Below are 230,686 nucleotides of genomic sequence, written 5' to 3'. Positions count from 1 at the left end.
CAGACCTTGCCCGACTAATCCGGCGAAGGCGGGATAATGACCTGAACCACCACCGACAATCACCGCGACGCTGCCCGCCTGGCTGCGTGTACTGCGTACGACGCCGCCAGGTACCTGCCGCACTTTGTCTGCGTTCGCGGCGACAAATCCTTCGATAAGTTCGGAGGCAAAGGCTGAAGGTTGGTTAAACAGGTAGGTCATTGTTCGTGCTCCTGGCTAAAGGGGTCGGCTGAATCTGGCGGCGGCGGTTCAACAACAGCATCAGCACGGCTGACAGCAGCATGAATCCACCCACCACAAACATCGGGATGGTGTAACTGTTGGTCGCATCGTGTAGCGCACCGGTGATGTAACCTGCCGAGAATCCCGCCACGTTGCCCAGCGTGTTGATCAAGGCAATCGCCGCGGCGGCAGAGGCGCCGGTCAGAAACTGCGTCGGCAAAGTCCAGAAGTTAGGTAAGGCAGCGAAAATCGAGCTGGCGGTAATCGCAATCACCAAAATGGTGGTGAACGGTGAATCCATGTAGAGCGCCAGCGGCACACTGATTGCGCCGGTTAACGCCGGGATAGCGATGTGCCAGGTTTTGCAACCACGACGCGAAGCATCTCGTGACCAGAAGAACATCACCACCGCAGCAACCAGATAAGGCACGCCAGTAATCATCCCTTTTTGCATCACGTTAAAAGTGGTGCCGAACTGCTGCTGGAAGCCGCCGATGATGGTTGGCAAGAAGAACGCCAGCGCATACAAACCGTAAATGAAGCCGAAGTAGATCAGGCACAGCATCCATACGCGACCGTTGCCCATCACCGTGCGAACACTCTGATGACTTTTCTGCTGTTTCGCGTTGTTTTCCGCTTCCAATTCTTTGGTCAGCCAGGTTTTCTCTTCACTGGTCAACCATTTCGCCTGACGCGGTGAATCCACTAGCCAGAACAGCGCCACGAAACCAATCAGAATGGCCGGGATGGAGACGCCCAGGAACATCACACGCCAGCCTTCCAATCCAAACAAACCATGTTGCTCAATAAAGGCTGCCGCCAGCGGCGCACCGAACACCACGGTCAACGGTTGGGCGAGATAGAACAGCGACAGAATTTTGCTGCGATGGCGTGCCGGAACCCACATGCTCAGGTATAGAATCGCACCCGGGAAGAAGCCCGCTTCAGCGATACCCAGCAGCAAACGCAGGCCGTACAACCCTTGCACACTGCTCACCCAGGTAAACAGCAGCGAGACGATACCCCAGCTGATCATAATGCGCGCCAGCCAGCGGCGTGCGCCGAAGCGATGTAGCGCCAAATTACTCGGCACTTCTAACAGGATGTAGCCAATAAAGAACACGCCTGAAGCCAAACCAAACTGCACCGCAGTCAGGCCGAGATCCTGGGTCATACCGTTCGGGCCGGCGAAGGAGATTGCGGTACGGTCCAGGAAGTTAATAAAGAACATCAAGGCGACAAACGGAACCAATCGCCAGGAGATTTTACGAATGGCGGATTGTTCAACCGCCGTCATGGTTGTCTGGGTCATGACGCACCTCCGATACGGGCGCGATAAGAGAAAGTTGGTGTTGGCAATACGCAGTACGCATTGTCGATGCAGGTGCATTGAGTAGGGTTTGGGTAACGCATGTTCGAGTCCTCGATGGGTCTTCTTGTACATTGGTAACACTGCGCGAACAAATGAACACTACACGTATAATTGCTCATCACTCAAGCGCACTTCCCAAAACTGTGAACCCGTTCAAATGATTTGAAATAGGTCAATTTTCAGATTCACGTCACCATTTCAGCCGCAGGGCAGGCGTAGCATGACGTGGAGTAAAGGGGTGATCAGAAAAATCGGCCAAAAACAAATGAACGCATATTGAACATATGAACAAGTTTGTGGCAGGCTAGTGATGAACATCTTTTAGCCTGCATCTGATGCAGGTTGAACCGCGTAACCTGCTGGAGAAAACGATGAAAACAATCGCTATTGGCGCTGATGATGCGGCCATTGAACTGAAGAATTTGATCAAACGTCATTTAGAAGAGAAGCAGTACGACGTGCTGGATTACAGCAACGATGCGCAAAACGATCGCCCAATGTACCCGGATGTCGCTTTTGCGTTGGCTAATGCCGTTAAAGAGGGCAAACACGATCGTGGGATCCTGCTGTGCGGAACCGGTATCGGCGTGGCTATCGTTGCGAACAAAGTGCCGGGCGTGCGTGCTGCGCAATGCCATGACACTTTCTCTGCTGAACGTGCACGTAAAAGTAACAATGCACAGATCATGACCATGGGTGCGCGCGTTATTGGTTCAGAGCTGGCGAAAAATATCGTCAACGCCTGGATGGCGTCAGAGTTTGAAGGTGGCGGTTCAACCGCTAAAGTCGAAAAAATCGAGTATTACGAACAGGCGTGCCAGAGCAAATAAGCACCCTTTTCTCACCCGGCGAAACCCGATATTTACCTGCGGTTTCGCCTGATTCAGGCGTCTTCAGCTCTCGCTCATTCCATTGCGACATCGCTTTCGCAGGGATAAGTGCGCGCGTCTTTCTGTGGCCGCCCTGTTCTCTCGTTACGGAGTAAAATGATGAACCAGCTAGAGGCGTTAAAACAGTACACCACCGTGGTCGCGGACAGCGGCGATATCGAGTCGATTCGGCATTATCATCCGCAGGATGCCACCACGAATCCGTCGTTGATCCTTAAAGCCGCCAGCCTTGAAGGCTATAAGCACCTAATTGACGACGCAATTGATTACGCCAAAACCCAAGGCGGCAGCAAGCAAACGCAAATTATCAATGCCAGCGATCGCGTAGCGGTGAATCTGGGACTGGAAATTTTGAAAAGCGTACCGGGCCGCGTCTCGACGGAAGTGGATGCTCGCCTCTCCTTTGATCGCGGCATGTGCGTGACCAAGGCTGAAAAGTTGGTGCGCATGTATGAAGATCAGGGTATTAGTCGCGCGCGAATTTTGATCAAACTGGCCGCAACCTGGGAAGGCATTCGCGCCGCCGAAGAGCTGGAACGCAACGGTATTCAGTGTAATTTAACGCTGCTGTTTTCCTTTGCTCAGGCACGCGCCTGCGCCGAAGCGGGCGTTTTTCTGATTTCGCCTTTTGTTGGCCGCATCTACGACTTCTATCAGAGCCGCGAGCCGCAAAGCATTTATGACGCTGAAAACGATCCTGGCGTGGTATCCGTGCGTAACATTTATCAGTATTACAAATCCCATCGCTACAACACGGTTATCATGGGCGCCAGCTTCCGTAAAATCGAACAGATTCTGGCGCTGGCGGGCTGCGATCGCCTGACGCTGTCGCCTAATTTACTGCAAGAACTTGAAGCCAGTGATGCGCCACTTGAACGTAAACTTACGCCATCAACTGCGGTACTGAATCCGCCTTCGCCGCTAACAGAGGCGGCTTTTCGTTGGGAACATAATCAGGATGCAATGGCGGTAGAAAAGCTGGCAGAAGGGATCCGTCAGTTCGCAGTGGATCAACAGAAGCTGGAAGATCTGCTGGCTGCGAAGCTATGATCCGCATTTACGGGCTTTAGGTTTTAATCGATCTGTTTGATGCTCAGATAAGAGGCGGGAATGGCTCCCGCCTTTCTTGTTGGCTAAAAAGTTACATTACGTAGAAGTAGATTGCGCAGAAATGACACACGCTGCCGCCCAACACAAAGCCGTGCCAGATGGCGTGGTTATAAGGAATGCGGCGCGACACGTAAAAAATCACGCCCAGCGAATAAATAATGCCACCTGCGGCCAGTAGCCAAATCCCGCCGGACGAGAGTTTCATCGCCAGTTGATAAATCACAACCAGCGACAGCCAACCCATACTCATGTAAGTCACTAGCGACAGCACCTTGAAGCGATGCGCGATGGTCAGTTTAAAAATAATGCCGGCCAGCGCCAGGCCCCAAATCACGACCATCAATCCATGCGCCAGCGGCGATTTCAAACCCACCAACAGGAATGGCGTGTAGGTTCCAGCGATCAGCAGGTAAATGGCGCAGTGATCGAGCTTTTTTAGCCAAGGCTTGGCACGTTTATGGGGAATTGCGTGATAAAGCGTTGAGGCGAGAAACAGCAAAATCATGCTGCCGCCATACAAGCTGTAGCTGGTGATTGCGGTGGCATCTGCGCCCATATCAATCGCCTGATTGAGCAGTAACACCAGCCCTACAATGCCGAACAAGCAGCCCAAACCATGACTGATGCTGTTGGCAATTTCCTCTGCCAATGAATAACCCGGTAGCAATACGCGGTTTTCGGTCATAAAAAGGGAGCCCTCAAAGGTATATACCCTCATTAATTCGCGTTGCAGGCAGTCGGCAAGGGAGCCAGTCCCGAGAACTTATTGGGGTAAGTGACCGGGCCGAGCAAGCGTAGCCAACGCATCTGCAGCTGGAAGTATGACAGGTAGAGTGATTGCAAATATCTGCGCACCAGAGTAACCGGGAACGATTTCAGTGTACACTTGTACGCTAAAATTAATCTGTGAACCGTTGTAACCATCCACACGCTGACTGAATCTGATAAACTGCCTGCCGGTTCACTGCACAATGAGCACTTTCTGATGTTCTCGCACCGCGATCTAGCCAGTCTCAATGACCTCGAAATGCAGGTTTACCAATTCATCATCAAACACCGTGAAAGCGTCAGCTATATGACGATTCGCGAGCTGGCGGAACAGGCCGAGGTGTCTACCACCACTGTTTTACGTTTTTGCCGCAAGATGCATTGTGACGGCTGGTCAGAATTTCGCATTCGCCTGCGTCTGGCAGATGAAAAAACTCAGCCACTGATGAACACCTCCGGCGTGAATGAGATGCTGAGCTTTTTCAAAAGTATTAATAATGCGGAGTTTGAGCAGTTAATTAGCCAGGCCGCGCAGATGATTAATCAGGCTGAGCATATATTTTTTATTGGCGTAGGAACCTCCGGGAGCTTAGCTAAATATGCTGCGCGTTTTTTCTCTAACGTCGGTAAATTCAGCCACGCCATCGACGATCCTTATTATCCGGTTAGTCCAAGTCTGAATGAAAATGCGGTGGCGATTATTTTGTCGGTATCAGGCGAAACGGAAGAGATCCTGCGACTGGCCAGCCAGTTCAGCCAGCATCAGTGTAAAACGCTCTCTATTACCAATAATGAAAGCTGTTCGCTGGCAAAAATCAGCGACTTTAATCTCTCTTATCACGTGCCTCTTATTCGCATGGCAGATAATTTTGATATCACCACTCAAGTGCCGGTTATCTATATTCTGGAAGCGATCGGTCGGCAGCTTAATAAATAAAACATCCTGTTTTTTAGCTGTAACAGATTACCATTCTAACACGTTGTTATATCGTGACTTTAAAGAGTGCTTTGCTACACTCAGGCCAATTTATTTTATCTCTGTCTGATATTGAGGGCTAAACATGAGTGAAGCATTACAGTTACCAAAAGGATTCCTTTGGGGCGGCGCGGTCGCGGCACATCAGGTTGAAGGCGGTTGGGATCAGGATGGCAAAGGCGTCAGTATTTGTGACGTACTGACCGGCGGCTCACACGGCGTGAATCGCGTGATCACCGACGGCGTGCAGCCCGGCAATTTTTACCCCAATCATCAGGCAGTCGATTTTTATTCTCACTATAAACAGGACGTCGCGCTGTTTGCTGAAATGGGCTTCAAATGCTTCCGCACCTCCATTGCCTGGACCCGCATCTTCCCGAATGGCGATGAACAGCAACCCAACGAAGCGGGCCTGCAATTTTATGACGACCTTTTCGACGAACTTCTGAAATATGGCATCGAACCGGTGATTACCCTTTCCCACTTCGAAATGCCCTATCATTTGGTGAAAGAGTATGGCGGCTGGCACAACCGCAAAGTGGTCGACTTTTTTGTACGCTTCAGCGAAGTGGTATTAGAGCGATACAAAAATAAAGTGAAGTACTGGATGACTTTCAACGAGATCAATAACCAGCGTAACTGGCAATATCCCCTGTTTGGTTACTGCTGCTCAGGCGTGATCTTTACTGACCATGAGAAGCCGGAACAGGCGATGTATCAAGTGATGCACCACCAGTTTGTTGCCAGCGCGAAAGTAGTGAAGTTAGGCCATGACATCAACCCAGACTTCCAGATTGGCTGCATGATTGCGATGGTGCCGGTTTATCCTTTCTCCTGTCATCCTGATGATGTGGTAATGGCGCAGGAAGCAATGCATCAACGTTATGTCTTCAGCGATGTGCAGATGCGCGGTTATTATCCCGCCTATGCGCTGAAAGAGTGGGCACGCAAAGGCTACGAGATTCAAATGGAAGCCGACGATGCTGAAACTCTGCGTAACGGCTGTGCTGACTACGTTGGCTTCAGCTATTACATGAGCAACGCGGTGAAAACGGACGCCCGCGGCGTTGATGACCCGATTACCGGTTTTGAAGGCGTGGTGAAAAACCCACACGTTAAAGCGTCCGATTGGGGCTGGCAGATTGATCCAGTGGGTTTGCGTTACGCGTTAAACGAACTCTACGAGCGCTATCAGAAGCCGCTGTTTATCGTGGAAAATGGCTTTGGCGCCATTGATAAACCAAACGCGCAAGGCGTGATCGAAGATGACTACCGCATCGACTATTTGCGCGCGCACATCGAAGAGATGAAAAAAGCGGTGACGCACGATGGTGTTGATTTAATGGGCTATACGCCGTGGGGCTGCCTGGATTGCGTCTCTTTCACCACCGGTCAGTATGATAAGCGTTACGGCTTTATTCACGTGAATAAAAACGATGATGGCAGCGGTGATTTTTCACGCTCGAAGAAGAAAAGCTTTAACTGGTATCAACAAGTGATTACCAGCAACGGTGAAGTTCTTTAACGCAGAAAATTAGAACGATTGCTTAAAGCGAAAACGCCGCAGCTTATCTCTGCGGCGTTGTTGTCTTAGCGACCGCCTGCAGCATCAATAAAGCTTCCGGTGATGTAGGAAGCGGCATCGCTGGCTAACCAGACTATCGCTTCAGCAATCTCTTCCGCCTGACCGCCGCGCCCGATTGGAAGTGCACTGCTTAGCCGATCAACTCGGCCCGGTTCACCCCCATCAGCATGCATTTCAGTGTAAATCAGTCCTGGCCGAACCGCGTTTACCCGAATGCCCTGCTGCTCAACTTCCAGCGATAGCCCTTTTGTTAGCGTGTCCATTGCGCCTTTTGAGGCTGCATAATCGACATATTCATTCGGTGCCCCCAACCGTGATGCCGCAGAAGAGACATTGACGATGGCTCCTCCTTTTCCGCCATGATGGGTTCCCATACGTTTTACCGCTTCACGACAGCAGAGAAAGGTGCCTGTGACATTGGTAGCAAACACCTGTTGAATACGTGCCGCATCGAGTTGTTCCACGCGACACTGCTTGAACAGAATACCGGCATTGTTAACCAGTACGGTCAACGGTGCGTCTTGTTCATCCAGCCGTTCAAACATCGCCATCAACTGATCTTCATTGCCGATATCAGCTTGTACCGCAAAAGCGTCGCCGCCCTGCTGCTGAATTTCTTCCACCACACGTAACGCTTCCGCTTCACGCTGACGATAATTGACCGCTACCCGATAGCCTTTTGCTGCCAGCATTAACGCTGTCGCGCGACCAATACCTCGACTGGCACCTGTGACTAATGCAAGTTCCATTATTGCCTCCATAAAAAAAGGACCGAAGAATCGGTCCTTAAATTAAAGGAGATCACGCCTTTTACCCTAAATAATTCATAGCCAGTACATCTGCTGCACTAAGAATGGCGAGTAAATCTTGTTCATTAACACAATATTTACCCTAAATAATTCGCGTTGCAGGAAGGCGGCAAGTGAGTTCATCCCCGGGAGCTTACATAAGTAAGTGACCGGGGTGAGCTAACGCAGCCAACGCATCTGCAGCGCGAAGTATGACGGGTAGGACGGGTAAATTATTGGTACTCGCTCATCGGTACACAGGAACAGAACAAATTACGATCCCCAAACACATCATCCAGACGTTTTACCGTCGGCCAGTATTTGTTGTGATTACCTGCCGGGAATACCGCCAGTTCGCGGCTGTACGGATGCGCCCATTCGCCAACAATTTCCATCTGGGTGTGCGGCGCGTTGACCAACGGGTTATCTTCCGCAGGCCATTCGCCGTCGGCTACGCGATCAATTTCCATGCGAATTGACAGCATCGCGTCGATAAAGCGATCCAACTCCACTTTGCCTTCAGACTCGGTTGGCTCAACCATCAGCGTGCCGGCAACCGGGAAGGACATAGTTGGAGCATGGAAGCCGTAGTCGATTAGACGCTTAGCGATGTCCAGCTCGCTGATGCCGGTTTGCTCTTTCAGCGGACGAATGTCGAGAATACATTCATGCGCCACGCGACCATCACGGCCGGTGTAGAGAATCGGATAAGCGGATTGCAAACGGCTGGCGATGTAGTTGGCATTCAGAATCGCGACAGAACTCGCCTGCTTCAGACCTTCAGCGCCCATCATGCGGATATACATCCAGCTGATTGGCAGAATTGAAGCGCTACCAAACGGGGCTGCGGATACTGCGCCCTGCTGTGTCAGTACGCCGTCAATTTGTACTACGCTGTGGCCTGGCACAAACGGTGCTAAATGCGCTTTCACGCCGATCGGTCCCATGCCTGGGCCACCGCCGCCGTGTGGAATGCAGAAGGTTTTGTGCAGGTTCAGGTGCGAAACATCCGCGCCGATGTAACCTGGCGTGGTGATGCCGACCTGAGCGTTCATGTTTGCGCCATCAAGGTAAACCTGACCGCCGTACTGATGAACGATCTGGCACACTTCACGAATGGTTTCTTCATACACACCGTGCGTTGACGGATAAGTCACCATGATGCAGGAAAGTTTATCGCCAGCCTGCGCGGCTTTCTCGCGCAAATCGCCCAGATCAATGTTGCCCTGCTTATCACACGCCACCACTACCACGTCCATGCCTGCCATCTGCGCAGAAGCGGGGTTAGTACCGTGTGCTGAACTTGGGATTAGGCAAAGGTGGCGATCGCCTTCGTTGCGGCTTTCGTGATAACGGCGAATTGCCAATAAACCCGCGTATTCGCCCTGCGCGCCAGAGTTTGGCTGCATGCACAGTGCGTCGTAACCGGTAAGTTGCACCAACCACTGCGACAGTTGACCAATCATCTGCAGATAACCGGTTGCCTGCTCAGCCGGGCAGAATGGATGAAGTTCAGCAAACTCAGGCCAGGTAATAGGGATCATTTCCGCTGCGGCGTTGAGTTTCATGGTGCAGGAACCTAGTGGAATCATCGCCTGGTTCAGCGCCAGATCCTTTTTCTCCAGGCTGTGCATGTAACGCATCATCTCAGTTTCGCTGTGATGACGGTTGAAGACCTGATGGGTCAGGATTTCACTTTGACGTTGCAGACCTGCCGGGATTGACTGGCTGTCTGCGGCGACTTCACCGTCGAGCTTATCAATATCTTGATTGTGCGTATCACCTAAAAGAATGGCGAACAGCGCACTGATGTCTTCGCGACAGGTGGTTTCATCCAATGTGATGCCAACAGCATTATGAATGTCGCTGCGCAGGTTAACGCCAAAGCTGACAGCACGACTCAGCACCGCTGCTTTGTCCGCGACTTCAACGGTTAACGTGTCAAACCAGTGATGATGACGCAGCTTCAAGCCACCATTTTGCAGGCCCGCAGCCAGAATATTGGTGAAACGGTGAATACGCGAAGCGATGCGCTTCAAGCCGACCGGACCATGGAACACCGCATAAAGGCCCGCGATATTGGCCAGCAGCACCTGCGAAGTACAGATGTTGGAGTTAGCTTTCTCACGGCGAATATGTTGCTCGCGGGTTTGCATCGCCATACGCAGCGCAGTATTGCCTGCAGCATCACGAGAAACCCCGATAATGCGGCCTGGCATAGAACGCTTGTGCTCATCACGGCTGGCGAAGAAAGCGGCGTGTGGCCCGCCGTAGCCCATCGGAACACCGAAACGCTGCGCAGAACCGAAAACGATATCTGCACCCTGCTTGCCTGGCGCTTCTAACATCACCAGTGACATAAAGTCGGCGGCGACACTGACAATTACTTTATGCGCTTTCAGCTCGGTAATCAGTTTGCTGTAGTCATGCGCTTCGCCAGTTGTGCCAACGTGTTGGAGCAATACACCAAACAGATCGTCGTGATCCAACGCTTTATCGGCGCGATCGATGATCAATTCGAAACCAAAGGTTTCTGCACGGGTACGTACGACATCCAGAGTTTGCGGATGAATATCATCGGCAATAAAGAATTTGTTCGCGGTTTTCAGCTTACTGATGCGCTTTGCCATCGCCATGGCTTCGGCAGCAGCGGTGGCTTCATCGAGTAATGATGCAGAGGCGATATCCATACCGGTCAGATCGATCGTTACCTGCTGAAAGTTCAGCAACGCTTCAAGGCGACCTTGTGAAACTTCAGGCTGATAAGGCGTGTATGCCGTGTACCAGCCTGGATTTTCCAGCATGTTACGCAAAATAACGGGCGGTGTGATAACCGCGCTGTATCCCATGCCGATCCAGGATTTGTAACGCAGATTCTGGCTGGCAATAGCTTTCAGCTCCGCCAGCGCCTGCTGCTCAGTAGCGGCTTCACCTACAGCTGGTGGCCCCGGGAGTTGGATATCCGCAGGAACGATGGAGCCGATTAACGCCTCCAGCGAACTGGCGCCGATAGCGTCAAGCATCACCGCTTGTTGCTCAGGTGAAGGACCGATATGGCGCTCAATGAATGCACCGTTATGTTCAAGCTGGCTGAGAGTCTGGGTCATTAGCAGTAAATCCTGAATCGGGCTGGGGAACTGAAAGTGCAAAAATAATGGCGGCCTCTGCATGAGGCCGCTCAACGATTACTCGTCGATGGACGCTTTATAAGCATCAGCATCCAGCATCGAGTCGAGCTCTGACTCATCGCTGGCTTTGATTTGGAACAGCCAACCACCTTCATAAGGATCGCTGTTAACCGTTTCAGGCGAATCGCCCAAGGCTTCGTTGACGGCAACAATTTCACCGCTGATTGGCGCGTAGATATCGGAAGCGGCTTTAACAGATTCCGCTACCGCGCACTCTTCACCTGCGCTAAACGTTGCGCCAACTTCTGGCAAATCAACGAACACCATGTCGCCAAGTAACTCTTGTGCGTGCTCGGTAATGCCAACGGTATAAGAACCATCAGCGTTTTTACGCACCCACTCGTGGCTATCACGGTACTTCAACTCACTTGGCACATTGCTCATCGCCATTTCTCCTGAATAAAATTTATTGTGCGACCGGTTTACCGGCGCGGACAAAAATGGGTTTGGTTACCTTCACCGGCATTTCGCGGTTACGAATTTCTACCACTGCGCTGTCGCCCACGCCAGCCGGAACGCGGGCAAGGGCGACGCTGTAACCCAAAGTGGGAGAAAAGGAACCACTGGTAATAATGCCTTGTTGTGGCTGACCTTGTTCATCAGTAAAGCGAACTGTTAAGCCGTTACGCAGCACCCCTTTTTCAGTCATGACCAGACCCACCAGTTTTTCAGTGCCCTGCTTACGCTGCGACTCCAGCGCTTCGCGACCGATGAACTGACGATCGCTGGGTTCCCAACTCACCGTCCAACCCATGTTGGCCGCCAGCGGAGAGACACCTTCGTCCATTTCCTGACCGTAGAGATTCATCCCCGCTTCCAGACGCAGCGTATCGCGCGCGCCCAAACCAGCAGGTTTAACGCCAGCGGCGACTAAACGCTGCCAGAAATCTGCTGCTTCGCCCGCAGGCAGTGCAATTTCATAGCCCGCTTCGCCGGTATAACCGGTCGTCGCGATGAATAAGTCGCCCGCCTGCACACCGAAGAATGGCTTCATGCCCTCTACCGCTTGACGCTGTTCGGCGCTGAACAGCGTCTGCGCTTTTGCTGCGCCTGTGGCCCCTGAACAGCAATCAGCGCTAAATCGTCACGCTCGGTCAGCGAAATTCCATATCCCTCCGCATGTTCAGCGATCCAGGCGAGATCTTTCTCACGCGTCGCGGAGTTCACCACTAAACGGAAAAACTCTTCGGTCATAAAGTAAACAATTAAATCGTCAATAACGCCACCCGATGCGTTCAGCATCCCGGTGTAAAGCGCTTTGCCAGGTTGGGTCAGTTTCGCGACGTCATTGGCCAACAGATAGCGGAGGAATTCACGCGTGCGTGGACCCTTAAGGTCGACAATAGTCATATGGGAGACATCAAACATGCCCGCATCATTACGCACGGCATGATGTTCATCCATCTGAGAGCCGTAATGCAGCGGCATCATCCAGCCATGAAAATCCACCATGCGGGCACCGCAGGTTTGATGCTGTTCAAACAAAGGGGTTTGCTGAGTCATAACCATCCTGTGCAAAAGCGAGTGAGGTTCAACGTGCGTCAAATTTAGCGCCGACGCAAACGTTCTCTTAGGGTTGACGTTACCACCGAATGTGGCGTTTAACCATAAGCAGAACGAGGTCGAAACGAGGCACCAAGCGTAGCGAACTTTTTATTGCGTCAGGATAAAAAACCACAATTTTGTGATTTATCACGCATTAAATGCAGTTGCGGAGTTTATATGCAGTAAATTTATGCGTAATGACTCGCAGGATGTTAAAAAACCACTTTGGCGAAAAAGCTTTTGGGTAAATAAAAGTAATGCGAACAAGCGCGCAAAATTAGAATAAATCAAACGAGGCACAATCGCGGTGCGGGACTGCCTTTTTATGGTGCAATGCCTTTTTAGGCATAAAAAAAGCCAGCAAAATGCTGGCTTCATAAGCGGTGGGATAAGGAATTAACGTAGCCAGTCCGGCATATCGTTCAGGCCCATCGCCTGCTTTAACATCATCGGTTTCACACCTGGCAACGTGTCTGCCAGTTTCAGGCCAACGTCACGTAGCAGCTTTTTCGCTGGGTTATTACCCGCGAACAGTTCACGAAAGCCCTGCATGCTCGCCAGCATCAGCGCCGCGCTGTGTTTGCGACTGCGCTCGTAACGGCGCAAATAGAGGTGCTGGCCGATATCTTTACCTTCCTGATGAAGGCGACGAATTTCGCCAATCAACTCTGCCGCATCCATAAAACCGAGATTTACCCCTTGGCCTGCCAACGGATGAATGGTGTGCGCGGCATCGCCGACTAACGCCAGACGGTGTGCTGCAAAGTTACGTGCATAGCGCGCCGTAAGCGGGAATGATTTGCGCTCACTTTCCAAATGACACAAGCCAAGACGCATATCGAACGCCACCGCCAGTTGCTGATTAAACAGCGCTTCAGGCATGGTTTCAAGACGGCTTGATTCTTGCGGTGACAGCGACCAGACAATGGAACAAAGATGCGGATCTTGCATAGGCAGGAACGCCAGAATGCCGTCGCTATGAAACACCTGCCGCGCGATGCCATCATGCGGCAAGTCTGTGCGAATATTGGCAACCAAAGCGTGATGATCGTAATCCCAGAAGGTGACGGGGATATCGGCTTTGTTGCGCAGCCACGAATTAGCACCGTCAGCGGCAATCAGCAAACGCGCGCTTACCATGCTGCCATCTTGCAGGGTGATAAAGGCTTCATTGTCACCAAAAGCGACCTGTTGCAGCTGTGAAGGTGCTATTAACGTGACATCACTGCAGGCAGTGGCGCGTTGCCACAAGGCGCTGTGGATCGCCGGATTTTCAATAATATGGCCAAGATGTGACAACCCTTGGTGTTCATCGTCAAATGAGATGGAGCCAAAGCTATCCTTATCCCAGACTTCCATGCCGTGATAAGCGCTGGCGCGCAGCGATAAAATCGTCGGCCAGACATCCAGCTTTTGCAGCAAGCGTTCGCTCGCGGCGTTGATAGCCGACACGCGAATCGAAGGCAAGGCTTTGGCAGTAAATTGCGGTTCAGCCGCCTTCTCTAGCACGGCAACGCGCAGTCCACTGCCCTGCAAACCACAGGCAACGGCCAGACCTACCATGCCGCCACCGGCGATCACCACATCAAAAGTTTGCATCGCTGCCCCTTAAATTAACGCTTAACCCAGCCAAGCGTGCGCTCAGCCAGTTGATTTCGCAGCCACGGCAGATGATCCATCGCCAGTAAGCCCAGATTCCTGCCAACAATCAGCGGCGCATGGCTATTGGCGAACAGGCGCACTAATCCATCCGTGATGCCAATTGTGGTGTCGCGATCGTGCTGACGACGCTGCTGATAATGGTGTAATACCGCGTAACTGCCAGCATCCTGCTGGTGACGATGCGCCGCCGCCACAGTTTCCGCCAGTGACATCACATCACGCAGTCCAAGGTTAAAGCCCTGTCCTGCAATTGGATGCAGCGTTTGTGCTGCATTGCCCACCACCGCGACGCGATGCGTAACCTGCTGCGTCGCCTGCTGTAAGGCCAGTGGATAACATTCGCGCTGACCCGTTTGAATAAATTTACCTAAACGCCAACCAAATGCGCGCTGTAGCTGAGAAAGAAATTCGCTGTCGCTCCAGCTTTCAATCTGGCTGCGCGCAGCAAGCGGATGGCACCACACTAGCGATAGCCGATTGTTTGACATCGGTAATAACGCTAAAGGACCGTGTTCCGTAAAACGCTCGAAAGCGCGGCCCTGATGTGGAAGCTGCGTAGTGACGTTGGCAATCAACGCCAACTGATGATAATCCTCGGTTTGCCACTGAATGCCGCATGATGCAGCAAGCGCAGAACGTGAACCGTCTGCCGCCACTAATAAAGCGCTTTCCAGCTGTTCGCCGTTATCCAGCGTCACCTGCACCTTATCTTGCGTGCGCGTCGCCTGCATAACGCGGGCCGGGCAACGCAAGGTCACACCAGGCGCCTTTTTCAACGCGGCAAATAAACGTTGCCCAACATCAAACAGTTCTACCACTTGCCCCAGCGCCGGAATAGCCTGCTCTTCTGCGGTCATGGAAACAAAGCCGAGATGGCCCCGATCCGAAACGTGAATGCGCGTAATCGGCGTTGCGCAGCTTTCAAGGCTGCGCCAGATATTGATATCCGCTAACTGCTGGCATGTTCCTGCGGCAAGCGCAATTGCACGTCCATCATAACCGGGATGGGCGCGACTGGCGGGTTCGATACTTTCAATCAACGTCACTGGCAGCGTGCCTTGCGTGAGGTGTGAAATCGCCAGCGCCAGCGTTGCGCCAGTCATTCCGCCACCCGCAATGATAATACTCATGCGCGCTGTGCCGCCGCCATCAGGGCTTCAATCGCTTCCGGGTCTTTCACTACGCTGTCGGTGAGATTTTCGTTACCGGTTTCAGTGATCACAATGTCATCTTCGATACGGATACCAATGCCGCGGTATTCGGCTGGCACGTCTGCGTCTGGCGCGATGTAAAGACCCGGTTCGATGGTTAACACCATGCCAGGTTCAAGGATACGATCGCGACTTGGGGTGCCGTAATGCCCCACGTCGTGGACATCCAATCCCATCCAATGACTCAAACCGTGCATGTAGAATTGACGATGTGCATCTTCAGCGATCAAGGCATCAACTTCACCTTGCAGTACGCCCAACTCGACCAGGCCGGTGATCATGATACGCACCACTTCATCATTCACTTCACGAATGCTGATCCCGGGACGGAACAGCGACAATGCGGTATAGAGCGAAGCGAGTACGATGTCGTAGATTTCGCGCTGTGGCTGGTTGAATTTACCATTTACCGGGAAGGTGCGAGTGATATCACCGGCATAACCGTGGAATTCACAGCCGGCGTCAATCAGCACTAAATCGCCGTCACGCAATTCAGATTCATTTTCGGTGTAATGCAGAATGCAGCCATTCTCGCCTGAGCCGACGATAGTGTTATAGGAAGGGAAACGTGCACCGTGGCGACTAAATTCATGAAGAATTTCGCCTTCCAGCTGATATTCAAACATCCCAGGACGGCATTTTTCCATGGCGCGGGTATGCGCCAGCGCACTGATTTTTCCTGCCCGGCGTAGGATCTCAATTTCATCCGGGCTTTTGAACAAGCGCATTTCATGCACCCAAGGACGCCAATCAGTGACCGTTGCGGGCGCACTCAAGTTCTGGCGAAAACCACGACGCAATTTTTCGAGGGCGTTAAACACCAAAGTGTCGCTTTCGGCATACTCGCCTTGTGCGTGATAAACCACGTCCAGGCCATTCAACAGTAAATGCAGCTGATCGCCGATATCGTCCCAGGGTAGCGCACGATCCACGGCCAGTTTAGCGGGGGCAGCGTCTTGCCCCAGACGGCGTCCAAACCAGACTTCAGCAGTGAGATCGCGTACACGATTGAATAACACGCTGTGATTATGCGTTTCATTGCTTTTAATCAGCACCAACAACGCCTGCGGCTCGTTGAAACCGGTGAAATACCAAAAATCGCTGTTCTGACGAAACGGGTATTCGGTGTCATTGCTACGCGTCACTTCCGGCGCGGCAAAAATCAATGCTGCGCTGCCGGGTGCCATCTTAGCTAACAGCGCCTGACGACGCTGCTGAAAAGTTTCCAATGAAATCATGTCTGCACTCCCTGTTTATAAGAACGCTGTTGATAAGAACGCGGTTTACAAGCACGCGGTTAAAGAAGACGCTGTTGAAATGCGCCCGTCGGCGTCCTGAAATACCTGGCTTAGTGTAGCGTTGGTTTCTGCATTTCAGGCGCAGTCGGTTGCGGTCGGGTAAAGGTGTCATGACACAGCAGTGCCGCTACACGCACATACTCAACCACCTCTTCCAGCGACTGCTCTAGCTCTTCCTGATCTTCATCTTCGTCATAACCAAGCTGCGCAATGGTGCGTAAATCATCAATCGCTTCGCCGGTTTCGCCTGTGACTTTATCAAGCTTAGGCTGCGTCACACCAAGGCCAAGCAGGAAATGATTTACCCAGCCAGCCAGCGCGTCGGCGCGGTCAAATACCGTGATGTCATCTTCATCTGGCAACATCAGTTGAAAGAGAAAACCGTCATCTTCCAGAGCAGTGGCAATATTTTCATGCAGCGATTCCAGCGGCAGCGACAGGCTTTGCGAAAAAGCCATGCCTTCGTTGGCCAGATCGTGGACCAGCGCTTTCCAGCTCGTATCCTGATTTCCGCCACACAGGATGCCGCTAATCAGTCCGTGCATTTCTGCCGGTGTCATGCCAACACCCTGCTGAGAGAGCGCCGCCGCTAGTGCGTTGTAATCAGGAGTTGCGTTCTGTAAGGACATAAGTTTTCATCGTCGTTGGCGGAATAAGTTCGTGTTATGCTACCACTAGCTGCCTCAAGGTTTCCAGAAAAGGGGTTGTAACTTATTTCGCGGGTCTATATAGTTGCCCGCCTCCCAAGCCATTGACTGCTAAGGGAGTTGCGGGCTAAGTAATCAGTCAGGAAGGGTGGCATGTCTGCACAACCGGTAGATTTACAAATTTTTGGTCGTTCGTTGAGAGTGAATTGTCCGCCTGAACAGCAAGATGCGCTGAATACTGCGGCCGAAGATCTCAATCAACGGTTGCAAGATTTAAAAGTTCGCACTAGAGTCACCAATACAGAACAACTGGTGTTCATCGCCGCGTTAAACGTCTGCCACGAGTTGGCACAAGAAAAAGGCAAGACGCGCGATTATGCTGCTAATATGGAACAACGTATTAGAATGTTGCAGCAGACGATTGAACAGGCATTAGTTGAGCAAGGTCGCATTACTGATCGCGAAGATGCGAAGTTCGAATAAAACTTCATGGTTGCTATGATAGAGTAACGGTGAGGTAAATTTTCTCTGAGATGTTTGCATGTGGGCCAGTCCCCTGAGCCGATATTTCAAAAAAACAGAATGTGACGCTCCGTAACCTGTGAGCATGCTCGGTCCGTCCGAGAAGCCTGATGGTTGCGACGGCATATTCACCTTGAACCAAGGGTTCAAGGGTTACAGCCTACGGCGGCATCTCGGAGATCTCTTCTTTGTAGTCCTGGTTTTCTTCCCCACGTTGCATGATTGCAATGCATGATATAGTTTGCTTCTTCAGCGGCTTATCCTGTGGGGAAACCATGTCAGAACCCTCTTTTTTACTGCGTCAGGATATTCGTCAACATGTGCGTCATTTGCGCCGTGCCTTAACCGACGATCAGCAAGAAAATGCTGCTGACCTTCTTGCCGAACATGCCATCAATCTCGCCCCCATCACTGAAGCACAAAACGTCGCCCTGTTTTTATCGGTAGATGGTGAACTCAACACGCGCCCGCTGATTGCTAAACTCTGGCAACAAAGAAAACAGGTTTACCTGCCGGTGCTGCATCCCTTTTCACCCGGAAATCTGCTGTTTATGCGCTACACGCCAGAGACCTCTCTCACGCTCAACAAGCTGCGCATTCCTGAGCCACCACTCGATATCCGTCATCTGATTACGCTTGATCAAATTGATGTGATGATGGTGCCTCTGGTGGCGTTTGATCGTCAGGGACAACGGTTGGGCATGGGCGGCGGTTTTTATGACCGCACGTTGCAGAATTGGAAACAGCATGGTTTTTTACCGGTTGGTTTGGCGCATGATTGTCAACTGGTCGATGCGCTGCCGGTTGCGGAATGGGATGTACCGCTGCCTGCGGTGTTAACACCGTCAAAGCTCTGGCAATGGGAATAAAAAGAGGCGCTAAACAGCGCCTCTTACCGTATGTATATCCGCTTCTATACCCTAAATAATGGGCGTTGCAGGAAGGCGACAAGTTAGCTCATTCCCAGGAGCTTACACAAGTAAGTGACCCGGGTGAGCTAACATAGCCAACGCATCTGCGGCTTGAGCTATGACGGAGATAATGATCAGTAAAGCAAACGAGCGCGTATCGTGCCCGGAATGGCTTTCATCAGGTTCAGTGCTTTATCAGCCAGCTCTTTCTCAGCATCAATATCAATCACCACATAACCCATATATGGCGACGTTTGTAGGTACTGCGCAGCGATGTTAATGCCCTGCTCAGCAAATATTTGGTTGATTGCCGTCAGCACGCCCGGACGGTTTTCGTGGATGTGCAGCAAACGGCTGGCGCTGACACCATGCATTGGTAGCGACACTTCTGGGAAATTCACCGCAGAAAGCGTAGAACCGTTGTCGGAATATTTCGCCAGTTTACCGGCTACTTCGATCCCGATATTCTCCTGCGCTTCTTCGGTAGAACCACCAATGTGTGGCGTAAGAATCACGTTATCAAACTCGCTAAGCGGGGAGATAAATGGATCGCTGTTGGTTGCTGGCTCCACCGGGAATACGTCGATTGCAGCACCACCGACATGCTTACTCGCCAATGCATTACACAGGGCTGGAATATCAACAACCGTGCCACGTGAAGCGTTAATCAGCAGCGCGCCTGGCTTCATCTGCGCCAGCTGATCTGCACCGATCATATCTTGCGTCGACAGTGTTTCAGGCACATGCAGCGTGACGACATCGCTCAGGTTCAGCAGTTCATTAAGACCACGCACCTGTGTTGCGTTGCCCAACGGCAGTTTATTTTCGATGTCATAAAAGTAAACATGCATGCCCAGGCTTTCAGCCAGCACGCCTAACTGCATACCGATATGGCCATATCCAATGATGCCAAGCTTCTTGCCGCGAGCCTCAAACGAGCCTTTCGCGTTTTTGTTCCAGATACCGCGATGCGCTTTGGCATTGGCTTCTGGAATACCGCGCAGCATCAACAGCATTTCACCAATTACCAGTTCGGCTACCGAACGGGTATTTGAGAATGGCGCATTAAAGACCGGAATACCGCGTTTGGCAGCAGCATCCAGATCGACCTGGTTGGTCCCAATGCAAAAGCAGCCAACAGCGACCAGCTTTTCAGCTGCTGCAAAGATCTCTTCAGTCAGTTGGGAGCGGGAACGGATACCGATAAAATGCGCATCGCGGATGGATGCTTTTAACGCCTCCGAATCCAATGCACCTTTGTGGAATTCAATATTGGTGTAACCTGCTGCACGCAGATTATCCAGCGCGCTCTGATGGACACCTTCCACCAGCAGGAACTTAATTTTGTCTTTTTCCAGTGATACCTTTGCCATTTCCCGACCCTATTCAGTATTCAACGAGGGCTACCATAAGCCAGCCTTCTGTCAAAATATCAAAATTTACGCGTCCGGCAATACAAACGATTGCCTGGCTACCAGCACGGCAACGTCCAGCAGCAGCACATTGCCGTACAAAATCGGGATCTGAGCAATTAAGGGAGAACGAACCCGCTGCCAATGCCGCTTATGTGACATAAGTCACCAAATTTCATCCCTGTAAGAAAAGATGTTTCACGAGAAGAAATTAGTGGCATACCGACAGTGCCGGGCAGATCATTTTTTGATGGTTCTAACGCCATCCGGGCCGCCGATCAATGCAATATCCGCAGAGCGTGCAGCAAAAAGTCCAACGGTCACCACGCCAGGCAAAGCATTAATCGCTTTTTCTAAAGCAATAGGGTCAAGGATGCGGAGATTATGCACATCAAGAATGATGTTGCCGTTGTCGGTAACCACTTTCTGACGGTATTCAGGCAGGCCGCCCAGCTTAACCAGCTCACGCGCCACGAAGCTACGCGCCATAGGAATGACTTCAACCGGCAGCGGGAAATGGCCGAGTACATCCACTTCTTTAGAGGTGTCGGCGATACAGATAAAGGTGTCCGCTACCGCAGCCACAATCTTCTCACGCGTAAGTGCCGCACCGCCGCCTTTGATCATTTGCATCTGTGGATTGATTTCATCGGCCCCATCAACGTAGATCGATAAGCTATCGATTTCGTTCAGGTCAAATACCTGAATGCCTAGGCTTTTCAGTTTCTGGGTAGAGGCTTCCGAACTCGAGACAGCGCCTTCAATTTGATGCTTCATCGTAGCAAGCGCATCAATAAAGTGTGCAGCGGTCGAACCGGTGCCAACGCCAACCACTGTTCCTGGCTGCACATAATCGAGTGCAGCCCAACCTACGGCTTTTTTCAGTTCATCCTGGGTCATGATATGTTTAAAACCTGTGCGACAACGGAGTGCGCGTAGTATAAAGCAAGGCTTGTTAAAAATGCTCGGGTGAGTGTGCTGGATTAATCGCTTTGGAAGCCAGCCCACAAAAAGTTAGACATCCGTCACATGTGGCACTTTTATGGCATAGTAACGTCCATCCTGAAGGAGAGAGAACAAGAATGAAACGCCCCGATTACCGAACGCTTCAGGCGCTGGATGCTGTGATACGTGAACGCGGCTTTGAGCGCGCCGCACAAAAATTATGTATCACCCAATCTGCGGTCTCACAGCGTATCAAACAGCTGGAAAACCTGTTTGGTCAGCCACTGTTAGTACGTACCGTACCGCCCCGCCCAACCGAACAAGGGCAAAAATTACTCGCGTTGTTGCATCAGGTAGAGTTGCTGGAAGAAGAATGGCTCGGTGGCGATGATAACAGCGGCACTGCGCCGCTGCTGCTGTCGCTGGCAGTTAACGCCGACAGTCTGGCAACCTGGCTGTTACCCGCACTGAAAGATGTACTGGCTGATTCGCCGGTGCGACTCAATTTACAGGTCGAAGATGAAACCCGCACGCAGGAACGCCTGCGTCGCGGCGAAGTGGTGGGTGCAGTGAGTATTCAACCTCAGCCGTTACCCAGCTGCCTGGTTGATCAGCTTGGCGCTTTAGATTATCTGTTTGTCGCCTCACCCGATTTCGCCGATCGCTTCTTTCCAAATGGCGTGACGCGTTCAGCACTGCTAAAAGCGCCTGCGGTGGCATTTGATCATCTTGATGATATGCATCAGGCATTTTTGCAGCAGAATTTCGACTTATCACCGGGCAGCGTGCCCTGTCATATTGTGAACTCATCGGAAGCGTTTGTGCAGATGGCCCGTCAAGGTTCAACCTGCTGTATGATTCCGCACCTGCAAATTGAGCGTGAACTGGCTAGCGGCGAGCTGATCGACTTGACGCCGGGCCTGCAGCAACGTCGTATGCTTTACTGGCATCGCTTTGCGCCAGAGAGTCGTTTGATGCGTCGGGTAACTGATGCGCTGATTGCGCATGGACATCGCGTTTTGCGACAGGATGATGTTGCAGCGTAAGATGAAGAAACGGGGCGAAATGCCCCGTTTTGCTTTATGGCGTATTGGGTTTGATTTCAAACACCACATCAACCTGATCATCAAAGTTGATACTTTGCTGATCATAGGTTTCCTGTGCAGAGGTATCCGCAGGTGCCGCCGCCGCTTTATACATGCGGGCCATTGGCATCGGTTGATAATTTGAAACCTGATAACGAATGCTGTAAATCGAGCCCAGCTTGGCATTAAATCCTTCTGCCAGTTCTGAGGCTTGCTGAGTTGCATTTTTAATCGCGGCTTTACGCGCTTGCTGTTTATAGTCGTTTGGATTGGCTACGCCCAACTCAACGCTGCGAATCTCATTCAGACCCGACTTCAGTGCCCCATCCAACAAATCATTAAGCTTATCGAGATGACGTAACGTCACCTGTACTTCACGCACAGCACGATAGCCTTTCAGAACCGATTTACCCTCTTTGGTATAGTCGTATTCTGGCTGTGTGCTCAGATTTGCGGCATCAATATCTTTTTTCTCAATGCTGTTTTTCTGCAGAAAATCAAAATATTGCTGAACGCGCCCATCTGCTTGTTTTTTGGCATCAGCGGCGTCTTTTGACGACACGTTCACCACAATTGATAAGGTCGCAATATCCGGGCGGGCATCAACCGTTGCCTTGCCTGAAGTGACGACATGCGGTCCATTAGGTAATTCATCAGCTTGTGCGCTTAAAGGTAATCCAGCGCTCATCATTGCGGCCAAAGCCAATGCTTTCAGTTTCATGAAAGTCCTCCTTGAAGATGTCAATTCAATAGCTTCCAACGCGGCGAAGCCCAAAACGCATAGCGATGCGCCATGCTTTGAGTGGTGATTATGGCAAAAGTTCTGCTCAACGCCGCTTAAACGTCAGAACTATCGCAGTGACATGTGCACATAACGCTAATTCAGTGACGTCATGTTTCGGACAATGTTCTTATTAGCTGAAGGCTGGCTTTTTGCGGGCTTTAATTTTTAAAACGTAGCAAGCGCAGGCGATTTGCCTGCGCTTGAGAAACAGCAGTTAAATTAGAAGCTCGTAATGCTCTGACTTGCCAATTGAAAGGCGATGAACCACATGATCGTGCCCACCAGCAGGTTGATAATGCGCTGAGCGCGTGCGGTGCGCAGCAGCGGAGAAAGCCAGGCCGCTAACAACGCCAATCCAAAGAACCACAAAATAGAGGCGCTAATGGTGCCGAACGCGAACCATTGCCGTGCTGATTCTGATGCAAACTGGCTGCCTAAACTGCCCAATACCACAAAGGTGTCCAGATAAACATGCGGATTAAGCCATGTAACCGCCAGCACGGTGGCAATGATGCGCCAGCGGCTCTGCTTGATGGCTGTCTCCTCAGACAACGTCACATCGCCGCTAAAGGCCGTACGTAACGCTCCCCAGCCATACCACAGCAAAAACGCGACGCCAGCCCAGGTAATTAGCATGAGCAGCAGTGGCGATTGGCTCAGTAATGCGTTTCCGCCGAAAATCCCGGCACAAATGAGCGCGATATCGCTCAACGTGCAAAGGGCTGCTGTCATAAAGTGATATTGACGCTTAACACCCTGATTCATGACGAAAGCATTTTGGGGGCCAAGCGGCAGAATAAGTGCTGCGCCAAGCGCAAGCCCTTGAAAAAATACAGATAACACAGGGAGATATCCTTACATCGGTGCGATGCAAAGGATTATAGTGACGCGAGATGATTAGTGGAAATTGAAAAATTTAATGTTTGATTAGATAAATTAATGGGCGGCATCGCACCGCCCATTGTGTCATTAAATTTTCGTTTGCACGGGTTGTTCCGCTTTGACGGGTTCAGCCGATTCTGCTGCGTCGGCTTGCTTGGTGTGATGGAAATGCACATCCATCTGCGGGTACGGAATACCGATACCTTTTGCATCCAGTGCGCGTTTAAAGTTCTTCAGCAGGTCCCAGTAAACATCCTGCAGATCACCGCTGTTGCTCCAGCAGCGCACCACAAAGTTAAGTGATGATGCAGCAAGCTCATTCAAGCCAATCTGGATGCCCTTGTCTTTCAAGACGCGATCGTCAGCTTCAACCACTTCCTTCAATAGCGCGATCACTTCATCCACATCCGCGTCGTACGCTACACCAATGATGAACTCATTCCGACGAACCGGTTCACGTGAAAAATTAACAATGTTGCCACTGATAATTTTGCCGTTTGGCACCACAACCATCTTGCCATCAGCACTTCTCAGCGTAGTAGAGAAGATCTGCACATTCAGTACGGTACCCATTACGCCGCCGAGATCGACAAACTCGCCAGTACGGAACGGACGGAAGGTCACCAGCAGCACGCCAGCCGCGAGATTCGAAAGCGAACCCTGCAATGCCAAACCTACGGCTAAACCGGCAGCACCCAGTACGGCAATGACGGAGGCGGTTTGCACCCCAACGCGACCCAGCGCAGCAATCACGGTAAAAGCGATTACGCCATAGCGCACCAGCGCAGAAAGAAAGTCCGCTACGGTTGCATCAATGTGACGTGCCAGCAGCAGGCGATTCACCCCATTAGATATAATGCGGGCGATGATCATCCCGACGATAATAATGGCAATTGCCGCCACAATATTGACTGCATAGCTCAGAAGCAGCGCTTGGTTACGTACCAGCCAGCTACCCGCAGTGTTGATACCATTGACGACGTTTAAGTCTTCCATTAGTAAGCCCTGTTGTTAATTCCCGTCGGGAAAGCACAAAAACTGCCAGATGTAATCCGACACCCGTGATCAAGGGTAATCAATTATCCAGCGAAGCGCCAAACAGCAGAGGAATTAAGTGAAATTTCCAGAATAACGGACATAAAAAAGGCCCTTTCGGGCCTTTTTTGTACTGTAACGAAGAATTAATTACAGTACGTCAACTGCGTTGAGCTCTTTGAATGCTTGCTCAAGACGCACCACCATGGATACCTGAGCAGAGCGCAGCCATACGCGTGGGTCGTAGTATTTCTTATTCGGCTTGTCAGCACCTTCTGGATTACCCAGCTGCGCTTGCAGATAGCCTTCGTTCTTTTTGTAGTACTGCAGGATGCCGTCCCAGGTTGCCCATTGGGTGTCGGTATCGATGTTCATCTTGATCACGCCGTAGCCGATAGACTCTTCGATTTCTGCAGCAGATGAACCTGAACCACCGTGGAAAACGAAGTCCAGTGCGTTATGCGCCAGGCCATGTTTCTTGGTCACGAATTCCTGAGAATCACGCAGGATGGTTGGTGTCAGCTTCACGTTACCTGGCTTATAAACGCCGTGAACGTTACCGAATGACGCAGCGATAGTGAAACGTGGGCTGATGGCATTCAGTTTTTCGTAAGCGTAGTTAACGTCTTCTGGCTGGGTGTAGAGTGCAGATGCGTCCATATGGCTGTTGTCGACGCCATCTTCTTCACCGCCGGTGCAGCCCAGTTCGATCTCCAGCGTCATATCCAGTTTGGCCATACGCTCAAGATATTTGCTGCAAATTTCGATGTTTTCTTCCAGTGATTCTTCAGACAGGTCGATCATGTGTGAAGAGAACAGCGGTTTACCGGTTTTCTTGAAGTGCTCTTCGCCAGCGTCCAGCAGGCCGTCGATCCACGGCAGCAGTTTCTTCGCACAGTGGTCGGTATGCAGAATAACAGGCACGCCATACTGCTCAGCCATCAGGTGAACATGATAGGCACCGGCGATAGCGCCGAAAATTGCCGCGCCCTGTGGCTTGTCGGTTTTGAAACCTTTACCGGCGATAAATGCAGCACCACCGTTAGAGAACTGAACGATAACGGGCGCTTTCGCTTTCGCCGCCGCTTCCAGAACCGCGTTGATAGAATCGGTGCCGACGCAGTTTACCGCTGGCAGGGCGAATTTATTCTCTTTCGCCACTTTGAAGATCTTCTGTACGTCGTCACCAGTGACTACGCCGGGTTTAACGAAATCAAAAATTTTAGACATGATTGTGTCCTGTTTCGTGATCGTGCTTCCCCTTAAAAGGGGTACGATTTAAACGCCCAATCGGGCAAGTCTTCAGGCGACGCCATCTGGCATCGCCCCCAAAGGATTACTGCTTCGCACGCTCTTCCAACATGGCAACCGCTGGCAATTTTTTGCCTTCGACGAATTCCAGGAACGCGCCGCCGCCGGTTGAGATGTAGGAAATTTTGTCTTCAATGCCGAACAGGTCGATTGCCGCTAAGGTATCGCCGCCGCCTGCAACAGAGAAAGCTTCGCTGTCTGCAATAGCGTTGGCAACGATTTCGGTGCCTTTACGGAAGTTCGGGAATTCGAACACACCCACCGGGCCGTTCCACAGGATGGTTTTCGCATCTTTCAGAATGGCAGCCATCGCCTGTGCAGTTTCGTCGCCGAAGTCCATAATCTCTTCGTTATCCGCCACTTCGGAAACCTTTTTCACGGTAGACGGGGCAGTTTCAGAGAATTCTGTGCCAACGCGAGAATCAGTTGGAACCGGAATACCGTACTGATCGCGCAGCTCTTTTGCTGCGGCTACAAAGTCTGGCTCGTACAGCGATTTACCGACGTTGTTGTCGATTGCGACGAAGGTGTTAGCGATACCGCCGCCGACGATAACTTTGTCAGCGATTTTAACCAGTGATTGCAACACGTCGAATTTGGTCGATACTTTTGACCCACCCACGACTGCGACCAGCGGACGCTGCGGGTTGTTCATCACTTTACCCAGAGCTTCCAGCTCGGCAGAAAGCAGCGGGCCTGCACATGCGATAGGCGCGAATTTACCTACGCCGTGGGTTGAAGCTTGTGCACGGTGCGCAGTACCGAAAGCATCCATCACGAATACGTCGCACAGTGCAGCGTATTTTTTAGACAGTGCTTCGTCATCTTTCTTTTCGCCTTTGTTAAAGCGAACGTTTTCCAGAACCACCAGCTCACCTGCACCGACTTCAACGCCTTCAAGGTATTCTTTAGCCAGGGTAACGTTAGTGCCGCTCAGCTTATCTTTCAGATAGTTAACGACCGGCAGCAGAGAGAACTCTTCGTTGTATTCACCTTCGGTCGGACGACCCAGGTGAGAGGTAACCATCACTTTCGCGCCCTGTTTCAACGCCGCTTCGATGGTAGGCAGAGAAGCACGGATACGTGCATCAGACGTCACTTTCCCTTCTTTCACTGGTACGTTGAGATCGGCACGGATCAGAACGCGTTTGCCAGCAAGATCCAGATCGGTCATCTTAATTACAGACATGGTGAATCCTCTCGTTGATTCTCGTAAGTTTTGCCAGACGCAGACCGCGTCTTACCTGAAACCGCTTGCGGCCATTGCTAACGTCGTGTCGAGCATTCGGTTAGCAAAGCCCCATTCGTTGTCACACCAAACCAAGGTCTTGATCAGGTGCTGACCGCTGACCCGCGTTTGCGTACCGTCCACAATGGCACTGTGCGGATCATGGTTAAAATCGACTGAGACTAACGGTAATTCTGTATAGTCAACTATACCACGAAATGCACCCTCTGCCGCGCTTTGCAACAAAGCGTTAACTTCACACGCCTTTACGCCCTGACGCACAGAAACACTGAGATCAATGGCTGTCACGTTGATGGTCGGCACACGCACCGCTATCGCTTCAAAGCGGTCGTTGAATTTCGGAAAAATACGGGTAATGCCAGCCGCTAAACGCGTATCCACCGGAATGATTGACTGACTTGCTGCACGCGTGCGGCGCAGGTCGCTGTGATAAGCATCAATCACCTGTTGATCGTGCATCGCCGAGTGAATTGTCGTTACTGTGCCAGATTCGATGCCAAAGGCGTCGTCCAGCAGCTTGATCACGGGGATAATGCAGTTCGTGGTACAGGATGCATTGGACACGATGCGGTCAGATTGTTTAAGAGCCTGTTCGTTAACACCGAACACCACTGTTGCGTCGAGGTCGTTGCCACCCGGATGGGAGAACAAGACTTTTTTCGCACCCGCTTGCAGATGTGCTTCACCATCCGCACGCGATCCGTAAACGCCGGTACAATCCAGCACTACATCCACGTTCAGCTCGCGCCACGGCAACCCCTTTAGTTCGGCCTGATGCAAGATGCGAATGGTGTCATCACCCACCCACAACAGATCGCGCTCCTGACGCACATCAAACGCGAAACGACCGTGGCTGGTGTCGTACTTTAGCAAATGCGCCATGCCGACAGCTTCTGCCAGCTCGTTGATCGCCACCACGGTGATTTCAGCACGTCGCCCTGTTTCATACAGTGCGCGCAATACGTTGCGTCCAATACGGCCAAAACCATTTATTGCTACCCGGACGGTCATCTTTCTCCTGCCAAATCTGACTGAAAAAACGTGCCGTTAGCCTGAGCGTTCTCCTGCGTTTTGTACAGGAGATTATTACCCGGCATCGTCCGAAACAGGATTATCTGAAGCAACAACTGAAACGGTTCAGCGAGGATAAGGGAAGGAAGGAATAACAGGAATGATTGTGATCAATTACGCTGCTTATATTTGGATCTGCGTCACAAATATGCATAAAAAACGATTATTACTGTAGGAATAAAGCGTCAAAAAGGGACGAATGCGCTCGTCCCTTATAAGCATGCTAAACAGCGCGGCTGCGCTGCTATAGTATCCCGTTACGCTAACAGCGCTTTGGCTTTTGCCACGACGTTGTCGACGGTAAAACCAAACAGTTCAAACAGCTGGTCAGCCGGAGCGGATTCGCCGAAGCTGGTCATACCGATGATTGCGCCGTTCAGACCGGTGTATTTAAACCAGTAATCTGCAATGCCCGCTTCGATTGCTACGCGTGCGCTGACGGCTTTTGGCAGCACAGACTCACGGTATTCATCGCTCTGCTTGTCGAATGCATCAGTAGATGGCATAGACACGACGCGCACTTTACGGCCTTCGCTGGTCAGCTTGTCGTAAGCAGCTACGGCCAGCTCAACTTCTGAACCGGTGGCGATCAGGATCAACTCAGGCGTGCCTGCAGAATCCTTGAGCACGTAACCACCACGCGCTACGTTTGCCAGCTGCTCAGCGGTACGTTCCTGCTGTGCAAGGTTCTGACGCGAGAAGATCAGCGCGCTTGGGCCGTCTTTACGCTCAATGGCATATTTCCATGCCACTGCAGATTCAACCTGGTCACATGGACGCCACAAGCTCATGTTTGGCGTGGTACGCAGGCTCGCCATTTGCTCAACCGGCTGGTGCGTTGGGCCATCTTCGCCCAGACCGATAGAGTCATGGGTATAAACCATGATCTGACGGATCTTCATCAGTGCCGCCATACGCGCCGCGTTACGCGCATATTCAACGAACATCAGGAAGGTTGCGGTGTAAGGCAGGAAACCACCGTGCAGCGCCAGACCGTTAGCAATTGCGGTCATACCAAATTCGCGCACGCCGTAGTGAATGTAGTTACCGGCTGCATCTTCATTGATTGGCTTGGATCCAGACCAAATAGTCAGGTTACTTGGCGCCAGGTCAGCGGAACCGCCTAAATATTCTGGCAGAATCTTACCGAAAGCTTCGATAGCATTCTGTGACGCTTTGCGGCTGGCGATTTTGGCTGGATTAGCCTGCAGCTGCTCAACAAATTTCTGCGACTCTTCTTGCCAGTTAGCAGGCAGTTCGTTGCTTACGCGACGCTTGAATTCAGCCGCCAGCTCTGGGTTTTCTTTAGCATAGGCCGCAAACTTCTCGTTCCAGGTTGCTTCTTTCGCCTGGCCAACTTCTTTCGCATCCCATTCAGCATAGATTTCTGAAGGAATAACGAACGGCGCATGTTCCCAGCCCAGCTGTTTGCGGGTCAGTGCGATTTCGTCGTCGCCCAGCGGTGCGCCGTGTGAATCGTGCGTACCGGCTTTGTTTGGAGAACCGAAACCGATCACGGTTTTGCACATCAGCAGTGAAGGCTTGTCGCTAACCGCTTTCGCTTCTTCGATGGCTTGAGCAATTGCATCTGCGTTATGACCATCAACGCCGCGCACCACGTGCCAGCCATACGCTTCGAAGCGCTTAGCGGTGTCGTCGGTGAACCAGCCATCAATGTGACCATCGATAGAAATGCCGTTGTCATCATAAAAGGCAACCAGCTTGCCTAACTTCAGCGTACCCGCCAGCGAGCAAACTTCGTGTGAGATGCCTTCCATCATGCAACCATCGCCCATGAAGACGTAGGTATTGTGATCTACGATGTCATGGCCTGGACGGTTGAACTGCGCTGCCAGCGTACGCTCGGCAATGGCGAAGCCTACTGCGTTAGCGATGCCCTGGCCCAGCGGACCGGTGGTGGTTTCAACGCCAACGGTGTAGCCGTATTCCGGGTGACCTGGAGTTTTAGAATGCAGCTGACGGAAGTTTTCCAGCTCGCTCATCGGCAGATCATAGCCGGAAAGGTGCAGCAAGCTGTAAATCAGCATGGAGCCGTGACCGTTAGAGAGGACAAAACGGTCGCGATCGGCCCACAGTGGGTTAGTTGGGTTGTGATTCAGGTAGCCACGCCACAGTACTTCGGCGATATCCGCCATGCCCATTGGGGCACCCGGATGTCCCGATTTAGCTTTCTGTACTGCATCCATACTTAATGCGCGAATGGCGTTGGCGAGCTCTTTACGAGAGGGCATTTTCTACTCCAGGTCGGATTAATGCTTAGCGTCTTAACTTATTGTAATTAATCAGTTATCAAGCGAAGCAAGGAAAAAGTTGCACATCAATGTACATGAAACTAAGGGCAAAAGTACATGCTGCAAATGGCTAAATGTCTCCGCTTCGTCTGGCTTTCTCAGCGTAGTCTGCTAGCAAAGCGTGAGACACCGCGTTATAAAAAACACCTTTAAATACCTGCCTATGTTTCAGGTGTTTGTTTTTCTTACCTTGTTACCAAAAGGATGATGGAATGAAAATCCAAAAAACGGCTGTAGCTCTTGGAATTACAGTGCTGCTGAGTAGCTGCGCCGGGTTTGACAATAATGCGCTACTGCAATCTGGTGCGCAGGCGTATCAGGCTTACACGCTGAGCGATGATCAGGTGAAACAGCTGAGCAATCAATCTTGTGAACAGATGGATAAAGAGAACCAGATTGCGCCCGCCAACAGTGAATATCAGCAGCGTTTAAATAAGATTGCCGCCGCACTCGGTGACAACATCAATGGCGTTCCTGCCAATTACAAGGTTTATCAAACCAAAGACGTTAACGCATGGGCAATGGCCAACGGCTGTATCCGTGTTTACAGCGGCTTGATGGATATGATGACCGATAATGAAGTAGAAGGTGTACTCGGCCACGAAATGGGTCACGTTGCCTTGGGCCATACGCGCAAAGCGATGCAGGTTGCTTACGGCACTACCGCTGCGCGCACTGCAGCCGCGTCGGTTGGTGGCGTAATCGGTTCGCTTTCGCAATCTCAGTTAGGCGAGTTGGGTGAGAAACTGGTTAACGCGCAATTCTCGCAGACGCAAGAATCGCAGGCTGATGATTACTCCTATGACTTGATGAAGAAACGCAACATCGATCCAAATGGATTGGTCACCAGTTTTGAGAAATTAGCGAAGCTAGAGGAAGGACGCCAAAGCACAATGTTTGATTCGCATCCTGCCTCTGAAGAGCGTGCGGAGCATATTCGCGAACGTATCGCGGCAGACAGTAAGTAGTTTTCTGTTGGAGATAGTGCTGTCCTCTATCCCGGCCTTCCCCTGTCAAGCGGAGCAAGGAGACGCTGCCAAAAACAGCTTCAATGCCCACATAAAGCAGCGTCTTCCTCCTCCCTTTATGGGAGAGGAGCGAGGTGGGGGAAGCCAGCACAATGCCGTTTCGAAAGGAGACGCTGCCAAAAACAGCTCAAACGCTTACATAAAGCAGCGTCTTCCTCCTCCCTGTATGGGAGAGGAGCGAGGTGGGGAAAGCCAGCACAATGCCGTTTCGAAAGGAGACGCTGCCAAAAACAGCTTAAACGCTTACATAAAGCAGCCTCTTCCTCCTCCATTTATGGGGGAGGACCGAGGTGGGGAAAGCCAGCACAATTTCATTAAAGCCCGCTTTTGACTAACGTTTAAACAGTTGATCAACCATCGTTCCTAAATCCAGTTGCTTATCATGCAATGTCTGTTCATCCATCTGCCCTTGCGGCGACATCTTATCGATCAACTGCGGCAGCAGCGCGGCTAACGTGCCGGATGCACCTTGCACATCAGTGCCCAGCTTATCTGCCAGCGACTGCAATTCACCCTGTCCAAACGCAGACTGGATATCGTTCCCACCTACTGGCTGATTATTCCCAGTACCGATCCATGAACCCAGCACTTCACCCAAACCACCTTGCTGAAATTTATGCAGCAGCACTTCTATACCGCCCTGCTCCTGCACCCAATTCCAGATCGCCTGCAACTGCCCAAGCTTGTTGCCCTGCCCTTGTCCGTTCCCCAGCGATCCAACCAATTCGTCAAGAAAACTCATAACTGCCTCCAGAGATTAATCTTCCGCCAGTAAGTCTAGTTGCTGATCACCTGTCACGCTGCTGACATCCATCCCTGAGCAGTTATTTAAGTTTCGCTTAAATTGAGTCGATGAAGTAACTGCAGTAGCCCACACTCGGAACGCAAATGAAAACGGTCATCACTTTTGGTACTTTCGATGTATTACATATTGGGCATATCAATATATTACAACGTGCTAAATCGCAGGGTGACAGGCTAATTGTTGGCATTTCATCGGATGCTTTAAATTTCGCGAAGAAAAATCGTTATCCGGTTTATCCAGAACAGGAAAGAAAAGCGATCATCGCATCGATAGGTTGTGTGGATGAGGTGTTTATAGAAGAATCCCTCGAGCTTAAAGAGGAATACATTAAGAAGTACGCGGCGCATACCCTTGTCATGGGCAATGATTGGGAAGGGAAATTCGACAACTATAAAACTATATGCGAAGTGGTTTACCTGCCGAGAACGGAAAATATATCTACCACGCAAATCATTACGCAAATTAAAAAATACGCTTAATTCACACCCTCTATTCTTAGATTAATGTCATTATTCTGACAACGCATTATTGGCTGAATAAAACTAAATCCCTCTTTTAAACCTGCCAGCCATTGTTACCGGATATATGAATACCTGATAGAGGCTTATTAATAACCCTATCAACCCTTGCCGGGGTCAACACCGCCGGCAAGGGACTTTACGCCAAATCAGCCTTTGTTCGCTGCTTGAACATGCAGCATATCCAGCGCCAGGGTAGCCGCAGCCAGCGCAGTCAAATCAGCGTGATCGTAACCCGGCGCGACTTCAACCAAATCCATCCCGACGATATTCATACCTTGCAGACCGCGAATCAGCTTGGTCGCTTTATCAGTGGTTAATCCACCAATTACCGGCGTGCCGGTGCCAGGCGCATGCGCCGGATCCAGACAGTCGATATCAAAGGTGAGATAAACCGGCAGATCGCCAACAAGGCGTTTCACTTCCGCCAGGATGTCGTCCACGCTGCGATCGTTAACCTGCGCCGCATCCAACACGTTAAAGCCCAGGCTCTTATCAAATTCGGTACGAATGCCGATTTGCACCGAGTGCTGCGGATCGATCAAACCTTCTTTCGGGGCGGTGAAAAACATTGTGCCGTGATCAAAAGTTGGGCCGTTGGAATAGGTATCGGTGTGTGCATCAAAATGCACCAATGCCATCTTGCCGAAATGCTTCGCATGGGCACGCAGCAGCGGCAGCGTGACGTAATGGTCGCCACCAAAAGTCATCATGCGCTTGCCGTTTGCCAGCAGTTTTTCGGCGTGTGCCTGCAGCTTGTCTGAAAGATCCTGTGAATCACCAAAGGCGTAAACCAGATCGCCGCAATCCACGACATTTAAACGCTGACGCAGATCGAAATCCCACGGCCAGCGGCAGCCTTCCCACGCCAGGTTGGTTGAGATCTGACGAATCGCGCCCGGTCCAAGACGGCTTCCCGGACGGCCCGACGTTGCGGCATCAAAAGGAACGCCAGTGATGACCCATTCAGCATCGCTTTCGTAGGGTTGAAAGTTGATCGGGAAACGCATGAAACCGAAGGCGTTAGAGACCAGGGAGTTATCGTACTGATTGCCCAGGGTGTTATACATAAATCGTCCTCTATATATCCGTGAGTCGGGCCAAGCCCGCATGCAGCTTAAGGTATAGATGAAAAAATCCCCTCCGCGTCGTTAAACCCGACGAGGAAGGGATAGGTATTAGCTAGATTATCGACGTAGAGAAAACAGGCTGCAACGGGATTTTTATCCTGTGCAGCACTACTATTACTCGTCTTCTAAATAGGTATAGCCGTAAAGACCGCTTTCGAACTCTTGTAGGAATTGTTCGCGCAACTCCTCATCCAGTTCAGTTTCAGTAACCTGATTACGGAACAGCGTCATCAGCTCGTTGGGATCAAGCTGAACGTAGCGCAACATATCAGCAACGGTATCGCCTTCGTCAGAAAGCTGCACTTCAACGTCGCCATTTGGACGCGCATAGACATCAACCGCTTCGGTATCACCAAACAGGTTGTGCATGTTGCCCAAAATTTCCTGATAAGCACCCACCATAAAGAAGCCCAGCATAGGCGGATTATCAACGTCGTATTCCGGCATCGGCATGGTGGTAGCAATGCCGTCGCCATCAACGTAGTGATCGATAGTGCCGTCGGAATCACAGGTAATGTCGAGCAGCACCGCACGGCGCTCCGGCTTCTTGTTCAGCCCTTCCAGCGGAAGCACCGGGAATAGCTGATCGATACCCCATGCATCCGGCATCGACTGGAACAGCGAGAAGTTGACGTACATTTTGTCCGCCATGCGCTCTTGCAGTTCGTCGATAATCGGACGGTGTGCGCGATTACTTGGGTCAAGATGCTGCTGAATGTAATGACAAATGCTGAGATAAAGCTGTTCAGCCCATGAACGCTGTTTAAGATCGTAAGTGCCGGATGAGTAACCGGTGTGGATATCAAACAGATCCATCTGGCTGTCATGCAGCCATTCACGTAGCGAGCGACGCGTGCTCGGCTCGTGCATCTCTTGCCAGGTTTCCCACATGCTCAGAATCGGGCGCGGCGCATCTGCTGCTGGCGTTTCAGGCTCGCTGAACTCGTTGCGTTCGACACCGATGATATTCGACACCAGCACCGTATGATGCGCAGTGACGGCACGACCCGATTCGGTGATCACCGTTGGATGTTCCAAACCGTGTTCGTCGCACGCATCGCCGATCGCCCAAATCACGTTGTTGGCGTATTCGTTCAGGCCATAGTTCACTGAACAATCTGACTGCGAACGCGTGCCTTCATAATCGACGCCCAAACCACCGCCGACGTCAAAGCACTTAATGTTGACGCCCAACTTCGCCAGCTCAACATAGAAACGCGCCGATTCACGCACACCGGTCGCGATATCGCGAATATTCGACATCTGTGAACCGAGATGGAAATGCAGCAGCTGCAGGCTGTCGATACGACCTGCGTTACGCATGATCTCAACCAGTTTCAGCACCTGCGTTGCCGACAGACCAAACTTCGATTTTTCACCGCCGCTCGACTGCCATTTACCGGAACCCTGAGACGCCAGTCGTGCGCGGATGCCCAGACGCGGCACCACGTTCAGACGCTCCGCTTCCTCCAGCACCAGACGCACTTCGGTCATTTTCTCGAGCACCAGATAAACTTTGTGCCCCATCTTTTCGCCAATCAGTGCCAGACGAATATATTCACGATCTTTATAGCCGTTACAGACGATCACGGAACGGGTTTGGCCCGCATGTGCCAGCACCGCCATCAGCTCCGCTTTAGAACCCGCTTCCAGTCCCAGCGGTTCGCCGGAGTGGATCAGCGACTCAATGACGCGTTTGTGCTGGTTAACTTTGATCGGATAAACCAGAAAGTAATCGCCCTTGTAACCGTAAGATTCACGCGCGCGTTTAAAGGCGGCGTTAATTGAACGCAGGCGATGCTGCAGAATCTGCGGGAAACAGAACAGCGCGGGCAGGCGTTGGCCTTGCGCTTCGCGCTCTTTCACCAGGTTGGCTAAATCGACGCGTACGTCCGGCAGATCCGGATCCGGGCACACACTGATATGGCCCAGTTCGTTGACGTCGTAATAGTTATTGCCCCACCAGGCGATGTTATAAGTACGCAGCATTTTGCTGGCATCTTGATCGTTCATTGCTACCTCCTGCATTGAGCGGAGTGCACCTTGTTCGCCAGCTGACGAACCCTTGATATTCTTCATGTCGTCAGACATCACGAACCTCAATTTTCCGTTGAAAGATGAAACTGTTAATCGGCTTAACTGCCGCTAAGTTAGAAATTCGTTGCCACATGTGACGCAATGTCCTGTTCACCTGACGTTGCCGTCAGCGCGATTAACGCATGAAAGTAAGTGTAAAACACCTTGGCCTGTCCGTTTAAATAGAAAACGTTTAAAAGAGAAACGTATAAAAAGGACCACGGATAACGTGCGTCGTTCATCTGCATAAGCACAGAGAAGGAACAAAAACGTAAGGATAGCAGTACAGATTAACGGGTACTCGTGTCGGTAGAATGACCGCTACGAACACAATGTCGGCAGGACACTGAAAATGATGGGAAACAGGAGAAAGCCAGCGCAGCGCAACAGCGCGGAGAACCGAAAGGGAAGAAAGCGTGGTTCATTACTTGAATCACCTCCACATATGCCAAAGACACATGGAAAACAACCTGGGTGAACGCCAGAAGCCTCACTGTTCTGACGGGCGCGACGCGTGGTGACGTCATCCTTTTTGCTGCCTAAAAGCAGCGGCGTTTTATACAGTTTGTGGTCAAAAATAGCAAAAAGATTATTTGGTTATTGCGTGTACTGTCAGGAAAATCTTCCAGTTTTGCCGTTGCGTAAAATGCTGAAACAGAAAAAGGGCTGGTAATTCGCGCATTCTGTAACCTAAAATAGACGTCCAGATGGTTTTCCATCTAAACAGGTTAAACTCCAGGCGATGTTAGCCTGATGTGCTGATACTTCCTAAACTGCTCGCGGCTTTGCCTGAAGGGGCGTTAAGTCAGGTTCAGCCTCACTTACGCTATGCAGTCGAATTCAAACCATTTGTAAGGTAAAGAACAGAATGGCTAAACACCTTTTTACATCCGAGTCTGTATCAGAAGGACATCCTGATAAAATCGCTGACCAAATTTCTGATGCCGTACTTGATGCGATCCTCGAGCAGGATCCTAAAGCGCGCGTGGCCTGCGAAACTTACGTTAAAACCGGTATGGTTCTGGTTGGGGGTGAAATCACTACCAGCGCCTGGGTTGATATCGAAGAGATCACCCGTAACACCGTTCGTGAAATCGGCTATGTTCATTCCGATATGGGCTTTGATGCCAACTCTTGCGCCGTTTTAAGCGCGATTGGCAAGCAATCACCTGATATCAACCAAGGCGTTGACCGTACCGATCCGCTGGAACAAGGCGCGGGCGATCAGGGCTTGATGTTTGGCTACGCAACCAACGAAACTGACGTGCTGATGCCTGCGCCAGTGACTTATGCACACCGTTTGGTGCAGCGTCAGGCTGAAGTCCGTAAAAATGGTTCACTGCCGTGGTTGCGTCCAGATGCGAAAAGCCAGGTCACTTTCCAGTACGATGACGGCAAAATCGTCGGTATCGATGCTGTTGTCCTGTCAACTCAGCACGCTGAAGATGTTAGCCAGCAAGATCTGAAAGAAGCGGTAATGGAAGAGATCATCAAACCGGTTCTGCCCGCAGAATGGCTGAATGCTTCAACCAAATATCACATCAACCCAACGGGTCGTTTCGTTATCGGTGGCCCAATGGGCGACTGTGGCCTGACGGGTCGTAAAATCATCGTTGATACCTACGGCGGCATGGCACGTCATGGCGGCGGTGCGTTCTCAGGTAAAGATCCATCAAAAGTTGACCGTTCAGCGGCTTATGCTGCGCGCTATGTGGCTAAAAACATCGTGGCTGCGGGTTTGGCGGATCGTTGTGAAATCCAGGTTTCTTACGCGATTGGCGTCGCTGAACCGACCTCCATCATGGTTGAAACGTTTGGTACCGAGAAAATCTCTACCGAACAGCTGACTTTGCTGGTGCGTGAGTTCTTCGACCTGCGTCCATACGGTTTGATTCAGATGCTGGATCTGCTGCACCCGATCTACAAAGAGACCGCAGCTTATGGTCACTTTGGTCGTGAGCACTTCCCATGGGAAAAAACAGACAAAGCCGCTCAACTGCGCGACGCTGCGGGCCTGTAATTTTTCTCTCGGGTCCCATCCGAAAACCCTGTTGATGAAGCAGGGTTTTTTATTGCCTGTTTTTTGCTAACCGATCGCCTTCTCATCCCTAACGCTACAAAGTTACGAGTCAAAAAAACGTCTTACGCTGCTTTCAAATCTCTTCAGACAGCTTTTTTCGTTATCTCAACTACACTTCTTTCGCCAATCCTGACAACAAAATGTTAACGATTACAATTTGAAACGCTTTAGTTATCTGCAATTTAGGAATTAAACGGCGTAGTTATTGTAATAAAAATGCGTTATTTTCAGCGTCATCTGATTGCCGATAATAAGAGCATTGTCAGAAACTTAAAGAGTGCTATACCTCTCTGGTTACTTGACCTTTCCGGGTTATAAATGCTGAATTTCAGGGTTTCAGCTTGTGTAAGCGATTACACTGATGTGATCGCCCTCACTTTTTTCCGGCAAAAGGTTTTTTAACATTGATAAAAACAACGATGGATAAACTTGGAGGCAACAATGCCTGGCAATACACAAAAAGCAGAACTTCAAATAAGGCGATGACCTTATTTGTCTGCTTTCTGGCGGCTCTCGCTGGCCTGCTGTTCGGTCTGGATATCGGCGTTATTGCCGGTGCACTGCCGTTCATCGCTAAAGACTTTAACGTTACGGCACACCAGCAAGAGTGGATCGTCAGTTCCATGATGTTCGGTGCGGCTGTGGGTGCTATTGGTAGCGGCTGGATGTCTTCGCGTCTGGGCCGTAAGAAAAGCCTGATGGCGGGTGCGATTCTGTTCGTTATCGGTTCTTTGTGGTCGGCAATGTCGCCGAACCCTGAAATGCTGATTTGGGCACGCGTGCTGCTGGGCCTGGCGGTGGGCATCGCTTCTTACACTGCCCCGCTTTATCTTTCCGAAATTGCGCCAGAAAAGATTCGCGGCAGTATGATCTCGCTGTACCAGCTGATGATTACCATTGGTATTCTTGGCGCGTATTTGTCTGATACCGCATTCAGCTTTACCGGCAACTGGCGTTGGATGCTGGGTGTCATCACCATTCCAGCTCTGCTGCTGCTGATCGGCGTTTTCTTCCTGCCAAACAGCCCGCGCTGGCTAGCGGCTAAAGGTAACTTCCGCGATGCGCAGCGTGTACTGGATCGTCTGCGTGACACCAGCGAGCAAGCAAAACGTGAACTGGATGAAATTCGTGAAAGCCTAAAAATCAAGCAATCTGGCTGGGGTCTGTTTAAAGAAAACAGCAACTTCCGTCGTGCGGTGTTCCTCGGCATTCTGTTACAGGTGATGCAACAGTTCACCGGTATGAACGTCATCATGTATTACGCACCGAAAATCTTTGAGATTGCGGGTTTCTCTAACACCACTGAGCAGATGTGGGGCACAGTCATTGTGGGTCTGGTCAATGTGCTGGCGACCTTCATCGCGATTGGTCTGGTGGATCGTTGGGGCCGTAAGCCAACGCTGATTCTGGGCTTTATGGTGATGGCGGCAGGCATGGGCATTTTGGGTACGATGCTGCATATTGGCATTGATTCTCAGGGCGCGCAGTACTTCGCCATTGGCATGCTGCTGATGTTTATCGTTGGTTTTGCAATGTCTGCCGGTCCGCTGATCTGGGTACTGTGTTCTGAAATTCAACCGCTGAAAGGCCGCGATTTCGGTATCACCGTGTCCACCACCACTAACTGGATTGCGAACATGATTGTGGGCGCTACCTTCCTCACGATGCTGAACACCTTGGGCAACGCGTCGACCTTCTGGGTCTATGCCCTGCTGAACCTGTTCTTCATCCTGCTGACGGTAATGCTGATTCCGGAGACCAAGAACATCTCGCTGGAACACATCGAACGCAACCTGATGAAAGGCAAAAAGCTGCGTGATATTGGTTCTCAGAACTAATTAGCAAGCAACAACGGCGGGAAAGTCCCGCCGTTTTCTTTTCCAATATTGAGTTCCCGCCCGCGCCCGCTTATTCTTGGCCCCATGAAAACACCTCGTCTTCCCATCGCGCTACAGCAAGCCGTGATGCGCTCGCTGCGCCACTCGCTTGAGTTGGCTAATCAAAAATTAGCGCGCAGCTATCCCGAACCCAAACTGATTTATCAGCAGCGTGGCACCGCAGCTGGCACCGCCTGGCTAGAAAAGTGGGAAATCCGTCTAAATCCCGTTTTGCTGTTAGAGAATCAACAAGCCTTTATTGATGAAGTGGTGCCGCATGAGCTGGCTCATCTGCTGGTGTGGAAACATTTTGGTCGGGTTGCGCCCCATGGCAAAGAGTGGAAATGGATGATGGAAAGCGTGCTTGGCGTGCCTGCCCAGCGTACTCACCGCTTTGAGGTGGAATCGGTGCGCAGTCGCACCTTCAACTACCGCTGTCAGTGCCAGCAGCATCATCTCACTGTGCGTCGTCATAATCGCGTCGTGCGTGGAGAAAGCGAATATCGCTGCGTGAGCTGCGGCAGTCTGTTAAAGCCAGGCGACTATTTGCCATCCTGACCAGGATTCTCATTCCGCGTGATTCCTCATTCTGTTACCCTGCCGCCCTTTTTGGCTCTACGTAGATTGTTGGAATATGTCTCGCAAAATTATTGTTGCTGTTTCGCTGTTATTTGCCCCGTTTGTTGCCAGCGCCCTAAGCCTGAATAACTATCATCAAAACAACTTCCAGCAGGCCAAAGCCTATGCGGCGCAAATCAATGCTGATGCGCCAGGAACGTTTTACTGTGGCTGTAAAATCAACTGGCAGGGGAAAAAAGGCGTCCCCGATCTCAACAGCTGTGGCTACAAGGTTCGTAAAAATGCGAATCGCGCCAAGCGGATTGAATGGGAACACGTCATGCCAGCGTGGGAGTTTGGTCATCAGCGCCAGTGTTGGCAAAACGGTGGACGCAAGAATTGCAGTAAAGATGCTGAATATCGCCGAATCGAAACCGATCTGCACAACCTGCAACCTGCGGTGGGTGAAGTAAATGGCGATCGCGGGAATCTGGCATACAGCCAATGGAACGGCGGTGAGCAGCCTTATGGACAATGCGGTATGAAAGTCGATTTCAAAAATAAGATTGCCGAGCCGCCAGCGCGCGCGCGGGGGCTATTGCGCGGACCTATTTCTATATGCGCGATCAATATCATCTGCGCCTTTCTCGTCAGCAAACCCAGCTATTTACCGTATGGAACAAGCTTTATCCCGTTACGCCATGGGAGTGTGAACGTGACAAACGCATCGCTCGCATACAGGGTAATCACAATCCTTATGTGCAGCAGGCTTGCCAGCGCTAAAATCCCTGCCCTAAACTAGTTGTTTCTTCTATTCCGCCGCGTAATACAGCGCGGCGTTCAGTTCTCAGGAACCTTATGCGCATACCTCGCATTTATCAGGCCGAACCGCTTAGCGTAGGCAGTGAAATTACGCTGGATGAAGACGCATCCAATCATGTAGGCCGCGTGCTGCGCATGACCAGCGGTCAACGCCTTGAACTGTTTGATGGCACTAATCTGACTTTTGCAGCAGAGATCACGCATGTTGATAAAAAGCGTGTAAAAGTAACTGTTTTAGAGAGTCAACCCGATGATCGTGAATCACCGCTGTTTATGCATTTGGGCCAGGTGATGTCACGCGGTGAAAAGATGGAATTCACCATTCAGAAATCGATTGAGCTCGGCGTTAATGTCATCACGCCCTTGTTTTCCGAACGCTGCGGCGTAAAGCTGGATGCTGAAAGGCTGGCGAAGAAGATTCAGCAGTGGCAGAAAATTGCGATTGCGGCTTGCGAGCAGTGTGGTCGCAACCGCGTGCCGGAAATTCGCGAAGCCATGACGCTGGAAGCCTGGTGTGCAGAAGCTGATGAAGGATTGAAACTTAACCTTCATCCACGCGCCAGCCACAGCATCAACACGTTGCCGCAACCGGTTAAGCGAGTACGCTTGTTGATTGGCCCAGAAGGCGGCCTTTCCGCAGAAGAGATCGCAATGACAGCGCAACACGATTTTACTGACATTCTGCTTGGCCCACGGGTGTTACGCACCGAAACAACCGCGCTGACGGCCATTACGGCACTTCAGGTGAGGTTTGGTGACCTGGGTTAAGCGATAATTTCTAAGACGCACGCAGCACACACGGCGTCCTGACTGTTCAGCCCAACGCTGACGCATGGAACGAGACGGTAAATGCCGCCTCATTGAGGAGATAATAATGATTAAGCTTGGCATCGTGATGGACCCCATCTCGTCCATCAACATTAAAAAAGACACCAGCTTCGCCATGTTGCTGGAAGCACAGCGTCGTGGTTATGAAATTCACTACATGGAGATGGGCGATCTCTCGCTGCGTGGCGGCGTCTCCTATGCTCGCACGCGTCTGCTGAGCGTCGACCAAAACTATGACAAGTGGTATGAGTTCGGCAGCGAGCAAGAGATTGAACTCTCTGAGCTGAATGTTGTACTGATGCGTAAAGATCCGCCGTTTGATACGGAATTCATTTACGCGACCTATATTCTGGAGCGCGCAGAAGAGTTGGGTACGCTGATCGTGAACAAGCCGCAAAGCCTGCGTGACTGTAACGAAAAGCTGTATACCGCATGGTTCGCGGAGTTCACGCCAGATACGCTGGTAACTCGCAATAAAGAGAAGCTGCGCGCGTTCTGGCAAGAGCACGGTGACATCATCATGAAGCCGCTGGATGGCATGGGTGGCGCGTCAATTTTCCGTGTGAAAAAAGATGATCCTAACTTTTCAGTGATTGTTGAAGCCCTGACTAACCACGGAAGTTACTTCTGCATGGCACAAAACTTTATCCCGGCGATTAAAGAAGGCGACAAACGCGTTCTGGTCATCGACGGTGAGCCTGTGCCTTATTGCCTGGCGCGCATCCCACAAGGGGTGAAACCCGCGGTAATCTCGCCGCTGGCGGACGTGGCGAAGCGCGTCCGTTAAGCGAAAGCGATTGGGAAATTGCCCGTCGCGTGGGTCCAACGCTGAAAGCAAAAGGGCTGATTTTTGTAGGCTTGGACATCATCGGTGATAAACTGACTGAAGTGAACGTGACCAGCCCAACATGCGTGCGTGAAATTGAAGCAGCATTCCCGATCTCCATCACCGGCATGTTGATGGATGCTATCGAGAAGCGTCTGGGCTGAGCATGACGTCGGAGCTCTGCTCCGTGATCAACCCAACACCGGCGCGGCAACTGCGCGCCGGTTATTTTTGGTACATCGAGTGAGAATGAATTTACAGCATCATTTTTTGATTGCCATGCCTTCGCTGCAAGACCCTTTCTTTAAACGTTCTGTGGTTTACGTGTGTGAACACAATGAAGAAGGGGCGATGGGACTGATCGTCAACAAGCCCATGGAAAACCTGACGGTGGAAGGCATTCTTAAAAAGCTCAAGATCTCTTCTGAAGATCGCGATCCTGCTATCAAGCTGGACAAACCGGTGTTTACCGGCGGTCCGTTAGCGGAAGATCGCGGCTTTATCCTGCACTCTGCACAACGCATTTTTACCTCCAGTATTCGCATCTCTGATACCACCATTATCACCACCTCGCGTGATGTGCTGGAAGCGATTGGTACACAATCACAGCCAGAAAACGTGTTGGTAGCACTGGGTTACTGTGCCTGGGAAAAAGACCAACTGGAGAACGAACTCATGGAGAATGCCTGGCTGACCACGCCCGCCAACAGCAATATTTTGTTTAAAACGCCCATTTCTGAGCGATGGCGTGAAGCAGCGCGCAGTATTGGCGTTGATATTCACAACATGGCCAGCGACGCCGGACACGCCTGATGTCAAATCAAACACTGTTAGGTTTTGATTTCGGCACTAAGAGCATTGGCGTGGCGATAGGTCAGCAACTCACCGGTAGCGCCCGCCCGCTCGCAGCGCTTAAAGCGCAGGATGGCACGCCAGACTGGCTACAAATCGAAAAGCTGTTGAAAGAGTGGCAGCCCGATTTTGTGGTTGTCGGATTGCCGCTGAATATGGACGGCACCGAGCAAGAGTTAACCGCGCGAGCACGTAAGTTTGCTAATCGGCTGCATGGCCGCTTTGGCGTTCGTGTTGAGCTGCAAGATGAACGTCTGAGTACGGTAGAAGCACGTGCTGGCTTGTTTGAACGCGGCGGTTATCGTGCGCTAAACAAAGGTTCAGTCGATTCGCAATCAGCGGCGATCATTCTGCAAGACTGGTTTGAAACGCACTACTAAGCATAATCATCACCTAACTTATCCATGACCCGCACCCCCGCGCTTACTCAGCAATGAAGCGCGGCACGTCACGGTGTGTCCTTAATGAGCCCTTCCGCCTTTCGTGCCAGTAAACTCTGCTCAAAGGTCTGCATACCCGCTTGCGCGCCGGTTTGGAGAACACCAGGAATTTGATGCATCTTGCCTTCCCTGATTAAATTCGCCACTGCGGGCGTTGCTATCAGGACCTCAAACAAGCCAATGCGTTGACCTTCGAGTGAGGGCACTAATCGCTGAGCGATCACCGCTTTAAGACTGCCCGCCAGTTGCGTACGCACCAGATTTTTCTCCTCAGCGGAAAAGAGATCGACCAACCGATCAACCGCCTGCGCAGCGCCGCGCGTATGCAACGTTGCCAGCACCAGATGCCCGGTCTGCTGCTGCTGTCAGCGCCTGTCGAATCGTGTCGCTGTCGCGCAGTTCGCCCAATAAAATCACATCAGGATCTTCACGTAATGCCGCTTTAATCCCCTGGTTAAAAGCAGTGCAATGCACACCAATTTCTCGCTGCTGAATCAGTGATTGCTGGCTGTTATGAATAAACTCAATGGGATCTTCTAGCGTGATGATGTGCCGCGCCTGCTGTCTGTTGAGCGCATCGACCATCGCTGCCAGCGTAGTGGATTTGCCGCTGCCGGTCGCGCCAGTGATCAAAATCAGTCCCTCCTCTTTTTCCAACAGCAAGGGCACAATAGCGGGTAAGCGCAAGCTCGCCAGCGTTGGACACTGGTTGGCAATAGTGCGTAATGCCAAAGACAAGCCTTGCCGCTGGCGGAAGAGATTGGCACGCAGTCGCTGTCCACCCGGCAAACTCAAGGCGAAATCAAGCTGACCTTCGGCTTCAAGCTGCCGCCGCTGCGGATCGTCCAGCCATTGCTCAATAAACGTATCCATCCACGCCGCGCTGACTTTCGGCCAGTCGGGTATCGCTTCCAACCTGCCCTGCCGTCGCCAGTAAGGCAAATGTCCGCTGCAAAGGTGCAGATCGGCGGCGTTATGCTTTACACTAAGGCCCACCATTTCATCCAGATTCATAATTTCTCCTGACTATGACCTCAATCCAGCACAACCTACAGCAAGTGCGGCAGCGTATCGCTGCCGCTGCCGCGCGTTGCGGCAGAGCGCCAGAAGAAATCACCTTACTTGCAGTAAGCAAAACTAAACCTGCGAGCGCCGTCGAAGAAGCCGCCGCAGCCGGGCAAATTCCCTTTGGGGAAAATTACGTGCAGGAAGGGGTTGAAAAGGTTCAGACACTGGCCGCACATCCTCATTTGGAATGGCACTTCATTGGTCCGTTGCAGTCCAATAAAAGCCGTTTGGTGGCGGAAAACTTTGCCTGGTGTCATACCGTTGATCGCCAGCGTATTGCGCAGCGCCTGAATGACCAGCGTCCGTTAACGTTGCCGCCGCTTAATGTGTTAATTCAGGTAAATATCAGTGACGAGAACAGCAAATCTGGCATCATGCTGGAGGCCCTTTCCGAGCTGGCGCAGCAAATAGCAGAATTGCCGCAGCTGCGATTGCGTGGATTAATGGCCATTCCCGCACCAGAAAGTGATTACGATCGGCAGTTGGCGGTATGCCAGCAGATGGCCGACGCGTTCCAGGAGTTGAAACAGCATTATGCCGATGTCGACACACTCTCTTTGGGGATGAGTGATGATATGGAAGCCGCTATTGCCGCAGGCAGCACCATGGTGCGCATCGGCACTGCAATCTTTGGCGCGCGAGATTACGCGAGCAAACCACAACAATAATTGAGGAACTTCATGTTAACAATGACGTTTTTAGTCAAAACGCTGATCGATCTCTACGTCATGGTGCTGCTGCTGCGCATCTGGATGCAGTGGTCCCGCTGTGATTTTTACAACCCGCTGGCGCAGTTTGTCGTCAAGATTACTCAGCCTATTATCAAGCCGTTACGCCGTATCATTCCTGCGTTAGGGCCGATTGATACCGCTTCGCTGCTGCTGGCTTTTGTGCTGACTACACTCAAATATCCGATCCTGCTATTGATTCAAGTGGGCGTATTCTCGCTTGATCCTACCAACCTGCTGGTTGGCCTGCTGTCGCTGGTGAAATCTGCCGGTTATCTGGTGTTCTGGGTCATTATCATTCGCTCTCTCATGAGCTGGATTAGCCAAGGCCGCGGCCCTGTCGATCAGGTGCTGATTCAACTGACCGAACCCTTGATGGCGCCCATTCGCCGTATTCTGCCTGCTATGGGCGGCATCGACTTCTCAGCGATGATCGTGATTCTGGTGTTGTATGCCCTGAACTTCCTCGGCATGGACCTGTTCCCAGGTCTCTGGTATTTGCTGTAATCGAATTAACTGGAACTGTTATGCAAAAAGTTGTGCTCGCTACCGGTAATCCCGGCAAAGTACGTGAACTGGCGGACCTGCTGTCCGCCTTTGGCCTGGATATCGTGGCGCAAACCGAGCTTGGCGTGGAATCCGCTGAAGAAACCGGTCTGACCTTTATCGAAAACGCCATTCTCAAAGCGCGTCATGCGGCGCAAATTACTGGTTTACCCGCCATTGCCGATGACTCGGGTTTGGCGGTAGATGCGCTTGGCGGCGCGCCGGGCATCTATTCGGCCCGCTACGCTGGCGAAGAGGCCAGCGATCAGCAGAACCTTGAGAAGCTGCTCGCAGCGATGGAAAATGTTCCCGACGATCAGCGTCAGGCGCAATTCCATTGCGTGCTGGTTTATCTGCGCCATGCTGAAGATCCTACACCGCTGGTGTTTCACGGCAGTTGGGAAGGTGAAATCACGCGTGCTTCAGCGGGTGTCGGTGGCTTCGGCTACGATCCCATTTTCGCCGTTCCGGCTTTAGGTAAAACCGCCGCTGAGCTGAGCAAAGCGGAAAAAGGCGCGGTTTCTCATCGGGGTAAAGCATTGACGCTGTTGCTGGAAGCGATGCGTAATGCCTAATTTGCCGCCACTCAGTCTCTATATCCACATTCCATGGTGCGTACAGAAATGTCCCTACTGTGATTTCAATTCCCATGCGTTGAAAGATGAGATGCCGCACGTTGAGTATGTGCAGCATTTACTCAACGATCTGGATAACGATCTGCCGCTGATAAATGGACGAGAAGTCCGTACCATTTTTATCGGTGGCGGCACGCCAAGCTTGTTAAGCAGCAACGCGATGCAGATGCTGATGGATGGCGTACGTGAGCGTCTGACGCTGGCGGCTGGCGCTGAAATCACCATGGAAGCGAATCCTGGCACGGTAGAAGCCGATCGTTTCAGTGCTTACCAGCGCGCCGGTATCAACCGCATTTCCATCGGGGTGCAGAGCTTTAGCCCGCAGAAGCTTCAACGTCTGGGACGCATTCACGGCCCAGAAGAGGCGAAGCGCGCCGCTCATCTCGCTGAAGGACTGGGACTGCGCAGCTTCAATCTTGATTTAATGCACGGCTTGCCTGACCAAACGCTTGAGGAAGCGCTCGACGATCTGCGTCAGGCAATTGCGCTGAATCCGCCGCATTTGTCGTGGTATCAGTTGACCATCGAGCCAAACACACTGTTTAGTTCGCGTCCGCCGGTACTGCCCGATGACGATGCGCTGTGGGATATCTTCGAGCAGGGAGATCAACTCCTGACCGCAGCCGGTTATCAGCAATATGAAACCTCGGCTTACGCCAAACCGGGTTATCGCTGTGAACACAATCTCAATTATTGGCGTTTTGGTGATTACCTCGGTATCGGGTGCGGTGCACACGGCAAGTTAACCCAACCCGATGGCCGCATTGTGCGCACGGTGAAAACCAAGCATCCACGCGGTTTCATGAAAGGCACTTATCTGGATAAGCAGTACGAGGTTGCCGATGCCGAAAAGCCGTTCGAATTTTTCATGAATCGTTTCCGTTTGCTGGAAGCGGCACCACGCCATGAATTTTCGCTTTATACCGGCTTAGCGGAAGAGGTCATTCGTCCACAGATAGACGCAGCCATTGCGGCAGGCTATGTGATTGAGACTGAAGAGCACTGGCAGATCAGTGAGAAAGGAAAATTGTTTCTGAATTCGCTATTAGAACTGTTTTTAGCCGAAGAATAGCGGCGAAAAGAAATAATGAAGCCTCAGTCCGAACTTTCAGGCTGAGGCTTTTATTTATTTTTTCAGACCGCTAACCAAGCCCTTACGCTGATCCTCTAGCGTAATAACGCGATTACACACTTCATGACCGAAGTTCTTGAAATCCTGCTCCTGATTGCTCCACTCAGCCTGAATTGACTGCTGAAGCCCGCCAAGATTACCCATAATCGCCTGCAACGGATTGCTGCCGTTGACGGCCTGCTTACTGCCCATCTCGTTCAGGCTGTCCTGCATCACGCCGCCTAACGTGGTTTGCACCAGTTGTTCGCCGTCTGCACGTACTTGATCAATCGCCTGATGATGGAAGGTTAAACCATCGGCACGATGTTCAATAATGCGGTTCATCTGCTGCTTCAGCTGACTATTGAGCGTAGTCAGGCGATTACGCACGTTGCTGTTCGCACCCAGTTTCTCAACAATGACGCGATCCAGCGCCACGCGGCTCTTTTCAAGGCGTGACGTTGCGCCACTATCGATCCAAGGCAGATCACGGCGTAAACCATTCTGGTAATCAATTGCTTTCTGGCGGCTGGCATTATCCACTGTCACTGGCTGACCATTGAATGTTATGTCACCCTGCGGCGTGATTTCCAGATTGCCGTTAGTTCCCACCACCTGCACGCTCTGCGGCTTAATGACGACATCATCTTGAGGTTTCACGCTGCACTCATAGGCAGCCTGAGCCTGTGTTGCCGCCAGCAGCAGCGCAGCAAGAACCGTTTTACGAACCATAAACTCTCCCGATCTTACTGAAACCATAACGACAGGTCTGCCGTGCGTCGCAGCGAATTGGATGCCGACCAGCGCAGCGCATTCGGCGCGTACATAAGTACGTGAGAATACGAGCCCTGCACCATGCTCAAGTCGCCAGTAAGCCAGGCAGATATAGAACTTAGTCCCACCAGATATCGAAGAGTTCAGTCACTTGCACATCGTGCAGGTTGCGATCCTGTAACCATTTGCGCACCAGTTCACGGTGCTCATCGGTGCATTTACCGTCTTTCTGCAGGCAAACCAGCCCTTCCCACGCCAGATAACCACTGCCGTCAAACGCCAGGCCATTTGGATCAATCGCTTCATTAATAAACTGATTCAGCGTTTCATCGATTTCAGTTTCAGACGTGCCTTCGGCAAAGCGCCAGGCAACAGAAAAACCGAGTTCCTGAAATTCATCGATATGCATTTTTTTACGTAAACGGCGGCTGCGTTGTGTGGCCATTATTTCACCCTCTCAAACATTAAATCCCATACGCCATGGCCTAAACGCTGCCCGCGTTGCTCAAATTTAGTCAGTGGACGCGTCTCAGGACGCGGCACGTAATCCTGACTTTCGGACTGATTCTTATAACCGTCGATGCTGTTCATGATTTCCAGCATATGAACCGCGTAGGCTTCCCAGTCAGTCGCCATGTGGAACACGCCGCCCAGCTTCAGCTTACGCATAACCAGCTCGGCAAACGGCACTTGTACAATGCGACGCTTGTTGTGGCGCGCTTTGTGCCAGGGATCGGGGAAAAAAGTTGCACCATACGCAGCGAATTATCTGGGATCATCTTCTCCAGCACTTCCACCGCGTCATGGCACATCACGCGCAGATTCTCTACGCCCGCCTCTTTTGCTGCACCCAGACATGCGCCTACGCCCGGCGCATGAACTTCTATACCCAGGAAATTCTGATGTGGGGTGTTTTGCGCCATAGTCACCAGAGAAGCGCCCATGCCAAAACCAATTTCCAGGGTAATCGGTGCTTCACGACCAAAGAGTTGCAGCAGATCGATGGGCTCCGGCTGGTATTCTACGCCCATCTCCGGCCAGTAATTATCGAGCGCCATCTGCTGGCCTTTGGTCAAGCGGCCCTGGCGGCGTACAAAACTGCGAATGCGGCGCAATGGGCGCCCATTCTCATCAAATTCTGGGGTGATGACGTCATTAATCATGTCGAAGCCTGCTGGTTAGCCTGTTCTGGGAAACGGGCATTATGCAAAGTTCATAAGCAGAAGCAAGCCTTTGCCATCTTCCGGTTTACACTCAGATGCGCATGTGCTGGAATTCCTGCCTGAGTGTAGAGTAACCACGGAAAATTTCCTTCTTATGATGCAAGCGCCGCAGTTCGCGCAACAGGTGCTGGATTGGTATCAGCGCTTTGGCCGCAAAACCCTGCCGTGGCAGCTAGAGAAAACACCTTATAAAGTGTGGCTGTCCGAAGTGATGTTACAGCAAACCCAGGTTGCTACTGTTATTCCCTATTTCGAACGCTTTATGGCACGTTTTCCTACGGTCAGCGATTTAGCCGCTGCGCCGTTAGATGAAGTGCTGCATCTGTGGACCGGTTTAGGCTACTACGCGCGTGCGCGCAATCTGCACAAAGCGGCGAAACAGATTGTTGATGTGCACAAAGGCGTATTTCCACGCAATTTTGATGATGTCGCGGCGCTGCCTGGCGTAGGCCGTTCAACGGCAGGCGCGGTGTTGTCGTTGTCGCTTGGACAACATTTCCCCATCCTTGATGGCAACGTGAAGCGCGTGCTGGCACGGTGCTACGCGGTAGCGGGATGGCCGGGTAAAAAAGAGGTCGAAAAGCGTTTATGGCAGATCAGCGAAACCGTTACGCCTGCTGAAGGCGTCAGTGAGTTCAATCAGGCGATGATGGATCTCGGCGCCATCGTTTGCACCCGATCAAAACCGAAATGCGAAATCTGTCCGCTTAACAATGGTTGTATAGCTTATGCCAACAGCAGTTGGTCGAGCTACCCAGGTAAAAAGCCGAAACAAATCCTGCCAGAGCGCAGCGGCTGGTTCCTGATGATCCAGCATGGCGATGACGTCTGGCTGGAGCAGCGTCCGCCAGTGGGATTATGGGGTGGCCTGTTTTGCTTCCCGCAGTTCACCACCGAAGAGGCGCTGATTGACTGGTTAATCGCGCGGGGTATTCACGCAAAACCGCAGCAGCTGACCGCTTTTCGCCATACCTTCAGCCACTTCCATTTGGACATCGTGCCAATGTGGCTGGCATGGCCTTCTGTCGGGTCGGCGATGGATGAAGCGGACGGTCTCTGGTATAACTTAGCGCAGCCACCGGCAGTGGGATTAGCCGCACCTGTCGAGCGACTTTTGCACGAGTTGCGCCATCCCCAGCAACTGGCTTTGCACAGTTGTGAGATCAATGAGGAAGAATAATGAGCCGCACTATTTTTTGTACCTTTTTACAACGCGACGCTGAAGGCCAAGACTTTCAGCTCTACCCTGGCGAACTGGGCAAACGCATTTACAACGAGATTTCTAAAGAAGCCTGGCAGAAATGGATGGCCAAGCAGACCATGCTAATCAACGAGAAAAAGCTCAGCATGATGAATCCAGAAGACCGCAAAGTGCTGGAAAAGGAGATGGTTAATTTCCTGTTTGAAGGCAAAGACGTGCACATTGAAGGCTACACGCCGCCAGAAGCGTAAACATTTTTGGCCTCCTCGTTGAGGCCGTTATCCAGGTCAGGCATATATTTCCAATGAATAAAAGATTGATAGCCCTGCTGGTGATTGCACCACTTTTGGCTTCCTGCTCCGGAAAAAACAGCAGTCTCACGAAGAATGGGTTAAAGACACCAACGGGTTTGACATTTTGATGGGGCAGTTCGCCCATAACATCGAGAACATTTGGGGTATTAATGAGGTTCTGATCGCCGGACCGAAAGATTACGTCAAGTACAGCGACAACTATTACACCCGCAGTCATATCAACTTTGAAAGCGGTAGCATCACGATTGAAACCATCGCGGGCACCGATCCCATGGCCAGTTTGCGCCAGGCGATCGTTACCACGCTGTTGATTGGTGAAGACCCTGGCAACGTTGACCTCTATTCAGATGCCAACGATATCGTGATCAGCAAAGAGCCGCTGCTGTATGGTCAGGTACTGGATAACACGGGACAGGCCATTCGCTGGCAAGGTCGCGCTGAAAACTTTGCTGACTATTTGATCCAAAATAAGCTGAAGCGCCGCACTTCGGGCCTGCATGTGATTTACTCGATCACCATTCCGATGGTGCCGAACCACCTCGACAAACGTGCGCATAAATATTTGCCGATGGTGCGCAAATCTGCTGAAGAGTATGGCGTGGATGCCTCACTGATTTTAGCGATCATGCAAACTGAATCGAGTTTTAACCCCTATGCGGTTAGCCACTCTGATGCGCTGGGCTTGATGCAGGTTGTGCAGCATACCGCCGGCGTTGATGTGTTCCGCATGAAGGGCAAATGGGGCAAACCGAGCCGCAGCTATTTGCTTGATCCCGAGAACAACATTGATGCGGGAACGGCTTATCTCTCGATTCTGCAGAAGAGTTATTTAGGCGGAATTCAGGATCCGTTGTCACGTCGCTATGCGGTTATTACCGCCTATAACGGCGGTGCAGGCAGCGTATTACGGGTCTTCTCCAGTGATAAGGATCGTGCGTTCAATATCATCAATGGTATGTCGCCGAACGAGGTTTATCAGACGCTGACCAAGCAGCACCCCAGCTCTGAATCGCGTCGTTATCTGACCAAAGTGAGCACTGCGCAACGCAGCTACCGGCAGTTTTAATCAGTCTCGGGCTCAAGCCCGAGAGAAAACAGACGTTTCGTCCGTCAGGCCGTGGGAAAAATGACACTGCCTCATTGCCTGGCGAACGAAACGTGCTCACCCGGTTACGGTAATAACAAAAGGCTGGCGGGCCACAACCCGCCGCAGCCCAGGCTCGTCCTAGCAGCCAGCCACCATCATATTTGCGACTAAGTATTTGTTTCCAGTCCTGTCTTCTTCAGTGTAAACACCCTGCAATTCAGGTGAGAAACCTGGCAACAAATTCACGCCCTCTTCCAGAGCCAGGAAATAACGCTGTACCGCTCCGCCCCATACTTCACCCGGCACAACGCACAGCACGCCCGGCGGATACGGCAACGCACCTTCAGCGGCAATTCGCCCTTCGGCTTTGGCAATCGGCACCAGTTCAACGTCACCGCGAATGTACGCCTGATGCGCATCCTGCGGATTCACTTTCACCGCTGGCAAGCCCTCCTCACGGAACATCATGCGCTGCAAACCTTTCACGTCATGACTGACATAGAGATCATGCATCTCCTGACATAAGCGACGTAGCGTGTATCCAGCATAACGTTTAGCATTCTTGCGATAGATAGTTGGCAGCACTTCAGCCAGTGGCGCATCCTCTTTCACATGCTGCTCGAATTGTGCCAGCATCGTTACCAAATGCGCCATTTTCTCTGGGCTTTCCGCAGGCGTCAGCAGGAACAGAATTGAGTTAAGATCGCACTTTTCTGGCACGATACCATTCTCGCGCAGGTAGTTAGCCAGAATGGTTGCGGGTATGCCGAACGCTGCATATTCGCCGCTCGCTGCATCAATACCGGGCGTAGTCAGCAGTAATTTGCAGGGATCAACACGATACTGATCGCGATCGTAGCCGGCAAAACCGTGCCATTTCGCGCCAGGTTCGAAGCTAAAATAGTGCAGATCGCGAGCAATCTCTTCTGTAGGCGCATCTTGCCAGGCTTGACCTTTTACGGTTTCCGGTACGAACGGCAGGATCATTTCACAGCGCTCAAAGATCGCTTTACGCGCCTCAATACCGATCATCACGCACTCATCCCACATGCGACGACCTGCATCGCCCTGATGCATTCTGGCGTTGATATCCAGTGCGGCGAACAGCGGATAAAACGGGCTGGTCGAGGCGTGCAGCATGAACGCGTTGTTCAGACGTTTGTGCGGACAAAAACGCTTTTGCCCGCGAATATGGTTATCTTTTTTGTGAATCTGCGAGGTCTGCGAAAAGCCCGCCAGCTGCTTATGCACTGACTGCGTGACAAAAATGCCGGGATCGTTTTCATTCAGTTCCAGCGTCAGCGGTGAACACCCTTCCATTAGCGGAATAAACTGTTCGTAGCCTAGCCACGCTGAATCAAACAGGATGTAGTCGCAGAGATGGCCGATGCGATCCACCACTTGACGCGCGTTATAAACCGTACCGTCGTAAGTGCCGAGCTGAATAATGGCGAGTCTAAACGGACGTGCATCGTTAGCACGCTGCGGGGCAACCTTCTGGATTTGCTGACGCAGATAATCCTCATCAAAACAGTGCGCATCAATGCCGCCGATAAAGCCAAACGGATTGCGGGCTGCCTCCAGATAAACCGGCGTAGCACCCGCCTGAATCAGCGCACCATGATGATTGGATTTGTGATTATTACGATCAAACAGCACCAAATCACCCCGCGTCAGCAGCGCGTTGGTCACCACTTTGTTGGCACTTGACGTGCCGTTCAGTACGAAATAGGTTTTATCAGCGTTAAAGACTTTGGCCGCATACTTCTGCGCGTCTTTCGCTGAGCCTTCATGGATCAGCAGGTCGCCCAGTTTTACGTCGGCGTTGCACATGTCTGAACGAAATACGTTTTCGCCATAGAAATCATAGAACTGCCGTCCTGCCGGATGCTTTTTAAAGAACGCCCCGCCCTGATGTCCCGGACAGGCAAAAGTACTGTTTTGCATGTCGACATATTTGGTCAGGGTTTCAAAAAATGGCGGCAGCAGCTCAGATTCATAGGCCTGCGCAGCGGCTTCCAGCGCAGCCCACTCTTCGGGCTCGCCGTTTAATTCGCCAGTGACGCCAGGCAAATGCAGCACTTCTTCTTCAAAGGCATTGGTCACGAAGACCGGCAAATTGAAACCGGTGTGGCGTAACAGTGCCAGTACGCCACTGCGCGTATCAGCCAAAGAGACGACAACAGCCGCCACGTCGGTAAAATCAGTGTTGTCCAGCGTCACCACGTCGCGCGCGGTGTTGAGAGTCAAGTTAGGCGCCACAGCGGCGCTGGCAGCAATTTTTAGTGGTGTCATAGCACAAATCCCTAGCGTCAAGGATGAGTGGGTGCCAGAGGCACAGCAATGGGGATGATTCCCCGGCGAATAACGTCAGACGGATTAAACCGATAGACATCAGTAAAGTCAGATGAGCTCTGCCCTTACGCATGTCCAACAGCGTACGTCAGGCTGGCCTCACCGCATGGTGAGCGAGGAGTGTGTCACTGAAATGATCGAGGGAAACAGCGCGCGCTTTCGCAGTAGCGAACGGGAACCAGTGCAAATGCGCATTGTACCGGCCATGGCGGCGTCCTCTGTAAAGATGAAAATGGGTGTCAAAAATTGGCGGTCATGATGTCACTTTTTTAAACAGCGACAACCCGCCAGCGATAATTAATCAGTCAAAATGATAAAAACACAAGCCCTTGATAAATAATAATTTATCAAAATAACCAGAGAGTAAAACGCTTAAATATCTGCACCTTATGCAAATTTATGCAGCTGCGCATAAGGTGCAGTTACGTGCTACAACCAGTGTTGCGCCCGAATCCGTTCACCGTCACTAAAGCGTGATAAGCGGAAAGGATGAGGATCTACCGAGGGCGTGCTGCCTAATACGAGATCAGCCATGAGCTGCCCAGCGCCTGGCGCAATACCAAAGCCGTGACCAGAAAATCCAGTAGCGACGTAAAGTCCTTTCACTTCCTCTACCGCAGAGATCACGGGGATCGCATCAGGCAGAGTATCGATCAAACCGCCCCAACTTTGTGCTACCGGCAAATTGGCCAGCGGCGGCAACACGTTGCCGAGAGCCTCCCGCATCCGCTGAACAATAGCTGGATCGATTTGTGGCTCCAGCACGCGAACCGCCTCATACACCGATCGCTTATCTTCCACGCCAGGCCGCCAGTTAACTAATTCATCGACAAAGCGTTTGCCTAAACGCAGCTTCAGCGCCTGGCGCTCAACCCAGTACGCCGGCATAAACAGTGGGCTGAAACGCAGCGAATCGGTCGTGATATCAGCGGTATTGGTGGCAGAACTGGCAACGGTTAACCCCCGTCCAGCCGTTTGCGTAACGCTACGCTACCAAAACTGGCGCAAACGCCTGGATCGAAATCCACTGGCCGGGTGCGCAACACGGTAGATAAAACCTTCAGCTGCGGAAGCGTGACATCCAGCCCTTGCAGCAGCAATCGCGTCCAGGCACCACCCGCCGTGACCACTTGCTGACAGCGTATCACGCCATGTTCGGTGATCACCGCATTGACGCGTCCATTGGTGCGTTCGATGGTGCGTACTGCACAATGTTGTTGCAGATTCAGGCCATGCTCCATTGCTTTCAACACCATCGCCGGTGCCGCTTTTTGCGGTTCTGCGCGACCATCCAGCGCGGTAAACAATCCGCCAATGAACTCGCCTTGTAACTGCGGCAGATGCTCATGTAATTGTGACGATGAGAGTAATTCACTGTGAATATCGTGCTGTTTAGCTTCGGCAATCCAGCGTTGATGGCGCGCATATTGCGCTTCGGTACGCGTCCCATAAACGATGCCGTTACGGCGAAAACCGGTTTCACGCCCCAGCGTGGCGTTCATGTTTTCCCATAACTGCATGCTGAGATTGATCAGCGGCAATTCACGCAGATCACGGCCTGTGCGACGACACCACCCCCAGTTACGACTTGATTGTTCAGCCGCTACGGTGCCTTTTTCCAGCAGCACCACGCGAATGCCGCGCTGAACCAGCGACAGCGCCGTAGCAGCGCCAATGATCCCACCTCCAACGATGACGACATCGGTTTCCGTTGGAAAGTTATCTGATGAAGCCACCGCATCAACGCCTGGACCCATGATTGACCTCGTCAGTTAGTAGCTATCTTCTACCGTCCAGTTAACGGGAATTTCGGCGATGCTGGTGGTGCTCGGCAGCTCAAGCACGGTACGCACCAGATGCGCGATATCTTCCGGCTGCGTCATTTTTTCGGCTGAGATTTCAGTGAGTGCTGTTCCCATATCGGTGGCGACAAAACCAGGACAAATCGCCGTGCAGCGGATGCTATCGACATCGCCAATTTTGCGTAATCCGTGGGCCAGCGCTAAGGCGGCAAATTTACTCATTGAGTAGAGGCTGGAACGCTCTGCTTTAACGCGTTTGCCCGACAGCGACACCAACATCACGATGCGTCCGGCGCCGCTGGCTTGCAGATGCGGCCAGACCAGGCGACTCAAGCGCATTGGCGATTTAACGTTAACGTCAAAAGTACGATCAAACTCATCATCACTGGCTTCAAGGATTGAAACGGGCAGCATCATACCGGCGTTGTGAACCACGGCATCAATGCGGCCAAATTTCTCGATAGTCGCGCTGATCCAGGCTTTTTCGCTGTCGGGATCAAAGGCGTCAAAAGCGCAGATCAGCTGGCTTTCTGCATCGGTAACCGGTACATCGTTTGGCGAGCGGCACCCCAAACTCACCGCCCAGCCGTTGGCCAGTAAGTTAGCGGCAATCGCTGCCCCAATACCGCGGCTGGCACCGCTGATGAGTGCGACTTTCTTGCCAGAAATAGACATGTTTTAGCTCCTTGATGTTTGTTATGAGGAAGACGCTGCCCCAGGCTCGCTCTGAAAGCGCATGTGGCAGCATCGCCTTCCCCCGCTTCATGGGAAAAGGCCGGGATGGGGAAAAGCCAGCACAATCCTCTGAGGAAGATCATGCAAAATCCTCGCCTACATCGACGCACGTAATCGCGTATCGAGTGGACTTAGCAGCGGCTCAATTTCTGCCACTTCCTGTTTAAGCAGCGCTACATAGCGCTGACAAACGTCATCATTAAGCCGTGGGGACAAAAAAGTCAGGCCGAGCGAACCGACCACGCCCGCCCCTGCCACGCGGATTGGCACTGCGATACCGGCTATACCCGGAATCAGTTCGCCTGTATCCAACGCGTAACCCTGCTCTGCTGTCTCCGCAATCCACCGCGCTAAACGTGGCGGTGTCAGCATTGGCCAGCTCTCGAGCCGCGCCTGATTTCGCTGCAACATCTCCTGCTGCTGTTCAGTGTCGAGAAACGATAAAATCGCCAGGCTTCCCGGCCCTAATCCCAGCGGCACCGAACCGCCCACCGAGCCGGTCAGCGTTTGCATTTGATATTCACTGTCGTAGCGATCAATACAGACCGAATCATCACGATCGCGTGCCATTAACATGGCCGTTTCGCCGGTCTGCTGGCGCAATCGCTCCAGCGCTGGCTGAAACTGACGGCGCAATCCCGGGCCACGCGCAGCCTTCGCCCCGAAAATGAGTAATTTGGTGCCCAGCCGATAACACTTGTCGCCCTGAATTTTGTGCAGCAACTGATGCTCTACCAGCGAATTCAAAATGCGATGGCAAGTCACTTTATTCAGTCCCGATAATTCGCATAACGATTTCAGCGTTAAGCCTTCACTGCCCGCATCTGCGACAAAATCGAGCAGCGTGACTGCCCGATCAAGTAACTGCACGCCATTTTTTCCCGCGCTATCGCTCATCCTGTTCGCCCCAATAAGTTCCATAATGTGAAACTTTTAATTATAAGATTTCAATATATGGTTTTTTGTTGACTAAATATCTATCAGATTTCATATTCGATTGACAAGTGAGTCGCACTTTTTGCCCATCTGCGAACCCTAAATTGTCTTTAAGACGACAGTAACGCAGTGCAAAAACAACGCGTATCCCTATAAAAAACATCATAAAACCTGCAAACCATCACTACCGAAGGATAAGAAAATGACAAAACATCGTATGCGTTTTCTGGCCACGTCACTATTGCTGCTGGCTGCTCCCGCCATTACCTATGCCGACACGCTTTCTGATATCAAAAGTCGTGGTGTGCTTACCGTCGGCGTGAAAAATGATTATCCACCTTACGGCTACATGGATAACGACGGCAAAACCGTGGGCTTTGAAATCAGCCTGGCGCGCTATATCGCCAACGAATTGCTGGGTTCACCAGACAAAATCAAATTGGTGCCGGTCAATGCGTCCAACCGCATCCAGTTTTTAAACGCGGGTCAGATCGACATGATCATGGCCACGCTGGGCGTGACGCCTGAGCGTGCCAAAGAGATCGACTTCAGTGAAGAGTACGTCTCCGCCGCGGGCCCTTCTATCCTGGCGCGTAAAACTGCGAAATTTACCCAGTGGGAACAGCTGAAAGGCCAGAAAATCTGCGGCATTCAAGGCTCTTACTTCAATAAAACCGTGACCCAGAAGTATGGTCTGCAACTGGTGAACTTTACCGCACTGCCAGAAGCCTATCGTGCATTGCAGGACAACCGTTGCATTGCGATGGTGTTTGACGACATGACGCTGCAAAACAAAACCCATGAGGCGGGCTGGACTGATTACAAAATTGCCGTAAAGCCCTATGAATTCACCCCAATGGCGGGTGGCGTGCGCAAAAATGACACCGCTTTCCTGGCCGCAGTGAACAAAGCGATCGTGAAAGCCGAAGGCGAAAACAAGCTCATCGAATGGGAAAAAGCGTTCGACATGCCGAAATCGCCGTACCTTGAAAAACGTGCAGAAGCGGCTCGCACAGCGGCGAACTAAGGCCTGACTATGTTTGGACTCGACTATTCCTGGCTGCTGGATCCGGTGTATCAGCAGTGGCTATTTCAGGGGTGATACAAACGCTGGAGCTGGCAGCGCTTTGCTCACTGCTGGCGATCCTCATTGGTCTGGCAGGCACGCTGGCGCTGACGTTAAAGCTGCCGTGGCTGGATGCCGCCATTGAGCTGTTTGTTGAGCTGTTCCGCAATACGCCGCCGCTGCTGCAAATGCTGTTCTTTTATTTCACGCTGACGCAGATCGGTTTTACGCAGGAGGATCCGCTAACCGGCTTGCAGGTGCCGCTGGTCAGCGCCTTTATGTCAGCGGCCCTTTCACTCAGCCTGTTTGGTGGCGCGTTGTGCATAGAAGCCTTTCGATCAGGATTCGATGCTATTCCTAAAGCCACGCTGGAAGCGGCGCGTTCACTCGGCTACTCGCGCTGGGGCCTGTTTCGTCATGTACAGGTTCCCATTGCATCACGCATCTGCCTGCCGCCGCTGACCAATGTGTTAACCAATCTGTTTAAAACCACCTCGCAAGCGTCGGTGATTACCGTACCGGAACTGATGTACGCCGCCGGACAGATTTATAACGACACCTTCCGCACGCTGGAAGTGATGCTGTTGGTACTGGTGATTTACGTGGTGCTGGTGAGTGCGCTGGTGTGGCTGATTGGCTGGGTTGAACGTCGCCTCGCCTATCCAGGATATGGAGGCTAAACATGGACATGCTTTACCAAAAACGCAAAACCCAGACCAAGCAGGCCTTTTTCATCCTGACGCTGCTGGGTTTACTGTTTAGCATCTTCAACGATCCCGGCGGCGAATGGCATCAGGTTTGGCAGAAACTGCCGCTGCTGCTGACCGGATCGATGCAGGGCTGGCCGCTGAGCGGCGGCTTCGTGCTTAACATCTTTATCAGCATCGTCAGCATGGCGTTCGCCACCGTGCTCGGTCTGTTTCTTGGGCTGGCGATGATGGCGAAACGGCGCTGGTTAAGCCTGCCCGCGCGTGCGGTGATGAACTTTCTGCGTAACGCGCCGTGGTTGGTGCTGCTGTTTTCAATGCTTTATCTGCTGCCTTATCGCGTGGAATTGCTGAGTATTCACTTCACTTTTTCGCCGCTGTTCAAAGCCATTATTGGCTTGAGTTTGCCTACTGCCGCTAACTTCGCCGAAGTGATCCGTGGTGCGGTGAACTCGGTGCACAGCGGACAATGGGAGTCTGCACGCTCGTTTGGTTATAGCCAGTGGCAGATTTATCGCATCGTGATTTTACCGCAGGCGCTGCGCCGCATCATTCCCGGCTGGATGAACCTGTATGCGCTGCTGGCCATTTCCACTGCGCTGGCTACCGTCACTGGCGTGCAAGAGGTCGTTACGCTGCTGCGCACCACGCTGGCAACCGAAAGCGAAAGTACGTTGGTTTATTTCTACGTCACCGTGCTGCTGATGTTCTTCTGCTATTGCTACCCGATCGCCCTGCTGGCGCGTCGACTGGAAAACAACACCAAAGGGGATGCCCTATGATCGATCGCGTCTCGTCCCTGATTGAACTGGACAACATTTATAAATCTTTCGGCAAAACCGACGTATTGAAAGGCATTTCGCTGGAGGTCGCCAAAGGCGAAGCGGTCTGCATTATTGGGCCGTCCGGCTCGGGTAAATCCACCATTCTGCGCTGCATAAATGGTTTGTTGCCGATTGATGAAGGCTTTGTGCGCGTGGGTGAACATCGCGTTCATGAGATCAACAGCGAAAAAGCGATGCGCCCGCTGCGTCATCAAGTGGCGATGGTGTTTCAGCAGTACAACCTTTTTCCGCATCGCACGGTACTCGACAACGTGATGATGGCACCGATGCAAGTATTGAAACATGAGCGTGAAGCGGTGCGCGAGCGCGCGATTCGTCTGCTTGAAAAAGTGCGGCTAAGCGGTAAAGAGAGCCGCTATCCCGGTGAGCTTTCAGGCGGACAGCAACAACGCGTCGCGATTGCGCGTGCGCTGGCGATGCAGCCGGAAATCATTCTGTTCGATGAAGTGACAGCCGCACTCGATCCAGAAACCGTGAAAGAGGTGCTGAATACTATTCGCGAACTGGTGGATGAAGGGCTGACCTGCCTGCTGGTGACGCACGAAATGCGTTTCGCCCGCGAAGTCTCGCATCGGGTTTGCTTTACCGATGCCGGCAAAATTGTGGAGATGGCGCCACCGGCGCAGCTCTTTGACGATCCGCAGGATGCACGCACCCGCGAGTTCCTCGGTCAGGTGTTGTAACAGTGAAGAGAGAGATCATGTCCGATCAGGCCATTTTTACTGAAGATTTCAAAACCACGCCCTATTGGTGGGACGCTGCGCCACCGGAAACCTGTTTGGATGCGCTGCCTGCCCGCGCAGACGTCGTTATTGTTGGCTCCGGCTTCGCCGGTTTAAATGCAGCCGTTGAGCTGGCGCGTCACGGAAAAAACGTGGTGGTGCTGGAGGCTAATGAACTCGGCAGCGGCGGCAGCACGCGCACCGGCGGCATGATCAGCAGCGGACAAAAATTGGTGGTTGGCGGCGCGATAAAAGGCATTCCACCCGACCTGTTTCAGCACATGATTGCCGACTCCATCGCGTCGTTCGCGTTTATTCAGACGTTAGTGCGCAGTGAACAGCTGGATGCCGATCTGTTTATCGGCGGACGCTACTTCGGTGCGCATACGCAGAAGCAGCTTGCCAGCCTGTATGAAATGGGCGATATCCTGCACCGCGTGACGGGCGTAACGGTACACAAAGTGGATCAGGAAAATCAGGCGGCGATCATCGGCTCACGCTTTTATCACGGCGGCATTCTGGTGGATGAATATGGCGGCGTGCATCCTGGTAAGTACAATCGGGCGCTGCGGGCGCTGGCGCGTCAGCACGGCGCGCAGCTGTTTTCACATGCGCGAGTAAAAAGTGTGAAAACAGAAGGCGGCGGCAAAGTGGTGTATACCGAACGCGGCACCGTTCAGGCCGAATCGGTGATTTTCCTGACCAACGGCTATACCGAAAAGGACGCCACGCCAAATCTGGCGAAACGCATTGTGCCGGTGAAGAGTTATCAAATTGCTACTGAGCCTTTGCCGCGAGAGTTACTGGAAAGATTGATTCCCAGCGGCAGGATGATCACCGACAGTCGCCGCGATCTCATTTATACGCGCCCTTCCCCGGACGGCACGCGCCTGCTGTTTGGGTCGCGCCCCGGCATGATGGATTGCGATGAGAAAACGGCGGCGATCCGCATTCGCCAGCGCATGCTGGCGATCTGGCCGGAACTCGCACCCTATCGTATCAGCCACGCGTGGAGCGGGTTTGTAGGAATGACGCGTGATAAAACGGCTTACGCCGGTGAAATGGACAATGCGCGCTTCGCCGTGGGTTGTAACGGCAATGGCGTGGCGCTGATGAGCTGGCTGGGCTTTCGCGCCGCGCAGAAACTGCTTGGCACCGAACCGCGGCCCTTATCGTTTGAACGCAGCAACTTCCGGCCTATTCCACTTTATAACGGTAAGCCATGGTTTGTTCCGCTGGTCAGCGGATGGTATCGACTGCGCGATGCGATTGATAAGGTACGAGATTAGGTGAGTTGGTGCTGGCTGTCCCCCACCTCGGTCCTCCCCCACACGTGGGGGAGGAAGATGCTGCTATATGTTAGTAAGGAAGCGGCTTGTGGCAGCGTCTCCTTCCCCACACGTGGAGGAGGAAGATGCTGCTATATGTTAGTAAGGAAGCGGCTTGTGGCAGCGTCTCCTTCCCCCACACGTGGAGGAGGAAGATGCTGCTATATGTTAGTAAGGAAGCGGCTTGTGGCGGTGCCTCCTTCCCCACACGTGGAGGAGGAAGATGCTGCTATATGTTAGTGAGGAAGTAGCATGTGGCGGTGTCTCCTTACCCACACGTGGAGGAGGAAGATGCTGCTATATGTTAGTGAGGAAGCGGCATGTGGCAGCGTCTCCTTCCCCGTCAAAACGGGGGAAGGTTGGGATGGGGGACAGACGACGCCTCACGTTAAAGGCGCGACGCTGGGATTAACGACACCAATCCCTACCGAAATCCGCCATGGAAGCGTAAACTCGTTGATCTCTTTCCAAACCTGCCGGAGGCTGCATGTTTAAGGCACTGGTCATTGAAAATGACGAACAAGGTTACCGTTCACTGCTGAAAGATCTCCCCGAATCACAACTGCCCGATCAAGACGTCACACTCGACGTTAGCTACTCCACTCTGAACTACAAAGACGCCTTAGCTATCTGCAATAAAGGCCCTATCGTGCGTCAATTCCCGATGGTACCCGGCATCGATTTTGTTGGTCGTGTAACCTCAAGCCGCCATCCCGACTGGCAACACGATGACGTTGCGTTACTCACCGGTTGGGGCGTTGGAGAAAAATATTGGGGCGGGCTGGCGCAAAAAGCCAGCGTATCCGGCGACTGGTTAGTGCCGCTGCCGAGCACGCTAAGCCCTTTGCAAACCATGGCTATTGGCACCGCAGGTTTTACCGCAATGCTGTGCGTGCTGGCGCTGGAGAAACAGGGCGTTAAACCCGATCATGGCCCGGTATTGGTGACAGGTGCCAGCGGCGGCGTGGGCAGCTTCAGCGTCAACTTGCTGGCTCGACTCGGTTTTAACGTCATCGCGTCCAGCGGTCGCGCCAGCGACGAAGAGTATTTGATCACTACACTCGGCGCATCGTCAGTTATCGATCGCGCTGAACTGGCAGAGCCAGGCAAACCGCTGGCTAAAGAGCGCTGGGCGGCGGCGATTGATAGCGTCGGCAGCCATACCTTAAGCAATGTGCTAGCCGCAACTCAGCGCGACGGCGTGGTCGCCGCTTGCGGCATGGCGCAAGGTCTGGATCTGCCCACCAGCGTGGCGCCGTTTATCTTGCGCGGCGTCACCTTAGCGGGCGTTGACAGCGTAATGTGCCCTAAAGCGCTGCGCCAGCAGGCGTGGCAACGCCTTGGCGAAATCCTCGACACCACGCAGCTCAGCAAATTTACGCACGTCATTCCGTTGAGTGAAGCGCGGCAAGGCGCGCACGATCTGCTGGAAGGTAAAGTGCGCGGTCGGTTGATTGTCGATTGCCGCTGAGGCTTTGCGGTTGCCCACATATTGCTGTTAACCCTTCACAGCAATAATGGTTTCGTAAAAATGCGCCTGAATGTGGCGCATTTTTCTGGCTTCAGCGGGAAGGTTGAAGGCGTTTGATTAAACCGTTGATAGCAAACAGCGCGCCCTGCTCCATCACCTCTTTTGGTTCGCCGTCAAATTGCTGACATTCCGCGTAGATGTCGCCGTTCGCCAGTTTCCAACCGACCCAAATGGTGCCTGCGGGCGTGCCATCTTCGCCCCCGTCAGGTCCTGCATAGCCGCTGATGGCCAAACTAACGGGCTCTTTGGACCGATCGCAGGCCCCCTGCGCCATCTCGCGTACGGTGTGTTCACTCACCGCGGTGTATTGTTCAAGCACCCTTTCGCTCACACCCAGCAAACGCACTTTTGCACTCTCGCTATAGGTGACAAAACCGCTGGTATAAAAGTTGCCGCTGTTCTCAACCGCCGCCAGCGTCATGCTGATGAGACCGGCAGTACAAGATTCTGCGGTGGCAAGATGCAGACCAGAAGATAATAAAATTTTACCTAACTTTTCAGCAGCCTCGTTTAGCGTATTCGCCATCGTTTTCTCCCTGTTTATTGACTGTTTAGAGAAAAGTATGGCTGAAAAAAACAGTTGGCAGCTAAGACAAGGTAATGTTTTATAAGCGAAACGGCCTAAACCCGCAGCTGAATATGTGGTCGTCCACTTTCAGCATGTGGCGTTACCTGCAATTCGGCCTGATACCAGCGCATCAGTGTTGCTTCCGTCATCACCTGCTGCGGTGTGCCCTGCGCCACTAATTTGCCCTGATGCAGCAGCAAAATACGATCGGCCCACAGCGAAGCCAGATTGAGATCGTGCAGCACGGTGCAGACGCTAAAGTCACCTTTGCGCGTGAGTTTATGCAGCAAGCGCAGCGTCTGCTGCTGCCAGAACAGATCCAAGGCCGAAGTCGGCTCATCGAGAAAAAGCCAGCCTCGCGGCGCGCCATCCTGCCACAGCTGCGCCAGCACGCGCGCCAACTGCACGCGCTGCTGCTCCCCGCCGGAAAGCTGACGATAATCGCGCTGCGCCAGCGCATCACACCCGGTCAACATCATCACCTCTGCAACAATCGCAGCCGACTGCGTTGATGGCCAGGGCGCGCGACCCATTGCCACCACTGACGCCGCCGATTGCGAAAAGGTCATGGTGTTTTGCTGACGCATTACCGCGCGTCGTCGTGCCAGCTGCTCACGCGGCCACTGATCTAACGGGCGATCGTCAAGGCGGCATTCCCCACGATCCGGGGCAGGAAACCGGTTAACAGGCGTAACAACGTTGATTTCCCCGCGCCATTGGGGCCGATCAGCGCCACCATTTCACCGGCGTTAAGCGTGACATCCAGATTATCGATCAACATCCGTGAGCCGCGCGCAAAATGCAGTCCACTAGCCTGAAGCTGCTTCATCATTCCATTCCTCGCTGCTGGCGCAGGATCAACCAGAGAAACCAGGGGCCACCAATCAGGCTGGTCAGTAATCCCACCGGCATTTCAGCGGGGATCACCACCGTGCGCGCCAGCGTATCCGCCAGCAGCAACAGAATACCGCCTGCCAGCGCCGAGCCCGGCAACATCCAGCGGTGATCGTTGCCAAGGCAAAAACGCATCACATGTGGCACCACTAAGCCAACAAAACCGATAATCCCGCTGACCGATACGGCGGTGCCAACCAGTAACGCGCTGAGCACCAGCAGTTGGCGCTGGGTGCGTTTGACATCAATACCCATGTAATGCGCATCTTCTTCACCCAGTTGCAGCAAGTTGAGGCGACGCGCACGCGTCTGCAGCAGCAGCAGCGCTGGCACAATCAACAGCGCACAAACCAACAACGAAGGCCACTGCGCCTGACTTAAACTTCCCATGCCCCATAGCGAAAGCTGACGCAGTTGCTGATCGTTGCTCAGCCATGAAAGCACGCCGACCGCTGCACCACACAGGGCATTAATGGCAATGCCGACCAGCAGCAACCGCGACAAATTGCCGCGCGCCAGACGACTAAAGCTGAAGATCAGCAGCGTCACCAACAGGCTGCCAAGAAACGCAGCGACTGTCGGGAGCCACATCGCTAACATTGCTGGCAGCGCCAGCGGGATGACGATGGCTAGCGCCACCGCTAAACCCGCGCCGCTGCTGATGCCAAGCAATCCGGGATCGGCCAACGGATTGCGAAACAGCCCTTGCATCACTGCACCCGATACCGCCAGCGCCATACCCAACAGCACCGCCAGCAACACGCGCGGCAAACGAATGTTCAGCCAGATTTGCCAGCTGATATCGTTGAGTGGCGCTTGCCACAGCGCACGCAGCGACAGCGACATGGCACCGAGATTCGCCGCAATCACCATCGCCACCAACATGCTGATCAGCATCAAGAGCAGCCAGCGCAGATTAATCATGCCGGATGGCTTCTGCCGCACGGCGCAATTTGACAATAGCCTGCGGCGTATCCAGACCAAAACCCAGCAGCGCCATGGTATCGATCACCAGCAAATTGTGGTGCTGCCCGGCGGGCGTTAGTGCCAGCCCCGGCAGCTGCCACAGTTTCTCTTCATTGCCGAACGCTTTCAGGCCGTCATCCCCAATCACCACTAAATCGGGCGCGGCAGCGACCACACCTTCCTGTGACAGCGCCTGGTAATGCGGTACTGAAGCCATGGCGTTCACCAAGCCCGCACTGCGAATGGCACTATCTGCAGCAGTTTGATTACCCGCCGCCAGTGATTTCATGCCGCTGTTCGCCATGATAAACAACACTTTGACCGGTAATGTCTGTTGCGGAAGTTGCGCCAGCTGCTTCTCAACCTGTGCTTTCAGGGTTTGTGCCTGGGCTTCACGATTCAACGCTTTGCCAATGGCAGCAATCTTTTTCGGAATAGCTTGCACGCTGTTTTCGCCGGTTATCTCCACCACTTTCACACCCGCTTGCTCTACTTGCTGCAACACCAGCGAAGGCTTAGCCAGCTCACTGCTTAACACCAACGTCGGTTTCAGCGCCAGAATGCCCTCGGCGTTGAGCTGGCGCATATAGCCGATGTTCGGCAATCTATTCGCCTGCGCCGGTTGCTGGCTGGTGCTGTCGCGGGCGATCAGATTTTGCTGAGCATCCAGCGCATAAACGATTTGTGTGATGTCACCGCCAATCGACACCACCCGCTCCGACGCAAACGAGGAAGCGCCACCAGCACCATCAATAACAGCGATTTCATGCGGCGTCTCCCGCCGCACGCAGCGAGTTGACCTGCTCACGCCAGCGCGCCTGCTCCGGCGTGCCTTCGCTGCGCTGACCATACAGCTGCGCAATTTGCGTGCCGTCGGCGGCGAACAGTTCCAGACTTGTGACAAAACCATCGCCGCTGGGTTTGCGTGTTACCCAGCTTTCGCTAATGTGGTTTTCCATCAGGTGCAGCGTAAATTGCGGATTGAAGATGTTGATCCAGTTTTCCATTGGCATCAGTTTTTCTACAACGCCGGTAAAGATCTGAGTACAGCCGCGATTGCCGACAAAAATCATGATTTCATTGGCATCCTGCAACGTCAGATTCAGCACTTTCGCCAGCGCATCATTGCTGACTTGCCAGGCGAGATCGTCACCCGCAGCGCGGAATGCCTGCTGGCGCGAGACATTGTGACGCTTCAACAGGCCAAAGAATTGATGCACGTCAGTCATCGCGCGCCATTCGTTGTCGATAGCGGCTGCATCAACGTTGCGATTGCGTTCCGCAGCCGTAAACGGCTGAACGCTAATCGGTGCGCTATTTTCTTGAGCAAAATTCGCGATCAATGCCTGCCACGCGGCTTTGTCGCTGTTGTCTGTCATATAGACTTTCAACACGGCATCGCCGTGGCGATCAAAGATCTGAATGCTTTGGCGTTCGCCATGCGCAGTTTGCTCACGCAATGCGAACGCGCTCCGCCACTGCGACGGAAACAGGCGCAAATCCAACGCGCGTGGATTAAGAACCAAACCACCGTGACCGCCTAAATGCAGGTTTTTATATTCTCCGAGATGCTCATGTACCGCATATTCATTGCGGGTGATGCTTTTGGTTTCACCGACCGCTTCCAGCGCAGCCAGCAGTGCCGGGAAATCACTTTTTATCGCCTGTGCGTCGTGCCCGATACGCGCTTCGCAGAGCTGTGCTTCGCTGATGCCCATCAGCGCTGCCAGATCGCGGGCATACTTCTTCGGCTGTTCACCCTTCAGGGCTAAATAGTGTTGGTAAGTCTGGTTCATTGCGCGTTGTTCCCATGAATGTGCCCTGCTTTATCGCAGGGCTAAATTATTATCAGAAGTCGACATTAACACCCAGTTGGAAGGTGCGGCCTGGCATCACCGCCAGCGATTGATCGTTGCGATCCTGTTGTGAATCACTGGTCAACTCACGGCTGCTGAGGTAATCCCAATATTTCCGATCGGTGAGGTTATAGAGGCCGCCGCTCAACTTAACGTTTTTAGTGACGTTCCAGTACGCGGTCATATCCACCATGCCATAACCCGGCACACGCATATAATCAGTGCTGGAATCCGTTATGGCGTTACCTGTATTGGTGAAGCTTTCCCGGTTCGTCGCTGTCGCTTTCTTGCCTTTCACGAAAGTAGCGGTGACTGCCGCACCATAACCGCGATCAACGTCATCCCACGCCAGGCCAACGATGGCTTTCATCGGCGCTACGCTCTCCAGATCGACATAACGGTCGCCAAGGTAGCTCGACTTCGCTGCGCCCTGGGTGTAACCGAAGGCCAGATTGGCGCTCAGACCATCGACCTGCTGGAACCAGGTGCCGAAGTTAATTTTGCTACTGATTTCTGCACCGTAAATGTATGCCTTATCGCGGTTCTCAGCTTCATAAGTGGTGTAGATGTTGCTCGGTACATTAACGAATTTATCGGGATTGCCTGAACGGGTGTAACGGGTAAAGGCAATGAAGTTTTTATAGTCGTTATAGAAGGCAGCCGCGTTGATGCTGACGCCTTCGGTCAACAGACCTTTCACGCCCCATTCGTAGTTATTGCTGGTTTCGGTTTTAAGATCGGGATTACCTATCAACGCATATTGCGCTGTGCCGGCATAGCTGGAACCCAGGTTCCACGAACCATACAGCTGGGTGTCATTCGGGAACTGCGCGCCACGGCTATATTGCAGATAGGTCATCAGCGTTGGTGTCAGATCATATTGGAAAGCAATTGACGGCAGAACCTGTGTATCGGTGTTCGCAGATCCGTACAGCGCTGACACGTCTGAGGAGTCGAGCGCGCTGCTGTTGGTGGTCAAGGTGGAGACATCTCGCGGCTTGGTGTTCTGGTACATCACACGTACGCCCGGAATCACCGCGAAATTATGACTGTCGAAGTCAACGTTGATCTTATCCTGTACGTAACCGCCCACCGTGTAGCTACGGCTGTTGGCCTGTGGCTGCATGATCACACTATAAACACTTGGCGTAGGCGATTGGCGGAACGGACGTTCGGTGTCGATCAGACGTGCGTTAAGGCCGCCGCTCAATTCATGACGACCTATACTTTTCGCCAGCCGCGTGTCAAAGCCGTAAGTATCGCTGTTGTAATCGGAGTAAACCGTTTGATAGGCGCTGGCGCTCGACGGCATGTAGGTGTTGTCATGCGCTTCAGTTTTCTGCCAGTAAACGCGCGTGATCAGGCTATCGATAATATTGTTATACGGCGTGTATTCATCACTCAGGCTCGCGCCGAAACGGCGCGTGTCACTTTGCTGCTGCGCAGTGCCCCAAACGGTATTACCGGATGTATCCCAACTGTCGTAATGCGAATGATTGGTTTTGTGGTAGTAATCCAGCGTCGCGCTGAGTTTGTGCTCATCATTGGGTTGCCAGATGCCGGAAGTCATAAAGGCATCGGAGTGCCAGTTCGCTGGGTAAGCGTCAAGTTCGCCGCTGTTGTTTTCGGTTTCCTGCCCGTCGCGACGGCTGTAAACGAAAATACCGCGCAGCTCGTCATCGCCCGCCGCAGCGGTAATGCCGTTGTGCCAGCTACGGTTCGAAGAGTCATAATCGCTTTGGTAACCGAAGTAGGTTTCCTTACCCGGACGCAGGTAATCATCCGCTGTTTTGTTGCGGAAAGAGACATTGCCGCCGATTGAGGTGTTGGGTTGATCGACCGCCGTTGCGCCCTTTTCAATGTCGATGCGGCCAAACATGTAGGGATCAATGTAATCACGACCGATGCCAAAGCTGTCGAGGCCGGCGCGTCCAACATAGCTGCGTCCGGTGGCTTGCGGCAGCGGAATGCCATCTACGTCCAGACCTACACGGTTACTTTCCAGCCCACGAATGTTGTAACCCGTATAACCCGCGCGGTCGAAACCACTTTTCCCAGCAGACGAACCGCCGCTGGAGCCGGTTGCGCTGATCAGCGGTTCGTAACGCATGATAGAACCAAAGTCGTTTGCGCCACGCTGACGCAGCTCTGCCGCAGAGAGCGAGGTTTTGCTGCCCGCACGTTTTTCGTCTTGGGGTGCGTTAACGGTCATTACCGGTTCGCTGCTGCTGCTTTTGCTGGCTGAAAGTGCAAGAACAGAAGGATCCGAGCTGGCGGCGTAGCCGCAGGCTGTATGAATTGCAGAGGCGATCAGCGCCGTTTTAAACAGCCGCTGTGGCGTAATTCCCTGAAAAAGTAGTGACATGAGCGCGAAAGTCCTGATTAATTGTTAGTATTCGCTCACACGCTTGCAGACAGTATCAAAAGATGGCTTCGCACAATAAAGCCATAAAAAAATTGAACTTATTTTTAGGTATGAATTATTTGCCGAGAATCTAATGCAAGTGGTAATCATTATCAATAGCATTTACATTAAGAGGGTTCTTACAGCGCACATTTTGTTAATCTGCACTTCTAAGTGAATAATCAACATCTTATTGAGGTAATCCCCATGACGCCGAAACCGACCATCGAAATACATTACTGCACGCAATGTAACTGGCTAATGCGTTCAGCATGGATGGCGCAGGAGCTGCTGCACACGTTTGCCGACGATCTCGCGTCGGTGACGCTGAAACCAGGCACTGGCGGGATATTTGAAATTAAGGTCGATACTTTTTTGTTGTGGGAGCGCAAGCGCGATGGTGGCTTCCCCGATGCTTCAATGCTGAAACAGCGGGTGCGCGATTACTGTTTTCCAGAACGCTCGCTGGGGCACGTTGACAGGAAAAAGCCTGACGCCAACGCATAACATTGAGGTGAATGAGAAGATTTACTTAGTGCAGCGCTAAAAACAGAGAGATCACAACCAGACGTGTTAATCAGCTGGTTGTGATTTTTTTGCCGCTTCGTTGAGGGTTGAAATGATGCTCTGCAACGTCTCTTCTGAAATATCTTCCTGCGAAAGGCGACTATTTAACGCCGCTTTCATCTGATGGATCGCCTGATCAACATCAGGAATAGAACGATTATTCACCAAAATCGCCAGCGACGTTAAGCGTTCAATCAGACTAGCGATATGCTCGCGGTTCTCTTCCAGCAATGCACGTCCGGCCGCCTTTAACGCATAAGCTTTACGTGATGCCTGCGCATCAACCACGCGAATGGCATCCATCTCTTCCAGCAGCGTCAGGTTCGGATAAATAATGCCGGGACTGGGGGAATATTCGCCTTTGGACAGTTCCTCAACCGATTTAATCAGTTCGTAGCCGTGCGCGGCATTCAGCCCAAGAAAGTGCAGCATCAACAGGCGAATATCACTGGCATCCAGCATTTTTTCCCGACGTTTACGACGCCCGCCACAGCTTCCTGAACGCGGTGCGCTGTCGCGATGACATGAGAATGCTGAGTCCTGTTTCATTGCCTGCCTGGAGATGGGGAAAAGGAGGTTGATAGTAGTCTGCCGCCTGGCAAAATTCAACACAGGCGGCGGGGAGCGCTACTTCTGGTGCCAATAGGCAACGGCGCGTACGTAAGCGGGATCGATACCGCGATCTACAGTGAAATAGTCGCTGAGCGTTTTGACGAAATTGCCTTCACCGGTCAGCCAGATGAAAGACTCATCCTGCGGAATAGCGATATTGTCCAGCGCGGCGATCAGCGTGCCCAGGTTTTCACTTTGCATGGTGCCGTTACCGAGCCAGCTGACATTCACCTCGGCCAGATCCGGCAGATAACCGCGCCCGGTTTGCTCGTCGGTGTAAGCGAAAAGATGCAGCGCTTCAGCCTGCAGATCTTTTTTACGACGCTTAAAAGCCGGTAAACCGGTTTCGTCACAGACATAAAGCTGGAAAGCGTAATCCGTTGGAACCACCAGCGAACCACGCGGGCCGCCCATGATTAGCGTGTCGCCAATGTTTGCTCGCGTTGCCCAATCGCTGGCGACACCGCTTTCATGAATATAAAAATCGATGGTGAGGGAAGATTCACCATCAAACTCCAGCGGCGTATAATCACGCGCTGGAGGACGCACGCCCTCTTTCCATACGATGCCTTCATCAGTCATCTGCGGCAGCGCTAACTCGCCGCTACCCGCTTCAGGGAAAAAGATTTTGATGTGATCATCAAAACCGGGCGAGTTAAAGCCAGCCAGATCGCTACCCTTAAAAACGATGCGCCAGAAATGATTGGCGACTTTGGTTTTACTCGTCACGGTGATGTGGCGAAAACGTAATTCGTTGCGCACGCGCTGTGGCGCACGACCTGGGATCTCTTTCTTGTTATCTCGCAAAAGTCAGCTCCTGTCACGATGCAGATTGTCAGCGCCACAGCGCATTACACCGCTAGCCACCGCAACCCATTTTCCGGTTATGAAATCAAAATCATTCTCATCTAACGCCAGTAAGATAGCTATGATATATCTTAACCACAATGACGAAAAATGCGATCGGCACGCCTAAAACATATTTTATGAATTCGGAGAAGCGCAATAAAAGGTGTGAAGTGACGCAGGAAGAGGCGACTTAAAAAGAGGAGGAGAAGCGCGTCGAAGTACAGAGAAGTACAGAAAAGCGGGTCAGAAAGCCTGATTTACGGCTCGCTAATAACAGATGAGCGCGTAACAGGACTCAGGTAAAAGCCGTTCATGCGTATGTGCCTGAAGCGGAGCTTAAAGCACATATCACGTTTGCACGCGCGCGTGTTCTGTCAGATTAAAACGTATCGGCAAAACCTGCTGTAGCGGGATTACCCTGACTGTGTTGCGGCAACTGTCCATCACCCAGAATTTCATGCTGAGTACCCTGCGAATGCGGGTGCAGCCCAGCAGGCGGATTAAAAGGTTCAGCCATCTGCGCCATAGCAAGAGCTGGGATGGCAGAAAGCGCCGTAACAAGGAACAACATTGAGAGTCGCATAGTTGAGGTCTTTATCATTTTTAGCCGGAAGCGGCCTGAATTGCAGATGAATATTCCAGCCCTGAAGGATGGTTGCCCGATGAATGCGCAACGTCAGGGTTTCAAGAGAGGATTTTACGCCAGAATCGGCGATTTTTTTATAAAATCGTGCGGTTAGTCACAGATTACCGCACGAAATATGCATTTAGTCTTTTGTTACCGGAATGGCGAACACGCCGATCAGCCAATCTGGCTTGGAGGCTTTAAGATCTAAACGCAGCAAATCTTTACCCGGACGGCGCGCCACACCCAGTGCTGGCAGGTGCAGGTAATAAATATCGGAGATAAAACGCGTGAGCTGTTCCGGTGTACCACTCCAGCGGATCATCGCATACAGGCCGCGATTCGCCGTCCAGTTCACGACTTGCGAACTCAGCTTTTCAGCATGCTGACTTTCCAGGGCTTGAAACAGACTGATATGTTGCTGTTCAGCGGAAGAACTGCCAGGGCTGTATTGAAAACCGAGCCAACCGCGTTCGACATATTGCCCAGCGAAACGGACAAAATGCCGCGCCTGCTCGGCAACACGCTGCTCGCTGTCGTGAATGTAATCGCCAAACTTACATTCCCATTCCACCACTTCACCACACAATTGCAGATCGTCTTCACGCATCACCAATTCAGCCTGATCAATGGGTGAACGCACCGGAATGCGACCGTGGAAATGCTTTACCGGCAAATCGGGAATACGGCGAAATGCACCTGGCGTGACGGAGAAATGGTTCTTGAATACGCGAGTGAAATTCTGCTGATTATCAAAACCAAAGCGCACCGCAATGTCGATCAGCGGCATCCGGGTTAAACGCAGCGCCATTGCAGACAGGGTTAAACGGCGCTTGCGCGTATAAGCCGCCAGCGTTTGTCCGGTCATCTCTTTGAACATGCGCTGCATGTGCCATTTAGAGTAACCAGATTTCAGGGTAATCAGATCGATGTTGAGATCGTCGGTCAGATTCGCCTCTATCCAGTCCACCAAATCGTTGATGTACTGTTTCTTAAGGGTCAGGCTGAGCATGGTGGTTTACGTCGAAGTGAGTTGTACTGCGAGATTCGTCACAAAAGAATAACAAAAACGTATAAAGAATGTAAGGAAGGGTAAAGAAACCGTAGGCTTCTCAGGCATAAATCGCATTAATTGCTTAGGGTACTAATTAAAAAAGGCTGGCAGAGCCAGCCTTTATAGCAGAGTTCGTTTAATGACTTCGCATACCTGCCGCTGTCATAATCATACGAAACAGTGATGCCACCACACCAAGTGCCAGCACGCTTGCGCCGTAGATGATCACCAGCCACATTATACGTTTCCACCATGGGGCTTTCGTCTCATTGTGGGTTTTCGTGCTGCTGACCTCGGTTTGCATATCAATGGTATCCTTCGTCTGCTTTGATTTTTCCGCGGAACACGTAGTAGCTCCAGAAGGTGTAACCCAGAATCATTGGAATGATCAGCAGGCTACCCACCAGCATAAATGCCTGGCTTTGCGGCGGTGATGCTGCCGCCCAGATGGAGACCGACGGCGGAATAATGTTTGGCCAGATGCTGATGCCTAAACCGGAGAAGCCCAGGAAAACCAGCGCCAGCGTTAACAGGAATGGCGAATAGTGCGCTTCACGCTTGATAGCCCGCATGATGCCCCATGAACACAGCAGCACCAGCACTGGAACGGGCAGGAACCAGAATAGGTTCGGACGGCTGAACCAGCGATGCGCGATATCGGCATGCGAGAATGGCGTCCACAAGCTGATAATGGCCACAATCACTAATAGCGTAATCACCAGCGGTGTCGCCAGCGCCGACATCTTACGATGCAGCTCGTTCTCGGTTTTCATGATCAACCAGGTGCAGCCCAGCAGCGCATACGCCACCACTAAGCCCACACCACAGAACAGCGGGAATGGCGCGAACCAATCCATTGCTGAACCGGCGAAAGCGCGGCCTTCAACCGGAATGCCGTTCAGCATCGCGCCGACTGCGACGCCCTGACTAAAGGTGGCCAACAGCGAACCGGCGATAAAAGATTTATCCCAGAACGCGCGATGCTCTTCGATTGCCTTGAAGCGGAATTCAAACGCCACGCCCCGGAAAATCAGGCCAATCAACATGGCAGTCAATGGAATCGACAACGCATCGGCAATCACCGAATACGCCAGCGGAAACGCGCCATACAGGCCCGCGCCGCCCAACACCAGCCAGGTTTCGTTACCATCCCAAACCGGTGCAACGGTGTTCACCATCATGTCACGCTCAACCGGATCTTTGTTGAACGGGAACAGAATGCCGATACCGAGATCGAAGCCATCCATCACGATGTACATCAGCGTGGCGAAGACGATAATCGTGAACCAGATAATAGAGAAATCGATCATCTTAGAGGTCTCCTTCCTTATGCGTTGCTGCAGACAGCGGACGCGCAGGGGTTTTCTTCTGACCCGGACCACCGTGTTCAACCACGTGACCTTCGCCAGTAATCGGACCCTGTTTAATCAGACGCATCATGTAGTGATAACCGACACCAAATACCGAGCAGTAGACCACGATGAACGCCAGCAGGCTGATACTCATATGCAGGTCACCATGCGCGGAGACCGCATCAATGGTGCGCTGCACGCCGTAAACCACCCAAGGTTGACGACCAATTTCTGTGGTGAACCAACCGGCTAATATGGCCAGCAGACCACTCGGCCCCATGAACAGGGCGAACCACAGGAAGGGACGCGACTCATACAAGCGACCTTTAAAACGCAACCACAGGCTGACCACGCCAAGCGTAATCATCAGCAGCCCCATCGCGACCATCACGCGGAACGACCAGAAAATCACGGTGGAGTTCGGACGATCCTCTTTCGGGAAAGTCTTCAGCGCCGGAACCTGCTTGTCCAGGCTGTGCGTCAAGATCAGGCTGCCAAGATAAGGCACTTCCAGCGCATATTTGGTGCGCTCTTCTTCCATATCCGGGATGCCAAACAGGATCAGCGGCGTGGCTTCGCCTGGTGGGTTTTCCCAATGGCCTTCAATGGCAGCGATTTTCGCCGGTTGATGCTCCAGGGTATTCAAGCCGTGCGCGTCACCGATCATCGCCTGAATTGGCGACACAATCAGCGCCATCCACAGCGCCATCGAGAACATTTTACGAATGGCTGGATTATCATTTCCTTTCAGCAAATGCCACGCAGCCGAAGAGCCAACAAAGAAGGCGCTGGCAAGGAATGCCGCTGTAGACATGTGCAACAATCGATACGGGAACGATGGGTTAAAGACAATCTTGAACCAGTCTTGCGGGATCACAATACCGTTTTCGATGATGTAACCCTGCGGCGTGTGCATCCAGCTATTAGACGCCAATATCCAGAAAGTGGAGATAATGGTGCCGAGTGCAACCATGCAGGTGGCAAAGAAGTGCAAGCCCGGACCCACGCGGTTCCAACCAAACAGCATCACCCCAAGGAAGCCCGCTTCAAGGAAGAATGCGGTTAATACTTCATAGGTCAGTAACGGACCGGTGATACTGCCCGCGAACTGCGAGAAGCCACTCCAGTTAGTCCCGAACTGATACGCCATCACCAAACCGGATACCACGCCCATACCGAAGTTCACGGCAAAGACTTTGGACCAGAAATGATAGAGATCGCGATAAGTTTGATTACGGGATTTCAGCCACATACCTTCGAGCACTGCCAGAAAACTGGCCAGGCCGATGGTGATGGCGGGAAAGATAATATGGAAGGAAACAGTAAATGCGAACTGTATCCTGGCCAGATGAAAGGCATCTAATCCAAACATTGCTTACCTCTTTGCCACATAGAACACCATATATTTACTTATAATTAACAAGTTAAGCACAATGTAAATATTTCACATTGCGTTTAATTAAATTTCCGCCGCGAAATGTAGAACACTTCGCCTAAGAGAAACAGAAACAATCGGGAGAGCAAAAACTATAACAGTCTTTTTTGATTTTGGTCATTGTTTTTCGCGGCAATTATCTATTTAAAAACAAGGCGCAAAAGTTAATTCAAACACCTTTATGTGACATAAATGTTATATCAAATAGCAGCAAAAACGCTGCTTTCGCAAAGAAAAGCTTAGGAATAAAAATCATGACAACATCCTGTTTTTACGGTTTATTCTGGTATAAACCTTGTCAAAAACAGGGGCTTAATCGTAGAGCTTGTTATGCAAAAATCCTATTTTTTAATGCGTTAGACAGATTTCCACTTCAACCAGCGCCTTAGCCTTTTTTAGGTGCTTAAGGTTAATTTGCCACGATTATAAAGGGGTGCGGAATGAGCCAATTCATGCGCTTTCAGCAAACGACTAATGTTAATAAATTGAGTTTATTTTCTTTATTAAATTAACAGATTAGTTTGTAAAGAAGCTTATTGGCGCGTAGCAGATAAATCCACTTGGAAATAGCCAATAAAAAAATTTGCGTGAGCGATCACGTTATTTTCACCTACCGTTACGTTAATTACATTTAACCCGATGAGTCATCCCGGTTGCCTCAGCTGACAAGCTGTGCTTTGTTAAAGCGGCATCGCCTCCTGTTAATCTGGGTTAAGGAATTGTTATGACACGTCTAACAGCACAAGATTTCCCTCAGGAATTACTCGAACTCTACGATTACTACGCACACGGCAGAATCAGTAAACGCGAATTCATTTCTATGGCAGGCAAGCTGGCGATTGGCGGCATGACTGGCGCTACGCTGCTCGGCATGATGAGTCCTAACTATGCGCTGGCCAGTCAGGTTGAATTCACCGATCCCGACATCAAACCGGAATACATTCACTACCCTTCACCGCAAGGTCATGGCGAGGTGCGCGGCTATCTCGTGAAACCGGCCAATGCCAAAGGCAAAGTGCCTGCGGTGGTTGTGGTGCATGAGAATCGGGGATTGAATCCCTATATAGAAGACGTGGCGCGCCGTGTGGCGAAAGCGGGCTATATTGCGCTGGCACCGGATGGATTGAGTTCGCTGGGCGGCTATCCAGGCAATGACGATGAAGGCCGAGAAATGCAGGCCAAAGTGGACCCCACCAAATTGATGAACGATTTTTTCGCCGCGATCGATTTTCTTATGCACCACCAGGAAGCGACCGGGAAAGTCGGCATCACCGGATTTTGCTACGGCGGCGGTGTGTCAAATGCGGCAGCGGTGGCCTTCCCGGATTTAGCTTGCGCCGTACCGTTTTATGGTCGTCAGCCCAAGGCTGAAGATGTGCCACGGATCAAAGCGCCGCTGCTGCTGCATTACGCTGAGCTGGATAAGAATATCAATGCTGGCTGGCCTGCGTATGAAGCCGCTTTAAAGCAGAATGACAAAGTCTATGAAGCGTATATTTATCCCGGTGTGAATCACGGTTTTCATAATGATTCAACGCCACGCTATGACAAAGCCGCAGCGGAGTTAGCCTGGAGCCGAACGCTGGCGTGGTTTGAAAAGTATCTGCACTAAACCTCATGCTTGATTTCACGCATGCGCGCTGTGGAAGCAGCGCGCATTTATCGATTCTCACCACTGCCTTGCTCTTCACCTTGCATCCGCTTATCGGTCAATTAATTCTCGCGCTGCGCCAGAATGCGACTGAGATTCTCCTCCAGCCAATCGGCAAGTCCGGTGACTTGCGCTTCGACTTCACGCCCCAGCGGCGTAAGGCGATATTCCACGTGCGGCGGCACCACTTCGTAAGCAATACGCTCAACAAAGCCATCCTCTTCCATATGACGCAGCGTCTGCGACAACATGCGTTCACTGACGCCACCCACGGTGCGCCGCAGTTCGCTAAACCGCAGCGTTTCCTTTTTCAGTGCCAGCAAAATCAGCACGCTCCAGCGACTGGTAATGCGCTTTAACACCTCACGGGAAGGGCAATTTACGTTTAACAGCGCACCACGGTTAAATTTTTCACTTAGCTTTTCAGACATTTAATCTGTTCTCTTGATACTAACAATTAGGTAAGTACTTACTAAAAGTTAGCTTATCTCGTAGGCTGTTTTTCACCAACAGCAAAATTAAAGGGAATATCAAAATGATTGCAGTAACAGGCGCGACTGGCCAATTAGGCCGTTTAGTGATTGAAGCATTAGTGAAGAAAATTTCTGCCGGGCAGCTGATTGCCGCCGTGCGCTCACCGGAAAAAGCCGCTGACCTCGCCAGGCAAGGTGTGCAGGTGCGCGCAGCCGATTACAATAAGCCAGAGACGCTGGTTGCCGCGTTTGCGGGCGTTGAAAAACTGCTGCTCATCTCTGGCAGCGAAGTCGGCCAGCGTGAAGCGCAGCATAAAGCGGTGATCGATGCGGCCAAAACCGCAGGCGTAAAATTCATTGCCTACACCAGCCTGCTGCATGCCGATAAATCGCCACTGGGATTAGGTATTGAGCACCGCGCTACCGAAGCCTTATTACAGGCTTCAGGCGTGCCGTTCGCGCTGCTGCGTAACGGTTGGTACAGCGAGAATTACGCCGCAAGTATTGCTCCGGCGCTGGCACACCATGCGTTTATCGGCGCAGCAGATAATGGCCGCATCGCGTCGGCATCACGGCAGGATTATGCCGAGGCCGCCGCAGAAGTCATGCTCAGCGACGATCAGGCCGGTAAGATTTATGAACTGGCTGGCGATGATCATTATACGCTGGCACAGTTCACCGCAGAGATTGCGGTACAAAGCGGCGAGAAAGTGGATTACATCAATCTGCCACAAGCGGAGTTTGCTGACGCACTCAAAAACGCAGGCTTGCCACAAGGGTTGGCTGATATGTTGGCGGATTCTGACGCTGGCGCAGCGCAAGGCGGTTTGTTCGATGATTCTCATACGCTGAGTAAACTGATTGGTCGCGCAACCACCCCTTATCAAGATGTGATTCGGGCAGCGATGAAAAAATGAGTCAGTGCGATGTTCCCTTTCGTGGGAACATCGTGCTTAATAGCGTTATTCCTCTTCAGCTTTCCCCATGCTGAACAATTGGCCTCATTACACACTGATAAATGACAACGCCTAAGCACTTAATTTATTGCATTCGTCGCTTCGTATGCCACGTTATGCACCCTTTTTTAGGCTGTAAAACTTGTCTAAATGTTAATAAATACCCATTTTTGTCAGACTAAACTGATTTCTTTAGTTACCTAAGAGATTCATCTGAAATGCATTTTTTGTGAACCACCGCATATTTAGTTGATATGGCTATAATTTATGCAAAAAAACCGATTAATAGACAATTTTTATTACGTTCATAGGCAATCTGCATTGTTGTTTGGCAGGTTGAGAGGTCTATAATTTTCTCTTTATGCAAACCGGACTGCTCTGGAGGCCGCTATTAATACTAATCGCCAGCAACTCAATGCATTCGAAGAAGTTCGTGCAGGTGCGGACGTTGAGTATCTATACGATCCCCATGAACTGAAATTGGACGGCATGCAAGATTCTGAACCAGAGCCCGAGCTGATCGAAGGCTTACCGGCTCCAGACGCGCTGACGCCAGCAGATCGCTACCTTGAACTGTTTGAAAACGTTCAAATGTCGCGCATTTTTGAAGATAGCAAAACCTTTCCTGACTGTTCGCCAAAGTATGATCCGCTCGACGTGCTGATGCGCTATCGCCGTCAAAAACGCAGCAGCGACTTTGACCTGTCGCGTTTCGTGGCCGATCACTTCTATTTGCCAGGCGTTAACGAGAGCTTTTATGTCTCGAACCCTGACAAAACGCTTAACGAGCACATCGATGATTTATGGCCGGTGCTGACTAAAATGCCGCAGCAACACATGCCGCATTCCTCACTGCTGCCGCTGCCAAAACCTTATGTCGTGCCAGGCGGACGCTTCGGTGAAACCTACTATTGGGATTCCTATTTCACCATGCTGGGCCTGGCGGAATCGGGTCGTGACGATTTACTGCGTCACATGGCGGATAACTTTGCCTGGTTAATCGACAATTACGGCCATATTCCCAACGGCAACCGCACCTATTATCTCAGCCGTTCTCAGCCGCCGGTGTTTGCGCTCATGGTTGAGCTGTTTGAAGAAGATGGTGTGCGAGGCGCAAAGCGCTATCTTGAGCAGCTGATGAAGGAATACCACTTCTGGATGGATGGCGCGGGTGAGCTGATGCCAAACCAGGCTTATCGTCATGTGGTGCGCATGCCAAACGGTTCATTGTTGAATCGTTACTGGGATGACCGCGACACGCCGCGTGACGAGTCGTGGATTGAAGACGTGGAAACCGCGCGTCAGTCAAAACGTCCGGCAAGTGAGGTTTATCGTGACCTGCGTGCTGGTGCCGCATCCGGCTGGGATTACTCTTCGCGCTGGCTGCGTAATCCAAAACGTCTGTCAAGCATTCGCACCACGCAATTTATTCCCATTGACCTCAATGCGTTTCTTTACAAGCTTGAGTTGATGATTGCTACGTTATCGCACGCCAAAGGTGAAGAGTTAACTGCACTTGCCTGGCAGAAGAAAGCTGAGGCGCGTAAACGTGCGATTACTCGCTACTTGTGGGACAGCACCGCAGGCGTGTTCCGCGATTATGACTGGCGACGTGCGCGCTTCGGTGCTTTTACCGCGGCTTCTGTGGTGCCGCTGTTTGTTGGCCTTGCTACGCCGCATCAGGCGCATCTGCAATCTATCGCCCTGCGCCAGCTGCTACTGAGTAATGGTGGATTACTAACGTCCATGGTCGACAGCGGTGAGCAGTGGGATGCCCCCAACGGTTGGGCTCCCATGCAGTGGATGGCGGTGGTTGGCTTAAATAACTACGGTGAAGAGACCCTTGCCAGCGAAATAGCGGTGAACTGGCTAAACACCGTCAATAATTTCTATCAGCTGCATCATAAGCTGGTTGAGAAATATGACATCAGCGGCGATCGTGCACGTCCTGGTGGCGGCGGTGAATATCCTTTGCAAGATGGGTTTGGCTGGACCAACGGCGTTACCCGCCGCTTGATGGTGATGTACGGCCACTTAATGGCGGATTAATCGTTGCGCAGCGAGTTATCTGCTGCGCGGCAAAGCTTATGAGAAAACGGCGTTTAGTGGATAGAGGGCCCTCCCTATTATCGCCTGAGGCTTAGTAACTCATAAGGATGCATCATGACCCGCCTTAACGCTCTTGGCGGCGCCCTGTTGGTCGCCGCCTTGTTTTCCTTGCCACTCCACGCCGCAGAACAAACCTTACGTATCGGTTATCAAAAATCATCTACCTTGCTGACGCTGATTAAACAGCGTGGCGAGCTGGATAAATCTCTTGCCAGCCAAGGGGTAAAAGTCAGCTGGCATGAATTCTCTAGCGGTTTACCGCTACTCGAAGCGCTCAATTTGAATAATGTTGATTTATCTGCTGATGTCGCCGATACCGTACCGGTTTTTGCGCAGGCGGCAGGCGCTAATCTGACGTATTACGCCCGCGAAACACCCTCACCAGATGCGCAGGCGATTTTGGTTCCGGCGGATTCATCGATTAAAACACTGCAGGATTTGAAAGGGAAAAAGATTGCTGTCACCAAGGCGGCAGGCAGCCACTATTTGCTGATCGCTGCGCTGAATAAAGCGGGTTTGAAATTCAGCGATGTTTCCCCGCTTGGTTAACGCCTGCTGATGGGCGGGCTGCAATGGAAAATGGCAGCGTCGCAGCTTGGGTAACTTGGGAACCTTATGTGACCAGCGCGAAGGCTGAACAGCATGTGCGGGTAGTGACGAGCGGCAGAGGTTTGGCGAGTTATCAACGCTATTATCTGGCATCGACAGAGTATGCTAAAGCGCATCCTGCCGTGTTGAATACTGTCTATAACGCGCTGGAAACTCAGGCTGAATGGCTGAAAGCGCATCCTGCTGAGGCAGCGAAACTGCTGTCACCGCTGTGGGGAAATTACCGATATCAACTGTAGTACAAGCCAATGCGCAGCGTAGTTATCACATCGAGCCAGTAAAACCAGCCGATCTGGCCGAACAGCAAAAAATTGCTGACGCTTTTTATCAGGCGAAGCTGCTGCCAAAACCGATCGACACGCAAGCGGTTAATACCTGGCAGCCCGCCTCGCCTTAATCTCTTTGCCGGGGATGCTGATTAAACGCATCTCCAGCCTTTCAAACTTATTTCTTCGCTTCTACTCCCGACTGTGACGAGCGCAGTAAAAACTGCTGCGTCACATCAGGCAGATGCGTATAAAGCCATTCCGCCATCGCGATTTCCTGCTCACGAATCTGCGTCAGGATAGTCACGCCTTCCGCATCACCGACATGCTCTGCAGCGGCAATCAGGCTGGTGTAGCTAGCGATTTCGAAATTCTCAAACACATAGCCACTGATACCGCCTTTAACCACTTCATCTGGCGTGGTCATGCCGCCCACGGCTTGGCCAAATGCAGCCATTTTGCCCATGGCATCTTTAAGGGTGGAGTTGTGGATATCATGGCGATCCAGCAGCTGCTTGAGCAGGCTCTGCTGTTGTTTGGTTTCCTCAATGTGTTGGACAATACGCTGCCTCAACTCAGGATAATGCTCAAGGCGATCGGCCATTTTATTGAGCATGCTTTCCGCTTGCTCTTCCATGGCATGCGCATCGCGTAGCCAGTCATGATAGTGCTCTTCTGGGGATGTAGACATGGTCTCTCTCCTTATCAGGAAGCCACAGTGATGGACTCAGCGACATCAGTCAGCTTTTGATCCGTTTGTTTCTCTTCATTCAACGTCTCTGCCAGCAGCTCGGCAGCTTTGGTATAACCTAGTTTAGTCGCTAACGCATAAAGCGTACCGTAGGTGGCAATTTCGTAGTGCTCCACTTTCTGTGCTGCACCGATCAATCCTTGATCCCGCACTTCACCTTTTTCCACAGAATCAATAATTTCCTGCGCTTCTTCGACTAAGCCTTCCAGCGCATGACATTTCATCCGTTTAATTTTAAGTTCTGGCGTTACCTCAACGATTTCATCCAGCCGTTCTATTTGGCCTCGTGTCTCTTCGAGGTGCTGATTAAACGCGGCGATAAGTTTTTCATCGGTGGCGGCACGCGCCATTTTAGGTAAGGCGCGGGCAATTTGTTTTTCAGCACTGTAAATATCAGAGAGGTCATGGATAAAGAGATCGTTCAATGTCTTAACTGTCATCACTCTTGCCTCATACTTTGTTTCGATAGGGTAATTGTTAACGCCGCTTGATGGTCATCAAGAGAACTCACTAAAACTTTAGCGTATTAACGCCATCTTGCGAGTCACTGCTGCTGGAATTGTGAACAAAACTGGCATGTAAAATGCATTTTTCTTTTTACACCATAGAGTTAGTGACTCTAAATAGTTAATTTTGTTGAAACAGTAACCCTCGACTTTATCGGATAAAGTTGTACAGACTTTTGTTAGACCGTATACATATAACGCCTAAATAAATAGTTTCCGACGTTATTTTATTTTTATAAAATGTGTACGCAATTACTTTTTCCTGTACAGATTATTTTTTGAAAAACAAAAAAACCGGAATAGAGTTCTATTCCGGTTCAAATAAGTTATGACTGAAGGCAATAAGCCGCTCAGCCATATTGGATTAGCTGGCTTTTATCAGAAAGGGAAGGGAAATATAAAAATAGCCACCTTGATATTTACATAACTTATTGTAATAAAAGAGTTATGTAGACTCAACTGCGACGGCTGATCTTACCTCCTTTTCGACCTGCTTCAATAGCGCGCTCAGGATCGTTCTTAAAGTTACCGCCGCTCTTCTGGCCACCCTTGCGGCCAGCTTCGGCTGCGCGCTCTTTGTCTGCAGCAAAGTTTCCTGCCCCACCACGATATTGAGTCATCCTGTATTCCTCATGAGGTTTAATAATATAGCAATCACAGACAATACTTCGTCAGGCTGGTAATACAAAGTAAATGTAGCCATAAAATTTACATGATCAAGCGGATTAGCTTACTCAGCCATGCAAAATTTTGGTTAATTTACGGCCCTAACATAATGATCAATGATTTAGCCATGAAATCATTTTGTCATGACATCACAAAAAAGAATCAGGGAAATTTACATTCAATTTCCGATCATTTCCGTTTCGTATTAATCGATCATTTCGTCAAAAAGTCCACTACAAACTCCTATAAACGAAGCGGCATGCTTCGCTTATTCCGCATAAAATTTGATTAATTTGATCAACAAATGATCTTTTTAGCTAAAAGAAGCAATAAATTAGTAATTAAAGCGCAGATCAAGAGGTTAATTATAAGCGAAGCGGTAAGCGTGATATTGAATGTTCAAAAAAATGCAATCTGATCAATAAATGATCAATTATTTCTCGGAATGAATTAAATAAGCGAGTAGTGGAAAGAAAAGATCGACCAAAGATCGATTTGAATAAGCGAAGCGGCAAGTATAAATAAACAAAACGCCCAGATGGGCGCTTTTAGGAATAGTTCTTAGAAGGGTATTTCTGTAAGAAGGCTAACAGAGCCTTATTCAGCTGATCTGGATGCGTAGCAGCGAATCCGGGCGGACCATTCTCATAAACTTTAAGATCTAAACCGGCCATCATTTCGTGTACACATTTTCGTGTGGCTTTGAACGGAACGAGTGGGTGTTTGCTGCCGTGAATCACCTGCGTCGGCCTGCCCATTTTGACGATGCCGCTACGGGAATATTTTGGTAAAAGCGGTGACGTAATCAGTGTTGCTCTTCAGCCAGGCAAGCAGCGCAAATTCAATGTCTGCGTCGGCATCGGCGGGAGCCTCGTGCCGAAGCCGAGCTACAACGTGACGTATTGCAATATCATCAGGGCGAAAATGCACCGAAAGCGAATCATTTAATCCTGTTGCGCACTGCACTCCTCTTTACGGAGCGCAGTGCGTATTTTTTATGGCGCACTATAAATGTCGCGTAATCCCGGTAGCGTCTGCAATTTCTCGCGCCACCAGCGGGCCGCATTGCCGCTGGCATTCTCATTCCATGCCAGATACGCCATATCACGGCGGCATTCGCTATCTAGCTGACGCGCCACTAATCTGCCATCCGCCAAATAGGGTTCAGCTAAATAGCATGGTAAAAAGCCACATCCCAGCCCCGCCAGCTGCGCCTGCAGCTTTGTAGAGAAATCATGGACGCTGAGCGTCTTTTGCTCATCCAGTACCCGTAAATCAATGCCGGCGCTGTGACGTGATGAATCATGCACCGTTACCGCGCGATACTGCCGGATCTGCTCACGCAGCAGCGGTTCCGGTGCCTGCGCCAGAGGATGTTCAGGCGCAACGGCGAAGACATAATCCAGCCAACCCAGCGCCACGCAACCAATATCTTTGCGCGTCGCCGGTTCTTGTACTGCGCCAAAGACGATATCCGCTTCGCCATAGCTTAACGCTTCCCAGCAGCCCGCCAGCACGTCATGGCGAAATTGCAGCTGCGTATGCGGATGTTGCTGATAAAACTCATCAACTAGCGGTGTGAGCAGCGAAAACGGCACCGACGCATCAACGCTGATCACTAAATTGCTCTCCCAGCCGCTCTCGACATAGCGCGCCTGCTGCTCCAGCTCATTGACTGCACGCAACAATGCTCGCCCTTTATCTAGCATTAAGCGGCCAGTCGGCGTAAAAGTCGCACGATGCCCGGAACGATCGAGCAACGTAATTTTCAGATCACTCTCCATTTTTTGTACGGTATAACTCAGCGCAGACGCAGTTTTAAACAGCCGTGCCGCGGCAGCAGCAAAGGTGCCGTGGCGATCCAGCGCATCTAAAATCAGCAGCGCCTCAAGGTTTAACCGCATGTTTCCTTTCCTCAAAAATTGTTGAACAACAACCCAAAAACATTCCGCTAACAAAAAGCGGTGTTATCTCGTATTTTTTATTCAACGGCAGACCCTCTGCAAACCTTTTTCACTGATGTCGCGCATTCAGGAGAATGACATGATCAATCCACAACAGGCTAATCACGTCACGCTGGTTATCACTCACAGCGTGCAGCCCGGTAAACAGTCCGATTATGAAGCCTGGCTAGAATTGATCATGCCGCAGGCGGCGCAGTTTCCAGGGCATTTAGGGGTTAACGTATTGCGTCCGGTGCATGGCGAAAACACTTACACGGTATTGATTCGCTTTGACAACCTCGACAACCTGTTTAAATGGACGCAATCCGCTGAGCGTAAAACGTTGATCGCCACACTGCCCGCCATGCTGGCCGCGCCTGAACATACTGAAGTGCGTCCCGGTGCAGCGTTTTGGTTTACGCCTGTAGACAAAGCGAAACCCGGCCCCGCCAGATGGAAGCAATTCCTGCTGACATTGGCCGTTATCTTTCCTTCTACCTTGCTGATTCCTCAGCTTGTAGATGCGCTGCTGCCGATGAGTCGCGGCACGTTGTGGGGACATTTTTTAGATGATGCGTGTGTGGTGGCTTTAGTGGTGTGGCTTTGGATGCCGCTGCTGACGCGGTTATTAAGAAACTGGCTGCTCCCACGCCGCTAAGAGAGGTTTCTGGACGCGGCTTTCTGCTTCTGGCACTTTATCCTGCCATTCAAAAAAACAGCGTATCAGTCGTCGGTGCCGGTGTCCGACCACAAGATATTCGGCGTCGTGCCAGGTTGTTCCAGCTTCGCTTGCTGACAATGCCGCAGCGTGGTCACATTCCCCAGCGCGACGCCGCGTTTGCCATTCTTCTTAATGCGATACATCGCTTCATCGGCGCGCGCTAACGCTTCATCAAAGCTCTCTTTTGCGTCAACCTGTGCAACACCAACTGAAGCACCGATATTGGCGCTGCCGTTGGCCATGTCGAATGGCGTTAGTGCGGCATCCAGGCAGGCGTACGCTATTTGATGTATCAATGGATTATCCAGCGCATAAGGTATCAGCAGAACAAACTCATCACCGCCTAATCGGCCAATCACTACCTCAGCGGGGCACGCTTCAAGCAAGCGCTGACTCAGTTGAATCAACACTTCATCGCCGCTGCGATGTCCTAAGGTATCGTTGACGTGTTTGAAATTGTCTAAATCGATAAAGGCCACGCACAATTCACCTTGCGCTTTCAGTTCGCGAAAGTGAGTTTGCAGAGCATGACGGTTGGTTAACAACGTGAGAGGATCGTGCAGTGCCAGCGTTGAGAGTTGCTCTTCATATTGCTTCTCTTTCGTCATGTCGATATGCGTGCCAGTAACTCTGACAGGTCTTCCCGCTTCATCCCAATCGCTGATGCGACCGCGATCCAATACCCAAGTGACTTTTCCGTTTTTACCGATCATCCGATGCAACGCCTCATAGTAAGGCGCAATGCCTTCAATATGGTCGTAAAGGCTTTTAACACCTCAGCGGCATCATCAGGGTGAAGGCACTCTTTCCAAGATTCAAAGTTGGCATCGGTCTCTTTAGGCTGAAAGCCAAGCATTGCGCCCCAGCGACGATTAAAAATCACTAACTTTCCACTGGGAATATCGAGTTGCCACAGACATAAACCGGTGCCATCTAGCGCTGCGCTTAATTTGTTGCGTGCGTCATGCGCTATACGCTTGAGCCGCGCATTGTGCTTTTTCAGATTCTGTATCTGTTGGTGCAGCGCTTCGTCAGACATGGCTATTAGGCTGAATATTTAAAAGGGTATTTTGCCTGCCCGTTTATTTCTGTAAAGAGAGCGCATTAAAACACGATTAGCAGCGGATAATTGCAGACCGAACAGGATATTAGCCGGTTAGCCACAGGCAAATCAGCACAGAGCAATGCCCAATGTTGCGTTTATCGGCGGTTCTGGTTAATAAATCCTGACTATGACAAATTCCTTTATTCATTCATTTATTAAATTGCCGGGCGTGTTGTCACCAAGAAGGGTCCGTAAGAATTGATGTGTATGGCGCTGGCGGCTTCGTTTAAAAAGTACCTTTATCCTTATTGCGAGCCTGTAACGCAGGCGCAGCCTAAACACATTTGATAAATAACTCTAATAACTGATGGCTCTAAAGTTCAATTATCGATATGGTAACGCATGGTTACTATATGGATATTGGATGAGCTATGGCTTTGAATGGAACACTGATTCTGAACGGCGCAGATTACGTGCCTTTTAACCTATACGGCGTTGGCGTTTTCATGGCGTTCTCCGGCAAAGGCGTATACATGAATAACGCTGCGTGTGGAGCAATCCCTGATGAGGGACCCATACCACCGGGTAAATACTGGATTGTAGAGCGCGGTGGTGGAGGGATCTTCTCGCGGTTAAAAGCGCAGTCACAAGATCTCTATAACAGGATTTATAACGGCGCTGAGTTTGGTCGTGACGAATGGTTTGCTTTGTTCAGGGATGACTGGACTATTGACGACCACTCATGGATTGAGGGAGTCAAACGCGGATTGTTCAGGTTGCACCCCGGGCGTATATCGGAGGGATGTATCACCTTAGTCCATAACGCCGATTACGCGCTGATTCGTGACGCACTAATGCAGACTACACCTATGCCGGTTCCCTGCATGAAATCATTGATGGCGCGCGGATGGGTTGAGGTAATAGCCAGTGGCTATAACAACACTTGTCCGTAGAGCATCAAAAGTTATTTTCTATTTCGCTATCTCTTTAATCGTCGGACGAATGCTGGGCAGCCCTGAATTATGGTTTGACCAAGATTTAGCCACTCGCATTGCGAAATTCCTTTATGGCGACGGTGAAATAGGGGCTGACAACTTTTACGACCTGTATTTTTATATCTCAATAATCTCTGTGTTTTCTATAACCCTAATTATTTACATTTTAACAATGAAGTTAATACGAAAAATAAGGAGCAGTTAAATGCCAATCCCTCCGTATATGTGGCTTAAAGACGATGGCGGCGCAGACATTAGAGGTCCTGTCGATGTGCATGATCGTGAAGGCAGCATTGAGATCATCGGATTAAGTCACGGCATCAGCCTACCGGTTGACACCGCAGCCGGAAAAATCAATGGCACCCGCCAGCACTCTCCATTGCGGATTGAAAAGGAAGTTGATAGCTCAACGCCGTATCTTTATAAAGCCGCCGCTACCGGGCAGACATTAAAAAGTGCTGAAATCCGCTTCTACAATATCAGCGATGCGGGGCAAGAGGTCTGTTACTACACGGTGCTACTAGAAAATGTGAAAATTACCAGCGTTCACTGTGGTGTACCCAATGTGAAATTGTCTGGCAACGATAAGATGAATCACTCGGAAAGCGTCAGTATGCAGTATGAAAAAATCACCTGGTGCATTGTGGATGGCAACATCCAGTACACTGATGCATGGAATGAACGTCCTACTGCTTAGTTAGCAAATGCCTATGCTGTAGCAGGGCTAGAGGGGGATGCTTATTCCATTAAATCTGAGCTGGCTACAGCATACTAAGCTCGGCTTTGTGCGCTGTAGCCAGCAGCTAAGACGCAGGGCGAGCCACAGGGATGTGGCGAGATCATCGAACGTTCGATGAACGGGTTCGACCCGCAGAAACGCAAAAACCCGCCAAAGGCGGGTTCTTTAAATAGGGTGCCCGAACCCGGACAAAAATGCCGGGAGCATTTTTGCTCAGCGCGCCTGCGCGATGACCCGCAGGGCGAGCCACAGGGATGTGGCGAGATCATCGAACGTTCGATGAACGGGTTCGACCCGCAAAAACGCAAAAACCCGCCAGAGGCGGGTTCTTTAAATATGGTGCCCGAACCCGGAATCGAACCAGGGACACGGGGATTTTCAATCCCCTGCTCTACCGACTGAGCTATTCGGGCAACGGGGCGCATTAAACCCTAACTGACTTTTAGCGTCAAACGCTTTTAACAAAATTGAAATCGACTGACGCCTTTTCCATCAACCCTAAGAATCATGGGTGAAATTTTGTGTAAACAAGTCGACATCCGCTGAATTTTTAAACGCAACCGCCGATAAAATGTAATGAAGACTAACACTAATAAAAAGGTTCAACCATGTTCTCCACCATTACATCAGGAGTCGTTTCACGCCTTGCCTGGCAAAAGCGTGCGCACTCATCGGCAACAATGCATTCATTAAAAGATTCGATTGCTATGATCGAATTCTCACCAGAAGGCACCATTCTCACCGCCAACACGCTGTTTCTTGAGCGTATGGGTTATACGCTGGATGAAATCAAAGGCCAGCATCACAGCATGTTTTGTACGCCTGATCTGCTTCAATCCAGAGCGTATCGCGATTTCTGGCAGCGGTTGAATCGCGGCGAAAGTTTCAGCGATAAGTTTCTGCGCGTAGCCAAAAACAGTCTACCGGTGTGGCTCGAAGCCAACTATGTGCCGGTACAAGATCGCAGCGGCCGCGTGTTTAAAATTGTCAAACTCGCCAACGATATCACCGAACATATTATTGATGCGCAAGAGCAGCGTTCAATGACCACCGCTATCGAGCGATCAATGGCGGTGATTGCTTTTAACCTGAAAGGCGAAGTGCTCAAAGCCAACGATAACTTTCTTAAAACCATGGGTTATCGCATCGATGAAATCCAGGGAGTGCATCACAGCATATTTTGCTCGGCAGAGATGCGTACAAGCGCCGAATACAAAGCACTTTGGCAACAGTTGAACCGGGGTGAATTTGTCTCTGGTCAGTTCCCACGCGTTGATAAGCAAGGCCGTACCCTGTGGTTGCGAGCAACCTACAATCCGGTTTTCAACGAAAACGGTGAGCTGTATAAAGTGGTGAAATTTGCCACTGATGTCACCGCACAGGTTGAGAAAAACCAGCAAGAGCGTAAAGCTGCACAGCAGGCTTATCAAACTGCGCTGCAAACCAGTGAAAGCACCAAACTGGGCGCTGACGTTATTGCTAACAGCGTGCAAACCATGAACGAACTGGCAGGCGAGTTACACGGTATTTCGGGGGATATCTCAGGTCTGAGCGATTCATCCGATCGCATTGGCTTTATCGTTGAGAGCATTCGCCGTATTGCTGATCAAACCAATCTGCTGGCACTTAATGCTGCAGTTGAAGCTGCACGTGCCGGAACGCATGGACGTAGCTTTGCCGTTGTCGCTAATGAAGTACGCACTCTGGCTGCCAATATTAACCGTGCCACCACGGAAATTGAGAACAGGGTGCAGCAGAACCACCTATTGGCGAATAAGGCGTTAAAAGGAATTGAATCCAACCTTAAACGCGCCGATCAAGGTGTGATTCTCGCACAAGAAGCGGGCGGCATGATTGCCGATATCCGCAACAGTTCTACCGAAGTGGTTCGTGCCATTAGCCACGTCACTGAAGCGCTTAAAAATAGGGTAAACAGCCGGTAGCTAACCGGCTGTTTTTATGTTTATCCCACCTCTATTTTTGCTACGCTCCGCAGCACGGGTAATGAGATCGTTACGTCTGGTCTTCATGCCTTGACCTGAGTAAGAGCCTGGAAACTTTCGACATACAATCGCTCTTACTAATGCGCCTGATACCTGAATTAGAAGCTCAACGTGTGACGTTGCTTATTGATTAGGCGAAGCTTTCAAAACCTTATACTTCAAATATATTTAATTCTTTTTTCTGCCAGTCATTTAAACTGGCGCTGTATAAAAAATCATCAATTCAATGAAATTTATTAAACCCACATCGCCCATAATTTAACTTAAGTAAAAATAAAAACGGACATAAAGCGCTAGTATGTAATGACATAATCGCAAATGCATGAATAAAATGAAATTTATACTCATAAGAGATTGCACTTACCCCGCCGCAAAATCCTCAATTAAGTCAAATTAAATTCATTGCGTTAGGAATTCCTCTAATTATTAGTAAGCTATATTCCATAAAAAAATAATTATGCTATTAATTTCGGACTTTTCTTAAATGGAGTTATTAAAATGTATAAGCCTAATAAATTAATTATTCTAACGTTCTTATCTCCTCTGCTGTTAGCGGGTTGCCAAAACAATGCAGATAGTTACGCTGCCAACGTTTACGAAACAAATCAGTTAAATAATAAACAAGAAACGAAAACGGTAAATATTATCTCTATCCTGCCTGCAAAAGTGGCTGTCGATAACACCCAAAATAAACAGGCCGCGCAGACCTTTGGTGCCATTCTTGGTGTTGTAGCGGGTGGCGTAGTCGGACATAACGTGGGATCACGTTCAGCGCTCGGCACTACGGCAGGTGCGGTTGGCGGCGGTGCAGCAGGTGCGGCGGCAGGTTCTTTTGTAAAAGATAAAGTTTTAGTTGATGGTGTTTCACTCACCTATAAAGAAGGCACCAAAGTTTATACTTCGACTCAAGTCGGCAAAACTTGCGAGTTTTCATCTGGGCTCGCCGTGGTTATCTCGACCAAAGATAATGAAACCCGCATTCAACCTAATACTTCCTGCCCTGTTAAAGCGTAAGAGGACAGGATGAAAAGAAACTTACTCATCTTGCCGCTGATGGCGTTAAGCCTTTCTCTGGGAATAAAGGCACAGGCATCGACCTTACAAGATCAACTTGCTGCTGTTGCAGCGGCTGAAAATGCGGGTAAGGCAGAGGAGCAATCGCGTGAAGATGCTCGCCAGGCACGATTTGATGCACAAGCCCGTCAGGAACGTGCCCGTCAGGCAAAAATTGCCGCAGATCGTGCTGAACGTCAGCGCCAGCGTGATGCCACAGTAGCCGCAGATAAAGCTCGGGCAGTCGCTGATTATCAAGCAGATAAAAAGCGCGATCAAAGTTATGAAGATCAATTGCGCCAGTTAGAACTGGACCAGCGCAAACTGGCCATTAAACGTGAGGCAGCTCGCGTAGCTCGCGAAGATGAATATATTGATCAAGAGCTAAAATCTCGTGCAGCCCGTACGGATGTTGTGCAGTCAGAAGCAGACGCCACACGTAATCTTTCTCAAGGTGGTCATGACTTGATGAAGAGTGAAGGCGAAGCACGCGTCAAAAAAGCCAGCAGCTGGTTTAATTAAAAAAGGGGCTAAGCCCCTTTTTCATGGCTTCTGCTGCGCCATTTGCACCGGCGGTGGCGTGGTCGGCGGAATAAAAATGTGATCAAGAATCTGCCGCATGACGGGTGCGGCCGTTACGCCTTCGCCGCCGCCATTCTCCAGAATCAAGGCAACTGCCACTTTGGGATCGTTGAATGGCGCAAACGCGGTGTAGAAAATATGGTCACGTAAGCGAACCGGAATCATTTTGGCATTATAGGTTTGATTCTGTTTTAGGCTAAACACCTGCGAGGTGCCGCTCTTGGCTGCAATGCCATACGGCGCAGTGTGAAAGTATTTATAACCGGTGCCGTTTGGCGCATTCGCCATGCCAAACATCGCGTGGCGCACCAGCGACCAGTAAGGTGAATTAGCCTCACCAACCTGGGCTTGCGGCAGCTTCGGTTGATACATCTCAACCAGCTTACCACGCTGCGTTTTCTCCAGCAGATGCGGTGCGATTACGTGACCATTGTTAATCAGCGTGACCATCGCTTTAACCATCTGAATCGGCGTCGCTATCCAATAGCCTTGCCCAATGCCTACCGATACCGTATCGCCTTGATACCACCCTTTTTTATGGACCTTCAGCTTCCATTCACGGCTCGGTAACAGGCCGTTATACTCTTCGTTCAAATCGATGCCGGTGGGTTTGCCGTAACCAAACTGGCTGAGCATGGTGTGAATACGGTCGATGCCCATCATAAACGCCACCTGATAGAAGAAGGTGTCGGCAGATTCCTCAATCGCTTTAGTGACATCCAACATGCCGTGACCGCTCTTTTTCCAGTCACGATAACGCCGATCGGTGCCGGGCAACGTCCAGGTTGGTGCGCCAAAGAAACTGGTTTGCGGCGTAATCACTTTTGTCAGCAGCGCCGACATCGCCATATAAGGTTTAACCGTCGAGGCCGGAGGATAAAGACCTTGAGTAACGCGGTTGATCAGCGGCAGGTTTTTATCCTGTAGCAGCGTTTCATAGGCTTTATAGCTGATGCCTTTGACGAAAGGATTCGGATCGTAGCTGGGGCTGGAAACCATCGCCAGCACCGATCCATCATGAGGATCTTCAATCAATAGCGCCGCACGCTGACCCGCAAGCAGGCTTTCAACATACTGTTGCAGGTGCAGATCCAGCGTCAGCGTAATGTTTTTACCCGCAAGCGGTGGCACTTCTTTTAGCACTCGCACAATGCGTCCGTGGTTATCCACTTCCACTTCCTGATAACCTGTTTTACCGTGCAGCACCGACTCGTAATACCCTTCAATTCCCTGCTTGCCGATGTTGTGATCGGCTGCGTAGTTTTCCGCTATGCCCTGCGCATTCAGCCGTTTGTAGTCGTTATCATTGATTTTAGAGACATAACCGAGCACATGCGCTAAATCAGCGCCATAAGGATATTGGCGGTCCTGATAAGTATCGATACTAACGCCAGTGAAGTTGAACTGATTTACTGAGAAACGGGCAACCTGTTCGTCGGTGAGCTCGGATTTCAAGATCACGGGCTTGTAACGGCTGCTCTGTTTCAGCGTGCGTTGGAAGCTTTCCAGGTCGTCGGGTGTGAGATCAACCAGTGGCGTCAACGCTTTCAGCGTGGCTTGCATATCGTTGATTTTATAGGGTGTCAGCGTGATGTCGTACCAGGAAACATTGCGCACCAAAGGAATGCCGTTGCGATCGTAAATTAACCCGCGCGTTGGGGCGATTGGGATCATTTTGATATCGTTTTGATTGGATCGCGTCTGGTAATAGCTGTGATCGCGCACCTGTAAACGATACAGGTTGATACCCAGAACAGTAAAACAGATAACGACCAGCGCAAAGGCCGCCGCCGCGCGACGGACAAACAGCTTTTCTTCAGCTTCGAAATTACGAAAATTCATCAGGAGGCATTATTTAGCGGTGTGTTTATTATTCGTTGTCGCGCTAATGATAAAGCGCTCTCCCCACAGCGCCAGCGCGAAGATGCACAAGCCTGGGCAAAAGTGTGTCATTTAATGAAGATGTTACGAGAGGGAAGGTGCGCGCTGTCCCCCATCCCAACCTTCCCCGCGAAGCGGGAAGGAGACGCTGCCACATTTAGCTTCAATACTCGCATGTTGCAGCATCTTCCTCCCCACGCGTGGGGAGGACTGAGGTGGGGGCAAACGACCCCGCACTTAACGCGCGATTAATCGCCCAGCAATACAGACTCTAATGCGATCTTAATCATGTCGTTAAACGTGGTCTGACGCTCAGCCGCAGTGGTCTGCTCGTGCGTGCGAATATGGTCAGAAACGGTACAAATAGTCAGCGCTTTAGCGCCAAATTCCGCTGCTACGCCGTAAATGCCCGCCGCTTCCATTTCCACGCCGAGGATGCCGTACTTCTCCATCACGTCGAACATTTGTGGATCTGGGGTATAGAAAAGATCCGCAGAAAAGATGTTACCTACGCGCGCATCAACGCCCAGGTTTTTAGCCGCGTCAACCGCGTTGCGCACCATGTCAAAGTCAGCAATCGCTGCAAAGTCATGATCTTTAAAACGCATACGGTTCACTTTCGAATCGGTACATGCACCCATACCAATCACGATATCACGCAGTTTCACATCTGCACGTACCGCGCCGCAGGAACCCACACGAATAATCTTTTTCACGCCGAAATCGGTGATCAGCTCTTTGGTGTAGATCGAGCAAGACGGAATGCCCATGCCGTGACCCATCACCGAAATTTTGCGACCTTTGTACGTGCCGGTGTAACCCAACATGCCGCGCACGTTGTTCACTTCAACCGGGTTCTCCAGAAAGGTTTCTGCAATGTGCTTGGCACGCAGCGGGTCGCCAGGCATCAGTACGACGTCCGCGAAATCACCCATTTCTGCATTAATGTGAGGAGTTGCCATTGTTCGTTATCCTTTTTAAATAGCTGCTTTACAGCATGTTCTTGCCGTAGTCCATGCTGGACAGGCCAAAATAGTGTGCAATTGTCTGGCCGATATCCGCGAAGGTATCGCGGTAGCCAAGCGAGCCAGGCTCTACTTTAGGGCCGTAGATCAGAATGGGAATGTGCTCGCGCGTATGTTCAGTGCCTTCCCAGGTAGGATCGCAGCCGTGATCGGCGGTCAGGATCAAAATGTCATCTTCTTCCACCAGTGCCATTAGCTCCGGCAGACGACGATCAAACAGCTCCAGCCCCCTGCGTAACCGGCAACATCACGACGATGTCCCCACGTTGAGTCAAAATCAACGAAGTTAGTAAACACAATGGATTGATCAGGCGCTTGCTTCATCTCTTTGATCGTGGCATCAAACAGCGCATCAAGACCGGTGGCTTTAACCTTTTTGGTAATGCCTTGCTCGGCGTAAATATCCGCAATTTTACCCACGGAAATCACGTGACCGCCCTTCTCATCTACCAGTTTTTTCAGCATGGTCGCCGATGGCGGTTCCACAGCTAAATCGTGGCGATTGCCGGTACGCTCAAAATGCCCCGCTTTATCGCCCACAAACGGACGAGCAATCACACGGCCAATGTTATAGCCCCCTTCGGTCAACTCTTCGCGCGCGATTTCACACAGCGCATAGAGGCGATCCAAGCCAAACGTCTCTTCGTGACAAGCGATTTGGAACACGGAATCCGCAGAGGTGTAGAAAATCGGCTTGCCCGATTTCATGTGCTCTTCGCCCAGTTGGTCGAGGATCACCGTACCCGATGAGTGGCAGTTGCCGAGATAGCCCGGTAACTCTGCGCGCTCAACCAGTTTATCCAGCAATTCCTGCGGGAAACTGTTTTCTTTGTCGCTGAAGTAACCCCAGTCGAACAAAACCGGCACACCAGCAATTTCCCAGTGGCCAGATGGCGTATCTTTACCGGAAGAGAGTTCGCTGGCGAAAGCATAAGCGCCAGTGATTTTTGCCTCTGGATCAAGGCCAGCCGGGAAGCGTCCGGTAGATAATTCTGCGGCTTTACCCAAACCTAATGCGGTCAGATTCGGCAGATGCAACGGACCTTTGCGTCCTTTGTCCGCTTCACCTTTTAAACAGGCTTCAGCGATATGGCCTAAAGTGTCTGAACCTGCGTCACCGAATTTTTCAGCGTCTTTGCTGGAGCCGATTCCAAAGGAGTCGAGAACCATTATAAAAGCACGTTTCATGCAAGTCTCCTGCGCCTGTGCGCGTGACAAGTCAAAAAAAGCGATCAGATCAGTATACCCGAATGCTTTGCGGCTGGCACCGATTGTATTATTTAACCGGCTTCAGTCACGCGGCGATAGACCACCGGCGTGGCGGCGGGCGCCCTGTCGCTGAGTTTAATGGCGGCTTTAAGGGCTTTTGCCGCTTGCTGCCAGTTAGCTTCGCTGCTGGCATGAATCACCGCCAGCGGTCGCTCGGTATCGGCACGCTCGCCGAGCATGATCATGTCGCTCAGGCCAACGCTATAATCGATGCTGTCGCTGGCCCGTTGACGTCCGCCGCCCATGCCCACCACGGCCATGCCAAGCGCACGCGTATCCATGCTGCTAACAATACCGGGCTGATCGGCGTAAACCGCTTTACTCAGCGTGGGTGCCGGCAGATAAGCATCGTAACGCTCAACAAAGTCGACTGGCCCTTTCTGCGCGGCCACCATGCGACCAAAAATCTCCGCAGCAGCGCCGTTGTCCAGCACCTGCATCAGTTTTTGACGCGCTTCGGCGTCATCTGCCGCCAGTTTGCCCGAGATCAGCATCTCGCTGCACAGCGCCAGCGTCACTTCCAGCAGGCGTGGATTACGCTGCTGGCCGGTGAGGAAACGCACCGCTTCACGCACTTCCAGCGCATTCCCGGCGGTAGACGCCAGCACTTGATTCATATCGGTAAGCAGCGCGGTGGTTTTACAACCCGCGCCATTGGCCACACCAACAATCGCCTGCGCCAGGTTTTCCGAGGCTTCGTAAGTAGGCATGAAAGCACCAGAACCGACTTTCACATCCATCACCAGCGCATCTAAACCTTCGGCGAGCTTTTTCGCCAGAATCGACGCGGTGATCAGCGGAATAGAGTCAACGGTGGCGGTGATATCGCGCGTGGCGTAAAAGCGTTTGTCAGCCGGTGCCAGTGAATTAGTCTGACCGATAATTGCGACGCCGACTTCCTTGATGATCTGGCGGAAGCGATCGTCGCTCGGGAAGATGTCAAAACCGGGAATTGCTTCCAGCTTATCCAGTGTGCCGCCCGTATGCCCAAGGCCGCGTCCGGAGATCATCGGAATGTAACCGCCGCAGGCAGCCACCATGGGGCCAAGCATCAGTGACGTAACATCACCTACGCCGCCGGTTGAGTGCTTGTCGACCAGCGGACCATTTAAATTCAGTGATTTCCAGTTCAATACCGTACCGGAATCACGCATTGCCATGGTTAACGCCACACGTTCAGGCAGCGTCATATCGTGAAAATAGATGGTCATCGCCAGCGCGGCAATCTGACCTTCGGAAACGCTGTTATCGCGCACACCGTTGATGAAAAAGCGAATCTCTTCTTCACTCAGCGCGTGGCCGTCACGTTTTTGCGGATGATTTCTTGAGCCAGGAACAAGGTAGCCCCCTTACAAAGGGAAGGTCGGTGTTAGAAAGGCGGCCAATGACCGCCTAAAGAATTAATAACCGGATTTGCTGGTTTCGCTGTTATGGCCCAGCGTATTCAGCAGGTTAGCCAGCAGGCTGGAAGCACCAAAGCGGAAATGGCGCGCATCGGCCCACTCGGCGCCCAGCGTCTCTTCCGCTATCTGAAGATAGATCGCAGCATCTTCCGCCGTACGCACGCCGCCAGCGGGCTTGAAGCCAACTTGCTGCTTCACGCCTTTATCGCGAATGACACTCATCATGATCTGCGCCACTTCCGGCGTCGCGTTAACCGGTACTTTACCGGTTGAGGTTTTGATGAAGTCTGCACCCGCATCAATGGCAATTTCAGAAGCCTGACGAATCAAGGCTTCTTCTTTAAGTTCGCCCGTTTCGATAATCACTTTCAGCAGCACATCCGCTGCGGCACAAGCTTCTTTACAGGCTTTCACCAGATCGAAACCGATCTGCGTATTGCCGGCGATCAGCGCACGGTAAGGAAATACCACATCGACTTCATCAGCACCGTAAGCAATGGCGGCGCGGGTTTCAGCCAGCGCGATATCGATATCATCATTGCCGTGTGGAAAATTGGTCACGGTCGCAATGCGAATCTCTGGCGTACCCTGCTCGCGCAGCGTTTTGCGTGCAACAGGAATAAAGCGCGGATAGATACAAATCGCGGCCGTGTTGCCAGCCGGTGACTTCGCCTGATGGCACAGCGCAATGACTTTTGCGTCGGTGTCATCTTCATTCAGCGTGGTTAAATCCATCAGTTTCAGCGCGCGCAGTGCTTGCGCTTTAATATCGGTCATGATGCTCTCCAACAGGTTCGGTCGCGGCCAGCAAGCGGGCCGAGTGAATGTGATAATACTAACAAATGCAGCCGATGGTTTATGTGGTGAGAGTCACATCAAGGTAAGATCAGACTGCAAATTCGGTACTGATAGAGTGATATATATCACAAATAACAGCTTGCCAGCGTAACAATACGCCAACAGCGACAATGTTATTATTATCACATTTGCCGAATAATCGTGCCAGTATTTGTATTCAGCTTAGTCAATCACAGGGCCGAATGTGGGAAAGAAGGATTATAGCTGTATGCCGCACAGCAGAAGATGAATTGCCTGAGCAAGATTCAGTGATTTCAATCATTTAGGATTTAGCGGGGGAACCGAAATACCGTTTGGCTGTTTAGCCACAGTGCATCGGCAATCTGCTGCGGGGATTCATTGCGCAGGCTACACAGCGTTTCCCACACCAGACGTGCCCGTTCGGGACGATTGGGTTGGCCCTGAAAGCCGTTTAACGGCATATCCGGTGCATCGGTTTCCAGTAACAGCGATTCCAGCGGTAACTGGGCAATGGTCTGGCGAGTTTTACTGGCGCGTTCATACGTAATGGTGCCGCCCACGCCAATAGCGTAACCAAGTTTGATAAACGCCTGCGCCTGCTGCAGGCTGCCAGCAAATCCATGCACCACGCCGCGCCGGGGCAAGTCGTGGCGGCGCAGATGCAGTGCGAGCTTGTCGTGCGTGCGGCGTGAATGCAAAATTACCGGCAGATCGTAGTTTTTTGCCAACCTGAGCTGTGCATCCAGCAAACGCTCTTGCTTGTCGAATTGCGGATCCTCGCGATAGAGATCCAATCCGATCTCACCAATCGCCACCAGCTTTTCGGGTGGCTGCTTGAGGTAGGCTTCCAATTTATCCAGATGCACATCCTGGTGCGACTCAATTACAATCGGATGCAGACCCAACGCGGCATAGAGCGCCGGATGATCGGCAGCCAGCTGGCACACCACGGCGAAACGGCTGACATCCACCGCAGGCACAATGATTTTTTCTACGCCCGCTTCGGCGGCGCGGGCGATGCTCTGTTCCGCATCATCAACGAAGGGCGGGAAATCGAAGTGACAATGGGTGTCGATAAATCTCATGCCAGCGATCCTTTATCGTAATCGGCGTCGTTACCCGCCAACGGCGGCGTGATGATGGCACGCGTGTCCGGCGCGTTCGCTACCGGCGCAGGCGGCGTAATCGCCGCATGCTGCATAAACGGCTCGGCATCACTCAACCATTGTCCCAGCGTGGCGAGAAAGTAGCGACCACAACGACGTCCCAAATGGTAATCCTGATTCAGCGACGATATGCGGCTACCTAACGCATTGCTGGCCAGCGCACGCGGCGGAAAGATCTCAATAATACGTAAGTTATCGGGCGGCTGATCGATGAATTGCTGAATTTCCCGATAACTCTGCTCATGATGATTAAGCACATGGATCATCGGCTTCAGTGCGCTTTCACCTAACCAACGCTCCATCCGTTTGAACCACTTAGGCGTATAAGACATTTGCGACGGCACAGTGCGTATCACCACAATGGTATCTGCGCCGCGCTTCGCCGCTTCCCGCACCGGAATGGCGTCGCTGATACCGCCATCCAGATAACTGATGCCTTCAAGATCAACCCCAAGCCGGTAGAAGCCAGGGATCGCGCTTGACGCTTTAATGATGTTTAGCCAGTTGTCGCGGGTAGGCGCAAAATAGCCCGGTGAATAGTCGTCGCTGCGGCACGCACACATATAAAACTCGCGGCCGCTGCTGAACAGGGTTTGCGCAGTGGCCATTTCAAGCGGGAATTCACTGCGGGTTGTTTCAATGAGCCAATCAAGATCGATCAGATTGCCGCCACGCACAAAACGCAGGGGATCAAAAAAGTGTTTACTGGTGGTGTAACGCGTAATAACGCGGCGAGCGTAGCCCGGTTGCGCGCAGACAAATGCTGACAAGTTTTGCGCACCCGCGGAGGTGCCAAGCATTAAGTGAAAGGGATTGAAGTTAGCGCGTTGGAATTCATCTAGTACACCGGCAGTAAAGATGCCGCGTTGTCCGCCACCTTCACACACCAACGCCATTTTTTTTGCTTTGAACGGTGTAAGCGCAAGGGGTTCGATCGCCCCAAGTGTGACAGGTATGCGTATGCCCAATGTCTGAACCTCGAAAGGGGTTCTCGGTCAGAATGGCTGAGGGATTTTTTCCGTTGTTGTTCGCAGCATTCCGGAGAACCAGTCATGATTTCCTTAACCGGGCAGGCGGCTTAATGCCGCCTGCCCATCGTAGCGTGATGAGGATTTCCGTTCCTCACACCTTTCGCTACAGATGACTGGCCTCCGCTTTATGCGTACTTGGTTCGCATTAAACTGCAAGACTCATCGGCTAAAGTTTTTTACGGCCAGTGAACAGGCTGATGAGAAACAGGATAATACCAACAACGAAGACAACTTTAGCCGCCCATGCTGCTGTGCCGGCTAAACCACCAAAACCTAACGCTGCGGCAATCAGCGCGATTACCAGAAAAATAATGCCCCAACGAAACATAAGCCTCTCCTTACCAATAGTGAAAATCGAACTGCTTATTTGAGCCCAGGATGGGTTTTCTTATTCGTGCGGCATTCGAAAATGCCGCACGTTCACCATTAAGATTTAACCGTCAGGTCATTCTTAACGCTTTTCACGCCTTCGATAGCTTTTGCGATACCTTCAGCACGATCTGATTGAGCTTTGTTCTCAACGGTACCTGAGAGCTGAACAACGCCATCGGTTGTTTCAACTTTCACCTTGCGCGACGGAACAATGTCATCCGCTAATAGCTTAGCTTTAATTTCGCTGGTTGTTGCAGCATCGCCTGCATAACCTTTCATTGACTGAGATTTGCTGTCTCTAACGTGTAGTTTATCGCTGACGGATTTAACACCTTCAACCTTCTGCACCAGGGCCACCGCTTTTTCAGCCTGATCCTGTGAAGTGACAAAACCGCTTAACGTCACAACGCCTTGATGCGTTTCAACTGAGATATCCGTACTTTTAATGGCTTCGTCATCTACCAGAGCGGCTTTAGCTTTGGCAGTTACGCCGCTGTCGTCCATAAAACCATCGACTTTTTTCATAGAACTATCGATTTTCGAACCCGTGCTGTCTGCAGTCTGCTGTGCTTTTTGCGACATTGAATCTTCAGCCAGCGCGCTGCCGCTCAGTAAAGCAGAACCTACCATCGCGGCAATCAGGGTTTTAGCAATCTTAGTATTCTTCATCGATATATTCCTTCTATCAGTTAACTCACCCACAACCGTAGGCGCGACAGTAGCAAACGGCGCTACTGCAATACTGGACGCAAGGAGAAGAAACGTCTCTTTCGCCGTCCGATAGAACAATGATAGTCGGTATTTTGGAGTTTGCCGGAGTAACTGGTTGATAGCTGGTCGAAATAGGCGAAACGGTGTGTTTTTAGGAAGAGTCTGTAACAGGGGAAAACAGAGCCACTCTTAAGTATACCCATCCACCTTCAAGCGGCAGAGGCGTTAACGGCTGTTTCTCACCCGAATCACCTACAACGGTAAGATCATCGGGCTTTACGCGTTTGCCGCCTTGCTGCAACTCGAATTATTTAGCGTATAGAATGGCTACTGTGAAACGATTAATGCTCGCGTGTTTTGCGGAATTTCACTTCAGGATAACGTTCCTGAGTGATGTTCAAATTCACCATGGTGGGCGCGATATAAGTCAGATTATCGCCGCCATCCAACGCGAGGTTAACCTCATTTTTACGTTGGAATTCTTCGAACTTCTTCGCATCGCTGCATTCAACCCAACGCGCGGTCGACACGTTGATCGCTTCATAAATCGCTTCAACGTTGTATTCACTCTTCAGGCGCGCGACGACCACGTCGAACTGCAACACACCAACCGCACCCACAATCAGATCGTTGTTATGTACAGGACGGAACACTTGTACCGCGCCCTCTTCAGAGAGCTGAACCAAGCCTTTCAGCAGCTGTTTCTGCTTGAGCGGATCGCGCAGACGAATGCGGCGGAACAGCTCTGGCGCGAAGTTCGGAATGCCGGTGAACTTCATGTTTTCACCTTGGGTAAAGGTGTCGCCAATCTGAATGGTACCGTGGTTGTGCAGCCCGATGATATCGCCCGGATACGCTTCTTCAACGTGAGAACGGTCGCCTGCCATGAACGTCAGTGCATCGGCAATGACCACGTCTTTTCCGGTCCGAACCTGACGCAGTTTCATGCCTTTTTCATATTTACCGGAGACCACACGCATGAACGCGACACGGTCGCGATGTTTTGGATCCATATTGGCCTGGATCTTAAACACGAAGCCGGTGAACTTCTCTTCTTTAGCTTCGACTACGCGGGTGTCGGTTTTGCGCGGCATTGGCGTAGGTGCCCAGGCAACTAAACCATCCAGCATATGATCCACACCGAAGTTACCTAACGCGGTGCCGAAGAACACCGGCGACAGCTTGCCTGCAAGAAAAGCTTCGCGCTCGAACTCGTGCGAGGCGCCCTGCACCAGCTCCAGCTCTTCACGCAGCTGAGCAGCCAGCTCTTCACCGATCGCTGCATCAAGATCGGGGTTATCCAGACCTTTTACAACGCGCACTTCCTGAATGGTGTGACCTTTACCGGTCTGGTAGAGATAGGTTTCATCGTTATAAAGGTGATAAACACCTTTAAACAATTTGCCGCAGCCAATTGGCCAAGTAATGGGCGCGCAGGCAATTTTCAGCTCGCTCTCAACTTCATCCAGCACTTCCATCGGATCGCGGATGTCACGGTCAAGTTTGTTCATGAAGGTCAGGATCGGCGTATCGCGCAGACGTGTCACTTCCATCAACTTACGGGTACGATCCTCGACGCCTTTCGCGGCATCAATCACCATCAAACAGCAGTCAACGGCGGTTAGCGTGCGGTAAGTATCTTCCGAGAAGTCTTCGTGTCCTGGGGTATCCAGCAGGTTAACCAGGCTATCACGATACGGGAACTGCATCACTGAGGTGGTGATGGAGATGCCGCGCTGTTTCTCCATTTCCATCCAGTCAGATTTGGCGTGCTGGTTGGAGCCACGGCCTTTTACTGTCCCGGCGGTTTGGATTGCTTGTCCGAACAGCAAGACTTTTTCGGTAATAGTGGTTTTACCGGCATCAGGGTGCGAGATGATCGCGAAGGTGCGGCGGCGTGCCACCTCTTCTAAAATGGGATTAGACATGAGTGAATTCTTCTCAACGGGGCAGCGCGGCGGCATAGTGTATTGCCAGGCGCTGCTGATAAATCACGATGGCCGGTAGAACCTTACCGGCAGGTAATCGGTGCCGAATGCGATTATTTTTCGTCGGCTTTTAAGCGCGAAGTTACATTGGCGGCAATCCCGGTTACCCAGTCAGCATTAAGGCGGCATAGCATACAATATTTTGTCGGCGCGGCCTACAGGCTGTTGCGGTGAGGTTGAGTGAATCCGTGTGAGGTGCGCGGTGTCACCGTGCGGTGCGCGCTATCCCCCATCCCGGCCTTCCCCCGCAAAGCGGAGGAAGGAGACGCTGCCACCTGCCAATTCCGGGCTGGCATAAAGCAGCGTCTTCCTCCCCATTTATGGGGGAGGATTGAGGTTGGGGACAAACGACCTCGCCCCCAAAAAAGCACAATCCCGCTTATCCCAGCACTTTACTCACGCATGATTTAAAAATCTTAACGCCAATCTCCAGCGAGCTCAGGTCAAAATGCATATCAGGATGATGCAGCCCCGGCACCAAATTCGTCCCTAATCCCCAGAAACCGGCTTTCACGCCCGGACGCTTCACAGGGTAATAGAAAAAGTCTTCACTGCCAGGCGTGGTTTTAGTGTCCAGTAAGCCATCTTCACCCAACACATCAACAATTGCGTCACGAATAATCGCTGTCGCCTCGTCATGAATTTCTGCGGCAGGCATCTCTTTCAACACGACTACGTCAGCCTGAGCGCCCAGCGCAGCCACGCTGTTAATAATGGCTTGCGTCACCTTCTCTTTCAGCAACACCATTGGCCCATTCTCTTGTGAACGCAGATCCCAGACTACGCGCGCTTCATCGGGCACTGAGTTGGTGACGCCAGCATCGCACAGAAAACGCGTTGCTTTTACACTCCAGTTTAAACCAGGCGACAGATGAATAGTGTTCACTGCCTGCACCGCCTGAACCGCAGCATCCAGCGCGTTAACGCCCAAATGTGGACGCGCCGCATGAGCAGGCTGACCTTTAATCGTCGCTTCTAGCGTGCTGCAAGCGGAATAGAGCACCGCGGGTACCGCCTGCCCTACAACACACTCTTCCAGCGGACGAACGTGGAAACCAAAAATCATATCCACATCGTCAATCGCGCCGCCTTCAACCATGGCCAGCGCACCGGCGCCCAGCTCTTCCGCAGGTTGAAACAGAATTTTTAGCCGCCCACGTTTTACCGCACCCTCTTTTAATAATTCCTGCGCGGCGGTAAGCACCACGGAAGAGTGACCATCATGTCCGCAGGTATGTCGCGCACACGGCACGCCGTCAATGATATGGCCAAGCGCGTCCATATCGGCACGCAGCGCCAGCACCGGGCCAGGCACGCCGCTGTCAATTTCCGCCACAATGCCGGTGGTGTTATTGATGCCGCGCGTGACTTTCAAACCCGCTTTTTCCAGCTGGTCGGCGATATATGCTGAGGTTTTGATCTCTTCAAATCCCAGCTCCGGGATTTCGTGCAGATAATGGTAATGCTCTAAAACGTTAGACACGGCTTCTCTCCTAGACAAACAGGCGCATAACAAACATGGCAATCAGCGCGTTGACGATGCTCACCAGCATCAGCAGCGGCCAGTATTTTTGGGTACATCCGCAACGCCCAGCAGGCGTCCCATATATTGCAGCTGCGAACCCATCAGGAAAATGGCGGGCGCTAAAATGGTGATATCCGCACCCGTCAGCAAGCCTTTAGTCAACAGGCTAACCGCAACGCCGGTTCCGGCAGACGAGGAAAGCCACGCGGTAAGCAGCACGGTTATCGCTTCACCTGGCAGGCCAAACAGCCCCATCAACGGTTCAAATACGTGTCCCAGAAACTGCATGATGCCAAGCAGATTCAGCACTTCCGCCAACACATATGCCATCACCACATTCGGCATCAGGTTGTGAATGGCAATATGAAAGCCCTTGCGTGCACCCGTGACGAAAACATCGAAAGGATTTTGACTGACTTTGACGGCGTTATTATTTTCCATCGATGAAATCCTTCTTATAAACACTGTTTAACACGAAGCGGGTTATTGCCGCACCGACAAATTTCAGAACAAACATCAGCGCTAGCGGAATAATGATCGGCAGCGTCATTGAGGCAAACAGGGCTGAACCGATCGCAAAATAATTATTAATTAATCCGGCTCCGGAATATTGCCAGGCGCTCATCACCACAATGTCTTTTTTCGTCACCTGTTTTTGGTCATACATCTCTTTGGTTAATGCCGCGCCCGCGTCGGTGCTTTGCAGATCCGTGATCAGTGCCAGGCCACAGCGTCCCGGTAATCCCATCAGCGGTTTTAATAAGGGGTCAGCAGCTTGTGCGCCGCACGAATCGCGCCGTAATGGGTAAAGATTTCCAGCACGCCCAGCGCCAGCATCACCGTGGGTGTCAGAGAGAGCGCGAACAGGAATCCCGCTTTTGCACTCAGGCCGCCCGCGCCGAGAAAGGTATTGCTGGCGGGATCTTTCATCGTACCGAAACTGCCGCCCAGTGTGGTGAAATCAAAAGCGCCAAGCCATGACAGGCCATCAACTTTGTATAAGAGTCCTGAAAAAAACAGAATGGCAAAGATCAGTGCCAGATAACTGCCTTTGCTAGCCGTAACCTTTTCTGCCGTGGTTAATATATTTTCATCTGACATAACATCTCCTGCATTTTCAGCTTTGCCGTTATCTATTCAGCGACAAGTTGCAATATATGGAACTGAGTTCTAAGCAGGATTTATGCCAGAGACTGTTATTTACCGACTTATGAAATTAATGTTTTCCCGTGCTGATAATTTTGGATAAATAACACCCAGCTTTAGCAGATTGTTATTTATCTTTTTACTTTGCCGTCATCGGTATTATTTCTGGATGAAATCATTTTGAAGAAAAATAAAACAGCTTTTCGCCAGACGCACTATTATTGAACAGTCGTGATGCACTAATAAGGTGCGGAGAAAGATAAGAGGCGACAAAGGCTAAAAACGGACAACAATGATAATCGCTCGCATTCAAAACGTGAAATAATTCTTTTTAAATCAATATGATAATCTAGCCGTTTTTAAGGAAAAGGCTTCACTTTCTTAACCGATTTGATGCATAATCCACCGCATCTCACCTGTTTAATTAACCTATTCTAAAAGGACGCGATCATGCTAACCGCCGAAATGACCGGGCGTTTGAACGACCAGTTAAATCTGGAATTTTTCTCCGCCAATCTTTATCTGCAGATGAGCGCCTGGTGCAGCGACAAAGGTTTTGAAGGTGCCGCCTCCTTCCTGAAAATGCACTCTCGTGAAGAGATGGAACACATGCAGCGCCTGTTTGATTACCTGAGTGATACGGGTGCCATGCCGGTTCTTGGCACTATCGCAGCACCGCCGGTTGCTTTCACTTCTCTGAACGAAATTTTAGAGCAAGCGCTGGCACATGAGCAGCTTATCACCAGTAAAATCAATGAACTGGCGCATTTTTCGATGACCACGCAAGATTACTCCACCTTTAACTTCCTGCAATGGTACGTGTCTGAGCAGCACGAAGAAGAGAAGCTGTTCAAAACCGTGCTGGATAAACTGGCGCTGGTCAGCAACAGCGGTAACGGTTTGTTCCTGGTCGACAAAGATCTGGCACGCATGAGCACCGAAAACCACACCGCGTAATGCGAATCGGCCCACTGAAAAGTGGGCCGATCTGTTTATACCGCCTTGCGTTGACTTAACGCATACCTAAACACCACGACAAAACAGAGCAGCGGCAAGCTGTAAGCCGATGCTGTGCCGAAATGGTCGGCCATTGAGCCCATAAACCACGGCATAATCGCCCCGCCTACAATTGACATGATCATGAATGAGCTGGCACGTTTAGTCTGCGCGCCCATATTTTTAACGCCCATCGCAAACAGCGTGGGAAACATGATCGACATAAAGAAGAACACCGCAATCAGCGCTACCACCGCCACGCGCTCAATACCTGAAACCACCAGCGCGCACAGCGCCACGTTGATGATGGCGTACACAGCCAACAGCGTGGCTGGACGAATACGCCCCATCAGCCAGGTTGAGAAGAAGCGGCCAACCATAAACGCGATCATCGCCACCGACAGCAAATAAGCGGCTGTTGCGTTACTGATATCTGCCCAATGCTCAGTAACGTAGTTAATGAAGAATGCGCCAACGCCAACCTGGGCCGCTATATAGAAAAACTGGGCAATCACCGCGCCGGTAAAGTGTTTATGCTGCCACAAACTGCGGGTCGCACCTTGCTGCAGATCTTTTTGATCTTGCGCCTCACGGACATCCGGCATTGTCGTGCGGCTAAACAAAAACGCAATCAGTAACACCAGCACCGCAATCGCGACATAGGTGAATTTCACGCTCTCCTGCGCCTCGCTGGCGGGTTGCTGAGAGGAGAAGAACATCGCGCCGCCAATTAACGGCCCCATAAATTGACCTAATCCATTAAACGATTGCGCCAGATTAAGCCTTCGCTCAGCCCCGTTGGGATCGCCTAATACCGTAGCGAACGGATTCGCAGCCGTTTCCAGACAACCTAATCCGCAGGCGATGACAAACAGGGCAAACAGAAACAGCGCGAAGCTATTGGCGCTGGCCGCCGGGATAAACAGCAGCGCGCCCGCCGCGTAAAACAGTAATCCCAGGATAATACCTGCGCGATAGCCGCGACGATCCATGAAATAACCCGCAGGCAGCGCAACGATGAAATACGCGCCAAAATAGGCCGCCTGCAACAAACCCGACTGCGCTTTACTGACATTAAGCGTTAACTGAAAGTGTTTGTTTAAAACATCAAGCAGCCCATACGACAATCCCCACATGAAAAACAGGCTGGTTACGAGCATGAACGCCCAACGCGTGCTGACGCTTGCGCTGCTGGCCCGACGACCGCGTAGCGACTCTTTTTGTGCAAACATAGAATTTCCTCACCAAAGTGTTTTATTCCGACTGCGTGCTGAGGGCAAAGATGCGTGGCATCAGCGCCCATTTTTCGCCCGCTGCGCTCCATGGCGTAGGCTGCTGAAATTTCCACATCAGCGTTTCCCAGCGTTGGATCACCGGATCCTGTTGGCAATGCGTTGCATACTGCTGCCCGTTAAACGTGTCGTTTACCTCCACCACCATAAACAGGCGGTTGCCGAGGCAATAAATCTCCATCTCCTCAATGCCATGCTGCCGCATCGCCGCAGCCACTTCTGGCCAGATACGCTGATGCAGCTGTTGGTACTCCGCGATAAGTGCCGGATCGTCGATCAAATCCAGCGCCTGACAGAAACGGCGACTCATCCTCCTAATGCTCGATCAAGGTGAACGTAGCCGCCATCAACAAACAGCCATTGCCCGGTGGTATGCGATGCGCGTGCGGAAAGCAAAAACACCACGCTGTTGGCGATCTCCTGCGGTGTGGTCATGCGCTGGCCGAACGGAATACGGCGAGTGATCTCTGCCAACTTGTCATCAGGCTGGTCAAAGGTGGCAATCCAGCGTTCATAAAGTGGCGTCATCACTTCAGCCGGGATCACCGCATTGACGCGAATGCCATCCTGCAACAGCGAGGCGGCCCATTCACGCGTCAACGCCAGCACCGCCCCTTTTGACGCGCAATAACCGCTGGTATCACCTTGCCCAGTCAGGGCAGTTTTGGAGCCAATATTGACGATGGCACCTTGCGATTGACGCAGCGCAGGCAAGCAGTCGTGCGCCATTTGATAGAAATGGATGAGGTTCTTTTCCAGCGAGGCGACAAACGCGCTGCGCCCCGCTTCAAGACTGACGCCATCATTCACTCCCGCGTTATTTACCAAGCCATCGATACGATCAAAACGTGCCCGCGTCTGTTCTACTGCAGCGCGGCATTGCGTTTCATCACTCAGTTCGGCGGCGATAAACAGCGCCTGCGGTTGTTGCTGTTGCAGTTGTTCAAACCAGGCGTCAGCGGGCGGTTGATTGGCGACAATCACCGGAATCGCGCCCTCCTCCGCCAGTTGCTGGCTAATGGCGGCACCGATGCCCGAACCGCCGCCGGTCACGATCACCACTTTGTTGGTCAGAAACAGATTCATGCTGTATTCCCCTTGAGATAAACACGCTGAGCGGTTCCGCCCCAAATCGCCTGCTGCTCGGGCTGCGACAGCGTTTGTGTCAACTGCTGGCACAGATCACACACCTGTTGATAGCGGGCTTCGCCCTGAGAAACTGGCCAATCGGAGCCAAACATCAAGCGTGATGGCCCGAACAGCGCCAGCGCCGCATCAAAAAATGGCAGTAGCTGCGCGCCTTGCCAGCCCGCGCCCGCTTCCGTGACTAACCCTGACAATTTGCACACCACGTGAGGCAACGCCGCCAGTGGGGCGATCTGCTGCTTCCACTGTTCAGCTCCCGCCGCAATATCGGGTTTACCGAGGTGATCAAGTACTATCCAGTGCGCATCGTGGCGTTGAGCAAAAACAGCGGCCTGCTGCAGATGGTGATGAGTGACCAACAGATCCCAACTGAACTGCTGCTGTTGCAACTGACGCATGCCACGCGCCACTACGTCAGAAGCCAGCCACGCCACAGGATCGGCTTCGTCCTGCACCGGATGACGAAAGCCGCAGCAGCGCGGATCCAAGGCGACCGGATCGGGCTGCTGCAGATCGATCCACCCCACTACGCCGAGGATCTCGTCATGGTGCGCCGCCAGGTCGCATAAGAATTGATTTTCCGCTTCACAGGGCCGTGCCTGCACCGCAATGCAGCCATCGATCTGCGTCGCGCTCAGCTCGGGCCGTAATTGCGCGGGCAAGAAATCCTGCTTTAGCGCCGAATTGTCGATCCAGCTAAACGCCTCCGGCTGGTAATGCCAGAAGTGTTGATGTGCATCGATCCGCAGCATTAAACATTTCCCCGAAAGCGATATTCGGCGATGGATTCGGGATACATCTCAATGGAATAGCCCGGTTCACGCGGCGGCATATAGGCGGCGCCACGGATTTCACACGGCGTTTTGAAGTGCTGATGCAGATGGTCAACATACTCTATGACGCGTCCTTCGTGGGTTCCGGCGATAGCAACATAGTCAATCATCGACAGATGCTGAACGTATTCACACAGCCCAACGCCGCCCGCGTGTGGGCAGACCGGCAGATTGTATTTCGCCGCCATTAGCATCACCGCCAGCACTTCATTGACGCCACCAAGACGACAAGCATCAATCTGCACCACGTCAATCGCACCGCGCATCATCAGCTGTTTAAAGATGATGCGGTTCTGGCACATTTCGCCGGTCGCGACTTTCACCGGCAGCACCCCTTCGCGGATTTTACGGTGACCTTCAATGTCGTCCGGGCTGGTGGGTTCTTCGATAAACCACGGGCGCGCAAAGGAGAGCGCTTTTACCCAGCGAATCGCCTCATCCACTTCCCACACCTGATTCGCGTCGATCATCAGTTGACGATTCTCGCCCAGCACCTCGCGAGCAATGCGCACGCGGCGAATATCATCCTCAACATCCTGCCCGACTTTGAGCTTCACAAAGTTAAATCCGGCATCGACTGCCTGCTGGCAAAGGCCGCGCAGCTTTTCATCGCTGTAACCCAACCAGCCAGCCGACGTGGTGTAACAGGGATAACCGTTCTGTTCGAGGCTGGCGATGCGCTGCGCCTTACCCGGTTCCTGTCGTTGCAGGATTTGCAGCGCTTCCTGCGGCGTAATCGCGTCGCTTAAATAGCGGAAATCGATACAGCGCACCAATTCTTGCGGTGTCATGTCAGCCACCAATCGCCACAACGGTTTTTGCTCGGCACGCGCCCACAGATCCCAGACAGCATTCACCACCGCACCCGTTGCCAGGTGGATCGCGCCTTTGTCAGGTCCGATCCAGCGCAGCTGGCTGTCGCTCGTTATATCGCGCCAGAACTGCCCCATATTGTCGCGGATACTTTCCAGCGTGCGTCCAACCACCAGATGTTGCAGGCTGCGAATCGCCGCGCAGCAAATTTCATTGCCGCGCCCAATGGTGAACGTCAGCCCATAACCGGATAACGCCGGATCGTCTGTTTCTAGCGTCACGTAGGCCGCGCTGTAATCAGGATCGGGATTCATGGCATCCGAGCCGTCGAGCTGCGCGGAGGTCGGAAAACGAACGTCGTCGACGCGAAGAGCGGTGATGGTTGTCATGATTACCTCATAAAGTACTCGCTAAAATCCGGTGTATTTAGAGAAGTAAAAGGCCCAATGGTCAGGCCATTAAAGCCCATTAAAATGGCCTGAGTGATTGAACCTAAGGCTCAAAGGTCAGGCCAATAAACGCGTTTCTCCGCCCACGTAATCAGGTATGCTGATCTGCACACCGCGCTTAAGATGTAACCAGCGCGTTTCAGTAATGACACAAGTTTCTAACATGCGACAATTCAGCGATCTGCAAAATGCGCGCTGAATCGCATAAAATTTTGCGAAGGACGTTGCCCATGCCGATCACCCGACTCGAAAATCCGCGCATCTATCGCCAGATAGCCGATCAACTACGTGGCTTGATCGAGCGTGGTGAATTTCCGCCCGGCAGCCGTTTACCGGCAGAACGGGAACTGGCTAAACAGCTGCAGGTGAGCCGTGCATCAGTACGGGAAGCGTTGATCGCGCTGGAAGTGGTGGGTTTGGTGGATGTGAAAGTCGGAAACGGCGTGGTGGTGAAAGCGCTGCCGAAGGCCACAATGTCGAGCCGCACGCCACGTCAACCGTGGCAGGAAATGGACAGCGAACTCAATATTGATATCGATTTTAATGCTGAATTAGCGCCTTTTTCGTTGCTTCAGGCCCGGCGTTTGATAGAACCCGAAACTGCAGCGCTGGCTGCGCGCAATGCCAGCAGCGAACAGCTGCTGCAAATCCGTACCGCCTTTGAACAGAACTGCAAAGATAACCGCGCCAATTCGCAAACCCATCCCGGTGACCGTCTGTTTCATATTCGGATTGCCCAAGCGAGCGGCAATCAGACCTACGGCTTTATCATTGGCCAACTGCTGGGACATCGCTATGGCACCATGTTTCGTACCCTGCAACAGCGCTTTACGCCAGAAGATATGCCGCACCGCTCTGAGCAGGAACATTTGCAGATTCTTGAGGCGCTGGAAGCGCGCGACAGTCGCCGCGCGCGTCAGGCCATGAAGGCGCATCTTGATCAGGTGATTGCGATTTTCTCCCGCGCCTAAACCAAGCGATAACGCGCGGTTTTTTCTCCATTCACCCACAACTCACGCGTTTCTCCTGGCGGCAACAGAATCGTCATTTCATGCCATGCCGGTTGGTAGTCACCGCGTTTTTCCAGCGTCAGATCCAGCCGTGTTGCGCTGCCTTTTAACGACCAGCTCAGCCACAGCGCATTGCCTTCACGCCAGCCATGGCTTTCACCATCATCATCAAATAGCTCGCCTTGAGTAGTCACTTCACCAGGCGCAGGCCACAATTGCAGTTCACGTATATTATCCAGTTGCGCATTGGTGGTGCTTTCACAACTTCCGAGTGGGATTGCCGCGCCAGCACGCACCAACAGCGGCAAGCGATCAATCGGCGCGTCCAGCGTCACCTGCTGCCCACCCGCAAACCAGTTTCCGCTGTGCCAGTCATACCAACCGTGTGCGTTATGCGGTAGATAAACTTCACGCTCACGTGCACCCTGCTCCACCACACTCGCCACCAGCACATCGCGGCCCAGCAAGAAGTCGTCGCACTCTTGGTAAGTCTTCTCGTCCTCTTCATGATCGAGAAACGTTGGGCGCAGCATCGGCTCGTCTTGCGCGCTGGCCTGCCACGCCAACGTATACAAATAAGGCATCAGCCGATAACGCAGGCGAATCGCCTCGCGGATCATCGATGTGACTTCGGGATACATCCACGGCTCATTTACGGTGTGATCGTCATTCCACGAATGGATGGTAAAACGGGGGTGCATGACGCCATTTTGCACCCAACGCACAAACAGCTCAGCATCGGGTTTATCGCCCGAAAAGCCGCCGACATCATGCCCAACGTTGAACAACCCAGACAAACTCATGCCCAGTCCCATACGAATGTTGTAACGCAGCGTCTGCCAGTTGGTGCGGTTATCGCCGCTCCAGGTTTGCACGTAGCGCTGCATACCGGCACAGCCAGAACGTGAAATCAAATAAGGCCGTTTCTCCGGTGCAAAACGCTGCTGCGCTTCCATTGAGGCACGCATCATGAGCAGCGGCATCACCGGGCGAATATGCTTGATGGCAATTTCAGTGCCAAAGCCGTGGCAGCGCGCTTCGCCATCCCACACTTCATATTCGTTGTTATCATTCCAGGTGGAATCAATGCCTTTTGCCAGCAGTTGCTCCGTCACATTGTCCTGCCACCAGCGCACCGCTTGCGGATGGGTAAAGTCGAGGTGCGAGCCTTCATCATCCCAAAAAACGGAGCGTTCAGGGCGATCCCGCTCTGAGTCACGAATGAACAGCCCTTGCGACGCCACTTCCTGATAGCGTGGATGATCCTGCAACAGACAAGGTTTGATATTCGCCGCCAGCTTCATACCGGCGCGGTGAAACGCCTCACTCATCGCATTCGGGTTAGGTACTTTGTCGTAGTTCCAGTTGAACACGTAACGCTTGTTGTTGATTGAGGTATAACCGGAAGAGAGCTGGAAAGAGTCGCAGGGAATTTCGTGCTCGCGACACAAGCGAATAAACGACTGCAGCTGCTGCTGCGCATCGGGCGCATCGGTGTAATGCATGGTTGAGCCGCTGTAACCCAGGCTCCATTTTGGCTGAAACAGCGTGCGCCCGGTCAGCTGCACAAAGGCTTTGGTCACATCCAGCAGTTTTGGACCGAGCATGAAGTAATAGTCGAGATCGCCCGCTTCAGCGCGATAACGGCGATAGGGCAGATGATAATTATCCAGCTCATTGCCCAAATCAAGCCAGCTGCTGCTGAGGTTGTCGTAAAACAGACCAAAGCTCACCCCATCACGCTGCGTCAGGGTAAACGGAATATGTTTGTAGAGCGGATCGGTACTCTGCGCGTTGTAACCCATCGCATCCAGATTACGCATTTCATAGCGACGATTGACCCGATTGAGATCGCCACTTTTCTCCCCCAATCCATACACGCGATCCTGTGGCTGGCGACGCTGATAATGTTCAACGCCATCGCCATGCGCGTTAAGAAGATAGGCGCCAGTGTGGCGATCGGCGGCCAGCGGCTGCCAGGTGGTGCCATCAAAATGTTCCCAACTCAAACAGAGCGGCTGATGCACCGTGACGCGCAATCTATCGCTGCTGACGCGCAGCTGCTGCGCATCGTGTTCAACCTTGAAATCAGGCAGCGAAAATCCCGCCAGCGATTCACGATCGCGTCCTTCCCACGGCACATCTTCTTCCGGCGCAATGCTCCAGGTACGATTCAGCGCCAGTTCGCCATTACGTTTTAACAGCACGCGCATCAGGCCCGATTCCAGCACATACAGGCGCAGAAGGTGGCGATCTTCTACATTCAGTTCAACGAAGTGATCAGCCTGTTGCTGCAGCGTCCAGTTTTTCAGGGTTTTCATCGTGCTTTCCTTATTGATTCGCAGTGCGTTGGCGACGTTCGGCGATAAACATCACCAGGAAAATCGCGCCAATTAAGTCAAAGAAGCCCATGGCAATAAACAGCGGATTGAAGCCAAGGGTGTCGGCGGTGACGCCGATGATCAGGAGAAGATAAAGCTGGCGATCCAGGCGCAAGAGCCGCGCATACCGTTGACGGTTGCCATCTGACGGCGGTCAAAACGCTCAACCACCAAGGCGCTGAGCATGCAGGAGATCACCTGATGTCCGAAACCGCCGACGGAGATCAGCGCGATAGCTAAATAGGGATCGTCGACCAGCGTCATCAAGCCCAGCGATACCATCAACACCGCTCCGGTCACAGAGCTGGCAACAATGGAATTCACGCGCGTCAGGCCAAACCAGCGTACATAGAGTTTGGTCAGATAACCGCTGGCCACGCTGCCGAGATCGGCGGCGAGAAACGGCAGCCAGGCAAACATCACAATCTGCTTTAGATCCATGCCGCGCTCATTGGCGAGATAGAGCGGCACCCAGAAACTCAGCACCGCCCACGCCGGTTCGGCGAGAAAAGCCGGGATCGCAATGCCGTAAAATTTTTTCTCTTTGCCGATGACTTTGAGCGCGGTGAAGAACGGCAGCTTTTCGCCGATCTCCTCATTGTCCTGATTAATAAAGGCGCGCTCCTCATCGGAAAGGCGCGTATGTTTTTCTGGTGATTGATAACCCCACCACCACAATACGACCCACAGCAAACCCAGGCCGCCAGTCAGTAAAAATGCGCCCTGCCAGCCAAACGAGATATGCGCAATGTAGATGATCGGCGGTGCCAGCATCGCGCCAACAGAGAAACCAACGCCTGCCCAACCTGCTGCAACCGGGCGCTCTTTTTCGGGAACCAGTCGCCAATCGCTTTGGCGTTAGCCGGCGTGGCCGCAGCTTCCGAAGCGCCCATGACAAAGCGCAGCAGCGCCAGATGGAGCCAGCTTCCTGCGCCAGCGTGCAGTAAGCAGGTCACAGACCAAATCACCGCACAGATGAGAAAGCCCATCTTCAAACCGATCACATCAATCAGCCAGCCGCAGATCGGTTGAAAAAGGGTGTAAGCCAGCTGAAACGTCGCCACCACCCAGGAATATTGCTCGGTGCTCATGTTGAGGCTGGTTTTCAGTTCGGGTGCCAGAATGCCGAGCGAGTTACGGGTGATGTAATTGACGGTCACACCCAGCAGAAACATGCCCAGCATCCACCAGCGCAGATTTTTTATCGTTCGCACCGTGCGCGAGGCGCTGATGGGCTTAGTTGTTGAGTCGAGGCTCATGATGCAACTCCTGTGAAAGCCGAGATGGCCGTGAATTCTTCACACCGTCGTCCGACGTACCGCGTGACCTGCATCGAACATAGAAAAGTGCAAAACGTGGGTACAGCCACTTTTTTGCAAGCTTTTTCATGGCAGGCTATTTCGCCACGTTAAATCCGCAGTAAATTGCGATATGACCCGATTCAGCAGCGTATGAAAAATTTTTCATTTAGAGATTTGAAGGCGATCACAGAATGAAACAAAGGCTTAAAGTCAGCGAAATTGCGGCGCTCAGCGGCGTGTCGATCAGCACGGTTTCGCGAGTACTGGCGGGAAAATCCAATACCCGGCCCAGCACCCGCGACAAAGTATTGGCGATCGCGCAGCAGCAAGGCGTGCTGGATAATCTGCACAGCGGACGTCTGCTGCTGAATAATTTGATGGTGTTTGCGCCCCCGCGCGCCTTTGATGTACGCAGCGATATCTTCTATTACAAGGTGATTCAGGGCATTAGTCAGGCGGTTGAACCGCATGAGGTGCGGTTGCGCTACTGTCCGCTGGAGGAAGTGGAAAGCGACGCGGCCTTGTTTATTGAAAAAATGCAGCAGACCGAAGCCGCGTTATTGGTAGGAATAGATGACGAGCGCATTCATCAGCTAGCGGCCGAAATGAACAAGCCGTGCGTACTGATTAATGCCCTGGATCGCCGCATGCGTTTGCCTTCTGTGGCGCCGCATCATCAGTTAATTGGCGAGTTCTCGGCCCGTTATCTGTTTGAGCAAGGTCATCGCCAGATCCTGTCGCTGCACTGTCTGCGGCGTTACACCATGGAGCAGCGATTGCAGGGCGTGCGCGATGCCTGGCATGCGATGAATCTGCGCTTCGACAGCCGCCAGCATCTGTTAACCCTCAACAGTTTTAGCAGCAATGAAGCCGCAGAGCGCTTAACGGAATATTTGCGGCATTGTCCGCAGGCACAAAGGCCGACAGCGATTCTGGCCAGCGGCGATTACATTGCCGCTGGCGCGGTGACGGCGCTGCAACAGGCTGGACTGCGCGTGCCACAGGACATTTCGGTGATGAGTATGGATGGCTTTAACCTTGCCGCGATACACGATATTCCACTGACGTCGGTGCAGGTGCCCCGCGATGAGTTGGGTGAAGCGGCGGTACGCATGCTGCAACAGCTGCGGCTGCATCCCGGCGCTCCGCCCGGCACCTTGCTGCTCAATGGCAAGCTGGTGGTGCGCGAATCGGTGCGCCGGATACGCGATAACCTCAGCCATGCGCCCGTTCAGCAGTATGGCTTATACGATTAGCTGAGCGCTTTTAGGCGCAGTTCCGAAGGCTGTGGACGACCAAACAGATACCCCTGGAACAGGGTACAGCCCTCTTCGCGCAGTTTGGCAAACTGCTCGCTGCTTTCGACGCCCTCAGCCGTGATCTGAATATCCAGACTGCGGCTCATCCCCGTAATGGCGCGAATAATTGCCAGCGCTTCGCGACTGTCGCCCATGTCATTAATGAATGACTTATCGATTTTAATCTTGTCGAACGGGAACGAGCGCAGATAGCTCAGCGATGAATAGCCGGTGCCGAAGTCATCCAGTGCAATCTGTACGCCCAACGCTTTAAGGCTTTCAAGCGTCCGGATGTTGCCCAGCGAATCATCCAGCAATACCGATTCAGTAATCTCCACTTCCAGTCGGCTTGGATTCAGCCCAGATTCTTGCAGCGCACCTTCAACCACCGACACCAGCGAGCTGTTTTTGAACTGCAGCGGCGACAGATTCACCGACACCGATTGTTCCCCCTCCCAACTGGCGGCTTCACGACAGGCGTCATACAACGCAAAAGCGCCCAACATGTGAATCAGCCCGGTTTCTTCCGCTATTGGGATAAAATCATTCGGCATGATCAGCCCCTTAATCGGGTGATGCCAGCGCATCAGCGCTTCATAACCGATAATGGTTTTGTTATCGCCGTTGGTGATTGGCTGGTAATAGAGTTTGAGCTGGCGGCCGCTGATGGCTTCGCGCAGATCATTTTCAATTACGCGACGGCTGCGCGCTACATCATCCATCGCCAGCGTAAAGTGTTCGTGTCGGTTGCGGCCGTTGCGTTTAGCCTCGTACAACGCCATGTCAGCACAGCGCAGCAGCTGCTCCGGCGTGTTGGTAATGCTGGCGCTTAGTGCAATGCCGACGCTTAACCCAACCGATAAGTTATGCCCTTCGATATTAACCGGCGGACGAATCGCTTCGATCAGACGCTGCGCCACAATGCTGGCTTCATCTGCATTGCTAACCGACGGCAGCACGACAGCAAATTCGTCACCGCCAATGCGCGCCAGCGTATCGTGGTCGCGTAAAGTATTACGCAGGCGTTTCGCCACCACGCGCAGCAGGTCATCACCAATTTGGTGGCCGAGTGCATCGTTGACGTTTTTGAAGTTATCAAGGTCGAGGCACAGCGCGGCAGTCTGCTTTTGATTGTGTCCATCCTGCCGCAGCGCTTCGCTCAGACGCTGGCGGAACAGGATGCGGTTTGGCAAGCTGGTGAGGTTATCGTGGTGCGCCATATGATGAATGCGTGCGTCGGCGGCACGCTGATCGGTGACATCTTCCACAATCAGCATCAGATAATTTTGGCGCGCATCCTGACCGCTAATTGCCGTGGCGCGGGTGTGCAAAATGCGCTCGCCGCTAGCGGTGATCATCAGCTGCTCACGCTCATGAATACCTTCGCTGCGCAGCGCCATATCGGCCAGGCTGTTGAAATAATCACTCAACTCTGGCGACATGCACTCATGCGGCCGCTTGTTTACAATCAGCGATTTGGAGAGGCCAAACAGCTTTTGCGACTGGTCGTTGACCAGCAAGATTTCGCGGGTAATCGCGTCTTCCACAATCACGCAGGAAGGAATATGGGTAATGATGTTATCGAGGAACTTCGATAGTGCGGTTTTTGCGCGCTTTGCGCCTCAGCCTGATCTTTGGCGCGCAGTAACAGCTGCTCCTGCTCACGGCGATCGGTGTTGTCGCGGGTAATTTTAGCGAAGCCAAGCAGCTTGCCCTCTTCGTCATGAATCGCGTCGATGACCACATGCGCCCAAAACGCGCTGCCATCTTTGCGATAGCGCCAGCCTTCATCCTCAAAGCGCCCGGTTTTCATCGCAATACCCAGGTTGGCTTCAGGTAAATTCATCGCGCGGTCTTGCGAGCTGTAAAACAGGGAGAAGTGCTGTCCGACGATCTCCTCAGCAACATAGCCTTTGGCGCGCTGCGCGCCCGCGTTCCAGTTCACCACGTGGCCTTTAACGTCGAGCATATAAATGGCGTAATCGGTAACGCCTTCGACTAACAGACGGAAGCGTTCTGCCTGTTCGTGCTGCTCGCGGCGGATACGTTGCTGCTCGGTACAGTCGCGGGTGATTTTAGCGTAACCGATAAGTTTGCCAGCTTCGTCGCGTATGGCATCGATGACCACATGCGCCCAAAACGCGCTGCCATCTTTGCGATAGCGCCAGCCTTCATCTTCGAAACGTCCGGTCTTAAACGCGGTTTGGAGGTTCTTGTTGGGGATGTGCTCCAGCCGATCCTGTACGCTGTAAAAGCGCGAGAAGTGTTTGCCAACAATTTCTTCTGCTACGTAGCCTTTGGCGCGCTGCGCCCCGGCATTCCAGTTCACTACGTTGCCGTCGTGATCCAGCATATAGATCGCGTAATCGGTCACGCCCTCGACCAATAAACGAAAACGGGCTTCGTCTTCGCGCGCTTTACGCTGCTGCTCTTGTTGCTGTGTGCAGTCGCGGGTGATTTTGGCAAAACCCAGTAGCTGGCCGTAATCGTCGCGAATAGCATCAATGATGACATGCGCCCAAAACGCGCTGCCATCTTTACGGTAGCGCCAGCCTTCGGTTTCAAAACGTCCAGTGATAGACGCTGTTTCCAGACTGCGCTGCGGCATGCCTTTTAGACGGTCTGCCTCGCTGTAAAACAGCGCAAAGTTTTTTCCGACGATCTCTTCTGGTGTATAACCTTTGGCCCGCTGCGCCCCTGTATTCCAGTTCGCCACGGTTCCGTCCGGCTTCAACATGTAAATAGCGTAATCGATCACGCTTTGAACCAGCATTCGATACATGACATCAGAATTATTATCCATTTTTATTTGCCTGCTGCTGCTAAGCCCTGGTGTGGCTTAAGAATGTTCTTAATTTGACATCGAACTTAAGACCAAATGCGGGCTAATAACAAGCTCAATGCGTCAAATGACAAAAGTTAGTAGGCTGTTTATCGGCAATGGCGAGAAAACGTTCAATTGTCATGCAGTGGGTCATGTTTTGGAGAGGTCAGACAATACCTTTCCGGCAAGAGGAGAGCGAAAAATACGCTGCAACACAGTGGCACAGTGGCACAGTGCAGCTTGCCAGCTGACAACTGCCCATTGTTAAGTCAACGAGAACGCTTAGCGTCCAAATCAGTGCACGCCGTTTTTAGCAGACCTCACACTGACCCTGTCATGAATTATCAACAGAGTCAGCGTGAAAAAAACAATGACCTTTTAATGCGTAATCAATCGGGCAGCGAATAGACTGCACACCTTTTACTTGGGTTTATGCCGTGGGCGTCAAAAGAGGTAAATACGATACTGTGATTATTTCATGTCATTAATTGCGATACTGTTCAAATTTAAGACAGAGCTTAACGCACTTATTCCAGCAGGCTGGTAATAAACAGGTCAGACCATCATTCCTGTTTTATTATTTTTACCGCAGTTCATTTTGTGCGGTGTAGACTCTGGAAAAGTGCAATGACTAATACGATTTATATTGTTGATGATCACCCATTGATCTGCGATAGCATCCAACTTTATGCTCAGGCTAATAATTATCGGGTGGTCGGTACTGCGAATAAAAGTGATTCTTTATTTCTGGATATTTTCCATCTTAAGCCCGATGTTTTAATCCTGGATCTCAATTTACCTGGCCATTCAGGCATTGCGTTAGTTAAAGACCTAAAACAAGTCTTATCTAAGCAAAAAATCATCATTTTTACCGCTTCAGAAAGCCTGTTTTATCAGCGCTGCTGTTTACAGCTAGGTGTCGAAGGCTACCTTCGTAAGCGCGACGAGCCAGAGGAGTTGCTCAATGCCTTAAACGATGTGATACAGGGTAAGCGCTGTTATCCGATGTCTTCATCCGATTCGCTGCTCTGGGCCCATTATGAAGATGATAAATTAATGAGCCTGACACGGCGTGAATTAATGGTTTTAGTCAAGCTCGCTGCGGGTTATTCCAATAAAGAGATCGCTGCGCTGCTTCATCTCAGCAATAAGACAATTAGCACGTATAAAATCGCTATTCAGCAAAAACTGGAAATTAAAGGAATCCGGGAAATTATTGCTATAGCTGAACGCAATGACCTTATTTAACGAACAATCAATGCCGTAACTGGGCGTTGCCGCCGTCAATAATCCGGCGGCAACAAAATTAAAGCTGTAGCGGCGGTAATTGAGAAAATACGCTCAGTAACCCTTTACTCCACAGTTGCCGGATTTGGGAGAAATAAGGATGCTGATCGGTGATGTGATACTGCTCGCTGTCGCTAAAACTGTCGCTGCGATACACCATCGCATCCAGCGGTAATCCCACCGAAATATTACTCGCCAGTGTTGAATCCATTGAAATCAGGGCACACTGCATCGCCTGGCTGAGCGGTGTTTCAAAACGCAATACGCGATCAATAATCGGTTTACCGTATTTGCTCTCACCAATTTGGAAGTATGGCGTATCCACGCTGGCTTCAATGAAGTTGCCCTGCGGATAGATTTGAAACAAGCGCGGTTCTTCACCCCGAATCTGCCCGCCTAACAGCAGCGATCCGCCGAACTCTTCACCGTCACGCCGGATCACTTCTCGCAAGGTATCACCCACCAGCAGCGCCACGTCATACAGCGATTTACCGTTGAGCAAATTGGGCTGATTATCATCTTCACAGTTTCGCCGCAGTAAGCTCATAACGCTTTGCGTGGTCGCTAAATTGCCCGCGCTTTGCAGCACCAGCGTGCGTTCATCGTTGACCTGAAAAACGTGCAGTTTACGGAAAGATGAGATGTGATCCACGCCTGCATTGGTGCGTGAGTCAGAGACGAAAATCATTCCAGACGATAAACGCATTGCCACACAATAAGTCATCATTACGCTCGTAAAGGTTTATTGCTGCGGAATTATTTTTTGCACCGCAGCGATTGCCAGCATATCTTCACCGCCGCCGCCTAAACGCATTCCGCGTACCGGGCAGGCATCCAGATAATCCACGCCAACCGCCAACCGTAAATGCTGGCGCGTGCTGCGGGTATTATTGGTGATATCAAAGCTGTGCCAATTGCCATCCAGCCAGGCTTCAACCCAAGCGTGAGTAGCGACGTGTTCAACATTGTCAGTATAAAGGTAGCCGCTGACATAGCGAGCGGGGATGCCCAGCGTACGGCAACAGGCGAGAAACACATGACTGTGGTCCTGGCATACGCCTGAACCGGCAGCAAAAACTTTTGCTGCTGCATCCGTAACCTGCGTACTGCCTGGCCGATAGGGCATTTTCAACAGTAATGCATCCATCAACTTTTCCAGGCTGGCGATCGGCGCTTCGGGCCGCCAGTAGCGCAAGGCAAAGTCCATGATGGCACCGTCTGGCTGAGTCAGTGGCGTGGCACGCAGAAAAATCAGCGGTGATAAAGCGCAATCGGGATCGGCTGCCATTTCGCCGCCGTCAAGAATCTCCACTTCACCCCGCGCGGCAATCTCCAGCTTTTGATGGGGCGTATCCAGCGTTAAAACGTGCATCACGTTACCGTAGGCATCTCGCGTGCGCGTTGCCTCGCAGGGCAAGATCAATTCCCATGAGATGATCTGTTGATGCACAGAGTCTTGCGGCGTCAGGCGCAGATACTGGGTGCTGAGTTTTACCTGTTGCTCGTAGGCATACCAGGTTTTGTGCTCAATGTTCAGTCTCATTTCGCCTCCAGATAGGTTTGATTGATGCTTTCAGCCAGTTCGTTGCAGCTGTCCAGAAAGGTATTCAGCCAGTTTTGCAGGCCATTTCGCGTCAGGCTTTCCCAGGTACTGAAGCGCAACTGCGCCAGCAGCACGGTAATCAAATAGCGTGGACGATCTTCCCCACTGCTGCCGATCATTTCCAGTTGATTAGCGATCTCTTCAATACAAGAGTGCAGCGATCGTGGACTTTCACTGCGCAGGATCAGCATCTCATTGACGTTGTCTGGAAACAGCTGCTCTTTAAAGATCGCGTTGTAGGCTTCACGCGCAGACACCGCACGCAATAGATTGTCGAGACAATAGTATTCGCGCACCGAATCAGGATCTTGTTCCAGCAGTTGCTGATTCACACTCAATAACCTTGCCGTACCTTCACTGCGCTCTAGCAAAGTGCCGATGCGGATAAAGCACATGGCATCACCGCGCAATAAAGTGCCGAACATCGCACCACGAAACAGATGTGAGCGCTCTTTTACCCAATCAAAAAAGTGTCTGCGCCTGCGCTGGTTAATCCGCGCTGACGGATTTTGCGCATCTCTATCCACGTCGAGTTTATGCTTTCCCACACTTCTGAAGAGAGGCTCCCGCGCACGGCATGTGCATTGTTCCATGCCGACTGCCAACAGTTGAAGATGCTGCTGGGATTGCGATCGTCAAGCGCAAAGAAGTGAAACAGCTGCGCCATGGTGAAGTGTCCGTTCAGCGTTTCGAACAGCTGATTGGTCCCGGTAAAATTCAGCGGCAGCATGAGCTCGTTGTCGTGACTGCCGCGCACGGGCATCAGCGACAGCCGGTTGGTGACATCTAATACGCGGGCGAGTTGTTCTGCGCGTTCCAGGTACCGCGCCATCCAATAGAGACCGCTGGCTGTACGACTTAGCATGATGCGTCATCCTCCAGAACCCAGGTATCTTTAGTGCCGCCGCCCTGAGACGAGTTCACCACCAACGAGCCTTCCGTCAACGCAACGCGCGTTAAGCCGCCTGGCACCAAGCGGATCTCAGCCCCGCACAAGGCAAAAGGACGGAGATCGATATGGCGTGGAGCCAGACCGTTTTCGATAAATGTGGGACACGTCGAAAGCGCCAGCGTGTTCTGCGCGATGTAGTTATCGGGCCGCGCCTGTAATCGCGCCCGAAAATCGCTGAGCGCTTGCTGGCTGGCAACCGGGCCGATCAACATGCCGTAGCCGCCGGCGCCATGCACCTCTTTCACCACCATTTCATGCAGATTCGCCAGCACATAGGAGAGATCTTTCGGCTTGCGGCATTGCCATGTCGGCACGTTATTCAGGATCGGATCTTCATCAAGATAGAAGCGGATCATGTCTGGCACGTAAGGGTAGATCGATTTATCGTCGGCCACGCCGGTACCAATGGCATTCGCCAGCACCACGTTGCCAGCACGATAGACCGATAACAAGCCCGGTACGCCAAGCATTGAGTCGGGGCGGAAGGCCAGCGGATCGAGGTATGCATCATCTACCCGCCGATAAATCACATCCACTTTGCAGGGTCCGGCGGTGGTTCGCATCATTACTGCGCCATCTTTAACGAACAAGTCAGCGCTTTCCACCAGTTCAACACCCATCTGTTGGGCAAGGAAGCTGTGTTCAAAATAGGCGCTGTTAAAGCGGCCCGGCGTCAATACCACCACCACCGGATCGTTGACTGGCGAGCTTTCACGCAGGGTTTGCAGCAGATGTGAAGGATAACGTTCTACCGGCGCGATGTGCTGCTCGGCAAACAGTTCCGGGTAGAGCCGCATCATCATCTTGCGGTTTTCCAGCATATAGGAAACGCCGGAAGGCGTGCGCAGGTTATCTTCCAGTACGTAATATTCGCCATCGCTGTTACGCACCATGTCTACGCCAACAATGTGTGCATAGATATCACGATGCAGATCGACGCCATGCATGCAGGGCTGATATTGATCGTTCACCATCACCTGCTCCGCCGGGATGATGCCGGCTTTCAGGATGTGCTGCTGATGATAGATGTCATGAAGGAAAGCGTTGAGCGCCTGAACGCGCTGGCGAATACCGCGATCCAGCATCGCCCATTCCTGAGCAGGAATAATGCGCGGTACGCTGTCGAAAGGAATTAAACGTTCCGCTCCGCCATCGTCGCCATAGACGTTAAAGGTAATCCCCACCCGATGAAACAAAAGTTCCGCTTCCTGGCGCTTGCGTGCAATCGCCTCTTTGTCCGCGTTTTGTAACCACTTCCAGTAAGTTTGATAATGCGCGCGGTACTGACCATCGCCCATTAACATCTCATCATAGAAATGTGGTGCTATCTGGTAGCTATCTTTCATGAATTACCCGGCGCTTGTCAGAGAAGATAAAACAAAGATTGCACAAAGTGTGCCAGGGCTTGGGCAGGTGTTTTTAGCGTGTGACCGTGTTCACCTCTCTGGCTGTTTCGCTCACGCCTGGCAGAGAAAGAGACCGACATCAGCAACGTTGGCGTTATTATGCGGCAGCGTCCTCTTTCTCTGCTTAGCCGGTGAGCACCGGGCTAGGGGAAATCAGGCTCAAAATGCACTTTATTGGTGCGATGTCAGATTGGCTACAGGTGCCCAAATCTCTGTCATTGCGCCCGCTTTACCCGTAAAAGGATCGCGGGTTGGCATGGGTACCTGTTTTATCTGTACCAGCGAATGTTGGAGTTTGTCCGGCTCGTCACGCAGCGTTTCGGGTGACATTCCTTCAGGATAGGCGCCGACGGCGATAAAATCGTCGCTGGCATGAATTTGTTTATGCCCAACACCTGCCGGAATTAATACCGCATCCCCAGCCCGCAGCGTCACCATGCGGCCGCTGTCACCGCCAAACAACACTTCTGCCCAGCCTTCCGCTACGCCAAGAAGCTCATGCGTGTTCGGGTGATAATGGGTATAGGGAAAAATAGGATAGCGCCACGCTGGTGGCCAACCATGCTGTGCAAAGGTTTTTTCAAACCACGCAGCTTTGTCTTCCTGGTCATCCGGCACCACGCGCGGCCAGATAATCAGCGGCAAGGGATTGTTCGGCACACCGCCCGATGGCGTCGATAACATCAGATGCTGAGGATTATCAGACGCGCCAGCTGAGAACGTACCCGCAGCGAAGGACATCAGTAACATCAGACTGGAAATTTTAGCAGTCATACAGGTTCTCCTTTTTTGTTTAAGTGTGGCAAATTCCGGGGTAACGCAATGTGCTCTGCCCGACAGAATTAACATAATTATCTGAATTAACTAACTAAACCCAAATTTGTTGTTAACAGTTTTGTGACTTCCTGGTGAATGCGTTTATGACCGCTGTGATCACTGCTTCTGGTTGCTTTAGTACGTCATGATTCCAGAAGCGCAGCACGTGCCAGCCGAGATAGCTGAGGTAATGTGTGCGTTGTGTGTCGTAACGATGCGCGTCGGCATGCTGCGAACCGTCGAGCTCGATCACCAAATGTTGTTCAAGGCAGGCGAAGTCCACAATGTAAGGGCCGATGAGATGTTGTCGCCTAAAACGCTGGCCGAGACACTGTTTATGGCGCAAATAACGCCAGAGTAAACGTTCGGCATCGGTTGCGTTTCGTCGTAATTCACGGCTGCGTTCAATTCCATGGCGCATAGGGGTTCCTCTTTTTGCGCAGCATGAGTGAGAACAGTATTGGATGAAAGTGAGGTGAGTAGAATTCTGGAGCCGGCTCGAGGATTTTGATGAGTGAGGGCGAGGTCGTTTGTCCCCCACCTCGGTCCCCCCATATGCGAGGTGGTTTGTCCTCCACCTCGGTCCTCCCCTATAAATGGGGAGGAAGATGCTGCAACATGCGAATTCGGTGACAGCATGCGGCAGCGTCTCCTTCCCCGTCAAAACGGGGAAGGCCGGGATGGGGGCAGCGCGCAGAGGAAGTCGTTTGTCCCCCACCTCGGCTTTTTAGTGCGAGGTCGTTTGTCCCCCACCTCGGTCCTCCCCCATAAATGGGGAGGAAGATGCTGCAACATGCGAATTCGGTGACAGCATGCGGCAGCGTCTCCTTCCCCGTCAAAACGGGGGAAGGCCGGGATGGGGGCAGCGCGCAGAGGAAGTCGTTTGTCCCCCACCTCGGCCCTCTCCCATAAATGGAAGAGGAAGATGCTGCAACCTGCGAATTCGGTGACAGCATGCGGCAGCGTCTCCTTCCCCCGTCAAAACGGGGGAAGGCCGGGATGGGGGCAGCGCGCAGAGGAAGTCGTTTGTCCCCCACCTCGGTCCTCCCCCATAAATGGGGGAGGAAGATGCTGCAACCTGCGAATTCGGTGACGGCATGCGGCAGCGTCTCCTTCCCCGTCAAAACGGGGGAAGGCCGGGATGGGGGCAGCGCGCAGAGGAAGTCGTTTGTCCCCCACCTCGGTCCTCTCCCATAAATGGAAGAGGAAGATGCTGCAACCTGCAAATTCGGTGACAGCATGCGGCAGCGTCGCCTTCCCCGTCAAAACGGGGGAAGGCCGGGATGGGGGCAGCGCGCAGAGGAAGTCGTTTGTCCCCCTCCTCAGTCCTCCCCCATAAATGGGGGAGGAAGATGCTGCAACCTGCGAATTCGGTGACAGCATGCGGCTGCGCGCACCTTACCCGTCTCACCAAACTGTTATATAAAAACCGTACAAATCTGTGTCTGCTTACCTTGACTGTTATCTGTTTAAATCATCAACAGATGAAAGTGAGGTGAACGATGGAAAACATTAAACAAATCCTGATCGACGAGATTGCCACGCTTAACCGCGAAGAACGCCGCGACAATTTGCCGCGCTTTAGCTTGTCATTTTTGAGAAAGCATCCCGGCCTGTGGGCGGTGATGTATTTGTGCTACGGCTTGTGCGTGGCGTTAATCTTCACCACTGATATGCTCGGCTGGCCCGCGTTTTGGTTCGCAACCGCATTCGTGCTGGTGATGAGCTTTCTGATGTTAATGGACATCAATCCCAAGTACCGCTTTGAAGATATCGATGCGCTGGATCTGCGTGTTTGCTACAACGGCGAATGGTATTACGTACAACCCGTACGCGAGCAAGCGGTGTCGCGCATCTTGTCACTGCCGGAAACACCGGAGCGCGTAAAAATGGGTATTCAGCGTTTGCTGAACCAGAAAGGTGAAGTGGATTTTTACGATATTTACTATCTGACATGGGGCCATCAGGAAGCGGCGCGCGTTTAGCTTTGCGCCATTTCTGCCATTATCCTGCCTAACGTTTCCATTGCCGCCTCGGCCCGCGTATCCCACGGCCAGGCGGTATTCAGCCTGAAACAGTGATTAAATTGATCGCCCGTCGCAAAGAGCTGGCCCGGCGCAATGCTGATACCTGCAGCCAAAGCTTGCTGATAAAGCGCTATGGTATTAATGGTTTCTGGTAGCGTCACCCAGAGAAAATAGCCGCCTGACGCTTCAGTCACCGTTGATCTGGCCGGTAACACTTTCAATAAACTTTGGCGCGCCATCTGCTGTCGCTTCGCCAAAATCTGCCGTAAGCGCTTTAAATGCACGTCATAACGACGCGTGGCCAGGAAATCTGCCAGCGCCAGCTGCATCGGTGCACTGGTAGAGAGAGTGCTCATTAACTGTAAACGCTGAATGCGTTGCGCATGCTTTCCTGCCGCTACCCACCCCACACGAAAACCCGCCACCAGCGATTTTGAAAATGAGCCGCAGTGCAAAACATTTCCCTGACGATCCCACGCTTTAGCGGGTAACGGCGGCGTGTTGCCGTTCCAAAGCTCTGAATAGACATCATCTTCAATCATGGGAACCTGATGCTGCGCCAGCAGCTCAACCAGCTGTTGTTTGCGCTCCGGCGTTAAGGTCACGCCAAGCGGATTTTGCAACGTGGTCATTAACCAGCACGCTTTTACCGGCCAGCGCTGAAGCGTCTCTTCAAGCTGAACTAAATCAATACCGTGGGTGGGATCGCTGGGGATCGCCAACGCTTTGAGTTTCAGCCGCTCAATCGCCTGTAGCGCCCCATAAAAACTGGGTTGCTCAATCACGACATAATCACCGGGTTCTGTCAGTGATTGCAGGCTGAGATTCAGCGCTTCCAGCGCGCCGCTGGTAATGACGATTTCATCCGGCGACAACATAATGCCCTGACGCGCATAGCGTTGCGCCAGCAGCTGACGCAAGGTGGCATTGCCGGGAGGTAAATTGTGCAGCGCATCGGAGGCGGTGAGTTGGTGCGAAACATTTGCCAGCGAGCGCATTAACTGACGTTGGGGGAACAGCGCCGGATCGGGAAAAGCGGAACCAAACGGCACAATGCTGGGATCACGCGTGGCCTGCAATACATCAAACACAAAGTCGTTGATATCGACCTTTTCACTGATCGCCACGCTTAACGGTTTTACGGCTAACGCGCGTGGTGCTACGTAGTAACCCGATTGCGGCCGTGAAACAATCCAGCCCTGACTCTCCAGCAATTCATAAGCATGCAGCACCGTCATTAAACTCAATCCTTGCTGCGCGACCTGCTGGCGCAAGGAGGGTAATTTCGTGCCTGGCGGCCAGATTCCCGCCTCGATCTGCTGCTGAACGTCATCCATTAATCGTTGGTATTTTGCCACGCGGTTTCACTCCTTTTTCACGCCGTGACTTTAGCATGTACAAGAGATAATCACCGAAAACAGCCCTTCACTTTTTGTAGATTTAATGCGATTAACTCTTTATAAGCATTCACTATTCAACGCTGACGTTCATTTTTCTATTCCGCTACGGCTTATTCACCGTGATTATCCAGCGTTGCTGCCTGATAAACAAAAAGGCCACATTCTCATGTGGCCTTTTTCACGTTGCTTGCTCAGGTAAGAGATGAGTTAACTGTATGCAGTTCTGTCTTTAATTCATTCTCTTGTGTGCCAACAAAATTATCCAGTTCACTGATCCGTTCAGGTGGAATAGGTTTGCCCAGCAAATAACCTTGCAACGTGTTGCAGCCCAGGCCGGTCAGAAAAGCCTGCTGTTCGGCGGTTTCCACCCCTTCGGCGACAACTTTCAGTTGCAACGACTGCGCCAGCGCCACAATCGCCGAGACGATGGTGGCGTCTTCAGAGTGATGCTGTAACTCATTCACAAACGCGCGATCAATTTTGAGTTCGCTTGCCGGTAAACGTTTCAGGTACAGCAAGCTGGAATAGCCAGTACCAAAGTCATCAATAGAAGCCTTCACACCCAACTTGGTCAACTCAGTGAGGATACGCACGCTTTCATCGGGATCGCGCATGGCCGTGGTTTCCGTCACTTCTAGCGTCAACAGCTCTGGCGGAATCTCATGCTTCGCCAGCGCCTCCGTCACCGTTTCCACCAAATTACTCTGCTCGAATTGCAGCGACGATAAATTTACCGCCACTGACCAATGGGGATGTCCTTGCAGATGCCATTGGCGCAGTTGACGGCAGGCTTCGTTAATCACCCAATTACCGATGCTCACGATCATGCCGGTCTTTTCCGCCATCGGCAGAAAATGGTCTGGCGTCAGTAATCCGCGCGCTGGATGTTCCCAGCGCAGCAGCGCTTCGAAGCCAAGAATCGGGCCGCGCGGCGCGCAATATTTTGGTTGGTAAAACAGGCGCAGTTCGTTGTTATCCAGCGCGTGCCACAGATCGTTGTTCAGCTGGAGTTGGCTCTGCGCCAGCATATTCATCGATGGCTGGAAGAAGGTGTAACCGTTGCGGCCATTATTTTTCGTGTGATACATCGCGGCGTCAGCGTTGAACATCAGCTCGCGCTCATCAACGCCATCACCCGGATAAACGGCGATACCGATACTCAGCGACACCACCAGCTCATAGCGCGAAATGTCGAACGGACGATCCACCGCTTTAACCAGATTGTCTGCAACCGCCGCGGCATCGTTGGGATCGTTGATTTCAATCAGCAATACAAACTCATCGCCGCCGAGCCGCGCCAAGGTGTAATAGCCTTCCATCTGCTGGCTCATACGCTCGGTCACACCAATCAGCAAATTATCGCCGATATGGTGGCCAAAAGCGTCGTTCACCGCTTTGAAGCCATCCAGATCCATGAACATCAGCGCGAAATGGGTACGTTCGCGGTTAGCCTTGTTGATCGCCTGCTCCAGACGATCTTCCAGCAGAATGCGGTTGGGTAAACGCGTCAGGTTATCGTGCAATGCTAACTGTGCCAGCTCGCGGTTCGCCTCCGCCAGTGAACTGGCGAGGATTGAAGTGCGTGCCTGCATACGTGCATCCAGCATTGATACCAGCAACGTGATACCGAGGATGGCTATCGTGACCACCGTGACCAGGATCGCCAGCCAGTTGCTGTTAACCCCTTCATGCGTCGGGTGTCCATGCAAGGGAAATTTGGCTGCCATCATCCCGGTATAATGCATTCCCGCGATGGCAAATCCCATTACCACCGAGGCGCCCAATCGTAATACCGTCACGCGGTTAGATGTGCCTTCGCGCAGGTTAAACGCCAGCCACAGCGCAGCGCCTGAAGCGACCAGCGCAATCACTATCGAAACGGCCACCCAGCCCCAGTTCCAGACAATGCCGGGTGAAAACATCAGTGCTGCCATGCCGGTGTAATGCATCGCTGCCACGCCAGTGCCCATAATCAGCGCGCCGCCTATCAAACGCTGCATCGGCAACTCACCCTGGCAAACCAACCAGAGCGCAAAAATTGATGCGCAGACGGCAATCGCCGCTGAAATCGCGGTAAAGGTTGGGCTGTAGCTCATCACCATGTCCATGCTCATCGAAAGCATACCAATGAAGTGCATCGCCCAAATACCGATACCCATGGAAAAACCCCCGCCAAGCAGCCAAATAATCGCTGCTTTGCCGGTTGAAGTTGCCACGCGCCCCGCCATGTCTAATGCGGTGAACGAGGCGAGCATCGCCACCAAAATTGAAACAATGACGATAAAAGAGTCGTATGAAGTCACTAACATACTGAGTTCCCGGAGAAAGCCGTGCGAGCAGCTGTGGTGTTAATTATGAGAAACGGATCGCGCACTGTTTTGTTGTACAAGTTATCGGCAATGCTAAACACTTAATTAGCTTTCCACGATGAAAGGTTCCGATGCCTGTGAAAGTTAAAATCAATCGTCAGGCATCGGTTAACGGCATTAAGCGCTCGGTGCGCAACGCGGAAAAAGAGGCGATCGTCATAAATTCACTCACATATTCAGCGGGTGTCGGTTTACCCAGTAAATAACCTTGCAGCGCATCAAAGCCCAAACCGGTCAGTAAACGCTGCTGTTCTTCTGTCTCCACGCCTTCAGCCACCATGCTTAAGTTCAGACTCTGCGCCAGCGTTAACATTGCGCTGACCACCGTCGCATCTTCGCTGTCTGCACGCAGACAGTTGATAAAGCTGCGGTCAATTTTAAGTTCACTGGCCTCAAGATGTTTGAGATGCAGCAGATTGGCGTAGCCGATACCGAAATTATCGATGGCAATTTTGACCCCCAGCTGCTGTAACTCACGGATGCGCAGCTGACTAAACAGCGGATCGCGCATGGCAATGGTTTCGGTAATTTCCAGCATCAATGCACCGCTGGGTAACTGATGATGCGACAAGGCCTGCGCCAGGGTGTTGAGCAAATCGCGCTGATGAAATTGCAGTGCTGACAGGTTAACTGATACGGTCCAACGGCTGTTGCCTTCTTTATGCCACTGCTTGAGTTGACGGCAGGCTTCGTTGATTACCCAATTACCCAACGCTACGATTTGCCCGGTTTTCTCGGCTCGCGGTAGGAAAAGATCGGGCATCAGCAAGCCGCGCGTAGGATGTTGCCAGCGCAGAAGCGCCTCAAAACCGATCAGCTCGCTGCCGCTGGAACGGAACTTTGGCTGATAAAATAGCCGCATCTCTTGGCGATCAATGGCTTGCCATAAATCGTTCGCCAGCTCCAGTTGATGTTGCGCAGAGGTACTCATCGCCGCTTCAAACAGGCTCCAGCCATTACGCCCATTGTGTTTGGTGTGGTACATCGCGGAATCGGCGTTGAACATCAGCTCTTGCTTGTTGCGCCCGTGCAGCGGGAAAAGCGCAATGCCCAGGCTCAGCGAGACATGCAGCGAGTAGCGATCTAACTCAAAAGGTGCCTCAATCATTTTTACCAGCTTCTGCGCCAGCGCGATGGCACGCTTTTCATCGCCATCGTCAAACATCAGTACGAATTCGTCGCCACCTAATCGAGCCAACAGCATCTGGTCGGTCAATGCATCCTGCAAACGAGCAGCAACCGCAATCAGTAAGCGATCGCCAACGTGATGTCCCCATGTGTCATTGATCGCTTTGAAGCCATCGAGATCCATGTACATCACCGTAAATCCGCTGTCATCCAGCGTCGCCTTTTTGATCGCGTTCTGCAGTCGCTGCTCAAGCATGACGCGGTTGGGCAGTGCCGTGAGATTGTCATGCATCGCCAGTTGGCGAAGTTCGAGATTGGCACGGTTGAGTTTGGCGGTAAGACGCGCGGCGTGCAGTTGCGCATCCAACATGGAACTCAACAACGTTATGCCAAGGATGGTAAGCGTAATCATAGTTACCCACACCGCTAAACCTTGATCGCTAGCGCCATGGCTGTGCATGCTGCTGGCCTGATCAAATTCTGCCGCCGCCATGCCAACATAGTGCATCCCCGCAATGGCTATACCCATCACCAACGAGGCGAGTCCGCGCATTAATAACAGGTTTTTCTCGCCTTGACGCAAATGAAAAGCCAGCCACAGCGCGACGCCTGACGCCACAAAAGCAATCAAAACTGAGAGCGCAACCAGCGCAAGTTTCCAGTGCGGTGTAGGCGCGATCAACAGCGCATTCATGCCAAGGTAGTGCATCACCACTACGCCTGCGCCAAGAATTAGGCTGCCATATAACAGACGGCGGCGCGTCAAGTGATGCTCGTTGACGGTTTGGTTAAAAGCCCATATTGATGCGGCGATCGCTACCGCCAGCGATATTGCGGTCAGTCGCACGTCATAGCGCATGGTCATCGGCATCATCATCGCCAACATGCCAATGAAGTGCATCGCCCAGATACCAATGCCCATCGCGGTGCCGCTGATCACCAGCCATAAGCGCGCCAGCCAGCCACGAGAAACCGCTACGCGTCCCGCCGTATCCAGAGCAGTAAAAGAGGCAATAAAAGCGACGATCAGCGAAACGCAGATCAAAACGCCATCCCAGGTGACCAGCAGCATGTGCAACTCCTCACCACCTGCGATAAGCAGGTGCTGTGTGTGTCTTAAACAGTCAAACTAAAAACACCGTAAAGGTGAAAGTAACGTGGCCCGCTGCATTTAAACGCATTAAGGCCAGATTTCGCTGTCCTTCAATTTTTAGGACTTTTTATCTCAATCTCGTAACATCTTTCTTAAAAGCGTAATCAGGTCTGATTGATGTATGAACATATCACTGAAGCTAACAGGACGGTAGAGGGCTAAATGGTATTGAGTTTAGTTTTATTCGCTGTCCGCAATCCCTTGTGATTATTGGGTTATCGGCGAACAGAACGAATAGATTAATGAAAAAATGGCGCGAAGTTTCCCTGTTACAGTTTTGCTGATCTATAGTAAGTAAAACTGATATAAATCATTTAGCTCATGTCTAAGGCTTTTCTTAGCCTGACGGCACATAAAAGAATAATTAGTGTCGATTTTGCGTTACTTTTTGGATGAATAATTAATTAAAACCAGGCGAAAAAGCACTGACCTTGGATAATCAGTAAGGAATGATTATGAAACTCAAGCTTTTTCTCTTCGCTGCTGCGGCAATGACCACGGCAATTCCGTCGTTAACATTTGCTGCCACCACCACAGGGACCATCAACGCGACGCTGACCTTAACCGCCGGTTGTTTAGTGAATGGTCAGTCGGCCACCACGGGCGTTAACTTTGGTACGTTAGATTTCGGTAGTAGCGCAGCAACCTTTGAAACGCTGAATGCCACGCTGGTCGGTTCAGCGGGTAACGGTATTTTTGTGCGCTGTACTGTAGACCAACCCTTTAATGTTCAGGTGACCAGCAGCAATGCCGCGCCAGGAACGGTATATGGAACGGTTTCAGCTGCACCGCGCTATCTGCTGCTTGGCACCGATAATACCCAAGGTATCGCTTACACCCTGTACAGCGACGCCGCCTTCAGTACCGCCATCGCTAACAACACCGACATTACGCCCAGCGGCACTACCGATCCGACACTCGGCACTAACTTTGCCATTTATGGACGGGTGGTTGGCGGTGGCTTTAATCCGGTTATTCCCGCAGGTACTTACACCGATACAATTAATGTGGCTGTGAATTACTGAGCCGTGTTTTGAGTATTTTCAGGTGGAAGTAAAGCGGTCATTCATTGCGATCGCATGGAGTTTGCTGCTATTGCTGTGGAGTACAGGTGCGTGGAGTATCACCACCAGTTCAACGACCTTTCAGGTCTCCGCTTCAATAGTGGCAGGCTGCGTCATTTCCGGTACCAATACCGGTGTATTCGGCACGCTTAATTTTGGTACGCAATCTGGCGTAGCGACTAATAGCGTGAGCGCCAGCTATGTTCAAAGCTCCACTATCAACCTCGCCTGCACGCCGGGTACAACGCTAAGCATGACTCTCAACGGCGGCAGTCATTACACCTCCACCCGCAATCTGAAACTCGCCAGCAATACAAATACTGTGCCCTATTACCTCTACACCAATGCCGCGCATACCAATGCTATTCCGGTAGGGCAAGCTGTGCCGCTGAGCTATAGCAATGCCAACAACATAACGTTACCGATTTACGGCTTGCTGCAATTACCCGGCCCGACGCGCGCCGGGGTTTATACCGACACCCTCACCGTCACGTTGACCTGGTGAGGCAAAGTACTAAGGAGCTTTATCATGAGATTACTGCGCGCCCTATTTTTTCTCCTCACACTGGTGCTGCTCCCTCACGCACAGGCGGCCAACTCAGTGATGATTTGGCCGATCGATCCAGCGATTAATCCCGAGGATAAAGCCAGCGAACTGTGGCTGGAAAATCGCGGTAATACCACCACGCTGATGCAGGTTCGTATCTTTGCCTGGCAACAAACCGATAATAAGGAACAGTATCAAACCCAGCAGCAGGTGGCTGCCAGCCCACCGCTGGTGCGCATTGAACCTGGTCAGAAACAGCTGGTACGTTTGATAAAACAGATACCGCCTGCAGCGGGCAAAGAAATGGCGTACCGCGTGGTATTAGATGAAATTCCGACGCCGCATTCCGCTGGAGATAATCAGGCAGGATTGAATTTTCAAATGCGCTATTCAGTGCCGCTGTTTGTTTATGGCGATGGCGTGAACCGCGACAACACACATCCAGACCTAAGCTGGCAAGTGGTGAACAGCGGAGGCGAGCGCTACCTGCAATTAACCAATCGCGGCAACGGTCATGCACGGCTCAGCAATCTCAACATCGGTGGACGTAAATTAGGTAACGGCTTGTTTGGTTATGTGCTGGCGAACAGCAGCAATCGCTGGCCGCTTAAAAGTGCCGTCAGCGGCGTACTGACTGCAGAAATGAATAAGGGTCAGTGGCGCAGCACTGAAAGCCGTTAAGTGCGCAACCATGCATTTTAAGCCGCATCCTCTTACGCTGGCTATGGCTGGCCTGTTCTGCCTGACACCCGGTTTGCTCCGGGCGGAGACGTTTTCGTCGCTGCCGCCGCCGCCGACCTTAAACACCAGCGCCAGCAGTCAGCAATATATGCTCGAGCTGGTTGTGAATCAGCGAGAACGTGGCGACATCGTGCCAGTGGAACAGCGTGACGGCCATTTCTATGTGCGTGCAGGTGATTTACAGCGTGCGGGGCTGCCTGCCGAAAAATTTCAGGGGCAGCAGCAGGTAGACGTGAATCAGCTGGCGGAAGTGAAAGTAGAATATGACGATCGCCGCCAACGCCTGCTACTCAGCGTTCCGCCCGCCTGGCTTCCCGGCCAGACGATTGGCGAAGCGCGTAATGGCCCGCGCTATCCTGGTCAGGCCAGTAGCGGTGCGCTGCTGAATTACGATCTCTATGCAACACGTACCGACACAACCGGCACCCGCCTCTCCGCCTGGAATGAGCTGCGATTCTTTGGCAGCGCCGGGCAATTCTCCAGTAATGGCGTCTGGCAACAGCAGATCGAGGGCAGCAACAGCTATCAGGATGATGGCTATATCCGCTACGACACCTGGTGGAGCAATGAAAATGAAAACGCCATCGTGAGTTGGCGGGCGGGTGATTTAGTCACAGATGCGCTGGCGTGGAGCAGCAGTGTGCGGCTTGGCGGAGTGCAGATTGGCCGCGATTTCAGCGTACGTCCAGACCTGATCACCTATCCGCTGCCCGCTTTTTCTGGACAGGCTGCAGTGCCGTCCACCGTTGATCTGTTTGTGAATGGTTCTCGCTCTAGCCAGGCTAACGTACAGCCTGGCCCGTGGTCATTGACCAACGTGCCGTTTGTGAATGGTGCAGGTGATGCGGTGATCACCACCACCGATGCGGTAGGTCGTCAGGTGATCACCACCCTGCCGTTTTATGTCTCCAGCAACCTCTTGAAATCCGGCTTGTCGGATTACTCCTTTTCGGCGGGTGCGGTGCGTGAAAACTACGGTATCAGTAATTTCGATTACGGCGCAGCGGCGGCAAGTGGATCGTATCGTTACGGATTAACTGACTGGTTGACGCTGGAAAGCCACGCAGAAGGCAGCGATAACCTGGCGATGGGCGGCGCAGGTGCACAGTTCAAGGTGCGCAGTTGGGGTGTAGTAAACGGGGCGGTGGCGCAAAGTCAGTTTCAGGGCAAACCCGGCACGCAGTACAGTTGGGGTTATCAATACAACAACAGCTGGTTTAGCCTCGGCACGCAGCACACGATACGTAATGCCGACTTTGGTAATTTGGCGCTGCTGAGCAACCAAAGTAACACCACCAATCAAATCAGTTACAGCCTGGCGCGTAGGACGTCGCAGTACAACGCCAGTCTTTCGCTAAACCGCTATGGAAGCCTCGGCGCGGCTTACATCGATATCGCCAGTGGTGACAATGAACGCACGCGCTTATGGAACCTTTCGTGGAGCAAAACGCTGTGGGGCAACTCAAGCCTTTACGTTTCTGCCAGCCGCGATCAGGAACAAGGTGAATGGAGCGGCGCGGTGTCGCTAATTATTCCGTTCGGTGAACATGGTAGCGCCTCAGTGAGCATGGAGCGCGATCAGCAAGGGCAGAATAATCAGCGCGTTTATCTGTCACGCGCCATGCCCAGCGACGGCGGCATGTCGTGGGATGCGTCCTGGGCGAATCAGGGCGGTAACAGCGGTGATTATCGCCAGGGAAGTCTGCGCTATCGCAATAACAAAATTGATATTTCAGCCGGTTTCTATGGCGACGATGACAACACTACGCAATGGGCTGATTTAAGCGGTTCGCTGGTGTTAATGGACAACCAAATGTTTGCCGCCAATACCATTAATGATGCGTTTGTGGTGGTGAAAACCAACATTCCCGACGTCAACGTGCGTTACGAGAATCAATCAATGGGCCGCACCGATAAAAAAGGCTATCTGCTGGTGCCGTCGATCAGCAGTTATTATCCGGCCAAATATGATATCGACACCCTGGATTTGCCTGCCGACATGACCACGCCAAAGGTTGAACAGCGCTTTGCCGTGAAACGTCAGAGCGGTTTTCTGCTCGATTTCCCTGTTGAGCGGTTACGTGCCGCCAGCGTGATTCTGCATGACAGCGATGGAAATCCGCTGCCCGTTTCCAGCCAGGTTTTACGTCCAGGTCAGGCCACCGGTTATGTCGGTTTTGACGGCATCGCCTGGATAGATGAATTAACCAGCACCAATAAAATTCGTGTCGAAACCCCGGATGGCCGCAGTTGCCAAACCGAACTCTTGATTCCCGAAGGGCAGCCGCAAGCGCTGAAAACCTATGGCCCGCTAACCTGCCGATTACCTCCCGCGCCGGCTGGCACGCCGGTGGCCAACCCTGAAAATGCGACCTCAGGAATTATTCCATGAAAAAATAGTGTTACTGCTGGGATTGCTGCTGATGCTGCCTTCGCTGGCGCGGGCGGCGTGCGGCCTTCCCGCCTCAAACGCCAGCTTTGGTACCGTCACCACCTTTGCCGCCAATACCACGGTCGGTTCAACTTCAACCAACGCCAATGTTAACTGTGGCGCAGGCGCAGGCTTGTCGCTGCTCAGCGGAAATCAGATCACGTTTCAATTAACCGGGGCAACCAATGTGAACGGCACGCGCGGCACGCTAAAGCGCAGTGGCGATACCGGTACAGATAATATTCCGGTGCGATTGTGTACCGATAGCGCCTGTGCCAATGAGCTGGTTATTGGTGGCGCGGCCTACGTTTATAATTCCGCAACGTTGCTGAACCTGGCTGGATTGCTCGGTAGCCTGAACTTTGCGATCCCGGTTTATCTGCGCTCGGTTGCCGGACAAACGGTGGCAGCCGGAACTTATACGGTGACATTGAATATGGCAGTGACCTATAACGTCTGCACCAGCGTCAGTCTGCTGGGAATTTGCCTGACGCCGCAAACCGGCAGCGGCGTCATTCCCATCACTGTCACCGTCATTCTCACCAACGACTGTACTGCGATTACCGCGCCCAATGTCAGCTTTGGCAGCGCTCCGCTGGTTGGCAGCTTTTCTGCCATATCGCAGACCATTAATGTGCTCTGCAGCAAAGGCAGCACTTACACGGTTGGATTGAGTAATGGCAGCTACGCAGCGGGAAGCGTGAGGAATATGGCCAACGGCACCAATCGTCTGAGCTACGAGATTTATAAAGGCACCACCAGCAACCGCTGGGGGCCGAGCGGCACGGAGCGCTGGAGCAGCAGCACGTCAACCAGCGTAACCGCTGATGGATTAACGCGCGGCTTTAACTATACCGCGCGCGTCTTAACCAGCCAGAACACGCCGCCAGCAGGAAATTACACTGACAGCGTGGTCGTCGATCTTACTTTCTAAGCGTTGACGGGCGCGCCGCTATGGCGCGCCTGATACTGTTTTACCATCCGGCCAATCAGCAACGTGCCAACCAAGCCGCATATTGCCGCAAAGGTGAGCCAGATGCCCGGCATCGCTTTGTCGCCAGTGGCATGAATCAAATAGCTGGAGATTGCTGGCGTAAAGCCACCAAACAGCGCTGTTGCCAGACTGTAGGCCAGTGAAAAGCCCGCTGCACGGACTTCAGCAGGCATGATTTCAGCCAGATAAACCACCATCGCCCCGTTATAGCTGGCGTACAGGAACGAGAGCCACAGTTCCGCTTCTAACAAATGGGCGAAGCTGGCCGATCCCACCAGCCAGTGCAGCACCGGCCAGGTGGTAACGATCATCAGCAGGGTAAAAATAATCATCAGCGGACGACGACCTACACGATCCGACAGTGCGCCCATCAGCGGCAGCCAAATCAGGTTGGAAATCCCGACGAACAGCGTCACCAGAAAGCTCTGCTTATCGCTCATCATCAACACGGTTTTGCCAAAAGTGGGAGTGAAAGCGGTAATCATGTAGAACATCACAGTGGTGGTCACTACCATCAACATACCGGCTAACACCAGCGCCCAGTTACTGGCTACCGAACGCATGATCTCCGTCATGCTCGGATGGTGTTTGCGCTGGCTAAAGACCTCGGTTTCTTCCAGCATGCGACGAATATAAAATAGAAACGGCACAATCAAACAGCCAACCACGAAGGGAATGCGCCAGCCCCATTCGGTGACTGCCTCTTTTGCTAACAGATGATTAAGCAGTAAACCCAGCAGCGCCGCAAAAATCACCGCGACCTGTTGGCTACCCGATTGCCAACTGACAAAAAAGCCTTTACGCCCTTTTGGCGCAACTTCAGCCAGATAAACCGAGACACCACCTAACTCAACGCCCGCCGAGAAGCCCTGCAATAGCCGCCCCAGCAAGATCAGAATCGGCGCCGCCGCGCCTAATGTGGCGTAGCCGGGCACCAGCGCAATGGTCAGCGTACCGATCGCCATTAAACCCAACGTCAGCAGCAATCCTTTACGCCGTCCATGATGGTCGATGTAAGCACCTAAAATGATCGCACCCAGCGGACGCATCAGGAAGCCCGCGCCGAAGGTCATTAGCGTCAGCATCAATGAGGCAAAAGGGTTGTCGCCAGGAAAAAAGGTTTTGGCAATGGCGCTGGCGTAATAGCCAAACACCATGAAATCGTACATTTCGAGAAAGTTACCGCTGGTAACGCTAAAGATAGTTTTGGCTGTGCCTCGCGACGACTTTTGTAAAGATTGACTGCGGCTCATAACGGCTTCCTGAATTTTTTCAGTTTTACCCCGCGAACCGCGCGAATGATGTGAGCAGCTTCACCATTTCACTTTACAAAACTATGTGCAAAAGTAACAAATAATCAACATATCAGCACCAAGAGGATAACCACCTTCACAGGCGCTGATTTTTTACTGTTTATGCTGTAAGCCTTTTACCTGAAACAAAAAAGGCAGCTGAATCTGCATTCAGCTGCCTTTCTGTTTAAAAAGCGTCGTTGAGAGGAACGTTACTTCTGTACCGTTTCCATCCCCATCAAACCAATCTTGAGATAACCTGCGGTTCGCAATTTATCCATCACGCCCATCAGGGTTTCGTAATCGACCGATTTATCCGCCTGGAAGAAAATCGTGGTTTCTTTATTGCCTTCCGTTTGGTTATTCAACACGTTGACCAGCGTCTCGGCATTGACCTGCTCGTTACCGATATATAACTGCTTATCGGCCTTGATTGAGAGGTAAACCGGTTTCTCAGGACGTGGCTGCGGCGTACTGGTGGAAGCAGGCAGATTAACGCGTACATCTACGGTCGCCAGCGGCGCTGCCACCATAAAGATGATGAGCAGAACTAACATCACGTCGATAAACGGCGTTACGTTGATTTCATGCATTTCGCCATCAGTGTCGAGGTCGTCGTTTAATCGCATTGCCATGAGAACTTATCCTAAACGCAGTTTTTGCGCTGTCGCAGGACGCGCTGCTTCAGGTTGAGAAGCGACGTTACCCAGATCGATGTCACGGCTTTGCAGCAGCAAAACCTGCGCAGCAACGTCGCCCAGCGACGCTTTGTAGCTGGCGATCATGCGAGCGAAAACGTTGTAGATCACCACCGCAGGAATCGCTGCGATCAGGCCAATTGCCGTTGCCAGTAACGCTTCTGCGATGCCCGGCGCAACCACAGCCAGGTTAGTGGTCTGGGTTTTAGCGATGCCGATAAAGCTGTTCATGATGCCCCAAACAGTGCCGAACAACCCGATAAAAGGCGAGACCGAACCGATGGTGGCCAGAAAACCATTACCACGACCGGCGTGACGGCTAAAGGCCGCAACACGGCGCTCAAGGCGGAAGCTGGTACGATCTTTAATGCCGTTGGTGTCTTCAGCACCGGCAGAAAGCTCAAGCTCGTTACGCGCATCGTTCAGCAGTACAGCGCTGTGGCTGTTGTCGGTGAACTGCTGGGCAGCACGTGTGGCGTCATTGAGGTTGCGGGCTTCGCCCAGCGCTAATTGTTCGCGTTTCAGGCGTCGTTTGGCCGATGTCAGTTCAGCAAATTTGCCGAAAAAGAGGGCCCACGTCACGACTGAAGCCAACAACAGGCCAATCATCACCACTTTTACCACGATATCGGCATGTTGATACATGCCCCAAACGGAGAGGTCCGTTTGCATCAAATCACTGGCTACCACGCTGCTTCTCCAACTCATGTGCACGGATGCGGAACAAGCGCGAATAATAGCAAAAAACCAGCGAATTGATAGTAGTTCTCATTACTATTTACAAACCAAAGATGCGTTTTTTAAACGCAATCTGATTGGATCCTCGACAATTTATAAGGATGTTTTGAAATTGTGACGGTGCATATAAATTTATTAAAACATCGTTTCAAAATGTGATCTTATTCATCCAATCGTTATTGCTTTGTTTCGCCGTACCACATTTTCATGAATGCTGATGCCAAGCGGCCACCCTGCTGGCTAATACCTATGCGCCGTTCCTTTACTGCCCTTCCCATGCTGGAGAAAAAGAATGACAACGATGAAAACACGCCTTGCTGTGCCCCTTTCTGCCGCAGCGATATTATTCAGCGCTGCGGCTTCTGCACAGGTATTGAAGGTGGCGGAAGTTCAACCCGCCGGTTATCCAACGGTAGTGGCGCTGCAAAGCATGGGCGAGAAGCTCAAAACAGCAACCAACGGCCGGCTGGAGATGAAAATCTATGCGGGCGGCGTTCTCGGCGATGAAGATCAAGCGCTGCAGCAGGTTCAACTGGGTGCGATCGATATGATCCGCGTGTCGCTGGCACCCGTGACCACCATCGCACCAGAAACCAGCGTGTTAACGCTGCCCTATATTTTCCGCGATGTCGATCATATGCACAAAGTACTGGATGGCGATGTGGGCAAAGAGATCGTCGAGAAGTTCGATCAGGATCCCAATACCCGCATGGTGTTTCTCGGCTGGACCGATGCCGGTGAGCGTAACATGATCACTAAAAAGCCGCTGGCGAAACCAGAAGACCTAAAAGGCATGAAGATCCGTGTGCAAAATAGTGCGATTTCGCTCGCAACGTTGAAAGCGATGGGCGCAAATCCGGTGGCAATGGGCGTGAGTGAAGTCTTTAGTGCGATGCAAACCGGTGTGGTTGATGGCACGGAGAACAACCCACCGACGTTTGTCGCCCACAACTACATGCCGGTCGCTAAGTACTACACGCTGAGTGGACACTTTATTCAACCCGAGATGATCCTGTTTTCAAAACGCGCCTGGGATCGCATGAAGCCTGAAGATCAGGTGCTGCTGAAGAAGCTCGGTAAAGAGGCGCAGGATGAAGAGCGCCAACTTTGGGCCACCTACACCGACCAGTCGATCGCCAAGATGAAAGCGGGCGGTGTGACCTTCCAGCAAACCAATCGGGACTATTTTGTTAAAGCGACTCAACCGGTACGCGATCAGTTTGGCGGCAAATACCAGAGTCTGATGACGCAGATCGCCGACGTGAAATAACCCTTCCCGCGCCACATTGCCATGTGGCGTGCTCAATCAGGTATCAATTATGACTGCATATTCTCGTCTGATGGATGGGGTTTATCTGCTGTGCATGCTGATCGCCGCGGTCGCGCTATTGATTATGGTGACGGTGATTCCGATCGGGATTTTCGCCCGCTACGTGATGAACGGCGCTCTAGCCTGGCCGGAACCGGTGGCCATCATCTGTATGATCATTTTTACCTTTATCGGCGCGCCGGTTGGACTGCGAGCGGGTACACATATTTGCGTGTCGATGGTCACCGATCGCCTGTCACCAAATACGCAACGCCTGATGCTGCGCGTCTGTGATCTGTTGATGATTATCACCTGTCTGGTGATCTTCCAGGCCAGCTACAACCTGTGTGAAGCGATGTGGATTCAGCCGCTCGCCTCGCTGCCGCTGGTGACCTACGGCGAGATGTATTTACCGATACCGATTGGCGCCATCTTTACCCTGCTGTTTGTTGTTGAGCGGTTGCTGAATGGCGACCAAAGTCAGCGACCCATAGTTACTTTGGGCGGCACCCACTAACAGGAGCAGAAAAATGGACGCACTGATTTTGATTGGCAGTTTGCTGGTGCTGCTGATGCTGGGTTTTCCGGTGGCGTTTGCTGTCGGCCTGAGCGCCTTTATTGGCGCCTGGTGGATTGATCTGCCGCTAGAAGCGGTGGTGATTCAAATTACCAACGGCATCAACAAGTTTTCCCTGCTGACTATTCCGTTCTTCATTCTGGCCGGCGCGATCATGGCTGAAGGCGGCATTGCGCGACGGCTGGTGAATTTTGCCTATATCTTCGTCGGCTTCATTCGCGGCGGCTTGTCGCTGGTGAATATTGTCGCCTCAACTTTCTTTGGTGCAATCTCAGGTTCCTCGGTGGCGGATACCGCCTCGATTGGTTCAGTGATGATTCCGCAGATGGAAGAGAAAGGCTATCCGCGTGATTTCGCCGCCGCCGTGACCGCCAGCGGTTCGGTGCAGGCGGTGTTAACACCGCCGAGCCACAACTCGGTGATTTATTCGCTGGCGACGGGCGGCATGGTCACTATTTCATCTCTGTTTGTGGCGGGTATTTTACCAGGATTGATGCTGGGCGGCTGTTTGATGGTGATGTGCCTCGGCTTTGCGCGGAAACGTGGTTATCCAAAAGGTGAGCGAATTCCGTTTCGTCAGGCGCTGAAGATTTTCTTCGATGCATTTTGGGGCTTGTTTACCGTCATCATCATTATGGGCGGGATTCTCTCTGGCATATTCACCGCCTCTGAATCAGCAGCCATTGCTTGTGTCTGGGCGTTCTTCGTCACCATGTTCATCTATCGCGATTTTAAATGGAATCAGCTGCATATTCTGCTGTTTCGCACCATCAAAACCGTGACCATTGTAATGGTGCTGATCGCGTTTGCCGCTGGGTTTGGTGCGATAATGACCTTTATGCAGTTGCCAACCCTCATCACCGAAGCCTTTACCAGTTTTTCCAGTAATAAGTACGTGATTTTGATGTGCATCAACGTGCTGCTGTTAGTGGTTGGCACACTGATGGATATGGCACCGCTGATTCTTATTCTGACACCGGTGCTGCTGCCAGTGGCAACCGCGTTAGGCATCGATCCGGTGCATTTTGGTATGATCATGCTAACCAACCTTGGCATTGGTTTAATTACGCCGCCGGTAGGGACGGTTTTATTCGTTGCCAGCGCGGTGAGTAAACAGAAGATTGAGCAAGTTGTCGGGGCGATGCTGCCGTTCTACGGCATGCTGTTTATTGTCTTGATGCTGATAACCTATATTCCGGCCATTTCGCTCTGGTTACCCCGAATAATGGGTGTGATGTAGCAGGAAAAAAACGGGCTGAACAGGCCCGTTTTTTACTGCGCCGTGCTCTGATAATCATTATTCAGAGTCAACCCTGCCACCGGTTTCATGTTAACGTGAAGCCTTTGTTGGAAGCGGCAAGGTAGAGAAAAATGACCACCAAAAAGATTGATACCACGCTCGTTAGCGCAGGACGCAGCAAGCGTTATACCCAAGGCTCGGTAAACAGCGTCATTCAACGTGCTTCTTCATTAGTTTTTGACACCGTAGCGGAAAAAAACAGGCCACCGCAGGGCGCGCCAAAGGCGAACTTTTTTATGGCCGTCGCGGCACGCTGACGCATTTCGCGCTGCAAGACGCGATGACAGAACTGGAAGGCGGCGCAGGCTGCGTGCTTTATCCTTGTGGTGCAGCAGCCGTGTCGAACGCGATTTTGGCGTTTGTTGAAGCTGGCGATCATATTTTGATGAGCGGCGCGGTGTATGAGCCGACCCAAGACTTCTGCGACAAAATTCTAAGCAAACTTCAGGTTTCCACCACCTATTTTGATCACTGCATTGGCAGCGAAATCGGCGCGTTAGTGCAGCCGAATACCCGCGTGGTGTTTCTTGAATCTCCCGCCTCAATCACTTTAGAAGTGCAGGATGTACCTGCCATCGTGGCGGCAGTACGCGCTAAAGCCCCCGACGCGATTATCATGATTGATAACACCTGGGCCGCAGGCATCTTGTTTAACGCACTGGCGCATGGCGTAGATATTTCTATTCAGGCAGGCACCAAGTATTTAATTGGTCACAGCGACGCGATGATCGGCACCGCAGTGGCTAACGCGCGCTGCTGGGATCAACTGCGTGAAAATTCCTATTTGATGGGCCAGATGGTCGATGCCGACACCGCTTATATGGCGAGCCGGGGTTTACGCACGCTGGGCACTCGTCTGCGTCAGCATGAAGAGAGCGGCATGCAGGTTGCTGAATGGTTGGCGGCGCGCCCTGAAGTGGCACGCGTTAATCATCCGGCGTTGCCACAGTGTAAAGGCCATGAATTTTGGCAACGTGACTTCACCGGCAGCAGCGGGCTGTTTTCGTTCGTGTTGAAAGAAAAATTAAGCCACGAGCAGCTGGCGCACTATCTCGATCATTTTCATCACTTCAGCATGGCGTACTCGTGGGGCGGCTATGAATCGCTGATTCTGGCGAACCAGCCAGAAGAGCTGGCCGCTATTCGCCCGGCGGGTGGCGTTGATTTCGACGGCACGCTGGTGCGTCTGCATATTGGTTTAGAACATGTCGATGATTTGCTTGCCGACCTTGCGGCGGGCTTTGCGCGTCTGGCGCGCTAACGAATATCAACAAAACGTAAACCGTGCGACGGCAACCCGCAGAGATCAACAGGTCGCTGCTGGCTAACTGTTAAAATATATCCTGAATAGTTTGAGCGCAGTAGAGCGGCAAGGTTGTTAGCCACAGGAATTGACTCAGCTGCGAGTCAGCATGGTCAACGCGCCGCCGCTTAAAATATGACGGGTATAGAATCCTTGTGACTTGATGGGAAAGCTAATGGGTGTATTACACGAGATTGTCCACGCGCTCTGGCATCAGGACTTTGCGGCGCTGGCTAATCCAGACGTGGTGTGGGTAGTTTACGGCGTGATGTTTTTGACGCTGTTTTTAGAAAATGGTCTGTTACCCGCTTCGTTTCTTCCCGGTGACAGCTTGCTGCTGCTGGCGGGTGCGATGGTCGCTAAAGGCGTGATGGATTTTATTCCCACCATGGTGATTTTGACCACCGCCGCCAGCCTCGGCTGTTGGCTCAGTTATTTGCAGGGGCGCTGGCTAGGCAATACCAAAATAGTGAAAGGCTGGCTGATGCATTTACCGGCACAGTATCACCAGCGCGCCTGGAATATGTTTAATCGTCACGGTTTGATGGCGCTGCTGGTAGGCCGCTTTCTCGCCTTTGTGCGTACCATTTTACCCACCATGGCGGGCATTTCAGGCTTGCAGAATGGCCGTTTCCAGCTGTTTAACTGGCTGAGCGGCGCGCTGTGGGTGGGCATTGTGGTGGCGTTTGGTTATGGCATCAGTCAGGTGCCTTTCATCAAACGCCATGAAGATCAGGTGATGGCGATTTTAATGGTGCTGCCGATGGTGTTGCTGTTTCTTGGATTGGCTGGCAGCATCGCGATTATTTGGAAAAAGCGTCGGCAAAGCAAAGCCTGACCAGACCGCGTGCGTCAGGCAGATGGCTCTGCCACCGTCTGACGCACGCGATTCACCTCTTCTCCCGGCGTCACGCCAAAATAGCGTTTAAACTCCCGCGAAAATTGCGATGGGCTTTCGTAGCCAACTCGTACCGCCGCCACGCTCGCTTTCATCCCTTCATGCAACATTAATAATCGCGCCTGATGCAGTCGATAGCGCTTGAGGTATTGCAGCGGTGAGGTTTGCGTCACGGCTTTAAAGTTGTGATGAAACGCTGACACGCTCATGTTAACTTCCGCCGCGAGCGTATCCACGCTGAGATTATCAGCAAAATGATTTTCAATGCGGCGCAGCGCACGGGCTATCTGGCTGAACTGCGTTTGGCGGCTCACCAGTGACAGCAGCGCACCGCCGATCGGCCCCGTCAGCACGTAATAGATAATCTCACGCACGATTTGCGGCCCAAGCACGCGGGCGTCACGCGGCTGGAGCATGACATCCAACAGACGTTCTGCGGCGCACAGCATCGGCTCTGTCAGCCAGGCTGAATGAATACCCGACGTTTGTGGTTGTGGCTGAAAGGCTTCGTCATCACCAATCTCAATCAGCAGATCCTGCAGGCTGGCGGTATCCACGTTCAGACACAGGCCCGCGATAGGCTGCTCAGGTGAAGCCCAGGTTTCACACTCCACCGGTAACGGCACGGTCAGCATCAAATATTTTGTCGCGTCATATTGGAAGACCGTGCTGCCCAGATAGCCGGTTTTGCTGCCCTGAAACAGAATGACGATACCTGGCTGATACATCATCGGCGTACGCGGACGATATTGATTGGCATAGATCAGCGAGACATTTTCAACCGGACACAAGCGGGCGTGGTCGTGGGTCATTAACGCCACCACCTGCTGCGCCAGGCGATGACAAAGAGCGTCGTGCGCCATAAACACTCCTGGATATATAAAACGATCAGTCTGCCGTGCGCGTGCCTGAATCGCCAGCAAAATGGAGAATCGGGCAAGAAGCTAACAGGATCAGGCAGTGCAAAAGCGCCGTTTGCCTACCATGCTGAAAAGCAGCCTCAAAATTGTTGGCTAGACTTAAACACATTGAAAGTCACAGGTTAACTGCAACATAAAGGAGCAAGTATGGCAGACCAACCCATTATCAAACTGCACGATGGCAACATGATGCCGCAACTGGGACTTGGCGTGTGGCAGGCGAGCATTGAAGATGCGCGCAAAGCGGTGCTGAAAGCGCTGGATGTCGGCTATCGTTCCATCGATACCGCTGCGGCCTACAAAAATGAGGAAGCGATCGGGCAGGCCTTGCAGGAAACTGACGTGGCGCGCGAAGATATTTTTGTTACGACCAAACTGTGGAATGACGATCAACAGAACGTGCAACAAGCCCTGGAAACCAGTCTGGAAAAACTCAAACTAGACAAGGTTGATCTCTATTTGATGCACTGGCCGTGCCCAGAAAAAGATCATTATGTTGATGCCTGGAAAAAGATGATCGAACTACAGCAACAAGGCCTGGCCAAAAGCATCGGTGTCTGTAATTTCCATGAAGCACATTTAAAACGTCTATTGGATGAAACCGGTGTGACGCCAGTGGTGAATCAGATTGAGCTGCATCCTATGCTGCAACAGCGCACGCTGCATGCCTGGAATGCAATGCATCAGATTCAGACTGAATCCTGGAGTCCGCTGGCGCAGGGCGGTGAAGGCGTATTTGATCAGGCGATCATTAAAGAGCTGGCGAAAAAGTACGGTAAAACAGCCGCCCAGATTGTGATTCGCTGGCATCTCGACAGCGGTTTGGTGGTGATTCCGAAATCCGTCACACCAGAACGCATTGAGGAAAACTTTAAGGTGTTTGATTTCCGTCTGGATAAACATGAAGTGAGTGAGATTGCCAAACTGGACAGCGGCAACCGTTTGGGGCCGAATCCTGAGACCTTTAACGGCTGATTGAGTGCGAGGTTGTTTGCCCCCACCTCAATCCTCCCCCATACATGGGGGAGGAAGATGCTGCCCTATGTCAGTTATTTACCTGCATGTGGCAGCGTCTCCTTCCCCGCTTCGCGGGGGAAGGCCGGGATGGGGGACAGCGCGCAGATGACGTCGTTTGTCCCCCACCTCAGTCCTCTGAAGTGCGAGGTCGTTTGTCCCCCACCTCGGTCCTCCCCCATACATGGGGAGGAAGATGCTGCCCTATGTCAGCTATTTACCTGCATGTGGCAGCGTCTCCTTCCTCCGCTTCGCGGGGAAGGCCGGGATGGGGGACAGCGCGCTCAGTACTCAGCGCGTACCTTCACCATCAATTCGTTGGGTTCACCACCAACTGCCCCGCTGTACCGCGGTCGGCTAACTCCAGCGTTTGGCTGTAGTAAACAAAAGGGAAATGATCGGACGAACTTTGCGGGAAACTCACTAACAACTCCACATCACCATCCACCCAAACCGTATCTTTCCAGCCGCGATCCTCGCCCATCGGTTGCGCACCGTTCACACTTTTAATCAGGAACATCACACCCTGAATATGCAGTGCCTGTGGACGATCGGCTCGCACGATCCAGCGCTCAAACGTGCCTTGCTGTGTCGTGGTGTCAATGCGATTCATATCCCACATAGCGCCATTAATACCCGGCATGCTGTCGCCGAGGCGGAATTCACGCGTACGTGATGCAACGCCATCAAGGATCTGATCCGGCAGTAACCGCATCGGTAACGTGTCTGTCACCAGCGGCAGTAAGCCGGTTGGACGCAGCGTCAAAATCAGCGTTGAGGTCAAAATGGATGAAGGCTCAAAGAAGCCGCGCAGACGATCCATAATGCTTGCTGCTGTACCGGCGGTAATGGAGACTTCATCGCCCTGCGACATATCCACAAGCACTTCTCGGCGTTCGCCTGGTGCCAGGGTTAGCCGCTGCACGGCAACCGGCGCGGGCAAAAAACCTTGATCGCTAGCGATCACGGTAAAGGGACGATTGTCGCTCAGGCTCATTTCATAGCGACGGGCATTCGAGGCGTTCAGCAAGCGTAAACGCACCCAGCCGCGTGACACTTCAACAAACGGATTGCGCACACCATTAACCAACAGCGTATCGCCAAGAAAACCGCCATCTTGCGGCGGGTCATACACCGGCGTAGCAAAGTTATCGAGCCGCTTGTCTTGAATGATGATAGGGAAATCGTCGACGCCATAATGGTTTGGTAACGGTAACTGCTTGCTGACGTCATCTTCAATCAACCACATTCCCGCCAGGCCGTTATAGATGTGCGGTGCCATACGGTTTGGCGTATTGGCGTGATACCAGCACGTTGATGCGCCCTGACGAATCGGCAATACCGGTGCCCAGTCAGCACCCGCCGACATCATGCGCGGTGCGCCGCCCATCAGCGCCCCCGGCAAGAGCAAGCCGCTAACGGTCATTGAAACCGGTTCATTAAGACGGTTGCTGTAGATGAGTTTGACATCATCACCGCTGTAGACGCGCACTGTCGGCCCAAGATACATGCCGTTCAGGCCCCACACCGGGACTTTATTATTGTCGCCGCTAAATGACCAATGGCTGCGCTGTAAAGTCAGAAACAGCGGTTGGCCGCGACGTGATTCAATCAACGGCGGAATCGGAAGCGGCGTTTCGCCACTGGGATTTGAGGCGGCACGAGCCGCATGAGGTATGGCACTGGCGCTAAGCGCCACTCCAGCAGAAAGCTGGATGAACTGACGTCTGCTGAAAGACATAAAACTTCTGACCTTTTACGCGTGGCGTTCAAACGCCAACCCTGTTTTTATTGCTGTATTTGCTGTGCTGCGTTTACGGCAGCGACAAAAGAGTCCGCTGCCGTAGGCATCCCTGCAGGATAGTCGGCGATGAACTCGCCGGTCAGATTTTACCGTTTTTTTCGCGTTCTTCGACTTCGGCGTTAAGCTCTTCCAGCTTCGCCGCCATCAATTCACGACAATGCGTAGCCAGTTTACGTACCGATGTGGCCTCAAACTGCTTTATATCCACCGGCTCCAGCATTTCAACGATCACTAAACCGTTTTTCAGGCGGTTTAGGTTAATCTTTCCATGCGTGTTAGACACCACAATCGGGATGATTGGCACACCCGCTGCAACGGCGGCATGAAATGCGCCCGTTTTAAACGGCAGCAGGCCGCGTCCACGGCTGCGGGTTCCTTCCGGGAACATCCAGAACGAGATACGCTTTTTGTTGAACTGATCCACTAACTCACCGATGGTGCCATGCGCTTTAGAGCGATTATCACGGTCGATCAGCAAGTTACCGGCCAACCAATAGAGCAGACCAAAAAATGGCACCCACAACAGCGTCTTTTTACCGACCGTCACCGTGGTAGGCTGCACGATTTTAGCGGCAGTGATCATGTCGTAGTTGTTCTGGTGGTTCGCGATGTAAATCGCATTACCGTACTTATCCGCGCCCGGTGGCCTTCTTAACTCTACCTTAACGCCAAACACTGTCGACAATTTTCCGAACAGATGACCAAAAGTGGCGACATGGCGTGGATTGCGCGGTGAAAACAGACACCAGATACAGCCAAACACGCACACCAGGATTGAATAAATCACCACGATAATCGTACGCAGTATTAGTAACATAGCTTCCTCATTGTCCCGAGGCTGACGCGAATGTCAGCCCGGTTGCTTACTCTTCGCTATCCGTATTTCCTGGACGCGCTGGGGCGTCCAGCTCCACACGATCAATTTTTTGCAGGCCGCGTGGCAGCAAGGTGCCTCGACGACCGCGATCGGCGCGGAATTTTTGTAACTCTTCACTGCGCAGCAATAACTTACGTTTACCTACGTGCAGCGTGATATTGCTACCTGGCGGCAGAATCATCAGCCACGCCAGCTTGTCTGTACCCGCTGCCGCTTCTGCAGACGGAATAGAGATAATCTTGTTACCCTTGCCTTTCGACATTTGCGGCAGCTCACCGACCGGGAACATCAGCATCCGTCCAGCTTGGGTGATCGCCAGCAGCATGTCATCTTCATGATGAACCGCCATGGGTGTCATGACGCGCGCATTGTCCGGCAGCGTCAGCAACGCTTTACCGGCGCGGTTACGCGACACCAGATCGTTAAACGTACAAATGAAACCGTAGCCCGCATCTGACGCCATCAACAGCCGTTGGTCGTCAGGCTCCATCAACACTTGTTCAACTACCGCGCCCGGCGGCGGCGTCAGCTTGCCCGTTAACGGCTCGCCCTGCCCGCGTGCGGAAGGTAATGAAGTGGGATCCAGCGTATAGCTGCGCCCCGTGGAATCGATGAATGCCACCGGCTGATTACTCTTGCCGCGTGCCGCAGCCAGATAACTGTCGCCAGCTTTGTAGCTCAAACCGCTGGGATCAATATCATGACCTTTGGCGCTGCGCACCCAGCCCATTTGCGACAACACAATAGTGACCGGTTCTGACGGAACCAGTTCCGTTTCACTCAGGGCTTTCGCTTCTTCACGTTCACGCAGCGGAGAACGGCGATCATCGCCGTAGCTGGCGCTGTCGGCTTGCAATTCTTTCTTCAGCAGCGTGTTCATTTTGCGTTCGGAAGCCAAAATCGCCTGCAGCTGATCACGCTCTTTTTCCAGTTCGCTCTGCTCGCCACGAATCTTCATCTCTTCCAACTTCGCCAAATGGCGCAGTTTCAGTTCGAGGATCGCTTCAGACTGGGTTTCGCTGATATCAAAGCGCGACATCAATACCTGTTTTGGTTCGTCCTCGGTACGGATGATATGAATCACGTCATCAATATTGAGAAACGCCACCAGCAAACCATCAAGGATATGCAAACGACGCAGCACGCGCTCTAACCGGTAATTCAGGCGACGACGCACGGTATCGCGACGGTACACCAGCCATTCGGATAGGATCTCCAGCAGGTTTTTCACCGCTGGACGGTTATCCAGGCCGATCATATTCAGGTTTACGCGATAGCTTTTTCCAGATCGGTGGTGGCGAACAGATGGTTCATCACCTGATCGAGATCGACGCGATTGGATCGCGGCACGATCACTAAGCGCGTTGGGTTCTCATGGTTGGATTCATCACGTAAATCCTCCACCATCGGCAGCTTTTTATTGCGCATCTGGTTAGCAATCTGCTCCAGCACGCGCGCACCCGAAACCTGATGCGGTAAAGCGCTGATCACCACTTCGCCATCTTCTTTCTTATAGACTGCGCGCTGACGAATAGAGCCACGGCCATTCTGGTAGATTTTACGGATCTCGTCGCGCGGCGTAATGATTTCCGCTTCATTCGGGAAATCAGGTCCCTGAACGATATCCAGCAGATCATCCAGCGTGGTTTTAGGATTATCGATCAGCGCAATCACCGCCTGTGCCACTTCACGCAAGTTGTGCGGTGGAATGTCGGTCGCCATCCCCACGGCAATACCGGTGGTGCCGTTTAGCAGGATATTGGGCAGACGCGCCGGCAACATTTTCGGCTCTTGCATCGTGCCGTCAAAGTTGGGGATGTAATCAACCGTGCCCTGGCCTAATTCGCCCAACAGCACTTCGGCATATTTTGACAGGCGAGATTCGGTGTAACGCATTGCTGCGAACGATTTCGGATCGTCCGGTGCGCCCCAGTTTCCCTGACCATCAACCAGCGGATAGCGGTAGGAAAACGGCTGCGCCATTAACACCATCGCTTCATAACAGGCGCTGTCGCCGTGCGGATGGTATTTACCCAATACATCACCCACGGTACGGGCAGATTTTTTAAATTTTGCGCTGTTGTTTAGCCCCAGTTCCGACATGGCGTAAACAATGCGGCGCTGAACCGGCTTCAAACCGTCACCAATATAAGGCAAGGCGCGGTCCATGATCACGTACATGGAATAGTTTAAGTACGCATTCTCAGTAAATGTGTGCAAGGCAAGACGCTCTGCACCATCCTGCGTCAATTCACTCATTATGCTTTCATCCTCACATCGTGGCCCACAACAGCGGGACACCCGACGGTTGTTTGGCGAGGATAGTACCTTATTCGCCTGATTTAGTCACAGGGGAAGCGTGGCACGGCAGGCTGAGAATTAATCCTTTTTTTATGTGACCCAGCGCGTAAATAAAAAACAGAATGAGATAACGCTCACAAAATAATAGTAATAATTAATTGTGATCGCGTTCGCAATTAAAAACTCACCAAGCCTTATCGTATTAACGCTGTCCCGTAACTGGACAAGATTTAGTATTGTCGTTATTTCCGACCCCACCTAAATTTATCTCCATGCCTTACGACCTGATTTTTATTGCACGCTTGTCTCTTGATTTAATTAACTCCGCTAAAGCAGCGAAAAGAAATATACGCAGCTTTAAAGATAAGGTGACTCATGCAAAATTTGACGTCAAGACAACATCGCCTGCTGAAATTACTGCTGCAAAACAGCGCCCCGCTTACTTTGCTGCTGCTGGCGCAACAGTTAGAAGTCTCAGAGAAAAGTATCTACCGTGACTTACAAAGTATTGAGCTATGGCTGGTCGACTGGCACATCGCAATAGAAAAATTGCCGGGCCGTGGATTGCGTTTACAGATTGGTGACATGCAGCAAAGAGCACAGCTGGAACAGCATTTGACCAGCGAAGAACATTGGTCAGAAGGGTTTAGTCATAATGCACGTCGCGTGAAGATTGCTTCGCAACTGCTGAGTGAATCACCGCGAGAAACCTCAATCAGCAAGCTTTCAGAGCGCTACTTCATTAGCCATGCGTCAATAGTGAATGATTTAAGAGTGATTGAAGAGTGGCTGCAACCGCTGGGATTGCTGCTGGTGCGCAGCCAGAGCGGCACACACGTTGAGGGCAGCGAGCAGGCGCTGCGTCAGGCGATCGTTTCGCTGATCAATGACGTTATGCAGCATCATACGGCCAGCAACTCACTGGAACCACGCCTCGATCCGGGCAGCTATCAGGCGCTGATTCACTATTTCGGTGAACAGGATGTCGCCTTCGTGCAGGCTTTGCTGCAGCAGATGGAGCAGCAGTTGAGTTATCCGCTCAGCGATGCCTACTACATTAATCTCTGCACCCATATTTTGATCATGATGCATCGTATGGCGCAGGGAAACGCGTTGTCGCTGCCGTCGGCACTCAGTTCATCGGAACTGGACAGTCGCATTTTACTTATTGCTCGCCAGATGGTGACGCGCATTGAGCAACGTATTCAAGCACCCTTGCCCGTCGATGAAGTCGGTTTTATTTATCAGTATATCGTTTCGTCTGGCATTGTCATGGAAGAGCGTGGCAATGAAATGGCCGCACAATATCAATTCGCCAGTGAAGAGTCGTTAAAAATAACCCATGAATTAATCCGCTGCTTCTCAGAATTAATTCAACGTGACGTATCCCAGGACCGCTTATTATTTGAAGGGTTACTTATTCATATTAAGCCACTCATCAATCGACTTAAATATCACATTAATATCCGTAACCCTTTACTCGATGATATTAAAAATGAGTTAAGCGAGATATTTTCGTTGACGCAACTCGCCATGCGTCTGACGGCAAAGCACTTCCAGCTCTCAACCGTGGCGGATGATGAAGTGGGTTATCTCTGCGTACATTTCCAGGCCGCACTGGAGCGGCAGATTGCCCATAAACGCATTTTGGTGGTCTGCTCCAGCGGCGTAGGCACTTCGCATCTGTTGAAAAGCCGCATTCTGCGCGCTTTCCCGGATTGGATCATCGTCGGCGTGGTCTCTGCCAACAATCTGAGCCGCTTTTGCCAGCAGGAAACGGTGGATTTAGTGATCACTACGATTCATCTCGATAGCACTGATTTACCGATGGTTTACGTTACCGCCTTTTTTAATGACGACGACATTCGGCGCGTGACGGAAGCGATGATTGGCAGCCAGCTGCCGCACACGGCGCATTGCGCTATGGCAATTAATTGAATGAGGTTTGACTGATGGATATTTCCCGCATTCTTAACCCGCGCCGCGTAAACCTGGCACTGCACGCTACCAGCAAGGAAGAGGTAATAAATGAATTAACCGAACTGCTTTATCAGGACGGCGCCATCAGCGACAAACAGGCATTTATAGAGGATGTCTGGCTGCGCGAGGCGGAAGGTTCTACCGGCTTTGAAAATCATGTTGCTATTCCGCACGGGAAATCCTCTGCGGTGCTGCAAACCACGCTGGCGATTGGCCGTACGCAACATGACATTCCGTGGGAAACGCTGGATGACAGTGCGGTGCGCTGCATCATTCTGTTTGCGGTACGGCTCGAAGATCAGAACACCACCCATATTCGCCTGTTGTCACAAGTGGCCAGCGCGCTGGCCGATGATGAGGTGATTGCCCAACTGCTGGCAGAAAACGATCCCAGCAAAATCATCCGGCTGTTTAGTCAGTACGCCGAAACCGATCTCTGTTAATCCTACAATCCCGAGGTAAAACATGAATATCGTCTGTGTTGCCGCCTGCACGGCGGGCATCGCGCATACCTATATTGCGCGTGAAAAACTGATTAAAGGCGCACACGCGCTGGGTCATACCATCCAGGTTGAAACGCAAGGCACCATCGGTACTGAAAATGCCTTAAGCCATGAAGCTATTGCGGCGGCGGATGTAGTGATTCTGGCAGTTGATGTGAAAATCAGCGGTGAAGATCGCTTTCGCGGCAAACCGATCGTGAGAGTGAAAACCGAAGTGGTGATCAAGTCGCCGGTTAAATTCCTCGAGAAAGTGGCGGATTCACTGGCGCGTGCGTGAGGAGATCCAGCATGAACACTATCAAACGGCAATATGGTCAAGAGATCAAAGGGCATCTTCTCACTGGGATTTCATGGATGATCCCGCTGATCGTCGCAGCCGGGATCTGTATCGCGCTAGGTCAGGTGATCGGGGTCCCGACGTCGGTAAACAGACCGGCAGTATCGCCTGGATGCTTAACCAGATCGGCGGATGGGGAATGGGATTGATCGTGCCGTTGATCAGCGCGGCGATCGCATATTCGATTGCTGATCGACCCGGTTTTGCACCCGGCCTGATCGTCGGTTTCATCTGCGGGCAGATCGGCACCGGTTTTATCGGCGGCATTCTCGGCGGTTTTCTGGTGGGCTACACCGTGCTGCTACTGCGCCGCAGCATCAAACTGCCGCAGTCGATGCAGGGATTGATGCCCGTCATGATATTGCCAGTGCTCAGCACGGTTATCGCTGGACTGCTGATGATGACGTTTGTGGGCCAGCCGATTGTCTGGCTACAAAAGACCTTGATTACGCTGCTGGAGTCGATGCAGGGCGGCTCGAAGTTTGTGATGGGTGCCATTCTGGGTGCAATGGCGACCTTTGACTTCGGTGGGCCAATCAACAAAACCATGTCGCTGTTCGCCGATGGCATGTTAGTTGACGGTATTTATGGCCCTGAAGCGGTGAAATTTGTCGGTTCGATTATTCCCCCGTTTGGCATCACCCTTTCCTACCTGTTAACGCGTCACAAATATACGCAGGCAGAAAAAGAGGCGCTAAAAGCAGCCTTTCCGATGGGTATCTGCATGATCACCGAAGGTGTGATTCCGATTGCTGCCCGCGACTTGTTCCGTGTGGTCGGTAGTTGCGTAGTGGCCTCTTCCATTGCTGGCGGATTGATCATGGTCTGGGGCGTGGAAGCGCCAGTGCCGCACGGTGGCATGTTCGTGGTGCCGCTGTTTACCAAACCTTGGCTGTTTTGTCTGGCGCTCGGTATCGGCACGGCAATATGCGGCGTGATGCTTTCTCTGCTGAAAAAAACGGTTACCCAAGCGGATGAAGAGTTTGACGACGTGGAAGACCACAGTGTTCGCGACGATGACATCAAATTCACGCTGGAATAAGGAGCCATGTATGTATGCAGCAATGAACGACCTGATTACTCAGGCAGCACGCGGCAAGTATGCGGTGCTGGCTATCAACTGCTTCAATCTGGAAACTGCCCGCGCAGCTATTCAGGCTGCCGAGCAGCAGCGTGCGCCGCTGATCCTCAACGTTTATCAGGGGCACAGCGCACACTTCCCGCCCGCCATTGCCGTGCCGCTGGTGCGAGCGCTGGCTGAAGCGGCCAACGTCCCGATTGCGCTGGCACTCGATCATGGCAAAGCTTTTGCGTTGATTGGGCAAGCCTTTCGCGCAGGTTTTACCGGCCTGATGATTGATGCTTCATCAGAGCCGCTAACGGAGAATATTCGGCAGACCGCGCAAGTAGTGAACATGGCGCATACCACAGGCGTGTGCGTTGAAGGCGAGCTGGGGCATATCGCCGATGCGCCTACCTATGAACGGGCGGATGCGGCGGTGAAAATGACGCAGGTGAAAGATGTGCTGCCCTTTATTGAACAGACTCAAATCGATCTGCTGGCGGTTTCGGTGGGCACAGCGCACGGCCTTTATCCGGCTGGCGTTAAACCGCAAATCGACTTTCAGCGCTTGAGCGAGATACACGCGGCTTCATCCGTTCCACTCGCGCTGCATGGCGGCAGCGGTACGCCCGCCGATGATATTCGCCGCGTCAGTCAGCATGGTGTGGTCAAAATCAATGTCGGTGCTGCGGTGTTTGATGCCGGAAAACAGGCATTGCAGCAGGCGCTGAAAAAACATCCCGATGCTGAACTGGCGGATTTACAAGGATTAATGGAATCCGCCTGCCGTGAAGTGGTTATTGAATATTTGAGCTGGTCAGGCGCTGCTAACCAAGCCTGATAATCCTTTTTAGATCACCGCAAAAAAGTCTGTGACCACACAGGCGCGGGAACCCTTTGTCGTAAAACAAGCTGAGGAATAGTTAACATGTTGATTTCAATGAAAGAGATGTTAAGCCCTACTCGCCAACACCGTTTCGCCATTGGCGCGTTTAACGTGGCGGATAGCTGCTTTATTCGTGCAGTGGTAGAAGAAGCAGAAGCAACGCAAACCCCGGCCATTATTTCGATCCATCCCAGCGAACTGGAGTTTGTCACCGATGCGTTCTTTGGCTACGTCCGCGAGCGTACGCTGAAAAGCAAAGTGCCCTTTACTCTGCACCTTGATCATGGCGCTTCGGTGGCGCAGGTGTTGCGTGCAATTCAGTGCGGGTTCACCTCGGTAATGATCGATGGTTCGCTGCTGCCTTATGAAGAGAACGTGGCATTGACCAAAGAAGTCGTGAAACTGGCGCATGCAGTAGGCGTTTCGGTAGAGGGCGAGTTGGGCACCATCGGCGATACGGGAACCTCGGTTGAAGGCGGCGTCAGTAAAGTCATCTACACCGATCCGGCTCAGGCCGAAGATTATGTTCAGCGTACCGGCGTTGATACTTTAGCGGTGGCGATTGGCACCGCACACGGCATCTATCCAAAAGATATGAAGCCAGAATTGCAGATGCATATTTTGCGAGAGATCTCGCAGCGCGTCGATATTCCGCTGGTGCTGCATGGCGGATCAGCTAATCCCGATGCCGAAGTAGCGGAGGCTGTGACGTTAGGTGTCGGAAAAATCAATATTTCCAGCGACATGAAGTTCGCTTACTTCCAGAAAGTCCGTGAAGTGTTAACGCGTGAAACCTGGTGGGACCCGAATGTTATCTATCCAGAAGCGATTGATGCAGCCAAAGCGGTCATTCGCTACAAGATGAACCTGTTTGGTGGTTTGGGTAAAGCCAACCTTTATTAAAGGCAATAAAAGGCCGGGACGATCCCGGCCTGTTCCGTTAACACTTTTTTACTGACTAACGCCCATCCATTGTTCTGCAACGCGCGCATATTCACCGGTCGCCGTACTCAGATGCAGCCATTGATCGACATACTGCTTCCAGCTGATGTCATCACGCGGAATCATGTAAGCCTTCTCGCCATATTGCAGCGGTTTATCCGCATTCAACGCACAAAGTTGCGGAAAGCGCTTCTGCTGATAAAGCGCTTCTGAGGCATCGGTGATCATCACATCCGCTTTGTTATCCACCAACTGCTGGAAAATGGTGACGTTATCGTGGAACAACGTCAGCGAAGCCTGTGGTAAATGACTATGGACAAAGGCTTCGTTGGTGCCGCCCGCCGGTTCAATCAAACGGACGCTGGGCTTATTTAACTGCTCAACGGTTTGATATTTTTCTTTATCCGTACAGCGCACCAGCGGAATTTTTCCGTCTACTCCCAGCGGCTGAGCGAACCACGCCGTTTGCTGACGTTTTAATGTCACCGACACGCCACCGAGCGCGATGTCGCAGTGCTTCGCGAGGAAATCCTGCATCAGGGTTTTCCATGTGGTGGGCACCCATTCGACTTTTGCGCCAAGTGAAGCCGCCAGCGACTGCGCCATGCTGATGTCCAGCCCTTCATAATTGCCATCTGAACGCAGATAGCTGTAAGGCTTGTAATCGCCAGTGGTGCAGACTTTCAACGTCTTACTGCTGAGAATGTTATCGAGATGGGATTGTGCCTGCGCGGCACCAGAGGCCAGCAGCAGTACAAACAGAAAGCTTTTTTTCATGGGTTATGCGTCTTATTTGATGTTGATTCGCGCGCTGATGGTGACATAAATGCAGGGATTATTGCTGTACAGGCAAAAGTGTTGTGATCCAAATCCCATTTTTCCCGTGCCGCTTCGCGCGTAAGCTGTGGCCCATAGTCAAATAACGGAGCACACAGTTAATGAGCAAGATTTTAATTATTGATGGTGGCAAAACGTTTGCCCATTCCAAAGGCGAACTGAATCACACCCTGACCGACGTGGCTGCCAGCCAGCTGCGCGACTTAGGACATGAAGTTTCGGTCACCGTTGCGGACAGCGATTATGTGGTTGCCGACGAAGTGCAAAAATATGTAGAGAGCGACGTGGTGATTTATCAAATGCCGGGCTGGTGGATGGGCGAGCCGTGGACGGTAAAACGCTACATTGATGAAATCTTTACTGAAGGTCACGGTTCACTGTATGCCAGTGATGGTCGTTCTCGTTCAGATGCTGAAAAGAAATACGGTTCTGGCGGTCTGCTTCAGGGCAAAAAATATATGCTTTCTCTGACGTGGAATGCCCCGCTGGATGCCTTCACCGATCCAGATCAGTTCTTTGAAGGCGTGGGTGTTGATGGTCTTTATTTACACTTCCATAAAGCCAACCAGTTCCTGGGGATGGAAGCATTGCCAACCTTTATTTGTAACGACGTGATCAAACAACCGGATGTTCCGCGTGATATTGAACGTTATCGGACTCATCTCAGTCACGTTTTTGCGTAAGATAGCGTGAGGTGAAATTCACTGCAAAAGAGGAAGCGCGCATGTTAACTGTGGTTGCTGAAATTTGTATTAAGCCCGGTCGTCGACAGAGGGTGCTGGATATCATCAACAAACTGATTCCCACAGTGTTAGATGAAGAAGGTTGTCATCAATACGATGCCTTAGTGGATCATCAGGCGCAGGTGCCGTGGAAACAAAATTCCCCGGACTCCATTTTTATGCTGGAGCAGTGGGAATCGTTACGCCATCTGGAGCAGCATCAGCAAATGCCACATATGGAAACACATCGTGAGCAGATCAAAGATGATGTCATTGATGTGAAGATTTTAGTGCTGGAGCCGACGGCCTGATTTATTGGCTTTCGCTGCAAACAAAAAAGCCCTTGTCATATGACAAGGGCTTTTTTAACGTTGAAACTCAACCGTTATACATTTATTGCTGATTAGTGACTTCCTGCTGAATCAGCCGTTGTGCATCGCCGATGCCGTTTTCGAATACATCCTCTTCAACGCCCGCCACGGTAACGCTGCCTTCCGCTTGCTACCAGCCCTTTCCTTCCGGCATCCAGCGTCAGCGCTTTATCCTTTTCTACGCTACCCCTTATCGGGGTTAGTGATGTTACGTACTGAACGCACGCCATGAAGTTAGCGACCGAAAAGAGGATCTCAATAAATCTTATTGAATGGAAAGGGCTATTTTGTGGCACGTTTAAAGCAATTTTTTGCTTCAATCTGCTCACGCAGAAAGTCTAAAAAGCAGGTAATACGCGAGAAAAGCATATTATTACGGTAATAAACGGCGTGAATGGGGAGACGTAATTCATGCGTTTCGTCTTGCAGAACTTGCACTAGCCGACCCGCCGCGCGGTCTTCCCGACTCACAAAGTCAGATAATCGCGCGATGCCCTGGCCTGCTAATGCCAAATGACGAATGGTTTCGCCGCTTGAGGCAGTGATATTGGGTTTAATGCGAAGGTATTCGCCGTCACGCTGCAATACTGGCCAGACGTTATGTGTCTCTACCTGGCTAAATCCGATTAGCTGATGCGACTCCAGATCTGTTACGTTGGCTGGCGTACCGTATTTCTGAAGGTAAGCTGGGCTAGCAACCAGCAGAATTGCGCTGCTACCCAACTTGCGAGCATGCATGGTCGAGTCGCGCAGCTCTCCAATGCGAATGGCAATATCGGTTTGCTGTTCAAGTAGATCAATCACAATATCGTTGGTATTGAGTTCCAGATTAATTAAGGGATAACGTTTACTGAACGCTTCCACTAACGGCACAATCAGGTGCAACATAAATGGCGCGGCAGCATTTATTCGAAGACGACCGGAAGGCATCCCGCTGCGATGTGCGATCTGTTCTTCCGCCTGCTCCACAGATGTCAGTATTTGTCGGGCATGCTCAAGAAAGATCTGTCCCTCTTCTGTCAGCGCCAGCCGGCGTGTTGTACGATTTAACAGCGTTGTTCGCAACTTACTCTCAAGACGGCTCAGAGCACGACTAATCCCGGAGCTGGTTTGCCCCAATTGTTCAGCCGCAGCCGTTATTGAACCGGTATCGACCACTGAAACCCAAGCGCGCAATTCTTCCAGCGTGATTTTCACTCTCTCTTCCTGTCTTTCGTGAACCACATAGGGTTTATCTTGATATTTATCCCAATAAATCAGGCCAGGATTAATCGATACCTCGTTATATCGAACAATTCACTGTAGCAACGGTGGATCCGAATCGTTAATGAATATCAGACAATAATATCGTAAACGCAAAAACAGGCTGAACGTTTTATTATGCCAGGGAACAGCGCTCAACATCATCGTTTAGGTTTGATTTCTGACACGATTTAATAAAGTTTAAAATAACTGACAGGGAAGCCGAAATAGGAACTGAGTACACTTTAAGGGTCAAGTCTGAAGACGTTACTTTGATTTTTGTTAAATGAAAAATTCACTTCACCTGTCAATAATAATGTCTGAAACTTAGCGTCGTCGGAAACAAATAATAAATCGGGACGCCGCTGCGTCCCGATTTTTACACTTCGATGTCGACCATGTCGCCTTTTTCCTGCAACCAGTTGCGCCGGTCTTCGGAACGTTTTTTAGCAAGCAGCATGTCCATAACGCGTAACGTCTGCTCAACATTATCGTCATCAATAGTTAATTGCACCAGACGGCGCGTGTTTGGATCAAGCGTGGTTTCTCGCAACTGAAGCGGATTCATCTCGCCCAAACCTTTGAAGCGCTGAACGTTGGGTTTTCCTTTTTGCGCTTCAACTGCTCCAATACGCCCTCTTTTTCATCTTCATCCAGCGCGTAATAAACTTCTTTGCCAAGATCGATGCGATAAAGCGGCGGCATGGCGACATAAACGTGGCCACCTCTTACCAGCGAGCGGAAGTGTTTAACGAACAGCGCACAGAGCAGCGTGGCGATGTGCAAGCCATCTGAATCGGCGTCGGCGAGAATACACACTTTGCCGTAACGCAGTTGGCTTAGATCTTCACTATCTGGATCAATACCAATCGCGACTGAAATGTCATGAACTTCCTGAGAAGCCAACACTTCGTCGGAAGAGACTTCCCAGGTATTCAGGATTTTACCTTTAAGCGGCATGATCGCTTGATACTCACGATCGCGTGCCTGCTTGGCCGATCCACCTGCGGAATCCCCTCCACCAAAAACAGTTCGGTTTTATTGAGATCCTGCGCAGAGCAATCTGCCAGTTTGCCAGGCAGCGCCGGGCCGCTGGTAAGTTTTTTACGCACCACTTTTTTGCTGCGCGCATACGACGTTGCGCACTACTAATCGCCAGTTCAGCAAGCTGTTCTGCTGCCTGCACGTTCTGGTTGAGCCACAGGCTGAACGCATCTTTAACCACCCCTGAAACAAAGGCGGCACATTGACGCGACGACAAGCGCTCTTTGGTCTGTCCAGCAAATTGCGGATCCTGCATCTTCACCGACAAGACATAGGCGCAGCGATCCCAAATATCTTCCGCAGAAAGCTTCACGCCGCGCGGCAGAATGTTGCGGTATTCACAAAATTCACGCATTGCATCCAGCAAACCCTGGCGAAGGCCGTTCACGTGCGTGCCGCCTTGCATGGTGGGGATTAAGTTGACATAGCTTTCAGTCAGCAGTTCGCCACCTTCCGGTAACCAGAGCAGCGCCCAATCAACCGCTTCAACATCACCCGCAAACGCGCCAACAAACGGCTTTTCTGGCAGCGTTGGCAAGCCATTTACGGCCTCAAGCAGGTAATCGGTCAGACCATCTTCGTAGCACCAGCGTTGTTCCGTATTGTTCAGCTTGTCTTTGAAGACAATCTCCACGCCGGGACACAACACCGCTTTAGCTTTCAACAGATGCGACAGGCGAGAAACGGAAAAGCGTGGGCTGTCAAAGAAGCTTTCATCAGGCCAGAAATGCACGCGCGTGCCGGTGTTGCGCTTACCAACGGTGCCAGAAACAGTGAGATCCTGCACCTTGTCGCCGTTCTCAAACGCCATGTCATAGATTTCACCATTACGACGAACGGTAACTTCAACGCGTTTAGATAAGGCGTTAACCACGGAAATCCCTACGCCATGTAAGCCGCCAGAGAATTGGTAGTTTTTGTTGGAGAATTTGCCGCCTGCGTGCAGACGACAAAAGATCAGCTCAACCGCAGGAATGCCTTCTTCGGGATGGATATCCACTGGCATACCGCGTCCGTCATCAATCACTTCCAGTGATTGATCGGCGTGCAGAATCACTTCAACCCGCTTGGCGTGACCTGCCAGCGCTTCATCGACGCTGTTATCAATCACTTCCTGACCCAAATGGTTAGGTCGCGTCGTGTCGGTATACATACCCGGGCGACGGCGAACAGGCTCAAGGCCAGTCAGGACCTCAATAGCATCCGCGTTATAGTTTGATTGACTCATGGTAAATGTCTGATTAGAAGGGTGAAATAGTTGCGATTTCCGCATCACTTAAGGGTGATTCAAGCCTAGAAAATCCAGAATCTGCGGGAAATGGCGTTCGAATCCGATAAAAGCATGATTACCGCCCTCTTCTACCTGATGTCGGCACGCGCTGTAATAGTCGAGCGCCTGACGGTAGTCGAGTACTTCATCGCCGGTTTGTTGTAGCAACCACAGTAAATCCGGCGCTTCCAGCGGGTCAATCTGCATGACTTTCAGATCGTAAATGTGCCGAGACTCTAACACATATTGTTGGCCGGTGTAGGGATTCTGATTGTCACCAAGGAAATCCACCAGCAGCTCAAAAGGACGCACTGCGGGGTTCACCACTACCGCTGGCAACATAAAGCATTGCGACAGCCAGGTTGCGTAATAACCGCCTAATGAAGAACCCACCAGGCCAAGCGTTTCTCCGCTACGACTCAACACGATATCTTCCAGCATGGCAGCCGCCTCAGCAGGGAATGTCGGCAGTTGCGGAATGATCATGTCGATTTCAGGATGATGTGTATTAAGCCATTGTTGAAACTGGGTCGCTTTCGCCGATTGCGGTGAACTGTTGAAGCCATGGAGATAAAGCAGCGCAGCCATCCGTTAATATCCTTCTGAATCAAGATCGGGGCAAAACGCATCAGTTTGCAAACGTTCGACTTCGGTTTCTGCTTTGCCTTGTGGATGGAGCGTAAACCAGCGCCAGCCGGGTGCGACAGTATCAATGGTAAAACTGGTGCAATGCGGTTTGAATTGAACGCAGGTAGAGGGCGTAGCCAATACGCGGCGTCCGCGCCAGTCCATATCCAGTTCCTGATGAATGTGCCCACAGACCAGGGTTTGGGCCAGCGGATAGTTTTGCAATACCGCATCCAGCTGATGCGAATTGCGTAAGCTGTGTTGATCAAGCCAGGTACAACCTGAGGCCAGCGGATGATGATGCAGCAAAATCAACGTGTGACGTTCTGGATGGCGCGCCAGGGTTTTTTCAAGCCATTCCAGCTGGTAATCACTTAGCATGCCGTGTGGAACGCCGAAGACCTGACTGTCTAACAACACGAGTTGCCAATGTTCGCCCAGCAAGACATGTTTCTCGGCGTTGATCTTTGCCTCTGCCAGGGTATCAACCATGGCGGGTTGGAAGTCATGATTTCCGGGCAGCCAGACGCAGGGCTTTGGCAAACGAGCAATGCCCTCAGCGAAATGCTGATAGGCTTGAACAGAGTGATCCTGAGCGAGATCGCCGGTCGCGATAACAAGGTCATAGTCGCGTTGCTGAGCAATGATCGCATCCAATACTGCGTCAAAGCTCGCCCAAGTATTAACCCCAAGCAGCGATTCATGTTTTCCCGCGAAAAGATGGGTATCCGTGATTTGTAAAATCCTGATTTCGGACCCTTTTGCCGCAGGAAGAGTTAGCAGGCTATCCAAAGCGTTTCCTTCATCTCCACGCCATTTGATGCATTATACGCATTCAGCAAACAGGCACTGCCATTGCACCATGTGCCAGGCAATAGCGCAACCAGTCCGCGAGAAACTGATTTATCTGGTGTTTCTCATCACGCTGATGCAATTTTTTATTAGGATAATCATAACGTGCTTTAAAACGATAGATCTGCTGAGTGGAACACACTTCAGCGACCATCGCATCATGGTACAACCTTACGGACATGGAAGGCAGACTCCAGTAACTCACAGATGGCGCGACCTGGCGAATTTCAACCAAGGTGGTATAGCGCGTCGACTCTTCTATTGTCAGCTGATAACGGGCGCCACTCACCTGATAAACCACCGATGCGCCCGCCTCATCACTGCGCGGCAGCAAACGGCGCAACTGAGCGAAATTGGTTTCGCACAGCCGCATCATTTCCGGAAAGTCAGGGGTATAGCGCTGTTTCATTTTTGTGCCCACTCTTCTCTTAATTTCTCATGGTGCAACGCCAGCCATTGCAGTGCGATGACAGACGCAGCGTTATCAATTATCCCCTGTTCCACCCAGCGGTAAGCCTGTTCGCGGCTGACCACATGCACAAGAATATCCTCATTCTCTTCCTCCAGACCATGGCATCCTTGAGCCTGGCTGGCATCCACTTCTCCGACCAAAATCGACAATCTTTCGCTGGTGCCACCGGGACTGGCGAGGTAATTGAGCATCGGTTTGACTCGCCCAACCTGTAATCCCGCCTCTTCGACCGCTTCACGGCGTACCACTTGTTCAACGCTTTCACCTGGATCGATGATCCCCGCCACCATTTCCAGCAGCCAGGGCGTGGAACCCGCATCATAAGCAGGGATGCGGATCTGCTCGATCAGCACCACTTCATCACGTAAGGGATCATAAGGTAGCAGTACGGCGGCATGTCCGCGCTCAAAAACTTCACGCTGCACTTCCGCACTCATTTCGCCATTAAAACGACGATGCCGGAAGCGATAGCGCACAATCGAAAAAAACCGTCGTAGACTGTTTCGCGTGCAATAATTTCTACATCGTTTTTTGTAAAAGTCACAGGGGATTTTTTTCTTCCGACATCTTCTTATTCCTTATCCAGATTGGGATGGAGCGAATAAAAGCCAACCTTTATGCTTTATCCGAGTGGTTGTTTCTGAATTATTTACGTAAATTAGGCGTAGAAGGCACGTTCAGCCAACTTATCACACAGTTGCACTCTGCTAGAATCGGCGATAATTTTTTGGCTTATTCGGCAGCGCTACCACTGCAATTTGCTGCAACAAAAGGAATGCAAATGAAAAAACTGCTCCCATTTTTTATTGGGCTGAGCCTGGGCGGTTTCAGCTTCGCCAGTCAGGCAGAAGACCTGCTTCAGGTTTACCAACAAGCGCGACTGAGTAACCCAGATCTGCGCAGTGCTGCGGCAGATCGTGATTCAGCATTTGAGAAAATCAACGAAGCGCGAAGCCCTTTATTACCCCAACTCGGTTTGGGTGCAGATTACACCTACAATAACGGTTATCGCGACAGCAGCGGACTTCACTCCAATACCACTAGCGGAACCTTACAATTAACGCAAACCATCTTTGACATGTCAAAATGGCGTGCGCTGACGCTGCAAGAGAAAGCTGCGGGCATCCAGGATGTCACCTACCAGGTTGCACAACAGGATCTGATCCTGAACACGGCGACCGCCTACTTCAACGTGTTGAAAGCGATTGATACCCTTTCCTACACTGAAGCGCAGAAACAGTCGATTTATCGTGAATTAGATCAAACTACACAGCGTTTTAATGTGGGATTGGTTGCCATTACTGACGTGCAGAACGCCCGTGCGCAATATGACAGCGTCTTAGCGGACGAAGTGACTGCACGCAACAACCTTGATAATACCGTTGAGTCGTTGCGTCAGATTACCGGTATGGATTATTTGTCGTTAGCATCACTGAATATTGATCGCTTCAAAACCAGCAAGCCAGATGCAGTGAACGCACTGCTGAAGCAAGCGGAAAGCCGTAACCTGACCTTGTTGTCCGCACGCCTGAACCAGGATTTAGCGCGTGAGCAAATTCGTTCTGCTGAAACAGGCCACATGCCAACGCTGGATTTGACTGCTTCAACGGGTATGTCTAACAGCAAATACGGTGGCAGCCGTGCGAATCAATCAACCAGTTCAGCTGACTCGATTACAGGCTCGAATCAGGTTGGTCTGAGCTTCTCATTACCGCTGTACAGTGGTGGCTCGGTCACGTCGCAGGTTAAACAAGCGCAGTACAACTTTGTCAGTGCCAGCGAGCAGTTAGAAAGCGCGCACCGTTCTGCCGTGCAAACCGTGCGCTCTTCTTACAACAACGTTAATGCTTCAGTAAGTAGCATTGATGCCTACAAACAGGCGGTTGTTTCTGCTCAGAGCTCACTGGATGCTTCAGAAGCGGGTTATCAGGTCGGTACGCGTACTATCGTTGATGTGTTAGATGCGACCACGACGTTATACAACGCCAAACAGCAACTTTCTGATGCACGTTATAGCTATCTGATTAACCAGCTTAACATCAGCTATGCGCTGGGTACGCTCAATGAGCAAAACCTGCAGACGCTGAACAGCCAACTGGGTAAAGAGATCGCGACTTCACCAGAAACTGTGGCGCCTGAAAATGCTCAGCAAACAGCTCGCGTTGATAATGGCCCTGCTGCTAATGCATCGGCGCCAGCTGCACGTCCTGCTGCAGCCAGAAATACCGGAAACCCATTCGGTAATTAATCCTGATGCGGGTCGCTTTGCGGCCCGCTTCTCTTTCAAACGTATAGCTACGTAAAGATCCTTTCCCCTTCCCGGCTTCAGCTTCAATTTCCCCCTCCATCCCCTATCCTAAGTGCTACCTTTGGGCAAAGGATCATGACAATGAAACGGACAAAATCTATTCGCTATGCTGCTTTTCGCAAAAGCTGGCAAGCCAGACATTTAACGCCAGTCGCTATCGCCGTCTCGGCGGTATTTATGCTGGCTGGCTGCGAAAAAACGATGAAACCGTGTCGCTCTACCAGAATGCGGATGAATGTGCGAAAGCCAATCCAAGTCAGAGCGCGCAATGCACCACGGCTTACAACAACGCGGTAAAGGAAGCGGAACGTACTGCACCAAAATATGCAACTCGTGAAGATTGTGTGGCTGAATTTGGTGAAAACCAATGCCAGCAAACACCTGCTCAAGCAGGCGTCGGCACGAATAATGCCGAAAACCAACAGAGTGGCAGCTTCTGGATGCCATTAATGGCTGGCTATATGATGGGCCGCATGATGGGCGGCGGCGCGGGATTCGCGCAGCAACCACTGTTCTCACCGAAAGCCGCAAACAGCCCAGCACGAGGCCAGTTTGTTGATGCTTCAGGCCGTAACTATGGTTCTGCCACTTCAGGCCGTACTATGAATGTGCCAAAAACCGCATTAGCCCCTAAACCCGCAACAACGTCAACCGTAACGCGGGGTGGCTTCGGTGAAACCGTCGCCAAGCAAAATGCCATGCAACGCAGCAGCGCCACCGGAACATCCAACCGCTCGCTGGGAGGCTAAAACCGCCATATGCAACGCATTGCTATTTCTGAGCGCCCAGGCTGGCGAGAAAAAGCCACTGAATTTGGTTTTCGTTTTCATACCATGCATGGCGAGCCTTACTGGTGTGAAGACGCTTATTATCAGTTCACGCTGGCACAAATTGACCAGCTAGAGGAGACCACTGCTGAATTACACCAGATGTGTTTGCAGGTAGTGGAGAAAGTGGTGAGCAGCGAGGCGTTGCTGACTAAATTCCGTATTCCCAAACATACGTGGGATTTTGTCCGCGATTCATGGCAACAGCGTCAACCCTCTCTTTATTCGCGTCTCGATCTCGCCTGGGACGGTAAAGGTGATGCAAAGCTGCTGGAAAATAATGCCGATACCCCAACCTCACTGTATGAAGCGGCTTTTTTCAATGGCTTTGGCTGGAAGATCAGCTTAATGCAGGCCAATTGCCGGCCGGCAGCGATCAATTCAACAGCCTGCAAGAAAAGCTGATTGAGCGCTTCGCTAACCTACATCAGCAGCATGGCTTCCAGTGGTTGCATTTTGCCTGCTGTCGGGACACTGATGAAGATCGCGGCACCGTGCAATATCTGCAAGATTGCGCGACCGAAGCGGGTTTACCGAGCGAATTTCTTTTCATTGATGAAATTGGTTTGGGTGAAAAAGGCGAGTTTACTGATGCTCACGATCAGGTAATCAGTAATCTCTTCAAGCTCTATCCTTGGGAATTCATGCTGCGCGAGATGTTTTCAACCAAGTTGGCAGATGCTGGCGTACGCTGGTTAGAGCCTGCCTGGAAAAGCATTTTGTCGAACAAAGCCTTGTTGCCCATGTTGTGGCAGATGTTCCCAAATCACCCGAATTTGTTGCCTGCCTATTTCGCGGAAGATGATATTCCACCTATGACGAAGTATGTGGTCAAGCCGCTATTTTCACGCGAAGGCGCCAATATTCGTATTGTTGAGAATGGTACTGAAATTGCTCGCGTTGACGGGCCGTACGGTGAAGAAGGCATGATTGTGCAGGAATTTTATCCGCTGCCAAAATTTGGCGACAGCTATACGCTGATCGGCAGTTGGCTAATAGACGATCAACCCGCCGGGATTGGCTTACGTGAAGATCGTGACTTGATCACCCAAGATCTTTCTCGCTTTTATCCGCACGCCTTTATTGAATAAAAATGAACAGGCCAGATAAATGGCCTGTTCAGTATTTTTACCCAACCTGTACTGACAACATACTGATTGCACCTAATTCCATACCATCAATGGGAATGGTCACGGGTTCATCCGGCTGACGTGCGCCCAAAACATACAGAAGTGGCAGATAATGTTCCGGCGTAGGATTCGAAAGCCTGGCCCCTTCATGCTGCATAAAATTCACCAATGGATGCGTTTCAGCCTCACTTTGTGATGCCAGATTTTCACGCACAAATTGATTAAAGCGACTTGCCCACGGATAGATGTCATCCCCGCCGCCCCAGCGCACCATCCGCAGGTTATGTACCACATTGCCGCTTGCCACAATCATCACGCCCTGATCACGCAGCGTTGCTAATTTACGCCCCATTTCAAAATGCCAGGCTGCAGGTTTAGTCGCGTCAATACTCAACTGCACCACAGGAATATCGGCATCAGGATACATTTTAATCAATACGCCCCAGGAACCGTGATCGAATCCCCATTCCTGATCAAGCTGAACCGGAACAGGCGACAGCAATTTAGCGATCTCTTCCGCCAAATCAGGCGAGCCCGGCGCAGGATAACGTGTGTCAAACAGTGCTTGAGGAAAACCGCCAAAGTCATGAATGGTGCGTGGGTTTTCCATCGCCGTTATTGCGGTGCCTCGCGTGTACCAGTGCGCAGAAATAGCAAGAATGGCGCGTGGGCGCGGTAGCGTTTCACCTGCTTCCCGCCAGGCTTCGGTATAACGGTTTTCTTCTAACACGTTCATAGGGCTGCCATGTCCCAAAAACAGCGCCGGCATACGTAACTGACTCATAAACCTTTCCTAAAAAGTGCCGCCTTGATAGCCGTTACGATACGCCGTTTGTGCCGCTAATCACGCGGATAAGCATGATGATGATCATCAGAGAATTTGAATGATCTTTTTTCGACATTTCTTTACGTAACAAAACTCGATCTTTTGTAAGGTTAAAGGTACTTTAACTGGGAATCATTATCATTAAGGAGAGTGCAATGTCAGTACCTTTACTGCTTACCGTGCTGGCAGGTGCCGCGACTTTTATCGGCGCGCTATTGGGTGTGATAGGACAAAAACCTTCTAATCGAGTGCTCGCATTTGCTCTCGGTTTTGCTGCTGGCATCATGCTGCTGATCTCGCTTATGGAGATGCTGCCTGCTGCATTACATGCGGAAGGTATGTCGCCAATCTTGGGTTATGGCATGTTTATGCTGGGCCTGCTGGGATACTTCGCTTTAGACCGCATGCTGCCGCATCAGCATCCACAAGATATGGTCGCGGTTAAACGCCGTCCGACTAATTTGCGTCGTACCGCTATCTTGTTGACGTTGGGCATTAGTTTGCACAACTTCCCGGAAGGCGTTGCCACCTATGTTACCGCCAGCAGTGATATGGAACTTGGTATGGGGATCGCGCTTGCGGTGGCCATACATAACATTCCGGAAGGATTAGCGGTCGCCGGGCCGATGTATGCTGCCACGGGTTCAAAAATGAAAGCGATCTTTTGGGCCTGCGTATCGGGAATGGCAGAAATTTTAGGTGGCATTATCGCTTTTATGCTGCTGGGACCCATGGTTTCGCCAGTGATTATTGCTGCCGTTATGGCGGCTGTTGCAGGAATTATGGTGGCTTTATCAGTGGATGAACTGATGCCATTAGCGCGCGAAATTGACCCGCATAACAATCCTAGTTACGGCGTATTATGTGGCATGACCGTCATGGGTTTAAGCCTGACGCTCTTACAAACCACCGGTATCGGCTGAGCAAGAATCGTCGCAAATCACTGATAAAAAAAGCATTACTGAATGGTTTATACTCAATAAACCTCTAACCGAGACGGGTCTTGTACGGTCGACCACCTTCACTAATTACACTCCGTTGCACGTCAATAAACCAACGGAGCGTTATGTTAGTCCAAGGTGCCATATTATGCCTGGCGCTGAACATTTATCACGAAGCGCGTGGTGAACCGTTAATAGGACAAATTGCTGTCGGCACGGTAACCATGAACAGGGCAAAATGGGATGTGAAAGAAATCTGTCCGGTGGTGTATGCACCGAAACAGTTTTCCTGGACATCTCTAAAAAAATCCGCATTCACATCCCCCAGCACATGACAAAAGCTGGCAACGAGCGCAAGAGCTTGCGAACAGAATTATTAATGGGGAAGTGGAAGATGTGACGAAAGGAGCAACTTATTTTCATGCTCATCGGGTTAAGCCCGGCTGGCGTCACGCATTTGAACGTACCGTTGTGATCGGTAATCACATTTTTTATGCCAGTAGATAAAAGACAAAACAGGCCGGAAATCCGGCCTGTTTCATTTCATTTATAACGCAGGTTAATTAGCTCGCCTGGCGCGTTTCACGATCGCGACGAAAAGCCACTAAATCTTCAATTGTCACTACCGGCATCTCATGCTGTTTCGCAAACACGATAGCTTCAGGTGCATGCGCCATCGAACCGTCATCATTCGTAAGCTCACACAATACGCCTGCGGGTTTAAAACCAGCCAGCGTAACCAAATCAATGGTTGCTTCAGTATGGCCACCGCGCGTTAACACGCCGCCATCGCGAGCGCGTAAAGGGAATACGTGGCCAGGACGATTCAAATCGCTCGGTTTGGCATTGTCAGCAACAGCTGCACGGATCGTTGTGATGCGGTCTTTGGCCGAAACGCCGGTGGTAACGCCTTCAGCAGCTTCAATAGTGACGGTAAAACCGGTGCCGTATGAACTGGTGTTATTTTCCACCATCATCGGCAAATCGAGCTGTTGACGACGTTCTTCAGTCAGGCACAGACAAACAATGCCGCTGCCGTGACGAATGGTGAGCGCCATTTGCTCAACGGTCATCGTTTCAGCGGCAAAGATCATATCACCTTCGTTTTCACGATTTTCATCGTCAAGCACCATCACACCGCGTCCATTACGCAGTGCGGCGATGGCACGTTCTACACGCTGTTCCGGCGTGCCAAATTCAGAAAGTAGCGTCTGATTCATGGTAATAAAAACCTTTTAAATGTATTGGGTTACCAGAATCAGGGCGAGCTTAGGAGTGACGTCAACAGACGTGGCAATAACGTGGCGTGGACAAAAAGCCCAGCAGATGTCTTTACCCTCTCCCATCCGGACTTTAACCGTCGGCTCCGGAATTACACCGGATCTGCTGACCTTCACGATCACTTGTGAAGCGCTCGCGGGCTTTCAGCTGACGCTGATTTACCGCCGGTGGGGAGTTTCGCCCCGCCCTGAGAATAAGCAAAATTACTATAGCGCCGATCAACTGGAGCGGCAATCAACAAAACTGCAAATACTTTGGCATTTCCTGCGTTACCGATTTCAGGTTTAACCTTTTCATTTCTGGCATTACACTTAGCAGATATCGAGTGCGCACAACTGCTGCCATCAGCAACCCGTAACCAGGAAATAATCATGATCGACACGAAAAAATTGAACAAATTGCACGCCAGGTCCATGAAGCGATGCCGAAGGGAATTCGTGAGTTTGGTGACGATGTCGAAAAGAAAATTCGTCAGGTTCTTCAGGCGCAACTGACGCGTATGGATTTGGTCAACCGCGAAGAGTTTGATGTGCAGACGCAGGTATTACTGCGTACACGCGAGAAACTGTCTGCGTTGGAGCAACGTTTGGCGCAGTTAGAGAGCCAAAACGCACCCGCACCGGCACCCGCAGTGATCACGCCACAGGAAGCGGCAGTGATCAAACCGGAAAATACCCCGGAATAAAATGACAAAGCGGGAGAGCCTTCTCCCGCTTATTACATTATTTACTGGCCACGAATGGTTTTAATAATGTTGGTCGTTGAAATACCGTCTTCAAAGTTCAGCACACGTACATCACCGCCGTTGGCCCAAACCTCTTTGCTTCCCGCAATATCTTCAGGTTTGTAATCGCCGCCTTTTACCAGCAAATCAGGCAATATACCGGCGATCAAACGCTGCGGCGTATCTTCTTCAAACACCACTACCCAATCTACCGCTTCCAACGCGCCCAGTACGATCATGCGGTTTTCTTGTGGATTAACCGGACGACTCTCACCTTTCAACCGCTTGGTAGAAGCGTCGCTGTTAACCGCAACAATCAAACGATCACCCAGCTTACGTGCATTAGCGAGATAAGAAACGTGACCGGCGTGAAGGATGTCGAATACACCGTTGGTCATCACCACTTTTTCGCCGCGCTTGCGTGCCATTTCAACGGCCACTTTTAATTGCGCTTCGCTCATGATGCCAAAACCCTGGTCAGGGCGGGCGTGGATTGCGTTTTCCAGCTCAACGGTGCTAACCGTTGATGTGCCTAATTTTCCGACGACAACACCCGCTGCCGCATTGGCAAGGAAACAGGCTTCTTCCAGTGAGTTTCCGGCGGCCAAGGCTGCGGCTAATACGCCAATTACCGTGTCGCCCGCTCCCGTAACGTCGTAAACTTCTTGCGCCTGGGTCGGTAAATGCAGCGGCGTTTTGCCCGGCTGAAGCAATGTCATGCCATTTTCAGAACGGGTTACCAGCAATGCCGACAGGTCATAGTCTGCAATCAGCTGCATGCCACGCGTGACGATTTCGTCTTCGCTCTTACACTTGCCAACCACTGCTTCAAACTCTGAAAAGTTAGGGGTAAGTAAGGTCGCACCGCGATAGCGTTCGAAATCAGTACCTTTAGGATCGATTAATACCGGTACTTTCGCTTCGCGCGCCAACTTAATCATTGCCTGCACGCTGCTCAAGGCGCCTTTAGCGTAATCAGAAAGCACCAGCGCACCGGTAGAGGCTAACGACTGACGCATACGCTGATGAATAGGCTCTGGATCGACCTGCTCAAATCCTTCTTCAAAATCAAGGCGGATAAGCTGTTGATTACGAGAAAGCACGCGCAGTTTAGTGATGGTAGGATGACTTTTTATTGCCACGAAATCACAGTTAACATTGACGTCTTTCAGCGTGCTACTCAGTACTCGTGCCGCATCGTCCTCGCCCGTCAAACCGATCAAACGTGATGCTGCGCCAAGTGCAGCAATGTTCATTGCTACGTTCGCCGCGCCGCCAGGACGCTCTTCAACCGTGTCCACTTTCACTACCGGTACCGGCGCTTCAGGTGAAATACGGCTGGTTGGGCCATACCAGTAACGATCTAACATCACATCGCCGACGACCAGCACCGAGGCTTGACCAAACGCGGGCAGAGTCACTTTCATTCCAGACACTCCAGACTGCTGTAAAAATAGTGCGCGGATAATATCACAGTTGCGAAATGTGCTATTAGCCGGCGCTTAGAGAGAAACCGGTGAAACCAGCCAACGCTGCCAGCTCTCTTTCACCGTTTGCCGTTCGACTTCAAATGCTTCTGGCTCAACATGGCCAGGAAGCTCCTGTAAGGCAAGATGATGCAATGCATCACGCAACGCGACGTAAGCCTGCGTCAACGCGAGCGCCTCATCTTCCTGCATGATGTGGTGCTTCGCCATCAGCTCGAAAATTCGCACATTATCTGACCAGCGCGTCAGCACTGGTTGTTGTGTGGCGTAGCGTAGGACAAGATATTGCGCGATGAATTCAATGTCGGTTATGCCGCCTTCGTCGGCTTTGATGTCCCAACGACCTTTATGCTTGTTACTGAGATGGGTACGCATTTTCTCACGCATCTCCCGCACTTCAGTTTGCAGGCCACCCGCCTCACGCGACAAACATAAAATACCGCGACGAATTTCGCTAAAACGCTCCCCTAATACGGGTTCTCCAAACACTACGCGAGCCCGCACCAGCGCCTGATGTTCCCATGTCCAGGCTTCTTGATGCTGATACTCAGCAAAGGCGTCGAAAGTACTGACTAACATGCCTGCTGCACCCGAAGGCCGCAGGCGGGCATCAACCTCATAGAGAATGCCGGAAGAGGTACGGGTGCTAAACAAATGCATCACCCGCTGCGCCAGCCGCAGGTAAAACTGGCGGCCATCAATACTGCGTTCACCCTCAGTGACTGCATTCAGCGGGCAATCGTGCAGGAACACTAAATCAAGATCAGAGCTGTAACCCAGTTCCCAACCGCCTAATTTGCCGTAGCCTAATACCGCAAAACCACGCTCATTTTCATCTTTAAGGTGTGAAGGTCGGCCATAGCGGTGCAGCATCATGTTCCACGCTTGCTGCACCACGGATTCTATAATCGCTTCTGCCAGCCAGGTTAAGTGATCGCTGACTTTCATTACCGGCAAGGTTTCAGCAATATCCGCTGCTGCAATACGCAAAAGCTGGGCCTGCTTAAATTGGCGTAGCGCTTCAAGCTGTTGCTCTTCGTCATCGGTAGGAATACGCATCAGGTATTGGCGTAATTCATCACGATACGCATCGGTGGCAGTCGGTTGATACAGCGTAGCGGGATCAAGTAACTCATCCAGCAGTAAAGGATGGCGCGCCAGTTGGCTGGCGACCATCGGTGAAGCGGCACAGAGGCGAATGAGATGACGCAGCGCACCGTGGTATTCGGTTAGCAACTCAAGGTAGGTACTGCGCGTAATGACGCCGAGTAATAAAGGTGTCAAACGGCTAAACGTCACCGCAGCATCTGTTCGCAGGCAGATTTCACTGAGCAAGCGCGGCATGAGCTGATCCAGCGCCTGGCGCCCACGCGGCCCAATAGTGCGCCGATTAATATCCTGACGGAACGCCTCCAGCGTTTGATGCAGCGAACGACGCTGCTCTTCATTGAGTTGCGGCATTAACGGCACCAGATCATCCTCGTCCAGCTTGTCCTGCCACAGCCCGATGAATTCAGCCAGTTCGCGCTGGTCGTCAATGTCGGGCGTATCTTCACCGATCAACTCATCGAAAATAGCGCGCACGGATGACATGTGCGTCTCCATTTGCGCCATTAACGCCAGCCAGCCATCGGTATTCATCGCCCATGCTAGTCGCGCGCGATTGAGTTCATCGTCAGGTAAGGTTTGGGTTTGTTGATCGCCCAGACTTTGCAGTAGGTTTTCCAGCCGACGTAGAAACAGATAAGCATTACGTAATGCGTCAATTTGCTCAGCGGGTAACAGCGCCAGCTCGCCAATCGCCGCCAACGTTGGCATGAGGGCACGCAGTTGAAGTGAACGCTCACGTCCACCACGAATCAGCTGAAAGACCTGAACAATAAATTCGGTTTCACGAATGCCACCCGCACCCAGCTTGATATTGTTTTTCAGGCCGCGTCGACGTACTTCACGCGCAATCATGCTTTTCATATTACGCAGCGACTGGATCACGCTAAAGTCGATGTAACGACGATAGACAAAAGGTCGCAGCATTTGTTGCAGTTCCTGGCTCCAGCGATCCTGCTCATCGCCCATCAGGCGCGCTTTGACCATGGCGTAACGCTCCCAGTCTCGGCCTTGCTCCTGGTAATAATCTTCCAGTGCGGCAAAACTGAGCACCAGCGGGCCGCTATCACCAAACGGGCGCAAACGCATATCAACCCGATAAACGAAGCCATCAATCGTGGGCTGGTCCAATACTTTAATCAGTCTCTGCCCCATGCGCGTGAAAAACTGCGCGTTATCAAGCTCCCGCCGTCCTCCACGCGTCACGCCATTTTCTGGCCAGGCAAAGATTAAATCGATGTCAGAGGAGAAGTTGAGTTCTCCTCCACCAAGCTTACCCATGCCGAGAATCAGCATCGGCTGGGCATCGCCTTCTGCGTTGCAGGGCGTGCCAAAATCCTGGCAGCAATCCTGATACACCCAATCACGGGCGCGGCAAATAAGGACTTCGGCTAAAACGCTCAGCTGTTGCAGGCTTTGTTCGGTACTCGCGTGAGACAAGCACTGCATCCATGCAATGCGAACCAGCATTCGACGACGAAACAGCCGCAGCACACGCATCAATGTTGCTTCGCTGTCGACTGTCTGCATTTCCAACGCCAGCCAGTTAGCGTAATGTCGCCACTCATCCGCTTGCGGCGACTCTCGCTGGATCTCTTGCCACCAGTCGGGATGTTGTTGCAGATTTTCCACCACGAAATCGCTAAATGCCAGGCCCGCGACCTGCTCTGCGCTTAACGAGGCAAAAGGCGCGCCCAATCGCACTGCGGCACTTTCAGCTTGTGATCGTAATAATGCAGGTAATTCTGGCAACATATTCCCTCCCTGATGATGTGTTCGGTCTTAACGCGCTGGACCGCTGCTTTTCCAGAAAGCAGGTTGCTTGATGGCCTGCCCAGCCAGCCACGGCAATCCATTTTCCTCATGCGCCTCAATAGCCAGTTGCAGCTGTTGCCATGGCGCCAGCCAAATCGCCACGGCTTCCTGCACATACGCGCCTGCCAGCAAATGAACGGCAAGCAGCTGACGAGCAAGGCGTGTCGCTTTGTCATGGTACTCATTGGGCTGCTTGACCGCGCTAAACGTCTCTTTAAGATCGGCATTGATGCGGGCTAACATAATATCGCTGAAACGTTTGAAGGAAGCCTGAAGCTTGGTCTTTCCTTTTTCATCAATCCATTGTTGCCAGTGCGATTCAACCAACCAGCGAGTGAGTGCTAACTGTGTTTCAACAGAGAGTGGAGAGAAGCAAAAATCCTGCGCGTCGACCTCTTCATTCGCTAAGGTCTCTTCTAACGTTGTTAGCTTTTGACGCAGCTCACTGCTGGCTTTACGTGGCACTAAAGCGCCGAATAAAGCAAACGCCTGACGTAAAACTTCCAGCGCTTCGCGCACGGCATCTTGCGCAGAGCCATTACCCCGTAACCAAACTTCTTCATGGTATTGCCAATGGTTTAGTCCCGCTGACAGCGCGGCAATCATGCCCTCTTCAACCGTGACTTTTGCATCGGTTTTTAACACGGGGAAAGCACGAACGGGACGTGGCAGGTTGCCCTGCGCCAGTTGATAGCCTCGTGCAGCTTTACTCAGGCTGCCCAATCGAAGCCCGCTGACTGCGATCAGCTGTTGAGCGAAAGCCAGCATGTCGCTACGCTCGCCCTGTTTGAGTTCCAGCTCGACTTCAAACAGCGGCTCGCTGAAAGACTCTGTGGCAACCTCACCCCGATCAAATGCGACTTCGATTTCACTGCCGCCGAAGGTCACCAACCAAATTTCGCGTTGGAAATGCGTAGTAAACAGTGGCTGCAAACGCTGCTGCAAGTCAGCTATGTCGGTTTCTTTCGGCCAGATTTCAACAGGTAATTGAGTGATATCGAGTTTCGGCTCAACCAGATCTACGTTATATTCCTGGCGCTGGTGTAAACCACCCAGCGTTTTGCCGCCGCCTTTTAGCGTCATTTCATAGCGTTGATCGACACCACGAATGCGCAAACCCATATCCCAACGACGCAACTGATTGTCGTCGGTTTCAAAATAGATATTGGTTAACTCACGCGCAGCCTGATACTGATGCGGCCACGCCACGAGTGCGTCTGCCAATTTCTCGGCAGCCTGTGATGTCGCAATGAACTTTAGTTCGATTTCAATGGTCATAATTTTTTATTCAATACGCCGCTGGCACTTAAGAGGTTTTCCCTCGCATATTCCAGGCCGCAATCAGCGAATTAATGCAGTTGCAGCTTGAAAGCTAAAGGGGTTATCAGGCGAAGATTAATGCACAGAAGCCGGGCTGTCTCTGCTTTCTTTGTGCTTTCGCAGCCCTTTTCGCAGGTAATTGAGACCAGGATAGTTCTCATTCAGATTTATGCGAAGCCTCTCCAGACTGTGCCGGTAAATTTTTAGTCATCAAGCAAATACGAAATCTAATGAAAAAAATCACACTCGCTGGAATTACTTTGCTGGCTCTCAGCACTCTCGCACCTGCCCACGCCGAAGAAAAACGTTACGTTTCTGATGAATTGTCTACCTGGGTTCGCAGCGGACCAGGCGATCAGTTTCGCCTGCTTGGTAAGCTGAACGCAGGTGAAGAAGTGCAGTTGGTGCAAACCAACAACGACACGAATTACGGCCAGATCCGTGATTCAGAAGGCCGCACTACGTGGATTCCGTTGTCACAGTTGAGCGCCAGTCCAAGCCTGCGTACACGCGTGCCGCAGTTAGAGCAGCAGGTTAAAGATCTTACCGCCAAGCTGGATAACATCGATAACAGCTGGAATCAACGCACCTCTGAAATGCAGAACAAAGTCGCTAACAGCGACAGCGTCATTACCGGTCTGCAAAATGATAATCAGAAGCTGAAAAACGAGCTGATTGTCGCCCAGAAGAAAGTCAGCGCCGCTAACGTGCAGTTGGATGACAAACAGCGCACCATCATTATGCAGTGGTTTATGTATGGTGGCGGCGTACTCGGTGTTGGTCTGCTGTTGGGCTTGTTATTGCCACACATGATCCCAAGCCGGAAGAAAAAGATCGCTGGATGAACTAACGCGTATCTGTTTGTTTATAAGAGGGGATCGCCAGATGCCCTTTTTCGCATGCCTGCAATCTGGCAAATGTGTGCAACAATAAAACAACATGCACACCTGAATTCAGGAGCAGGAAGCCGCAGGTGCGTAAGTCACTTATTTATCTCTGGAGTTGTTGAGTGAAGACGTTTCTTGTAGGTGGCGCAGTACGTGATGCGCTCTTGAATCTGCCGGTTAAAGACAAAGATTGGGTCGTTGTTGGTGCCACGCCAGAAGCCATGCTTGAGAAAGGCTATCAACAAGTTGGGCGCGACTTCCCGGTTTTCCTCCATCCTAAAAGCCGGGAAGAGTATGCGTTAGCACGTACCGAGCGCAAAAACGGCACAGGCTATACCGGGTTTGTAACGTGGTCGGCACCAGATGTAACGCTGGAGCAAGATCTGCAGCGTCGCGATCTGACCATTAACGCCATTGCCCGCGACGAAGAAGGTCGCCTGTTCGATCCCTATCATGGCCAACGCGACATTGCTGAGCGCCTGCTGCGCCACGTTTCCATGGCTTTTAATGAAGACCCGCTGCGCGTGTTGCGTGTTGCGCGATTCGCAGCCCGCTTCGCACACCTTAATTTCCGCATTGCCGATGAAACCCAAGCGCTAATGCGGGCGATGGTGGAAAGCGGAGAACTTGCTGATCTCACCGCTGAACGTGTCTGGAAAGAGACTGAGAAAGCCCTGACGACGCGTAATCCTCAGGTTTACTTTCAGGTCTTACGTGATTGCGGTGCACTCAAGGTGTTGTTCCCGGAAATCGATAATCTTTTTGGTATTCCGGCTCCGGCAAAATGGCATCCAGAAATTGATACTGGCGTTCACACCTTGATGACACTGGCTATGGCAGCGGCTTTATCTGATTCATTGGACGTGCGTTTTGCCACGCTGTTTCATGATATTGGCAAGGCCCTGACGCCGCCCGAAAAGTGGCCAAGCCATCATGGACATGGCCCGGCAGGAGTTCCCTTGGTTGAAGCATTGTGTCAGCGCCTGCGCGTACCAAACGCCATTCGAGATTTAGCCTTGGTCGTCACTGAGTTTCATGACGTGGTGCATACTATTGAGCGCCAATCTGCAGAGTCGTTAGTGGCGTTGTTTGATCGCATTGATGCCTGGCGTAAACCCCAACGTGTTGAACAGATGGCGCTGACCAGTGAAGCGGATGCGCGTGGACGTGCAGGTTTAGAAAGCATGCCTTATCCGCAAGGCGACTATTTACGCCGCGCTTTTGCAGTGGCACAAGCTGTGCCCACCAAGGCAGTGGTTGAGGCTGGATTTAAAGGAATTGAAGTGCGGGAGGAGCTCACGCGACGACGTATTGCTGCCGTCGCTGAGGGTATTACGACTTCGCGGCCAGCATGACTGGCCGCGAAACGGTTTACATAAAGATGGTGTAAACCACCGCTGCAAGGATGAAGCGGTAGATAGCAAACGAAACGAAAGAGATTCGCTTGATGAGCTCAAGGAAGACTTTGATGGCGATCATCGCGACGACAAACGCAGTAATGAAACCCACCGCAAACATCGGGAAATCTTCCATGGTCAGGAAACCGATGCTCTTGTAGAGGTCTAATCCCGTTGCGCCAATCATCATCGGCACCGCTAGGATGAATGAAAATTCTGATGCCGCATAGCGGCTCACGCCCATGAGCATGCCGCCAGAAATAGTCGCACCTGAACGCGAGAAACCCGGCCACAGCGCCAGACACTGGAAGCAACCGATCATAAACGCCTGACGATAAGTGATATCGTCAATACCAACCGCTTTAGGCTGCTTAGGTTTGAAAAACTCCGCCGCCAGCAACAGCACGCCCCCTACCACTAACGCATACATCACGTTTATCGGGTTAAACAGCGTTTTGATTTGATCATGAAATGCCAGCCCAACCACCACGGCTGGCACCATGCCCAGCAGAATGTGGATCAGCGTTAAATGTCCGCTGCCGATGCCCTCATGTTTCACTTCACCGAAGCGAATACCAATTAAACCAAACAGGCGGCGCCAGAACATCACCACTACCGCCAGAATCGAACCCAGCTGAATCACAACTTCAAACGTTTCAGCCTTTTGCCCTTCAAAGCCCAGCAGGTGGCCAACTATAATCATGTGCCCTGTTGAAGAGACCGGTAAAAACTCGGTTAACCCTTCGACAATGCCCAGGATTGCAGCTACCCAAAGCTGATGAATATCTGCCATCAAATTTTCCCTCTATCCGTGTTAAAACCATTAAAAAGGCGGTAGCGCGAGGGCTATCGCCTGAAATTCTGCCTGCATTCGCCTGAATAAAACCTTACGTTTTTGGGCTAATTCGCGTTAAGCAACGAAACGGCACTTGCTATGACAAACAGTAATTTGGTTTGGTTTCATTGTGATGGCAATCACATCGAGTTTATTTAGGAATAGTCCCGCGCTCAATTCGAACGCCAACCTGCGCTGCCTGGGCTACAGCCCCGGTTTTGCTACCTTTATGCGTACTCCCGGCGAATTGAAACGGTTCATCAACAGATCCGCGATTTCTTCAGCTACGCGCTCAACAAGCGCAAAACGGCTGCCGTTTAAGTGGGCCAGGATGGCTTCGGAGACGTCAGCGTAGCTCAGGCAATCCTTCACATCGTCGCTGCTCGCGGCTAAACGGTTATCCCAAGCCATTTCGACATCGAGCACCAGCTTCTGTTGAATACCTTGCTCCCAGTCGTAAACGCCAATGGTGGTGAACACCGTGAGTTGTTCTATAAATACGATATCCATGATGTCAGTCTCTGTTTTTGGCTAAGCCGGATACCACTTCCGGCGGATTATGCGTATTATCCATGGTTAAAGAGAACAAAACGACCCTAAAGGAAACGGTACTGTGTTATGAGTGCTATCGCGCTTGGTATGATTATTTTCGCGTATCTTTGCGGTTCGATTTCCAGTGCGATCCTGGTTTGCAAACTCGCTGGCCTGCCCGATCCTCGCGCTCACGGCTCAGGAAACCCTGGTGCGACTAATGTGTTACGCGTGGGCGGCAAAGCGGCAGCGATCTGCGTTCTGATTTTCGACGTATTGAAAGGCATGGTGCCCGTCTGGCTCGCTTATGTGTTGCACGTATCGCCGCTCTATCTTGGCTTAACAGCAATTGCTGCTTGTCTGGGTCACATCTATCCGGTGTTTTTCCGTTTTCGCGGCGGTAAAGGCGTAGCAACAGCATTAGGCGCGATTGCGCCGATTGGCTGGGATCTGACGGGATTGATGACGGGAACCTGGTTGCTGACCGTGTTATTAAGCGGCTACTCATCGTTGGGTGCGATCATCAGTGCACTGATTGCGCCATTTTACGTATGGTGGTTTAAACCGCAGTTTACGTTCCCGGTTTCGATGCTTTCTTGTCTTATTCTGTTGCGCCATCACGACAACATCCAGCGCCTGTGGCGCGGACAAGAAACAAAAATCTGGAAGCGTAAGAAAAAGCGCGAAGAATAAAAAAGCCGGCTAGCCGGCTTTTTTTACGTCAAATGGCGGGTAATTCCGCTAGCGGCCAGCGAGGACGAACACTTACGCCTAGCCCACCGCGGGTTCCGCCTTTTAAGCGCACCATGCCCGCGTAGGCAATCATTGCGCCGTTGTCGGTGCAGAATTCAGGACGAGCGTAAAAACTTCTCCACCGCGCGCCTGCATCATTTTAGCCATCTGCTCACGCAACGTGCTGTTCGCACTGACGCCACCTGCAATGACCAAACGCTTAAAGCCGGTTTGATCTAACGCGCGCTTGCACTTGATCGAGAGCGTATCCACTACCGCATCTTCAAACGCGCGTGCGATATCGGCTCGCGTTTGATCATCGTCATCGTTACCGCGAATCGTGTTCGCGGCAAAGGTTTTCAAGCCAGAGAAACTAAAATCCAGCCCCGGACGATCGGTCATCGGACGGGGAAATTTAAAGCGGCCTGCCGTACCTTGTTGCGCCATTTTTGACAGCATTGGTCCGCCCGGATAATCGAGTCCTAACAGCTTAGCGGTTTTATCAAACGCTTCACCGGCAGCATCATCAATCGATTCACCCAACAGTTCATACTCACCGATGCCGGTTACGCTGATCAGTTGTGTATGCCCACCAGAAACCAATAACGCGACAAACGGAAAGGAGGGAGGATTGTCCTCTAACATCGGCGCCAGCAAATGTCCTTCCATATGGTGAACAGGTACAGCCGGCACTTTCCAGGCAAAGGCCAACGCACGGCCAATGGTTGCCCCTACAAGCAGCGCGCCGACCAAACCTGGACCCGCCGTATACGCTACTGCATCAATCTGCTGCGGCTGTAAATTTGCCTGTTTCAACGCGGCCTGAATCAGTGGAATGGTTTTGCGCACGTGATCGCGTGACGCCAGTTCAGGCACGACGCCGCCGTAATCGGCGTGCAGTTTTACCTGACTATAAAGTTGATTAGCCAGCAGACCGGCCTGATCATCGTAGATTGCGATGCCGGTTTCATCGCATGACGTTTCAATACCCAAAATTCGCATTGCATCACCTCTTTCTTGCGGCGCGCAGTTTAGCACAGCAAATGTGCAGACAGAGGTGCCAAACCCTGCAAAAAGTGATTTTCTGCCGCCTAAAGAGTGCGCTATACTTCCGCCCCTGAAAAAACCGGCAGCCGCACAGGTAATCGCTCCTGTTGGTTTCAAATTATACATGGCGCTTTACAAACCAACTTGAGTTGGAGTAAAATGCTGCACCATTTTGAAATGTGCTGGCGCCGCAGTCAGCAGCAAAACCGAATATTATTGAGGTAAGAGGTTACATGCCGGTAATTAAAGTACGTGAAAACGAGCCGTTCGACGTAGCACTGCGTCGCTTTAAACGTTCTTGCGAGAAAGCAGGCGTTCTGGCTGAAGTTCGTCGTCGTGAGTTCTATGAAAAACCGACTACCGAACGTAAGCGCGCTAAAGCGTCTGCAGTTAAGCGTCACGCCAAGAAACTGGCTCGCGAAAACGCACGCCGCACTCGTCTGTACTAAGTTCTTCTGGAGGTTCGCCTCCATTGCGTAATATACGCAGACAGAGTCAAGTAAAAGGCCGTGCTTTCCGAAAGGAAGCGCGGCTTGTTGCCGTTTATGAGCTAAAAATTTGGGGCGTATGGCTGGACGAATTCCACGCGTATTTATTAATGATTTGCTTGCCCGCACGGACATCGTGGATCTTATCGATGCCCGCGTTAAGCTGAAAAAGCAGGGTAAGAATTTCCACGCATGCTGTCCTTTCCATAACGAGAAAACGCCCTCTTTTACCGTAAACGGTGAGAAACAGTTTTATCACTGTTTTGGCTGTGGTGCCCACGGCAACGCTATCGATTTTTTAATGAACTATGATCGTCTTGAGTTCGTTGAAAGTATTGAAGAGTTAGCCACTTCCCACGGTTTAGAAGTGCCTTATGAAGCAGGCAGCGGGCCAACGCCGATGGAACGTCATCAGCGACAAAGCCTTTATCAGTTGATGGATAATCTGAATGGTTTCTATCAGCAAGGCCTGCAGCAATCCAATGCCCAGCCCGCACGCGACTATCTTGACCGCCGCGGCCTGAGCGCCGACATCATTAATCATTTCGCGATTGGTTATGCTCCCGCCGGTTGGGACAATGTTCTCAAACGTTTTGGTAAGCAGCCGGACGATCGTGAATCATTAATGGAAGCCGGCATGTTAGTGACCAATGATAAGGGCCGCACCTATGACCGCTTTCGCGAGCGCGTCATGTTTCCAATTCGCGACAAGCGAGGCCGTGTCATTGGTTTTGGTGGACGCGTATTGGGTAACGACACGCCCAAATATTTAAATTCGCCAGAAACACCCATTTTTCATAAAGGCCGCCAGCTTTATGGCCTGTATGAAGCACTAAAAAATCATCCTGAACCAAAACGACTTTTAGTGGTTGAAGGTTACATGGATGTGGTCGCGCTTGCGCAGTTTGGCGTTGATTACGCTGTAGCGTCGCTCGGTACGTCAACCACAGCCGAACATATTCAATTGCTGTTTCGCAGCACTGATAATGTCATCTGTTGTTATGACGGCGATCGCGCGGGTCGCGAAGCCGCATGGCGTGCCCTCGAGACCGCATTACCTTACATGAATGATGGTCGTCAGCTACGCTTTATGTTTTTGCCGGATGGCGAAGATCCAGACACGCTGATACGCAAAGAAGGGAAAGAGGCGTTCGAAGCGCGTATGGAGCAGGCAATACCGCTCTCCTCTTTCTTATTTGATTCTTTGCTGCCGCAGGTCGATCTCAGTTCACGTGATGGCAAAACGCGCTTGAGCACGTTAGCACTACCTTTGATTTCACAAATCCCAGGTGAAACCTTGCGTATTTATATGCGTCAGGAACTGGGAAATAAGCTCGGCATTTTGGATGACAATCAGCTTGAAAAGTTGATGCCCAAGCTGGCTACAAGCGGAGCGGCGCCGATTGCGCCGCCGCTTAAGCGAACGACCATGCGCGTGTTGGTTGCCTTATTGATACAGAATCCGCAACTGGCCACGATGGTGCCGTCGCTTGACGGGCTTGCTGAATCGAAAATGGCCGGTTTGCCGCTGTTTGTCGACTTAATCAACCGTTGTAACGAGAATCCTGGCTTGACCACTGGCCAGCTACTAGAGTTATATCGCGGAACAAATTTTAGTCAGACTCTTGAAACCCTGGCAATCTGGAACCACATGATAGTGGATGAGGAAGCTGAAGAGGTGTTTCAGGACTCGCTGGCCAGTGTTTACGACTCCGCGCTTGAACAGCGGCTTGAAGCGCTCATCGCACGCGATCGTACACAGGGATTAAGCGCTGAAGAACGCCGTGAGTTCTGGGCTTTGAGCCAGGCTCTTGCAAAGAAATAACAGTTTCATTGGGCCTGAAGTTGAAGACGCCAGAAATGGCAGTAAAGCAGGCTAATCAGTTTTAAAGGCGCGTCTCGTCAATTTGAAGACGTCGGCATAAAAGCCAAGCCTAATTAACATTGTTCCAGAGAAATCATTACTGCCGCCCGTTTGCCGCGTTGCAAAGGGTTATGAAGGCCATCTCGGACAGCAAGATTTGCGGCTTAAGTGCCGATTACTGATGGGCGTAGCCCACGCCGCGACGAGGGTAGCGGCAAGAATATAATGCCTTCACTGCTATTGTTGGCTCGCTGCCGACCGACACCAATCTAATTAACAGAAGTGTGGATACCGTCTTATGGAGCAAAACCCGCAGTCACAGCTCAAGCTTCTTGTCACCCGTGGTAAGGAGCAAGGCTATCTGACCTATGCTGAGGTCAATGACCATCTGCCGGAAGATATCGTCGACTCCGATCAGATCGAAGACATCATCCAGATGATTAACGACATGGGCATTCAGGTGGTTGAAGAAGCCCCGGATGCTGACGATCTGATGCTGAACGAAAACAGCTCCGATACTGATGAAGATGCTGCAGAAGCGGCCGCTCAGGTATTATCCAGCGTTGAATCTGAAATTGGCCGCACCACTGACCCGGTTCGCATGTATATGCGTGAAATGGGTACCGTTGAACTTCTGACGCGTGAAGGCGAAATCGACATCGCTAAGCGTATTGAAGACGGTATCAACCAGGTTCAATGCTCTGTTGCTGAATACCCGGAAGCGATTACTTATCTGCTGGATCAGTACGATAAAGTTGAAGCAGGCGAATCACGCTTGTCTGATCTGATTACCGGTTTCGTCGATCCGAATGCTGAAGAAGATATCGCACCGACTGCAACGCATGTCGGTTCTGAACTTTCTGAAGCAGATCGTAACGATGAAGAAGAAGATGACGAAGAAGATGACGACAGTGCTGATGACGATAACTCAATCGATCCAGAGCTGGCACGTGAGAAGTTTTCTGACCTGCGTACGCAGTATGAAACCACGCGCACCGTTATCAAAAGCAAGGGCCGCAGCCATGCTGATGCCGTTGCTGAAATTCAGAATCTCTCTGACGTATTTAAACAGTTCCGCCTGGTGCCGAAGCAGTTCGATTACCTGGTAAACAGCATGCGCGTAATGATGGAACGTGTCCGTACTCAGGAACGTTTGATCATGAAGCTGTGTATTGAACTGTGCAAAATGCCGAAGAAAAACTTCATCACGCTGTTCACCGGCAACGAAACCAATGAAAGCTGGTTCAAAGCTGCGCTGGCAATGAACAAGCCGTGGTCTGAAAAGCTGCTTGAAGTGCAGGATGACGTTATGCGTTCCCTGCAAAAACTGGCTCAGATTGAAGAAGAGACCGGCCTGACCATTGAGCAAGTGAAAGATATCAACCGTCGCATGTCGATTGGTGAAGCCAAAGCGCGTCGCGCGAAGAAAGAAATGGTGGAAGCCAACTTGCGTCTGGTGATCTCAATCGCCAAAAAATACACCAACCGCGGTCTGCAGTTCCTTGATTTGATTCAGGAAGGTAACATCGGCCTGATGAAAGCGGTTGATAAGTTCGAATATCGCCGTGGTTATAAGTTCTCTACTTACGCCACATGGTGGATTCGTCAGGCAATTACCCGTTCTATCGCTGACCAGGCGCGTACCATCCGTATTCCGGTGCATATGATTGAGACAATCAACAAGCTCAACCGTATTTCGCGTCAGATGCTGCAAGAGATGGGCCGCGAGCCGACGCCAGAAGAACTGGCTGAACGCATGCTGATGCCAGAAGATAAAATTCGCAAAGTGTTGAAAATCGCTAAAGAGCCGATCTCAATGGAGACGCCAATTGGTGATGATGAAGATTCACATTTGGGCGATTTTATCGAGGACACCACGTTAGAGCTGCCGCTGGATTCTGCTACCTCAGAAAGCCTGCGTAATGCCACTCACGATGTGTTGGCTGGCCTGACTGCACGTGAAGCCAAAGTTCTGCGTATGCGTTTCGGTATTGATATGAACACTGACCATACCTTAGAAGAAGTGGGCAAACAGTTCGACGTTACGCGTGAGCGTATTCGTCAGATTGAAGCCAAAGCATTGCGTAAATTGCGCCATCCGAGCCGCTCGGAAGTGCTGCGTAGCTTCCTCGACGACTAAGTCAGCTAAACCCCGGTTCGCCGGGGTTTTTTATTTCAGCGTACCTTCTCCGCCGTTTTTACTCAGCTTTTTCACTCCGGCTCCCTTCCCTGCCGATACATTGCTGATGATCAGTCGCGTTGTGCTTTGCTCAGTCACTCTTCATCCGTTTTGCCTCTAACGCATGATGAAGCTGTTGATATGCTTCAACCATTTCTTCCAGTGACGCACGATTTAACCCGCTTGGATTAGGCAGCACCCACACTTGGGTTTTTCCCATAAATATCGGCTGCGCGCCCCACTCAACTCTGTTTTTTCCAAACGCGCGCTTAAACGCATCTTTCCCCAAAATAGCCAAAGCGGCAGGCTGATATTGCAAAACTTTTGCCATCAAACGCTCACCACCCTCTTGTAGCTCATTAACTGCTAGCTCGCTTGCCTGTACAGTCGGGCGCTCAACTAACATTGTGATGCCACATCCTGTATCAAGTAAGCGCTGCTCTTCCTCAGGCTTGAGCTGTTGCTGCGTGAAGCCCGCCAGATAGATAACCTTCCAAAATCGATTACCCGGATGCGCAAAATGAAACCCTTTATGCGCGGTGGAATAGCCCGGATTAATGCCGCAGAAGAGTACGTTTAAGCCAGGCGCAATAATATCGGTGATGGTGTGCTCGCTCATTAAGACTCCAGCCCAGCACGGGTCATTAAGGCGTAACGACTGCGCGCCAGCATTTCATCAGCGAGCTGATCATCGGGACAGGCTCGCGCTAATGCCAGTGCACCGACCATTTCCGCTAACATGCTGGATGCCAATGCTTCGGGCTGATCGTGCCCCATTTCCCGCAACGGCTTCGCCAGTCGCTCATGAACAGAATGCATTCCCTGGGAAAATATTTGCCGTGCTTCCTCTGGAAGATGCGCCACTTCACTCACCAAAGCGGGCAGTGGGCACCCTTCTGCGGGCGCATTACGGTGAACAACCGAAAGGTAATAATTGATAAAAGCCACCAAGCGCTGTGCAGGCGGTGCATCTTGCGCCACAGGCTCAACCCGTTGCGCGGAATCCGCAAACATTTGCTTCATCACTTCCTGAACTAAATCATCTCGCGAGCTGAAATGCGCGTAAAAACCGCCATGCGTTAATCCCACACGTTTCATTAACGACGCGACGCCAATGCTTTCCGTCCCCTTCTCGCGCATTACACGAGCGGCCTCTTCAAGAATGCGCTGGCGCGTGCGCGCTTTGTGCGTTTGTTTCTCCATATCATCATTCTCAATTTTGCTGTGCAAACGTTATGACAATCATAGTAATTATTATGATCATCATATTCCAGCTTGACGCCATATATGATGATCGTCATATTAAATGAAATTATGACAACCATCATACGAGGAATAGATTATGTCGAACGCATCTCCTTTAGGTTTTGCTTTGATCACGGGCGCATCAAGCGGTATCGGCGCGACTTACGCGAAACGTCTGGCAGCACGCGGATATGATCTCATTTTGGTCGCACGTGATAAGGCACGTATGGATACGCTGGCTTCTTCATTGACTCAGCAGCACGGCGTTCAGGTCAAAATCTTAACAGCCGATTTAACGCTCTCTGAGGATCTGGCTCGGGTAGAACATGAACTTACAACCCATTCGCACATTAGCCTGCTTTTGAATAATGCTGGTATGAGCGTTGATGGCGAGTTCATCAAAGCCGATATCGAACGTATTGATACCATGCTTACCCTGAATATTATTGCTCTGACACGACTTGCTCATGCTGCGGCACAATCGTTCAAAGCGCGTGGGAATGGGACAATCATTAACATTGCCTCGGTGTTGTCGCTGGTACATGAAAATTTCAATGGCGCGTATAACGCTTCGAAATCTTATGTCCTGACATTAACGCGAGCGATGCAGCATGCACTGGCTGAAAGTGGCGTTCAGGTGCAAGCCGTTTTACCTGGCGCAACGCGTACCGAAATTTTTGATCGTTCAGGTAAGTCTATTAGCGAGATCCCAGCAGAGATGCTGATGGATGTAGATGAGATGGTTGATGCAGCGCTCGCGGGCCTCGACAGCGGTGAAGCGGTGACTATTCCTGCCTTGGAAGAGTTGGCTTTGTGGCATGAATATGACCGTGCTCGCGGTGCGATGCTGCCTTTCCTCTCGCGTGATCAGTCAGCCTCGCGTTATCGTCAACGCTAAGTTGAAAACAAATTTTATGGCGAAAGCCGGTTATTAAATAAAACGCGTGTGACAGGCCAGATGCAGTCCGCGCGTCAAAATATTATGAATGTTATGTACAGCAAAGCCGCAAGAGCAGATCAATATCGAAGTAAAAGAGTGAACCCTTTATCCAGATTCGAGACTTTTCTGTAATTATTCAGATTATTTCCTATAAAAATCAAACAGTCATCAAATGCTGATTATTTCAGCAACCAACCGTTCAATGCTGGATCGCCCCGAGCAGATACTTTATAATCCTCGCTCCGCTGGCCCCTTAGCTCAGTGGTTAGAGCAGGCGACTCATAATCGCTTGGTCGCTGGTTCAAACCCAGCAGGGGCCACCAAAATTTATCAAGGGCTTACGTTAACAACGTGAGTCCTTTTTGTTTTCTGGGGGGCTGTAGGGGTGCCATTGAAAATACCTAAATGCTCTTTAGTTTATTAATTGCTGCTGTCAGCTACCAACGCTATACAATCAAATCCTCATTGCCTCGCTTCCCTATTCGATAAGACTGTTAAAACACGTTGTATCTTTACCACCTGTGTGCGTACTAAGGGGCCAGAGCATATTCAAGTCAAGCATTGAGGAATGCAGTGCCTCGGCCGTGAATACTGAGAAAAGCTATTGCGGAACTGGTTGCATAAGTCATCAATATTTCTAGCCACGAAGATGGCATCAAACTTGCCTTCATTATGGCAAGGACGAAATCAAATCAGACTGGTTTTATGAGATAATCTCTGTCAAGTCTACTTCACATATATTGCCGGACGCTCACATAGAGTTTACCTCAAAGGGGTTTTCCACTTGTCAGAGCGTTCCTATTAAGACCCGGACTTCGATTATTTTTCTAATGAAAAAGAGAACGCATTCATATGGCTAAATCACCAACCAAGAAAGCTGGCAAAGGCTTCGAAGAAACACTCTGGGATACCGCCAACCAGCTGCGTGGCAGCGTGGAATCCTCCGAATACAAGCACGTAGTGTTGAGCTTGGTATTTCTGAAATTTATCAGCGACAAGTTCGAAGCCAAGCGCAAACAGTTAATCGACAACGGCCAAGAAGCCTTTGTAGATATGGATGTCTTCTATCAGCAGGACAACGTCTTCTTCCTGCCACCAGAAGCCCGCTGGTCTTATGTCAAAGCCCGCGCGAAGCAAGATGACATCGCAGTGATTATCGATACGGCCCTTTCTACTATAGAGAAACGCAATGCGTCGCTGACGGGTGCCTTGCCTGATAACTACTTCTCCCGTCAGGGGTTAGAGGTGAAAAGGCTCGCTTCTCTCATTGATAGCATCGAGAACATCGACACCCTCGCCAACGAATGTGATCTGACCGAGGAGGATTTAGTAGGCCGCGTCTACGAATATTTCCTTGGCAAGTTTGCGGCCAGCGAAGGTAAAGGCGGTGGTGAATTCTATACCCCTAAAGCAGTGGTGACCTTGCTTGCTGAAATGCTCGAGCCCTATCAGGGCAAGATTTATGACCCATGCTGTGGCTCTGGCGGGATGTTTGTGCAGTCCCTCAAATTTGTTGAGAGTCATCAAGGTAAGAGTAAGGACATCGCAATTTACGGCCAGGAGCTGACCAGTACCACCTACAAGCTGGCCAAAATGAACCTGGCGGTGCGCGGACTCTCCGGCAATCTGGGAGAGCGCCCGGCCGATACCTTCTTTGCCGATCAACACCCAGATCTCAAAGCCGATTTTATCATGGCTAATCCACCCTTTAACCTGAAGGACTGGCGCAACGAAGCGGAGCTCACCAACGATCCACGCTTTGCGGGTTTTCGCACTCCTCCAACCGGCAACGCTAACTATGCCTGGATCCTGCACATGCTCTCCAAGCTGAGCGAAGACGGCGCTGCGGGCTTTGTGCTGGCCAATGGCTCGATGAGCTCGAATACCAGCGGTGAAGGAGAGATTCGCCAAAAGCTGATTGAAGATGACCGTATCGAATGCATGATTGCCTTGCCGGGGCAGCTGTTCTTCACCACCCAGATCCCAGTTTGCCTGTGGTTTATCAGCAAAAATAAACAAGCAAATCCTCAATATGGTTACCGCGATCGTCGCGGTGAGACCTTGTTTATCGATGCCCGCAATCTTGGCACTATGGTAAGCCGTACCCAAAAAGAGCTGACCAAAGAGGATATCGCCACCATCGCTGATACCTTCCACGCTTGGCGCAGCAGCGAGAGCGAACTCAAGCGCCGTATCGAGGCCAACGAGATTGGTGTTGAGCAATATCAGGATCAGGCGGGTTTCTGCAAAGCTGCGACGCTTGATGAGATGAAGGCTAATGACTTTGTGCTGACTCCGGGCCGCTATGTCGGAGCTGCTGATATTGAGGATGACGGGATTGCTTTTGAAACCAAGATGCAGGAGCTGACCCAAACTCTTTATCGACAGTTGGATGAAGCGGCAACGCTGGATCAGGCGATTCGTGCCAATATGGAGGCATTAGGTTATGGGGAGTAAGTGGTCTAGTTGGGCTCTTTATGAGCTGGATATTACTTTTGAAGATGGAGATAGATCTAGTCGTTACCCTAAAGCGAATGAATTCTTAGAGTATGGTAATTATCCATTTTTAAACACAAAAAATATTGTTGATGGAAGATTGGATTTAAGTGAAATTAACTTTCTATCTGATCAGAAATTTTCTGAAATTAAAAAAGGAAGAGTAAATCCCAATGATATCATCATCTCAACCAGAGGGAGCCAATTAGGTAAAGTTGCATTCTACAGTGACCATAGATGGAGCCAGCCGCTAATAAATGCTCAACTTCTTATTATTCGTGTAAAAGATGAGCGACTTGTTCCTGAGTATTTGTATCTGTTGCTCAACTCAACGGATGGAAAAAAACAAATTGAAATGTTGAAATCAGGTTCTGCTCAACCACAGTTGCCAGTAAGAGATTTAAAGAAATTTATAGTTAACCTCCCTGATATAAAGATACAAAAAAAACATTACTATTACACAATAGCCTCGACAACAAAATTATTCTCAATCGCCAAATCAACCAAACCCTAGAGCAGATGGCGCAAGCACTGTTTAAATCATGGTTTGTGGACTTTGATCCCGTGGTTGATAACGCGTTGGATGCAGGGTTTTTCGAGCAAGATTTAGAGTTCCCTAATGAGTTGCTGCTCCGTGCAGAGGCCCGTAAAGCGGTGCGCGAAAGTGCCGACTTTAAACCGCTACCGGAGAATATTCTCCAGCTCTTCCCTGCAGCTTTTGAGTTATGCTCTGAACCTTCCCTAGGATTGAGGGGGTGGGTGCCCCAGACATGGGCAGTAACTACAGTAGGTGATGTATTTATTGTGAAAGGCGGCTCTACGCCGAGCACTACAAACCCTGATTTTTGGGAGGGGGCGACATCCACTGGACCTCACCCAAAGACCTCTCGGGTAATAACGACAAAATCTTGCTGACAACTGAGCGTAAAATCACTTCAGCAGGATTGCAGAAAATCTCATCAGGATTATTACCTACGGAAACGGTACTAATGTCCTCTCGCGCACCTGTCGGCTACCTAGCTTTGACCAAAATTCCTACAGCAATAAATCAGGGTTATATCGCAATAACTGATACAAAATGCCTGTCGCCGGAGTTTACGTTGTATTGGCTTGATTCAAACATGGACATAATTAAAAGCATGTCCGGAGGTACCACTTTTGCAGAGATTAGTAAAAAGACGTTTCGTGGAATACAACTAGTCATTCCAAACATTGATGTTGTAAGTTTTTTCTCGACGATAGTCGGTTCGTACTTATCCAAAATCACTAAAAATTCTGAAGAATGCAGCACGTTAGAAGACCTCCGAGATTATTTATTGCCAAAGTTAATTAATGGCGAATTCGAGGTGAATTCATGACACAAAATGCATTTCGCCTCAGCCTGAGTACAAAAGCGATAGCGGGGACAGATTCTGCTATTCATCTTATTGAGCAGAAAGAGAGATTAGAGGCAGCTATCCAAGCTCAAGATTCTGCTCTGTCGATCGACCTGTCAAAGGCTTTCCTTGAGTCAATTTTTAAAACCATAATTTCAGACCGATTGGAAGAACCAGACTTACGTAAAGAATTTTTCCTCTTTTTAGGGATGTAAAGGATCGGTTGCCATTCAGTGACGATGAGGATATTGCTGAAAAAATTTCTCGGCTCGCAGGTTCAATAGTAAGTGTAACTAATGAGCTACGTAATAGACATGGGGCAGCCTCCCATGGAAGTGATGGTTATCACCAAAGCGCTCTGCGCATGGGCGATGTGGAATTTATAGCTTCTTCAGTTGATGGCCTGGCAGCATTTCTTTATAAAAAACATCGTGAAACACTTGAGCCTGATAACCATTATCGTATTCGATATGAGGATTACCCTGATTTCAATGACTGGCTTGACGGTCAATTTGATGGTTTTTCAATGCGTTTATCCGAGAAAATATCTATAGAATACCTCGCAAGTCAAATGCTATTTGAGCAAGATCCTGCCACTTATAGGGAGATGTTACTTCAATATACCTCTACAGAAGAATCGGAGGATGAAGATGACTAGTCCCTTACACTTCACAGAATCAAAGCTGGAACAGGCCATTATCTCCCTACTGGGGCAGCACTCCAATGCGGAAGGCCAACCCTGCTACCCTCATTTTGTCGGTAACAATTTGCCGCGCAAAGAGAAAAGTGAGGTGCTGATTACGGATGATCTGCGCCAGTATCTCGCCAACCAGTATCAGGCTGAGGGGATCACGGAAGGAGAGGTTTCTCACATCCTCCATCAGTTGCAGACTCTGCCTGCCAGCGATCTCTATCAGAGCAATAAAACCTTCTGCCATTGGCTCAGCAACGGCTTTTTACTTAAACGTGAAGATCGTAATAAGAAAGATCTCTATATCGAGCTGATGGATACCAGCACCTTGTCAGAGCAGTTAACTAGTTTATTTACAGGGTCTGGCGAAGAGATAGCTGAGGTGGGCAATAATATCTACCGGTTAGTTAATCAACTGGAGATAGAAGGCCAGACCCGTGACGGCGGGCTGCAACTGCGCATCCCCGATGGCATCTTGTATGTGAACGGCTTGCCGCTGGTAGTCTTCGAGTTTAAATCGGCGGTACGTGAAGAAGAGGCCACCACCTATGACGCCTGGCGCCAACTTTGTGTGCGCTACAAGCGCGATATTCCTAAGCTGTTTGTCTATAACGCGCTGTGTATTCTCAGCGATGGGGTGAACAATAAGTTAGGTAACCTGTTTGCCCCTTACGAGTTCTACTACGCTTGGCGCAAGGTGAACGGTAACGAATCCACCGAGCAAGATGGCATCAATGGTCTTTACACTTTGATCCAAGGGCTATTTCATCCGGTCCGTTTGCTGGACGTGTTGAAGAACTTCGTTTTCTTCCCAGACACCAGCAAACAGGAAGTGAAGATCTGCTGTCGCTACCCGCAGTATTACGCCGCCCGCAAGCTTTACTACAACATTAAAAAAGAGCGCAAGCAGATAACGGCTAACGGCGAGAATATCGGTGGCACCGGTAAAGGGGGAACCTACTTTGGTGCTACTGGCTGCGGCAAGAGCTATACCATGCAGTTCCTTGCCCGGTTGTTGATGAAGAGCGTCGATTTTGCCAGTCCGACCATTGTTCTCATTACCGACCGCACCGATCTTGATGAACAGCTCGCGAAGCAATTCTGCAATGCCACCGCTTTTATCGGCGATGCAGTGATTGAACCGGTCACCAGCCGTCAGGATCTGCGAGACAAGCTGGCCGGATGCGCTAGCGGCGGGGTATTCCTGACCACCATCCACAAGTTTACTGAAGATATTCAACTGCTCTCCAATCGCAGCAATATCATCTGTATTTCTGACGAAGCCCACCGCAGCCAGATTAACCTCGACCTGAAGATCAGCATTGATGCTGAAAGCGGAACGGTGAAAAAGACCTACGGTTTTGCTAAATATCTACACGACTCACTGCCTAACGCTACCTATGTTGGCTTTACCGGCACCCCTATCGACGCCACTCTGGATGTATTTGGCCCCACCATCGATAGTTACACCATGACCGAATCAGTTAATGATGAAATCACGGTGCGGATTGTCTACGAAGGGCGAGCTGCCAAAGTGGTGCTTGATAACAGTAAGCTGGAAGAGATCGAGCAGTACTATCAAGAATGCGAAAAACTGGGTGCCAGTGAACACCAGATTGAAGAGAGCAAGAAAAGCACGGCCAATATGAATTCTATCTTGGGCGATCCGGATCGCATTGAGGCATTAGCTAAGGATTTCGCCCAGCATTACGAAAAACGGGTGACAGAAGGCTCGACTATCAAAGGCAAGGCGATGTTTGTCTGCGCCAGCCGCGAGATTGCCTACGATTTCTATAAGAGACTGAAACTTCAGCGCCCCAAGTGGTTCGAGGCAAAACAGGCTATTGATGGCGTCACCCTTACCGAGCAAGAGAAAAAGAGTTGATGAGTCTTCCTCTCGTCAACATGGTTATGACTCGTGGCCAGGATGATGATGAGGCTATGTACAACTTGCTCGGTACTAAGGAGTACCGCCGTGAGCTCGACAAACAGTTCAAGAACTCTAAGTCCAACTTCAAAATTGCCATTGTGGTGGACATGTGGCTAACCGGTTTTGACGTGCCCGAACTTGATACCATTTACATCGATAAGCCACTGCAAAAGCATAATCTGATCCAAACTATCTCGCGGGTAAACCGCCGCTTTGAGGGCAAAGAGAAGGGGCTTGTGGTCGATTACATTGGCATAAAAAGTCGAATGAATATGGCGTTAGCTATGTATTCGAAAGCTGATAAATCCAACTTTGAAGATATACAGCAGTCACTTATCGAGGTGCGTAATCACCTGCATCTGCTTGCTCAGGTGTTCCATACTTTCGATAGCCGCGATTACTTCTCTGGCGCACCGACCTTACAGCTGGAATGCCTCAACCGAGCCGCCGAGTTTGCGCTGCAGACCAAGAAGATTGAGCTGCGCTTTATGGGATTGGTGAAACGCCTGAAAGCCGCCTATGACGTTTGCGTGGGTAGTGAAGAGATCACTCAGGATGAGCGTGAGCGAATTCATTTCTATCTGGCCGTGCGTTCTATCGTCTACAAGCTTACAAAGGGCGATGCGCCGGACACCGCGCAGATGAACCAGAAAGTGCGTGAGATGATTGCCGAGGCACTCAAGGCTGAAGGAGTAGAGGAGATCTTCACCTTAGGCGAAGATAAAGCTGAGACCATCGATATCTTTGACGACGAGTACATGGCTCGTATCGGCAAGATCAAGTTGCCCAACACCCGGATGCAACTACTGCAAAAAATGTTGGCAAAAGCCATCAGCGATTTTCAAAAGGTGAACCAACTTCAGGGGATCAACTTCTCCAAACGTTTCCAGGCATTGGTTGATCAGTACAATCAGCGCAAAGAGAACGACGTGCTCAACGGTGAAGAGTTCGACACGTTCACCCAGCAGATGGCTGACATGATCTATGACATTAAGACCGAGATGATGTCATTTGCCGATATTGGCATCGATATAGAAGAAAAGGCATTTCTCGATATCCTGGCGCATATGTGCGAGAAGTACGATTTCACCTATGACGAGGATAAAATGTTGGAATTGGCCAAAGAGATGAAGGTGATTGTCGATGACAGTGCCCAGTACCCCGACTGGAGCAATCGCGACGACATCAAGGCTAAACTTAAAGTAGATCTTATCCTGCTGCTACACCGCTATGGCTTCCCTCCGGTAGCCAACGATGAAGTCTACAAGAGCGTGCTAGAACAGGCAGAGAACTTTAAGAAGTACCTACAAAGCTGATTTATCGAATTAGAATCCTCATATAGACTCATGCGCACCTATTTGCTGCGTGAGTCTACTGATTGAGTTAGCATATATTTGATAGATACCTCAGAGCCATTTATGGACGTCTTTTTTGCACATAAGCGCCTATTGAGTTCAACATTAGCGGCTTTAATCTAAAAGGGATAATTAACTCTATATCGAGTGATGGCTATCAACTAGGATGAATTTATTATTAGAAACGATGTGTCTTCCTCCGTGATAAAAGGACTATCTCTAGCTTTTATCCAATAAAATTATGACAACTAAATTAATCGTATTAACTGAATTCTCTATAGAATACCAGTCATGGCAAAACTTGCTAGCACTTAATTTTCAAATACCACTTAAATACGGCTAAAAAAACCCCTTAATAATTGTGACCTGCCCCCAGTATTAGATATAACCGTCAGTTAGTAATGTCGGTTTGTTTACCTTCACATTTTCCATTCCGCCACCGTGCTGCAAACTCTAATGGCGTCTGATAATTCAGTGCTGAATGCGGCCGACACTCGTTATAATCCTGCCGCCAGTTATTAATGATTTTCCTGGCGTGAACGATATCGCTGAACCAGTGCTCATTCATCGCGAAATCGTCCGTTAAAGCTCTCAATAAATCCGTTCTGCGTTGGCTTGCCCGGCTGGATTAAGCGCAACTCAACACCATGTTCAAAGGCCCATTGGTCCAGTGCGCGGCAAGTGAACTCCGGCCCCTGGTCAGTTCTTATCGTCGCCGGATAGCCTCGAAACAGTGCAATACTGTCCAGAATACGCGTGCCCTGAACACCTGAAATCCCGAATGCGATGGTAGTTGTCAGATACTCCTTCGTGAAGTCGTCCACCGGTATCTGGTAGCGATCTGGCTCGCCGCCTTAAGTTGGAGCATTACCCGTTACTGATCATCAAGCACTCACTAAGCCAACAAGTCTCAGCTCAATGATGGGATTCGCCAGACTGGTTTATCTGTCGTGGCCACCGGCTGTATATCCAAACCTGCTTTTGCTACCCGCTGCGATGATGCTGGGAATGACACTGGCAGTACTGATGGCATCGTTCAAGAAGTATCTGCAAGCTGGACCACAGCGTGCAGAGCTCAACTTTGTGCGCTGTCGTCAGCAGGTAAGCCGCGATAAGGACCGGCAGCTATATAGATCTAAGCTAACAATATTTACCTGCTGCTTTTTCTTTTTGTTGACATATCAAGATTCTTGATACTATGAATTGGTGCAATAATTGTTCTTTCACCTTCGATGTAGTAAACAAAATCTGGAGTTAATAACAATAGTTTCCCAGAGTGGCGTTCATAACTCTTTTCCTCATATGTTATGTTAACTATTCTTCCACCCCAAGCCCAAAAATATTAAGCGCTTTACCAAAGAAAGCTGAAGAGTAATCTCCATATACAAAAATAATGAATGCCGAAAGCCCACTAAGACAAGCAATCATTATCAGTCGTATTTTGAACTTTGAGGTAAAGTAAAAAGCATAAAATATTATTAGAGCCAGGGATAATAAAGCACCTGCGAACAGAACACTTTCATTAGGAGTGATAAAGTACTGAAGTATTATCAACAATATGAAAATCCCATTCATTATCAATAGCGCTACATGAGCCCCCATTTCTGAATCTGCTTTCCCCCTCCATATTAAAATCTTGTATCCTACCCATCCCCACATTACTAACGATAATACTCCGAGCATAATCATCAAGACAGTAGTTGTTATAGAGACAGCAAAAAAATTCTCAGAAATAATATCATAATTAAAAAATGAATTTTTAATCATGTAATTTATTAGAAGGCAGGATGTAATGAATGGAAAGTAGATAAAGTGCATTATCAGAAAAGTAATAACAGTACCACCATGCTTTTTAAATTCTCAATCTGCTCGGCACTAATATTACTCTCAACAACCCCTGAAGAAATAAAACTTTTAAACCAACCAGGAAATCTTTCCATGAATACCTCAAATCAGATGAGCGCAACAAAGCTTTATTAGTTAAGCCTGAAAGGATAATGATTAAAATTTGCTTTTCGACAATACACTTGTGGAGCTGCGTATGACAAATAAATTCTTAGGAAAAATAAGTTATGTTTTAATTGTTTTTAGTTTGAGCGCTACTGCAAGCGAGCTCGATAAAATCGCCACCACGTAGCACTTACCAGAGCAAGTCCAGCTCTCCCATGCCCCTAATGTCGCTGCGCATCCCCCAACCGCCACCGCTATTTATTCGACTCCAAGAAAGCCAACGAAGACCTCAATACCATGTGTGCTGCCACGCAGCCTTCGCGCGCGCTGGCTCTGGATTACGCTTCATGCGTGGATGATTTAACTGCTGATCGCCTCTCACAGATCTACGAAAACTCTCCGACGGCGGCAATCTGGGCGGAGCCTTTAAGCAACGTTTCAATAGCGAGTTGGAAGAAGAGTCGCTCAACCTGTCACACCAAATCATCATCGTGGCAGCGGAACTGAACCCCTCTACTGAACGCATAGTGGATTACCTGAGTAAAAATGGAATTTCCATTAACATCCTGTTCTTCAAATTATTCCAACACGGCAATGAGCAATTCCTGAGCCGCACCTGACTTATTGACCCGAGCGAAACCGAAACCAATGCTGCACAAGCTACGGCAGGAACGAGCGCCAAAATGAAAGAGCCCTGGAACGGTGAATTCTATGTCTCGTTTGGTGACCCACGTTTATCAGTGCCGGTGGCGGAAGCTGGTACAGCCAAACCTTAAAACAGCTTCAGCCTGGTCATCGCGTCTAGGTCAATATCCCAAATCGGGTTATGTAGGCGTCGATATAGTGCAAAGTGCTGTTGAGCCAGCCAGCAGTTATACACTCACTACTGAAGCCGGTGAAAACTCGCAATGAACGTGCTTAAGCATGGAGACCTTTATCGTGATAACTCAGATGATCCCGATAAGTCTGAGCATCTTGTCTCAGTGAGTTGGCTGGAAATCCGCAGTGAACAAGAAGCGGTAAATGAAATCGGATTCTTTGGAAATCAAAAAACAGTGTGTAAACCCACCACGCCAAAGTGGCAACATACCATTTAAAGGTTGAAAACCACTTCATAAGCTGGAATGCTCAAGATTAAAATCTACGTAATTCAAGTCAATAAAAGATAAGTTGAATCAATAAGGATTTTGACCATGCGTAAAATTATTTACTCCGAACAGCCGTTCCGGCGGTCACACGAAGGTGTGGCTGCCCCGACGGTTAATTCGGGGATTACCCATGCAAAACAGAAATCGTGCCGTGCGTCGGCATCATATGAAAAGACTCAAAGCTAAGCGCGGCTGTTACCATAATGCTGCTTATAGCTGGCCAGAAGGTGCGACTATCCGCAATGTAGGCAAGACTTATCAAACCCCTTGTAACTGCTCTTGCTGGATGTGTGGCAATCAGCGCTTGCATTACGGAATGAACATGCAGGAAGTGAGAGCAAAAGCTAAGTATCAGGATTAAGTAACTAAGCCCACCTCAATGGTGGGTTATTGCCCTTCACCGCTTTTTGATAAACCTTCTTGTAAGCCCTTCCCCGCCAACTTCAATCCCAACGAGTACAATGAGGAACATACAATGCAGAGTCGAGTCACGAACATCAGGATCACTAAACAGCAAATCTATCGTTCTGTAACAAGCTCAACGGCTATTGAAACAGGCGCCAGCAAACCGCGAATTTTCCGCTCTACCCAGTACACGCCGCCGTCGGGCAGCTGATACCAGATGTAATCGGTGATGCCAAACGCTTTGTCCGGATTGCCCAGCAGCTGGAAGCCGCTTTCTGCTGGCTGAGATCGTTCAACATATCCGGAAACGGGCGCGCGATGGAGTGAGGCCGAAGGTTTGAAGGGAAACCAAGTCCGCGCCGGTCAGATCACTATGTAAAAACTAAAGGCAAGAAAAACCGAGCGGTGCCGATAACAGAAAAATTATTGGCAGAACTACCTGCTAGCCGCAAAGCGCAATCCCTTTTCACGCCATGCTATTCGGCGTTTAGAAAAGCTATGCAACGGGCGGGAATTGAAACGCCAGCGGGACAGTTAACGCATGTTTTGCGACACACCTTCGCGTCTCATTTCATGATGAACGGCGGAAATATACTTGTTTTACAACAAGTACTAGGTCACACGGATATAAAGATCACAATGCGTTATTCACATTTTGCACCAAACCATTTTGAAACAGTAAAAACTTTCAACCCCCTTAATAAGGACATTGACCGTGCCTATCAAAGAAGAAATAAAAATATTTTTCTCATGGCAAAGCAGTATTGATATAAATTCTAACGCTAATTTCATAAGACATGCTTTGAAAAAAGCAAAAGATGAAATTGAGAAAAACAACAACAACATCCTATTAACGTTAGATGAAGCCACTCGTGACATGCCCGGAAGTCCAAATATAGCCGAAGCAATTAAAAATAAAATATCTTTATCCCAGATAGTAATAAGTGACTTAACTATAATAGATGGTAAAGAAGAGAGATTGTCATTTCCTAACCCCAATGTAATGTTTGAATTAGGATATGCGGTAGCCGAGATAGGTTGGAACAGAATTATTGTTCTTATGAATAAAAAATATGGTCATAAAGCAGAAAAACTTCCCTTTGATGTTAATGGCCAAAGAGTCTCCCCTTTAACTCTGATGATAATCCTAAAAGGTTAGTAGATTTGCTTGTGGTTGCTATTGAGGCCATAATTAATCATGACCCTAAAACTCCGCAACAATTAAGAGGTGTTACCAAGGAGACAATACTCTACGAGCAGGACACTAAGAGCATAGAGGAATTATTCAGTTATATTCACATACCAACCATTGAATTATTTATTAATGATCTGCCTAATATTTTACATCATGATTCTTTTACATGTTGGGAATCATTTAGATCTTTAATGGAGTCAGATTCTTTCCATATTCATGACAAGGTTATTGATGAATTATTAGGTGGAATTTTTATTGAGTGGGGTGAAATATATACTGCCGGCCTCTCTCACTATGAAGATATACAGAATGGCATGGACCTTGTTTTCCGAAAAACTTAATTCACTCTTCAGAATCAGCAAAAAAAGATTGGAATCTTATAGATGGAAATGCAAAAAATTTGAAGAAAAGATTTAGTGATTTAATAAAAAAGGTTCGTTCAGATTACATTCAAGTAGACTTAAGAGAGGCTGCCAAACGTGCTTGGAATGATATTAAGGCCAATAGACCATCGTTTCCAAACATATAACTTTGAAAATTATAATATTTTATCAATAAATTGAGTTAAATGAGGTTGCTATAAACAATTAAACTGATGGCAGAAAAGTGGCAGCAGAGCACAACGCTATCCGCTACTTTTCATCACTATCCGGCCTGAAGAAAACATAAAAATCAGTAAGTTACTGATTTAACTCGTTTCGAATTGGGACTCATAATTGCCTGGTCGCTGGTTCAAACCCAGCAGCAGCCACCAAATAAACAAGGCGTTAGATGAGAAATCGTCTGACTCCTTTTTCTTTGGGTGCGATTCAAATGTTGTAGTGGATAATGTAATAAATACTGAGTGACGTAGGAAATAACAATTGCTCTGATAACCGTCTCTGCAAGTGCCCTACACCATTAATGAATTGCGCCCTAAACCTATCAGCCGTCCAGGCTTATCAATAACGTGTCCTTTAAGCCATTCCTACCTTTCAGGACTAACTTCAAATCATGAGTTTCGAATTCCATTCAGCTATTGCGTAATGAGCAGCTTGCAAACCAAATAGATGCTAAGCGATTTATCAGTGTAAAAACTCTTCGAACAGCTTAATTAGCGTTACGTAGATCAGAGCTATGACACTTTATGCGCTATTAAAAACCGGGCTGGAAATTTGGCGTGAAGGTGTAACCGTTTACGGATAACTGTGAAAAAACCGGCGATGAAGCGCCTCAGTAGAATCCTTTCATCGGACTGTTTCCATCACGAATCCGCATGCTATCTTGTTCGTTTGCTTTATTTAGTGGACACAGATTGATGACTAAATTGCGGGTAGGCATTGTGTTTGGCGGGAAGTCAGCTGAGCATGAAGTATCGTTACAGTCGGCAAAAAATATCCTCGACGCCATTGATAAAACGCGTTTCGACGTAGTGATGCTGGGCATTGATAAACAGGGACGCTGGCATCTTAACGATGCGTCGAACTTTCTGTTAAATGCTGAGGACCCAGCAAGCATTGCACTGAATCGTTCAACAGATAACGTCGCGCTGATTCCAGGTCAAACTCAGCAGCAGCTGATCATCAGCCACAACTCACATCCGCTGTCTCAGGTTGATGTCATTTTCCCTATCGTACACGGCACGTTAGGAGAAGATGGTTCTTTGCAGGGCTTACTGCGTATGGCGTCGTTGCCTTTTGTTGGTTCTGATGTGTTAGGTTCCGCGGTCAGCATGGATAAAGATTTCACCAAGCGCCTGTTGCGGGACGCTGGGTTGCAGGTAGCACCCTGGATTAGCGTCACACAGGCGCAACGCGCGCAGTTGGATGTAAAAGCCGTGATTGCCCAACTTGGGTTGCCGCTCTTTATTAAACCGGCAAATCAGGGATCGTCTGTCGGTGTCAGCAAAGTAAACCGCGCCGAAGAATTCGACGAGGCTTTGGAGCTTGCCTTCTCTTTTGACAGAAAGGTTCTTATTGAACAAGGAATTAAAGGCCGCGAAATTGAATGTGCCGTATTGGGTAATGACCATCCACAAGCCAGCCCTTGCGGCGAAGTTGTGGTTCATGATGCGTTTTATTCATACGACACCAAATATATCAGCGAGAGCGGCGCACAAACTGTTGTGCCGGCGGAAATCTCGCCCGAAATCAGCGATGCCATTCGTGACGTCGCGATCAGCGCTTTTAGCGCATTGGAATGCTGTGGCATGGCGCGCGTAGATGTTTTCTTAACAGAGAATAGCGAAATAATCGTTAATGAAGTCAATACATTGCCAGGCTTTACTAACATCAGCATGTATCCAAAATTGTGGCAAGCGGCGGGCGTTAGCTATCAAGATTTGATCACCCGGCTGATTGAGTTGGCGCTAGAGCGCCATCAACAAGCCAGCCAGTTGAAAAACAGCGTAAGCTAAAAGTCCCTTCAGGCAACATTGCTGGTGAATTCGTGTTTAGCGTTCACCGGCGACGTCTGATTACGACCATTACGCTTTGATATATAAAGATTTTTATCTGCCGATGAGATTAAACGATTGGCGAGGCTTTGCCATTCACGCTCTTCGGCAGGTCTGTCTAATGCCAGTCCAAGGCTAACGGTGACGGTGACAGTATTCCCATGTAACCAGAACTTCTCTTTCACCATCGTTTGGCGAATCGCCTCGGCTAATTTGTAGAGCTGATGTTGGTTTTGATCAAAGAGCACAACGACAAACTCTTCGCCACCAAAGCGACAAATGTGACTTTCATTACCGACTACGCGCTGCATACGCCGAGCGATCTCTTCTAATACTTTATCGCCTGCATCATGGCCAAAATTGTCGTTAATTGCTTTGAAATAATCGACATCTAACAAGATCACGCCCATATTGCGATCCGCGCTAAATTTCTCTTGTTTCAAACTTTCATACAGACCCGAGCGGGAGAGAAGTTGAGTCAGGAAATCATAATCGGCCCGTAACGCTAAACGCTGGTTGAGTTGGCGGATAGCATCCATGCTCACCGCAACGATTAATGGGCTGAGTGCGACGGTGGCGACCCCTAAACGTGCCGAGGTGAGATGACTTAGTGGCAACAAATTTTCGTTGCCCTCAATGTTCATTACGCCATGTGAAACCAATATGATTTCAGCGATGCCCGTGATTAAAATCACCAGACTCGTCATCGGAACGGGCAAGGCAATTGCGCACCATATCAATGCGGGAACCGGAAACGTCAGGCTACCTGCCCCACCCATCATTGCGCCCAGGCCTAATGATAAAACCACAGCAATTACGGGCGAAATTTTGTTGATCTGTAAAAGATGGCGAAACGACGTAGATTGCCAGTGACGAATCAACAAACAAGGCAGCAACATCGCGCCAGTAGAAAATTGCTCACTAAACCAATCCCCCACGCGGTAGCCAGTTGCATATTAAATTTCCCTTCTTGCGCCAGTGCGCCCCAGGTTGCGCAGGCAAAAGCAGCCAGCAAACAGGCGGGGAAAATACGCAGCGCGTGGGTAATGCGCTCGCTGCCGGATTGTTCCTGAAAATGTTTTATCAGCATCGAAACCGCAACCAGAACAAACAGAATATTGGCAACGTTGAGCGTAAAAGCAGGAAGTGCCCAGCCAGAAAAAACGGTGTCGTTAAAAACCATGGCGGAGAAACAGGCGAGGTAATAACGCGCCTGATGCAAAAAGGATTGCGTACCATCAGCCCGGCAATCAGGGCGTTTACGGGCCAAAAAAGCGACAGTTCTTCTGGGATCCGCAAATGACTGCCGACAAAACAAAACAGCAGTGTGATGAGAAATAGCGAAAGGATATTTTTTTAAAATTGTGCTCTTCAAACAGCTTAACGCGCATACGTCTGGACCTTGTACCAGGAACACTTGCTGTACACGCCAATATAGAGGTGATTGGCGTCAGAATAATTAAACACTATTCGCCACCGAAGTTATCCTTTGAAAAGCGCAACTTCATGACCTTACTTCGAAAAAAGCAGAATTCGATGCAGGTTAAGCCTAACGGCAGCAAGAAACGGCGCTAATTATGCGCCTTAAATAAAAAAATCGGCTATCCGAGATATCCGATTTTTTCTTATGTAATGCCTTTTTCAGCGGCAGTTTATGACTATTTTACTGCTACCGGCCACTGACTAAGTCGAATGCCTCGTTTATCCGCATTATCACCAAAATCCTTCAGCACTGCTTTGACATCCGGATCGATGTATTCAGCATTATCGTTGTCGACAATGAGCACACTGTTCTCTGGAATCTCATCCAGCAACCCTTGCAGCTTAGGGTTGTGCATAAAAGTCAGGTTTTGCTGAAAGCGTAAAACGTAGTGATCGTCATAACGTGTAAGTTGCAGTGCATTATGATGACTTTTATAGATGCTGCACAAAATTTGCGTGGCGATACCGATGCCAATTCCTACCAGCATTCCCAGCGTAATGATGCCGACAATGGTTGCCAGGAATGGCACATATTGTTGCGGCCCCATGCGGAATTGTTCAATAAAGAGACGGGGTGTAGCCAGCTTATAGCCGGTATAGAGCAGTACCGCAGCCAGGCTCGCCAATGGAATCGCATTCAGCATTTCACTGAACCACAAGCCGCAAATCAGCAGCAAAGCGCCATGAATAAAGATCGACAGCTTAGTTTGTGCACCAGCACTCACATTGACCGAGCTACGCACGATCACGGCGGTGATTGGCATTGCACCTAAAAAGCCGGCTGTCAGATTACCAATACCTTGAGCAAACATCTCTTTATTCGGCGAAGGCGCAGGGCTTTGCGAACGCAACTTTTTCAACGCTTCCTGACTGAGTAATGTTTCAAGACTCGCGACCAGCGCTAAAGTCACCGCCACAATCCATACCTGTGGATTTTGCCAGGCCATCCAGTCCGGTGTTTCGAGTTGACTCATTAACGCAGATACACTGTCGAAAGCGGGTAATGAGATACGCGGTAAAGCGCCAGCAAGGTCGGGAAAAAACGTCCACCGAACACAGTTGCCAGACAACCAAACAACACTGCGATCAGCGGTCCGGGAATCCATGCCAGCGCTTTAACGCTTTTCACCACCGATGTCGTCCAGAACCAGAGAATAACCAAGCCAATGGCGGCTACTGCCATCGCGGGTAGCGAGAATGTCATCTCGCCATTGACCACGGAAATGAGCTCAGCATCGCTTGAGGCGCCAAGTGCTACCGGAATTTGCTGCATGATAAGCAAAATACCGATGGCGGCGAGCATGCCTTTAATCACGCTGCCTGGTACCAAAGAAATAAAGCGCCCGGCTCGCAGCAATCCTAGCAGGCACTGCATCGCGCCTGCGATGATCAATGCGGTGAGAAATGCAGAGAAACTGCCCAGCGAGGCCATCGACGCCACCACGATAGTAACAAGTCCCGCCGCAGGTCCACTTACGGCAAAGCGCGATGGACTCAGTGACGTTACCAGCAAACCGCCAATAACGCCGGTCAGTAAGCCGGCAAAAGGGGTAATCCACTGGCCTGCGCAATGCCAAGACAGAGCGGCAATGCGACCAGAAAAACCACTAAACCGGCGGGTATATCCCGGCGCAAGGTATCAAGGTTCATGGTAAAGGCTCCTCTGCTGATTGCTGAATCAACTCTTTCAAATGGCCTGATTGCAGATCGTAAACGCAACCAAACACAGCCAGTTCCTGGCCCGACTGCCAGGCTTTACGTACCGGTTCTACTGCCACCAGATGGGAGAATTGGGCGATAACATTGGCTTCAACTAAACGATTGAGCTTATCCATTTCATTTTCATTTGAAGCGCTAAGCGCGGTTAGCCCATGTTTTAAATCATTACGTAACGTTGCAATACGTCTGGCTAACGCAGAGTTCTCGTCTGCCAATGGGCTTTCGGGCAAATTCAACGCAGCCTGAACCCCGCCACAACCATAATGTCCGCTCAAAACGATGCGCTTTACGCCAAGATAGAAAATGGCGTATTGCAAGACGCTCAACAGGTTGTCATCGTTGGCAACCACCATATTGGCAATATTGCGATGAACAAAAAGCTCACCTGGATGCGACCCGGTTAATACTTCCGCCGGTACGCGACTGTCCGAACATCCTATCCATAATGAATGCGGTTTTTGCTGATGAAGATATTTTTCGAAGTAATTTGGATTGCGCTGGCGGCGCTGTAATGCCCAACTGCGATTTTTCGCTAATAAGGGTTTAAGTGTCGTCACATTCATCTTCTCTTCACGGCCGGGAATATCGGTTCCAGGTAAAACACGGAGTAAATCAGCTCACCTAATAATGTTGAGCCATATAGAAATAAGCACTGCATCACAGAAAAAGGTTATAGACGCTAATGATTCAGATTGCACCATTAATGATTCAAGTAATTAAAATACAATTCCAAATGTAAATAATAATTCAATTAATGTCAGCGGCAGGTAAAAATCATTAAGCGCTAAACAGGAAGCAAGCAAAAAGAAATAAATAAAAAAACTTTAAATTCAAGATATTGAAAGGGATAAAAAGCGCAAAGGTATTTTTACTATTGACGTAAAAATACACGTACTAATTATAGAGCTATTCATTACGGGCAATAATGATGCGCTAGTGTTAGGAATACTCTTAATTATAAAAACTTATCATTAGCGAGAAGCACTGGGTAAAAACCGGTTTACCAAAATTTTATGCTTGAAGTGCGTTTAATTTAAAGCGAGAGATAGGTATTTTAATTCGCAGGGATATAGTGACGCAGAAAAGTAAATCAGATCCATTTTTAAGAAGAGCCTGAAGAACGCAGGCTCTTTTTCTTGACGAATTATTTACCGTTCCAACTTTCCAGTCGTGATGCGCGTGTCGAAAGCTGCTGTTCAGGCGTTAACTTATTGTAGTTTTCAGCCATTCCGCTTTCCCAGTCACCGTAAAGCGGATTGGGCAATACAATAAACTGCGTACCAAAATGTTGATGATTGAGGTTCACGAATTCACGGCGTTGTTGATTACCTTGATGCCAGGTTGCACCGCCAAAATCATTCAGGTTATCGCCAATATAAAGTGCCACGTTGTAGCCTTCATTTTTAATGGCATCAAAGCGCGCCTGCTTATTAGATGTTTCGGTATTCAAACGCACGGTTTTCTCGCTCACGCCCGTAAAGCCCAATTGCTGCATGTTGGCCACGGTTGCAGCGTAATCCCGTTGATCGCGGTTAGAGACATAAAACATTGTGCCGCCGTGGCTGTTAACGTAACGCGCAAACTCAACCGCGCCAGGGACTGCTTTAGCCTGCTTTGCCTGCGTCCATGCTGACCAGGTTTTTGCTGTAAAAGGTTGATCCCCTTTCGCCTGCCAGGCGCTATAAGCGCTGTTATCCAACATGGTTTCATCTAAATCGACAATCACTGCTTTAGGTTTACCCGTCAGAGAAGGCGCATGATCAAATGCCAGTCGTGCGCTGTTAAACGCTTGCCAGGTCAACGCTTCATATTCACCCGATTGCTGGAACCAGTTAACTGCTGATACTGTTTGTTGGTTAAGCTGCTGTTGTGCCTGGCGTTGAGCGGGTTGCGCGCAGCCAGTTAGCAGCAGCGCCGTTATGCTGGTAACAGCGAAAATCGCTGAAGTTTTCATCGTTTCATCCTTAAGGTGTGAAAGGTCAGTTTGCGTAAAGCTTCAAAAATGTAGCAGTTAACGTAAGCTGTGGGCAGCAGAACACGCGCCGTTATGACAGGAGATTCTTATGTCCGTGAACCCACGCTCACCGTTGCTTAATTCACTCGGTTGGGTCGATTACGCTTTTCAACCTGCAGGAATGCCACCACCCACCGATGCGGCTTACGGACATCAGCGTCACAGTGCGAACGTGGTTTTAGCGAGTCAGAACTTCCCCCAAGCGTTGTGAATCCGATGGTGTAATTGCCACTGATGAAAGGCCAGTCGCGGTGTATACCGCAGACTGCTTACCGGTGTTAATTGCAGATGCTAAACAGCAAAACGTCGCTGCGGTACATGCAGGTTTGAAAGGTACGCTCAAGGGCGTGCTTTATCGCACAGTAGAAAAGCTCTGTGCATTGGGTGCGACGCCACAAAGTCTTTACGTTGCTATCGGACCCGCTATCGCGCCCTGTTGCTATGAATTGGGGGAAAGCATGCTGGCAGAAATCGAACGAACAGAGGGCGTGCCGCAGCACATAAAGTGGCATCAATCACAGCCGAAAAATTCTCATGCTCAACGCAAACAAGCCAATCCCCATCAAAACGGAATTTGGTTTGATCTTCCTGAGTTAGCGAAGCAGATGTTGATTCAGGCGGGCATCCCGGACAGGCAAATCGAGAACGTTAACATTTGCACTTACTGTATGGCAGAATCAGGTTCAAGTTATCGCTATAACACGCATTTTAATAGTGATTATCAATCACGCTTCTCGTGGATTCGACGGAAATAAAAAGGGCGTACAGAGCCAAGGCACTATAAATAAATTGGCAAATCTGTTACCCAAATTTTAACGAGGTGACTGCTTTATGGGCAGCGATTCGCCTGTTGCCTCTCGCTGCCGTTAGAGTTAATTGCCAGACATGAGGTCATGGCTATATTTGAATAATTCTGAGTCTGAACGTAATCCCAATTTTTTGAGTGCCGACTGCTTTTGGCCACTGACAGTTTTGCGACTCCGTTTAAATTTTACCGCGATTTGTGAAACACTTAACCCGTCTAAAAAACAGCGAACAACTTCAACTTCACGCGGGCTCAGAAGTTTGACCTTCTCATACATATTGCCTTTGGTGCCCAGATCGAAATTTTCTTGCAGCGCTTTTTCATTCACTACATAGAGATGTTCAACTTCGTAAGCGACTTCCTGGGAAAGATACAAGCGCCCCTGAGCGACCTGCCGAATTGCATGAATAATTTCCTGCATTTTGTGACTCTTGCCTATAAAGCCTTTTACCCCAGCACTAAGCACCATTTTGACAATGGCAGGGCTCTCCATTGAAGATGAAATTAAAATGTTTTGATCCGGATAATGATTTCTTAATTGTTTCACTAACGCTAAACCGTCTAACTCGTTCTCACCAAGTAAGAAATCAAGTACCAGCACATCAACAGTGGATTGCTTAAGTTGATTGAAAATTTCGCCGCTGGATCCCCACGTTCCGATTAGTTCTATGTCTGCTTCTTGTTTCAGACACATCTCAAATACAGTGCGGACCATAGGATGGTCATCTAGTACAGCAACACGTACTGGCTTGTTGTGGGCGTTCATCATTAAATTCCTATTGTTACAGTGAAACCACTCACCCCTATTTGATAACCACACCAATTGAAGCGTAGAAACTTCTTAGACTAAAATTCTCCGTGAGGATTTCGGCCATTGGAATAAGGAAACAGACATCTTAAATAAAAATAAAAAAATAAAAGCAACTCAGCTTTCATTTCTTATTGGCGTCATTATGTACAAACACGCCAATGCAATAACCCAACAGCCTGCTACATCTTATTTACAAATAATAACCGCCCGTTAGGAAAATCTTTACTGATTGATTTATTTATAAAACCCAACAAACAGATGCTAAATTCGCCGCATAGCTGACGAAAGAAATTCTGACGCAGAAAACAGACAAGACCACACAAGACATTTCTTAAACATGCAATTTAAGCAGCAATTTTATTGCCACAGCCTATCAATTATAATTTTTAACGCAAGAAACGCCCATCCTATAACAGTAATTTGAGAATGGTCGCAAAAAAGCCTAACAAATGAGAAAGCGCTCATAATTTCCTTAGAACTCCTTATAATCACGCCCCATTAGTTATTCAAATCTTTTAATAACTTAATTTATACTTTCCTATAAAGAGAAACCGCTGTGTATAAGCAAGTTATTTTCTCGCTGCTGTTCGTTTTTGTTAGCGTAATGCTTACGGTGCTGGACACGCATGCTGCGTTACGTCCGCTGCAATTACAGCCCGGATACGACAATGCTCAACCGATACTGCACATGCCTATTTCTGTGCAGAGGGAAATTAAGGATAAAACGGTCAAAGTCGCTATCGCCGGGAAGCCACAACCGCCTCTTTATATGGATGCAGATAGCCGACGCTTTGAGGGCATTGCAGCAGAATATCTTTCACTGTTGCAAACCATGCTGGAAATTCATCTTGAGCTTTATCATTTTGACAGCCAGGAGGAAGCGTTACGCGCAGTTAAGAACGGTGAAATGCAGCTGATGGCCCTGTATCAACCTCAGCAAACGCCAGAAGCATTACAGCTCATCGCCGGGCCGCCATGGCTGCTGGATTACAGTGTTATTGGCCAAATCACGGCAAACATGGACTCTGCCTCGAAAGATGTAGAGACGCTGGCCTGGACAGGTAGCGAAACATTAAATACTTCGTTGCTGCAGAAATTCACTGCCCTAAAATCTCAACATTATCCCAGCCAGTATGATGCCGTAGCAGCCGTAATTTACGACCAGGCTGACAAGGTATTGGGCAACGCAGCCACTTTAACCCATCTCAATCACTATTTTTTTCCGATGCCTTAACGCTTTCACGCCATGAAAACTCGGTCCCGTTGAATGTCAGTTTTGGTATCAGCCCACATTTCCCCGAGTTGGCAGAAGCAGTGAATCAAGCAATGTCGATGATTCCCTTAGCCAATCGTATGCAAATTGCTAACCGCTGGCAGCTCAATTCACGTCATGTCATGCAGAGCAATCCGCTGGGATTAACACCGGAAGAGGAGACATGGCTGCAAATGCACCCTCTATTTTGGCAACCATGACAACAGAATTAATGCCACTGATAAAACAGGAAAAAGATCAGCAGTCGCAAGGTATGGCACAAGACTTATTAAACATGCTCGCACACCAAGGAAATTTAACCTTTATCACTTCAGGGCCCACTGTTCATGATTCACGCCAGGCTCAACTGCCACGCGTTAATCCGTTAAAAATCATGGAGAAAACGGATAAAGATCCAACAATATTGACGCGTCCTTGGTTGGTTTCACATTGGGTTGTTGTCACGCGAAAGGCAATAAAAGAAAAGCAAAAGAGTGCATTATCAGGCCGTAATCGAGTTGCCGTTCTTAAAAACGAGACCACACAAGCGTGGTTAAATGAGCAATATCCTAGACTGCAGATTTTACCGATTGAAAAACCGCTTGAGGCACTTAATGATTTAAAAGCGCAGAAAATAGATGCCGTAATCTTGCCAAAAATCTTTGCGGATTATCATCTGCACAACCGTTTTTCCAACGTGCTAATTATCGAGAAAGCATTAGATGTTGAGGCTGCACGCTTCGTCATAAGCGTTGATAAAAAGCATCCTGAATTAGTGACAATTCTCGATAAAGCTTTACTGGCCACACCACCCCAAACGTTATTCAAGCTGCTGGCAGGATGGCGTCAGGCGGAAACGCCCTTATTAATCACCTCATGGCAAAATTATAAGCAAACCATTTTACTGGTAATCACTATTTCTGCCGGGTTAATGCTGCTCGTCATTCTGTGGAATTACCATTTACGTCAGGTCATTCAAAAGCGAACCCAAGCTGAAAATGCCTTGAAAAACCAGCTTAATTTTACTCACACGCTATTTAATGATTCGCCTGTTGCCATGTGTATTCGTGACAAGCAAATGCGGCTGGTTGACTGCAATAAAGCTTATCTCCGCTTTTTTAATGTTGATGAGAAAGATGTGCTAGGTAAAAAGCTTTCAGACATTGTTGATGGTCATAATGCGATGATCGACAGCATTGAACAAAGCTACCAGCAGACTTTACTCAGTGGCGAAGTGGTTATTCGCGATATTGAAGTGAACGTTGAGGAACACACTTACTCGCTCTATCACTGGACATTGCCGTTTCGCGATCGGCTTGAAGAGGTTGTGGGTGTTATTGGAGGTTGGGTTGACGTTAGTGAGCGCAATGTTTTACTTCGTGAACTGCAACTGGCAAAAGAAGAAGCTGAAAAAGCTAACCAGTCTAAAAGTGATTTTCTGGCCAGTATGAGTCATGAAATTCGCACCCCACTCCATGCCATTATCGGTCTGCTGGAAATGGAAAACCGCCAGCATCCTGAAAACCTATCAGAAAATGTAAAAGTTGCTTATGGATCCGCACGTGCGCTGCTGGCCTTGTTAGGCAACATTTTGGATCTTTCTAAAATCGAATCAGGGCTTCATCAGCCGACGTTTGAAACCGTTTATTTGCCCGATGTGGTCAATAAAATCGCAGCGCTTTTCTACGCCAAGGCGAGCAACAAAAAATTACAGCTTCTGTGCGAGATCGATGTCAATACAGGCTGGATCAAAACCGATCCGCTTATTCTCAATCAAATTCTGTCCAATTTATTAAGTAATGCGATTAAGTTCACCGATCAAGGTGCGGTCAGCATCGTGCTAATACAGGGTATTGACGAAGAAGCCGGCTACGGTGAATTTGTCGTTGAAGTCAGTGACAGTGGCTGTGGGTTAACCGAAGAGCAGCGACAGGCGATTTTTGAGCCCTTTGTTCAGGTTGGATCGCGTCAGCAGCAGCAACTGGGAACCGGATTAGGCTTGAGTATTTGTCGCCATCTGGCCGACCTGCTGAACGGAGAGCTTCGCGTGGAGAGCGAACCAGGGGAAGGATCCGTTTTTCTTTCGCCTTTCGCGCTTCGCATAGCCAGCCCTCAGAATTTGTTTTCCATCCTGTCGACGCGTCGCCTCATCCAGAACAGTTATCGATTTTGATCATTGACGATCATGCACCAAATCGTCTGTTGCTGGGTAAGCAACTGGAATACGCCGGTCATCAAGTCATGGTGACTGAAAGTGCCTCGCAGGCGTTAGCCGTGTGGAATGAAGATCCGCAGCGCTTTGACTTGATCATTACCGATTGCAATATGCCCGGCATGAATGGATTCGAATTTGCCCGCGCCTTACGTAAAGAAGAAGCTGAACGCGGCTTAATGCCCGCTACGCTTTATGGGTTAACTGCATCGGCTGAACGCCAAACCATCCAGCGCTGCCTTGACGCCGGTATGGATGATTGCTTATTCAAGCCGTTGGATTTGGGAGCGCTGCAAAATTATCTTACTCGGTGCACCCATAAACGTTCAGGTGAACCCGCGTCAAAACAGTTAATTTCACCACTGGTGAAAGCACCAAGAGAGGCAAACTACACACCCTTTTCTCTCCTCTGCTGACACAACTTGCTGAAAAAGATCCTGCCGGATACCTAATGATGCTGCAAAGTATTCAAACCAGCCATGCAACGTTGCTGAAGGCGATACAACAATCCACCGATCGCGATACGCTCTCAGAGTTAGGCCATAAGCTAAAAGGCGGCGCACAAATACTTAATGCTACCGTGCTTGAACAATTGGGGCGTGAGCTGGAAAACAATCGTACAAACGAGGTTGCGTTAGCGCCATTAATTGAAAAGATTACGAATGAAATTAAAAATATCGATCAACAACTGATTAATTCTCAAGGGTGATGCAACTGAGTTAGTTGTAAAATAATAATTTTTTATCGGGACGTTTCTCGATTCATAAAATTAAACTCAAGGAGATAATATTTTAAAAATATATAATCCCTGGCATCCCTGATCGTGCCAGCGGAAAGGGGAAGTTATGTTTAATGCAAAAATACTCATCGTCGATGAGCATCGCTTAGTTTCATCGGGTATCCAGGCCCTATTATTAATGTCTGGCTTTAAGTATGTCGATGTTGTGAATACTGTTAACGATGGGATAAACGAAGTAACCCATCATCACGTTGATATTGTGATTCTTGATCCTGAGTTTAAACATAATAATGGTATTGCCTTTTTACGCGACATTGTAAAATCAAAGCGATACATTAAAATAATCTTGTTAAGTCAAAGCAGTAATGAAAACTTGATTATGCAATCTGTTCTCAACGGTACTAATGGCTTTGTCTCAAAACATGAGCACATCCAAACACTGATTGCGGCCATTAGTTGTGTCTATAACTGCGTAGACTACTTACCGGTTGAACTGGTTAAACGTAAAAAAGATTATTTAGGTGAACAACATTTACTGTCAAAGTTAACCACACGGGAAATGTTGATTCTTCGCCAACTGGCCATGGGGAAAAGTAATAAAATGATTGCGGGTGAACTGGGTTTACACAACAAAACCGTCAGTACCTATAAAACAAAGATATTCCAAAAACTTGAAACTAAAAACTTGGTGGAAATTATCGAGCTGGCTCGCAGGAATGGAACCTGTTAGGTCATTAATTGAGACAGGTCTTGCTGAATATTATCAGTTCACAGATTATCATAAATCATACTGATTTATTTCAGTATTAAAAACCAGGTTATATTGAAAACAGGAATTCATTACAAACAGAGCTAATCTTATTAGCCGGTCTTCATGCTTTTACAGGGTTCTGAGTATCTTCCCGTGCCTGTACGACAGAAATCCACTTCTGTCGCCTGCGACTCAGAACCCTGCTCTTTTTTGATATCTCTCACAACCTCATATCGTCGCCCTGTTGTTTAATACAGAACTCGCTAAAGTAAACTCATCCGACCACTTATTTGAGAGTGATGATGACTGAGCGCAATGCATCTTATCCCGCATTATTTTCTCCACTGGATTTAGGCTTTACCCAGCTAAAAAACCGTTTCCTGATGGGTTCAATGCATACCGGGTTGGAAGAACATGCTGAAGGTGCGGCTCGGCTAGCTGCATTTTATGCCGAGCGTGCACGCGAAGGTGTTGCGCTGATTGTCACCGGCGGCATTTCACCCAATGCACAGGGGTTGGCATGGCACATGGCGCCCTGCTGACTCGTGAAGATCAATGCGCCTGGCATCAGCAAATAACCGAAGCTGTTCATCAACATGACGGGAAGATTGCCCTACAGATCTTGCATACGGGCCGCTACAGCTATCAAAAAGATTTGGTGGCCCCCTCTGCTCTTCAGGCTCCTATCAATGCCTTTACCCCCAAAGCGATGAGCGATTCAGAAATTATGCAAACCATTGCAGATTTTGCCCAGTGCGCGCGCCTCGCCCAACAAGCGGGCTATGACGGTGTGGAAATCATGGGTTCGGAAGGCTATCTAATAAATCAGTTTTTGGTTAAACACACCAATCAACGGGACGATCGCTGGGGCGGCGATTTCAATCAGCGCATGCAGTTCGCACTCGCTATCACACGTGCAGTCCGCCAGGCAACCGGCGACAGATTTATCATTATTTTTCGTCTGTCGATGCTCGATCTTATTCATCAAGGCAGCTCTCTGGAAGAGACGTTATTACTGGCCCATGAACTTGAGCAGTGCGGCGTGACACTCTTCAATACCGGTATCGGCTGGCATGAAGCACGTATTCCCACCATTGCTACTTGTGTACCGCGGGCCGCTTTTGCCTGGGTGACCAAGCGTCTGCGCGCCCATGTTTCTGTACCGGTGATCACCACCAACCGTATTAATCATCCTGACGTCGCTGAACAACTTTTGCAGGATGGCTGCGCGGATATGATCTCGATGGCGCGCCCGTTTCTCGCTGATGCCGCCTTTGTCAGCAAAGCACAGCGCGGCGAACCTGACAGCATTAATAGCTGCATTGCCTGTAATCAAGCCTGTCTCGATCAAATCTTTGTCGGGAAAGTAACTTCTTGCCTGGTGAATCCACGTGCCTGTCATGAAACACTGATGCCCGTGCTTGCCAGCGAAGCGCCGAAAAACCTCGCCGTTGTAGGCGCGGGTCCCGCAGGCATGGCGTTTGCTTTACAGGCGGCACAGCGTGGTCATCAAATCACCCTTTATGAAGCCGCATCTGAAATCGGTGGGCAGTTCAATATCGCTCGCCAAATCCCTGGTAAAGAAGAATTCAATGAAACGCTGCGCTATTTCAGCCACCAATTAGCTGCGGCGGGTGTAACAATAAAAACTGCCTGTCGAGCGGATATCGCGCTGTTAAAGGATGCTGATGAAGTGATTTTAGCGAGTGGTATAAAGCCGCGTACGCCGCTAATTCCAGGCATTAATCATCCTAAAGTGCTCACTTATCTTGATGTCATTCAGGATAAAAAACGGGTCGGAAACCGTGTTGCGATTATTGGCGCAGGCGGGATTGGTTTTGATACCGCAGAATATTTATCGAAACCCAACGGTGAAGAGTCCTTGAATACCTTTTTTGCCGAGTGGGGAATTGACCGCAGCCTGACGCAACGCGGCGGACTGACCGCTCCGCATCCGCATCCGTCAACGCGTCAAATCTGGCTGTTACAGCGTAAAGCGGGTAAACCCGGTGCAACACTGGCGAAAACCACGGGTTGGATCCATCGTGCCAGCCTGCAATCTCGCGGCGTACAGATGTGGGGCGGCGTTGAATATCTATTGATTGATGATGATGGTCTGCATATTCGGCGAGAGGGAGAAGTGGTGCTGTTACCCGTTGATAATGTCATTATTTGCGCTGGGCAAGAGCCGCAGCGCGAGCTGGAAGCTGCGCTGCGTGAAAGTGGGAAAACGGTAAGACTGATTGGCGGTGCCGATGTAGCAATGGAGTTAGATGCGCGACGCGCCATTGCACAGGCAACGCAACTGGCATTAACAATCTAAAATTTAACGCATTTTTACCGCACGCAAGATAACGAACTTTTGATTCGATGCCACCAGCGTGCAGTTGCCAAACAGCTTTTTCAACTTATGGTGATAATCGAGGTGGCGGTTACCGACAATGCGCAATTCGCCGCCATATTGCAGGCAACGTTTGGCATCACGGAACATTTGCCATGCCAGATGATCGGTAACGGCGTGCTGCTGATGAAACGGCGGATTGCACAACACCGCATGTAAACGGTCAGAAGGATATCCGCTCAACACGTTATTCACGCGGAACTGGCAACGCGCCAGATCGTCTGGACGATTGATCTCTACGTTCAGGCGGCTGGATTCAACCGCCATGTAGGACTCATCCAGGAAATGCACTTCAGCCTGCGGGTTGCGTTCCAACGCCATCAACCCAATCACACCGTTGCCGCAACCTAAATCAACAATTTCACCTTCAATGTTCTCAGGCAGATGCTGCACAAACAGTCGCGCACCAATATCCAAAGAGGATCGGGAAAAGACGTTAGCATGGTTGTGGATCTGGTAAGGCGTATCATCCAGCGGCCAAACGGTCGTGAGCGGTTGCTCACGCAAAGCGGGCTGAGTAAAGGTGCTGTAAATCACTCGCGCTTTTTTCCACGCCAGCGAAGTTTTGGTTTCACCAATGATCTGCTCAAACAATTGCAGCGTCGAATTGTGAATTTCCTTGGCACGCGCGGCAGCCAGAATTACCGTTTCCGCGGTGATTACCTGACGTATTGCACGCAGCTGCTGCTCTAGCAAGGCCAGCGTTTTAGGTACCTTAATCAGTACCGCCGCTGGCGCGGCAGGCAATGTCGCAAGGCTATCAAGGAAATGGACTTCACCATCATCAAGTTCATTAAGAATCAGGTTTTGACGCGTCGCCTGCTGGCTTAGCCATGAATCACTGATATGCCAAACCGGACGGGGATTCAGCGCACATGTCAGCGCACCGAAGCTGTCGTTAAATACCAGTATCGGACCTTCTGGCAGCGCCTGCTGCAAAAGGTATTCATCAGCCGCATCCCAGGCTTGTAACGGACTTTCGTCACGCATCTGCGGGAAACGATGCAGGATCAGTGTGCGATCGTTCAGTTCAAGTTGGCTCATGAATTCTCCGGCATGGTACACTTTGGTTGATTTTCGCCCCAAAAAGGGGGCGCAGTATACTGTCTTTCACCGGGAATCCCTAATGTCCTCACTGATCTACCTTCAGGGTTATCCTGAGCCCATTCTTGAGCAGGTTCATACGTTGATTGAACATCAGCGTTTAGGGACATTTCTGCAAGAACGGTATCCCGATACGCACAATGTTATCAGCGATAAAGCCCTGTATGACTTTACGCAATCGCTTAAAAACCGCTTTATGCGAAATGCACCGCCCATCAGTAAAGTCATTTGGGATAACAAAATTAAAGTGATGAAGCATGCATTGGGTTTACATACCGCCATTTCTCGCGTGCAGGGCGGCAACCTTAAAGCCAAGGCGGAAATCCGTATTTCCACCTTCTTTCGTATGGCGCCCGAACCTTTTCTGCGCATGATTGTGGTTCACGAGCTGGCGCATCTTAAAGAGAAAGAGCACGACAAAGCTTTTTATCAGCTCTGTTGTCACATGGAGCCAGATTACCACCAGCTCGAATTTGACGCTCGCCTGTGGATGACCGATCAAGCCATGCGCGGTAACGCCGCTTAAAGAAACTCCTGCGCTTTCTGAATCAGACTGGTTTTGGTTAGCGCCCCCAGGAAGCGGCGTTCGTGTGGATTATTGAGCACCGGCAAGCGCTCCAGCGTCACCAGCGCGAAGGCTTCCCAGCCTTCTCGCATACTTTGATTCTGATAAACGCAGGGGAAGTTGTCATCCATCACCTGCTGTACCGGCGAATCCAGCGTAATTTCCTGTGCCAGCACTTTGCGCGATATTTCGTGAATCGATACCACGCCAAGAAACGCGCCCTCGTCATTAATCACATAGACATAACGCTCACGCTTTAGCGAGCTCACGGCCAGCGCTTGCCCAACTGACTCTTGGGGTTTCAGGGCCGCGCCAGGTATGATCAGCTCAGCCACTCGCATATTATCAAAGTCATATTTGGCTTCTGAACGGTTGAAATGATTGCTCACGACCGGATAGGTACTGGCGGATTGCAGGCGATAAACCACCATCGATGCCAACACTGCCGCAATCATCAGCGGGAACAGCAAGCTGCTGTTGAGCGTCATCTCCAGCACCATTAATATCGCCATGAGCGGCGCCTGACTAACCGCAGCCAGCACCGCCGCCATACCAATTGCGGCATACAACAAGCTATTACCAAGGGGCAAATGCAACGCCAGTCCGCACGTCGCCAACACCACACCTAACAACGCGCCAATCAACAGCGATGGCGTAAATAGCCCCCTACCGCATTTGATCCCACCGACAAACTGGTCGCCAGCGTTTTCAATACCAGCAGCAACAGCAATCCTGGCAACAGATAATTTCCCGCCATGACTTTAACGATGACTTCATATCCGTTACCCAAAATATCGGTTGAGACGATCGCCAGTAAACCCACCGCAAAACCCCTGCGCCTAGCCGCAGCGGCAGCGAGCTAACACGGCTAAACAACTTTTTGCTGCGCGCAATCAACGTGATCAACAGCCAACCTGCCAGCCCGGCGCAGAGACCGATAATCACCGTCATGAATAAACTACTGGCGTCCATGTGGAAGTTAACATCAGCCAGCGGGTAAAGCGCGCTGCGAAAACCCAGCGTCCACATTGTCATGACCGCGACGGCAGAAGAGATAATGAGTGGGATAAGGCGCTGAAGCGCTGAAATACCAAAGGCGATCTCAGCCACAAAAATCGCCGATGCCAGCGGGGCGTGATAAACCGAAGAGAGGCCAGCCGCAGCGGCCATTGCCACTACATCACTGTTTTTGAGGTTCAGCGAGGCGGGCAAAAATTTCCCTATCATGCTGCCGCACAGCGCTGAAAGCTGCACCATCGGCCCTTCTTTACCGATAGAAGCGCCGCTGCCGATACTGGCAATCGAGGATAACGCCCGAAACAGCGACGTTTTCGTCGGCACCGCATCAAGCCGTGCGTTAATCACTTCGAGATAATCAGTTTTAAGCGTTTGCTGCTGCTCAATGTTCACGGCATAACGCAAGAAAAACCCTGCCAGCAATCCACCTGCACCCACCAGCAGCGGCCAGAGGATCCACGGCCAGACATGCATCGCCTCGGTAATTTCACTACTGCTACCAAAAAGCAGATGATTAATCAGCTCAATAATGCCGCGAAAAGCCAGCGTAACCAGTGATGCA

General features: G+C 51.0%; 180 protein-coding genes, 2 tRNA genes, 1 other RNA gene, 38 pseudogenes and 1 riboswitch (2 of these 222 only partly in view). Of the genes and pseudogenes, 105 read left to right on the top strand and 116 right to left on the bottom strand.

Annotation, left to right across the window (positions count from 1 at the left end; all coding sequences use genetic code 11):
* Nucleotides 1-201, bottom strand: a pseudogene (locus tag KQP84_RS06730) (dihydroxyacetone kinase family protein); it reaches 1,544 nt to the left of the window's first position.
* On the bottom strand, nucleotides 185-1,534 hold the full coding sequence (locus KQP84_RS06725; protein WP_215845690.1) for an MFS transporter: 1,350 nt from the start codon (nucleotides 1,532-1,534) through the stop codon (nucleotides 185-187). Before KQP84_RS06725 ends, KQP84_RS06730 begins: the two are co-directional and overlap by 17 nt.
* A gap of 431 nt (nucleotides 1,535-1,965) precedes the next feature.
* On the opposite strand from KQP84_RS06725, the gene rpiB reads away from it, so the two are divergent.
* A complete protein-coding gene (rpiB, locus tag KQP84_RS06720; protein WP_215845689.1) occupies nucleotides 1,966-2,424 on the top strand; it encodes a ribose 5-phosphate isomerase B in 459 nt (152 codons plus the stop codon).
* A gap of 159 nt (nucleotides 2,425-2,583) precedes the next feature.
* Nucleotides 2,584-3,534, top strand: a complete 951-nt coding sequence (gene tal, locus KQP84_RS06715; protein WP_215848223.1) for a transaldolase — start codon at nucleotides 2,584-2,586, stop codon at nucleotides 3,532-3,534.
* Nucleotides 3,535-3,625: 91 nt separating this feature from the next.
* Here tal and trhA read toward each other — a convergent pair whose 3' ends face one another.
* Complete coding sequence (gene trhA / locus KQP84_RS06710) at nucleotides 3,626-4,279, bottom strand: PAQR family membrane homeostasis protein TrhA (protein ID WP_215845688.1); 654 nt, start codon at nucleotides 4,277-4,279, stop codon at nucleotides 3,626-3,628.
* A gap of 300 nt (nucleotides 4,280-4,579) precedes the next feature.
* Between trhA and KQP84_RS06705 the strand changes: the two genes are divergently transcribed.
* Together KQP84_RS06705 and KQP84_RS06700 are read left to right on the top strand one after the other, a co-directional pair.
* Entirely contained in the window at nucleotides 4,580-5,299 is a 720-nt protein-coding gene (locus KQP84_RS06705; RefSeq protein ID WP_215845687.1) for a MurR/RpiR family transcriptional regulator, read from the top strand.
* Nucleotides 5,300-5,423: 124 nt separating this feature from the next.
* Nucleotides 5,424-6,863: a 6-phospho-beta-glucosidase gene (locus KQP84_RS06700; RefSeq protein WP_215845686.1), complete on the top strand. Its 1,440-nt coding sequence runs from the start codon at nucleotides 5,424-5,426 to the stop codon at nucleotides 6,861-6,863.
* A 65-nt stretch (nucleotides 6,864-6,928) separates the two neighbouring features.
* Here KQP84_RS06700 and KQP84_RS06695 read toward each other — a convergent pair whose 3' ends face one another.
* The 8 genes and pseudogenes from KQP84_RS06695 to KQP84_RS06660 all read right to left on the bottom strand — a co-directional run bounded on the left by KQP84_RS06695 (nucleotide 6,929) and on the right by KQP84_RS06660 (nucleotide 17,244).
* The gene (locus KQP84_RS06695; protein ID WP_215845685.1) at nucleotides 6,929-7,672 is read right to left on the bottom strand and encodes an SDR family oxidoreductase; all 744 of its coding nucleotides are present in this window, start codon (nucleotides 7,670-7,672) and stop codon (nucleotides 6,929-6,931) included.
* Nucleotides 7,673-7,944: 272 nt separating this feature from the next.
* Complete coding sequence (gcvP, locus tag KQP84_RS06690; RefSeq protein WP_215845684.1) at nucleotides 7,945-10,818, bottom strand: aminomethyl-transferring glycine dehydrogenase; 2,874 nt, start codon at nucleotides 10,816-10,818, stop codon at nucleotides 7,945-7,947.
* A gap of 78 nt (nucleotides 10,819-10,896) precedes the next feature.
* Complete coding sequence (gene gcvH / locus KQP84_RS06685) at nucleotides 10,897-11,283, bottom strand: glycine cleavage system protein GcvH (RefSeq protein ID WP_215845683.1); 387 nt, start codon at nucleotides 11,281-11,283, stop codon at nucleotides 10,897-10,899.
* Between the two features lie 22 nt (nucleotides 11,284-11,305).
* Nucleotides 11,306-12,402, bottom strand: a pseudogene (gene gcvT, locus KQP84_RS06680) (glycine cleavage system aminomethyltransferase GcvT).
* 438 nt (nucleotides 12,403-12,840) lie between these two features.
* Nucleotides 12,841-14,043 carry an FAD-dependent 2-octaprenylphenol hydroxylase gene (gene ubiI / locus KQP84_RS06675; protein ID WP_215845682.1) on the bottom strand — a complete coding sequence of 401 codons (1,203 nt, stop codon included), beginning with the start codon at nucleotides 14,041-14,043 and terminating at the stop codon, nucleotides 12,841-12,843.
* A 14-nt stretch (nucleotides 14,044-14,057) separates the two neighbouring features.
* On the bottom strand, nucleotides 14,058-15,236 hold the full coding sequence (gene ubiH / locus KQP84_RS06670; protein ID WP_215845681.1) for a 2-octaprenyl-6-methoxyphenyl hydroxylase: 1,179 nt from the start codon (nucleotides 15,234-15,236) through the stop codon (nucleotides 14,058-14,060).
* Nucleotides 15,233-16,555, bottom strand: coding sequence for a Xaa-Pro aminopeptidase (gene pepP, locus KQP84_RS06665; RefSeq protein WP_215845680.1), 1,323 nt, complete (start codon nucleotides 16,553-16,555; stop codon nucleotides 15,233-15,235). Before pepP ends, ubiH begins: the two co-directional genes overlap by 4 nt.
* A gap of 110 nt (nucleotides 16,556-16,665) precedes the next feature.
* The gene (locus KQP84_RS06660) at nucleotides 16,666-17,244 is read right to left on the bottom strand and encodes a YecA/YgfB family protein (protein WP_215845679.1); all 579 of its coding nucleotides are present in this window, start codon (nucleotides 17,242-17,244) and stop codon (nucleotides 16,666-16,668) included.
* A gap of 171 nt (nucleotides 17,245-17,415) precedes the next feature.
* Between KQP84_RS06660 and zapA the strand changes: the two genes are divergently transcribed.
* From zapA to KQP84_RS06645, 3 genes are all read left to right on the top strand, one after another.
* Complete coding sequence (gene zapA / locus KQP84_RS06655) at nucleotides 17,416-17,745, top strand: cell division protein ZapA (RefSeq protein WP_215845678.1); 330 nt, start codon at nucleotides 17,416-17,418, stop codon at nucleotides 17,743-17,745.
* Between the two features lie 39 nt (nucleotides 17,746-17,784).
* A non-coding RNA gene (ssrS, locus tag KQP84_RS06650) (6S RNA) lies at nucleotides 17,785-17,968 on the top strand.
* 91 nt (nucleotides 17,969-18,059) lie between these two features.
* Nucleotides 18,060-18,653 (top strand): 5-formyltetrahydrofolate cyclo-ligase, encoded by a 594-nt coding sequence (locus KQP84_RS06645; RefSeq protein ID WP_215845677.1) that lies wholly within the window; start codon nucleotides 18,060-18,062, stop codon nucleotides 18,651-18,653.
* 176 nt (nucleotides 18,654-18,829) lie between these two features.
* Here KQP84_RS06645 and serA read toward each other — a convergent pair whose 3' ends face one another.
* The 3 genes from serA to rpiA all read right to left on the bottom strand — a co-directional run bounded on the left by serA (nucleotide 18,830) and on the right by rpiA (nucleotide 21,007).
* A complete protein-coding gene (gene serA, locus KQP84_RS06640; protein ID WP_215845676.1) occupies nucleotides 18,830-20,068 on the bottom strand; it encodes a phosphoglycerate dehydrogenase in 1,239 nt (412 codons plus the stop codon).
* A gap of 66 nt (nucleotides 20,069-20,134) precedes the next feature.
* Complete coding sequence (locus KQP84_RS25765; protein WP_256449267.1) at nucleotides 20,135-20,269, bottom strand: hypothetical protein; 135 nt, start codon at nucleotides 20,267-20,269, stop codon at nucleotides 20,135-20,137.
* A gap of 78 nt (nucleotides 20,270-20,347) precedes the next feature.
* Nucleotides 20,348-21,007: a ribose-5-phosphate isomerase RpiA gene (gene rpiA / locus KQP84_RS06635; RefSeq protein WP_215845675.1), complete on the bottom strand. Its 660-nt coding sequence runs from the start codon at nucleotides 21,005-21,007 to the stop codon at nucleotides 20,348-20,350.
* Between the two features lie 182 nt (nucleotides 21,008-21,189).
* On the opposite strand from rpiA, the gene KQP84_RS06630 reads away from it, so the two are divergent.
* Nucleotides 21,190-22,098, top strand: a complete 909-nt coding sequence (locus KQP84_RS06630; protein WP_215845674.1) for a LysR family transcriptional regulator ArgP — start codon at nucleotides 21,190-21,192, stop codon at nucleotides 22,096-22,098.
* A gap of 34 nt (nucleotides 22,099-22,132) precedes the next feature.
* Here KQP84_RS06630 and KQP84_RS06625 read toward each other — a convergent pair whose 3' ends face one another.
* The 7 genes from KQP84_RS06625 to tkt form a co-directional block, all read right to left on the bottom strand.
* The gene (locus KQP84_RS06625) at nucleotides 22,133-22,858 is read right to left on the bottom strand and encodes an oxidative stress defense protein (RefSeq protein ID WP_215845673.1); all 726 of its coding nucleotides are present in this window, start codon (nucleotides 22,856-22,858) and stop codon (nucleotides 22,133-22,135) included.
* Between the two features lie 282 nt (nucleotides 22,859-23,140).
* Nucleotides 23,141-23,764 (bottom strand): arginine exporter ArgO, encoded by a 624-nt coding sequence (gene argO / locus KQP84_RS06620; protein WP_215845672.1) that lies wholly within the window; start codon nucleotides 23,762-23,764, stop codon nucleotides 23,141-23,143.
* Nucleotides 23,765-23,890: 126 nt separating this feature from the next.
* On the bottom strand, nucleotides 23,891-24,799 hold the full coding sequence (mscS, locus tag KQP84_RS06615; protein ID WP_215845671.1) for a small-conductance mechanosensitive channel MscS: 909 nt from the start codon (nucleotides 24,797-24,799) through the stop codon (nucleotides 23,891-23,893).
* A gap of 189 nt (nucleotides 24,800-24,988) precedes the next feature.
* Nucleotides 24,989-26,068, bottom strand: a complete 1,080-nt coding sequence (fbaA, locus tag KQP84_RS06610) for a class II fructose-bisphosphate aldolase (protein ID WP_215845670.1) — start codon at nucleotides 26,066-26,068, stop codon at nucleotides 24,989-24,991.
* A 106-nt stretch (nucleotides 26,069-26,174) separates the two neighbouring features.
* Nucleotides 26,175-27,338 (bottom strand): phosphoglycerate kinase, encoded by a 1,164-nt coding sequence (pgk, locus tag KQP84_RS06605; protein ID WP_215845669.1) that lies wholly within the window; start codon nucleotides 27,336-27,338, stop codon nucleotides 26,175-26,177.
* Between the two features lie 51 nt (nucleotides 27,339-27,389).
* Nucleotides 27,390-28,409 (bottom strand): erythrose-4-phosphate dehydrogenase, encoded by a 1,020-nt coding sequence (gene epd, locus KQP84_RS06600; RefSeq protein WP_215845668.1) that lies wholly within the window; start codon nucleotides 28,407-28,409, stop codon nucleotides 27,390-27,392.
* 317 nt (nucleotides 28,410-28,726) lie between these two features.
* The gene (tkt, locus tag KQP84_RS06595) at nucleotides 28,727-30,721 is read right to left on the bottom strand and encodes a transketolase (RefSeq protein ID WP_215845667.1); all 1,995 of its coding nucleotides are present in this window, start codon (nucleotides 30,719-30,721) and stop codon (nucleotides 28,727-28,729) included.
* Between the two features lie 272 nt (nucleotides 30,722-30,993).
* Here tkt and loiP point away from each other — a divergent pair, with 272 nt between their 5' ends.
* Nucleotides 30,994-31,749 carry a metalloprotease LoiP gene (gene loiP / locus KQP84_RS06590; protein WP_215845666.1) on the top strand — a complete coding sequence of 252 codons (756 nt, stop codon included), beginning with the start codon at nucleotides 30,994-30,996 and terminating at the stop codon, nucleotides 31,747-31,749.
* A 391-nt stretch (nucleotides 31,750-32,140) separates the two neighbouring features.
* Here loiP and KQP84_RS06585 read toward each other — a convergent pair whose 3' ends face one another.
* A complete protein-coding gene (locus KQP84_RS06585; protein ID WP_215845665.1) occupies nucleotides 32,141-32,551 on the bottom strand; it encodes a YidB family protein in 411 nt (136 codons plus the stop codon).
* A 146-nt stretch (nucleotides 32,552-32,697) separates the two neighbouring features.
* Between KQP84_RS06585 and KQP84_RS06580 the strand changes: the two genes are divergently transcribed.
* Complete coding sequence (locus tag KQP84_RS06580) at nucleotides 32,698-33,093, top strand: FAD synthase family protein (RefSeq protein ID WP_215845664.1); 396 nt, start codon at nucleotides 32,698-32,700, stop codon at nucleotides 33,091-33,093.
* Between the two features lie 188 nt (nucleotides 33,094-33,281).
* On the opposite strand, the gene speB is transcribed toward KQP84_RS06580, so the two are convergent.
* Together speB and speA are read right to left on the bottom strand one after the other, a co-directional pair.
* Nucleotides 33,282-34,202 carry an agmatinase gene (gene speB / locus KQP84_RS06575; RefSeq protein ID WP_215845663.1) on the bottom strand — a complete coding sequence of 307 codons (921 nt, stop codon included), beginning with the start codon at nucleotides 34,200-34,202 and terminating at the stop codon, nucleotides 33,282-33,284.
* Nucleotides 34,203-34,376: 174 nt separating this feature from the next.
* Entirely contained in the window at nucleotides 34,377-36,353 is a 1,977-nt protein-coding gene (gene speA / locus KQP84_RS06570; RefSeq protein ID WP_215845662.1) for a biosynthetic arginine decarboxylase, read from the bottom strand.
* Between the two features lie 853 nt (nucleotides 36,354-37,206).
* Between speA and metK the strand changes: the two genes are divergently transcribed.
* From metK to ruvX, 8 genes and pseudogenes are all read left to right on the top strand, one after another.
* On the top strand, nucleotides 37,207-38,358 hold the full coding sequence (gene metK, locus KQP84_RS06565) for a methionine adenosyltransferase (RefSeq protein WP_215845661.1): 1,152 nt from the start codon (nucleotides 37,207-37,209) through the stop codon (nucleotides 38,356-38,358).
* 479 nt (nucleotides 38,359-38,837) lie between these two features.
* Entirely contained in the window at nucleotides 38,838-40,256 is a 1,419-nt protein-coding gene (locus KQP84_RS06560; protein ID WP_215845660.1) for a sugar porter family MFS transporter, read from the top strand.
* An 84-nt stretch (nucleotides 40,257-40,340) separates the two neighbouring features.
* The gene (locus tag KQP84_RS06555) at nucleotides 40,341-40,853 is read left to right on the top strand and encodes a SprT family zinc-dependent metalloprotease (RefSeq protein WP_215845659.1); all 513 of its coding nucleotides are present in this window, start codon (nucleotides 40,341-40,343) and stop codon (nucleotides 40,851-40,853) included.
* Nucleotides 40,854-40,929: 76 nt separating this feature from the next.
* Nucleotides 40,930-41,636 (top strand): annotated as a pseudogene (endA, locus tag KQP84_RS06550) (deoxyribonuclease I).
* Between the two features lie 75 nt (nucleotides 41,637-41,711).
* The gene (gene rsmE, locus KQP84_RS06545; protein ID WP_215845658.1) at nucleotides 41,712-42,443 is read left to right on the top strand and encodes a 16S rRNA (uracil(1498)-N(3))-methyltransferase; all 732 of its coding nucleotides are present in this window, start codon (nucleotides 41,712-41,714) and stop codon (nucleotides 42,441-42,443) included.
* Nucleotides 42,444-42,549: 106 nt separating this feature from the next.
* Nucleotides 42,550-43,493: pseudogene (gene gshB / locus KQP84_RS06540) on the top strand (glutathione synthase).
* An 85-nt stretch (nucleotides 43,494-43,578) separates the two neighbouring features.
* A complete protein-coding gene (locus tag KQP84_RS06535; protein ID WP_215845657.1) occupies nucleotides 43,579-44,142 on the top strand; it encodes a YqgE/AlgH family protein in 564 nt (187 codons plus the stop codon).
* Complete coding sequence (ruvX, locus tag KQP84_RS06530; protein ID WP_215845656.1) at nucleotides 44,142-44,561, top strand: Holliday junction resolvase RuvX; 420 nt, start codon at nucleotides 44,142-44,144, stop codon at nucleotides 44,559-44,561. Before KQP84_RS06535 ends, ruvX begins: the two co-directional genes overlap by 1 nt.
* 68 nt (nucleotides 44,562-44,629) lie before the next feature.
* On the opposite strand, the pseudogene KQP84_RS06525 reads toward ruvX, so the two are convergent.
* Nucleotides 44,630-45,635: pseudogene (locus tag KQP84_RS06525) on the bottom strand (type IV pilus twitching motility protein PilT).
* Between the two features lie 14 nt (nucleotides 45,636-45,649).
* Here KQP84_RS06525 and KQP84_RS06520 point away from each other — a divergent pair.
* The 4 genes from KQP84_RS06520 to hemW are packed head-to-tail and all read left to right on the top strand — an operon-like array spanning nucleotide 45,650 to nucleotide 48,670.
* Nucleotides 45,650-46,357 (top strand): YggS family pyridoxal phosphate-dependent enzyme, encoded by a 708-nt coding sequence (locus KQP84_RS06520; protein ID WP_215845655.1) that lies wholly within the window; start codon nucleotides 45,650-45,652, stop codon nucleotides 46,355-46,357.
* A 12-nt stretch (nucleotides 46,358-46,369) separates the two neighbouring features.
* Nucleotides 46,370-46,924, top strand: coding sequence for a YggT family protein (locus KQP84_RS06515; protein WP_215845654.1), 555 nt, complete (start codon nucleotides 46,370-46,372; stop codon nucleotides 46,922-46,924).
* A gap of 20 nt (nucleotides 46,925-46,944) precedes the next feature.
* Entirely contained in the window at nucleotides 46,945-47,538 is a 594-nt protein-coding gene (locus KQP84_RS06510; RefSeq protein WP_215845653.1) for an XTP/dITP diphosphatase, read from the top strand.
* Nucleotides 47,531-48,670 (top strand): radical SAM family heme chaperone HemW, encoded by a 1,140-nt coding sequence (gene hemW / locus KQP84_RS06505; RefSeq protein WP_215845652.1) that lies wholly within the window; start codon nucleotides 47,531-47,533, stop codon nucleotides 48,668-48,670. The genes KQP84_RS06510 and hemW overlap by 8 nt, the downstream gene beginning before the upstream one ends.
* Before the next feature lie 54 nt (nucleotides 48,671-48,724).
* Here hemW and KQP84_RS06500 read toward each other — a convergent pair whose 3' ends face one another.
* The 3 genes and pseudogenes from KQP84_RS06500 to trmB all read right to left on the bottom strand — a co-directional run bounded on the left by KQP84_RS06500 (nucleotide 48,725) and on the right by trmB (nucleotide 50,646).
* On the bottom strand, nucleotides 48,725-49,441 hold the full coding sequence (locus KQP84_RS06500; protein WP_215845651.1) for a YggN family protein: 717 nt from the start codon (nucleotides 49,439-49,441) through the stop codon (nucleotides 48,725-48,727).
* 160 nt (nucleotides 49,442-49,601) lie between these two features.
* Nucleotides 49,602-49,928 (bottom strand): YggL family protein, encoded by a 327-nt coding sequence (locus KQP84_RS06495; RefSeq protein ID WP_215845650.1) that lies wholly within the window; start codon nucleotides 49,926-49,928, stop codon nucleotides 49,602-49,604.
* Nucleotides 49,928-50,646: pseudogene (trmB, locus tag KQP84_RS06490) on the bottom strand (tRNA (guanosine(46)-N7)-methyltransferase TrmB). The gene KQP84_RS06495 and the pseudogene trmB overlap by 1 nt, the downstream one beginning before the upstream one ends.
* 154 nt (nucleotides 50,647-50,800) lie before the next feature.
* Here trmB and mutY point away from each other — a divergent pair.
* From mutY to mltC, 3 genes and pseudogenes are all read left to right on the top strand, one after another.
* The gene (gene mutY, locus KQP84_RS06485; RefSeq protein WP_215845649.1) at nucleotides 50,801-51,886 is read left to right on the top strand and encodes an A/G-specific adenine glycosylase; all 1,086 of its coding nucleotides are present in this window, start codon (nucleotides 50,801-50,803) and stop codon (nucleotides 51,884-51,886) included.
* Nucleotides 51,886-52,158: an oxidative damage protection protein gene (locus KQP84_RS06480; RefSeq protein WP_215845648.1), complete on the top strand. Its 273-nt coding sequence runs from the start codon at nucleotides 51,886-51,888 to the stop codon at nucleotides 52,156-52,158. The genes mutY and KQP84_RS06480 overlap by 1 nt, the downstream gene beginning before the upstream one ends.
* Nucleotides 52,159-52,211: 53 nt before the next feature.
* Nucleotides 52,212-53,287: pseudogene (gene mltC, locus KQP84_RS06475) on the top strand (membrane-bound lytic murein transglycosylase MltC).
* A gap of 159 nt (nucleotides 53,288-53,446) precedes the next feature.
* Here mltC and KQP84_RS06470 read toward each other — a convergent pair.
* The 5 genes from KQP84_RS06470 to KQP84_RS06455 all read right to left on the bottom strand — a co-directional run bounded on the left by KQP84_RS06470 (nucleotide 53,447) and on the right by KQP84_RS06455 (nucleotide 59,097).
* A complete protein-coding gene (locus tag KQP84_RS06470) occupies nucleotides 53,447-55,603 on the bottom strand; it encodes an ornithine decarboxylase (RefSeq protein ID WP_215845647.1) in 2,157 nt (718 codons plus the stop codon).
* Between the two features lie 489 nt (nucleotides 55,604-56,092).
* Nucleotides 56,093-56,551 carry an NAD(P)/FAD-dependent oxidoreductase gene (locus KQP84_RS25270; protein ID WP_252515232.1) on the bottom strand — a complete coding sequence of 153 codons (459 nt, stop codon included), beginning with the start codon at nucleotides 56,549-56,551 and terminating at the stop codon, nucleotides 56,093-56,095.
* 68 nt (nucleotides 56,552-56,619) lie between these two features.
* A complete protein-coding gene (locus KQP84_RS25265) occupies nucleotides 56,620-57,420 on the bottom strand; it encodes an NAD(P)/FAD-dependent oxidoreductase (protein ID WP_252515231.1) in 801 nt (266 codons plus the stop codon).
* A 15-nt stretch (nucleotides 57,421-57,435) separates the two neighbouring features.
* Nucleotides 57,436-58,140 (bottom strand): SDR family NAD(P)-dependent oxidoreductase, encoded by a 705-nt coding sequence (locus KQP84_RS06460; RefSeq protein ID WP_215845646.1) that lies wholly within the window; start codon nucleotides 58,138-58,140, stop codon nucleotides 57,436-57,438.
* 156 nt (nucleotides 58,141-58,296) lie between these two features.
* On the bottom strand, nucleotides 58,297-59,097 hold the full coding sequence (locus tag KQP84_RS06455; RefSeq protein ID WP_215845645.1) for an IclR family transcriptional regulator: 801 nt from the start codon (nucleotides 59,095-59,097) through the stop codon (nucleotides 58,297-58,299).
* 241 nt (nucleotides 59,098-59,338) lie between these two features.
* On the opposite strand from KQP84_RS06455, the gene KQP84_RS06450 reads away from it, so the two are divergent.
* The 6 genes from KQP84_RS06450 (at nucleotide 59,339) to acuI (ending at nucleotide 65,275) form a co-directional block, all read left to right on the top strand.
* Nucleotides 59,339-60,163, top strand: a complete 825-nt coding sequence (locus KQP84_RS06450; protein WP_215845644.1) for a transporter substrate-binding domain-containing protein — start codon at nucleotides 59,339-59,341, stop codon at nucleotides 60,161-60,163.
* 56 nt (nucleotides 60,164-60,219) lie between these two features.
* Nucleotides 60,220-60,882: an amino acid ABC transporter permease gene (locus KQP84_RS06445; protein ID WP_309140141.1), complete on the top strand. Its 663-nt coding sequence runs from the start codon at nucleotides 60,220-60,222 to the stop codon at nucleotides 60,880-60,882.
* Nucleotides 60,883-60,884: 2 nt separating this feature from the next.
* Nucleotides 60,885-61,691 carry an amino acid ABC transporter permease gene (locus KQP84_RS06440; RefSeq protein WP_215845643.1) on the top strand — a complete coding sequence of 269 codons (807 nt, stop codon included), beginning with the start codon at nucleotides 60,885-60,887 and terminating at the stop codon, nucleotides 61,689-61,691.
* On the top strand, nucleotides 61,688-62,437 hold the full coding sequence (locus KQP84_RS06435) for an amino acid ABC transporter ATP-binding protein (protein ID WP_252515230.1): 750 nt from the start codon (nucleotides 61,688-61,690) through the stop codon (nucleotides 62,435-62,437). The genes KQP84_RS06440 and KQP84_RS06435 overlap by 4 nt, the downstream gene beginning before the upstream one ends.
* A gap of 2 nt (nucleotides 62,438-62,439) precedes the next feature.
* Entirely contained in the window at nucleotides 62,440-63,765 is a 1,326-nt protein-coding gene (locus tag KQP84_RS06430; protein WP_309140140.1) for an NAD(P)/FAD-dependent oxidoreductase, read from the top strand.
* Between the two features lie 526 nt (nucleotides 63,766-64,291).
* Nucleotides 64,292-65,275 (top strand): acrylyl-CoA reductase (NADPH), encoded by a 984-nt coding sequence (acuI, locus tag KQP84_RS06425; protein ID WP_215845642.1) that lies wholly within the window; start codon nucleotides 64,292-64,294, stop codon nucleotides 65,273-65,275.
* A gap of 91 nt (nucleotides 65,276-65,366) precedes the next feature.
* Here acuI and KQP84_RS06420 read toward each other — a convergent pair whose 3' ends face one another.
* The 6 genes and pseudogenes from KQP84_RS06420 to KQP84_RS06395 form a co-directional block, all read right to left on the bottom strand.
* On the bottom strand, nucleotides 65,367-65,861 hold the full coding sequence (locus tag KQP84_RS06420) for a CinA family protein (protein WP_215845641.1): 495 nt from the start codon (nucleotides 65,859-65,861) through the stop codon (nucleotides 65,367-65,369).
* A gap of 95 nt (nucleotides 65,862-65,956) precedes the next feature.
* Nucleotides 65,957-66,735, bottom strand: a pseudogene (locus KQP84_RS06415) (heme ABC transporter ATP-binding protein).
* Nucleotides 66,732-67,721 carry a FecCD family ABC transporter permease gene (locus KQP84_RS06410; RefSeq protein WP_215845640.1) on the bottom strand — a complete coding sequence of 330 codons (990 nt, stop codon included), beginning with the start codon at nucleotides 67,719-67,721 and terminating at the stop codon, nucleotides 66,732-66,734. The pseudogene KQP84_RS06415 and the gene KQP84_RS06410 overlap by 4 nt, the downstream one beginning before the upstream one ends.
* Nucleotides 67,714-68,531 (bottom strand): annotated as a pseudogene (locus tag KQP84_RS06405) (heme/hemin ABC transporter substrate-binding protein). Before KQP84_RS06405 ends, KQP84_RS06410 begins: the two are co-directional and overlap by 8 nt.
* On the bottom strand, nucleotides 68,528-69,559 hold the full coding sequence (locus KQP84_RS06400; RefSeq protein WP_215845638.1) for a hemin-degrading factor: 1,032 nt from the start codon (nucleotides 69,557-69,559) through the stop codon (nucleotides 68,528-68,530). The pseudogene KQP84_RS06405 and the gene KQP84_RS06400 overlap by 4 nt, the downstream one beginning before the upstream one ends.
* A gap of 52 nt (nucleotides 69,560-69,611) precedes the next feature.
* Nucleotides 69,612-71,984, bottom strand: a complete 2,373-nt coding sequence (locus tag KQP84_RS06395; RefSeq protein ID WP_215845637.1) for a TonB-dependent receptor domain-containing protein — start codon at nucleotides 71,982-71,984, stop codon at nucleotides 69,612-69,614.
* A 246-nt stretch (nucleotides 71,985-72,230) separates the two neighbouring features.
* On the opposite strand from KQP84_RS06395, the gene KQP84_RS06390 reads away from it, so the two are divergent.
* Nucleotides 72,231-72,530 (top strand): Rdx family protein, encoded by a 300-nt coding sequence (locus KQP84_RS06390; protein WP_215845636.1) that lies wholly within the window; start codon nucleotides 72,231-72,233, stop codon nucleotides 72,528-72,530.
* A gap of 66 nt (nucleotides 72,531-72,596) precedes the next feature.
* Here the strand turns inward: KQP84_RS06390 and KQP84_RS06385 are convergent, their stop codons facing one another.
* From KQP84_RS06385 to KQP84_RS06355, 7 genes are all read right to left on the bottom strand, one after another.
* The gene (locus tag KQP84_RS06385) at nucleotides 72,597-73,139 is read right to left on the bottom strand and encodes a PadR family transcriptional regulator (protein ID WP_215845635.1); all 543 of its coding nucleotides are present in this window, start codon (nucleotides 73,137-73,139) and stop codon (nucleotides 72,597-72,599) included.
* 78 nt (nucleotides 73,140-73,217) lie between these two features.
* Entirely contained in the window at nucleotides 73,218-74,009 is a 792-nt protein-coding gene (locus KQP84_RS06380; RefSeq protein WP_243078982.1) for a siderophore-interacting protein, read from the bottom strand.
* Nucleotides 74,010-74,430: 421 nt separating this feature from the next.
* A complete protein-coding gene (locus KQP84_RS06375; protein ID WP_215845634.1) occupies nucleotides 74,431-74,634 on the bottom strand; it encodes a hypothetical protein in 204 nt (67 codons plus the stop codon).
* 184 nt (nucleotides 74,635-74,818) lie between these two features.
* Nucleotides 74,819-75,688 carry a helix-turn-helix domain-containing protein gene (locus KQP84_RS06370; protein ID WP_215845633.1) on the bottom strand — a complete coding sequence of 290 codons (870 nt, stop codon included), beginning with the start codon at nucleotides 75,686-75,688 and terminating at the stop codon, nucleotides 74,819-74,821.
* 178 nt (nucleotides 75,689-75,866) lie between these two features.
* Complete coding sequence (locus KQP84_RS06365) at nucleotides 75,867-76,034, bottom strand: DUF2474 domain-containing protein (protein WP_215845632.1); 168 nt, start codon at nucleotides 76,032-76,034, stop codon at nucleotides 75,867-75,869.
* Nucleotide 76,035: 1 nt separating this feature from the next.
* Complete coding sequence (cydB, locus tag KQP84_RS06360) at nucleotides 76,036-77,040, bottom strand: cytochrome d ubiquinol oxidase subunit II (protein ID WP_215845631.1); 1,005 nt, start codon at nucleotides 77,038-77,040, stop codon at nucleotides 76,036-76,038.
* Nucleotide 77,041: 1 nt separating this feature from the next.
* Nucleotides 77,042-78,454, bottom strand: a complete 1,413-nt coding sequence (locus KQP84_RS06355) for a cytochrome ubiquinol oxidase subunit I (RefSeq protein ID WP_215845630.1) — start codon at nucleotides 78,452-78,454, stop codon at nucleotides 77,042-77,044.
* A 787-nt stretch (nucleotides 78,455-79,241) separates the two neighbouring features.
* Between KQP84_RS06355 and yghX the strand changes: the two genes are divergently transcribed.
* A complete protein-coding gene (yghX, locus tag KQP84_RS06350; protein ID WP_215845629.1) occupies nucleotides 79,242-80,129 on the top strand; it encodes a YghX family hydrolase in 888 nt (295 codons plus the stop codon).
* Between the two features lie 101 nt (nucleotides 80,130-80,230).
* Here yghX and KQP84_RS06345 read toward each other — a convergent pair whose 3' ends face one another.
* Nucleotides 80,231-80,599: a winged helix-turn-helix transcriptional regulator gene (locus tag KQP84_RS06345; RefSeq protein ID WP_215845628.1), complete on the bottom strand. Its 369-nt coding sequence runs from the start codon at nucleotides 80,597-80,599 to the stop codon at nucleotides 80,231-80,233.
* Nucleotides 80,600-80,703: 104 nt separating this feature from the next.
* Here KQP84_RS06345 and KQP84_RS06340 point away from each other — a divergent pair, with 104 nt between their 5' ends.
* The 5 genes from KQP84_RS06340 to KQP84_RS25250 all read left to right on the top strand — a co-directional run bounded on the left by KQP84_RS06340 (nucleotide 80,704) and on the right by KQP84_RS25250 (nucleotide 84,712).
* On the top strand, nucleotides 80,704-81,558 hold the full coding sequence (locus KQP84_RS06340) for an SDR family oxidoreductase (RefSeq protein WP_215845627.1): 855 nt from the start codon (nucleotides 80,704-80,706) through the stop codon (nucleotides 81,556-81,558).
* 429 nt (nucleotides 81,559-81,987) lie between these two features.
* On the top strand, nucleotides 81,988-83,646 hold the full coding sequence (locus KQP84_RS06335) for an alpha,alpha-trehalase (protein WP_215848219.1): 1,659 nt from the start codon (nucleotides 81,988-81,990) through the stop codon (nucleotides 83,644-83,646).
* 114 nt (nucleotides 83,647-83,760) lie between these two features.
* A complete protein-coding gene (locus tag KQP84_RS25260; protein ID WP_252515229.1) occupies nucleotides 83,761-84,255 on the top strand; it encodes an ABC transporter substrate-binding protein in 495 nt (164 codons plus the stop codon).
* Nucleotides 84,256-84,278: 23 nt separating this feature from the next.
* Complete coding sequence (locus KQP84_RS25255) at nucleotides 84,279-84,554, top strand: type 2 periplasmic-binding domain-containing protein (protein ID WP_252515228.1); 276 nt, start codon at nucleotides 84,279-84,281, stop codon at nucleotides 84,552-84,554.
* Nucleotides 84,527-84,712, top strand: coding sequence for a hypothetical protein (locus tag KQP84_RS25250; RefSeq protein WP_252515227.1), 186 nt, complete (start codon nucleotides 84,527-84,529; stop codon nucleotides 84,710-84,712). The genes KQP84_RS25255 and KQP84_RS25250 overlap by 28 nt, the downstream gene beginning before the upstream one ends.
* A 47-nt stretch (nucleotides 84,713-84,759) precedes the next feature.
* Here KQP84_RS25250 and KQP84_RS06325 read toward each other — a convergent pair whose 3' ends face one another.
* The 4 genes from KQP84_RS06325 to KQP84_RS06310 form a co-directional block, all read right to left on the bottom strand.
* Nucleotides 84,760-85,272: a ferritin-like domain-containing protein gene (locus tag KQP84_RS06325; protein ID WP_215845626.1), complete on the bottom strand. Its 513-nt coding sequence runs from the start codon at nucleotides 85,270-85,272 to the stop codon at nucleotides 84,760-84,762.
* A gap of 14 nt (nucleotides 85,273-85,286) precedes the next feature.
* Complete coding sequence (locus KQP84_RS06320) at nucleotides 85,287-85,772, bottom strand: YciE/YciF ferroxidase family protein (protein ID WP_215845625.1); 486 nt, start codon at nucleotides 85,770-85,772, stop codon at nucleotides 85,287-85,289.
* A gap of 521 nt (nucleotides 85,773-86,293) precedes the next feature.
* The gene (locus KQP84_RS06315) at nucleotides 86,294-86,458 is read right to left on the bottom strand and encodes a con-10 family general stress protein (RefSeq protein ID WP_215845624.1); all 165 of its coding nucleotides are present in this window, start codon (nucleotides 86,456-86,458) and stop codon (nucleotides 86,294-86,296) included.
* A 1,041-nt stretch (nucleotides 86,459-87,499) separates the two neighbouring features.
* Complete coding sequence (locus KQP84_RS06310) at nucleotides 87,500-88,408, bottom strand: LysR substrate-binding domain-containing protein (protein ID WP_215845623.1); 909 nt, start codon at nucleotides 88,406-88,408, stop codon at nucleotides 87,500-87,502.
* 139 nt (nucleotides 88,409-88,547) lie between these two features.
* On the opposite strand from KQP84_RS06310, the gene KQP84_RS06305 reads away from it, so the two are divergent.
* The gene (locus KQP84_RS06305) at nucleotides 88,548-89,105 is read left to right on the top strand and encodes an antibiotic biosynthesis monooxygenase (protein ID WP_215845622.1); all 558 of its coding nucleotides are present in this window, start codon (nucleotides 88,548-88,550) and stop codon (nucleotides 89,103-89,105) included.
* 164 nt (nucleotides 89,106-89,269) lie between these two features.
* Here KQP84_RS06305 and KQP84_RS06300 read toward each other — a convergent pair.
* A pseudogene (locus KQP84_RS06300) lies at nucleotides 89,270-90,207 on the bottom strand (diguanylate cyclase domain-containing protein); the annotation flags it as partial.
* A gap of 437 nt (nucleotides 90,208-90,644) precedes the next feature.
* On the opposite strand from KQP84_RS06300, the gene KQP84_RS06295 reads away from it, so the two are divergent.
* Together KQP84_RS06295 and KQP84_RS06290 are read left to right on the top strand one after the other, a co-directional pair.
* Nucleotides 90,645-91,166 carry a DUF2778 domain-containing protein gene (locus KQP84_RS06295; protein ID WP_215845621.1) on the top strand — a complete coding sequence of 174 codons (522 nt, stop codon included), beginning with the start codon at nucleotides 90,645-90,647 and terminating at the stop codon, nucleotides 91,164-91,166.
* 247 nt (nucleotides 91,167-91,413) lie between these two features.
* Nucleotides 91,414-91,905 carry an Hcp family type VI secretion system effector gene (locus KQP84_RS06290; RefSeq protein ID WP_215845620.1) on the top strand — a complete coding sequence of 164 codons (492 nt, stop codon included), beginning with the start codon at nucleotides 91,414-91,416 and terminating at the stop codon, nucleotides 91,903-91,905.
* A 379-nt stretch (nucleotides 91,906-92,284) separates the two neighbouring features.
* Here KQP84_RS06290 and KQP84_RS06285 read toward each other — a convergent pair.
* Nucleotides 92,285-92,360 (bottom strand) — tRNA-Phe (locus KQP84_RS06285).
* A 195-nt stretch (nucleotides 92,361-92,555) separates the two neighbouring features.
* Here KQP84_RS06285 and KQP84_RS25840 point away from each other — a divergent pair.
* The 3 genes from KQP84_RS25840 to KQP84_RS06270 all read left to right on the top strand — a co-directional run bounded on the left by KQP84_RS25840 (nucleotide 92,556) and on the right by KQP84_RS06270 (nucleotide 95,525).
* Entirely contained in the window at nucleotides 92,556-93,890 is a 1,335-nt protein-coding gene (locus KQP84_RS25840; RefSeq protein ID WP_215845619.1) for a methyl-accepting chemotaxis protein, read from the top strand.
* 558 nt (nucleotides 93,891-94,448) lie between these two features.
* The gene (locus KQP84_RS06275) at nucleotides 94,449-94,964 is read left to right on the top strand and encodes a hypothetical protein (protein WP_215845618.1); all 516 of its coding nucleotides are present in this window, start codon (nucleotides 94,449-94,451) and stop codon (nucleotides 94,962-94,964) included.
* 9 nt (nucleotides 94,965-94,973) lie between these two features.
* Nucleotides 94,974-95,525, top strand: a complete 552-nt coding sequence (locus KQP84_RS06270) for a DUF5384 family protein (protein WP_215845617.1) — start codon at nucleotides 94,974-94,976, stop codon at nucleotides 95,523-95,525.
* A gap of 21 nt (nucleotides 95,526-95,546) precedes the next feature.
* Here the strand turns inward: KQP84_RS06270 and mrdA2 are convergent, their stop codons facing one another.
* From mrdA2 to KQP84_RS06205, 13 genes and pseudogenes are all read right to left on the bottom strand, one after another.
* Nucleotides 95,547-97,427, bottom strand: a complete 1,881-nt coding sequence (gene mrdA2, locus KQP84_RS06265; RefSeq protein WP_215845616.1) for a peptidoglycan DD-transpeptidase MrdA2 — start codon at nucleotides 97,425-97,427, stop codon at nucleotides 95,547-95,549.
* Between the two features lie 287 nt (nucleotides 97,428-97,714).
* Complete coding sequence (gene deoD, locus KQP84_RS06260; RefSeq protein WP_215845615.1) at nucleotides 97,715-98,428, bottom strand: purine-nucleoside phosphorylase; 714 nt, start codon at nucleotides 98,426-98,428, stop codon at nucleotides 97,715-97,717.
* Between the two features lie 28 nt (nucleotides 98,429-98,456).
* Nucleotides 98,457-99,679 (bottom strand): annotated as a pseudogene (gene deoB / locus KQP84_RS06255) (phosphopentomutase).
* A 92-nt stretch (nucleotides 99,680-99,771) separates the two neighbouring features.
* A pseudogene (gene deoA, locus KQP84_RS06250) lies at nucleotides 99,772-101,099 on the bottom strand (thymidine phosphorylase).
* A 61-nt stretch (nucleotides 101,100-101,160) separates the two neighbouring features.
* Nucleotides 101,161-101,940, bottom strand: coding sequence for a deoxyribose-phosphate aldolase (deoC, locus tag KQP84_RS06245; RefSeq protein WP_215845614.1), 780 nt, complete (start codon nucleotides 101,938-101,940; stop codon nucleotides 101,161-101,163).
* 350 nt (nucleotides 101,941-102,290) lie between these two features.
* On the bottom strand, nucleotides 102,291-103,067 hold the full coding sequence (locus KQP84_RS06240) for a TatD family hydrolase (RefSeq protein ID WP_215845613.1): 777 nt from the start codon (nucleotides 103,065-103,067) through the stop codon (nucleotides 102,291-102,293).
* Nucleotides 103,064-104,116: a patatin-like phospholipase family protein gene (locus KQP84_RS06235; protein ID WP_215845612.1), complete on the bottom strand. Its 1,053-nt coding sequence runs from the start codon at nucleotides 104,114-104,116 to the stop codon at nucleotides 103,064-103,066. The genes KQP84_RS06240 and KQP84_RS06235 overlap by 4 nt, the downstream gene beginning before the upstream one ends.
* Nucleotides 104,117-104,345: 229 nt before the next feature.
* A complete protein-coding gene (locus tag KQP84_RS06230; RefSeq protein ID WP_003848537.1) occupies nucleotides 104,346-104,507 on the bottom strand; it encodes a DUF1328 domain-containing protein in 162 nt (53 codons plus the stop codon).
* A 98-nt stretch (nucleotides 104,508-104,605) separates the two neighbouring features.
* Nucleotides 104,606-105,220: a molecular chaperone OsmY gene (gene osmY, locus KQP84_RS06225; protein WP_215848218.1), complete on the bottom strand. Its 615-nt coding sequence runs from the start codon at nucleotides 105,218-105,220 to the stop codon at nucleotides 104,606-104,608.
* Nucleotides 105,221-105,603: 383 nt separating this feature from the next.
* The gene (prfC, locus tag KQP84_RS06220) at nucleotides 105,604-107,190 is read right to left on the bottom strand and encodes a peptide chain release factor 3 (RefSeq protein WP_370661480.1); all 1,587 of its coding nucleotides are present in this window, start codon (nucleotides 107,188-107,190) and stop codon (nucleotides 105,604-105,606) included.
* A gap of 439 nt (nucleotides 107,191-107,629) precedes the next feature.
* The gene (locus KQP84_RS06215) at nucleotides 107,630-108,733 is read right to left on the bottom strand and encodes a M20 peptidase aminoacylase family protein (RefSeq protein ID WP_215845610.1); all 1,104 of its coding nucleotides are present in this window, start codon (nucleotides 108,731-108,733) and stop codon (nucleotides 107,630-107,632) included.
* Between the two features lie 10 nt (nucleotides 108,734-108,743).
* Nucleotides 108,744-109,216, bottom strand: a pseudogene (locus KQP84_RS06210) (YjiG family protein).
* Nucleotides 109,206-109,876 (bottom strand): annotated as a pseudogene (locus tag KQP84_RS06205) (nucleoside recognition domain-containing protein). Before KQP84_RS06205 ends, KQP84_RS06210 begins: the two co-directional pseudogenes overlap by 11 nt.
* A gap of 495 nt (nucleotides 109,877-110,371) precedes the next feature.
* Between KQP84_RS06205 and ftnA the strand changes: the two are divergent.
* A complete protein-coding gene (gene ftnA / locus KQP84_RS06200) occupies nucleotides 110,372-110,878 on the top strand; it encodes a non-heme ferritin (RefSeq protein ID WP_215845609.1) in 507 nt (168 codons plus the stop codon).
* 35 nt (nucleotides 110,879-110,913) lie between these two features.
* On the opposite strand, the gene fucP is transcribed toward ftnA, so the two are convergent.
* The 5 genes from fucP to KQP84_RS06175 are packed head-to-tail and all read right to left on the bottom strand — an operon-like array spanning nucleotide 110,914 to nucleotide 115,390.
* The gene (gene fucP / locus KQP84_RS06195; protein WP_215845608.1) at nucleotides 110,914-112,149 is read right to left on the bottom strand and encodes an L-fucose:H+ symporter permease; all 1,236 of its coding nucleotides are present in this window, start codon (nucleotides 112,147-112,149) and stop codon (nucleotides 110,914-110,916) included.
* 22 nt (nucleotides 112,150-112,171) lie between these two features.
* Complete coding sequence (locus KQP84_RS06190; RefSeq protein ID WP_215845607.1) at nucleotides 112,172-112,519, bottom strand: L-rhamnose mutarotase; 348 nt, start codon at nucleotides 112,517-112,519, stop codon at nucleotides 112,172-112,174.
* A complete protein-coding gene (locus KQP84_RS06185) occupies nucleotides 112,516-113,295 on the bottom strand; it encodes an L-fucose dehydrogenase (RefSeq protein WP_215845606.1) in 780 nt (259 codons plus the stop codon). Before KQP84_RS06185 ends, KQP84_RS06190 begins: the two co-directional genes overlap by 4 nt.
* Nucleotides 113,292-114,107: an amidohydrolase family protein gene (locus KQP84_RS06180; RefSeq protein ID WP_215845605.1), complete on the bottom strand. Its 816-nt coding sequence runs from the start codon at nucleotides 114,105-114,107 to the stop codon at nucleotides 113,292-113,294. Before KQP84_RS06180 ends, KQP84_RS06185 begins: the two co-directional genes overlap by 4 nt.
* Nucleotides 114,107-115,390 carry an L-fuconate dehydratase gene (locus KQP84_RS06175; RefSeq protein WP_215845604.1) on the bottom strand — a complete coding sequence of 428 codons (1,284 nt, stop codon included), beginning with the start codon at nucleotides 115,388-115,390 and terminating at the stop codon, nucleotides 114,107-114,109. The genes KQP84_RS06180 and KQP84_RS06175 overlap by 1 nt, the downstream gene beginning before the upstream one ends.
* 290 nt (nucleotides 115,391-115,680) lie before the next feature.
* Here KQP84_RS06175 and KQP84_RS06170 point away from each other — a divergent pair, with 290 nt between their 5' ends.
* A complete protein-coding gene (locus KQP84_RS06170; protein ID WP_215845603.1) occupies nucleotides 115,681-116,421 on the top strand; it encodes a FadR/GntR family transcriptional regulator in 741 nt (246 codons plus the stop codon).
* Here the strand turns inward: KQP84_RS06170 and KQP84_RS06165 are convergent.
* Both KQP84_RS06165 and KQP84_RS06160 read right to left on the bottom strand, forming a co-directional pair.
* Nucleotides 116,418-118,781 carry a glycoside hydrolase family 31 protein gene (locus tag KQP84_RS06165; protein WP_215845602.1) on the bottom strand — a complete coding sequence of 788 codons (2,364 nt, stop codon included), beginning with the start codon at nucleotides 118,779-118,781 and terminating at the stop codon, nucleotides 116,418-116,420. The two genes, KQP84_RS06170 and KQP84_RS06165, sit on opposite strands and share 4 nt — an antisense overlap.
* A gap of 10 nt (nucleotides 118,782-118,791) precedes the next feature.
* Nucleotides 118,792-120,100: pseudogene (locus tag KQP84_RS06160) on the bottom strand (MFS transporter).
* Nucleotides 120,101-120,333: 233 nt separating this feature from the next.
* On the opposite strand from KQP84_RS06160, the gene KQP84_RS06155 reads away from it, so the two are divergent.
* A complete protein-coding gene (locus KQP84_RS06155) occupies nucleotides 120,334-121,398 on the top strand; it encodes a LacI family DNA-binding transcriptional regulator (RefSeq protein WP_215845601.1) in 1,065 nt (354 codons plus the stop codon).
* On the opposite strand, the pseudogene KQP84_RS06150 reads toward KQP84_RS06155, so the two are convergent.
* Nucleotides 121,395-124,243 (bottom strand): annotated as a pseudogene (locus tag KQP84_RS06150) (EAL domain-containing protein). The gene KQP84_RS06155 and the pseudogene KQP84_RS06150 sit on opposite strands and share 4 nt — an antisense overlap.
* A 648-nt stretch (nucleotides 124,244-124,891) precedes the next feature.
* On the opposite strand from KQP84_RS06150, the gene KQP84_RS06145 reads away from it, so the two are divergent.
* On the top strand, nucleotides 124,892-125,512 hold the full coding sequence (locus KQP84_RS06145) for a response regulator transcription factor (protein ID WP_215845600.1): 621 nt from the start codon (nucleotides 124,892-124,894) through the stop codon (nucleotides 125,510-125,512).
* A gap of 58 nt (nucleotides 125,513-125,570) precedes the next feature.
* On the opposite strand, the gene KQP84_RS06140 is transcribed toward KQP84_RS06145, so the two are convergent.
* From KQP84_RS06140 to KQP84_RS06115, 6 genes and pseudogenes are all read right to left on the bottom strand, one after another.
* On the bottom strand, nucleotides 125,571-126,275 hold the full coding sequence (locus KQP84_RS06140) for a proteasome-type protease (protein ID WP_215848217.1): 705 nt from the start codon (nucleotides 126,273-126,275) through the stop codon (nucleotides 125,571-125,573).
* 18 nt (nucleotides 126,276-126,293) lie between these two features.
* On the bottom strand, nucleotides 126,294-127,094 hold the full coding sequence (locus KQP84_RS06135; protein ID WP_215845599.1) for a transglutaminase family protein: 801 nt from the start codon (nucleotides 127,092-127,094) through the stop codon (nucleotides 126,294-126,296).
* Nucleotides 127,091-128,019, bottom strand: a pseudogene (locus KQP84_RS06130) (alpha-E domain-containing protein). The gene KQP84_RS06135 and the pseudogene KQP84_RS06130 overlap by 4 nt, the downstream one beginning before the upstream one ends.
* Nucleotides 128,013-129,452: a circularly permuted type 2 ATP-grasp protein gene (locus KQP84_RS06125; RefSeq protein ID WP_215845598.1), complete on the bottom strand. Its 1,440-nt coding sequence runs from the start codon at nucleotides 129,450-129,452 to the stop codon at nucleotides 128,013-128,015. Before KQP84_RS06125 ends, KQP84_RS06130 begins: the two are co-directional and overlap by 7 nt.
* Nucleotides 129,453-129,683: 231 nt before the next feature.
* On the bottom strand, nucleotides 129,684-130,286 hold the full coding sequence (locus KQP84_RS06120) for a cupin domain-containing protein (RefSeq protein ID WP_215845597.1): 603 nt from the start codon (nucleotides 130,284-130,286) through the stop codon (nucleotides 129,684-129,686).
* 112 nt (nucleotides 130,287-130,398) lie between these two features.
* A complete protein-coding gene (locus KQP84_RS06115; RefSeq protein ID WP_215845596.1) occupies nucleotides 130,399-130,749 on the bottom strand; it encodes an endonuclease domain-containing protein in 351 nt (116 codons plus the stop codon).
* Nucleotides 130,750-131,830: 1,081 nt separating this feature from the next.
* Here KQP84_RS06115 and KQP84_RS06110 point away from each other — a divergent pair.
* Nucleotides 131,831-132,313 carry a YlaC family protein gene (locus KQP84_RS06110; RefSeq protein ID WP_215845595.1) on the top strand — a complete coding sequence of 161 codons (483 nt, stop codon included), beginning with the start codon at nucleotides 131,831-131,833 and terminating at the stop codon, nucleotides 132,311-132,313.
* Here the strand turns inward: KQP84_RS06110 and KQP84_RS06105 are convergent.
* The 3 genes from KQP84_RS06105 to KQP84_RS06095 form a co-directional block, all read right to left on the bottom strand.
* Entirely contained in the window at nucleotides 132,310-133,713 is a 1,404-nt protein-coding gene (locus KQP84_RS06105; protein WP_215845594.1) for an aminotransferase-like domain-containing protein, read from the bottom strand. The genes KQP84_RS06110 and KQP84_RS06105 overlap by 4 nt on opposite strands.
* Before the next feature lie 233 nt (nucleotides 133,714-133,946).
* Nucleotides 133,947-136,064, bottom strand: a complete 2,118-nt coding sequence (locus KQP84_RS06100; protein WP_215845593.1) for a putative bifunctional diguanylate cyclase/phosphodiesterase — start codon at nucleotides 136,062-136,064, stop codon at nucleotides 133,947-133,949.
* 157 nt (nucleotides 136,065-136,221) lie between these two features.
* Complete coding sequence (locus tag KQP84_RS06095; RefSeq protein WP_215845592.1) at nucleotides 136,222-138,324, bottom strand: putative bifunctional diguanylate cyclase/phosphodiesterase; 2,103 nt, start codon at nucleotides 138,322-138,324, stop codon at nucleotides 136,222-136,224.
* A gap of 536 nt (nucleotides 138,325-138,860) precedes the next feature.
* Between KQP84_RS06095 and KQP84_RS06090 the strand changes: the two genes are divergently transcribed.
* From KQP84_RS06090 to KQP84_RS06070, 5 genes are read left to right on the top strand one after another with little or no spacing between them, the layout of a single operon-like run.
* The gene (locus tag KQP84_RS06090; RefSeq protein ID WP_215845591.1) at nucleotides 138,861-139,430 is read left to right on the top strand and encodes a spore coat protein U domain-containing protein; all 570 of its coding nucleotides are present in this window, start codon (nucleotides 138,861-138,863) and stop codon (nucleotides 139,428-139,430) included.
* A gap of 43 nt (nucleotides 139,431-139,473) precedes the next feature.
* The gene (locus KQP84_RS06085; RefSeq protein WP_436976283.1) at nucleotides 139,474-139,974 is read left to right on the top strand and encodes a Csu type fimbrial protein; all 501 of its coding nucleotides are present in this window, start codon (nucleotides 139,474-139,476) and stop codon (nucleotides 139,972-139,974) included.
* 24 nt (nucleotides 139,975-139,998) lie between these two features.
* Nucleotides 139,999-140,697: a fimbrial biogenesis chaperone gene (locus KQP84_RS06080; RefSeq protein ID WP_215845589.1), complete on the top strand. Its 699-nt coding sequence runs from the start codon at nucleotides 139,999-140,001 to the stop codon at nucleotides 140,695-140,697.
* Nucleotides 140,698-140,707: 10 nt separating this feature from the next.
* Entirely contained in the window at nucleotides 140,708-143,149 is a 2,442-nt protein-coding gene (locus tag KQP84_RS06075) for a fimbria/pilus outer membrane usher protein (RefSeq protein ID WP_215845588.1), read from the top strand.
* On the top strand, nucleotides 143,124-144,122 hold the full coding sequence (locus tag KQP84_RS06070; RefSeq protein WP_215845587.1) for a Csu type fimbrial protein: 999 nt from the start codon (nucleotides 143,124-143,126) through the stop codon (nucleotides 144,120-144,122). The genes KQP84_RS06075 and KQP84_RS06070 overlap by 26 nt, the downstream gene beginning before the upstream one ends.
* Here the strand turns inward: KQP84_RS06070 and KQP84_RS06065 are convergent.
* The 3 genes from KQP84_RS06065 to exbB form a co-directional block, all read right to left on the bottom strand.
* Nucleotides 144,119-145,435 (bottom strand): MFS transporter, encoded by a 1,317-nt coding sequence (locus KQP84_RS06065; RefSeq protein WP_215845586.1) that lies wholly within the window; start codon nucleotides 145,433-145,435, stop codon nucleotides 144,119-144,121. The genes KQP84_RS06070 and KQP84_RS06065 overlap by 4 nt on opposite strands.
* A gap of 251 nt (nucleotides 145,436-145,686) precedes the next feature.
* Nucleotides 145,687-146,109: a TonB system transport protein ExbD gene (gene exbD, locus KQP84_RS06060; protein ID WP_215845585.1), complete on the bottom strand. Its 423-nt coding sequence runs from the start codon at nucleotides 146,107-146,109 to the stop codon at nucleotides 145,687-145,689.
* 6 nt (nucleotides 146,110-146,115) lie between these two features.
* Nucleotides 146,116-146,844: a tol-pal system-associated acyl-CoA thioesterase gene (exbB, locus tag KQP84_RS06055; protein WP_215848216.1), complete on the bottom strand. Its 729-nt coding sequence runs from the start codon at nucleotides 146,842-146,844 to the stop codon at nucleotides 146,116-146,118.
* A gap of 358 nt (nucleotides 146,845-147,202) precedes the next feature.
* Here exbB and KQP84_RS06050 point away from each other — a divergent pair, with 358 nt between their 5' ends.
* The 5 genes and pseudogenes from KQP84_RS06050 to KQP84_RS06030 all read left to right on the top strand — a co-directional run bounded on the left by KQP84_RS06050 (nucleotide 147,203) and on the right by KQP84_RS06030 (nucleotide 152,237).
* A complete protein-coding gene (locus tag KQP84_RS06050) occupies nucleotides 147,203-148,180 on the top strand; it encodes a TRAP transporter substrate-binding protein (RefSeq protein WP_215845584.1) in 978 nt (325 codons plus the stop codon).
* 49 nt (nucleotides 148,181-148,229) lie between these two features.
* Nucleotides 148,230-148,736, top strand: a complete 507-nt coding sequence (locus KQP84_RS06045) for a TRAP transporter small permease (protein WP_215845583.1) — start codon at nucleotides 148,230-148,232, stop codon at nucleotides 148,734-148,736.
* A gap of 13 nt (nucleotides 148,737-148,749) precedes the next feature.
* Nucleotides 148,750-150,036: a TRAP transporter large permease gene (locus KQP84_RS06040; RefSeq protein WP_215845582.1), complete on the top strand. Its 1,287-nt coding sequence runs from the start codon at nucleotides 148,750-148,752 to the stop codon at nucleotides 150,034-150,036.
* Nucleotides 150,037-150,167: 131 nt separating this feature from the next.
* Nucleotides 150,168-151,357 (top strand): annotated as a pseudogene (gene metC / locus KQP84_RS06035) (cystathionine beta-lyase).
* A gap of 217 nt (nucleotides 151,358-151,574) precedes the next feature.
* Nucleotides 151,575-152,237 carry a DedA family protein gene (locus tag KQP84_RS06030; protein ID WP_215845581.1) on the top strand — a complete coding sequence of 221 codons (663 nt, stop codon included), beginning with the start codon at nucleotides 151,575-151,577 and terminating at the stop codon, nucleotides 152,235-152,237.
* 14 nt (nucleotides 152,238-152,251) lie between these two features.
* Here the strand turns inward: KQP84_RS06030 and KQP84_RS06025 are convergent, their stop codons facing one another.
* The gene (locus KQP84_RS06025; protein ID WP_215845580.1) at nucleotides 152,252-153,160 is read right to left on the bottom strand and encodes an AraC family transcriptional regulator; all 909 of its coding nucleotides are present in this window, start codon (nucleotides 153,158-153,160) and stop codon (nucleotides 152,252-152,254) included.
* Between the two features lie 204 nt (nucleotides 153,161-153,364).
* Here KQP84_RS06025 and dkgA point away from each other — a divergent pair, with 204 nt between their 5' ends.
* Nucleotides 153,365-154,192, top strand: a complete 828-nt coding sequence (dkgA, locus tag KQP84_RS06020; RefSeq protein WP_215845579.1) for a 2,5-didehydrogluconate reductase DkgA — start codon at nucleotides 153,365-153,367, stop codon at nucleotides 154,190-154,192.
* A 349-nt stretch (nucleotides 154,193-154,541) separates the two neighbouring features.
* On the opposite strand, the gene ftsP is transcribed toward dkgA, so the two are convergent.
* From ftsP to parC, 3 genes and pseudogenes are all read right to left on the bottom strand, one after another.
* Complete coding sequence (ftsP, locus tag KQP84_RS06015; protein WP_215845578.1) at nucleotides 154,542-155,972, bottom strand: cell division protein FtsP; 1,431 nt, start codon at nucleotides 155,970-155,972, stop codon at nucleotides 154,542-154,544.
* 142 nt (nucleotides 155,973-156,114) lie between these two features.
* On the bottom strand, nucleotides 156,115-156,852 hold the full coding sequence (locus tag KQP84_RS06010) for a 1-acylglycerol-3-phosphate O-acyltransferase (RefSeq protein WP_215845577.1): 738 nt from the start codon (nucleotides 156,850-156,852) through the stop codon (nucleotides 156,115-156,117).
* Between the two features lie 46 nt (nucleotides 156,853-156,898).
* Nucleotides 156,899-159,171, bottom strand: a pseudogene (parC, locus tag KQP84_RS06005) (DNA topoisomerase IV subunit A).
* 417 nt (nucleotides 159,172-159,588) lie between these two features.
* Between parC and KQP84_RS06000 the strand changes: the two are divergent.
* From KQP84_RS06000 to KQP84_RS05975, 6 genes and pseudogenes are all read left to right on the top strand, one after another.
* Nucleotides 159,589-161,151, top strand: a complete 1,563-nt coding sequence (locus KQP84_RS06000) for a BglG family transcription antiterminator (RefSeq protein ID WP_215845576.1) — start codon at nucleotides 159,589-159,591, stop codon at nucleotides 161,149-161,151.
* A 14-nt stretch (nucleotides 161,152-161,165) separates the two neighbouring features.
* Nucleotides 161,166-161,636 carry a PTS sugar transporter subunit IIA gene (locus KQP84_RS05995; RefSeq protein ID WP_215845575.1) on the top strand — a complete coding sequence of 157 codons (471 nt, stop codon included), beginning with the start codon at nucleotides 161,166-161,168 and terminating at the stop codon, nucleotides 161,634-161,636.
* 22 nt (nucleotides 161,637-161,658) lie between these two features.
* Entirely contained in the window at nucleotides 161,659-161,973 is a 315-nt protein-coding gene (locus KQP84_RS05990) for a PTS fructose transporter subunit IIB (protein WP_215845574.1), read from the top strand.
* A gap of 11 nt (nucleotides 161,974-161,984) precedes the next feature.
* Nucleotides 161,985-163,075: pseudogene (locus KQP84_RS05985) on the top strand (PTS fructose transporter subunit IIC).
* Nucleotides 163,076-163,085: 10 nt separating this feature from the next.
* Nucleotides 163,086-163,937, top strand: coding sequence for a class II fructose-bisphosphate aldolase (locus tag KQP84_RS05980; RefSeq protein ID WP_215845573.1), 852 nt, complete (start codon nucleotides 163,086-163,088; stop codon nucleotides 163,935-163,937).
* An 87-nt stretch (nucleotides 163,938-164,024) separates the two neighbouring features.
* Entirely contained in the window at nucleotides 164,025-164,885 is an 861-nt protein-coding gene (locus KQP84_RS05975) for a ketose-bisphosphate aldolase (protein ID WP_215845572.1), read from the top strand.
* A gap of 48 nt (nucleotides 164,886-164,933) precedes the next feature.
* Here the strand turns inward: KQP84_RS05975 and KQP84_RS05970 are convergent, their stop codons facing one another.
* Nucleotides 164,934-165,701, bottom strand: coding sequence for a transporter substrate-binding domain-containing protein (locus tag KQP84_RS05970; protein ID WP_215845571.1), 768 nt, complete (start codon nucleotides 165,699-165,701; stop codon nucleotides 164,934-164,936).
* Between the two features lie 161 nt (nucleotides 165,702-165,862).
* Between KQP84_RS05970 and KQP84_RS05965 the strand changes: the two genes are divergently transcribed.
* Both KQP84_RS05965 and KQP84_RS05960 read left to right on the top strand, forming a co-directional pair.
* Nucleotides 165,863-166,444 (top strand): NAD(P)H-dependent oxidoreductase, encoded by a 582-nt coding sequence (locus tag KQP84_RS05965; RefSeq protein WP_215845570.1) that lies wholly within the window; start codon nucleotides 165,863-165,865, stop codon nucleotides 166,442-166,444.
* 41 nt (nucleotides 166,445-166,485) lie between these two features.
* Nucleotides 166,486-166,794 carry a putative quinol monooxygenase gene (locus KQP84_RS05960; RefSeq protein WP_215845569.1) on the top strand — a complete coding sequence of 103 codons (309 nt, stop codon included), beginning with the start codon at nucleotides 166,486-166,488 and terminating at the stop codon, nucleotides 166,792-166,794.
* A 342-nt stretch (nucleotides 166,795-167,136) separates the two neighbouring features.
* Here the strand turns inward: KQP84_RS05960 and KQP84_RS05955 are convergent, their stop codons facing one another.
* The 6 genes and pseudogenes from KQP84_RS05955 to nudF form a co-directional block, all read right to left on the bottom strand.
* Nucleotides 167,137-168,051, bottom strand: a complete 915-nt coding sequence (locus KQP84_RS05955; RefSeq protein WP_215845568.1) for a LysR substrate-binding domain-containing protein — start codon at nucleotides 168,049-168,051, stop codon at nucleotides 167,137-167,139.
* Between the two features lie 424 nt (nucleotides 168,052-168,475).
* A pseudogene (gene parE / locus KQP84_RS05950) lies at nucleotides 168,476-170,368 on the bottom strand (DNA topoisomerase IV subunit B).
* A gap of 48 nt (nucleotides 170,369-170,416) precedes the next feature.
* A complete protein-coding gene (gene yqiA / locus KQP84_RS05945; protein ID WP_215845567.1) occupies nucleotides 170,417-170,998 on the bottom strand; it encodes an esterase YqiA in 582 nt (193 codons plus the stop codon).
* 3 nt (nucleotides 170,999-171,001) lie between these two features.
* Complete coding sequence (gene cpdA / locus KQP84_RS05940; protein ID WP_215845566.1) at nucleotides 171,002-171,829, bottom strand: 3',5'-cyclic-AMP phosphodiesterase; 828 nt, start codon at nucleotides 171,827-171,829, stop codon at nucleotides 171,002-171,004.
* Nucleotides 171,830-171,872: 43 nt separating this feature from the next.
* Nucleotides 171,873-172,298, bottom strand: coding sequence for a DUF1249 family protein (locus KQP84_RS05935; protein ID WP_215845565.1), 426 nt, complete (start codon nucleotides 172,296-172,298; stop codon nucleotides 171,873-171,875).
* Nucleotides 172,295-172,912: an ADP-ribose diphosphatase gene (gene nudF / locus KQP84_RS05930; RefSeq protein WP_309140173.1), complete on the bottom strand. Its 618-nt coding sequence runs from the start codon at nucleotides 172,910-172,912 to the stop codon at nucleotides 172,295-172,297. Before nudF ends, KQP84_RS05935 begins: the two co-directional genes overlap by 4 nt.
* Nucleotides 172,913-173,142: 230 nt before the next feature.
* Here nudF and tolC point away from each other — a divergent pair, with 230 nt between their 5' ends.
* The 3 genes and pseudogenes from tolC (at nucleotide 173,143) to KQP84_RS05915 (ending at nucleotide 176,587) form a co-directional block, all read left to right on the top strand.
* Nucleotides 173,143-174,609 (top strand): outer membrane channel protein TolC, encoded by a 1,467-nt coding sequence (tolC, locus tag KQP84_RS05925; protein WP_215845564.1) that lies wholly within the window; start codon nucleotides 173,143-173,145, stop codon nucleotides 174,607-174,609.
* A 141-nt stretch (nucleotides 174,610-174,750) separates the two neighbouring features.
* Nucleotides 174,751-175,418 (top strand): annotated as a pseudogene (locus KQP84_RS05920) (DUF1190 family protein).
* Nucleotides 175,419-175,427: 9 nt separating this feature from the next.
* A pseudogene (locus KQP84_RS05915) lies at nucleotides 175,428-176,587 on the top strand (glutathionylspermidine synthase family protein).
* A 37-nt stretch (nucleotides 176,588-176,624) separates the two neighbouring features.
* On the opposite strand, the gene ygiD reads toward KQP84_RS05915, so the two are convergent.
* The gene (gene ygiD, locus KQP84_RS05910) at nucleotides 176,625-177,410 is read right to left on the bottom strand and encodes a 4,5-DOPA-extradiol-dioxygenase (RefSeq protein WP_215845563.1); all 786 of its coding nucleotides are present in this window, start codon (nucleotides 177,408-177,410) and stop codon (nucleotides 176,625-176,627) included.
* Between the two features lie 197 nt (nucleotides 177,411-177,607).
* On the opposite strand from ygiD, the gene zupT reads away from it, so the two are divergent.
* The 3 genes from zupT to KQP84_RS25230 all read left to right on the top strand — a co-directional run bounded on the left by zupT (nucleotide 177,608) and on the right by KQP84_RS25230 (nucleotide 178,900).
* Nucleotides 177,608-178,375 (top strand): zinc transporter ZupT, encoded by a 768-nt coding sequence (zupT, locus tag KQP84_RS05905; protein ID WP_215845562.1) that lies wholly within the window; start codon nucleotides 177,608-177,610, stop codon nucleotides 178,373-178,375.
* 143 nt (nucleotides 178,376-178,518) lie between these two features.
* The gene (locus KQP84_RS25945; RefSeq protein WP_309140139.1) at nucleotides 178,519-178,728 is read left to right on the top strand and encodes a cell wall hydrolase; all 210 of its coding nucleotides are present in this window, start codon (nucleotides 178,519-178,521) and stop codon (nucleotides 178,726-178,728) included.
* A gap of 52 nt (nucleotides 178,729-178,780) precedes the next feature.
* Nucleotides 178,781-178,900 carry a cell wall hydrolase gene (locus KQP84_RS25230; protein ID WP_370661479.1) on the top strand — a complete coding sequence of 40 codons (120 nt, stop codon included), beginning with the start codon at nucleotides 178,781-178,783 and terminating at the stop codon, nucleotides 178,898-178,900.
* A gap of 56 nt (nucleotides 178,901-178,956) precedes the next feature.
* Here the strand turns inward: KQP84_RS25230 and ribB are convergent, their stop codons facing one another.
* Complete coding sequence (gene ribB, locus KQP84_RS05895) at nucleotides 178,957-179,613, bottom strand: 3,4-dihydroxy-2-butanone-4-phosphate synthase (protein ID WP_215845561.1); 657 nt, start codon at nucleotides 179,611-179,613, stop codon at nucleotides 178,957-178,959.
* A gap of 110 nt (nucleotides 179,614-179,723) precedes the next feature.
* A riboswitch (FMN riboswitch) is annotated at nucleotides 179,724-179,873 on the bottom strand.
* A 172-nt stretch (nucleotides 179,874-180,045) separates the two neighbouring features.
* Here ribB and ubiK point away from each other — a divergent pair.
* Nucleotides 180,046-180,359: pseudogene (gene ubiK / locus KQP84_RS05890) on the top strand (ubiquinone biosynthesis accessory factor UbiK).
* 41 nt (nucleotides 180,360-180,400) lie between these two features.
* Here the strand turns inward: ubiK and hldE are convergent.
* The 3 genes from hldE to KQP84_RS05875 all read right to left on the bottom strand — a co-directional run bounded on the left by hldE (nucleotide 180,401) and on the right by KQP84_RS05875 (nucleotide 186,085).
* On the bottom strand, nucleotides 180,401-181,825 hold the full coding sequence (gene hldE / locus KQP84_RS05885) for a bifunctional D-glycero-beta-D-manno-heptose-7-phosphate kinase/D-glycero-beta-D-manno-heptose 1-phosphate adenylyltransferase HldE (RefSeq protein WP_215845559.1): 1,425 nt from the start codon (nucleotides 181,823-181,825) through the stop codon (nucleotides 180,401-180,403).
* 75 nt (nucleotides 181,826-181,900) lie between these two features.
* Nucleotides 181,901-184,747, bottom strand: coding sequence for a bifunctional [glutamate--ammonia ligase]-adenylyl-L-tyrosine phosphorylase/[glutamate--ammonia-ligase] adenylyltransferase (gene glnE, locus KQP84_RS05880; RefSeq protein ID WP_215845558.1), 2,847 nt, complete (start codon nucleotides 184,745-184,747; stop codon nucleotides 181,901-181,903).
* A gap of 27 nt (nucleotides 184,748-184,774) precedes the next feature.
* Nucleotides 184,775-186,085: a CYTH domain-containing protein gene (locus KQP84_RS05875; protein WP_215845557.1), complete on the bottom strand. Its 1,311-nt coding sequence runs from the start codon at nucleotides 186,083-186,085 to the stop codon at nucleotides 184,775-184,777.
* 272 nt (nucleotides 186,086-186,357) lie between these two features.
* Here KQP84_RS05875 and KQP84_RS05870 point away from each other — a divergent pair.
* Together KQP84_RS05870 and KQP84_RS05865 are read left to right on the top strand one after the other, a co-directional pair.
* Nucleotides 186,358-186,977: pseudogene (locus KQP84_RS05870) on the top strand (TIGR04211 family SH3 domain-containing protein).
* A gap of 159 nt (nucleotides 186,978-187,136) precedes the next feature.
* Nucleotides 187,137-188,369, top strand: a complete 1,233-nt coding sequence (locus KQP84_RS05865) for a multifunctional CCA addition/repair protein (RefSeq protein WP_215845556.1) — start codon at nucleotides 187,137-187,139, stop codon at nucleotides 188,367-188,369.
* Nucleotides 188,370-188,385: 16 nt separating this feature from the next.
* Here the strand turns inward: KQP84_RS05865 and bacA are convergent, their stop codons facing one another.
* Together bacA and folB are read right to left on the bottom strand one after the other, a co-directional pair.
* On the bottom strand, nucleotides 188,386-189,204 hold the full coding sequence (gene bacA / locus KQP84_RS05860; protein WP_215845555.1) for an undecaprenyl-diphosphate phosphatase: 819 nt from the start codon (nucleotides 189,202-189,204) through the stop codon (nucleotides 188,386-188,388).
* Between the two features lie 193 nt (nucleotides 189,205-189,397).
* Nucleotides 189,398-189,756 (bottom strand): annotated as a pseudogene (folB, locus tag KQP84_RS05855) (bifunctional dihydroneopterin aldolase/7,8-dihydroneopterin epimerase).
* A 108-nt stretch (nucleotides 189,757-189,864) separates the two neighbouring features.
* On the opposite strand from folB, the gene plsY reads away from it, so the two are divergent.
* A complete protein-coding gene (gene plsY, locus KQP84_RS05850; protein WP_215845554.1) occupies nucleotides 189,865-190,470 on the top strand; it encodes a glycerol-3-phosphate 1-O-acyltransferase PlsY in 606 nt (201 codons plus the stop codon).
* 28 nt (nucleotides 190,471-190,498) lie between these two features.
* Here the strand turns inward: plsY and tsaD are convergent.
* Nucleotides 190,499-191,511, bottom strand: a pseudogene (tsaD, locus tag KQP84_RS05845) (tRNA (adenosine(37)-N6)-threonylcarbamoyltransferase complex transferase subunit TsaD).
* Between the two features lie 278 nt (nucleotides 191,512-191,789).
* On the opposite strand from tsaD, the gene rpsU reads away from it, so the two are divergent.
* From rpsU to rpoD, 3 genes are all read left to right on the top strand, one after another.
* Complete coding sequence (gene rpsU / locus KQP84_RS05840; RefSeq protein ID WP_001144069.1) at nucleotides 191,790-192,005, top strand: 30S ribosomal protein S21; 216 nt, start codon at nucleotides 191,790-191,792, stop codon at nucleotides 192,003-192,005.
* 118 nt (nucleotides 192,006-192,123) lie between these two features.
* Nucleotides 192,124-193,869: a DNA primase gene (dnaG, locus tag KQP84_RS05835; RefSeq protein ID WP_215845553.1), complete on the top strand. Its 1,746-nt coding sequence runs from the start codon at nucleotides 192,124-192,126 to the stop codon at nucleotides 193,867-193,869.
* Nucleotides 193,870-194,206: 337 nt separating this feature from the next.
* Entirely contained in the window at nucleotides 194,207-196,048 is a 1,842-nt protein-coding gene (rpoD, locus tag KQP84_RS05830; RefSeq protein WP_215845552.1) for an RNA polymerase sigma factor RpoD, read from the top strand.
* Between the two features lie 130 nt (nucleotides 196,049-196,178).
* Here the strand turns inward: rpoD and mug are convergent, their stop codons facing one another.
* Both mug and KQP84_RS05820 read right to left on the bottom strand, forming a co-directional pair.
* Nucleotides 196,179-196,706 (bottom strand): G/U mismatch-specific DNA glycosylase, encoded by a 528-nt coding sequence (mug, locus tag KQP84_RS05825; RefSeq protein WP_215845551.1) that lies wholly within the window; start codon nucleotides 196,704-196,706, stop codon nucleotides 196,179-196,181.
* Nucleotides 196,706-197,290 carry a TetR/AcrR family transcriptional regulator gene (locus KQP84_RS05820; protein ID WP_215845550.1) on the bottom strand — a complete coding sequence of 195 codons (585 nt, stop codon included), beginning with the start codon at nucleotides 197,288-197,290 and terminating at the stop codon, nucleotides 196,706-196,708. Before KQP84_RS05820 ends, mug begins: the two co-directional genes overlap by 1 nt.
* A 139-nt stretch (nucleotides 197,291-197,429) precedes the next feature.
* On the opposite strand from KQP84_RS05820, the gene KQP84_RS05815 reads away from it, so the two are divergent.
* The 8 genes and pseudogenes from KQP84_RS05815 (at nucleotide 197,430) to KQP84_RS05775 (ending at nucleotide 206,081) form a co-directional block, all read left to right on the top strand.
* Entirely contained in the window at nucleotides 197,430-198,230 is an 801-nt protein-coding gene (locus KQP84_RS05815) for an SDR family NAD(P)-dependent oxidoreductase (protein WP_215845549.1), read from the top strand.
* 289 nt (nucleotides 198,231-198,519) lie between these two features.
* Nucleotides 198,520-198,595, top strand: a tRNA-Ile gene (locus KQP84_RS05810).
* Nucleotides 198,596-199,124: 529 nt separating this feature from the next.
* Nucleotides 199,125-200,729 carry a class I SAM-dependent DNA methyltransferase gene (locus KQP84_RS05805; RefSeq protein ID WP_215845548.1) on the top strand — a complete coding sequence of 535 codons (1,605 nt, stop codon included), beginning with the start codon at nucleotides 199,125-199,127 and terminating at the stop codon, nucleotides 200,727-200,729.
* Nucleotides 200,719-201,282: a restriction endonuclease subunit S gene (locus tag KQP84_RS05800; RefSeq protein ID WP_215845547.1), complete on the top strand. Its 564-nt coding sequence runs from the start codon at nucleotides 200,719-200,721 to the stop codon at nucleotides 201,280-201,282. Before KQP84_RS05805 ends, KQP84_RS05800 begins: the two co-directional genes overlap by 11 nt.
* Nucleotides 201,255-202,126 (top strand): annotated as a pseudogene (locus KQP84_RS26395) (restriction endonuclease subunit S); the annotation flags it as partial. The gene KQP84_RS05800 and the pseudogene KQP84_RS26395, both read left to right, overlap by 28 nt.
* The gene (locus KQP84_RS05785) at nucleotides 202,123-202,359 is read left to right on the top strand and encodes a hypothetical protein (protein ID WP_215845545.1); all 237 of its coding nucleotides are present in this window, start codon (nucleotides 202,123-202,125) and stop codon (nucleotides 202,357-202,359) included. The pseudogene KQP84_RS26395 and the gene KQP84_RS05785, both read left to right, overlap by 4 nt.
* An 8-nt stretch (nucleotides 202,360-202,367) precedes the next feature.
* Nucleotides 202,368-202,802, top strand: coding sequence for an abortive infection family protein (locus KQP84_RS05780; protein WP_215845544.1), 435 nt, complete (start codon nucleotides 202,368-202,370; stop codon nucleotides 202,800-202,802).
* Nucleotides 202,795-206,081 (top strand): annotated as a pseudogene (locus KQP84_RS05775) (type I restriction endonuclease subunit R). The gene KQP84_RS05780 and the pseudogene KQP84_RS05775 overlap by 8 nt, the downstream one beginning before the upstream one ends.
* 430 nt (nucleotides 206,082-206,511) lie before the next feature.
* On the opposite strand, the pseudogene KQP84_RS05770 reads toward KQP84_RS05775, so the two are convergent.
* Nucleotides 206,512-206,944: pseudogene (locus KQP84_RS05770) on the bottom strand (integrase core domain-containing protein); the annotation flags it as partial.
* Nucleotides 206,945-206,961: 17 nt separating this feature from the next.
* Between KQP84_RS05770 and KQP84_RS05765 the strand changes: the two are divergent.
* Entirely contained in the window at nucleotides 206,962-207,042 is an 81-nt protein-coding gene (locus tag KQP84_RS05765; protein ID WP_370661495.1) for a hypothetical protein, read from the top strand.
* A gap of 14 nt (nucleotides 207,043-207,056) precedes the next feature.
* Nucleotides 207,057-207,170 (top strand): annotated as a pseudogene (locus KQP84_RS25225) (IncC plasmid conjugative DNA transfer DtrJ family protein); the annotation flags it as partial.
* Nucleotides 207,171-207,434: 264 nt separating this feature from the next.
* Here the strand turns inward: KQP84_RS25225 and KQP84_RS05755 are convergent.
* On the bottom strand, nucleotides 207,435-207,887 hold the full coding sequence (locus KQP84_RS05755) for a hypothetical protein (protein ID WP_215845543.1): 453 nt from the start codon (nucleotides 207,885-207,887) through the stop codon (nucleotides 207,435-207,437).
* A 507-nt stretch (nucleotides 207,888-208,394) separates the two neighbouring features.
* Here KQP84_RS05755 and KQP84_RS05750 point away from each other — a divergent pair.
* The 5 genes and pseudogenes from KQP84_RS05750 to ddlA all read left to right on the top strand — a co-directional run.
* A pseudogene (locus KQP84_RS05750) lies at nucleotides 208,395-209,208 on the top strand (DUF8606 domain-containing protein); the annotation flags it as partial.
* 722 nt (nucleotides 209,209-209,930) lie between these two features.
* Nucleotides 209,931-210,391 (top strand): annotated as a pseudogene (locus tag KQP84_RS05745) (tyrosine-type recombinase/integrase); the annotation flags it as partial.
* The gene (locus KQP84_RS05740; RefSeq protein WP_215845542.1) at nucleotides 210,339-210,782 is read left to right on the top strand and encodes a TIR domain-containing protein; all 444 of its coding nucleotides are present in this window, start codon (nucleotides 210,339-210,341) and stop codon (nucleotides 210,780-210,782) included. The pseudogene KQP84_RS05745 and the gene KQP84_RS05740, both read left to right, overlap by 53 nt.
* A 5-nt stretch (nucleotides 210,783-210,787) precedes the next feature.
* A complete protein-coding gene (locus KQP84_RS05735; protein ID WP_215845541.1) occupies nucleotides 210,788-211,159 on the top strand; it encodes a hypothetical protein in 372 nt (123 codons plus the stop codon).
* A gap of 956 nt (nucleotides 211,160-212,115) precedes the next feature.
* Nucleotides 212,116-213,213 carry a D-alanine--D-alanine ligase gene (gene ddlA / locus KQP84_RS05730; RefSeq protein ID WP_215845540.1) on the top strand — a complete coding sequence of 366 codons (1,098 nt, stop codon included), beginning with the start codon at nucleotides 212,116-212,118 and terminating at the stop codon, nucleotides 213,211-213,213.
* Nucleotides 213,214-213,221: 8 nt separating this feature from the next.
* On the opposite strand, the pseudogene KQP84_RS05725 reads toward ddlA, so the two are convergent.
* The 4 genes and pseudogenes from KQP84_RS05725 to KQP84_RS05710 form a co-directional block, all read right to left on the bottom strand.
* A pseudogene (locus KQP84_RS05725) lies at nucleotides 213,222-214,643 on the bottom strand (GGDEF domain-containing protein).
* A 267-nt stretch (nucleotides 214,644-214,910) separates the two neighbouring features.
* Nucleotides 214,911-216,384, bottom strand: a pseudogene (locus KQP84_RS05720) (SulP family inorganic anion transporter).
* Nucleotides 216,381-217,016, bottom strand: a complete 636-nt coding sequence (locus KQP84_RS05715; protein WP_215845539.1) for a carbonic anhydrase — start codon at nucleotides 217,014-217,016, stop codon at nucleotides 216,381-216,383. The pseudogene KQP84_RS05720 and the gene KQP84_RS05715 overlap by 4 nt, the downstream one beginning before the upstream one ends.
* Nucleotides 217,017-217,597: 581 nt before the next feature.
* A complete protein-coding gene (locus tag KQP84_RS05710; protein ID WP_215845538.1) occupies nucleotides 217,598-218,407 on the bottom strand; it encodes a 5'-nucleotidase, lipoprotein e(P4) family in 810 nt (269 codons plus the stop codon).
* A gap of 109 nt (nucleotides 218,408-218,516) precedes the next feature.
* On the opposite strand from KQP84_RS05710, the pseudogene KQP84_RS05705 reads away from it, so the two are divergent.
* A pseudogene (locus KQP84_RS05705) lies at nucleotides 218,517-219,222 on the top strand (purine nucleoside phosphorylase YfiH/LACC1 family protein).
* A gap of 117 nt (nucleotides 219,223-219,339) precedes the next feature.
* Here KQP84_RS05705 and KQP84_RS05700 read toward each other — a convergent pair.
* Entirely contained in the window at nucleotides 219,340-220,041 is a 702-nt protein-coding gene (locus tag KQP84_RS05700) for a response regulator (RefSeq protein WP_215845537.1), read from the bottom strand.
* A 598-nt stretch (nucleotides 220,042-220,639) separates the two neighbouring features.
* On the opposite strand from KQP84_RS05700, the gene KQP84_RS05695 reads away from it, so the two are divergent.
* From KQP84_RS05695 to KQP84_RS05665, 7 genes and pseudogenes are all read left to right on the top strand, one after another.
* Nucleotides 220,640-221,317 (top strand): type 2 periplasmic-binding domain-containing protein, encoded by a 678-nt coding sequence (locus KQP84_RS05695; RefSeq protein WP_215845536.1) that lies wholly within the window; start codon nucleotides 220,640-220,642, stop codon nucleotides 221,315-221,317.
* A 29-nt stretch (nucleotides 221,318-221,346) separates the two neighbouring features.
* Entirely contained in the window at nucleotides 221,347-221,556 is a 210-nt protein-coding gene (locus tag KQP84_RS05690; protein WP_215845535.1) for a hypothetical protein, read from the top strand.
* Nucleotides 221,520-223,508, top strand: a complete 1,989-nt coding sequence (locus KQP84_RS05685; RefSeq protein ID WP_215845534.1) for a hybrid sensor histidine kinase/response regulator — start codon at nucleotides 221,520-221,522, stop codon at nucleotides 223,506-223,508. Before KQP84_RS05690 ends, KQP84_RS05685 begins: the two co-directional genes overlap by 37 nt.
* Nucleotides 223,505-223,963, top strand: a complete 459-nt coding sequence (locus KQP84_RS05680) for a response regulator (RefSeq protein WP_215845533.1) — start codon at nucleotides 223,505-223,507, stop codon at nucleotides 223,961-223,963. The genes KQP84_RS05685 and KQP84_RS05680 overlap by 4 nt, the downstream gene beginning before the upstream one ends.
* A 35-nt stretch (nucleotides 223,964-223,998) precedes the next feature.
* A complete protein-coding gene (locus KQP84_RS05675; protein WP_215845532.1) occupies nucleotides 223,999-224,256 on the top strand; it encodes an Hpt domain-containing protein in 258 nt (85 codons plus the stop codon).
* Nucleotides 224,257-224,392: 136 nt separating this feature from the next.
* Nucleotides 224,393-225,016 carry a response regulator transcription factor gene (locus KQP84_RS05670; RefSeq protein ID WP_215845531.1) on the top strand — a complete coding sequence of 208 codons (624 nt, stop codon included), beginning with the start codon at nucleotides 224,393-224,395 and terminating at the stop codon, nucleotides 225,014-225,016.
* A 323-nt stretch (nucleotides 225,017-225,339) separates the two neighbouring features.
* A pseudogene (locus tag KQP84_RS05665) lies at nucleotides 225,340-227,360 on the top strand (oxidoreductase).
* Between the two features lie 3 nt (nucleotides 227,361-227,363).
* On the opposite strand, the gene rlmG reads toward KQP84_RS05665, so the two are convergent.
* The gene (gene rlmG / locus KQP84_RS05660; protein ID WP_215845530.1) at nucleotides 227,364-228,482 is read right to left on the bottom strand and encodes a 23S rRNA (guanine(1835)-N(2))-methyltransferase RlmG; all 1,119 of its coding nucleotides are present in this window, start codon (nucleotides 228,480-228,482) and stop codon (nucleotides 227,364-227,366) included.
* 82 nt (nucleotides 228,483-228,564) lie between these two features.
* On the opposite strand from rlmG, the gene KQP84_RS05655 reads away from it, so the two are divergent.
* Entirely contained in the window at nucleotides 228,565-229,068 is a 504-nt protein-coding gene (locus KQP84_RS05655) for a M48 metallopeptidase family protein (protein ID WP_215845529.1), read from the top strand.
* On the opposite strand, the pseudogene KQP84_RS05650 reads toward KQP84_RS05655, so the two are convergent.
* Nucleotides 229,065-230,686, bottom strand: a pseudogene (locus tag KQP84_RS05650) (chloride channel protein); it runs 65 nt beyond the window's last position. The gene KQP84_RS05655 and the pseudogene KQP84_RS05650 sit on opposite strands and share 4 nt — an antisense overlap.

The sequence above is a fragment of the Candidatus Pantoea bituminis genome, from assembly GCF_018842675.1.
Lineage (GTDB): Bacteria > Pseudomonadota > Gammaproteobacteria > Enterobacterales > Enterobacteriaceae > Pantoea > Pantoea phytostimulans.
Note: the sequence above shows the minus strand (reverse complement) of the source record. Positions and strands in the feature narration are given on the sequence as shown.

What these genes read in the sequence shown, in the direction of transcription:
- ddlA (WP_215845540.1), top strand. Translation starts at nt 212,116, where the DNA reads ATGACTAAATTGCGGGTAGGCATTGTGTTTGGCGGGAAGTCAGCTGAG.
- yqiA (WP_215845567.1), bottom strand. Translation starts at nt 170,998, where the DNA reads ATGGCTGCGCTGCTTTATCTCCATGGCTTCAACAGTTCACCGCAATCG.
- KQP84_RS06090 (WP_215845591.1), top strand. Translation starts at nt 138,861, where the DNA reads ATGAAACTCAAGCTTTTTCTCTTCGCTGCTGCGGCAATGACCACGGCA.
- KQP84_RS06045 (WP_215845583.1), top strand. Translation starts at nt 148,230, where the DNA reads ATGACTGCATATTCTCGTCTGATGGATGGGGTTTATCTGCTGTGCATG.
- KQP84_RS06365 (WP_215845632.1), bottom strand. Translation starts at nt 76,034, where the DNA reads ATGCAAACCGAGGTCAGCAGCACGAAAACCCACAATGAGACGAAAGCC.
- KQP84_RS06185 (WP_215845606.1), bottom strand. Translation starts at nt 113,295, where the DNA reads ATGAATCTGTTTCTGACCAACAAAGTGGTGATCGTGACCGGCGGCGGT.
- KQP84_RS06725 (WP_215845690.1), bottom strand. Translation starts at nt 1,534, where the DNA reads ATGACCCAGACAACCATGACGGCGGTTGAACAATCCGCCATTCGTAAA.
- fucP (WP_215845608.1), bottom strand. Translation starts at nt 112,149, where the DNA reads ATGTTTGCACAAAAAGAGTCGCTACGCGGTCGTCGGGCCAGCAGCGCA.
- KQP84_RS25840 (WP_215845619.1), top strand. Translation starts at nt 92,556, where the DNA reads ATGTTCTCCACCATTACATCAGGAGTCGTTTCACGCCTTGCCTGGCAA.
- KQP84_RS06080 (WP_215845589.1), top strand. Translation starts at nt 139,999, where the DNA reads ATGAGATTACTGCGCGCCCTATTTTTTCTCCTCACACTGGTGCTGCTC.
- KQP84_RS06480 (WP_215845648.1), top strand. Translation starts at nt 51,886, where the DNA reads ATGAGCCGCACTATTTTTTGTACCTTTTTACAACGCGACGCTGAAGGC.
- KQP84_RS06050 (WP_215845584.1), top strand. Translation starts at nt 147,203, where the DNA reads ATGACAACGATGAAAACACGCCTTGCTGTGCCCCTTTCTGCCGCAGCG.
- KQP84_RS05975 (WP_215845572.1), top strand. Translation starts at nt 164,025, where the DNA reads ATGTTGATTTCAATGAAAGAGATGTTAAGCCCTACTCGCCAACACCGT.
- KQP84_RS06295 (WP_215845621.1), top strand. Translation starts at nt 90,645, where the DNA reads ATGGCTTTGAATGGAACACTGATTCTGAACGGCGCAGATTACGTGCCT.
- KQP84_RS06115 (WP_215845596.1), bottom strand. Translation starts at nt 130,749, where the DNA reads ATGCGCCATGGAATTGAACGCAGCCGTGAATTACGACGAAACGCAACC.
- KQP84_RS05970 (WP_215845571.1), bottom strand. Translation starts at nt 165,701, where the DNA reads ATGAAAAAAAGCTTTCTGTTTGTACTGCTGCTGGCCTCTGGTGCCGCG.
- ribB (WP_215845561.1), bottom strand. Translation starts at nt 179,613, where the DNA reads ATGAATCAGACGCTACTTTCTGAATTTGGCACGCCGGAACAGCGTGTA.
- KQP84_RS06125 (WP_215845598.1), bottom strand. Translation starts at nt 129,452, where the DNA reads ATGAAAGATAGCTACCAGATAGCACCACATTTCTATGATGAGATGTTA.
- KQP84_RS06240 (WP_215845613.1), bottom strand. Translation starts at nt 103,067, where the DNA reads ATGAGATTTATCGACACCCATTGTCACTTCGATTTCCCGCCCTTCGTT.
- KQP84_RS06420 (WP_215845641.1), bottom strand. Translation starts at nt 65,861, where the DNA reads ATGGCGAATACGCTAAACGAGGCTGCTGAAAAGTTAGGTAAAATTTTA.
- rpiA (WP_215845675.1), bottom strand. Translation starts at nt 21,007, where the DNA reads ATGACCCAGGATGAACTGAAAAAAGCCGTAGGTTGGGCTGCACTCGAT.
- KQP84_RS06145 (WP_215845600.1), top strand. Translation starts at nt 124,892, where the DNA reads ATGACTAATACGATTTATATTGTTGATGATCACCCATTGATCTGCGAT.
- KQP84_RS06440 (WP_215845643.1), top strand. Translation starts at nt 60,885, where the DNA reads ATGGACATGCTTTACCAAAAACGCAAAACCCAGACCAAGCAGGCCTTT.
- serA (WP_215845676.1), bottom strand. Translation starts at nt 20,068, where the DNA reads ATGGCAAAGGTATCACTGGAAAAAGACAAAATTAAGTTCCTGCTGGTG.
- KQP84_RS25945 (WP_309140139.1), top strand. Translation starts at nt 178,519, where the DNA reads ATGTTAGTCCAAGGTGCCATATTATGCCTGGCGCTGAACATTTATCAC.
- KQP84_RS06165 (WP_215845602.1), bottom strand. Translation starts at nt 118,781, where the DNA reads ATGAAAACCCTGAAAAACTGGACGCTGCAGCAACAGGCTGATCACTTC.
- dkgA (WP_215845579.1), top strand. Translation starts at nt 153,365, where the DNA reads ATGGCAGACCAACCCATTATCAAACTGCACGATGGCAACATGATGCCG.
- KQP84_RS05800 (WP_215845547.1), top strand. Translation starts at nt 200,719, where the DNA reads ATGGGGAGTAAGTGGTCTAGTTGGGCTCTTTATGAGCTGGATATTACT.
- exbD (WP_215845585.1), bottom strand. Translation starts at nt 146,109, where the DNA reads ATGGCAATGCGATTAAACGACGACCTCGACACTGATGGCGAAATGCAT.
- KQP84_RS06410 (WP_215845640.1), bottom strand. Translation starts at nt 67,721, where the DNA reads ATGATTAATCTGCGCTGGCTGCTCTTGATGCTGATCAGCATGTTGGTG.
- KQP84_RS06120 (WP_215845597.1), bottom strand. Translation starts at nt 130,286, where the DNA reads ATGACTGCTAAAATTTCCAGTCTGATGTTACTGATGTCCTTCGCTGCG.
- KQP84_RS06315 (WP_215845624.1), bottom strand. Translation starts at nt 86,458, where the DNA reads ATGACTCAATATCGTGGTGGGGCAGGAAACTTTGCTGCAGACAAAGAG.
- rpsU (WP_001144069.1), top strand. Translation starts at nt 191,790, where the DNA reads ATGCCGGTAATTAAAGTACGTGAAAACGAGCCGTTCGACGTAGCACTG.
- KQP84_RS06495 (WP_215845650.1), bottom strand. Translation starts at nt 49,928, where the DNA reads ATGGCCACACAACGCAGCCGCCGTTTACGTAAAAAAATGCATATCGAT.
- KQP84_RS06500 (WP_215845651.1), bottom strand. Translation starts at nt 49,441, where the DNA reads ATGGTTCGTAAAACGGTTCTTGCTGCGCTGCTGCTGGCGGCAACACAG.
- mug (WP_215845551.1), bottom strand. Translation starts at nt 196,706, where the DNA reads ATGAGCGAGCACACCATCACCGATATTATTGCGCCTGGCTTAAACGTA.
- KQP84_RS05675 (WP_215845532.1), top strand. Translation starts at nt 223,999, where the DNA reads ATGATGCTGCAAAGTATTCAAACCAGCCATGCAACGTTGCTGAAGGCG.
- KQP84_RS06470 (WP_215845647.1), bottom strand. Translation starts at nt 55,603, where the DNA reads ATGACACCACTAAAAATTGCTGCCAGCGCCGCTGTGGCGCCTAACTTG.
- hemW (WP_215845652.1), top strand. Translation starts at nt 47,531, where the DNA reads ATGCCTAATTTGCCGCCACTCAGTCTCTATATCCACATTCCATGGTGC.
- deoC (WP_215845614.1), bottom strand. Translation starts at nt 101,940, where the DNA reads ATGACCGATATTAAAGCGCAAGCACTGCGCGCGCTGAAACTGATGGAT.
- hldE (WP_215845559.1), bottom strand. Translation starts at nt 181,825, where the DNA reads ATGAAAGTGACTCTGCCCGCGTTTGGTCAAGCCTCGGTGCTGGTCGTC.
- gcvH (WP_215845683.1), bottom strand. Translation starts at nt 11,283, where the DNA reads ATGAGCAATGTGCCAAGTGAGTTGAAGTACCGTGATAGCCACGAGTGG.
- KQP84_RS06140 (WP_215848217.1), bottom strand. Translation starts at nt 126,275, where the DNA reads ATGACTTATTGTGTGGCAATGCGTTTATCGTCTGGAATGATTTTCGTC.
- KQP84_RS06510 (WP_215845653.1), top strand. Translation starts at nt 46,945, where the DNA reads ATGCAAAAAGTTGTGCTCGCTACCGGTAATCCCGGCAAAGTACGTGAA.
- acuI (WP_215845642.1), top strand. Translation starts at nt 64,292, where the DNA reads ATGTTTAAGGCACTGGTCATTGAAAATGACGAACAAGGTTACCGTTCA.
- speB (WP_215845663.1), bottom strand. Translation starts at nt 34,202, where the DNA reads ATGTATAACACCCTGGGCAATCAGTACGATAACTCCCTGGTCTCTAAC.
- osmY (WP_215848218.1), bottom strand. Translation starts at nt 105,220, where the DNA reads ATGAAGAATACTAAGATTGCTAAAACCCTGATTGCCGCGATGGTAGGT.
- KQP84_RS06170 (WP_215845603.1), top strand. Translation starts at nt 115,681, where the DNA reads ATGCCGATCACCCGACTCGAAAATCCGCGCATCTATCGCCAGATAGCC.
- KQP84_RS06695 (WP_215845685.1), bottom strand. Translation starts at nt 7,672, where the DNA reads ATGGAACTTGCATTAGTCACAGGTGCCAGTCGAGGTATTGGTCGCGCG.
- KQP84_RS05785 (WP_215845545.1), top strand. Translation starts at nt 202,123, where the DNA reads ATGACACAAAATGCATTTCGCCTCAGCCTGAGTACAAAAGCGATAGCG.
- KQP84_RS05815 (WP_215845549.1), top strand. Translation starts at nt 197,430, where the DNA reads ATGTCGAACGCATCTCCTTTAGGTTTTGCTTTGATCACGGGCGCATCA.
- zupT (WP_215845562.1), top strand. Translation starts at nt 177,608, where the DNA reads ATGTCAGTACCTTTACTGCTTACCGTGCTGGCAGGTGCCGCGACTTTT.
- KQP84_RS05990 (WP_215845574.1), top strand. Translation starts at nt 161,659, where the DNA reads ATGAATATCGTCTGTGTTGCCGCCTGCACGGCGGGCATCGCGCATACC.
- mrdA2 (WP_215845616.1), bottom strand. Translation starts at nt 97,427, where the DNA reads ATGAATTTTCGTAATTTCGAAGCTGAAGAAAAGCTGTTTGTCCGTCGC.
- KQP84_RS06075 (WP_215845588.1), top strand. Translation starts at nt 140,708, where the DNA reads ATGCATTTTAAGCCGCATCCTCTTACGCTGGCTATGGCTGGCCTGTTC.
- dnaG (WP_215845553.1), top strand. Translation starts at nt 192,124, where the DNA reads ATGGCTGGACGAATTCCACGCGTATTTATTAATGATTTGCTTGCCCGC.
- KQP84_RS06175 (WP_215845604.1), bottom strand. Translation starts at nt 115,390, where the DNA reads ATGACAACCATCACCGCTCTTCGCGTCGACGACGTTCGTTTTCCGACC.
- plsY (WP_215845554.1), top strand. Translation starts at nt 189,865, where the DNA reads ATGAGTGCTATCGCGCTTGGTATGATTATTTTCGCGTATCTTTGCGGT.
- cydB (WP_215845631.1), bottom strand. Translation starts at nt 77,040, where the DNA reads ATGATCGATTTCTCTATTATCTGGTTCACGATTATCGTCTTCGCCACG.
- KQP84_RS06230 (WP_003848537.1), bottom strand. Translation starts at nt 104,507, where the DNA reads ATGTTTCGTTGGGGCATTATTTTTCTGGTAATCGCGCTGATTGCCGCA.
- KQP84_RS06275 (WP_215845618.1), top strand. Translation starts at nt 94,449, where the DNA reads ATGTATAAGCCTAATAAATTAATTATTCTAACGTTCTTATCTCCTCTG.
- KQP84_RS06630 (WP_215845674.1), top strand. Translation starts at nt 21,190, where the DNA reads ATGAAACGCCCCGATTACCGAACGCTTCAGGCGCTGGATGCTGTGATA.
- loiP (WP_215845666.1), top strand. Translation starts at nt 30,994, where the DNA reads ATGAAAATCCAAAAAACGGCTGTAGCTCTTGGAATTACAGTGCTGCTG.
- KQP84_RS06705 (WP_215845687.1), top strand. Translation starts at nt 4,580, where the DNA reads ATGTTCTCGCACCGCGATCTAGCCAGTCTCAATGACCTCGAAATGCAG.
- KQP84_RS06290 (WP_215845620.1), top strand. Translation starts at nt 91,414, where the DNA reads ATGCCAATCCCTCCGTATATGTGGCTTAAAGACGATGGCGGCGCAGAC.
- ubiH (WP_215845681.1), bottom strand. Translation starts at nt 15,236, where the DNA reads ATGAGTATTATCATTGCGGGTGGCGGAATGACTGGCGCAACGCTGGCG.
- KQP84_RS06585 (WP_215845665.1), bottom strand. Translation starts at nt 32,551, where the DNA reads ATGAGTTTTCTTGACGAATTGGTTGGATCGCTGGGGAACGGACAAGGG.
- tkt (WP_215845667.1), bottom strand. Translation starts at nt 30,721, where the DNA reads ATGCCCTCTCGTAAAGAGCTCGCCAACGCCATTCGCGCATTAAGTATG.
- prfC (WP_370661480.1), bottom strand. Translation starts at nt 107,190, where the DNA reads ATGTCTAATCCCATTTTAGAAGAGGTGGCACGCCGCCGCACCTTCGCG.
- KQP84_RS06450 (WP_215845644.1), top strand. Translation starts at nt 59,339, where the DNA reads ATGACAAAACATCGTATGCGTTTTCTGGCCACGTCACTATTGCTGCTG.
- KQP84_RS06325 (WP_215845626.1), bottom strand. Translation starts at nt 85,272, where the DNA reads ATGTCTACATCCCCAGAAGAGCACTATCATGACTGGCTACGCGATGCG.
- KQP84_RS05820 (WP_215845550.1), bottom strand. Translation starts at nt 197,290, where the DNA reads ATGGAGAAACAAACGCACAAAGCGCGCACGCGCCAGCGCATTCTTGAA.
- KQP84_RS06645 (WP_215845677.1), top strand. Translation starts at nt 18,060, where the DNA reads ATGTCAGAACCCTCTTTTTTACTGCGTCAGGATATTCGTCAACATGTG.
- KQP84_RS06700 (WP_215845686.1), top strand. Translation starts at nt 5,424, where the DNA reads ATGAGTGAAGCATTACAGTTACCAAAAGGATTCCTTTGGGGCGGCGCG.
- KQP84_RS06460 (WP_215845646.1), bottom strand. Translation starts at nt 58,140, where the DNA reads ATGTCTATTTCTGGCAAGAAAGTCGCACTCATCAGCGGTGCCAGCCGC.
- KQP84_RS06305 (WP_215845622.1), top strand. Translation starts at nt 88,548, where the DNA reads ATGATCAATCCACAACAGGCTAATCACGTCACGCTGGTTATCACTCAC.
- rpoD (WP_215845552.1), top strand. Translation starts at nt 194,207, where the DNA reads ATGGAGCAAAACCCGCAGTCACAGCTCAAGCTTCTTGTCACCCGTGGT.
- KQP84_RS06095 (WP_215845592.1), bottom strand. Translation starts at nt 138,324, where the DNA reads ATGCTGCTGGTCACCTGGGATGGCGTTTTGATCTGCGTTTCGCTGATC.
- zapA (WP_215845678.1), top strand. Translation starts at nt 17,416, where the DNA reads ATGTCTGCACAACCGGTAGATTTACAAATTTTTGGTCGTTCGTTGAGA.
- KQP84_RS25265 (WP_252515231.1), bottom strand. Translation starts at nt 57,420, where the DNA reads ATGGGTCCAGGCGTTGATGCGGTGGCTTCATCAGATAACTTTCCAACG.
- KQP84_RS06515 (WP_215845654.1), top strand. Translation starts at nt 46,370, where the DNA reads ATGTTAACAATGACGTTTTTAGTCAAAACGCTGATCGATCTCTACGTC.
- rpiB (WP_215845689.1), top strand. Translation starts at nt 1,966, where the DNA reads ATGAAAACAATCGCTATTGGCGCTGATGATGCGGCCATTGAACTGAAG.
- KQP84_RS06435 (WP_252515230.1), top strand. Translation starts at nt 61,688, where the DNA reads ATGATCGATCGCGTCTCGTCCCTGATTGAACTGGACAACATTTATAAA.
- KQP84_RS05710 (WP_215845538.1), bottom strand. Translation starts at nt 218,407, where the DNA reads ATGAAAACTTCAGCGATTTTCGCTGTTACCAGCATAACGGCGCTGCTG.
- epd (WP_215845668.1), bottom strand. Translation starts at nt 28,409, where the DNA reads ATGACCGTCCGGGTAGCAATAAATGGTTTTGGCCGTATTGGACGCAAC.
- KQP84_RS06580 (WP_215845664.1), top strand. Translation starts at nt 32,698, where the DNA reads ATGAAAACGGTCATCACTTTTGGTACTTTCGATGTATTACATATTGGG.
- KQP84_RS05685 (WP_215845534.1), top strand. Translation starts at nt 221,520, where the DNA reads ATGGCTGCAAATGCACCCTCTATTTTGGCAACCATGACAACAGAATTA.
- mutY (WP_215845649.1), top strand. Translation starts at nt 50,801, where the DNA reads ATGATGCAAGCGCCGCAGTTCGCGCAACAGGTGCTGGATTGGTATCAG.
- ygiD (WP_215845563.1), bottom strand. Translation starts at nt 177,410, where the DNA reads ATGAGTCAGTTACGTATGCCGGCGCTGTTTTTGGGACATGGCAGCCCT.
- glnE (WP_215845558.1), bottom strand. Translation starts at nt 184,747, where the DNA reads ATGTTGCCAGAATTACCTGCATTATTACGATCACAAGCTGAAAGTGCC.
- KQP84_RS05965 (WP_215845570.1), top strand. Translation starts at nt 165,863, where the DNA reads ATGAGCAAGATTTTAATTATTGATGGTGGCAAAACGTTTGCCCATTCC.
- KQP84_RS06520 (WP_215845655.1), top strand. Translation starts at nt 45,650, where the DNA reads ATGACCTCAATCCAGCACAACCTACAGCAAGTGCGGCAGCGTATCGCT.
- KQP84_RS06340 (WP_215845627.1), top strand. Translation starts at nt 80,704, where the DNA reads ATGATTGCAGTAACAGGCGCGACTGGCCAATTAGGCCGTTTAGTGATT.
- KQP84_RS06065 (WP_215845586.1), bottom strand. Translation starts at nt 145,435, where the DNA reads ATGAGCCGCAGTCAATCTTTACAAAAGTCGTCGCGAGGCACAGCCAAA.
- ruvX (WP_215845656.1), top strand. Translation starts at nt 44,142, where the DNA reads ATGTCAAATCAAACACTGTTAGGTTTTGATTTCGGCACTAAGAGCATT.
- KQP84_RS25260 (WP_252515229.1), top strand. Translation starts at nt 83,761, where the DNA reads ATGACCCGCCTTAACGCTCTTGGCGGCGCCCTGTTGGTCGCCGCCTTG.
- KQP84_RS06320 (WP_215845625.1), bottom strand. Translation starts at nt 85,772, where the DNA reads ATGACAGTTAAGACATTGAACGATCTCTTTATCCATGACCTCTCTGAT.
- KQP84_RS06270 (WP_215845617.1), top strand. Translation starts at nt 94,974, where the DNA reads ATGAAAAGAAACTTACTCATCTTGCCGCTGATGGCGTTAAGCCTTTCT.
- KQP84_RS06070 (WP_215845587.1), top strand. Translation starts at nt 143,124, where the DNA reads ATGCGACCTCAGGAATTATTCCATGAAAAAATAGTGTTACTGCTGGGA.
- fbaA (WP_215845670.1), bottom strand. Translation starts at nt 26,068, where the DNA reads ATGTCTAAAATTTTTGATTTCGTTAAACCCGGCGTAGTCACTGGTGAC.
- KQP84_RS06355 (WP_215845630.1), bottom strand. Translation starts at nt 78,454, where the DNA reads ATGTTTGGATTAGATGCCTTTCATCTGGCCAGGATACAGTTCGCATTT.
- KQP84_RS06190 (WP_215845607.1), bottom strand. Translation starts at nt 112,519, where the DNA reads ATGAGTCGCCGTTTCTGTCAGGCGCTGGATTTGATCGACGATCCGGCA.
- pepP (WP_215845680.1), bottom strand. Translation starts at nt 16,555, where the DNA reads ATGATTTCATTGGAAACTTTTCAGCAGCGTCGTCAGGCGCTGTTAGCT.
- exbB (WP_215848216.1), bottom strand. Translation starts at nt 146,844, where the DNA reads ATGCAAACGGACCTCTCCGTTTGGGGCATGTATCAACATGCCGATATC.
- mscS (WP_215845671.1), bottom strand. Translation starts at nt 24,799, where the DNA reads ATGGAAGACTTAAACGTCGTCAATGGTATCAACACTGCGGGTAGCTGG.
- KQP84_RS05960 (WP_215845569.1), top strand. Translation starts at nt 166,486, where the DNA reads ATGTTAACTGTGGTTGCTGAAATTTGTATTAAGCCCGGTCGTCGACAG.
- ubiI (WP_215845682.1), bottom strand. Translation starts at nt 14,043, where the DNA reads ATGCAAACTTTTGATGTGGTGATCGCCGGTGGCGGCATGGTAGGTCTG.
- KQP84_RS06040 (WP_215845582.1), top strand. Translation starts at nt 148,750, where the DNA reads ATGGACGCACTGATTTTGATTGGCAGTTTGCTGGTGCTGCTGATGCTG.
- KQP84_RS06400 (WP_215845638.1), bottom strand. Translation starts at nt 69,559, where the DNA reads ATGAACCAGACTTACCAACACTATTTAGCCCTGAAGGGTGAACAGCCG.
- gcvP (WP_215845684.1), bottom strand. Translation starts at nt 10,818, where the DNA reads ATGACCCAGACTCTCAGCCAGCTTGAACATAACGGTGCATTCATTGAG.
- KQP84_RS25270 (WP_252515232.1), bottom strand. Translation starts at nt 56,551, where the DNA reads ATGCCGGCGTACTGGGTTGAGCGCCAGGCGCTGAAGCTGCGTTTAGGC.
- KQP84_RS06025 (WP_215845580.1), bottom strand. Translation starts at nt 153,160, where the DNA reads ATGGCGCACGACGCTCTTTGTCATCGCCTGGCGCAGCAGGTGGTGGCG.
- bacA (WP_215845555.1), bottom strand. Translation starts at nt 189,204, where the DNA reads ATGGCAGATATTCATCAGCTTTGGGTAGCTGCAATCCTGGGCATTGTC.
- KQP84_RS06135 (WP_215845599.1), bottom strand. Translation starts at nt 127,094, where the DNA reads ATGAGACTGAACATTGAGCACAAAACCTGGTATGCCTACGAGCAACAG.
- ftsP (WP_215845578.1), bottom strand. Translation starts at nt 155,972, where the DNA reads ATGTCTTTCAGCAGACGTCAGTTCATCCAGCTTTCTGCTGGAGTGGCG.
- KQP84_RS05875 (WP_215845557.1), bottom strand. Translation starts at nt 186,085, where the DNA reads ATGACCATTGAAATCGAACTAAAGTTCATTGCGACATCACAGGCTGCC.
- KQP84_RS05995 (WP_215845575.1), top strand. Translation starts at nt 161,166, where the DNA reads ATGGATATTTCCCGCATTCTTAACCCGCGCCGCGTAAACCTGGCACTG.
- KQP84_RS05980 (WP_215845573.1), top strand. Translation starts at nt 163,086, where the DNA reads ATGTATGCAGCAATGAACGACCTGATTACTCAGGCAGCACGCGGCAAG.
- KQP84_RS05655 (WP_215845529.1), top strand. Translation starts at nt 228,565, where the DNA reads ATGTCCTCACTGATCTACCTTCAGGGTTATCCTGAGCCCATTCTTGAG.
- tal (WP_215848223.1), top strand. Translation starts at nt 2,584, where the DNA reads ATGAACCAGCTAGAGGCGTTAAAACAGTACACCACCGTGGTCGCGGAC.
- KQP84_RS05715 (WP_215845539.1), bottom strand. Translation starts at nt 217,016, where the DNA reads ATGAATGTGACGACACTTAAACCCTTATTAGCGAAAAATCGCAGTTGG.
- KQP84_RS06180 (WP_215845605.1), bottom strand. Translation starts at nt 114,107, where the DNA reads ATGCTGCGGATCGATGCACATCAACACTTCTGGCATTACCAGCCGGAG.
- KQP84_RS06155 (WP_215845601.1), top strand. Translation starts at nt 120,334, where the DNA reads ATGAAACAAAGGCTTAAAGTCAGCGAAATTGCGGCGCTCAGCGGCGTG.
- KQP84_RS06455 (WP_215845645.1), bottom strand. Translation starts at nt 59,097, where the DNA reads ATGAGCGATAGCGCGGGAAAAAATGGCGTGCAGTTACTTGATCGGGCA.
- pgk (WP_215845669.1), bottom strand. Translation starts at nt 27,338, where the DNA reads ATGTCTGTAATTAAGATGACCGATCTGGATCTTGCTGGCAAACGCGTT.
- KQP84_RS05755 (WP_215845543.1), bottom strand. Translation starts at nt 207,887, where the DNA reads ATGATTAAAAATTCATTTTTTAATTATGATATTATTTCTGAGAATTTT.
- KQP84_RS06030 (WP_215845581.1), top strand. Translation starts at nt 151,575, where the DNA reads ATGGGTGTATTACACGAGATTGTCCACGCGCTCTGGCATCAGGACTTT.
- rlmG (WP_215845530.1), bottom strand. Translation starts at nt 228,482, where the DNA reads ATGAGCCAACTTGAACTGAACGATCGCACACTGATCCTGCATCGTTTC.
- KQP84_RS06100 (WP_215845593.1), bottom strand. Translation starts at nt 136,064, where the DNA reads ATGTTAGTGACTTCATACGACTCTTTTATCGTCATTGTTTCAATTTTG.
- KQP84_RS05805 (WP_215845548.1), top strand. Translation starts at nt 199,125, where the DNA reads ATGGCTAAATCACCAACCAAGAAAGCTGGCAAAGGCTTCGAAGAAACA.
- tolC (WP_215845564.1), top strand. Translation starts at nt 173,143, where the DNA reads ATGAAAAAACTGCTCCCATTTTTTATTGGGCTGAGCCTGGGCGGTTTC.
- KQP84_RS25765 (WP_256449267.1), bottom strand. Translation starts at nt 20,269, where the DNA reads ATGTCACATAAGCGGCATTGGCAGCGGGTTCGTTCTCCCTTAATTGCT.
- ftnA (WP_215845609.1), top strand. Translation starts at nt 110,372, where the DNA reads ATGCTAACCGCCGAAATGACCGGGCGTTTGAACGACCAGTTAAATCTG.
- KQP84_RS06385 (WP_215845635.1), bottom strand. Translation starts at nt 73,139, where the DNA reads ATGAAACAGGACTCAGCATTCTCATGTCATCGCGACAGCGCACCGCGT.
- KQP84_RS06375 (WP_215845634.1), bottom strand. Translation starts at nt 74,634, where the DNA reads ATGCGACTCTCAATGTTGTTCCTTGTTACGGCGCTTTCTGCCATCCCA.
- KQP84_RS05935 (WP_215845565.1), bottom strand. Translation starts at nt 172,298, where the DNA reads ATGAAACAGCGCTATACCCCTGACTTTCCGGAAATGATGCGGCTGTGC.
- KQP84_RS06310 (WP_215845623.1), bottom strand. Translation starts at nt 88,408, where the DNA reads ATGCGGTTAAACCTTGAGGCGCTGCTGATTTTAGATGCGCTGGATCGC.
- yghX (WP_215845629.1), top strand. Translation starts at nt 79,242, where the DNA reads ATGACACGTCTAACAGCACAAGATTTCCCTCAGGAATTACTCGAACTC.
- KQP84_RS06625 (WP_215845673.1), bottom strand. Translation starts at nt 22,858, where the DNA reads ATGAAACTGAAAGCATTGGCTTTGGCCGCAATGATGAGCGCTGGATTA.
- KQP84_RS06390 (WP_215845636.1), top strand. Translation starts at nt 72,231, where the DNA reads ATGACGCCGAAACCGACCATCGAAATACATTACTGCACGCAATGTAAC.
- KQP84_RS05700 (WP_215845537.1), bottom strand. Translation starts at nt 220,041, where the DNA reads ATGATGAACGCCCACAACAAGCCAGTACGTGTTGCTGTACTAGATGAC.
- KQP84_RS25255 (WP_252515228.1), top strand. Translation starts at nt 84,279, where the DNA reads ATGGAAAATGGCAGCGTCGCAGCTTGGGTAACTTGGGAACCTTATGTG.
- KQP84_RS06560 (WP_215845660.1), top strand. Translation starts at nt 38,838, where the DNA reads ATGGATAAACTTGGAGGCAACAATGCCTGGCAATACACAAAAAGCAGA.
- speA (WP_215845662.1), bottom strand. Translation starts at nt 36,353, where the DNA reads ATGTCTGACGACATGAAGAATATCAAGGGTTCGTCAGCTGGCGAACAA.
- KQP84_RS06010 (WP_215845577.1), bottom strand. Translation starts at nt 156,852, where the DNA reads ATGTTACTAATACTGCGTACGATTATCGTGGTGATTTATTCAATCCTG.
- KQP84_RS06555 (WP_215845659.1), top strand. Translation starts at nt 40,341, where the DNA reads ATGAAAACACCTCGTCTTCCCATCGCGCTACAGCAAGCCGTGATGCGC.
- metK (WP_215845661.1), top strand. Translation starts at nt 37,207, where the DNA reads ATGGCTAAACACCTTTTTACATCCGAGTCTGTATCAGAAGGACATCCT.
- KQP84_RS06000 (WP_215845576.1), top strand. Translation starts at nt 159,589, where the DNA reads ATGCAAAATTTGACGTCAAGACAACATCGCCTGCTGAAATTACTGCTG.
- KQP84_RS06535 (WP_215845657.1), top strand. Translation starts at nt 43,579, where the DNA reads ATGAATTTACAGCATCATTTTTTGATTGCCATGCCTTCGCTGCAAGAC.
- KQP84_RS06110 (WP_215845595.1), top strand. Translation starts at nt 131,831, where the DNA reads ATGGAAAACATTAAACAAATCCTGATCGACGAGATTGCCACGCTTAAC.
- trhA (WP_215845688.1), bottom strand. Translation starts at nt 4,279, where the DNA reads ATGACCGAAAACCGCGTATTGCTACCGGGTTATTCATTGGCAGAGGAA.
- KQP84_RS06370 (WP_215845633.1), bottom strand. Translation starts at nt 75,688, where the DNA reads ATGCTCAGCCTGACCCTTAAGAAACAGTACATCAACGATTTGGTGGAC.
- rsmE (WP_215845658.1), top strand. Translation starts at nt 41,712, where the DNA reads ATGCGCATACCTCGCATTTATCAGGCCGAACCGCTTAGCGTAGGCAGT.
- deoD (WP_215845615.1), bottom strand. Translation starts at nt 98,428, where the DNA reads ATGGCAACTCCTCACATTAATGCAGAAATGGGTGATTTCGCGGACGTC.
- KQP84_RS06395 (WP_215845637.1), bottom strand. Translation starts at nt 71,984, where the DNA reads ATGTCACTACTTTTTCAGGGAATTACGCCACAGCGGCTGTTTAAAACG.
- KQP84_RS05670 (WP_215845531.1), top strand. Translation starts at nt 224,393, where the DNA reads ATGTTTAATGCAAAAATACTCATCGTCGATGAGCATCGCTTAGTTTCA.
- KQP84_RS06660 (WP_215845679.1), bottom strand. Translation starts at nt 17,244, where the DNA reads ATGTCCTTACAGAACGCAACTCCTGATTACAACGCACTAGCGGCGGCG.
- KQP84_RS06345 (WP_215845628.1), bottom strand. Translation starts at nt 80,599, where the DNA reads ATGTCTGAAAAGCTAAGTGAAAAATTTAACCGTGGTGCGCTGTTAAAC.